Source organism: Ruegeria sp. CDSA246 (genome assembly GCF_059611225.1).
Window position 1 is genome coordinate 1 of sequence record NZ_JBXWPD010000010.1, and the last position, 201628, is coordinate 201628.

The following is a 201628-nucleotide window of genomic DNA, read 5'->3' on the forward strand; positions in this document are numbered from 1 at the left end:
GTCTTGCCGTGGTCAACGTGGCCAATCGTGCCGATGTTGACGTGCGGCTTATTACGCTCAAACTTTTCCTTTGCCATGATGGCCTCCTTTTTCGGTAATGAAGGGAGCCCCTGAACAGAGCTCCCTCAAATCTTCGCTTATGCGTATTTCGCCTGGATCTCGTCCGAGATGTTCTGCGGAACCGGATCGTAGTGATCGAACTGCATGGTGAACTGGGCACGGCCCGACGACATCGAACGCAGAGTGTTGATGTAGCCGAACATGTTCGCCAGCGGAACGAACGCGTCGATCGCGATGGCGTTGCCACGGTTTTCCTGACCGGAAACCTGACCCCGACGTGATGTCAGGTCGCCGATGATGCCGCCGGTGTATTCTTCCGGGGTGATCACTTCGACCTTCATGATCGGCTCAAGCAGTTTCGCACCGGCTTTGCGCATGCCTTCACGCATACCCATACGAGCCGCGATTTCAAACGCCAGAACCGAGGAGTCCACGTCGTGGTATTTACCTTCGATCAGGGCAACCTTGAAGTCGATCACGGGGAAGCCAGCCAGCGGGCCGCTATCCATGACGGATCTGATGCCTTTTTCGACACCCGGGATATATTCCTTGGGCACCGAACCACCAACAACGCGGGATTCGAACGAATAGCCTTCACCCGGCTCTGTCGGCGAGATGATCATCTTCACCTCAGCGAACTGACCCGAACCACCCGACTGTTTCTTGTGGGTGTAAACGATCTCGGCTTCGTGACCGATGGTTTCGCGATAGGCAACCTGCGGCGCACCAATGTTCGCTTCAACCTTGAATTCACGCTTGAGACGGTCAATCAGGATGTCCAGGTGAAGTTCGCCCATGCCCTTCATGATGGTCTGACCAGATTCCAGGTCAGTTTCCACGCGGAAGGATGGGTCTTCTGCGGCCAAACGGCCCAGACCCTGGCTCATTTTTTCCTGGTCAGCCTTGGTTTTCGGCTCAACCGCGATCTCGATCACCGGATCGGGGAAGGTCATCGTTTCCAGAACCACCGGATCGCCGGTCGCACACAGAGTGTCGCCGGTGGTGGTGTCTTTCAGACCTGCCAGTGCGATAATGTCACCTGCGAATGCTTCCGTGATTTCCTCACGATCATTCGAGTGCATCATCATCATCCGGCCGATACGCTCTTTCTTGCCCTTGGTCGAGTTCAGAAGCGTGTCGCCCTTGGCCAGAGTACCCGAGTAGATGCGGGTAAAGGTCAGCGAGCCAACAAAGGGGTCGTTCATGATTTTGAACGCCAGGCCCGAGAACGCCATGTCATCATCCGCGCGGCGGGCAATGTTACGGGTTTCTTCTTCGTCACCGGGTTTGAAGCCCATGTAATCGACAACGTCCAGCGGGCTGGGCAGATAGTCGATCACAGCATTCAACAGCGGCTGAACGCCTTTGTTCTTGAACGCCGAACCACCCAGAACCGGAACAAACGCGATTTCCAGAGTACCTTTGCGCAGCAGGGCGCGCAGGGTCGGAACGTCGGGCTCATTGCCTTCCAGGTATTCCATCATCGCGTCGTCGTCCATTTCGACGGCCGCTTCGACCATTTTACCGCGCCATTCGTCAGCCATGTCTTTCAGGCTGTCACGGATCGGTGCTTTTACCCAGCTTGCGCCCAGGTCTTCGCCCTGCCACAGCCATTCTTCCATGGTGACCAGGTCGATCAGGCCTTCCAGCTCGGTTTCTGCGCCGATTGGAATACCAACTGGAACAGCACGTGCGCCGGTACGATCTTCGATCATTGCAACGCAGTTGAAGAAGTCGGCGCCGATCTTGTCCATCTTGTTGACGAACACCATACGCGGAACCTTGTAGCGGTCAGCCTGACGCCACACGGTTTCGGTCTGGGGCTCAACACCGGCGTTTGCGTCCAGAACGCAGACGGCACCGTCGAGAACCGCCAGCGAACGTTCAACTTCAATGGTGAAGTCAACGTGGCCGGGGGTGTCGATGATGTTCAGGCGGTGCTTGGGCGAGTCAGCAGTTACACCGTCTTCGGTGCGTTCCCAAAACGTGGTGGTCGCCGCCGAAGTGATGGTGATGCCGCGTTCCTGCTCCTGCTCCATCCAGTCCATGGTGGCTGCACCATCGTGCACCTCACCGATGTTGTGGGATTTGCCGGTGTAATACAGGATGCGTTCCGAGCAGGTGGTTTTACCTGCATCGATGTGCGCCATGATACCGAAGTTACGGTAATGGTTGAGTGTATATTCGCGTGCCATTTTGATAAGCCTCTGGAATTACCAACGGTAATGGCTGAAGGCTTTGTTCGCCTCGGCCATCTTGTGGGTGTCTTCGCGCTTTTTCACGGCAGTACCGCGGGACTGTACGGCGTCCAGCAGTTCGCCCGCAAGGCGCTCTTCCATGGTGTTTTCGTTACGGCCACGCGCAGCAGTGATCAGCCAGCGGATGGCCAGTGCTTCGCGGCGCTCGGGGCGCACTTCGACCGGAACCTGATAGGTTGCACCACCAACCCGGCGCGAGCGAACCTCGACCGACGGTTTGATGTTGTCGAGTGCTTCGTGGAACACTTCGACAGGAGCGCGCTTGATCTTGCCTTCAACGCGGTCAAAGGCGTTGTAAACGATGCGCTCTGCGACCGACTTCTTGCCGTCGATCATCAGGTTGTTCATGAATTTGGTCAGTACCTTGTCGCCAAATTTGGCGTCAGGCAGGACTTCGCGTTTTTCGGCGGCGTGACGACGTGACATATCAGCCTCTCCTTCTTACTTGGGACGCTTCGCGCCGTATTTCGAACGACGTTGCTTACGGTCTTTGACGCCCTGGGTATCCAGAACACCGCGCAGGATGTGGTAACGGACACCGGGAAGGTCTTTTACACGGCCGCCACGGATCAGAACAACCGAGTGTTCCTGCAGGTTGTGGCTTTCACCGGGGATGTACGAGATGACCTCGAACCCGTTGGTCAGGCGCACTTTGGCAACCTTACGCATAGCGGAGTTCGGCTTTTTCGGTGTGGTCGTATACACACGAGTACAGACGCCGCGCTTCTGCGGGCACTGCTCCAGGTGCATGGACTTCGAGCGTTTTACTTTGGGCTGACGCGGCTTGCGGATCAGCTGTTGAATAGTTGGCATTCCGGTTTCTTCCCCGTTTTGCAACACACATGACATGCACGCGCATTGCGTGCGGCTAAACTTGCTGCGTTCGTGCGTCCACAAGCGCAAAACCCGCGAGCGTTCCCATTCCGAGGTGAACGTCGCGGTTTGTTATCAGAGGGCGCGAACGATAAAAGTGTCCGGGCCTTGACCAGTTCATTACTGGAATCGGTTGTGGGGCGGCCCCCGGCACCGAGATGACGCGCGTATATGGGGAGTCGGCCCGAGTGTCAACAGCACATACCCGACAAGCCGATTGGCAGCGTTTTATCAAGACTTAGCTGCAGCTTCCAGCGCTACTCGCCCGTTGCCGGCAATTGCGGATTTCTGCATAGTGGCCACGAAACTTTTTGATGGACGAAACATGCAAGTCATTGGCCTGTGCCGCTTTTCCTACCCCGCGATCGGCGGCTATCAGGTAGAACACGAAACTGTCGAAGAGCGTCGTCAATACCTGTACAATCCAGAGCGGCTGGAAGAACGGTTTCGTCTGTTCGAAACCACCACCATGCCCGGTTTTCGGGAACAGACAGACGAGGACTTTGAACTGGTGGTGCTAACCGGTGAATGCCTTCCCCAAAAGTCCATGGACCGACTGTATGATCTAACCTCGGGCATCAGGCAGATCCGCATCGTCAAGCGCACACCAGCCCGGCATCGCCCAGTTGTCAAAGAGGTTCTGCACAGCGCCCGCACCGACCCGGATCAGCCGTGCCTCCAGTTCCGGCATGATGACGATGACGCCGTCTCGGTCGACTTTGTCGAACGTCTGCGCCTTGCGGCGATTGACGCTAAAGGACTGACCAGGAATAGCCAAACGGTCGGGCTGGATTTCAACAGCGGGTTTCTGGCGCGTTTTGGACCGGATGGCATTCGCGCCACCCAGGTGTTCCGGTCCCTTTTGGGCGTAGGGTTGGGGATGTATATTGCCGGCGGCTGCAAACACACGATCATGAGCTTCACGCACCATAAGATCGGTCGTTTCATGCCCGTGATCAGCTATCCCGACGCGCCCATGTGGGTGCGTACGCTGAACAACTTCAACGACTCCCCCCATGCCCGCGCCAGCAAGACCGGGCTGTCCCCACTGACACCGGAACAAGAAGGCGAGTTCATTGCGCGATTTGCCATTGAACAGGACAAGGTGCGGCGGGCTCACTCGGCAGGTTGAGACTGCCGTTCCCGGAACAGCGTGAACAGCCCCGCACCCACGACCAGAACAGCGCCCAACATCGTGATCGTATCAGGCCAATCGCCAAAAATGACCCAACCCAGCCCCAAAGCCCAGATCAGGCTGGAATACCGGAACGGCGCGATAAAACCGACGTCGCCTTCGCGCATGACCATGACGCTGCAAAGATATCCGGTCAGAACAAAGACCGCGGCTGAGGCCACCATTATGCCTGCGCCCGGCGTTACCGGCTCCCACCCTGTGACTGCAGTTGCGATCCCTGCGGCCACTGTAATGGAAACCGTCGTCGCCAATGTGACCGTCAAGGACGGAACATGGGTGGACATACGCCTGGTAATCAGGTCGCGTGCGGTGACGGATGCCACGGCAATCAGAGCGTAAATCGCGTAAAGACTGAACCCATCAGGCCCCGGCCGTACAATCAGCAACATTCCTGCAAAGCCCATCCCGATCGCTAGAATGCGGCGCCAGCCGATATGTTCACCAAAGAACAAAACAGCCCCCAATGTCACCGTAAGTGGCAACGCCTGAAGAACGGCCGTTACATTTGCAAGCGGCATATGCAAAAGCGCTGTCAGAAAGAAGAATGTGGCCGACAACTCGGCCAGGCAGCGTGCAGCAACAAGCCACTTGTCGTGGCGCGGAAAGTTCAGGTGCAGCGCCCCAAGATGACGCGCCATCAGAAACACCAATAACGTCGCCAAGAGGCCACGCATCGCAACCATCTGAAACAGCGGCAAGTCTGCCCCCGCAACTTTGATCAATGCATCATTAACGGTAAAGGCTGCCATGCTGCCCATCATCAGCATAGCGCCCTTCACATTCGGGTTCATAGTCGCAGAATCCAATACTCAAAAGAAACACGGATCATTGGCCGTAAGTCCTTGTGAGATGTCAATATGCAACCACGGACCCGTCGGTCAGTCGGGCAAGATCACCAGTGTGTGGTCTATACCGGCAAGGGCCGCGTCTATGCGCTGGGCAATCTCAACCCAATCACCCCCAGCCAATCCTGCGCCAATCATCGGATAGCCGATCCGCGATGCGGGAAATGTGCGTGCAATCTTCGAAAAACAACCCGAGATCGCGTCATATTCCACAAGCGGCCCCGGCCCCTCCCAATGAAACTGGGTATAGGCATTAACCACCGCAAACTCGGTCGTACCCCGCGTGATCTGGACCGAAGAAATCGTTCCGAGTTTTGATCGGGACCCAAGGTCCGTCTGCTTGTCGGCCTCAAGCGCATCAGGGAATTCCACCGCAATCGCCCGTGCTATCCCGGCCCCCATCGCATGGAAGCAATTGCAACCGTGAACGATGACATCAAACTCACCATTCAGTGCAAGCTGTATCAAATCACCTTTGATTGTATGCATCATGCATCCCTTGGTCAGTGGGTCGCTGTCTTCGAGACTATTCAGTTGTATCACGATTGGGCGAAAGCGCACCAAGGGCAAAAGAAAAGGCCCCGCAAAATCGCAGGGCCTTTCCGTATTTCTATGATGAGGAAGTTACTCGCGGCTTTCCGGTGTTTCCACCAGAACGTCCAGCTCGTCACCGACCATATCGTCATCCATGACCGGCGCAGCCAGAGCAGCGGCCGCTTCGGCCTCTTCCCGGCGGGCTTCGATCACGACGTTGTCGCGGCCTTGCGCAACCTGGCGCACGGCCTGAGTGGCCCCACCGGTACCGGCTGGGATCAGGCGACCAACGATGACGTTCTCTTTCAGGCCAACCAGTTTGTCCTTCTTGCCCTGAACCGAAGCTTCGGTCAGCACGCGGGTGGTTTCCTGGAACGACGCCGCCGAGATGAACGAACGTGTCTGCAGCGAGGCTTTGGTGATCCCCAGAAGGATCGGTTCGCCCTGAGCCGGACGTCCGCCGCGGGCCAACGTCTTTTCGTTGGCTGCGTCAAACTCCTGCTTGTCGACATGTTCGCCTTTCAGCAGGGTGGTGTCGCCCGAATCCAGGATCTCCCACTTCTGCAGCATCTGGCGCACGATGACCTCGATGTGCTTGTCGTTGATCTTCACGCCCTGCAGACGATAAACGTCCTGCACTTCGTCGATCATGTAATCCGCCAGCGCTTCAACACCCATGATGGACAGGATGTCATGCGGAGCCGGGTTACCGTCCATCAGGTATTCACCCTTCTGGATGAAGTCCCCTTCGGCGACCGGGATGTGCTTGCCCTTGGGTACCATGTACTCGATGGTCTCCATGGACTCGTCAGCCGGCTCGATGCTGATGCGGCGCTTGTTCTTGTAGTCGCGGCCAAAGCGCACGTAACCATCGGCTTCTGCGATGATCGCGTGATCTTTCGGACGACGGGCTTCGAACAGTTCGGCCACACGTGGCAGACCACCGGTGATGTCCTTGGTCTTGGCGCCTTCACGCGGGATACGCGCAACGACTTCACCAGCCTCGATTTTTTCACCGTCTTCGATCGACAGGATAGCATCCACCGACATCGGATAGTGAACCGGGTTGCCCGCATCATTGCGGACCGGCTCGCCATCTTCACCAACCAGAATGATCTCGGGCTTGAGGTCGCTGCCTTTGGGGGCGGCGCGCCAGTCGATCACGATTTTCTGGGTCATGCCGGTTGCATCGTCGGTCTCATCGCGGACAGCAATGCCCGAAACAAGGTCAACATACTTCGCGGTACCGGCTTTCTCGGCGATGATCGGCAGGGTGTAGGGGTCCCACTCGTACAGCTTGTCGCCACGGGCAACCTTGGCGCCGTCCTTGACGAACAGCTTGGAGCCGTAGCCCAGCTTGTGGCTGGCACGTTCCTCGCCGTGTTCGTCCTTGATCACCAACTTCATGTTCCGACCCATGACCAGGATTTCGCCTACGGAATTGGCCAGAACCTGCGGGTTCTCGAACGACACCACACCGTCTTGGCTGGCTTCCTGGAACGACTGCTGACCACCTTGGGCAACACCGCCGATGTGGAAGGTCCGCATCGTCAGCTGTGTACCAGGTTCACCGATGGACTGGGCGGCGATGATGCCGACAGCCTCACCCGTGTTGACCCGCGTACCACGTGCAAGGTCACGACCATAGCAGGTGGCACAAACGCCTTCCTCGGACTCACAGGTCAGAGGCGAGCGGATGCGCATCGAAGCAACACCGGCCTCGTCAATGGTGTCGGCCATGCGTTCGTCGATCAACTGACCCGCAGCGACCAGAACCTCTTCCGTACCCGGACGCAGAACGTCATCGGCCGAAACACGACCCAGCACACGTTCGGCCAGCGATGCAACAACCTCACCATCGTTGACCGCGGCTTCGGCGGTGATCGCACGTTCAGTACCACAGTCGATCTCACGAACGATGCAGTCCTGAGCCACGTCCACCAGACGACGGGTCAGGTAACCCGAGTTCGCCGTCTTCAGAGCGGTATCCGACAGACCTTTACGGGCACCGTGGGTCGAGTTGAAGTACTCGAGAACGGTCAGACCTTCTTTAAAGTTCGAGATAATCGGCGTCTCGATGATGTCACCGTTCGGCTTGGCCATCAGACCACGCATACCGCCTAGCTGTTTCATCTGAGTAACCGAGCCACGCGCACCCGAGTGGGCCATCATGTAGACCGAGTTTGGTTCTTGTTCGGAACCATCCTCTGCCCGATCCGAAGACGAGATCGTGCCCATCATCGCATCGGTTACGCGGTCGTTACACTTCGACCAGGCATCGACAACTTTGTTGTACTTTTCGCCCTGCGTGATCAGACCGTCCATGTACTGCTGTTCAAAGTCTTTTACCTGACTGCGGGTCTCATCAACGATGCCCCACTTGTCATCAGGGATGACCATGTCGTCCTTACCGAACGAGATGCCCGCCTTGAACGCTTCTTTGAAGCCCATCGACATGATCTGGTCACAGAAGATAACCGACTCTTTCTGACCGCAGTAACGGTAGACGGTGTCGATCACCTGCTGCACTTCTTTCTTCCGCAGCAGACGGTTGACCAGTTCGAACGGTGCCTTGTTGTTCATCGGCAACAAGGCACCCAGACGCAGACGACCAGGCGTGGTCTCGAAACGCTTCTGAACTTCGTTGCCTTCGTCGTCGATCTGCGTGACCCGCGCGGTGATCTTGGTGTGCAGGTGAACTTCGCCTGCATCCAGCGCGTGCTGAACTTCGTCGATCGAACCAAAGACCTTGCCTTCGCCTGGCATGCCTTCACGTTCCAGGGTCACATAGTAAAGACCCAGGATCATATCCTGCGACGGAACGATGATCGGCGCGCCGTTTGCAGGCGACAGAACGTTGTTCGTCGACATCATCAGAACACGGGCTTCCAGTTGCGCCTCAAGGCTGAGGGGCACGTGAACCGCCATCTGGTCCCCGTCGAAGTCGGCGTTGAAGGCCGAGCAGACCAGCGGGTGCAGCTGAATCGCCTTACCTTCGATCAGAACCGGCTCAAACGCCTGAATGCCAAGACGGTGCAGCGTCGGCGCACGGTTCAGCATAACAGGGTGTTCGCGGATCACCTCGTCGAGGATATCCCACACTTCGGGACGCTCTTTTTCGACCAGTTTCTTCGCCTGTTTCACGGTCGAAGACAGACCCTTGGCTTCAAGGCGCGAGTAGATGAACGGCTTGAACAGTTCCAGCGCCATCTTCTTGGGCAGACCACACTGGTGCAGCTTGAGTTCCGGACCGGTCACAATGACCGAACGGCCCGAGAAGTCGACGCGCTTACCCAGAAGGTTCTGACGGAAGCGGCCCTGCTTACCTTTCAGCATGTCCGACAGCGATTTCAGCGGACGCTTGTTGGCGCCGGTGATCACGCGGCCACGACGGCCGTTGTCGAACAGAGCGTCCACGGATTCCTGCAGCATCCGCTTTTCGTTGCGGACGATGATGTCAGGTGCGCGCAGCTCGATCAGACGCTTCAGACGGTTGTTCCGGTTGATGACGCGGCGATACAGATCGTTCAGATCCGAAGTCGCGAAACGGCCACCATCCAGCGGAACCAGCGGACGCAGTTCCGGCGGAATGACCGGGATCACGGTCATCACCATCCACTCAGGCCGGTTGCCCGACTCGAGGAAAGATTCAACAACCTTCAGACGTTTGATGATCTTCTTGGGCTTCAGTTCACCGGTTGCTTCGGCCAGATCAGCGCGCAGCTGCTCGGCTTCGGCTTCCAGATCGATCTGAGCCAGCATCTCACGGATAGCTTCCGCACCGATGTTCGCCGTGAACGCGTCCATGCCATAGGCATCCTGCGCGTCCATGTACTCTTCTTCGGTCAGCATCTGGCCATAAGACAGGTCGGTCAGACCGGGCTCGATGACTACATAGTTTTCAAAGTACAGAACACGTTCCAGATCGCGCAGCGTCATGTCCAGCATCAGACCGATGCGGGACGGTAGCGATTTCAGGAACCAGATATGTGCGACAGGCGCGGCCAGTTCGATGTGGCCCATACGCTCGCGGCGGACTTTCTGCAGGGTGACTTCCACACCGCATTTCTCGCAGACAACGCCGCGATACTTCATCCGCTTATATTTGCCGCACAGACATTCGTAATCTTTGATCGGGCCAAAGATACGCGCGCAGAACAGACCGTCACGCTCGGGCTTGAACGTCCGGTAGTTGATGGTTTCGGGTTTCTTGATCTCGCCATAGGACCAAGACAGAATCCGCTCGGGCGACGCCAAGGAGACTTTGATCTCGTCAAAGACTTTCGGCGGCGTCAGCGGGTTGAACGGGTTATTGGTGATTTCCTGGTTCATTTTGCGTCCTTACAAATTGGGATGGGATGAGTGTGGGGCGTTGCCGCCCCTACTCTTCCTCCGCATCCAGGAGTTCCATATTCAGGCCGAGGCCACGGACTTCTTTAACCAGAACGTTGAACGATTCCGGTACGCCCGCTTCAAAGTTATCCTCGCCTTTGACGATCGACTCATACACCTTGGTCCGGCCGGCGACGTCATCCGATTTCACGGTGAGCATCTCCTGCAGGGTGTAGGCGGCGCCATAAGCTTCCAGGGCCCAGACCTCCATCTCACCAAAGCGCTGACCACCGAATTGCGCCTTACCACCCAGCGGCTGCTGGGTAACCAGGCTGTAAGGCCCGGTCGAACGCGCGTGGATTTTGTCGTCCACAAGGTGGTGCAGTTTCAGCAGGTACTTGATGCCCACGGTCACCGGACGCGCGAATTGCTCACCCGTACGACCGTCGAACAGAACCGACTGACCGCTTTCCGAGAAGCCCGCACGCACCAGCGCGTCGTTGACGTCAGCCTCTTTGGCTCCGTCAAAGACGGGGGTCGCGATCGGAACACCGCGGGTCACGTTGCCCGCAGCTTCAATCAGGTGACCTTCGTCCATGCCGGCAATGCCTTCTTCATAGACATTCTCGCCATAGGCCAGCTTCATCGCTTCGCGAACCGGGGTCAGGTCGCCGGAGCGGCGGTATTCACCCAGTGCTTCGTCGATGTTCAGACCCAGACCGCGTGCGGCCCAACCCATATGGGTTTCAAGGATCTGTCCAACGTTCATACGCGAAGGCACGCCCAGTGGGTTCAGACAGAAGTCAACCGGAGTACCATCAGCCAGGAACGGCATGTCTTCCATCGGAACAACCTTGGAGATCACGCCTTTGTTCCCGTGACGACCGGCCATCTTGTCGCCCGGCTGCAGCTTACGCTTCACGGCGATGAAGACTTTGACCATCTTCATCACACCCGGCGGCAGATCGTCACCACGACGGACTTTCTCGACCTTGTCCTCGAAACGGGCATCCAGAGCGCGCTTGAGCACTTCGTATTGCTCATTCAGAGCCTCTACGATCTGTGCGTCCTTTTCGTCTTCCAGTGCCAGCTGCCACCACTGACCACGGGTCAGCATGTCCAGCAGTTCCTCGGTGATCACCGATCCCGCCTTGACGCCTTTCGGGCCTTTGACAGCGGTTTTACCCAGGATCAGGCCTTGCAGACGCGCGTAGATGTTGCGGTCAAGGATCGCCAGCTCGTCATCCCGGTCACGGGCCAGACGTTCGACTTCCTCACGCTCGATCTGCAACGCACGCTCGTCTTTCTCGACGCCGTGACGGTTGAAGACGCGGACTTCCACGACAGTCCCGTAATCACCCGGCTTCACGCGCAGCGAAGTATCGCGCACATCAGATGCTTTTTCACCAAAGATGGCGCGCAGCAGCTTTTCTTCCGGGGTCATCGGGCTTTCGCCCTTCGGAGTGATCTTGCCGACCAAAATATCGCCCGGCTCAACATCCGCGCCGATGTAAACGATGCCAGCCTCGTCGAGGTTGCGCAGCGCTTCTTCACCGACGTTCGGAATGTCGCGGGTGATCTCTTCCGGGCCCAGCTTCGTGTCACGGGCGGCGACTTCGAATTCCTCGATATGGACCGAGGTAAAGACGTCATCACGCGCAATACGTTCGCTGATCAGGATCGAGTCTTCGTAGTTGTAACCGTTCCACGGCATGAACGCGACGACCACGTTTTTACCCAGCGCCAGCTCACCGATATCGGTGGACGGACCATCGGCAACAACCTCGCCTTTCGTGACAGTGTCACCAACTTTCACCAGCGGACGCTGGTTGATGCAGGTGTTCTGGTTCGAACGCTGGAATTTGCGCAGACGATAGATGTCCACACCCGCGTCGCCCAGTTCCAGATCTTCGGTAGCACGAATAACGATACGCTGGGCGTCGACCTGGTCAATGATGCCGGCACGTTTCGCCTGAATCGCAGCACCCGAGTCGATGGCAACCTTTTCCTCAATACCGGTGCCGACCAGCGGCGCCTCGGCCCGCAGCAGCGGAACCGCCTGACGTTGCATGTTCGAACCCATCAGGGCGCGGTTGGCGTCGTCATTTTCAAGGAACGGGATCAGCGATGCAGCAACCGATACCAACTGTTTCGGGCTGACGTCGATCAGGTCCACATTCTCGCGCGGGGCGAGAGTGTAGTCGCCCGACTGACGGGTCGAAACCAGATCGTTGATGAACTTGCCATCCGCATCCAGTGTCGCGTTCGCCTGCGCCACAGTGTGACGCATTTCTTCGGTCGCGGACATGTAGTGAACCTCATCGGTCACCTCGGCGTCTTTGACGACGCGGTACGGTGTTTCGATGAAGCCATACTTGTTCACGCGGGCAAAGGTGGCCAGCGAGTTGATCAGACCGATGTTTGGGCCTTCCGGCGTTTCAATCGGGCACATCCGACCATAGTGGGTCGGGTGTACGTCGCGCACCTCAAAGCCCGCACGTTCACGTGTCAGACCACCGGGGCCAAGCGCCGAGAGACGGCGTTTGTGGGTGACTTCCGACAGCGGGTTGGTCTGGTCCATGAACTGCGACAGCTGCGACGAGCCGAAGAATTCGCGAACAGCAGCAGCAGCCGGTTTCGCGTTGATCAGGTCCTGCGGCATGACGGTGTCGATCTCGACCGACGACATACGCTCTTTGATCGCGCGCTCCATGCGCAGCAGGCCAACGCGGTACTGGTTTTCCATCAGTTCGCCGACAGAACGCACACGACGGTTGCCCAGGTGGTCGATATCGTCGATGTCACCTTTGCCGTCGCGCAGCTCAACCAGCGCCTTGATGCAGGCCACGATGTCTTCGCGGCGCAGGGTGCGCAGGGTATCCGGCGCATCCAGAGCCAGACGCATGTTCATCTTCACGCGGCCAACGGCGGACAGGTCATAACGTTCGCTGTCGAAGAACAGCGTGTCGAACAGTGCCGAGGCCGCTTCGACGGTGGGCGGTTCACCTGGACGCATAACACGGTAGATATCCATCAGCGCGGTGTCCCGGCCCATGTTTTTATCTGCCGCCATGGTGTTGCGCATGTACGGACCGACGTTGATGTTGTCGATGTCCAGAACCGGAATCTCGGTGACGCCGGCATCGATCAGCTCTTTGACAGTGCCGCCGATCAGATCGCCGTCCTTGTCATATTCAAGCGTCAGCTCATCACCGGCTTCGACGTAGATCGCACCGGTTTCTTCATTGATGACGTCTTTGGCGACGAATTTGCCAACGATATGATCGAATGGAACAAGCAGGTTGGTGACAGTGCCTTCGTCGATCAGTTTCTTGACAGCGCGCGGTGTGACCTTTTTGCCTGCTTCAGCAATCACTTCACCCGATTTCGCATCAATCAGATCATAAGTCGGACGGGTACCGCGCACACGTTCCGGGAAGAACGGAGCGATCCAACCCTTCTTCTTGTCCAGCTTGTAGGACACGGTGTTGTAGTACGCGTCCATGATCGCTTCCTGATCCAGACCCAGCGCATAAAGCAGGGTCGTCACAGGCAGTTTGCGGCGACGGTCGATACGGGCGAACACGATGTCCTTGGCGTCGAACTCAAAGTCCAGCCAGCTGCCGCGATACGGGATGATGCGGCAAGCAAAGAGCAGTTTACCCGAAGAGTGGGTCTTGCCCTTGTCGTGGTCAAAGAACACGCCGGGCGAACGGTGCATCTGGGACACGATCACACGCTCGGTGCCGTTCACGATGAACGTACCATTGGGCGTCATCAGGGGCATGTCGCCCATGAATACGTCCTGTTCTTTAATGTCTTTGACGGATTTGGCGCCGGTGTCCTCATCGACATCGAACACGATCAGACGCAGAGTGACCTTCAGCGGCGCGCTGTAGGTCATGTCGCGCTGCATGCACTCTTCGACGTCATATTTAGGTTTTTCCAGATCGTATTTCACGAACTCCAGAACGGAGGTTTCGTTGAAATCCTTGATCGGGAAGACCGATTGGAACACGCCTTTGATGCCTTCGCCGTCTGTGGGCACATCTGCATCGCCGGAGCGCAGGAATAGATCATAAGAGGATTTCTGGACCTCAATGAGGTTCGGCATCTCCAGCACTTCGCGGATTTTGCCGTAATATTTACGAAGACGTTTCTGGCCAAGGAACGTTTGAGCCATGTCAGATGTCACCTTTCGATGTTCTCAGCGGACAAAGACACCGTCGGGCCCCGGTGCCTTGCACATTAGAGACGACACGTCCGGATCAATTCGTGGCCACCGTCCCGAATGGCAGCCTCCCGATCCGCGAACCGCGTCTTAGAAAACACCCCAATTTTCAGAGGCCCTTTCTAAGACAGGTTCGGCTGGACCCGGATTTCTCCGGATCCAGCCAATTTCTGCGGCACATCAGCGATGCACCTGTCGAATGGCTTAGGCCAGCTCGACTTCGGCGCCAGCTGCTTCCAGCTTGCCTTTGACTTCTTCGGCTTCGTCTTTCGACACGCCTTCTTTGATCTTGCCGCCAGCTTCGACCAGTTCTTTGGCTTCTTTCAGGCCCAGACCGGTGATGCCGCGAACTTCTTTGATCACGTTGATTTTCGAAGCGCCGGCGTTCTTCAGAACGACGTCGAATTCGGTTTTTTCTTCCTCAGCTGCGCCACCGGCGTCGCCACCGGCTGCCATGACAACTGCGCCGCCTGCTGCGGGCTCGATGCCATATTCGTCTTTGAGGATGGTTTTCAGTTCTTGTGCTTCCAGCAGGGTCAGACCCACGATGCTTTCTGCGAGTGCTTTCAGATCAGCCATTTTATCAGCTCTTTCCGTTTACAGTGTGTGTTCCAACGTCAGGGTAGTTACCCTACGCAGATCATTCAGTGCCAACCGCTTACGCAGCTTCCGCCTTCTCTTCGATGGTGGAAAGGATGCTTGCGATGTTGCTTGCAGGTGCGCCAATTGCGCCAGCGATGTTCGAAGCAGGTGCGCCCAGCATGCCCGCGATAGTAGCAATAAGCTCCTCGCGCGAAGGCATTTTGGACACGGCTTCGACGCCGGCACGATCCAGAGCGTTCTCACCCATTGCACCGCCAAGAATTTCGAACTTTTGGTTCTCTTTGGCGTAGTCCTGGGCCACTTTGGCTGCTGCCACAGGGTCCTCGGAATAGGTCAGAACGGTCATCCCTGTCAGCAGGTCGGCCATGCTTTCACACGGCTTACCCTCAAGGGCGATTTTGGCGAGCCTGTTCTTGGCAACACGCACGGAGCCACCCGCGTCACGAGCACGTGCGCGAAGGTCCTGCATCTCGGCAACTGTCAGACCGGCGTAGTGAGCAACCACTACGACGCCAGAGCTTTCGAAGATTTGGCCGAGTTCCTCGACCACTTTCTCTTTCTGGGCTCTATCCACAGTTCTCTCCAAGTTTGGGGCGATATCTCACCCCGGCTCATATTTGCCGCAGCTTTCGCTCCGGCGTTCAGGTCCGTTGTTACGGGATTGGCCAAAATTCGCCCGAGGGTTGGACCCCCCAGAATTCTTTGGTCTTACCCGTCTCAGGCAGGGAATTAAGGGGCCACATGGCACCACCCACCGTCTTGGACGAAACAAAATAAAGCGCACGACGAATCGCACGCTTTACTTCGTAGCCCTACTTAGGGCAGATGGGGCCGGTTTCCAAGGGGTAAATTGCGGTTTCCGCAGGTTCGCAACAGCACCTGTCGAAAACGATTTCCACCCCGTTTAGGGCTTAGCGTGTATATAGGCGCGGATTTGCGCAGCACAACGCGCAAACGCCAAATCAAGCAGCCCCAAGCATCGACTTTCCGTTGACATGGACATCGCACTGTTATCCTGTCCGGAGACTGGACAATAGCACTCAGGACTTGGCCCGTTGGCTGGAACGCTGCCCCTTTCAGACGAAGAAGATGCCCGCGTCGCCTTATTTATCGACGAGTTTTCAAACCAGTTCCTGAAAGAGCCCATCCGCCGTTATGAATGTATCTACCGATCGCACGCGTTCGACGACACGCGGTCCGTCGTGATCCTGCATACCGCAGCGCAGGCTTTCGCCCTTAAGATCGATACGCAATCGCCAGACACCGGGCGATTGAAGGACGAGTATGACCTGCTCGTCGAACTGTACCGATTTTTTGAGGGCAATGAGACCTCGCGCGTTGTCCGACCCGTTTACCTCTCGCCAGGTGGTGCTTTTCTGGTGACCGAATACATCAATCGGCCAACCGCCGTTGATCTGATCTACAACAGCAAAGACGATGATCAGGTCGCCCAGGTGTACCGTCGCGCGGGGTCGTGGCTGAACGATCTCCACAGTCGCAACCCGCCTGTTCGTTACGCCTTTCGCCCCAGGTGGATGACAGACAGCCTGAAAGAACTGATGACGGCCGTTCCCAACAAAATCGCGAACCAAAGCCGGACAATGGTGAACCTGATGCTGTCCGAAGGGACCCGCCTGAAGGGCACCGAGGACCTGCGCGTGTTTTCACATGGCGATTATCACGGGCAGAACCTTATTGTGGGACAGGGGAAAACGATCGGACTGGATTTCACCGAAGCCCGCGACAAGCTGGCGGTCTACGATATCGTCGATTTTCTGAAGGCGGATATCTTTCGGAATGGCGGCACATTGGGTGTCGACCGAAGCGGTATCCTTAAAAGAAACAAAGACATGTTCTTTCGCCTTTACCGACATCCTGTCAATGTTGAAATCTTGGATTATTGTCTCCGCGGACGGCTATTGAAAGACTGGTTGGCCTTGTGGCGGAACGACCACGAATGCAGCGATTTCGAAAAAGACAAGCGGCAAAGACTGGGCGATCGCCTGCAGATCGCGTTCCAACACCGTTGAGCTGGATGGATGGTCAGCGTAAATGACGAGATTGTGAGCGACATCGCGCAAATCTTAGTTGACCGAACCATCCCAAGAAACGTTATCCCAAACCATAACCCACGCGGCGTTTGTCAGTTTAGGCCGACAAAAACCGCCACACAGAAGGTAAGTCGCTTACATGGTTCTCCGCAGTTTTTTTGCTCAGGACAGCTCCAGCCTGGTCGCTACATTCGTCCCGGATACAGCTGACGCGAACGATATCGTGGTCGGAGGCTCGATCATCAACAATTCGGACACACCGGATGGCACCATCTTTACCTACTCGGGCGGCACCGGTACCACCATCACACTGGATGACACTGCTGGCAGCCCTGACGTTTTCGACGATGACCTGCCAGCTGGCCACGTCATCACGGATGGTGGCGGCATAGTGACAAACGGCATGCAGGTAGAATCCGAGTCAATTATCACTGTGCGAGCCCTGGATGACGATCTCAACCCGACCGGTCCAGAAATCACCATCTATGTGTTTTCCCAAGGCGGCGTGACGCAGGACGTTTGGGGCTATGCTACATCTGCCCCGCTAGATCCCGGAACGTCGTATGTCAAAACCGGCGGTTCGAATGCCGGGTCGTCGGCGTATGCTGACTATGTTACCTGCTTTGGGCCGGGAACCCTTATCGAGACTGCAGACGGTATCGTCGAGGTTCAAGACCTCATCAAAGGTCAACGCGTCTGGACACGGGACAGCGGATTTCAACCGATCCTCTGGATCGGAACGACCGAGGTTCATGGTCATGGGTCATTTGCTCCGGTGGTGATCGAGGCCGGCGCTATCGGGAACACGAAAGAGCTGGTGGTTTCGCAACAGCATCGAATTCTGATCGGCTCTCCTGCCACTGACATGCTTTTTGGATCATCCGAAGTGTTCGTGGCCGCCAAGAACCTGTGTGGCATTCCAGGGGTTTCGATCTGCCCAACGGATCGCATCACTTACACTCACTTCATGTTCGACCGACACCACATTGTCCGATCCAACGGCGCGCTGACAGAAAGCTACTATTATGGCGAAAGCGCAAAATACGCACTGTCGTCCCCGCAACGATCTGAAATCCTGGCGCTATTCCCATCAATCGAAGATGTCAGCGATGCGTTTCGACACACCGCAGTCCCAACAATCAGCGCGCGTGAGGCCGGTGTATTGCGCGCATATATCTAAGCCGTAGAGGTCAGACGCGCGCAGTCTTAAACTGCAGCTTCCGCCTGGCGCAGGCCACTTGAATGCCGCCTTCACGCGGACAGCCTGATCATCTTTAAGTAAGAAAATCCCGGGCGGTTCGCACCACCCGGGATTTCATCTTCGCGGTATTACAATTGGGCTTATTCGCCCGATGCCGCAGCAACATCCAAAGTCACGCCAGGGCCCATTGTCGAGCTCAGCGCGATTTTCTTCATGTAGGTGCCTTTGGCACCTGTCGGTTTGGCCTTGGCCACGGCCGAGATAAAGGCGCGGACGTTTTCGACCAGCTTGGCTTCGTCGAAGGACGCTTTGCCAACACCGGCGTGCACAACGCCGCCTTTTTCTGCCTTGAACTGAACTTCACCACCCTTGGCTGCTTCCACGGCCGCTTTCACGTCCATGGTCACGGTCCCAACTTTGGGGTTCGGCATCAGGTTGCGGGGGCCCAGAACTTTGCCCAGACGACCGACGATCGGCATCATGTCCGGGGTGGCAATGCAGCGATCGAATTCGATGGTGCCGCCCTGAATGGTTTCCATCAGGTCCTCTGCGCCAATGATATCCGCACCTGCTTCTTTCGCTTCGTCAGCCTTGGGGCCACGAGCGAACACAGCAACGCGCATGGTTTTACCGGTGCCATTTGGCAGGCCGACAACACCACGAACCATCTGGTCCGCGTGACGGGTGTCAACACCCAGGTTCAGCGCGATCTCGATGGTTTCGTCGAATTTCGAGGTTGCATTGGCTTTGACCAGGGCAACTGCTTCGTCAACCGACAGGTTTTCCTTGCCAGCGACAGCTTCGCGCGCGGTGCGCGTACGTTTACCGAGTTTTGCCATCTTACTTCACCTCGATGCCCATAGAGCGGGCCGAGCCCAGGATGATCTGCATTGCGCCTTCGACGTCGTTGGCGTTCAGATCTTTCATTTTGGCTTCGGCGATTTCGCGAACCTGCTTCGAGGTAACGGTTGCCACGGTCTCACGACCTGGGTTTTCCGCGCCACGGGGGCGGTTACGCTTACCAACCGGCTTCAGACCGGCGGCTTTTTTCAGGTAATAAGACGCGGGCGGCGTCTTGATGTCCATGGTGAAGGACTTGTCCTGATAATAGGTGATCACGGTCGGGCAAGGTGCGCCTTGCTCCATGTCTGCGGTCTTGGCGTTGAACGCCTTGCAGAATTCCATGATGTTGATGCCGCGCTGACCCAGCGCCGGACCAACTGGCGGCGACGGGTTCGCCTGACCTGCAGGAACCTGCAGTTTCATCGTACCAGCAAGCTTCTTAGCCATTTGGTTTCTCCTTTTCCAACACCCCTCTGACGCGTCATCAGGGCTATTCAGTTGTGTGGTCTGGTCCGCGAATCGCGATACGCTCGCCTTCCACAGTGCTTGACGCATTTTACGACAGAGCTGCGCCTTACTAGTCTGAACGTCCAATGGCAAGCCGAATTTCTGATCGCCGATCTGCCTGACGTACGAATCTTGCAGTTTCAGCCCAAGACAGTCAGAGTTTCATGATACCGGTCTATACGCTACAGCACGCAGCCTAACGAGAAACGCATGTTGCCCGCATCGCAAAAACCCAGCCCGCAACAAACTAAAGTTGACGCCCTGATCGAATGGATGGTCGATGGGGCCCGCTCGGCAGGAAATGCCATAGGCATCATTGAGGGTATTTGTACGAGTCTAGTGGATGCTGGCGTAGCAATCGACCGGTTCGGGTTGTTCATCTGGACGCTTCACCCCAATCTGACAGGCCGCCGGTTCTTATGGAAGGCGGGTGAGGGAGTGGACAGGGTTGATGCCCCGCTGCAGTTGTTTACGACCGAAATTTACACGAACAATCCCTTGCCCCATGTGATCGAGCGTAAGGAAACTATTCGTCGGCACTTGGAAGACCCCGATTGCCCGGAAGATTACATCATCATAGGCGAATTGCGCGAACAAGGGTTTACAGACTATCTTGCGCAGCCACTGATCTACCTCAACGGCGATACCCACGTGTGCACGTGGTCGAGCGCATCGCCGGGCGGCTTCTCAGAACGGGACTTGAATATTCTGGAGAGGGTCCGTGGACCGCTCGCACGCCTGACCGAGTCCTATATGCTGCGACTGGATGCAACCTATCTTTTGTCGACCTATGTGGGCCGGAACAGTGGCGCACAAATTCTGGATGGCAAGATACACCGCGGCGACGGAGGAGAAATCGACGCCGTCATTCTTTTCGCAGATCTTAAGGGGTTCACACAACTTTCGAATTCAGTTTCCGGAGACGCGTTAGTCAAGCTTCTGAATAATACTTTCGACTGCCTGGCCCCATCCGTGATGGATCAGGGCGGTGAAATATTGAAATTTATGGGTGACGGATTTTTTGCCATTTTCCCAACTCGGGAAAACATGCCCCCAGACGCACAGGTCAAAGCCGCAATTGCGGCGGTTCAAGAAGGTTGGCAAGCGCTGGACACGGCAAGCTTCGATCATAAACTGGGCGTCCGCACAGCTATCCACTATGGTCGGTTTCATTATGGCAACATCGGAGGTGGCGACCGGCTGGATTTTACAGCGATTGGGCCTGACGTGAATCTAACCGCCCGATTGCTTACAGCGGCGACAGAGTTAGATTCTGATCACGTCCTCTCTGACGCGGCTGCGGCAATTCTGCCAGAACTGTGCGAACAGATCGGAACGGCGTCCCTAAAAGGGTTTGGCGAGGATCAATCTGTCTGGAAAGTTCGCACAGCAAATTCATAAAAAGGGTGCCCAACAGGTCACCTCAACATAAACTTTCTGCGAAGCCCAAGTATCCCTGCTTCGTAACCTGCGTGAAGTCCAGCTCGGCCGACATCTCGCAGCCAAAGATCGAAACCAAGACCTTCGCTTCTGGTTCTCGTCGTCCACGCCGTCGCCCATACCGACGAATTCCTCGAACGGACCATAATTGACCCGCTCGTCCACATTTCGTGAGTTAGAAGACTTTTATACCCATCGGAAAATAGCCTGAAATTGGCAAAAGTCCGCCAACCAACCGCGCTAAGACTGGGATTCGAGCGTCACTGCAATGTCCAGGTCCGCGTTGAGCAATGAATGTGGTATACTCATCAAATTCAGGCGTTTTGTTTTGGAGGTAAGTTATGTTTTTTCGTTTGATAGTTACGCTCGGACTCGCCCTATCCTTTGCTGCAACCGCTCCTCAGGTGGCGCGGGCCGACGCCGGTGACTTCCTCGGCGGCGCTGTCGTTGGTGGGGTCTTAGGTTACGCGATAGGCCAGGACCAGCAGAAGAAAAAAGCCCAGAGAACGACGCGGTCAACTCGGACCTACCGTCCCGGCATACCGTCGACAACACAAGGTGCGCAAACTCAGACCGCACTCAACTACTTTGGTTACAATGCCGGAAGGGTGGATGGACAGGTCGGCCGCGGAACCCGGTCTGCGATCGAACGTTATCAGGTTTCAATGGGCTACCCTATCAATGGCTATGATTTTCAGCCGTATCAGCGCGACTTCCTTATGCAGGCCTACTATTGGGCGACAAGCGGAGGACAGGCATCGACTCAACTGTCCGGACAGCCTCTTTTGTTAGCGTACCGTCAGCAAGTGCATAGCGGCACCGCTCTGGCGGCGGCTCCGCAGCCACCGGCAGTGGCCGCCCCGGTCGCAACCGCGCAAGAGGTCGAACCCACGACAGACGTTGCCGAAGCACCATCCACTACCCTACCGACCTTGTTTTCTGGCGGCACAACAGGCCCGTCACTCGCCAATCGCTGCAGCGCGGTTATGCTTCAGACGTCGACCAATGGCGGCTACACGACTTTGGCCAATATGTCCGATCCTGATTTTGCACTCAGCGAACAGTTTTGCCTGGCTCGAAGCTATGCCATGGCCCGGGGCGAGGATCTGATGCAGGACATTCAGGGACTGACACCAGACCAGGTCGCAGCTCAGTGTGACGCATTTGGTGAAATGTTGGAGCCGCAAGTTGTTGCGTTGTCTCTAAACTCAAAAACAGAGTCGGAAACTCAGATGCGCAAGCTTGCTTTGGATTCTGGGCTCAGCCCTGAAGATCTTGCCGCGACAAGCAAAGTCTGCCTGGCAATGGGTTACCTGCAGGACAACATGGATACCGCTGTTGGTTCTGCACTAATGTTGGTCGCTATGGGCGAGCCAGCCTATGGAGAGTTGGTTGGGCACCACCTGCGCGAAGGCTTTGGTGTACAAGAACGCCGCGATCTTGCGATGCAATGGTACGATGCGAGCCTTTCTGCGCTGGATGCCGGATCGCAGGCTGTCTTCCTGCCATCCCAATCAGACCGCCCGCAACTCTTGCGTGCGGCTATGGTGCAGGCGAGATAAGTCGATAAACTAAACGCTATCGGCGTCTACCAAGCTGAAACAAAAAAGCGCCGCGTTGCGTGTTGCATCGCGGCGTTATCAATGTAGCCAGAAAACAACCTAGCTCTACTTCGCAAGTTGCTAGAAACCTAGTTCGACCGTGACTTCACCGCCAAAAGTTAGAACAGCAGCTTGACCGGCACGCCCCACCCGACTTGTTTCGCGCGGTCAGATACGAGACCGCGATCCCAGCAACCTCCCACGAGAGAATCTCGCCCGAAAACGGTAAAGGCGGCATGAATAGGGGAATGGTGGGGTTGGCAAGTAGCTCACACCTTGTTTACAAAGGGCGTGTTTGTGTCCTGAACGAGCCTCTGTGACAGTTGGAAACAGCGAAACAAAATAAATAAATTGAATACATAAGTTGCTTAAGAAACGCAGGCGGGTATCTTGGTACGGCTTGGACACAGAAGAGGTGGTCAGGGATGGCATCATCTCGACTGAATAAGGGACTATTGGTCTGCATTCTTTTTGCTATGCTGCCGGGCTGTGGTAGCAAGGCTCAGGATCAGGGCGCAGAGCCGGAGGCGGTCACCCAAACCGGCGGGTCCAACAGTTCTTCTTCATACTCCTCTACGGGAATTGATCCTGCCACCTATGCCGGTCGGTTTCAGATCAAATTGAATAAAGAAGTTCCACTGCGCGATATTCCGGTTCCCTTCACTGTCTATGGTGGCCTTGAAGAAGCCAGCCCAACCCGTTTGCAACTGCGCGCCTTTATGGATTTGCGCGGATTGCAGGAAAAAGCGCCTCAAATACTGACCGGTCCCCTGGAAGAAAGCTGTAAACGCCAGATCTATCTTGAGGTTCGGGACGTCACCGCCATAGACGACACCGTAAAGATCGAGGGTTCAGCCCGTGCGCAGTTTACGAGATGTAACCGCCATGAAGAGCCGGGCTTTCGGTATTTTGGGGCCACAGTGGACGCGGTGGCCGTCGCCAAGGCCGAGGTGAAGGGCCAATGCCTGACATTCAGCATCGAAGGCGTTGATCTAGATCCGCGCGGTTTTATTGGCGCTGTCTCCAATCTTTTCGGCCTGACCAACCGCATCAACGAAGCCGTCCTCGAAAAAGGCGGGGAATTTTTGACTGCGCACCCGGTCTGCCCGCCATTGCCCGCGGAGTTCACTGTACTCGACCCGATTTACGAGTCCGGGGGCACTCGGGAAATTGCGCCTGGCGGGATGGGTGCTGCCATTGTCGGGTCTGCCGATGTCAGCGCTGAGACAATTGTCGAAGTCCTTGGAGGATTGAAGGAGCTTGGCGTATTGGAGTTTGCTGAATGAGACTTTGGTTGATTTTTCCAGTCTTAATGGCAGTAGTTCTGGGAGCCCGAGCACCCGACGCGCAACAGGTAGATTTTGTCATCGACGCGACACTGCCAGTTCGTGATACGGAATTGCCTTATACGCTTGATCTGAACCTCTCCGCTGTTGCCCCTACCCGGATCGGTGTGGGTGCCCTTCTTGATCTGCGCGAAGTACAGAAAACTGTACCTGAGCGACTGGCGGAAAACGCAATAGTCGACAATTGCGGCCTGCAAGTCCGACTGGATGAATTCGGCTTTAAGGCTCAAGACGACGCGATCGATCTGGATGGGCAAGTGACCATCACAATCTTTGAATGCAGCCGAACCAGTGAGCGCGACTTTCAGCGGGGTGAACAAAAAAACTCTATCCAGGCAAACATGTCCACCGAAGCGACTGTAGAGTTGCGGGACAACTGTGCCTATTTCGAACTTATCGACCTCGTACTCACGGCTCCCGAAGCGCAGCGCGAAAAACTCCTTGAGGACGATACGCTCGAGTCCGTCAAGAAGCTGATGTTGGCTGCCGTAGACCTTGTTTTGAACGAAACCCCTTTGTGTCCGGTACTGCCGGCAGAGCTCGCGTCTCTTGATCCGGTTTATGACTCTGGTGGCCCACGAGAGATCGGAGAAGGTGGACTTGGTGTATTTTTGGACGGTTCGGTGGATGTCAGCCCGTCGACAATTCTGGACATCCTAACAGTTCTTCAACAACAAGAACTAATTCCCGGTCCGCCCTAGCTGCAAAGCTCTTACTTTCCGGTCGATTTCTTCTGCCTTTTGCCTGCGAACTTGAAAAGCTGATGCCATAAAAGCAAAAGCGCCGCGTTGCTCCTAGCATCGCGGCGCTCCAAAATTCGCTGAAGTGGGTTTTAGCCCTGCTTCGTAACCTGCGTAAAGTCCAGCTCGACCGGGGTTTCGCGACCAAAGATCGAAACCGAGACTTTCAGCTTCTGGGCTTCGTCGTCCACACCTTCGACCATACCGTCGAAATCCTCGAACGGGCCGTCGTTGACCTTGACCTTCTCGCCCACTTCGAACGAGATCATCAGTTTCGGCGCGTCTTCACCTTCCTGAACACGGTTGAGGATCTGGTTCACCTCGGCGTCGCGCATCGGCATCGGGCGGCCTTGCGGGCCCAAGAAGCCGGTAACCCGGTTGATCGAGTTGACCAAGTGATAGCCCTGATCCGACATTTCCATATGCACCAGCACGTAGCCGGGCATAAAGCGGCGTTCGGTCGTGACCTTCTTGCCCCGGCGCACTTCGATCACCTCTTCGGTGGGCACCAGTACTTCGTCGATATCGTCCTCAAGGCCTTGCTCAGCCACGGACGTGCGGATCTGCTCTGCGATCTTCTTTTCGAAGTTCGAAAGAACGCTGACCGAGTACCACCGTTTCGCCATGAACCTGTCGTCCTTGTTTGCCTTCGGTGCGTTCGGAATGCCGCAAGCACCGTCATTGAAATTCTGCCACGTCACCCGGAATAAAAAGCGGCGCACAGCCCGAATCGCCGCACGCCCATTCCGAATAGTACTGTGTCAACTACTCTGACATCCCGCGCTGTGCAAGGGGGCTGTGGCGTTTCCGCCCGGCCCAATCCGGTTTAACCGAATGCGCCCAGGATCAGTTGCAGACCGCCGCGAATACCCAGATCGACCAGCGCAAAGAACACAGCGGTCAGTGCCGCCATGATGAACACCATGACCGTGGTCAGCAGAACCTCGCGCCGGGTCGGCCAGACGACCTTCGAGACTTCGGCACGGACTTGCTGAATGAACTGGATCGGATTCATAGTTGCCATTTGGCTTGGTTCTCTCTGCTAGCGGATGGGCCGGACATAACCGGGCATTGCGGCAATTTCAAGAGTGGTCAGGACTTGGGCTTGTCATCCCATTCATCGCTGAGGATACGCCGCGCGTCACCCTCGGGATCATCATACTGGTTCGACCGCACCGTGTAGATAAACGCCACAAGGCCAACCCCGCCCAAAAACAGGGAAATCGGTATGAGATAGGCCAGAACTTCCATATCAACTACCTCAGGCGCAGGGCATTCAGGGACACGGTAATCGACGACGTCGACATCGCCAATGCCGCGATCAGTGGCGTGGCGAACCCGGCCACGGCCAAGGGTACCGCGATGATATTGTAAACCGTGGCGATGCGAAAGTTCTCGCGAATCCTTTTGGTCGCCTTCACTGCTGTGTCACAGGCATCTGCAATCGGGGACAAATCGTTGCCCAGTAATACGATATCCGACGCCACCCGCGCTGCGTCCAGCGCCGAGGCAGGTGAAATTGACACATGCGCCGCGGCAAGCGCGGCTGTATCGTTTAGCCCGTCACCAACCATCAGGACGTGGCGGCCCTGGTCGCTGAGCTCCTGTACATGGGTGGCTTTATCCTGAGGCAGCGCCTCGGCAATCCATGTTTCAATCCCAAGCTTGTCTGCCAGCGTTTGAACCGCGCCTCGTGTATCACCCGAGATGAGAACGACACTCTTTCCGCCGTCACGGAACGCCTGCACAGCCTCGGCCGCGCCCGGACGCAGAGAATCCGAGAACAGAAACGCAACCGGTGACTGCCCCGTGACCGCCAACCAAGCTGCCGTCTGATCACCTTCGGTCGCGCCGGTCCAACCGGCGCGCCCAAGGCGCACACGCTGATCACGGTAGGTTCCTTCGGTGCCATAACCCGGAACCTCGACCACATCCTCAAGTCTGGCAGGCTTGATCCCGGCATCTCTGGCGAACTTGGCAAGCGACACCGACAACGGATGCGAAGACGCCTCGGCCAGTGCCAGTGCAATCTCAAGATCCGCGCGGGAATGATCCTCAAGATTGGTCAATTCCGGAGTGCCGGATGTAAGTGTGCCGGTTTTATCAAAAACGACCGTATCAACCTCGGCCAGACGTTCCAGCGCAGTAGAATGTTTGATTAGCATCCCCTTGTGAAACAATCGCCCCGAGGCCGCCGTCGTCACAGCGGGCACAGCAAGCCCCAGCGCACAGGGGCAGGTGATGATCAGAACCGCCGCAGCGATGTTCAGCGCGGTTCGGATATCGCCGGAATAGATGTACCACCCAAGGAAACTGAGCGCGGACAGAATATGCACCCCCGGCGCGTATAGCTTGGCCGCCTTGTCAGCCAGCGACGTATAGCGCGATCGACCGGATTCTGCGATGGCCACCAGATCCGCCATACGGTGCAGTGACGTATCCTCACCGACCGCTGTGGTCCGGATCGTCAGCGGGCCCGTCAGGTTAACCTCACCCGCGCTGACGGCAAGACCGGCTTCGGCAAAGACAGGCAACGTCTCGCCCGTCAACAATGACCTGTCGAGCTCCGATTTGCCCGATACAATCTCACCATCCACAGGCATACGCCCGCCCGGGCGAACAATTATCAGATCACCAACGGCCAGGCTTGCGACGGACACCTCTTCTTCCGCCCCGTCCACCAAGCGAATTGCACGCGGCACTTCCAGGGCCGTCAGTTCTTCGGCTGCTGATCGGGCCGCAGCGCGGGTGCGATAGTCCAGATACCGGCCTGCGAGCAGGAAGAAGGTCAACGTCAGTGCGGCGTCGAAATAGGCATGCTCTCCGCTAAGCGCGGTTTCCCAAAGCGACGTGACAAGTGCCAGTAGGATCGCCAACACAATTGGCACATCCATGTTCAATCGTTTGACTCGCAGTGCACTCCAGGCGTTGGCAAAGAAGGGCTGCGCGGAAAAGGCAATCGCAGGCAGAGCAATGGCCGCTGAAATCCAGTGGAACAGATCCCGCGTCGCATCCGTAGCCCCTGACCAGACCGACACAGACAACAGCATCACGTTCATCGACGCGAAACCAGCCACCGCCAATCGCATCAGCAGATCACGCCCGGCCTTGTCGGATTGGGTTGCCGACAAAGCGCCCGGGTCCAGCTCATGCGCCTCGTAACCGGCGCGCTCCAAAACGGGGATCAGGTCGGCAGCGTGTGTCTCAGCGGCTGCTTTGACCATTGCACGCTTGAGCGTCAGATTGACCCGCGCGTCCTCGACACCCGGATGGGCGTTCAGCGCGCGTTCAACATTCGCAATACAGGCCGAGCAGCGAATGCCGGGCAGGGATAGGGCAATCTGCACATCTTCAGGAACGGGTCGCGCTGGTTCTGCCGGTGCTGCGATGCAACCGGGGCATGCCGCCGTACCTGAGCTGAGCTGAGCGGTCATCCCCTACCCTTTCACATACAACGGAACCCGCTGCGCAAATTCGGCACCGCTGTTGTCTTTGGCCACCAGACGGATGTTCCAGTTCCCCTTGCCCAGCGCTGCGGGCGTGGAATAGGCGGTCCCGTCAAAAGTGAAATCCGGGGTGAAATCCTCTTTCACATGCGTCGCCCGGCCAACAACTGCCTGCAGCTCGGCCACCTGGACCGGCGCGCCGGTTTGGTCGGTGATGTGCAGGATCAAAAGACCGCCATTGGTCTCAGCCCGGATTTCCCAACCCAAGGCCTGTTGCACTTTCAGGCGCTCGTTGAACTCCTGACTGGCGACGTAAGAGTTTTTGACCTCGAGCCCGGGAAAGGTTTGGACAGCTTTGTAGGCCAGCACGAGATTCACGGAAATGATCACCCCGAAAGCAGCGACAAAGATCGCCAGAAAGTGCTTTCCGGTAAATTGACGCTCGGCCATCTCAGTTTCCTCGTCCATTGAACGTCGTGTCCTTGTAGGCGCGCTCACCGCTTTCGATATCCTCGATCCAGATCCGAACCGGTGTCGCGTCCGCCGCTGCCGGATCCGTGTCTTTCGAGGCGATAATATAGACCCGCTGCAATTGCGCAGTATCCGCCGTGACATTCACCGTATCAAGTGGCGTGCCTTCGATCACGATCCGCATCGCCGGATCACCGGACAGGGACAGCTTGAACAGCCGTTCCTCGCCATGTTTGTTCCGCACGCGCACGTCATAGGTATTGCGGATCGTGCCGTCGGACAGGGTGACAAAGGTCGGGTTGCGAACCGGGGCCACGGTAACTTCGATGTCGGACCGGATGAACAGGGCAAAGAGCAGCCCAAAGCCGACAAGTGACCAAAGGGCCGTGTACAGGATGGTCCGGGGCCGCAGGATGTGTTTCCAGACATTTTTGGGAGGTTTACCTGCCCGCTCGTTGGCTTCGTCGCTCAGGGCCATATAGTCGATCAGACCACGCGGCTTGCCGATCTTGGCCATCATGTCGTCACAGGCGTCGATACACAGCGCACAGGTAATGCATTCCAACTGCTGTCCGTCGCGAATGTCGATCCCAACCGGGCAGACATTGACGCAGGCCATACAGTCGATGCAGTCGCCCAGCTCGGAATCCGCAGTTCGTTTGCCCTTGCCACGCGGCTCACCACGCCATTCACGGTACCCGACGACGAGTGTATCCTCGTCCATCATAGCCGCCTGAATCCGCGGCCATGGGCAGGCATAGATACAGATCTGTTCGCGCGCGAAGCCACCGAACAGGAAGGTCGTTCCCGTCAAAATCAGTATTGTCGTATAGGCAACCGGATGGGCATTCCCGGTCACAAGGTCCCGCAGAAGTGTCGGCGCATCGGCAAAATAGAACACCCAGGCGCCACCGGTCGCCAGACCGATCAAAAGCCAGGCACCCCATTTCGTCAGCCGCAACCGCGCTTTGCGAAAGTCTAGCTTTTCCTGACGATGCAGACGTAACCGGGCGTTGCGATCTCCTTCGATCCAGCGTTCGACAAGGATGAACAGGTCAGTCCAAACCGTCTGTGGGCAGGCATAACCGCACCACACGCGCCCCAGCGCCGAGGTGAAAAGGAACAACCCCAACCCGGCCATGATCAACAAACCGGCAACAAAATAGAATTCATGCGGCCAGATCTCGATCCAGAAGAAATAGAACCTGCGGTTGGCCAAATCCAGCAACACCGCCTGATCCGGCAGGCTGGGCCCCCGGTCCCATCTGATCCACGGGGTGATGTAATAGATCCCTAGCGTGACCGCGAGAATAATCCATTTCAGGTTGCGAAACGGCCCGGACACGCGACGCGGAAATATGGGTTCTCGTGCGGCGTAAAGGCTGGGTGCGGGGTCGGAATCGCTCACGGGCTGGCTCCAGATGTGGCTATATCACGGTGTCTTGTTCCAGAACACAAAGGTAGCCACTTTGACATGGGTCAAAAGCGCATCGTGCAGACACCTTTTGTCACATCTTACCAGCTTGCCGCCTGAGCCATGCAATAAAAGTTTTTGCCGCCGGACGCAGAGGGAAATCACCAGTAACAAGGTGATATCCGCTGTTTTCGGGCTCGCGAAACAGTTCGATGATTTGGCCCGACGTGATTTCTGCTTCGACAAAATGCCGCGCCGTGACGGTTACGCCCTGCCCCGCGCGCAACCCTTCCAAAAGCAGATTGCCGGGCAATGAGATTCGCCCTGCGTTTGGCCCGTGCCCGACACCACGTCGGGCCAGCCAGTTGGTTGCCTCGGTGGTGCCGAACTCTTCAAGCCAAGGCAGTTCGCTGAGCTCGTCTGGCGTCCACGACGTTTTTTCCCCCACCAGATTGTGGGCCGCGACGATCACCATAGGGCTTTGCAGCAACATTTCTGTACGGACACCGGGCCATGTGCCTGCACCATAGCGGATGGCCACATCGACACCGCCGGGATCTAGGCTGACCAGTGCAGGTGACGGATCAAGCGCCAATTGGATATCCGGGTGTTCGGCCTGAAATGCTGGCAGGCGGGGCATCAGCCATGACGCGGCAAATGACGACGTCAAAGAAACATGAACCGGACGATCCTGTTTGGATTGGGTCAGTTCGACCAAGGCATCGCCAATCGCACCGAACCCAAGATGCACGGCGCGCGCCAACCTTTCACCTTCAGGCGTCAAGGTCATGGATTTGCCGGACCGATCCAACAGCGCAACTCCAAGAAATTTCTCAAGCACGCGCAATTGCTGGCTGATGGCAGCGTGGCTGACATTCAGTGAGTTGCCCGCTTCCACAACATTCCGTGTCGCCGCAAAAGCGGAAAAAGCTCTGAGCGATGCGAGCGGCGGCATTTCCATCCAGTTCACATGTAAGCCCTGATTACATACAGAAATGCTAATTGAGTCGCATTTTGCAGTCTGAAAATCAATCCTGATGACAGAAGAACCAAAACTCAGGAGATGTCAGATGCTCTCAATTCTTGCAAAGTCATTCATGATCGCCACCCAGACACATGAGCTGGATGAACCAAAATCATCGGATCGGCCTGACAGACAAAAGCAACGCTGGTTGCCGGAAAGTCATTGGTGGAAGCAACACAAACGTGCCAGTTTTTCGCAATGCAAATAGCAAACCGAAGCCCGCGTCTGGACCGCCTCGCTGGTGATTTGTAAGGTAGAGAGGCAGCACCGGCTGTTCAGGAAACGCGCGAACAGATGGAACAGCCGGTGCCTCAACCTTCGGACGGCGAACCGTCCGAAGGTATTCTTTTGAGGTTACTGACCGCCACCCAACTGGTGGACATAGGCGGTGACAGCGCGGATTTGCGCTTCGGTCAGGCGGTTTTCCCACGGCGGCATCACGCCAAAGCGGCTATACTGTACCGTTTCGGTCAAAGCCTCTTCGCTGCCACCATAAAGCCAGATCGCATCCGTAAGGTTCGGTGCACCTTGAGTGACGTCACCCTTGCCGTCTTCGCCATGGCAAACCGAGCAGTTGTCCTCAAAGACAACCTTGCCTGTCTGTGCCGCCGCGTCGTCGGTCTGCGCATTGGTCAGCGACATGACGTACTGTACGACCTGAGTGATCTCCTCTTTCTCGAGGATTTCGCCAAAGGCTGGCATTTCGGAATAACGTGCATCGTCGCTTTCTTCATTCCGAATACCATAGGCAATGGTGGTCTCGATATCTTCCAGCGAACCGCCCCAGAGCCATGCGTCGTCCAGCAGGTTCGGGAAGCCCGGCGCACCCTGCGCGCCCGAACCGTGGCACTGCGCGCACCATGTCCGGAATACCGCGCCGCCCGCATTGACCGCATATTGCTGCAGCTCCGGATCTTTCGAGACATCTTCAAGCGAGGTTTCAACCAGTTTGGCGTTCCACGGCGCATTGGCCTCTTCGAAGGAAACGATCTCTTCCTGCACCAATTCTCGTGAAGACCAGCCAAGGACGCCCGCAGTTGCGGATTGAACAAGCGGCCAGGCCGGATACATGATCGTGTAGATCACACCCCAGATGATCGTGACGTAAAAGGTCCACAGCCACCAACGTGGCATCGGATTGTCGAATTCCTCGATGCCGTCCCAGCTGTGGCCCGTGGTATTCGGATCGCCCGGCTGTTTTTCAGGTATCTTGCTCATTGCCGCGCCTCCTTGGATGTGGCGGGTTTGTCGCCCCCACGGGGCGCAGCTGTTTCATCACCCTTGAGGGGCGCAGGGGCATCTTCGTGCCGGAACGGGATGTTGGCGGTGTCCTTGTATTCTTTGCTGGCTCCGGGACGGAAAACCCAGATCACGATGCCAACAAAGAAGACAAACAGTACCAACAGCATCCAGCTATCCGCGAATTGCCTCAGGATTGTGTATTCTTCCATCACACCCTCCTTTAGCGGCTCGGATCCGGGGTGAAGGTCGAGAAATCGACCAGCGTTCCCAGCATCTGCAGATAAGCTACCAACGCATCAGCCTCGGTCAGCTCGGGCTGACCGTCGAAGTTACGAATGCTGACCTTGTCACCGTACCGTTCCAGCAAACCGTCATAGTCGCTGTCCGGGTCGGCCTGCGCTCGGAAATCCGCCTGTGCATTTGCCAGCATCTCTTCCGTATAGGGCGTGCCCACGACAGCATTCGCCGCCATGACGTCACCGATATACTTGCCGTCGATCTTGCGATGCTCGAGGAAGCCGTACTTCGGCATCACCGATTCCGGAACCACCGACTGCGGGTCACGCAAGTGATCAACATGCCACTGGTCGGAATAGCGGCCACCTACACGCGCCAGGTCAGGACCGGTACGCTTGGACCCCCATTGGAACGGATGGTCATACATCGATTCAGCTGCCAGCGAGTAGTGGCCATAGCGTTCGACCTCGTCCCGCATCGGGCGGATCATCTGGCTGTGGCAGGTATAGCAGCCTTCGCGGATGTAGATGTCACGGCCCGCCATTTCGAGAGGGGTGTAAGGGCGCATGCCCTCCACCTTCTCGATGGTGTTCTCAAGATAGAACAGCGGGGTGATCTGCACGATGCCACCGATGGTCACGACCAAAAAGCTGAAGATCAGCAGGAGGGTCGCGTTGGTCTCGAGGATCTTATGTTTGTCGAGAATTGCCATTGCTCCGGCCCTCCTATTCAGCCGGGACCGCGACGGTCAGGCTGGCCTCTTTGGCCGGCGCTTTCCGCACAGTCATCCACAGGTTGTAGCACATGATCAACGCACCCGCGACGAACATCACGCCACCCAAAGCACGCACCACATACATCGGGAATTTGGCAGCCACGGTGTCAGCGAACGAGTTCACCAGGAAGCCGTTTGCATCCACTTCACGCCACATCAGGCCTTCCATGATACCGGTCACCCACATCGACGCGGCGTAGAGCACGATGCCGATAGTGGCGAGCCAGAAGTGCCAGCTGACCATCTGCAGCGAATACAGACGCTCACGTTTCCACAGGACCGGCACCAGGAAGTACAGCGCACCAAAGGTGATCATGCCGTTCCAGCCCAGCGCGCCCGAGTGCACGTGACCAATGGTCCAGTCGGTGTAGTGGCTGAGGCTGTTGACCGCGCGGATCGACATCATTGGCCCCTCGAACGTGGACATGCCGTAGAAGCCGACCGAGATCACCATCATCCGGATCACCGGGTCAGTACGCAGCTTGTCCCACGCGCCCGACAGGGTCATCAGACCGTTGATCATACCACCCCAGGACGGCATCCACAGGATGATCGAGAACACCATGCCCAGCGTCGACGCCCAATCCGGCAACGCGGTATAATGCAGGTGGTGCGGACCGGCCCAGATATACAGGAAGATCAGCGCCCAGAAGTGGATGATTGACAGCTTGTAGCTGAATACCGGACGCTCGGCCTGTTTCGGGATGAAGTAATACATCATGCCCAGGAAGCCCGCGGTCAAGAAGAAGCCCACGGCGTTGTGGCCGTACCACCACTGGATCATGGCATCCTGTACGCCCGACCAGACGATGACTGACTTCGAACCCCAAACGCTGACCGGGATGGTCATGTTGTTAACCAAGTGCAGCATGGCAACGGTCACGATGAACGCCAGATAGAACCAGTTCGCCACGTAGATGTGGGGCTCTTTCCGCCGGACGATCGTACCCAGGAATACGGCCAGATAGGCCACCCAGACGATGGTCAGCCACAGGTCAACGTACCATTCGGGTTCCGCGTATTCCTTGGACTGCGTTCCACCCAGCACATAGCCGGTTGCTGCCAGAACGATGAACAGCTGATAGCCCCAGAACACGAACCACGCCAGATTGCCGCCCCATAGGCGCGCAGCGCTTGTGCGCTGGACCACATAGAAAGACGTCGCGATCAGCGCGTTACCACCAAAGGCAAAAATCACAGCCGAGGTGTGCAACGGACGCAAACGGCCAAAGTTCAGATAGCCTTGTGCCCACTCGAAGTTCAGCACCGGAAAGGCCAACTGAAAGGCGATAAAGGTCCCCGCAAGGAACCCGACCACCCCCCAGAAGGCAGTTGCGATCACGCCATAGCGGATCACGTCATCCATGTACTCGGCCGAACGGTCGACGAGGATATCTGGCTCATCCGTATTTCTCAGCGTCCAGATGAACAATCCACCGGCGATCAGCATCACCAGAATTGCATGCACCTGATACGCCAAATCGCGTGCGTAATTGGTTCCGATCGCCGCGAATATCGCGATCAGACCAAGCACGATCAGCTTGATGTAATTTGACATATTGCGTCCCTTTGCCATGCCCCGCGCGATTCTTATTTGTCGCGGAACCCTTTTGACTGGCCGTTGTTTTGTCGGACAGCGGCCAACCTCGCTTTGATCTGTATCAAGACAATAGCCCGAAATCTGTGACAATCCTAAGCCTTAGACTGAGTTGCATGGCCGCATGCCACTTAGCCCTGAAGACAAGAGGTCAAAATGGCGTACAAATCTCTTCTCACAGTCGTAACGGACTCGGGACAATCACAATCAGCCTTGGCGCAAATGGTTGCGCTGGCAAATGCACAGGATGCGCATGCTGAAGCGCTATGCCTTGGCGTCGATCGCAGCCAAGCGGGCTATTATTACGCAGGTGCAAATGCTCTGGTCCTGCAAGAAACGCTGAGCCGGGCCAACGCAGACGCCGACGAACTGCTGACGCAAACTCAGGATTACATGGGTAAATCCGGTATTCGCTGGTCTGCTGAAAGCGGGGTCGCTCAGATCGCTGATATTGGTCGCCACGTGGCGCATCGTGCCCGGTTCTCGGATCTGGTTGTCCTGCCTAAACCTTATGGCAAAGACCGCAGCGCCGAGGCTGAACCAATTGTCGAAGCCGCCATGTTCGAGGGTCACGCGCCAATTCTGGTCACACCCGACAATGCAGCGCCCTTTGAGCGCCCCGGTACTGTGCTGATCGGGTGGAATGAAAGTGTCGAAGCCATGCGCGCCATCCGATGCGCCCTGCCTTTCCTGACGCAAGCCGATCTGGTCCGGATTGTCGTCATCGACCCGCCGCGCCACGGCCCCGACCGTTCTGACCCCGGTGGGCTGCTGTCTCAGATGCTGGCCCGGCACGGGACCAAGTGTGAGATCGACGTACTCAGCAAAACCATGACCCGTGTGTCAGACATCCTGAACAGGCACGCCGCCGACAGCGAAGCGGACATGATCGTCATGGGCGCTTACGGCCACTCAAGGTTCCGCGAAGCCATCCTGGGCGGGGCAACCCGAAACATGTTGGAACAAGCTTCGGTACCAGTGTTTCTGGCACACTGACTGTAAGTGTTTCCGATTAGGGGGGCCATCCGTTCGAACGGATGGCCTAAACGCGTTTTATGAGACCAATCACAAACAACAGTATGACCGCGCCGATGGTTGCGAAGAGTATTGACGAAAACACGCCGCCGCCAACCGAAAAGCCCAGCGCCGGGAAAATCAGACCTGCAAGAAAGGCGCCCACGATCCCTACTATTATGTTTCCGATCAGGCCGAACCCGAGGCCTTCCATAATTTTTCCCGAAAGCCACCCGGCAATCGCACCGATGACCAGCATTGCCAAAATGCTACTGAATTCCATGCCTTACTCCTGCGTGGTTCATTCACGTATTCAGTAAATCACGGCTGCAGGCAGCAGGATAGGCTTAAATCAGAAAGCCGCCATCGGAGTCGTCGCCGGCCTCGTCCATCAGGCGCCGCATGTCGGGGATTGTCACGTGGCGTTTGCCTTCCAACTCGATGACCCCCTCTTTCTTCAGGGCCGAAATCTGGCGACTTACGGTTTCAAGGGTCAATCCCAGATAATCTGCCATAGCCTCGCGTGTCAGCGGCAGGTCAAAGACAATCGGGCCAGGTTTTGCTTTTGGCACAATCGAAGCGTCGCGCCGTGCAATAATCGACAGCAGGCTTGCAATCTTTTCACGCGCAGTCTTGCGCCCCAGCACCAGCATCCACTCGCGCGCGGCATCCAGTTCATCCAGCGTCATCTGAAGCAGCCGGTGCGCAATATGGGGCGTGTCGTTCATCAGTTGTTCGAATGGCTTCTTGCGAAAACAGCACATGACCAGATCAGTTGTGGCCTGCACATCATAAGGCGCAGAATCACGGCCCGGCCGACCGACGAAATCGCTGGGCAGCAACAGGCCAACCATCTGGGTTCGCCCATCTTCCATCGTCTGGGTCAACGAGGCGATTCCCGACACGACAGAGCCCACAAAGTTCATCTGATCGCCCGACCAGATGACTGTCTGACCCGCTTCGAAGCTACGGTAATACTTAATGCCTTCAAGCTCTTCCAACTCATCAGCATCACAATGCGCACAGACGGCGCGATGCCGAATGGGGCATTCGGAACAATTGGTATGATCAATCTGTGCTTTTAGCATCGTTCGCGCTTTCACTTGATCTCAGTCAAGGTTTCGTAGACGGCCGTGCCTTAACGGTATCGCTATGATAGTGAAACCGCAATTATCAAAGCTTGGACTATTTGACGCGAAAGTCCCGCGTTACACAAGCTATCCCACCGCCCCGCATTTCAGCAACGATGTGGGGCCAAGTCTTTTTGGCGACTGGATTTCCGGGATCAAGCCGGGCAGTTCTGTGTCGCTGTACGTCCACGTCCCGTTCTGTCGCAGACTGTGCTGGTTCTGCGCCTGCCGGACGCAAGGCACCCAAACCGACAACCCGGTGATCGCCTATGTAGATGTCCTCAAGGCCGAGTTGGACCTGCTGGCCGCTCACCTACCTGCGGGAGTAACCCTTTCGCGCCTGCATTGGGGCGGTGGTACACCCACCCTGCTGAACCCCGATCTGATTCGCGATCTGGCCGCCCGGATTCTTGAAATTGTCCCGCTGGGGCCGGATGCAGAGTTCTCGGTCGAAATCGACCCGAATGAGATTGACGAGGGTCGGCTCGATGCATTGGCCGAGGCCGGCATGAACCGTGCGTCTATCGGCGTGCAGGATTTCGACGACGAAATCCAGAAAACCATCGGACGCATCCAAAGTTACGACACCACCCGCAACGCCATCGAAATGATCCGTGCGCGCGGTATCGCCAGCCTGAATGCCGATATTCTGTATGGTCTGCCGCACCAGACCAAGACACGGATGACTGAAAGCGTGCAGAAATTGCTGTCGCTCAACCCAGACCGGGTGGCGTTGTACGGCTATGCGCATGTGCCGTGGATGGCAAAGCGGCAGCAGCTGATCCCAACGGATGCCCTGCCCACACCCGAAGACCGCCTGGATCTGTTCGATACGGCCCGGCGCCTGTTCCTGTGGGACAAGTACGCCGAAATCGGCATTGACCACTTTGCCACGCAGGATGACGGGCTGACGCACGCACTGAACGCGGGAAGGTTAAAACGCAACTTTCAGGGCTACACCGACGATCAGTCCGACGTTCTGATTGGAATTGGTGCAAGCTCGATCTCACGATTCCCGCAAGGATACGCCCAGAACGCACCCGCGACGTCAGCACATACCAAAGCGATCCGCGAGGGCGGGTTCTCAATATCCCGTGGGCACTTGTTCAAAGGCCAAGACGTCTTGCGCGCCCGATTGATCGAAGCGTTGATGTGCGATTTCCGTATAGATACTGCCGAAATTCTGCGCGACCACGACATCACGGCCGCGGAATTGCAGGGGATGTACCAGACCGCAAACGCAACCTTCGATGGGTTGCTAAGCATCTCTGAAGACGGCCTGTTCATCCCGCCCGAGGCACGCGCGCTGACCCGAATGGTCGCCCGCACTTTTGACGCCTATGATCTGAGCAAGGCGGGACACAGCTCGGCGATCTGATACCGACGCAGGACAGGACTTGACGCGGAGGGTGGGTTTTCCCCACACTTGTAAGGCGGGTGGAAATCCGCCCCGTGCCTGAGGCAGGCAGAGTACCAGACAGTATGTGCCGACGCGTTCGCGCTCGACCGCCTTTTTCGTGCAGCCGTTCTGCAACTTGAAAGAGGGACTGCATTCATGCGCGTTTTTTCTGTCCTCGGCCCCAGCCACTCGGGCAAAACAACACTGGTCGAGGCCATCAGCCGCCTTGATGGCCGGCCAACCACATTCGACGTTTCCGGAACCGTGCATTTGCACGGTTTTTCTTACTTGGACGAACCCTGGTGTGCCATCGACGTGAATGGTGGCAGCGACACCATGGCTTATGTCGGCCCTGCCATGGCTATCTCGGATGCTGCTGTCGTTGTCGTACCGCCCGACCCGGACGCCGCCGTGCTTTGCGCCCCTTATCTGCGGCTGGTCGAAGAGGCGGGTATTCCCTGCTTTCTGTTCATCAATCGCATGGACACCCCAAACGGACGTATCCGCGATATCATCGCCGCTCTGCAAACCTACTGCACACACCACATCGCATTGCGGCAGGTTCCAATCCGCGATGGCGAGGCGATCATCGGCGCGGTCGACCTGATCTCGGAGCGGGCATGGAAGTATCAGGAAGGGCAACCCTCGGCCCTGATCGAACTTCCGCAGTCCGTCGAAGACCGGGAACAGGAAGCCCGAACCGAATTGCTGGAGACGCTTTCCGATTTCGATGATCATCTGCTAGAACAACTGATCGAGGACAAACAGCCGCCCAGCGCAGAAATCTATGATCTGGCCGCACAGGTTCTGCAAAACCACCAGTTGATACCGGCCTGCCTGGGGTCTGCCAGCCACGGCAACGGGCTGACCCGTTTGATGAAAGCGCTTCGTCACGAAGCTCCAGAATTCAATATCGCCGCCGGGCGGGACGAAGCAGCCGAAGACGTGCGCGCAATTGCCGGGTTCGCGGATGTCAAAAAGCACATCGGAAAAATCATCGTGCTGCGTGGTCTGGGCAAAGGTGTCAAAGCGCATGAAGCCCTGGGCGGGGAAACGGTTGGCAACCTGACGACGCTGGATGCCAAAACCCAGATTTCGGAATTGGAAGCTGGTCAAATCGGGCTAGCCGTGAAATCCGACCACCTCAACCCTGGCAACCTGTACGACAGCACCGGAACCACACCGTTACCGGAATGGGCCGAGGCCCATCCGGCCGCCCATCGGCAAATTGTGTCGCCGGCACATGAACGCGACGATGTACGCCTGTCCAACGCGTTATCCCGACTGGTCGAGATCGACCCCGGACTGCACCTGCAGCACGATGAACTGAGCGGCCATGCGGTTCTGGGATCGCAAGGGCCTCAGCATATGCGCCGGGTCAGCGCCAAGCTGGCTGAAGACTTCGGTATCGAGATTGAGACCCAGACGGTTGAGACGGCCTATCGCGAGACCATCCGCGCACCGATCGAACATCGTCATCGCCACCGCAAACAATCCGGCGGCGCAGGACAATTTGCCGATGTGGTGATCTCGATCGCACCGACCCCACGTGGGGCCGGGTTCGAATTCGAAGAGATCGTCAAAGGGGGCGCTGTGCCCAGAAACTATATCCCATCGGTCGAACACGGGGCCAAGGATGCGCTGGTTCAAGGGCCTGAAGGGTTCCCGGTTGTGGATGTCAAAGTCACGCTCAGCGACGGCAAGCATCACAACGTCGACAGTTCTGACTATGCGTTCCGCACTGCGGGCAAGAACGCGGTTCGAGAGGCTTTGCCGCAGGCGAAACCGGTGGTCCTGCAACCCATCCTGAACGCCGAAATCCACTTGCCCTCGGATTTCGTGGGCGACCTGGTGCCTACAATCAGTTCGCTGCAGGGTCAGGTTCTGGGCTTTGAAGGCAATCCCAACGCGTCTGGATGGGAGATTTTCAATGCCCAACTGCCTGCTGTGGCCGAAGACGAGTTACACCGTACCCTCGCCAGCGCGACACGCGGCACCGGGTGGGTAAAACTGCAATTCGATCATTACGAAGAGCTTCGCGGCCCGGTTCCAAAATCCGCGGCGCGTGAAACAGCGAATGCCTGAAAGCCCCGGGCGGGCTGGTTTCAGCCCGCCGCCGCTATCAGTTCGCGGGTATAGTCTGTCTGGGCGTTTTCAAAAAGGTCTTCGGCCGCGCCCATTTCGATGACGTCACCGTTTCGCATGACAATCACATTGTGGGACATCGCACGCACGACTTTCAGATCGTGGCTGATAAATAGGTAGGCCAGTCCATACTTACGCTGCAAATCGCGCAACAGGTCGACGATCTGAACCTGCACAGTCATGTCCAGGGCGCTGGTCGGTTCATCCAGAACCAGCAATTTGGGCCTGAGGACCATGGCTCGTGCAATGGCAATACGCTGACGCTGCCCGCCCGAGAATTCGTGCGGATAGCGGTCCATCGCAGCCGGGTCCAAGCCCACTTCGGTCATTACTTCGGTCACCAGCTCCCGTGGCGAGCGGTGCGGGTCGACCTTGTGGATCGCCAGCCCCTCGGCAATGATCTGCTGGCAGGTCATCCGCGGGCTGAGGCTGCCGAACGGGTCCTGAAACACAATCTGCATGTCCTTGCGCAAACGCCGCAACTCGCGCGTGGACCAGCGGCGCACGTCCTGATCTCGGAAGGTTATCGCACCTTCGGACGCAATCAATCGCATGATCGCCAACGCCAGCGTTGTCTTGCCCGACCCGCTTTCGCCCACAATCCCTAAGGTTTCACCGGCGCGCACGCTGAGCGTGGCATCATTCACTGCCTTCACATAGCCAACGGTACGTTTCAGGAACCCGCGCTGGATCGGGAACCAGACCTTCAGATGATCGGTGCGCGCCACTTCTTCGGCGTCGGGAGCCACAGGATCGGGATGACCGGATGGTTCCGCCGCCAGCAGCTTGCGCGTATAAGGGTGCTGGGGGTTGTCGAATATCTCCTGGGTCGCGCCAGTCTCGACAATCTCGCCATCCTTCATCACGCAGACCCGATCGGCGATACGGCGCACGATCCCAAGGTCGTGGGTGATGAAAAGCATCCCCATATTCTCAGATTTCTGAAGCTCGGCCAGCAGTTCGAGGATCTGCGCCTGAATGGTTACATCCAGGGCCGTTGTCGGCTCATCCGCGATCAGGATATCGGGTTTGTTGGCAAGTGCCAGGGCGATCATGACGCGCTGGCGTTGGCCACCTGACAATTGATGCGGATAGCTGTCCAGGCGCTCCTCGGGATCGCGAATGCCAACCTTGGTCAGCAGTTCGACGATCCGGGCCCGTGCTGCATCACCTGTCAGACCCTGGTGCAGGGCCAGTGACTCGGCCATTTGTTTCTGGATCGTGTGCAGGGGGTTGAGCGAGGTCATCGGCTCCTGAAAGATGAAGCTGATATCGTTGCCGCGCACATCCATCAGGCGCTGGTCAGACGCGCCGATCATCTCTTGCCCTTCATAGGTGACCGAACCTTCGACAATTGCACTGTCACCCAGCAAAGACACTGTCGACAGCGCAGTGACTGATTTGCCGGATCCGGATTCGCCCACCAGCGCAACCGTTTCACCCCGATCCACAGTAAAGGACACGCCCTTGACTGCTGCGCTCACCTGCCCGTCCTGACGGAACGAGACCTTGAGGTTGTTCACATCCAGCAGGCTCATGAAAAGGTCTTTCTGGGATCAAATGCATCGCGCACGCCTTCGAAGATGAAGACCAGTAGCGACAGCATGATGGCAAAGGTGAAAAAGGCGGTGAATGCCAGCCAGGGTGCCTGAAGGTTCTGTTTAGCCTGCAAAGTCAACTCACCCAAAGACGGGGCGGAAGACGGCAGGCCGAAGCCCAGAAAATCCAGTGAGGCCAGGCCGCCGATGGTGCCCGTCACGATAAAGGGCATGAAGGTCAGCGTTGCGACCATCGCGTTGGGCAGCATGTGGCGGAACATGATTGTCATATTGCCCACACCCAGTGCCCGCGCAGCGCGCACATATTCCAGATTTCTCGCCCGCAGGAACTCGGCGCGCACAACTCCCACAAGCCCGGTCCAGCTGAACAGGATCATCAGCGCGACAAGCAGCCAGAAACTTCGACCCAGAATGGCGAACATGATGATGATGACGTAAAGCGAAGGCGTCGCTGACCAGATTTCGATGATCCGTTGGAAGATCAGGTCCAGCCAGCCGCCAAAAAATCCTTGAATAGCCCCGGCAAAAATTCCCACAAGACTGGCCACACCCGTGACCATAAGCGTGAACAAAATCGACAGTCGGAAGCCATAAATTACACGGGCCAACACGTCGCGCTTGGTGTCATCCGTGCCCAGCAGGTTTTGCCCGTTGGGTGGCAGCGGCGCTGCACCGGGGCGATCAACGCTGGTGTTGAAGGAATACGGGATCAACGGCCAGACGGCCCAGCCACGCTCGTACCCCTCTGCCTGGAATGTACCGGCCTTGATTTCGTCGATAATCCCCTCGGGATCGTCAAAACAGTCTTCGATGCCACCGCTGTCGATCAAACACTGAACCTCGGGGTCGCGATAGATCGCCTCGGTCTGGAAATCGCCGCCGAATTCGGTTTCCGCGTAGAAATTGAAGATCGGCGTATAAAACTCACCGCGGTATTTAACGAGGATTGGTTTGTCGTTGGCGATGAACTCGGCGAACAGAGAAAGGCCGAAAAGGACGGAAAAGACCATCAGCGACCAGAATGCACGCCCGTTACGACGAAAATTGCGCCAGCGGCGCTGGTTGAGTGGGGAAAGTGCCATTTACCCCTCCCGCTTTTCGAAATCGATGCGCGGGTCGACCAGCACATACATCAGGTCACTGATGATGCCGACAACCAACCCCATCAAGCCAAATATGAAAAGTGTGCCGAAAATCACTGGATAGTCGCGTGCAACGGCTGCCTCAAAACCCAGACGGCCCAGACCGTCAAGCGAGAAGATCGTTTCGATGATGATCGACCCCCCGAAGAAGACGCCGATGAAAACCGCAGGAAATCCGGCGATTACGATCAGCATCGCGTTGCGGAAAACATGGCCGTACAGAACCTGACTTTCGCTCAAACCCTTGGCGCGGGCGGTCATGACATATTGTTTTTTGATCTCGTCCAGGAACGAGTTCTTGGTCAGCAGAGTCAGCGTCGCAAAGGCCGAAATCGTCAGCGCGATTATCGGCAGGGCAATGTGCCAGAAGTAATCAACGACTTTGCCAAACAGGCTGAGGCTGTCCCAGTTGTCCGAGGTCAGCCCCCGGAGCGGGAATATCTGCCAATAAGATCCCCCAGCAAACAGAACCAACAGCAGGATCGCAAACAAGAAGCCGGGAATAGCATAGGCTACGATGATCGCGCCACTGGTCCAGGTATCAAACTGTGACCCGTCCTTAATCGCCTTGCGAATACCCAGCGGGATCGACACCAGATACGCGATCAGCGTGGACCACAGTCCCAGCGAGATCGACACCGGCATCTTCTCCAGCACCAGATCGGTTACGCTGATCGACCGAAAATAGCTCTCACCGAAATCCAGTGTCAGGTAATTGCCCATCATGTTGAGGAACCGCTCAACCGGAGGTTTGTCGAACCCGAATTCCTTTTCCAGCTCTTCGATAAACTCGGGCGGAAGGCCACGCGCACCGATGTAGCGATCATTCGTGCCGCCGGTTTGCTGCTCGATGTCACTGCCGCCGCCAGCGATTCCTTCGAACACATCACCGCCACCTTCCAACTGGGCGATGATCTGTTCAATCGGTCCGCCAGGAACGAACTGAACCAGCGTGAAGTTGACGATCATAATCCCAAGCAGGGTTGGGATGACCAGCAACAGTCGTCTAAGAATATATGCTCCCATGGGGGCGGATTACCTCAAGGCGCCGGAGGATTTCAACTCGGCTTCTTTCTCTTCGTTGATCCACCAGAGGTCTTCAACACCCAATGCATAAGGCGGCAGATTTTCCGGATATTCATACATGTCCCAGTAGGCAACCCAGTGCTTGCCCAGATACCAAGTGGGAACCATGATCCGCTTGGCGCGCAGGACGCGGTCCAGCGCCCGAACGTTGGCGAACAGCTCTTCGCTGTCTTCGGCGGATGCGATGTTGTCGATCAGCGGTTCGATGTCCGGACCATGCACACCCGACGGGTTGAAGACCGAGTATGAGGCCGCTTCGGTTCCGAATTGCTGATACAACCCTGTCGACGGCTGCAACGACCGCGGGTACCCGCCAACAATCATGTCGAAATCGCGGTCCCGGCGGCGCAAGGTGAACTGGGCGTTGTCCACCCGATTGTAACTTGCATCAATCCCCATTGCCCGCAAATTGGCGACGAAAGGTTGAATGAGCCTGTCCAGCGTTGGCTGGTCAGACAGAAATGCAATGGACAGCACCTCGCCCTTGTCGTTTCGGCGAATGCCGTCATCCCCAACAAGCCAGCCAGCTTCGTCCAGCAGTTTCATCGCCTTGCGCAAGTTGCCACGGTCATTTTGGCGGGCGGCCCGGGATTCATGCGCCGAGACGGGTTCCTCGGTCAGGATGGCAGGGTCCAGCGCGTCGCCCAGTTCTTGCAACACCTCAAGCTCGCGCCCTTCGGGCAGGCCGGTCGCCTCAAGATGCGTTCCTTCCCAGAACGAACTACGCTGCTGGAATAACCCATATTGCAGGCTCTCATTCGTCCATTCGAAGTTATACGCCAGCTGAATAGCTTCGCGAACACGGGGGTCCTGAAACTTTGGCCGGTCAAGGTTCATGATGAAGCCCGACGCCGACGGTACATTTCCGTCTGCCAGTTCAGCCCGAACGACAGAGCCATTCGCAATTGCCGGGAAATCATAGGCCGTTGCCCAGCTTTTTGAGTTGTTTTCCTGTCGAAGCGTAAATGTGCCTGCCTTGAACCCCTCCATCGCAGCGATGGAATCGGCGAAATACTCAACGCGGATGGTGTCAAAGTTGTTGCGGCCCACATTGACGTTGACGTCGTTGCCCCAATAATCGGGGTTGCGGTTGTACACGATGCGCCGGTTGATGTCATAATCATCCAGAACATACGGTCCCGAGCCAATACCCGGATCCAGCCGCGACTTGTCCAACCGGCGGTTTTCAGGGTCTTCCTCGAACCATTTCTTTGAGAAAATCGAAGTGGCCCCAACTTGGGAAATCCGGCCTCGGCGAGGGAAGTCCGGCGAGAAGTAGAACTTTACACGATGGGTATCCAGCGCCTCGGCCTTGGGGATCCGTTGGCGAATTGCGTCGGCATAAGATTTCAGCCCTTGGTCCAGCAGCAGATTATGGGAAAACACCACATCCTCGGCCGTCACCGGTGTGCCGTCGGAAAACCGCGCCTCGGGGCGGATATTGAAGATCACCCACTCATAACTTTCGGGGTATTCGAGACTTTCGGCGAGCAGTCCATAATAGGCAGCTGGTTCGTCATAGGATGGAATCAGCAGGCTTTCGTAGTGATCTGCCGACCGCGCACCAGCCCGGCCCTGCCTGGTATAGGGATTAAAGCTGTCGAACGTGCCTTGCGCCGCATAGGAGAGCTCTCCACCACGTGGCGCATCCGGATTCACATAGTCGAAATGCGCAAAGCCGTCCGGATACTTCAAATCACCAAATTCCGAGAACCCGTGTGATTTGATGATCTTTTCCTCAGCAAAAAGTTGAGTTGCAGCGGCTGCACAGAGCAATGCCCCCAAAGCCAGAATGTGAACTAAGCGTCCGAAATCCCTTGTTCGCGTTAAAGCGGTAACTCGATTGGATTTCATGTGGTTCATCCCCTGCTCGTTGACGTCTTTAATATTGTTTGCGCCAGCTAAAAGACCAGCACTGCCAGTTTCAAGTTTAGAGTGCGTGAACACTTTGTGAAGATTTACTTAGACAAAAAATAAAGCCGCTGCACGGGGCAGCGGCTTTTGAATGCGTCAAAACTGAGCGAAAGATCAGTTGATGGTCTGCAGATAGGCAATCAGGTCGGCCCGTTCCTGCGGTTTTTTCAGACCCGCAAAGCTCATCGATGTACCTGAGATATAGGCACTGGGGCGGGTCAGGAACGCATCCAGCGCTTCGGGTGTCCAATTGCCGCCATGGGCTTGCATCGAAGCTGAGTAGCCAGTGAAACCTTTGGCTGAAGCAACCGGGCGATCCACGATTGCAAACAGGTAGGGGCCAGTGCCGTTGGCGCCGTCTTCCAGCTTGTGGCAGGCAGTACACTTACGGAAAACCCGCGCGCCCTTATCTGGGTCTGCGGCGGCCAGCATATCTTCGAACACCACTTCTTCGCCGTCAGCGCTTTCACCGGAGCTTTCGGTTTCGATAATATACGAGGCCGTCTCACCATGCCCATCCGCATGGTAAAGCACTTCGGCACCCCATTTGGCCAAAAGCAGCACCAGGAAGGTGCCAAACAGGCCTGCTGCGGCCTTGGTAACTGTCATCGTGTCGAACATTGATCGCGAGTCCATTTCAGCTGTCTGCGGGGTGTCTAAGGCTTCCCCTTACAAGAGGCAAGGTATAGACACCGCGACTAAACGCCCAATTATCGAACTTGTTGCACGGAATCGACCAAATGACCAAACGTATTGCATTTCAGGGAGAACCCGGCGCCTACAGCCACGAGGCCTGCCGTAATGCCCGCCCCGATATGGAGGCCCTGCCCTGCCGGACTTTCGAAGATGTGATCGAATCGGTGCGCGCAGGTGAGGCTGAATTGGCAATGCTGCCGGTCGAAAACACCACGTATGGCCGGGTCGCCGATATCCACCGTTTGCTTCCCCACAGCGGGCTGCACATCATCGAAGAAGCGTTCGTGCGCGTTCACATCAACCTTCTTGCCGTTCCAGGGGCCAAAATTGAGGATGTCACCGAGGCACACTCGCACCTGGTTCTGCTACCGCAATGCGCCGGGTTTTTGAAAGAACACAACATCAAGGGACGTGTCAGCCCCGACAACGCGCGTGCGGCCCGCGAGGTCTCGGAACAAGGCGAGGTGCATTCAGCAGCATTGGCCAGCGAGTTGGCCGGCGAAATCTACGGCTTGAACGTACTGGCCCGACACATTGAAGACCGCGACAACAACACCACGCGCTTTCTGGTGATGTCACAGCAGGCCGACATGTCACGCCGCGGAGAACACGGCATGATCACCAGTTTTGTTTTTCAGGTGCGCAACATTCCGGCTGCGCTTTACAAGGCGATGGGTGGGTTTGCGACCAACGGCATCAACATGACCAAGCTGGAAAGCTACATGGTCGATGGCTCGTTCACTGCGACCCAGTTTTATGCCGATATCGTGGGCCACCCGGACGACCGGAACGTACAGTTGGCGATGGAAGAACTGGAACACTTCACCACGAATGTCGAGATTTTGGGCGTCTACCCAGCGGCTCAACCGCGCGGCTGAAGCGACCCCGGCTCAAGTCACGGTGAAGCTTTTGCACAGAGCAACCTCGTGCCGCCGGTAATCCACAAATCCCATCGCCGAATAATAGGCCAGTCCTTCGGCGTTTGTGGCCGAAATGGTTGCATCAATGGCCGGTAGGCCACTCTGCCGTGCCTCCAAGAGCGTTGCACGAAACAGGGCGCGCCCGACACCGCGCCGGGCGGCAGACGGGCGAATATGCGTTCCAATGACGCCCCATCCGACCGGAGCACCATATGGGTTGTTATCGACCGCCCATTTCAGTGATTGAAACCCCAGGATCTGTTCCCCTTGAACAGCGACTGAACATCTGATCCGGTCGGGGTCGGCCACGTAATGCTCGCGAGCAAAATCAACGTCGCAGCGCTTATTACGCTTTCCGGCCGCTGCGATGTCCTGCAGTACCTCTGAGATACCTTGGGCATCCGTCAACACCGCCTCACGAACACTAAAGCTATCCATCTCGTTCTCACCAAGGCATTGGGTAATCAGCCACCATGAATGTGGCGTTGTTCCAATTCCCGTGCGAACTCGGTCAGGCGCAACTGAAATTGTCGGCGAAACCGGGATTGCCCAAGCCGGAGCGATTGTAACAGCAGCCGCGCAGGCAGGGATTTGGCTGACAGGGACATATCAACACTAAGACGCGTGCGACGCTGCGACAGGGCCAAAAGCTCGATCGTGGTGATGCCGTTCATCCCCTTGCTTGCCGCTTCGAACCGCATCAGCGAAGGCGGGTCGCATTCGGCCATCTGCACGGAAATCTGACGTGGCTTTCCGCGCAACCTGAATTCTGTTTCCCAACTGGTGCCCGGAACAACGCCCAATTCGCCCGAAATCCGCCGAACCTCGATCCCACGCCGCATTGCGATCCGTTCGAATCGGTCAAAGTCGGCCACCATTTCGAACACCGAGTTGATGGGAGCTTCGATATCTTCGCGCACTGTAAACTGCATTGTGGTTCGGGGTTCTCTCGCTTTTCAGAACAGTATTTTGTCAGTCCAACGTATCCGCAAGCCAGTTCTGCAAAAGAAAATGCGCAATCGCTCCCTTGCGGGCTGGCAGCAAAACGGGGTGTTCGCCGGCAAAGGCCTGCATCATCTCGGATTTGGTAACCCACATCGCATCTTCGATTTCGACTGGATCGATGGTGATGGCGCGCGACAGCGCCTCACCGGCGCAGCCGAACATCAACGAGGCCGGAAACGGCCAGGGCTGGCTGGACAGATAACGGACCTCACCCACGGGCACCCCGGCTTCTTCCATCACTTCGCGTCGGACTGCAGCCTCAAGCGTTTCACCCGGCTCAACAAACCCTGCCAACAGCGAATACATCCCTTCTGGCCAGCCCGGCGAACGCCCCATCAGAACTGAATCGCCATGGGTAATCAACATGATGACGACCGGATCGGTACGTGGAAAATGCTGTCCACCACAGGACGGACAACTGCGCTGCCACCCCGCCTGCGCAAGTTCACTGGCTGCGCCGCACCGGGCGCAAAACCGATGCGTTTCGTGCCATGCAGTCACCGCCTTGGCCGAGGCCGCCAGTTCGGCGTCACGCGTCGACAAACGGGTCATGATCCGACGCAGTTCGGCAAAGACATGGCCGTGGGGCAAGTCCGGGTGCTGTTGCTCTGACTTATCAATAAAGCCTCCGACACCGGACACGTCCAACCCATCAGCCGTCCAGTCCGAAATATCAAAGGCAAACACAGGCGCGTTGTCTGACAGCCCCAGGAATACAGGCTGCTCGACAGAACCTCCTGGCCCGGTTTCGACCAGCTTATGTGACATCGCAATCAGCCCCAACTGATCCAGCGCCCCACCCTGAACCAAAACCTTACCGCGCCACAACAGCAGGCATTTTGCATCGGGATGCGTTCGCGCCCGCGCGACCGCATCAGCATCTCCACGAATATGCGCCGCACGATCCAGCCCCGAGCTACCAAACGTCACATATTCCGCGTTTTTCATAAGTTATCCTTAGGCTTGCTCCGCATAGGGCTGCCATGTCGGTCAATCAGTTGCAACGGTGTTTCACCCCCAAAATCACAGGTCGCCATCGAATGAACACAGCTAAGCCTTGCAATTCACTGTGATTAATCTTTTTGTTGAAAATGACTAAGACAAAACTGCCAAAAGTAGAAATTTGAAACCTTCCCCTTCTCTGCCATCGCAGACCGTGCAGATCCGAATACTGGCCACCACGGATCTTCATATGAACTTGAGGGGTTTTGATTACTATTCTGACACCCCTGAACCCACAATCGGCCTGACTCGAACCGCCAGCCTGATCCGTGAAGCCCGAACTGAGGCGCAGGCGGAAGGCTCAACCGTGCTGCTTTTTGACAACGGCGATTCGCTGCAGGGAACTCCGGTTGGGGACCTGGCCGCCGAGCAGGCTGATAAGCCGCATGCGCTGATGCAGGCCTTTGGCGCGTTAGAGTATGATGCGATCGGGTTGGGCAATCATGATTTCGGGTTCGGTCAAGATATACTGGACCGCATCCTTTCGCAGGCCCCCTGTCCGGTGGTTTGCAGCAATGTTCATCGCCCGGGTGCCAACGAGGTCTGGCAGGATCAGGCAGTTCTAACCCGCCGGGTTGAGGTCGCGGGGCACCAAGCCTCGCTAACCGTCGGCGTCTTCTCGGTCGTTCCGCCGCAGACCCGGAATTGGGAATCTCATCGGCTGGGTAATGACGTCCGGATAGACGACATTCTGACCTGCGCGCGCATTAAAGTGTCAGAGCTTCGATCCCACGGCTGCGACGTGATCATCGCGCTTGCCCATACGGGGCTGGGGTCCGTCGACCCCGCGCCCGATCTTGAAAACGCGATAATCCCCCTTGCCGCGATTGAAGGCATTGACGCCATCATCGCCGGGCACACGCATCTGACCTTGCCGGGGAAGTCACACGCTGGGCTGGAACACGTCGATGCCACTGGCGGTATGGTGCATGGCACACCTGTTGTCATGCCGGGATCTGCCGGATCTCATCTTGGCGTGATTGATCTGACGCTGTTTGCCTCGGCAGAAAAGGGCTGGTCGGTCGCGGCTCATCGCACTGAACTGCGCCCGGTCTCAGGTGCTGAACCTTCGGCCGAAGACACGCTGTTGGTGGCGCTATTTTCGGATGTGCATTCCGCAACACGAAAACGGGCCGACGAACCGATTGGGCATACGGATCAGCACCTGCACAGCTATTTCAGCTTTTGCGCCAAGGATCGAGGGCTTGCGATGGTGGCCGCAGCACAGGCTTCGGCCGTGCGCCAGATCCTGAAGGGCACACCCCATGAAGCGACACCATTGCTGTCTGCCGTAGCGCCTTCGAAATTCGGCGGTCGCGCCGGGCCTCGCTTTTACTCGGACATTCCTGCGGGCGTAATGCGCATGCGCCACGTGGCCGATCTGAACATCTTTCCAAACGAACTTCGTTCGGTCGCGGTGTCAGGAGAGCACATCAGAGATTGGCTTGAAATGTCTGCGGGCGTTTTCAATCAGGTGAAACCCGGCGCGCAAACTGAATTGGTCAATCCTGATCGAGCCGGACACAATTTCGATGTTCTGTTCGGGCTAAGCTACGTGATCGACCTCAGCGTACCGCCTCGGTTCGATGCGGAAGGGCGACTGGTAAATCCGGCATACCGGCGCATCTCAGATCTTCGTTTCCAGGGCCACGCAGTGACGGCCGAACACCGCTTTGTCGTTGCACTGAACAATTACCGCGCCAGCGGCGGTGGACATTTTCCGTTCATACAAGACGCCGAAGTCATCAACGTTCCAGCCTTGCCGATCCAACACGCGTTGAAGGGCTACCTGACCGGTGCAATGCCCACAGAATCGCTGGAACAAGGTCCCTGCCCATTCCGTTTTGCGCCCATGCCAGGGTCCACTGTCCTGTTGAAGACCGGTCCAAAGGCACAGCGTCATCTCGCGGACATCGCAGAGTTCAGCCCAAAGCTGGCTGGCACGGATGCCGAGGGGTTTTTGCACATACAACTGTCACTGTGACGGGTTGTCATCTCTGCGTGTCTTCCCTATATCAAAATTCGAGAGGTTGGCGCGGGCGAGCGCCTCGCCAACCTGGTCAGGTCCGGAAGGAAGCAGCCACAACGAGCCCCGCTTGGGTCGATGTCCAACCTCTCACTTACTTGAACCGCTAGCCGCAGGAGGGCTTTTATGATTGTAGCAAAAACCCTTCAGGCAAAGCGTTTCTGAGGCCGACCCTCACACCTGCCTGAACACATTACCGCTGGATGCGCGACCGCCATCCAGACGGATTGCTGTACCTGAACACAGGCAGAACAATGTCTTTTACACTTTCGGACCTGGGATGGTCCTCACACTTTGCCGCCCAACATGCGGCCAATCCTTCGTGCGTTCCCTTTCGCATCACAGCCGTTCACCGTGATCGTCTGATCGGTGCAAACATCAACGGTGAAACACCTCTGCTCACCCTGGCCCAGCCGACGGGCGACTTCGCCGTCGGCGACTGGGTATTGGCGGATGATCATAACCGCGTTCAACAGCTGCTGGAACGCCGCAGCCTTTTGAAACGCCGCGCCGCCGGAACCGGGGCCCAGGCTCAGTTGATTGCTGCTAATGTGGATGTGCTGTTCATCGTCAGTTCCTGCAATGCTGACTTCAATCTGGCCCGACTGGAACGGTATTTGGCTTTGGCACACCAGGCCGGGTGCTATCCGGTGATCGTTCTAACCAAGGCCGATACCTGCGCCGATCCTGATAATTTCTCCAAAGCAGCCGAGTCGCTGGCTCCGTTTTTGACCGTGCTGGCTATCAATGCTTTGGATGCCCTGGACGTGCAGCAAGTTCTGTCCTGGTGCTCCACCGGGCAGACTGCCGCAATGGTCGGCTCATCCGGTGTCGGCAAGACAACATTGGTCAACGCCATGACGGGCCTGGATGAGGCAACGTCCGGCGTTCGCGCGGACGACGCGCGCGGGCGGCACACGACAACTGCCCGCGCGTTGCATCCGATGCAGAACGGCGGATGGCTGGTCGATACACCCGGCATGCGGGCTTTGCGGTTGCTGGATGCGCAGGATGGCGTCGATGAGGTCTTTTCTGACATTCTGGAATTGGCTCAGACCTGCCGCTTTTCCGATTGTCAGCATCAGGCCGAGCCGGGCTGCGCCGTGCAGGATGCGATTGCAAACGGATCACTGGACACCGAGCGGTTGGAGCGCTGGCGAAAGCTGCGGCGCGAAGATGAAAGGAACTCGGAAACCGTTGCGCAGTCTCGTGCGCGCGACAAGGCCTTTGGTAAGATGGTACGATCGGTGATGCAGGACAAGAAATCCCGCAAAAAGCTGTAAGTACCGGCTCAGGCGATTAACCGGGGCCATATGGCCGCATTTCGGCGCGCAAATGCGCCGATGTGACCGACCTCGGCCAATCCAAAGTCTTTCGGCGACAACTGATGCCGGCGGGCTTTGGGACCGTAAAGATCGGCCAGGCGCCAAACCGCGTTCGGGGGCACCACCTGATCATCGTCCATTGTGAACAGATCGACGGGTGTTTCCGACGCAGCCCAACGGGCGTCTGGAAGGCTTTTGCCGATATCCGGCACATAGCTCAGCGCAGCGGTGCACCATTTGCGCCACTGCCAGTAGACACGTGCCGGAAGGTCCGAGCCGAACCCAAGTGCCTTGCCCGGCAGGTATCCCAATGCCTTAACCAGCAATGGCGGGTGGGCATACCAGAACATTGTCGCCAGTGCGCGATACGGCCAGGGGTGGTCGGATACCGTCACCAAACCTGAACAGACACAGATCATCCGGTCGATCTGCTCAATATCGGGCTGAATTGGCCCCAGCATTCCACCCACCGAATGGCCAATGCTCCACTGCTGGGCGGCGGGAAATCTGCGCCGCATTTCGGCGCGAGCAGCGGGCATGTCGATCAACGCCCAGTCAGCCATCGTGGCCTGCGAATCGCGCAGGCGCCCGTGTAGAGAGTGGCCAAAATCGCGATAGTCATAGGTCAGACAGGCCATACCCTGTTCTTCCACCAACCACCGCGCAAAATGCTGGTAATAGTCGCGCGGTACGCCTGTGGCTGCATGGACTACAACCGCCACATCAGGTGCCGAGGCAGGCATATACAGCCGTGCCGACAGTTCGGCCTCTCCGGCAGAAAACGTGAAATCTTCGGTCAAAACGACCGGAGTGTTGTCCAACATGGTGCCCTCGCAAGCATCTGAACTATTCGGTTCACATATGGCATATCGGCGCTTTTGCGCGACTAGAGTCAACAGATTTTCAAAGTGACCAAGCGTCCACTTGAACGATGGAAAACAGCCCGCTTGACTCAAGCCACCTACAACCGCTAGCGATGAGGTGATGGTTCTCGTCCTTATATTGGGGCGGGATGAAAAGGGAACTCGGTGCGGTCCAGCCCGGCAATGCCGGAACAGACCAAGGCCGCGACTGCCCCCGCAACTGTAAGCGGTAAGCAATGCCGAAATACCACTGGCCGAAAGGCTGGGAAGGTCGGCAAAGCAATGACCCGCAAGTCAGGAGACCTGCCATCAAAGTAAAAACCGAAACTCGGGCGGGGTGTCCGGGCAGGTCTTCAGTACGCTGAGTTCCCTGTTCCACGTCCCCCGCTCACCGCGCGGAGGGCGCATTATGATCTGGAAGACAACGACCCACGAATTCACCGCCACCCTGTGCCAGAAAACGGGGAAAACATGCCCCGCATTGGCCCAAATGGCTCGGGCATTGGCCGAGGCGATGGCAACAGCACAACCAATGACGACCAGCGAATTTGAGGTGGACGGCTCCAGCGAACTGACCCATTGCGATGAGGGTTGCACCGCACGGTTTCGCGCCAGCCCGGCCCGGATCAGGGTCTATTGCGGGGCAAACACGGGCGACTCGGCCGACACGTTGGACGAATACGCCGATATGATGTTCAACCCTGACTTTTCCACTCTGCCTGCTGGTGTTTTGGCGGCCTTGCCTTGCGCCATGCTTCAGGCATCGGCCCTTGCACCGCGTCCATCGCATCAGGTTGTTCAACAAGCCACGGCCTGATCCTAGTTCACCGATCGCTCTGGGCCGGTTTCATGGCCCAAGCCATCTGCTCATCCGTTTCCACCGCGCATGGTCGGGCCAAGCGCAGCCGGTTTAGCGCGTGGTTTGGATCTTCACCGCTTTCCACCATGAGCCTCAGCGCGACCATCCCCGACCGCCCACAACCGCCCCGGCAATGCACCAGCACGCGTCCACCGTCGGACAGCACCTGCCGGGCGGCTGCGCTGGCGTCGGGCCAAAGAGTTTCGATTGGCAGGGGCGGCGTGCCAAAATCCTCGACCGGAAGATGCACCCAGGTCGCGGACCTGCTTTGAACGTCTCGACCAAAACCGCCTGCGCCGACCTGCCGCATCTCGGCCTCGGTGGTCATTGAAATCACCAGATCGGGGTTCCAGTCCTGTATCACCCTCAGATCATCCACATACCCACTGCCGCCGCTAGGCAAGGGGGACAGCGCCAAGGTGCCTGTGCCAACAGGCAGCGCGTAGATTGCAAATTTTGCCAAAGCTTATGCTCCTACTGCCACCGGCCCACCAGATTTTGACAGCCTATTTATCCCGCTTACAGACGCTGTCCAAACCGAAATTCCACAAAGCATGCTGTGGACGCGGGCGGCCCGGGTCTCTACGCTGCATTTCTGACACGAATCTGACAGAGCAGACATGACCGAAACGCCCAGCCCCGCCTATCAGGTTCTTGCCCGCAAGTACCGCCCTGAAACCTTTGCAGATCTGGTTGGACAGGACGCAATGGTGCGCACGCTGAAAAATGCGTTCGAAGCGGATCGGATCGCGCAGGCCTTTATCATGACCGGTATTCGCGGCACCGGCAAAACCACCACTGCCCGGATTATCGCCAAAGGTATGAACTGCATCGGTCCCGATGGTGAAGGCAAGCCAACGACCGAACCTTGTGGTCAGTGCGAGCATTGCGTTGCCATCATGGAAGGCCGGCATGTCGACGTGATGGAGATGGACGCCGCCAGCCGCACCGGCGTGAACGATATCCGCGAGATCATCGACAGCGTTCGCTATCGTGCCGCCAGTGCGCGTTATAAGATTTACATCATCGACGAAGTTCACATGCTGTCGACCAGCGCTTTCAATGCGCTGCTCAAAACGCTTGAGGAACCGCCCGAACATGTAAAGTTCATCTTTGCGACGACCGAAATCCGCAAGGTCCCGGTGACAGTGCTGTCGCGCTGCCAGCGGTTTGACCTGCGCCGGATCGAACCCGAAGATATGATCGGTCTGCTCAACAAGATCGCCGCGGCGGAAAACGCACAGATCGCCGAAGACGCGCTTGCTTTGATCACACGTGCGGCCGAAGGCTCTGCCCGCGATGCGACCTCGCTGTTGGATCAGGCGATCTCACATGGTGCAGGGGAAACCAGCGCCGATCAGGTTCGGGCAATGTTGGGCCTTGCAGATCGCGGGCGCGTGCTGGATCTGATGGACATGATCCTGCGTGGCGATGCGGCTGGGGCATTGACTGAGTTGAGCGGCCAGTATGCCGAAGGGGCCGACCCGCTGGCCGTGCTGCGCGATCTGGCCGAGATCACCCATTGGGTTTCCGTGGTCAAAATCACGCCCGATGCCGCCGATGACCCCACCGTCTCACCGGATGAACGTGCGCGCGGTCAACAGATGGCCGAGGCGCTGCCGATGCGGGTGTTGACGCGGATGTGGCAGATGTTGCTGAAAGCGCTGGAGGAGGTCTCTGCAGCACCCAACGCGATGATGGCCGCCGAAATGGCAATCATTCGTCTGACTCATGTGGCCGATTTGCCAAGCCCCGAAGAACTTATCAAACGACTACAGGATGCGCCTCCACCCCCACCGAACGGGGGACCTGGCGGTGGTGTGGCTGTGCCAACTCATGCACCTACGCAGGCGACTTCCTCTACGCATCTCTCGGCCCAGCGCGGGCCGGCAGGGGCACCCACCGCAGCGCTTGCTCAGGACATCCAGACCGCGCTGGCACGCTATCCAACCTTCGAACACGTGGTCGAGTTGATCCGCACCAACCGGGACGTAAAACTGTTGGTTGAGGTCGAAAACGGTGTGCGTCTCGTCTCGTATTCCCCGGGACGGATCGAGTTCACGCCGACGGACAAAGCGCCGACCGATCTGGCGCAAAGGCTTGGTTCAGCCTTGCAACGCTGGACCGGAAACCGATGGGCCGTCTCAATCGTGGCCGATGGGGACGCGGCAACAATCGCCGAGGTTCGAGACGCGGCTGATCTGGCGTTGAAAGCGCAGGCCGAACAACACCCATTGGTTCAAGCCGTTCTGATGCAGTTTCCCAAAGCGCGCATCAAACGGATCGAAACCCCGGAGGAACGCGCCGCCAAGGTAGAAACCGAAGCACTGCCTGAGGTCGAAGACGAATGGGACCCGTTCGAGGAGGATTAACACCTGCACTTTGCACACATCGATGCGGTCTATTACGAAGCATGCGAAGTATTTAACCCTGGCTGGGATGGCGAACCGGTTAGCGAATTGGTCGAAGCAGTTGCTCTCACCTTGCATCCGGTATCCATGGTCTTGCTGGTGTTGTCTGCTATAGCAATCTGGCGCGGAAACCTATGGATCGCATTGGCGACGTCCTTCGCTTGGGCGATTTGGGCGGCTCACATTTTTGTCGACGACTTGATGGATGACTCGCGTAGATCGGCGGCAGACATCGGGTGCATCGGTCATTCCAGCCTGATCATAGGGCTGACAATTGCGCTATGTGCGTCGATGACACTTTACGCTGTATATGTTCGCCTAAGGCGATCACAATTTAGGAGACAGTAAATGCTCAAAGGACTCGGCGGTCTGGGCGATATGGCCAAGATGATGAAATCCGCACAGGATTTGCAGACCAAGATGACGGATATGCAGGAAGAGCTGAACAACATGATGGTTGTGGGCGAATCCGGTGCGGGGCTGGTGAAGGCTACCGCCACCGCAAAAGGCGAGCTGAAGGGTTTGGACATCGATCCGTCGATCTTCAACGGCGACGATAAAGAGGTTGTCGAAGATCTGATTCTGGCCGCTATCAAGGACGCGCAAACCAAAGCGGCCGAGCGCTCTCAGGCCGAGATGGCAAGGCTGACCGAAAGCATGGGTCTGCCCGCAGACATCAAGCTGCCGTTCTGATAGACACTCCTGACGACCCAAAGGCCGGGCACCCCTGTCCGGCCCTTTTGCAGGAGCACACGCCGTGAGTTCGAACAGCGATATCGACAATCTGATCGACCTGATGGCCAAACTGCCCGGCCTCGGCCCCCGCTCGGCCCGCCGCGCAGTGCTGCACCTGATCCGAAAGCGCGCCCTGCTGCTGACGCCCCTGTCGGACGTAATGCAGCAGGTGGCTGCCACCGCCCGCGAATGCCTGAATTGCGGCAACGTAGGCACGACAGATATCTGTGACATTTGCGATAGCGAGGATCGTGCAACCGGAGAGTTGTGCGTGGTCGAAGATGTGGCTGATCTCTGGGCGATGGAACGCGCTGCAGTTTTCAAGGGTCGCTATCACGTTTTGGGCGGCACATTGTCGGCTCTGGATGGGGTCGGACCGGACGAACTGCGCATTCCCCGACTCAAGGATCGGGTGATGGCCGAAGGGATTTCTGAGGTCATTCTGGCCCTAAATGCCACTGTCGATGGCCAGACCACCGCCCACTACATCGCGGATCAGTTGGAGGGACAGGTCCGCCTGACCTCACTGGCGCAGGGTGTTCCGATTGGGGGCGAGCTTGATTATCTGGACGACGGGACGATTACGGCGGCGCTGAGGGCACGAAAAGAACTCTGAGTCTTGCGATACGGCGACAACCGGAAAGGATTCGCCTCTTCCGGTTGCACACCAAGGTCTGTTCCGATTGTCAGGTGTAAGCACCCGACGAATACGTCAATTCATAGGAATGGCTGTATATCTCGAAGACGATACCAAATGGGTCTTCGACGTAGACCATGCGATAGGGTTTCTCACCGGGATAATAGTATCGGATCGGCATCCGTTGTTTGCCGCCAGCCGCCACGATTTTTTCTACCAAGCCTTCGACATCCGGGTCCTGGACGCAAAAATGAAACGTACCGTTCTGGCGAAAGTCGATATTGTTTTCAGGCACATAGTTCCCGTGAAACTCGAAAAGTTCAAAACCAACGCGATCAGCGGTCGCGAGATGCGCAATACGCAGTTTTTTCCATTCCGGACCAAACACATCAGTGCACATGACACCGATATCCGTGTCATCCTCTACCACGTCCGTTGGTGGCATGATTACGTAAAAACCAAGGACTTCAGAGTAGAACTTTACAGCCTCGTCAACGTTTGGGACGGACAATCCGATGTGAGAAAATGTTCTTGGATGTTGCGGCATGGCACGCTCCTTAATTTTATGGGGCGAAAACTATTGTGCCACAGCCGAGTTTCAAGCGTTTGCCCTGTGAGGCATAGCCGGGTTCCGCTGTGCACATAGGTCTTTGTTCGCGGCCGCATTAATCAAGAATGGCCTTTGCCTCTTGCACGCGGCGTGTACTATGGCTGCGACCTTATCCATTTGATATTGGAAACTGTTATGAAACGCCTATTTGCCCTCGCGCTTGCCGCCTTTACAGCCACCGCCGCGTTTTCGCAGGAACTGATCGACAAAGGCTTTGTCGAGGGCTGGAACATTATGATGGACCCAGCGCTCGGAAACGGCTGTCTGATTCAAACGATCTACCAAGACCTCTCGGTCGTGCGGTTGGGCTATGATGCGCTGGATAATCGCGGGTATTTCGCCGTCTACAACAAGGCGTGGGGCGATATCAAACAGGGCGAGAGTTATCCGATCCGGTTCGATCTGGACGGCAAAAGCTATGACGCCACGGCCATCGGCTTCAATCAGCGTGACGTGCCTGGCGCGACTGTGTTTTTCACCGACCGCAGCTTCGTCAACGCAATTGCCCAGAACAAGACCATGACGGTTTACAACCCTGCGGGTGAGACGGTGATGGCGATTGATCTGAAAGGTACGGCCAAAGCGCTGGAATATGCGCGAGAGTGCCAGAACAGGAAACTCTAACGAATCGGATCGAAAAGCGCGTCTTTGGCCGTACAATCGCGGATCACGTCACGACCACAGGGAACGGGTTCAAGGTCGCGCGACAGGCACAGTCGGACCTCTTCTATATAGCCCTGCTTGCAGGTCACTGTGATCATATCGCGCTCAAGGCCGGGGTTGGCTTTCAGAAAGGCTTCTTCCACGACCGATGCAGGCAGTTTGACCGAGGCGTCCAGCTTGCGGAATACCTGAGGACGCTCAACCGCCTCATACGCCTGCCGGGACAGCGCATAATAGTCGGACGCACTGAGGCCCGAGCAGGTTCCATGCTTTTTCCATTGATGCCACGCCAGACCGGAACTGCCCTGAATATCGGTCATTTTGCGTGACATAGCCCGCGATGGCGGCGCCTCGGGCGTACGGCAGAAGGCGGGCCAGCCCTGATGGTACTGAGGCCACAGACCATGCAGGATCCAGCCATGGTCATGCCGGGTGTCGCATTGATCCGATCCGCGCGCGTCGCCTTCGCGGGCGCACCAGTTTGGCGACCAGCTAAGCGACAAGACGTAGTAGTCAAACTTGCCTGCCTTTTCGCCATCGCCCAGCGCCGCCATTGCACCGAAAATCCACGAAACCAGCCCCAAAACAACCCAGCGCATTCGCCTCTTCCCTTCTTGCCTTGGCGCGACTATATACGGACCAAGTTCCCCGACAACGGAAACCTGCCCCAAAAAAAGGGGCCGCCGAATTCCGGCGACGGGAAAGATGTATTTATAGGAGACGGGCTGATGGCAAAACCGCTTATGGCCAAGGCAACAGCCGTATGGCTGGTGGACAACACCACGATCAGCTTCAAGCAGATCGCGGATTTCGTAGGCATGCACGAGCTTGAGGTGCAGGGCATCGCGGACGGCGATGTGGCCGCTGGCGTGAAAGGCTTTGACCCCATCGCCAACAACCAGCTGACCCAGGACGAGATCGACACCGCGCAGAACAACCCGCTGCACAAGCTGAAGCTCAAGTTCAACCCCGCTGCAAGCGGCGAGGAAAAGCGTCGCGGTCCGCGCTATACCCCGCTGTCCAAGCGTCAGGACCGTCCGAACTCGATCCTGTGGCTGGTCAAGTTCCACCCGGAACTCAGCGACGGTCAGATCGCCAAGCTGGTGGGCACCACTAAGCCGACCATCCAGTCGATCCGTGAACGGACCCACTGGAACATTTCCAACATGCAGCCGATCGACCCCGTTGCCCTGGGCCTGTGCAAACAGTCCGAGTTGGACGCGATCGTGCAGAAGGCCGCAGCCAAGAAAGCTGCCGAAGGTGGCGTCATGAGCGATGACGAGCGCCGCAAGCTGGTCTCGACCGAACAGTCGCTGGAAATGGACGCGGCGCCGAAGATCCCGACTGCCATCGAAGGTCTGGAAACCTTCTCGCTGTCGGACGAGCCTGCGGAAGAGAAAGAAGAAGAACCAATCCTCGACGCGGACAGCTTCTTCAACCTGCCCAAAGGCGGTGCCGACGACGAAGACGAAGACGATCCGCGCCCCTAAAGCACAGACAGCCCCGGCCTGAACGGACCGGGGCTTTTTTACGAGAAAACCATGCTGAACGTTCTTTCCAAACTATTTGGACCGCATCGCGCCGTTTCGATCTATGCCTTCCTGAAGACCTGGGGTTTGCCCATGGCAGGCGGTGTTGGTCTTGTTGCCGTCGCTGCTGGTTTGCTGATCTTCAACGACAGCGGCGAGCACGAGCATGAGGCATTCATGACCGTCAACGTCTTGTCAGCGACACCCATCAACGGGGACCTCAAGAACGGCGTCATTGCTTCGGTCCGGCTGCCGGACGGGTCTGCGACCTCGATCACTTCAACCGACGCTCCGGTCTCACAAACCGTTGGCACGACAGCCTGCATCGAGAAACGTGTGTACGTGGACAGTGGCGAGGCCCGGTATCGGTTCAAACTGCCACGCCACTGCGAAGCAGGATAAGAAAAGCCGCCCGATAAGAACACCGGACGGCTTTGGTTTCAGATCATCTGGAACAGGATGCCGGCGGTGATGGCCCCGATAATCCCCAGTCCCAAATAGGTCGCAAAAACCCTCGGTTTGATCAATGACCAGACGGCGGCCATCGCTGGGATCGAACTGACGGCACCCGCGACCATGAATGACATCGCGGCCCCAGCGCTCATCCCCTGTTCCATCAGGCCTGCCAGCAGCGGCGGCGCGACGTAGGAGTTCAGGTAAGCGGGCATCCCGACCAACGCGGCAATGACAATGGGTACAACACCGTCACCGCCGACAACGCGCGCGATCAGATCGGCGGGCACATAGCTGACCAACAGCGCCTCAAGCACATAGGCCAGAGCCAACCATTTCAACAGAAACAGGCTGTTGTGAATGAACTCGGACCGGAAGCGCTGACGACGCTCGGGTACCTGCCAGAACTTCCAGACAGGTTTGTCCTCTGTTTTAGGTCCGCATCCGCAGCCAGCCGGTTTGTGCTCGCGCAGAGGCTGGGCAAACGCACCACCTCGCATCAGGGCACGGACGGCAAAGCCCCCAAACAGACCCAATGCGACAGCTGCAATGGCCTTGCCGATTGCAAATGGCCAACCCAATGCGCCTGCCGTGATCAACAGGGTAGGTGGATCAATCAAGGGCGAGCTGAGCCAGAACGCCATGACAGCCGACAATGGCGCACCAAGCGCCAGCAGACCAGCAATAAACGGAATGACTTCGCAAGAACAGAACGGTGCGAGGCCGCCGAAGACTGCGGCCAGAAAGATCATCCGCGTCTCGCGCCCCTCAAAGGCGCGCGCAACCATCACTTCGGCACCTGTCGCCTTGAGGTAAGACAGCAGCAAGACGGCGAACAGAATGTACTGGCCCGTATGGGCAAGGGCTTTACCCGCAAAGGTTACAACCTCTCCCCAATTGCCGGGGTCAAGGACAGCCACAAGCGCCAGAATGGCCACGATCACCGCCCATGGGGTTTTGATCAGATCAACGGCCACCTTTGCCGGTGCCTTTGGGTTTTGTGTCAGCTCAGCCATCGTTCGCAGCCTTTCCCACTTCGTCCGCGCAGCATTCGCTAAGAATGAACTGCGCGAGGCCTCTCAATTCTTCATAATTTGCGCGGTTGATGGTGGCGCGCCCGATTTTCTCTTGCTCGACAACACCGCCGGCCGCGAGAAACCGCAGGTGATGGGCCAATGTCGAAGGCGCAATGCCTGTGCGGTTCTGGATTTCCCCAACGGTCAACCCCGCCTCACCAGCCCGAACCAATGTCTTGAGAACCTTCAGTCGCGCTTCAGAGCCCATGGCCGAGAATCCTGCTGCAGCTGTTTCCCACATCTGACTTCTCCATTAAACTAAATTTCTAGTTATTTAGGTGAGTCGTTCTTTTTCGTCAAGCGCCTTGTTCACGAATTCTCGAGACGAGATTAAGTCCAGATTGCCCTCGCCTTAAGTCCACCCTATAAGGCGCTATGGGAATATCGGTCGACACATTCTTTCTGGAATTGAACGGACAGGGCACGCTGCAGGCGCAGATCCAGCAGATGATTGCCGAAGGCATCCTGTCTGGCCGGTTCCACGTTGGGGAAAAGCTGCCCTCGTCTCGTAAACTGGCGGCACACCTAGGTGTTAGCCGGATCACGGTGACATTGGCGTATACGGAACTTCTGGCCAATGACTACCTGACTGCCAAAGGCCGGTCGGGGTATTTCGTCTCGCAAAACGCGCCCGTGCCACCCAAGTATTCGCCTGTGCAAAAACGCGATGAAAATGTCGACTGGGACACGGCACTCGCACGCAGGTTCTCGGACGGGGACGTGCTGCCCAAGCCCAGTAATTGGCGCGATTACAAATACCCTTTCATCTATGGTCAGGCAGATCGGAAATTGTTTGACCACGCCAACTGGCGTCTCTGCGCGGTCCGCGCGTTGGGTCACAAGGATTTTGCATCCCTGACCGGGGACTACATGGATCAGGATGATCCGCTGCTGATCGAATTCATCGCCCGTCACACGTTGCCGCGCCGTGGAATCGCCGCCCGCCCCGAAGAGATCTTGATCACTATGGGCGCGCAAAACGCACTGTGGCTGGCCTCACGCATTCTTTTGAACCGCAACCGCACAGCGGTGATTGAAGACCCCTGTTACTATGCGCTGCGGGATCTGTTGAATCACTCCGATTGCAAGGTGTCGCCACTGGCCGTCGACAGCGACGGCCTGACCCCGGATGCGCTACCTGACGAAACAGACGTAATTTTCACCACCCCCAGCCATCAAAGCCCGACAACGGCAACCATGCCCGTTGAACGCCGCTACGAGCTGCTGAAACGCGCCCGCGAACTGGACGCCATGGTGGTCGAGGACGATTACGAGTTTGAAATGGCCTTTCTGGGATCCCCGTCCCCGGCCCTCAAGTCAATGGATCGCGACGGACGGGTGATCTATGTGGGCAGCTTCTCGAAGTCGCTGTTTCCCGGATTGCGGCTAGGCTACATTGTTGGGTCCGAGCCCTTTATCCGCGAGGCACGAGCCTTGCGTTCTTTGGTGCTGCGCCACCCGCCGGGCCATATCCAGCGCACTGCGGCCTATTTCCTGTCACTGGGCCATTACGATGCTCAGATTCGGCGTATGTCCAAGACCCTTGCCCGGCGCCGCGAAGCGTTGGATGCTGCAGTCGAACAGTACGGGCTTACCGCTGCCGGACGCGGAATCATGGGCGGCTCGTCTCTTTGGATGTCGGCCCCCGAGCGTGTGGACACGACGAAACTTGCCCAAAAGCTGCAGAGCCAGGGCGTCCATATCGAACCAGGTGCCCCGTTCTTCAATGGGTTGCACCGACCGCACAACTTCTATCGCCTTGGATACTCGTCCATTGGCCGGGACCGCATCGGGCCGGGGGTGAAACTGATCGCGGATGCCATCCGATCCGCCTAGCACGACTCTGGACATATCCCGCCTAACGTTCTGGCCCTAACGCCGCTTCGCCCCTTGCGCCAAAACCGTATCAAAGGCGGGTGCTGTGCCCGAACCTTTCTTCAATTGTGCGGAGAACACTCAGATGAAAATGACCACTGAAGAGGCCTTTGTTAAGGTTCTGCAAATGCACGGTATCGAACATGCGTTCGGTATCATCGGCTCGGCGATGATGCCGATCTCGGATATCTTCCCGGCTGCAGGCATCAATTTCTGGGACTGCGCCCACGAAGGTTCCGGCGGCATGATGGCGGACGGCTACACCCGTGCCACCGGCAAGATGTCGATGATGATCGCGCAGAACGGCCCCGGCATCACCAACTTCGTCACCGCCGTCAAAACCGCATACTGGAACCACACCCCTGTTCTGCTGATCACTCCGCAGGCTGCCAACAAGACCATCGGTCAGGGTGGCTTCCAGGAAATGGAACAGATGCGCATGTTTGCGGACTGTGTTGCCTACCAGGAAGAACTGCGTGACCCCAGCCGTGTCGCCGAAGTTCTGAACCGCGTCATCCTGCAAGCCAAGCGTGCCTCGGCACCTGCTCAGATGAACATCCCGCGCGACATGTGGACTCAGGTCATCGACATCGAGCTGCCCAAGATCGTCGAATTCGCCGCGACTGCTGGCGGCAACGAAGCACTGGACGAAGCCGCAGCCCTGTTGTCCGACGCCAAATTCCCGGTCATCCTGAACGGTGCTGGTGTTGTTCTGTCCGGCGCGATCCCTGCGTCAGCCGAATTGGCCGAACGTCTGACCGCACCGGTCTGCGTTGGCTATCAGCACAACGACGCCTTCCCCGGCTCGCACCCGCTGTTTGCTGGCCCGTTGGGCTATAACGGTTCGAAAGCCGGTATGGAACTGATCGCCAAAGCGGACGTTGTTCTGGCTCTGGGCACTCGTCTGAACCCGTTCTCGACCTTGCCTGGTTACGGCATCAACTACTGGCCGACCGATGCCAAGATCATTCAGGTTGACCTGAACCCTGATCGTATCGGCCTGACCAAAGATGTGACCGTTGGCATCGTCGGCGACGCCAAGAAAGTGGCCGAAGGTCTGCTGGAACGTCTGGGCGACAACGCCGGTGAAGCAGGTCGCGAAGACCGCAAGAACCTGATCGCCACCACCAAATCGGCTTGGGCGCAAGAACTGAGCTCGCTGACCCACGAGAACGACGATCCGGGCACCACCTGGAACGAGCGTGCACGTGCCGCTAAGCCCGACTGGATGAGCCCCCGCATGGCATGGCGCGCAATTCAAGCGGCGCTGCCGACCGAGGCAATCATCTCGTCCGATATCGGCAACAACTGCGCCATCGGTAACGCGTACCCGTCCTTCGAAGAAGGCCGCAAGTACCTGGCCCCTGGTCTGTTTGGCCCCTGTGGTTACGGCCTGCCTGCCGTTGTTGGCGCGAAAATTGGTTGCCCGGACGTTCCGGTTGTCGGTTTCTCGGGTGACGGCGCATTTGGTATCGCTGTGAACGAACTGACCGCGATTGGCCGCGAAGAATGGCCCGCCGTGACCCAGATCGTTTTCCGCAACTACCAGTGGGGCGCTGAAAAGCGTAACTCGACCCTGTGGTTCGACGACAACTTCGTTGGCACCGAACTGGACCAACAGGTCTCTTATGCCGGTATCGCAACCGCATGTGGTCTGAAAGGCGTCGTTGCACGCACTCAGGACGAGCTGACCGCGGCCCTGAACCAGGCGATCATCGACCAGAAAAATGGCATCACCACTCTGATCGAAGCCATGATCAACCAGGAACTGGGCGATCCCTTCCGCCGCGACGCCATGAAAAAGCCGGTCCGTGTTGCCGGTATCGACGCGGCTGACATGAATACGTCGGCCGGGGCATAATCGCGTGAAGCCACTACGCACAATTCTCGGAGCTGCTAGCAGCTCCGACAAGATCATCGCCCTCGCTGAGGGCGATGATCCACGTGTTGTTGAAGGTGCTTTGAAGGCCCGCAAGGAAGGTGTCGCGCGCATCATTCTGGTTGGTGACAAAGCCAAAGTAACTGCCCTGCTGGCCGAACAGGCTGGTCAGGATGTCGACGGCATCGAAATCCACGATCCATCGGACTCTCCCCATGCCGAAGCGTTTGCAGCTGAGCTTTTTGAGCGGCGCAAGCACAAGGGCATGACGCCTGAAAAGGCTGCCGAAGAAATCAAACACCGCCTGAACTATGCCGCGATGCTGGTTCATACCGGTAATGCCGACGGAACCGTCGGCGGAGCTGTTGAGACCACGTCGGCCACAGTGCGCGCCGCTTTGCAGATCATCGGCAAAGCGCCCGACGCAGCCATGGTTTCCAGCTTTTTCCTGATGCTCTACTGCCGCGATCACCACACGGTCCGCGGAGCGCACATCTTTGCCGATTGCGGCCTGGTTGTTGATCCGAACGAACAGGAATTGGCCGAAATCGCCCGGGCATCTGCCGCGTCTTTCAAGGCGCTGACGCATGAGACACCCCGCGTTGCGATGCTGTCCTTTTCCACCGGCGGCAGCGCCAATCATCCGAAAGTCACGAAGGTCAGCGAGGCCACGCAGATTGCAAAATCGGCCGACCCCGATCTGTTGATCGACGGCGAGCTGCAGTTTGACGCCGCATTCGTCCCCGAGGTGGCTGCAAAGAAAGCCAAGGACTCGCCTCTGCGCGGCGAGGCAAATGTCTTTGTGTTCCCGAACCTCGACGCAGGCAACCTTGGCTACAAGATCGCGCAACGTATTGGGGGTGCCGAAGCAATCGGCCCGGTCCTTCAGGGACTGGCGAAACCGGCCAACGACCTTTCACGCGGATGCTCCGCCGAGGACGTTCTGCACATGATCGCGGTTACGGCCGTGCAAGCAGAAACATCCAAAACCCGGACAGACGCCTCGTAAATCCGGCTAAAGCGAAATACTGTTTCGATTGATCTCTGCTCATGAGAATAATCGGATCAAAAGCCACAGGGACCAGAAATGAACCAGCCAATCATTAATACCTCTCCCAAGGTCTCTGACGAGGTCAGAAAAACAACGTGCTACATGTGCGCCTGCCGCTGCGGCATCAACGTACACATGAAGGACGGCAAGGTTGCCTATATCGAAGGCAACCGCGATCACCCGGTTAACAAGGGCGTCCTGTGCGCCAAGGGCTCGGCAGGGATCATGCAGGTCAATGCCCCGTCCCGCTTGCGCGCCCCACTGAAACGCGTCGGGCCGCGTGGCTCGGGCAAGTTCGAAGAGATCAGCTGGGACGAGGCGCTGGACATCGCCGTTGGCTGGCTCAAGCCGATCCGCGAGGATAACCCCGAAAAATTGGCGTTTTTCACCGGCCGGGACCAGAGCCAGAGCTTCACCAGCTTCTGGGCGCAAAACTTTGGCACCTGCAACTATGCGGCCCATGGTGGTTTTTGCTCGGTCAATATGGCCGCAGGCGGCATCTACACGATGGGTGGAGCATTCTGGGAATTCGGCCAGCCCGACTGGGATCACACCAAGCTGTTCATGCTGTTCGGTGTTGCCGAAGACCACGACAGCAACCCGATCAAGATGGGCATCGGCAAGATCAAAGCCCGTGGCGCACGGGTGATCGGCGTCAACCCGATCCGCTCGGGCTATAACGCGGTTGCTGACGATTGGGTCGGGATCACTCCTGGTACTGATGGGTTGTTCATCCTGTCGATGATCCACGTGCTGATGAAGGCCGGCAAGATCGATCTGGACTATCTCAGCCGTTACACCAACGCGCCGGTTCTGGTCGACGCGTCCGAAGGCCCCACAAAAGGTCTGTTCCTGCGCGATGAGAACGGCAAACCGCTGGTTGTTGATCGCAACACGGGCGAACTGACGGCGTTTGACAAACCGGGGGTCCGCCCCGACCTGTCGGCGACCTTTGAGAAGGATGGCGTCACCCACCGGCCCGTGTTCCATCTGATGGCCGAACGCTACCTCAGCGACGAATACGCGCCCGAGAACATCGCCGAGCAGTGTGGCATCCCCGCCACCCGTATCCGCGCCATCGCGGGCGAGTTGGCCCGCGTTGCCTTTGACGAGGCGTTCGAGTTGGAGCGCGAATGGACTGATTTCCGCGGCGAAAAACACACCAAGATGATCGGTCGCCCGGTTGCAATGCACTCGATGCGCGGTGTCTCGGCTCATGCCAACGGTTTCCAGACCTGCCGCGCACTGCACGTGTTGCAGATCATCCTTGGCACAGTCGAAGTCCCCGGCGGCTTCCGCTTCAAACCGCCCTATCCCAAACCGGTCGAGGCGCACCCGAGACCGCACTGCAAGGTGACCCCGAACACGCCGCTGGACGGCCCGCATCTGGGCTTTGTTCAAGGGCCAGAGGATCTGGCGCTGAAGGCAGACGGCAGCCCGGCGCGGATCGACAAGGCATTTACGTGGGACAACCCGATGTCCAGCCACGGGCTGATGCATATGGTGATCTCGAACGCACATGCGGGCGATCCCTACAAGATCGACACGCTGTTCATGTACATGGCCAACATGTCCTGGAACTCATCCATGAACACCAAAGGTGTCATGGAAATGCTGACGGACAAAGATGAAAACGGCGATTACGTAATCCCGCATATCATCTATTCCGACGCTTATTCGTCGGAGATGGTGGCCTATGCCGACCTGATCCTGCCGGATACCACGTATCTGGAACGGCATGACTGTATCTCGCTGCTTGATCGCCCGATCTGCGAAGCGGATGCCGCAGCCGACGCAATTCGCTGGCCGGTGATTGAGCCCGACCGGGATGTCAAAGGTTTCCAATCAGCGCTGGTCGAACTGGCCAACCGCATGGGCCTGCCGGGCTTCACCAACGAAGACGGCAGCGCCAAATGGACAGATTACGCCGACTATATCGTCAACCACGAGCGCAAGCCCGGCATCGGCCCACTTGCCGGTTTCCGTGGTGAAAACGGCGACAAGGAAGGCCGCGGCGAGGTCAACCCCGATCAGCTGAACCGCTATATTGAAAACGGCGGCTTCTACGTGGCCCATATTCCCGAAGGCGCGGATTACTACAAACCATGGAACGCAGCCTATCAGGATTGGGCTGTCGGCATGGGCATCTATGACAGCCCGCAGCCATACCTGTTCCAGCTCTATTCCGAGCCGATGCGCAAGTTCCAGCTTGCCGCCGAAGGCCATGGCGAACGTCAGCCCCCGGAACACCTGCGGGAACGCATCAAAGAGACGTTGGACCCGATGCCCATCTGGTACGAAACCGACCAGGCCGGCAACGAAGGCTTCACTGTCAACGCTCTGACCCAGCGCCCCATGGCGATGTATCACAGCTGGGGCACCCAGAACGCATGGCTGCGCCAGTTGCACGGCCGCAACCCACTTTATGTTCCGACCAAGCTGATGCGCGAGAATGGCCTGAGCGACGGTGATTGGGCCAAGGTGACCTCGCCGCATGGAGAGATCACGGTTCCGGTCATGGAAATGGCGGCCCTGAACGAAAACACCGTCTGGACCTGGAACGCCATTGGCAAACGCAAAGGCGCATGGGCGCTGCAAGACGACGCGCCCGAGGCCACCAAGGGCTTCCTGCTGAACCACCTGATCCACGAACTGCTGCCGCCCAAGGGCGATGGTCTGCGGTGGGCAAACTCTGACCCGATCACCGGTCAGGCAGCCTGGTTCGACCTGAAAGTGAAGATCGAAAAAGCTGACGCGCCAACGGATGCGGAAAGCCAACCGGAATTCCCACCGATTGAATCTCCGGTCGGAACTGGACCGAAAGATTTGGCGTGGAAGGTAGGCAAATGATCCGATCCCTGCTTCATCTGGCTAAAAATATCCCCGGGTCTGGGGCAGCGCCCCAGCCCGCCATCACCACAAAAGCGGAGGCAAGGTAGTCATGACCCAGCTCCCCACATCCACCGACCGCAAGATGGGTCTGGTCATCGACCTGGACACCTGCGTTGGCTGCCACGCCTGCGTCATCTCATGCAAAGGCTGGAACACGGAAAACTACGGCGCGCCGCTATCCGATCAGGACGCGTACGGCGCCAACCCGTCCGGCACGTTCCTGAACCGGGTGCACTCTTACGAGGTGCAGCCTGCGGAAGGTCATGCCCAGCTGATCCACTTCCCCAAATCCTGCCTGCACTGCGAGGACGCACCTTGCGTCACCGTTTGCCCCACAGGGGCCAGCTACAAGCGGGTCGAGGATGGCATCGTTTTAGTCAATGAAAGCGACTGCATCGGTTGCGGCCTGTGCGCGTGGTCCTGCCCCTACGGCGCACGTGAACTGGATCAGGCCGAAGGGGTGATGAAGAAATGCACCCTCTGCGTTGACCGTATCTACAACGAAAACCTGCCTGAAGTAGACCGTGTTCCGTCATGCGTACGCACCTGTCCCGCAGGCGCGCGCCACTTCGGTGATCTGGGCGATGCGGACAGCGATGTCAGCAAACTGGTCGCCGAACGCGGTGGCATGGACCTGATGCCGGAAATGGGCACCAAACCCGTCAACAAATACCTGCCGCCACGGCCCAAGGACAACGTCGAAGATCAGATCGACATCCTGGCCCCGTTGCTGGCCCCGGTCGCTGAAGAGCCCAAAGGGTTCCTTAGCTGGCTGGACAAGACCTTGGAGAAGCTCTGATGCATCCAGCACCTTCCGTCATCATTTTCACCACCCTGTCGGGTCTTGGCTTTGGACTGTTGTTCTTTTTGAGCCTCGGTTTGCCAGACGTCTCTGGCTGGGTCGCTTTTGTCTTTTTCGCCATCGCCTACGCCCTGTCCGTTGGCGGCCTGATGGCGTCCACCTTTCACCTTGGCCACCCCGAGCGGGCTTGGAAAGCGTTTACGCAATGGAAGACCAGCTGGCTCAGCCGCGAAGGCTGGTGCGCGGTCATCGCTCTGATCGTCATGGGGCTTTATGCGATTGGCGTGATCTTCCTAGGCCAGCGCTGGAGCCTTCTTGGCTGGATCGGTGCGCTGTTTTCGCTGCTGACCGTATTTACCACGTCGATGATCTACACGCAGCTCAAAACCATTCCCCGCTGGAATATGAACCTGACTCCGGCCATGTTCCTCAGCTTCAGCCTTGCGGGCGGCGCGCTGTTGGCCGGGCAGGTCCGAGTGGCACTGCCGCTACTGCTGATCGCTGCTTTGGTGCAGATCCTGTACTGGAAAAAGGGCGACAAAGCACTGGAGGAGTCCGGCACAAATCTGGGCACGGCAACCGGATTGGGCGATCGCGGCACAGTGCGTGCATTCGAGCCTCCTCATACCGGCACCAACTATTTGCTGCGTGAATTCGTTCACGTCGTTGGCCGCAAGCATGCCGAAAAACTGCGCATAATCTCGTTTGCGTTGGCGTTTGTTCTGCCGGTTATCCTGCTGCTGTTGCCATTCGGTCATTTCTTCGCGCTGCTGGCTGTGCTGTCCCATCTGGCCGGTGTTGCGACGTCACGCTGGCTGTTCTTCGCACAGGCCGAGCATGTCGTCGGGCTGTATTACGGAAAACGGTAGGGGGCTCTGCCCCCGTCGCGGCAAGCCGCGACTCCCCCGGGATATTTTTGGCCAGATGAAGTCTGGATCCGGAACAAAAAAAGGCGGCGCTCGAGGTTCGAGGCCGCCTTTTTCTTTCTTGAATTCGCCTTAGATAAGGCCTGCGTGCTGAAGCGCCGCGTCGATCGCCGATTTGGTGCTGCTTTCCAGCCCGGACAGGGGCGAGCGGACTTCTTCGCTGCACAGGCCCAATTTGCTGAGCGCGTATTTGGCGCCTACAAGACCGGGCTCGATAAAGATCGCTTCGTGCAGGGGCATCAGGCGGTCCTGATACTCCAACGCTTTGGCATAGTCGCCGTTCAGCGTCGCCTGCTGGAATTCGGCACATAGTTTGGGCGCGACGTTCGCGGTAACCGAAATACAGCCCACACCGCCATGCGCGTTGAAACCAAGCGCCGTCGCGTCCTCGCCGGACAGCTGGCAAAAGTTTGGACCGCAGGAGGCGCGCTGTTGGCTGACGCGGGCCAGGTCTCCGGTCGCGTCCTTTACACCCACAATGCGCGGCAGTTTCGCCAACTCGCCCATGGTTTCAGGGGTCATGTCGATTATTGATCGACCGGGAATGTTGTAGATGATGATCGGAATATCCGCGCAATCATGCAGCGCACGGAAATGCATCAGTAGACCCTTTTGCGTGGGCTTGTTGTAATATGGCGTCACGACCAGAGCTGCATCGGCGCCTACTTTCTGCGCGAATCGCACAAACCGGATGGCCTCAACAGTGTTGTTTGACCCAGCACCTGCGATCACAGGAACACGACCAGCCGAGGCTTTGACAACCTCGTCGACAACAGTTTCATGCTCTTCGTGGCTCAGCGTGGGGCTTTCGCCGGTGGTGCCAACGGGAACCAGCCCGGTGGAGCCTTCCTGAATCTGCCATTCCACCAAGTGTTTGAGCGTCTTCAGGTCCAACTCGCCGTTGCTAAACGGTGTGACGAGGGCTGGCATAGAGCCTTTGAACATGACACGCTCCTTAGGTGCAGTTTGTAATTTTTACGCCTCGGTTTGCCAGAAATCTGTCTTTCTTGAGTTGAACCCGACGGCGCAAGCTTTATCCTGAATGGCTGTATCCTTGGTTGGTTGGGAAATGCAAGGGATGACACGCTTTCTGGCGTTTTTGACGGTCGTAATTTTGATTTCGGGCACACATGTGCGAGCCGACGCCGCAGGTGATCTGCGGGCCGGTATGAATGAAATGCGCAAGGGGGACTGGAATGAAGCCTTGCGTGTTTCTGGTGCGCGGGGTTCAGTGTCTCGGGACATCATTGTCTGGCACTGGCTGCGCGAAGGGTTTGGCAGTTCGGGTGACGTTCTGGTGTTTTTGGATCGTCGTCCAGACTGGCCTGGTCTGGCTTGGTTGCGGCGTAAAAGTGAGCCCGCCTTTACTGGCGCCGATCCGGACCGCGTTCTTAGATTCTATGCCGAACAGCCACCGCAAACCGCAGAGGGTGCGTTGAACTATGCAGTCGCATTGAAGGCAAAGGGTCGTCAGGGAGATGCCGAGGCCGATATCGTCGCGGCATGGCGGACCATGCCCATGGGGTCTGGTCTGCAGAAGGACTATCTTGAGAACTTTGGCAAGCTGCTGAAACCCCATCACGCCGCACGCCTGGACCGGATGCTATGGGACAATCATCTTGTCAGCGCAGGTCAGATGCTGCCGCTGGTCGGCGCTGATCAGCGCAAACTGGCTGAGGCGCGGATCGGTCTTCAGAAACGGCAACCCGGTGTAGACACCAAGGTGGCGGCAGTTCCGAAATCGCTGATCGATTCTCCGGGACTGGCTTTTGACAGGTTTGTTTGGCGCGACAGGAAAGAGTTGGACGACAGCGCGATAGACTTGATGCTGGCGCGTTCTTCCGGTCCTGATGCGTTGGGGGAGCCTGACAAATGGGCCGAAGGCCGTCGCCGGTTGGCCCGGCTTGAGATGCGAAATGGGGACCAGAACCGCGCTTATCAGATTGCTGCCAATCACCACATGACGCCGGAAATGGGCTATGGCTATGCCGATCTGGAGTGGTTTTCCGGGTTTCTGGCCTTGCGGAAGCTGAATGATCCGGCGACCGCGATCCGGCATTTCCAGAACTTCTCGGACGCGGTGAAATCGCCGATCTCGAAAGGACGCGCCGGGTATTGGTTGGGTCGTGCCTATGCGGCCCATGGTGACGCCGAAAAAGCCTATGACGCTTATGCGATGGGTGCAGATTATCAATCCTCTTTCTACGGCTTGCTGGCGGCGGAACAGATCGGGCGTCCTTTCGATAGTGAGTTGGCCACCCCCCGCCGGGCGCCACACTGGAAGCAAGCTGAGTTCTCCAATTCAAGCGTACTGGAAGCCGGGCTACTGCTGCTGAAGGCTGACGAAGACACCCTGTCTGAACGGTTCCTGACCCATCTGGTTGAAGGGTTGGACCCGGTTCAGGCCAATCAGTTGGGCGATTTGGTGATCGAGTTAAAGCAGCCGCATCTGGCCGTGATGATCGCCAAACGCGCTGCAACAGTCGGCCTGGTTTTGCCAGCCGCCTATTACCCGGTGCATCCGGTGGCCGACATGGGTTTGCCCATGGCTAAGGAAATGACGCTGGCCATTGCCCGTCGGGAAAGTGAGTTTGACCCCGTTGTGATCAGTGGAGCCGGCGCGCGCGGGCTGATGCAGGTCATGCCGGCCACGGCAAAGCTTGTTGCCAAGGAATTGGGTATCCTAAGCGGCCACAAGACGATCAAGCTGACTTCGGACTGGCAATACAACGCCAAGCTGGGTGCCAATTACCTGTCCGGTCTGGCCGCTGATTTCAACGGAAACGTTGTGATGATGGCTGCAGGATACAACGCAGGTCCACGTCGGCCGATGTCGTGGATGGATCGCTATGGCGACCCGCGCGCAGGTGAGATCGACGTGGTCGACTGGATTGAGACGATCCCGTTCAGCGAGACCCGCAACTACGTGATGCGTGTGTCGGAAAGCCTGCCGGTCTATCGCGCCCGTCTTGGCCAACCTGCCTTGCCGATCCCGTTCTCGCAGGAACTGGTCGGGTCAACGCTGGCGTCTTTCGCGCCATAGGGTGAACAGCCCGGCGGCGACAACCAGCGCTGCGCCTATGACCACTTCGGGGCGCAGCGTTTCACCAAAGACCGAGATTCCCAGGATCGCGCTCCAGACCAGGTGGAAATAGGCGAAGGGCTGCACCGCGCTGGCCTCGGCCATCTCATAGCATTTGATCAGCAACCAATGCCCCAGAACGCCGCTCACGCATAGCAGCGCCATCCAGGCCCAGTCCGTCTGGGCCATCGGCTCCCAGAACCACATTCCCACGAGCGTCATGGCGACGGCACCGCTGACGCCTGTCCAGAAAAAGCTGGTGGCGGAATTGTCCCGGCGGGATACGTAACGGGTCAGCAAACCATAGACTGCAAACATGAAAGCCGAGATCAGCGGTACAATGGCCCAAGGGTTAAAGACCCCTACACCGGGCTGCAGGATGATCAGAACACCGATGCACCCAACGCCGATTGCGGCCCAGCGTCGCCAGCCGAACTGTTCGCCCAATACCGGCCCGCTGAGAGCAGCGATCAACAACGGGTAGCAGATGAATACGGCCATCGCGTCAATCAGGCCCAGAACAGTGAAACTGAACACAGCGACGCAGATCTCGGCCGCCAACAGCAGGCCACGAAATATTTGCAGCTTAAGTTGGCTTGTCTGGGTGGTGGCTTTCAATCCGCCGGGCGCACGTGCGGCCAAAGCGATGACAAAGGCCGCAAAGAACCAATACCGGATCATCACTACCATGTAGGTGTTGTAGGTTCCTGCCAGATGGCGCGAGATACCGTCCTGCAGTGCAAAGACGATGGTCGCCCCGATCATCAACGCAATCCCGGCGCGCGTATTGTTCTGTTGCGTCATTATTTGACAGCGCAGGTCATGTGGCGCTTGCGGCCATAACCGGGTGCGCGTGTAACTATGAAACCGGCATCCTCAAGCCCCCGTCGCACGAACCCGGCGGCTGTATACGTCGCCGCCGTCCCACCAGTGGCCGTGTGGTCGGCGACCTGCTGCATCAGGTCTGCGCCCCATAATTCGGGGTTTTTAGCCGGAGAGAACCCATCCAAGAACCACGCATCGGCGGCACCTTCCCATTCTTGCAGGGTTTGACGTGCATCGCCTTCAACAACCTCAAGCCGCAGGGTGCCCAAATCACATGTGCCTCCCTCCCATTGCGCAAGGAACCGGTCAGACCAAGGCGCAAGTTCAGGAAAGGCTGCCAGCGCTCGGGACATGTCCACGGGTGCCATCGGATAGGCCTCAAAACTGGTAAAGGACAGGGGCGTCGTCTGGCCGGAATTCTCCCACTCTGACCAGACAGTCAGCATGTTCAAGCCGGTGCCAAAGCCCAATTCAGCAATGTGGAAACCAGATGCGAACCGCGCAGGCAGCTCATTACCCGCCAGAAACACATGCCGCGTCTCTTCCAGCCCGTTCTGCAACGAGTAATACGGATCGTCGAAACGATCCGAGACCGGGATCTGATCCTCAGTCCATGTCAGTTCGGCGCGCTGGTCTGCCATCGGGGAATCCTGTAGCTAAGCGGCGCGACACTGAACAAGGTAAAGGGGAATGGCAATGGTCGATGTGACGGTGCGCGGTGCAGGGATTTTCGGCCTGTCTATCGCCTGGATCTGTGCCCGGCGCGGCGCAAAGGTGCAGATCGTCGATCCCTTTGGCCCCGGCGCTGGTTCCAGCGGTGGCCTGGTTGGCGCACTGGCACCGCATGTGCCTGAAAACTGGAATGCCAAGAAGGCGTTTCAGTTCGACAGCCTGATCATGGCCGAACCATTCTGGAAACAGGTCGAGGCCACAGGCGGCGTCTCACCCGGATATGCGCGGCTGGGACGGTTGCAACCTATCATCGACACCCGAACGCTGGAACTTGCCCATGCCCGCGCCATCACAGCAGCGGAACTGTGGCAGGGTCGCGCTGAATGGTGGGTCGTCGAAACAGCCGCGGTCGGTACATGGTGTCCGCCCAGTCCTACCGGTTTTGTCATCCATGATACGCTGAGCGCTCGCATGCATCCGCGCCGGGCCTGTGCGGCCTTGGTTGCGGCATTGGCTGTGATTGGCGTCGAGGTCGTAGCCGACGCACCAGATCGCGGACAGGTTGTCCATGCCACCGGGCTTGCCGGACTGCAGGAACTGAGCGAGGCTTTTGGCAAAACCGTTGGCAACGGCGTCAAGGGTCAAGCCGCACTTCTGCGGTTTGATGCGGGAGAGGTTCCACAACTGTTTGCGGACACAATCCACTTCATACCGCATGCGGACGGGACGTTGGCAATCGGTTCGACCTCGGAGCGTGGCTATGACGACCCGACCAGCACGGATGCAGCTCTGGATGACGTTCTGGACCGGGCGATGCGGGCCGTTCCCGTCCTGCATGGCGCAGAGGTCATCGAACGATGGGCGGGTGTACGGCCGCGCAGCAAAAGCCGCGCACCAATGCTGGGCGCGCACCCGCTGTACGAAGGGCAGTTCATCGCCAATGGTGGCTTCAAAATCGGCTTTGGCATGGCCCCGAAAGTGGCCGAGGTCATGGCGGATCTGGTTCTTGAGGACCGGGATGCGATCCCGGGTGACTTCAGACCCGAAGCATCACTCTGATCGCGGGACAAACTCGGCGGACATGCATTGCCGCCCATCGGGTCCGCGCACCCACATCGCCTGGCCATACCGGCACAAGGTTGCCGTCTCAAAGTGCATCAGCGGCGATGACGCGCGAAAGGAGAACTGAGCCAATGGACCTGCCAGATCCTCAGCAAACAGCATCAATAGTTGTGCCAGCAGCGGGCCATGAACGACCAGACCGTCATACCCTTCGACATCCCGCGCGTAGTCCAGATCGTAATGGATACGGTGCCCATTGAAGGTCAGCGCCGAGTATCGAAACAGCAATGTGCTGTCGAAGGTGACGTCTCGCCTGTCGGTTTCATCGGTACGGGCCATAGGTGGCTTGTGCTTTATGTCGGAACTCGAAGGGTCTGGTCGATAAACCAGATCCTGCCATTCGCTCAGACACAATTGACCGTCCTGAGAAATCTCGTGTCGCAGTGTAACAAACCCCAGCGGTCCCGTCCGTCCGTTTTTTGCCGCCTCACTTTCAAGAACAGACCGGCGCACGGCTTTTGAGCCCGCGACCAGCGGCGCGTGAAACTGCAACCGTCCCCCGGCCCACATCCGACGTTGCAAGCCCATATCGGGAATCAGACCGTCCCCAACCTTTGGATGCCCGTCCCGCCCCAAATTGGCAGGCGGCTGAGGCGACCAAAAATACAGCTGGTGAAAGAACAGCGGCAGTTGATCGCCTGCTGCGACCCTGTCGTTGGATCCAAGCGCTACCAATAGCGCAGAGGCGCGGGCCGGGTCCATCACATCGGTCAGTATTTCGTCAGTCATGGCGGCAGACTATGCAGACCGACCAGACCCGGCAAGCAGCCTCTCGATCTTAGAACCCAGCCTCAGCACGCAGTTTCTGCATGAGTGTCCGCAGAGAACTTTCGTAACGGTCGCTCAGCAATTTGCCGTGCTCGTCAAACTCGTTCGAACTGCTGGCGAGATGAATCTCTGGCCCCTGCAGGATGCGCGGTTGGAAGGGAACCATATAGCCGCGCAGAACCATCTGCGCCCGCTCACCACCCGCACGCCCTGCGGCGGCGGACATCACGGCAACCGGTTTGTCGGCCCAGGGGCGGTCATCTGTTCGGCTGACCCAGTCCAAAGCGTTTTTCAGAACACCCGACGGGCCTTTGTTGTATTCCGGGGTCGAAATGATCACGGCATGGGCTTGGGCGATCTGATCGGAAAGGGTTTGTACGGCTTCGGGGATGCCCTCGCCATCTTCAAGATCACCATCATAAAGCGGCAGGTTCAGATCAGCTTCGATATGCGTTCCCGGCTCGAACAACCGGGCCGCTTCGCGCAGCAGTTTGCGGTTGGTCGCGCTTTGGCGCAATGAGCCGGACAGGCTCAGAAGGATGGGTTCAGACATTGGGAAACTCCGCTTTGGTGTTGCCCAATAGCTAGCGTAACTTTCGCGCGCACCAAAGACCGGATGACGCGCAGTCAATGTGCGAAAAATGGGCACCCGAAAGTGCCCATATCATTATGTGTTTCCGTTCGGAATGATCTCGATGTCGACCCGGCGGTTCTGGGCCTTCCCCTCGGGCGTCAGGTTAGAGGCAATCGGGCGGTTTTCGCCCTGGCCGATGGTCGAGATGCGTGCACCACTTACACCATTGGCTTGAAGAATATCGGCGACAGAGCGCGCCCGGCGTTCGGACAGGCCCTGATTATACGCAGCGTCGCCGTCGCTATCGGTATTGCCGATGACCTGCACGTTCGAGTTGGGGTAATTCACCAGATTCTGCCCCACCCGGACCAGATCGGCCCGCAGTGCCGGGCGCACGGTCGCGCTGTCGGTGTCAAAGGTGATATCATTCGGGACGGTCACAATCAGTCGGTCGCCCGCGTTGGTAACGATGATGCCCTGATTGGCCAGTTGCTGACGCAGTTCTGCTGCTTGTTTGTCTAGTTGGTTGCCTATCAGGCCGCCTCCTGCTGCACCGATTGCTCCGCCTGCTACGGCCCCCAAAAGCGGATCAGATCCATTGGCAATCGCGCCGACACCTGCGCCGATCAGACCGCCAAGGAGTGCACCCTGCTTGGCGTTCTGGTTCGGGTCCGAGGGCAGGTTCAATGTGCCAGGGTCCGTACAGGCCCCCAAAAACATGGCCGAACACAGCCCTGCGGCAAGAACACTCTTGGAAATCGTCATGTAATCACCTTCTGCTCTGGGGCCCGTTCACCGAACCCGCTTTGTTTGGCGCAGTATATCGCGTTACCTTATCTTAGGCTCAAGCAACAATCGGGTGAAGTCGGCAAATTACCGCCGTTCAACAGGATCCAATTGGTTCTGGTCTTGCCAGATCGCTCGCAGAGGCTCCCCCTGCCCGCAGAAATGATCGTCTGTAACGTCGCAGGCCCAAATGCGATCCGTACGAAAATGGCGAAACCCATTCCTCAGCTCACACCACGCCGCCAACATCGTGCATTCAATGTGGTAGATAAGGGCGACGGGCCTGACGATCCGCTCGGTTCGCTCACCTTCGGCATTCACATAGGTGATGCGAATTTTGCGTTCAGAGCGGATAGCCTCGCGATAGTTTACGACAGGCACGCACCCCTTGGCCGGATCATCCATCGGTGCACCCCATGGGGCGACTTGCAGCCAATCTGCAGGCGCGCGCAAAGCGTCGATCTTGCGGCAAACACGGTCCGCAGCTTGTTGCAGGGTGCTATCCCCGGTGCGCGCCAGCATCGACAACCCGACCCACAGCGCCTCGACCTCTTCAGCGTCGAAATTCAACGGTGGCAGGTCATATCCCCGCCGCATCAAGTATCCCACGCCGGCTTCACCCTCGATCGGGGTTCGCTGTGCCTGCAAAGCGGCGATATCGCGATAGACGGTACGCGCTGACACTTCCAGCTTTTCTGCCAGTGCCTCCGCCGTCACAGGCATTTCGGCCGAACGCAGGATCTGGATGATTTCAAAAAGGCGGGTTGAGCGGCGCATAAGGTTCTCCGGGCGGTCTGCTGACATCCTAGCACACCCCACTGACAGGGTGGTGTCAGGAGTGATCTGCGATCTTTGGGAAACAAACCAAAGGAGGTCGACCATGCCATACCTCGACAATCACGTGATGATGACATTGAAACTGGACCGCTGGGCGCAGGATCACACTTTGCGCGCGTTCGAGATCGAACGTGATATTATGGCTGCCCGTCAGCCCTGCGCACCGCGCAAACGGACCAAGCGGTTCTCGTTGGGCAACCTCAAGATGCTGTGGACAAGCACGGCCTGAGGTCAGAAATCAGCCGGGGCGCGGAATTTCATTGAAACTCCGCCCTCGGGGCTTTTTAGGCGCAGTTCCTCAGAATGCAGCATCAGACGCGGGAATTCGAGCGCAGGTCCGTCGGCGTAGAACGGATCGCCCAGAATCGGGTGGCCCAGCGCTTGCATATGAACGCGTAGCTGATGAGACCTACCTGTTTTGGGGAACAATCGGACGCGCGTCGTCTCACCCTCGTGTTTTACAAACCGCCAATCAGTGACGGCGGGTTTGCCAGTCTCGTGACAGACCATCTGGCGAGGGCGGTTGGGCCAATCCACGATCAACGGCAGATCGACGGTTCCGGACTTTTGCTCGATGCGCCCCCAAACACGCGCAACATAGGTCTTGCGGGTCTGGCGTTTTTCAAACTGCATGCTCAGATGCCGCTGTGCGTGCGGTGACTGGGCAAACACCATGACACCCGACGTATCCCGATCCAACCGATGCACCAGCAAAGCTTGCGGAAATGCCGCCTGCACGCGGGTCAGCAGGCAATCGGCTAGATGCTCTCCCCTCCCAGGCACGGACAGCAGACCCGAGGGCTTGTTGACCACGATAAGCTGCGCATCCTCATGCAGCACATCCAACGGCGTATTCGGGGGATCATAGGTCTCGCTCATGCGCGCCTGCCTATCGCACCGCGTAGGTTCCCGCAACGTCGGGCTTGCCTGAACGAAACGGTTCAGCAACTCTCAGACCCAAAGCGGAGGAGAACCCATGCACCCCACAATCGCGCGCATGCAAGACGTTGTCGCCAAGGGCGATGAAACCCTGATCCACGAATTGCTGGCCGAAGACGTACGGTTTTCCCCGCCAACTTACTACAGCACCTGGACCGGACGCGAACCGGTGGCGGCTGTTCTGGGTCACGTGGGACAGGTGTTTTCCGACTTCCGCTATCGCCGGATTATGGGTGAAGGCAAGGATTGGGCGCTGGAGTTTCAATGCAAGGTCGGGGATCTGGACGCGGTCGGCGTCGATCTGATCACGTTGAACGATGAGGGTTTGATACAGGAATTCGAGGTCGTCATGCGCCCTTACAAGACCATCGGTGCCCTGCGCGAGGCGATGATGGCTCGGGTTATGACGGACGCCCGCTTCCTCGAATACAAAAACGCGCTCAGCTAACCATGACTGCCCCGATTGCCGCCGATCAGATATTGCGCGTCCCGCTGTTGCCGGTTCTGGCAGCACAGGCGATTTCCGTGCGTCGTAACGCTCAGCTGCTGCCCGAACCGTCCGGCCCGCGCCAAGGGCGCGAAGGGCGCGGCCCCCGATTGCGGCTGCTCATCGCTGGTGACAGCTCGGCCGCGGGTGTGGGGGCTGGGCGACAGCAACAGGCACTATCGGGGTTTCTCGTGGCGCGGTTGGCCCGCCATTACAGCGTGGAGTGGCGGCTGGAAGCGACGACGGGTCACACAACACAGGATACGCTGGAACGATTGAACCGCCTTGAAGGCAGCTATGACGCCGCCGTGACTGCCTTGGGTGTAAACGACGTCACGCGTGGAGTATCCCGGCAAAAGTTCACGGGTTTGCAGACCCAGCTTCTGGATCATCTGACGAGCAATCTGGGTGTTCGACGTGTCGTGGTTACCGCCGTGCCACAAATGAACCGTTTTCCGGCCCTGCCCCAACCGCTGGCCTGGGCACTGGGGCGACAGGCGGCCCGGCTGGATCGGGGTTTGCAAAAGGCCGCTGCGACATTCCCGCAAGCCCGGCACCTGTCATTGGAGTTTCCGGATGACCCGGCGCTGGCTGCTCCGGACGGATATCACCCAAGCCCCAAAGCCTATCGCTTGTGGGCAGAGGCCGCGGCCGACTTATTGCATCAGCGCTGACCCCGCATCTGACGAATCATCGGGATCGTATAGACCACCAAAGCCGCCCAGATCAGTGGGAAGGCGATCATCCGGCCCCGATCGATCTGTTCCCCGAACACGGTAATCGCAGTGATAAAGATCATCGTCGGCGCGATGTACTGCAGGATTCCCATTGTGGACAACCGCACCAATTTGGCCCCGTTGGCATAGACCAGCAGCGGAACAGCGGTGACAATGCCGGCACAGGCCAGCAGCATGGTGTCCCCAGCGGCTGCGCCAAAGTGGCCGGTTCCTTTTGCCCCCAACCAGGTGATGTAGACCAAGGCTGGGATCAGCAGGATCAGAACCTCTAGCAGAAAGCCCTGATTGGGGCCGATGGGCAGCGAGCGTTTGAAGAAAGCATAAAACCCCCAACTGACCGTCAGGGCCAGCGCGGCCCACGGCAGCCGACCCGCTTCGACGATCAATACCAGCACACCCAAAGCAGCTAACCCCACTGCCGCCAATTGCGTACGATTCAAAGGCTCACGTAACAGGATCGCCCCTAGCGCAATGCTGAACAGCGGGTTGATGTAATAGCCCAACGCTGCGTCCAATGCGTTACCGCTGGCAATCGCCCAGACGTAAATGGCCCAATTCACCGAGATCAAAGCCGCTGTTAGACAGGCCATGCCCAGCATCTTCGGGTTTTGTAAGGCAGCCTTCAAATCCCCGGTTCGCCCTAGCGCCACCAGCAACAGCCCGGCCACAGGCACCGACCATACAATCCGATGCGCCACGATCTCGACCGGCCCGATATGCGCCAGAGCTTTCATGTACAGCGGCAGGAAACCCCATAGAACGTAGGCGGTCACCGCCAGAGCCAATCCTTTTGGCGTGTCCTCATTGTGGGGTGATGTTGCGACGTCCGCCATCATGGATCTCCGGGTGATACCGTTTGTCTATACGGCTGTTCCGGAGGGTTTGGAAACTGCGAAAACCGTGAACGGTCGCATCAAGAAAATTGATATGTACCAAGAAAACGGGGCGCCGCAGCGCCCCGTGTGTCGAACCTTGGCGCTAAACTTTAACGCGCTCGGATTTTGGATCGTACATCGGCTTGAGTGATGCCTCGGCTTTCACCTTCACACCGCAGACATCGATCTCGTAGGTCGAAGCCAAAACGTCAGCCGCTTTTTCGCCTTCGCAGGGCACATAACCCAGACCGATCGCACCGCCCAGCGTGTGGCCATAGTTGCCCGAGGAGAGGTATCCCACATACTCGCCATCCCGAATGATCGGCTCATTGTGGAACAGCAGCGGTTCCGGATCGGTCAGCTTGAACTGAACCAAGCGGTTATGCGGTCCGCTTTCCTTACGCGTAATCACCGCTTCGCGCCCGATGAAATCGCTGCCCTTATCGACCTTGACCGCAAAACCAAGACCGGCATCGACGACGTGGTCCTCGCAAGTGATGTCGTGGCCGAAGTGGCGGAAGCCTTTTTCTATCCGGGCGCTGTCCATCATATGCATGCCGCATAGTTTTAGCCCCATGTCCTGTCCGGCCTCGTGCAGGGTTTCGAACACATGTCCCGCCATGTCGGACGAGACATAGATTTCCCAACCAAGCTCACCGACATAGGTCACACGGTGGGCTCGAGCCAGACCCATGCCGATCTCGATATCCTGCGCGGTGCCAAACGGGTTGGTCGCGTTGGTGAAATCGTTGGGCGAGACCTTTTCAAGCAGCGTACGCGCATTTGGACCCATAATGGCCAGAACGCCCTCACCCGCAGTAACATCGGTGACAACGACGTTGAAGTTGCCCGCATGGCGCTGCATCCAGGTCTGGTCAGCCAAGCGGGTCGCTGCCGGGGTCACCACCAGATAAGCGGTCTCGGTCAGGCGGGTAACGGTCACGTCCGCCTCAATCCCGCCTGCGCGGTTAAGGAACTGAGTATAGACGATCTTGCCATTCGGGACCGAGTAATCGCCGCCACCGATATAGTTCATGAATGCTTCGGCATCCGGGCCGTCAACGCGGATTTTGCCAAAGGACGACATGTCATACATGCCGACATTCTCGCGCACGGCTTTATGCTCGGCAGCCGAGTTCTCGAACCAGTTCTGGCGTTTCCAGCTGTACTGGTACTCGCGCTCCTGCCCCTCGTTCGCGAACCAGTTGGCACGTTCCCAACCCGCCAACTCGCCCATGACCGCGCCCTGTTCCAGCAGGTGATGGTGGAACGGCGTCCGGCGCACGCCACGTGCGGTGGCCTTTTGGCGATAGGGATAATGGTCGGCGTAGAGCAAGCCTAACGTCTCTTTCGAGCGCTCGAAAAGGTACTGCTTATTGCCCTGGAACGGCTGCATCCGGCTGATGTCCACGTCGCCCAGATCGAAAGGCTTTTCACCGCTGTCCATCCATTCGGCCAGCGCCATGCCAGCGCCACCGGCGGACTGGATGCCGATCGAGTTGAAGCCCGCTGCGACCCAGACGTTGTCCATCTCGGGTGCCAGACCCAGATGATAGGCGTCATCAGGGGTAAACGATTCGGGCCCGTTGAAGAAGGTATGGATACCGGCCTCGGCCAGCATCGGCATACGTTCACACGCGGCTTCGAGAATCGGTTCGAAATGGTCGAAATCCTCGGGCAGCTGGTCGAATTCAAAGGTGTCAGGAATACCGTCCATCGCCCAGGGCTTGGCATTCGGTTCAAATGCACCCAACAGGATTTTGCCTGCGTCCTCTTTGTAATACGCGCATTCATCGGGAACGCGCAGAACCGGCAACTGAGTTAAACCGTCGATATTTTCGGTAACGATGTAGAAGTGTTCGCAAGCGTGCAACGGAACATTGACGCCAGCCATCTTGCCGACCTCATGCCCCCACATACCGGCACAGTTCACCACCATGTCGCATTCGATATGACCAGATGCGCTGCCGTCATCTGCGACCCAGTCAACACCGCTCACCTTGCGGTCTTGTTTGACGATGTCGGTGACCTTCACGCGTTCCTTGACGATACCGCCACGCTGACGGGCGCCCTTGGCCAATGCCAAGGCGATGTTGGCCGGGTCACCCTGACCGTCCAGCGGTAAGTAAACAGCACCCTTCACGCCTTCGAGGTTGATGTGGGGATACAGCTCCTGAACACGTTCATTCTCGATTTCTTCGACCTCGACGCCGAAAGCGCGCGCCATGGCCGCCTGACGGTAGATCTCTTCTTTGCGCTCTTCGGTTAGCGCAACAGTGATTGATCCACAGCGTTTAAAGCCTGTGGCCACACCGGTTTCTTCTTCGAGCGAACCATAGAGTTCCTGGCTGTACTTCGCCAGCTTTGTCATGTTCGCCGTTGCGCGCAGCTGGGCGATCAGACCCGCCGCATGCCAGGTCGTGCCGCTGGTCAGCTGCTTACGCTCCAGCAGGACAACGTCTTTCCAGCCTTTCTTGGTCAGGTGATACGCCACCGAACATCCGATGACACCACCACCGATAATGACAACACGGGCCTTGTTTGGAAGATCAGCCATTCTCATGATTCCGCTTTATGAGTTTCCACCCAAAATGACACGGAAGAGCGACACAGAATGCACGAAAAACGTCAGACCATTTGCAAAAATCAACGTTGTTTGACTTGCCGTTTTTCACGTCTCAGCACAAAGGGGGTTACGCCGAAAAAGCTTTTGTAGACTGACGAGAAACCGTTGGGAAACCCGCAGGCAAGACCAATTTCGCGAACACTCATCGTTGTGTTCAGCAGCAGGTTATTGGCCTTGGCCAGCCGCATTTCGCGGTAAAAGCCGTTTGGTGTGGTTCCGAAATAGTTCTTGAACTTCCGTTCCAGCGATCGGTTCGAAAGCTTTAGCGCTTCGACGATTTCGTTAATCGGCAGCGGGTCTTCGATATTGGCCTGCATCACCTTGATGCACTGGTCCAGTTTGGCGTCACCTGTAGCGGTGGTCTTTGATCCGGAAAATGGCTGGAGAGACGAGAAATCCCGAATGTTTTCGTGCAGCATGATGTCGGCCACGGTCATTCTTGTTGGCCCGGAAACATGACGCCCGATCACAGCCAGCGCGACATCGGTAGTGGCCTCCATCCCGGCGCAGGTCACCACGGCGCCCTGTTCTGTTGCAATCGACAGTTTGGCCTCGAACTGGGCGCGACGTTCACGCAGGAAGGACGCGTTTTCCCAGTGGGTCGACATGTCCTCGGTCCCCTGCTCGTCGATATACCGGCTTGCAGCTTCGGACAACAAAAAGACCTGTGCACCGCGGAAAGTATAATCCGACACAACACGCCCCAGCGATAGATCAGGATGATCGGGGTCGGAATTTCCGATGACGAACAAATAGTCCGCGTTGGGCTGCGACGGAATGCGCTCAGTCTGGATCGTCGCCTCGCTGCTGCTGGCGACCGGGCCACCCCTCAGAGAGCGATAGGCATAGGTGAATGGCGGGCTCGGGCATACGCGGTTGGCCAGCCGCAGCACCTCAACCAATGACGCCAGTTCCAGCAGCACATAGCCCGGTGCGACAACGATGTCGAAATGTCGCTGCGCGTTAGAAGCCGGGATGTTCGACGGCGATGGCATCACTTTCCTTTCAGACAATCCGGTGCCCGGCGGACCGCAATCGATCGGCAAGGACCTCAATGTGGTCCGGCCCGACTTCGCAGCATCCGCCAACTATTGTTGCCCCCTGTGCTACCCATTCCATCGCATGATCGGCATAAGCCTCGGGTCCAAGATCGTGGCGCTGTGTCAACACGTCGACAGTCGGCGCGTCTTTCAGGAAATCCTGTGCAATCCCGGTGAACCCATTTGCATAGGCCCCAAATGGCCGCCCCATCGTGGCGATGACCTTCAGCGCGGCGGGGACGGCCTCGGGGCGCGAACAGTTTATCAGAACAGCGTCAGGGTTAAACCGATCCACAAGAGGCGCAATATCGGCAAGCGGTTCACCGGATCGCAGCCGTGTTCCGTCATCATCCATCACAGAAAGCGCCAGCCAAACCGGTTTGCCTGCCTCCGCCGTACCACGCAGGGCCCCTTCGGCCTCTTGCACCGAGGAAACGGTTTCGATCAGGAAAAGGTCGACGTCATCGGACATGAGGTTAACCAACTCGGCAAACTTTTCGGCGGCGTCTTCCACATCAGGATTCAGATCGGGGCGATAAGACGCCAGCAAAGGACCCAGCGCCCCGGCGATGCGCCCGGAACCGCCCGTGCGCGCACGGTTCGCCTGAGCAACCGCAGCATGGACCAGGTCGGGCAGTTGATCCTCCATATCCAGACGCTCCAGCCGAGAACGATGGACCGCGTAGGTGTTGGTCGTTGCAACCGTCGCGCCACGGCGGAAATATTCGGCGTGGACCTCTTGCACCAATTCGGGATGGTCGATCATAACGCGCGTCGACCACAGCGGAGTGGGTTTGTCCCCACTGCGTTTGACCAGTTCTTGCCCAATCGAGCCATCCAGAAGCGTGATTTCTGCCATTTGCCAACCTTCCTAAGGAATCAGAACGAGTTTTCCCGGCAGCACCTTGGACTGGAAGTCCTCTTGCGCCTTGGCGATGTCTCTTAGTGGATAGGTCTTGGAAACCAAAGGCTTGATGCGGCCTGCATTCATCATCTCGACAAGGCGGCCAAAGACTTCAAATGCCTGATGTGTGCAGCCGTGAATCGTGATGTCGCGCAGGTAGATCTCACGCAGGTCAGCCGAAACGATTGGTCCTGCGATTGCCCCGGAAACGGCATAATGACCGCCGGGTTTCAGGGCCAGGATCAGGCCGGGCCAAGCCCGGCCTCCGACAACGTCGATCACGACGTCGAACATGTCCTTGGGCAGCGGCGCGTTGCGGTCAAAGGTGTCCATGGCCCCCTGCGCTTTGACCACCTCGGCTTTGGCTGAACCCGTAACGCCCCAAACTGTCGCCCCGCGTAGAGACGCCAGTTGCACAGCGGCAAGGCCCACGCCACCCGAGGCACCGGTAATCAGCACCTTATGCCCAGCGGCCACGCCAGCACGGGTTAACAGGTTCTCGGCCGTGCCAAATGCACAGGGGATGGCGGCGATTTCGACATCTGACTGGGGTGAGGCCGTCACGTCATACAGGTCGTCGGCCTGAACTAGACAGTATTGCGCAAATGCTCCGTCGATTTCAGAGCCTAATGCGATAAAGCCAGTCGGATTGCCGGGACGTGGGCGCGGCAAGTTGATCGGGCAGGTCACCCGTTGCCCGGCTTGAAACCCGGTCTCTTGCCCTGCCAATTCGACTATCCCACACAGATCGCCACCCTGAATGCGCGGAAACGCCAACGCGCCTCCCCAGCCTCCGGCATCAACATCCTGATCAACGGCGTCCGTTGCCCCGGTCACGTCCGAGGAATACCAACCGACCCGTGTATTTATGTCCGTGTTGTTTACCCCTGCGGCCGCGACCCGAACCAGAACCTGCCTCGGTCCAGGCGTTGGAACCGGAATATCCTCGCGCCATTCCAGCGCTTCGGGGCCGCCGTGGCGCGTCAGGTAAACACCAGACATTTTTGTGGGCGTGGTCATCTTCAGACCCTGTCTTCCGGATGGGCTGGAACCGGTCCCATCGGCACAATGTCGTAACGCGCGTTCAGTTCGGCCATTTTCGCCTCATCTGCAAAGTCAGCCTCGGTCATTGTCGCCAGTTCGGCCAGAAACCCGTCGAACCCCGAGGGTTGAAAGATCATCAGCATTCTGGCGGGTGTGCCATCGGCGACGCGACACGCGTGGGGTACTCCCGGCGGGACATGCATGGTTGTGCCCGGAGTACATCGATGCCAGTTGCCATCAACGTAGAAATCCACTGCGCCTTCCAGAAAGTAAAAAGTCTCGGCGTGGGTATCATGGCGATGAAGACCAAGCGCGAAGCTGGCCTTCAGATTGTCTTCCATGAGCGTGTATGCGCCATCTGTATCCTGACCAGACACCTTCACAAAGGTGTGGTCATTTTCCCAGTCATAGTTGGGGCCCTCGCCGGGTCCCAGTTTGGCGTATCGTTTGCTCATGGCGGTCTCCGTGAGAAGTTAAGCGCGTAACCGCTCGTTCTCGGGATCCCAGAGCGGCTGATCCTGCTCTACCACAGCGCGGCACTTTTGGCCGTAGATTTCGACCTCAAGCTCGGTGCCGGGGTTGGCAAGCTCGGCCTTGATCATGCCCAGCGCGATGGATTTGCCAACGCGGTATCCCCATGCGCCTGACGTGGTTTCGCCCACGATTTGATCGCCCTGCCAGATACACGACATATACGGCGCGTCGCAATCGCCCGCATCCACTGTCAGCGTGACAAACGACTTCTTCACGCCCTGCTGCTTTTCGTTCAGGATTGCAGCCTTGCCGGGGAAATCCTGCGGCTTGTCGAGTTTGACGAACCGCCCAAGACCGCCTTCCAGCAGAGAGTAGTCGGTCGATAGGTCCCCCTTCCATGCACGGTATCCCTTTTCGATACGCAGCGAGTTCAGGGCATACATGCCGAACGGTTTGGCACCGGCATCGATGATCGCATCATAGATCGCGGGCATATGCTCGTTCAGAGCGTGGACTTCCCATCCTAGCTCACCCGCGAAGGAGACGCGGATCAGATAGGCGGGCTGGCCTGCAACGGTCGCAGACTGATGAGTCAGCCACCCCGAGGTCAGATCCGCATCCGTCATAGTCGACAGTATATCGCGCGACTTCGGACCAGTGACGATCAGTGTATCCCGTGTCGTGGTCACGTCTTCAATCGAAACACTCGCAGGCATCGCGTTCATCAGGATGTCCCGATCATGCCACTGTGCAGTTGCGGCGGTGATCATGATGAACTCATCCTCACCAAGACGGATACAGGACATCTCGGTCAGAATGCGGCCACGGTCGTCAGAGATATAGATGAGGTTCATCCGGCCGACCTTTGGCAACCCACCGGTTGCGAGGCCGCGCAGCGCCTCAGCGGCGCCCTCTCCCTTGACCATGAAGCGCGAGAAGCCTGGCAGATCTAGTACGCCACAATGGTCTCGCACGGCCTCGCATTCTTCTTGGATTCGTTGCTCCCACGGGCCGGACCGACCCCAGGTATGGGTTGCATCAAGCGACGTGTCATCGCCCGGCTTCGCGAACCAGTTGGCCCGCTCCCATCCGTTATAGGCACCCATCACGCCGCCCAGCGCTTTGACCTTGTCATGCACCGGTGACAGTTTCTTGTCGCGCGCCGCGGGCCATTCATGATGAGGGAAATGCATGGCGTATTCGTTGCCGTAAACTTCCAGACCTTTCTGGTTGCAGTAGTCCTGATCTGTGTAATCGGTGTAGCGACGCGGGTCGACGGCCCACATATCCCATTCGGTCGCGCCATCGACGATCCATTCGGCCAGCACCTTGCCTGCACCACCGCCCTGAGCGATGCCGAAGGTGAATGTGTGTGCCTCGAACGCGTTTTTCACACCGGGCATTGGGCCGATCAGCGGCAGCCCGTCCGGCGCATAGGGGATCGGGCCGTTGATCACACGGCCAACGCCGGAGGTCGCCATCAACGGCACCCGCTCCATCGCGTCAGTGACGATATCCTCGATGCGGTCGAGATCGTCATTCCACAGCTGGAACGAGAAATCCTCGGGCATAGCATCGTCTTCAGTCATCCAGTGGCCCTTGCAGTTAGGCTCATACGGACCAAGGTTGAAGCCATTCTTTTCCTGCCGCAGGTAGTACGAGATATCCACGTCGCGCAGCAGTGGCAGTTTCTTACCACCGTTCGCTTTGGACCATTCTTCAATTTCTGGAACTTCGTCCGTCAGCAGGTACTGGTGGCTCATCACCATCGCGGGAACTGTGCGGCCGCCAAAGGGCTTGAACCACTCTCCCACGCGCTGCGCGTAATACCCAGCGGCGTTCACAACATAGTCGCAGGCTATATCGCCTTTGTCGGTGTGTACGGTCCAGGTGCCGTCGTCGTGCTGAGTTACGCCAGTTGCCGGGCAAAAGCGGATGATCTTCTGGCCCATGTCACGGGCACCCTTGGCCAGTGCCTGTGTCAGCTGCGCCGGATCAATATCACCATCGGTGGGATCGTACAGAACGCCTTCAAGATCGTGCGTCTCCAGGAAAGGATAGCGCTCTTTAGCTTCTTCCGGGGTCCACATCTCCATCGGGATGCCTTGATAGCGTCCCATCGCCATGGCGTGTTCGAACTCTTGCATCCGCTCCTTGCTGTGCGCAAGACGGATCGAGCCTGAAACGTGGTAGTTCATCGGATAGTCGACCTCTTCGCCCAAACGCGAATACAGCTCGGTTGAGTACCGCTGCATGTTCATGATCGCCCATGAATTCGAGAAGGTCGGAACGTTACCCGCCGCGTGCCAAGTCGAGCCAGCGGTAAGTTCGTTCTTTTCCAGCAGAACACAATCAGTCCAGCCCTTCTTGGCCAGATGGTACAGCGAGGAGGCCCCCACCACACCGCCACCGATAACAACCACGCGGGCTTTTGTCGGAAAATCGCTCATTGGTCTTGATCCTTGTTACTGTGCCCGTTGGGGCAGATCGTCTGTGATGTCGTAGTAATCGCCCTTGTCGGCGACAAAGATATGCTTCGAGAGCGTTAGACCCGTGGGCTCGCTGAGCGCACCCATGGAAATTGAAATCGTGTCCTCGTCATTGTGCTGCCAGAAGAGGAACGAGCCGCAGGAACGGCAGAAACCGCGGCGGGCGGTGTCCGAAGCGCGGAACCACGTAAGCGTGTCGCTGGCGGTGAAGCTCAAGTTATCCTGATGTGTCCAGGTCGAAGACCAAACATGGCCGGATTGCTTGCGGCATTGACCGCAATGGCAGGCCGAAGGCGGTGAAAGCTCTCCTTCAATCGTGAACGCGACAGCGCCGCAGAGGCAAGAACCAGTTTGCATGTGACTACCCCCTTGCTGTGGGCGTGGAGCTGGCCCCCAGCAACACGCCATAGATGATGAAACAGGCGGCCATGACACGACGCACCCAAGTGTTGAAAACCGCTCCCAGCGCAGCCTTGCCCATCAGCGCGCCCAACACGGTGAACCCGGTGTAGCTGAGCGTGGTGATGATCAGCGCCGTAGGCATGATGACGACCATCTGCTGCCAGATCGGAACATCAGGCTGCACAAACTGGGAAAAGGCAGCGAGGTACCCTGCCACGCTTTTAGGATTGATCGTAGCGACCGCCAGTGCGTGCAGATACACATGGCGCGCGGGTCGTTCACTTGCCGGGGCCGGGCGCGTGGCATTCATCCAGCCGCGAACCCCAACCCAGATCAGGAACCCTGCCCCTACCAGTTTGGCGATAAAAAACCCGGTTGGGGATGCTGCGATCAACGCGGTCACACCCAGCGCTGACAGGACAAGAAACGTGCTGGCCTGCGTTAGAATCGCCAGCACGCCCAGCATCGCTTTGGGAAACGGCAGGCTCATCCCGTTTGAAATGCAATTGACCGCGTTCGGCCCCGGCGTGGTGACGAACACCACCCAAAACAGCGCGAATATGGTCCAGGCTTCAAAGCTCATCAGTACACCGGCGGAGCGATAACCCAGATGGCCACTGCGGGCTCATCATAGGGGTTCGACCATTGATAGGGTTCATGTTTGATCCGAAAGCTGTCGCCGGGGCCGACCGAAAACTGGCGCCCACTGATCGTCAGTTCCAACCGCCCTGACACCATGTACCCAACCTCCTGCGTTGGTCGGTTGGCCGGGGTTTGCATTTTCGATCGGGGCTTGAATGTGGAATGCACCATTTCGAAATCATCGGTCAGATCGGGCGACAGCAGTTCTTCGATCAACCCTTCCTCACCGGACCCCATCGGGCGGCGCGTTCCGGCGCGCACCACATACCCCTGCTCATCTGCCGGAGAGGAAGAATGCGCGAACAGCATCGACATCGGCACGCCCAGACATTCGGCAATCTGGCGCAGGTCGGAAATTGAGGGGTCGGACTTGTCGCGCTCGACTTGGCTAAGCCAACCAACAGAACGACCCAGACGTGCGGCGATCTCAGTCAGCGTCAACCCACGCGCCTTACGCAAAGCCCGAAGATCGGCTCCGAGTGTGGCACTGTGCGGGGCTTGGCTGTTCACTGAACGCTCCGAAGTTTGGTGAAATTTTCTCCTCGTTTTTCACGATGCAGTGATTCCGTGAAAAAACCAAGATTTTTTTCACTTGGGTCCACAACAATGTTTGGATATCCGTCCACCATGTGGATTGCGGTGATTTATCTGTGGGTCGTCAACACCCTGACTTTGCTTGCCTTTGGCTGGGATAAGCTGCGGGCAAGACGGCGGAAAAGGCGTATCCCGGAACGAAACCTATTGTGGTTAGCGGCGCTGGGCGGCAGTCCAGGCGCATTGCTGGGGCGGTGGATTTTCAGACACAAAACCCGCAAGCGGCTGTTTTCATACTACATCTTTGGGATATTCGGCATTCAAGCTGTGCTGGCCTATCTTCTAACGGTCATTGAATTACCCAGCCTGGCGTAGCGTAGTAATACCATTAAAGAATTGACACTAACCAACCGGCAAACTGTCTGCTACAGTCCAGTGTTATCTGAATATGAATATTCTTACGCATTCGCAAAGGGTTGGATGACAAATGGAAAACGGTATCGGTTTCTTCGACATAGTCTGGTCAATCTTCTGGCTGTTCCTGATGGTGGCCTGGTTCTGGGTGATGATTTCGGTTGTGGCCGATGTCTTCCGATCCAAGGACCTAAGTGGCGGTGGAAAGGCAGTCTGGATCGCCTTTGTCATCCTGATTCCATGGATGGGCGTTCTGGCTTACTTGATCGTCCGCGGCGACAAGATGCACCAGCACAATGCCGAGGCCATGAGCCAGATCGAACAGGCGCAAAAGGACTATATCCGCTCGGTAGCCACAGTATCTGCTGCGGATGAGCTGGAACGGCTTGCCGCGCTCAAGGAAAAAGGCGTTCTGACGGATGAGGAGTTTGCGGCGCAGAAAGCCAAGCTTCTGAGCACCTGATAGGAAGCACACACTAATCAAAATGGCCGGGGGTACGCCCTCGGCCATTGTTATTTGGCGAATACGCTGGACAGAATTCTGCTCAGTTGACTTGCGTCTTTTTCATTGAACGCGTTGGGTTGATCACTGTCGATATCAAACACCGCAATGACGTCACCGGTGGCGTTGCGCACAGGCAGCACCACCTCGGATCTGGTCGAAGATGCGCAGGCGATATGGCCCGGAAACGCATCCACATCCGGCACCAACTGTACCTCACCCGTACGGGCGGCAGCGCCACAAACACCGCGGTCGAACGGGATGACCAGACAGCCGTGCCCACCCTGATAGGGCCCGATCTTCAAAAGCCCCGGCTCGGTGACACGGTAGAAGCCTGTCCAGTCAAAACGATCATCGGAATGATGCACCTCGCACGCGATGGTGGCCATCAGGGCCACGTCGTCGGTTTCACCCTCGGTCAGTGCGGCGATGGTCTTGGCAAGTGTATCGTAATCAGCTGTCATGTCGGAACTCGTGGCAGGGCTTTGCGCCGGAGTATTTGGAAAAAGGTGAAGCGTCAAACGCGTTCGATGGCTATCGCCGTGCCTTCGCCGCCGCCGATGCAGATGGCCGCCACCCCGCGTTTCAGGTTTCGCTTTTCCAACGCGTTCAGCAGGGTGACCATGATCCGTGCACCCGACGCACCGATCGGATGTCCAAGTGCGCAAGCCCCGCCGTTCACGTTGACGATATCGCGGGGCAGACCCATTTCGTGCATGAACGCCATCGGCACGACCGCAAAGGCTTCGTTGACCTCCCACAGATCGACATCTTCTTTCGACCAGCCGATGTTGGTCAGCAGTTTCTGCGCGGCCGGAACAGGTGCCGTCGTAAACAGCCCCGGTGCCTGCGCATGGCTAGCGTGGCCGACAATACGGGCACGAACGGTCAGACCCTGCGCATGGGCTGCGTTCTCGGATGCCAGCACCAATGCAGCGGCACCGTCCGATATCGAAGAAGAGTTTGCCGCCGTGACAGTGCCATCCTTCCGAAACGCCGGCTTGAGCGTCGGGATCTTCTCGGGCCGCGCCGAAAGCGGCTGTTCATCCGTGGCCTGCGTGACCTCACTCTTTCGGGTGCGGACCGTAACCGGCGTGATTTCATCCGCGAATGCGCCGTTTTCCTGTGCGGCCAGCGCATTTGACAATGAACGCAGCGCATATTCGTCCTGCGCTTCGCGCGTGAACTGATAGGCCTCGGCGCAGTCTTCGGCGAATGTGCCCATCAGGCGACCTTTGTCGTAAGCGTCCTCGAGCCCGTCCAAGAACATATGATCCATTGCCTGCGTATGACCCAATCGCGCGCCTTCGCGCATTTTGGGTAAAAGGTATGGCGCGTTCGTCATGCTCTCCATCCCACCTGCGATCATTGTATCGGCATGCCCTAAAGCGATCTGGTCATAGGCCATCATGGCCGCTTTCATGCCCGATCCGCACATTTTGTTCAGCGTTGTGGCGGGAACGTCTTCGCCCAACCCTGCCGCAAAACCGGCCTGGCGCGCGGGCGCCTGCCCCTGCCCGGCCGGCAAAACACATCCCATAAGGACTTCGTCAACGGTTTCCGTACCGGCCCCTTGCAACGCTGCCCTGATGGCGTCGCCGCCCAGATCGGCCGCTGTCACGGTATCGAACATCCCCTGAAACCCACCCATCGGGGTCCGCGCCGCGCCAGCGATAACGACTTGTTTCATTTGGATGCTCCTCCGCTTTTCTACTGAGATGGATACCGAATGGTAAGAATTGCCGTCTAGCGTATTTCTACGAGTGATTTTTAGTTTAGAGAGCCCGCGCGCATGGCCCTGACCAGTAAAACAACAGACGCAACGCAGATTATAACGGTGCATTCTGACCGTATTGATGCCGCAATGGCCATTCAGTTCAAGGAAGACATGCGCAATGAAGCCGACGGTGGCGCGCCGCGCGTTGTCCTGGACCTGACGGGTGTCGAATTCATCGATTCAAGCGGCCTTGGGGCCATCGTCGCGTCGATGAAGCAACTGGGCAGCAACCGCAGACTGGATCTGGCTGGGCTACACCCTTTTGTCGAAAAGGTGTTTCGGCTGACCCGTATGGATACGGTTTTCAATCTTTACCAGACCCTGGACGACGCCCTTGAACGGTCGGCGGAATGAATTCACGGATTGAATAGGCGCGATGTCCATGGGGAATGGGAACTGCTTGGATCTGAGCTTTGCTGCCACCGAAACCGAAGCCAGCGTTGGCATCGCCCAGCTTAGCAAAGGGCTTGAGGTGCAGGGCCTGCCGTCACACAAGGCGAGCGACGTTAAAATCGCGCTGGCCGAGGCGATCAACAATGTGGTCGAGCATGCCTATGCGGGCGTCACTCCGGCCAAGGTCAGGGTGCATTGTCGGCTGCATCAAAACTGGCTGGATATTCTGATCTCTGACACGGGGAATCCTCTGCCCGGATTTCGCGTGCCGGATGGTGTGCCTGCGCCTTTGGGATCGACGCTCGATGAGTTACCCGAAGGCGGGTTTGGCTGGTTCCTGATCCATGAACTGACCAGCGACATTCGCTATGAGCATCGCAATGGCTGCAACCGGTTGTCACTGCGGTTTGACTTCCCAAACCGCTCCGCCGGACTCAAAAAGGCCACATAAAGGCCCCGATCGCACCATTGGCGCGCCGCAAACAAAGGGCAAAAAGATATCTGTAGCTCAGATAGCTTCCCTCGGCGCCTAGTGTCACAGCCCCCACCCAGTGAACGGCGCCGAGGATCTCCCTTCCCGCTGATGTGACTAGACAATCCGTGACCGCGCTTTACGTTCGGCGTGTTCAAAAGGGGAAGGCAAACCTATGCGGGATTTTCACACTCCAGGCCGGTCCGAAGTTTTGGCTACCGAGGGAATGTGCGCCACATCGCATCCTCTAGCCGCGCAGGTTGCCGTAAATATCCTGCAGCAAGGCGGCAATGCCATGGACGCCGCCATCGCAGGCGCTGTGCTGCTGGGCATTTGCGAGCCGCAGATGACGGGCATCGGTGGCGATTGCTTTGTCCTTTTCAACCGCGCAGGCGAAGATCAGATACGCGCCCTGAATGGGTCCGGACGCGCTCCAACCGCAGCCAATGCGGACAAGTTGCGAGCCGAGGGGCTGGATACAGTGCCGTTGAATACACCCGATGCGGTGACCATTCCCGGTGCGATTGATGCCTTTTGCCATCTGGCAGAAACCGAGGGCAGGGTTGGGCTGGATGAGATACTGGCACCTGCCATTCACTATGCCGAGGCCGGTGTCCCGGTCGCACCCCGGGTCGCCTATGATTGGAAAACGGGGGCTGACACGCTGCAAGGGGCTGCACGCAAGCATTATCTGACTGACGGTAAAGCACCAAATGTAGGCCAGATCTTTCGCGCGCCGGGGCAGGCAGAGGTCCTGCGCCAGATTGCACGCAATGGCCGTGATGCCTTTTATTCCGGTGAAATTGCGCAGGATATGATCGACGCCCTGACGGCATTGGGTGGAGTTCACACGGCTCAGGATTTTCTGGCCACGCAATGCACAAAAACCCAGCCCCTCAGCGGAAGTTACAAGGGCATTGATCTGGTCGAACACCCGCCAAACGGACAGGGTGCGACGGCGATCCTGCTTTTGAATATCCTGAAGAACTTTGACCTGACGGGCCTTGATCCGTTTGGCCCGGAACTCATACATCTTGAGGCCGAGGCTTCGAAACTCGCCTATGACGCGCGCAATCGGTTCATTGCGGACCCAGATCACACAACCCACGCTGAACGGTTCCTTGACCAGACGGCGGCCGATAAACTGGCCGCGTTGATTGACCCCAAGCGCGCCATGCCAGCGGCGGCCCCACTAACCGAGTCCATTCATAAGGACACGGTCTATATCACGGTTGTTGACCGGGATCGGATGGCCGTTTCGCTGATCTATTCCATATTTCACAGCTTCGGGTCTGGCATCGCATCAGAAAAGTACGGGATATTGCTGCAAAACCGCGGCTCAGGCTTCAACCTGAGCGCCGGTCACCCAAACGAGCTTGGCCCAGGCAAACGCCCGATGCACACGATCATTCCCGGTATGCTCAAACAGGATGGCCGGGTGATCATGCCGTTTGGAGTGATGGGCGGAGCTTTTCAGCCAACAGGCCATGCACGCCTATTGTCCAACCTCACCGATCATGGGTTGGGTTTGCAGGCTTCTGTAGACGCCCCGCGTGCCTTTGCAGACGGCGGCGTTCTGAAACTTGAGCGCGGAATTTCGCACAGCACAGCTCAACAATTGTGCGATTTGGGGCACAAAGTTGAGATACCAGAAACACCCCTTGGCGGGGCGCAAGCAATCCGAATCCGCACAGATGGCGTTCTGGAGGGCGCAAGCGACCCCAGAAAAGACGGTTGTGCGTTAGGCTATTGACCACCAAGGCGCGCAATCTGGCGCACCAAATTACTTAGTTTAAATTAAAGTGCAGCGGGTACGCGCCATTCTCGAAAGGACCGAACATGTCAGGAATATCAGGATGCTCAACCGGTTCCCCGGATTGGTCCGCAACCAGATTTTGTTCTGAAACATAAGCCACATAGAAGGATTGATCGTTTTCTGCCAGCAGATGATAAAACGGTTGATCCTTGATGGGGCGGCTGTCCTCGGGAATGGCCTGATACCACTCTTCCGTGTTGGAAAATTCCGGGTCCACGTCAAAAATCACCCCTCGGAAGGGATGCTTTTTATGGCGGACCACCTGTCCCAGGCGGTACTTGGCATTTGTCTTCAGCATTTTTTCAGCCCCCAGAGATCTTACTACCTCTTTCCGGGCCGGAATGCCAATCATTGATCGGAAATTAAAGGAAACAGTCTGTGAACATCCTACTGACAGTGTTCGAAATTGTGGCACCGGTCTTCCTGCTGGCAGGCATCGGATTCACCTGGGTCAAACTTGGTTTTGAGTATCGTTTGGAGTTTGTGACGCGCCTTGCCGTGACGCTGGCCGTGCCCAGCCTGATCTTTGTGGCGCTGATGCAAACCGAGATTCCGGCAGGAGAACTGACCCGTTTCACGTTAGCTGCGATTGCGGGTCATGTTGGGCTTGCCGTGGCGTTTGGCGTTTTTGTTCGCCTTTCAAACCTGGACCGTCGCACTTACCTTTCGCCGCTTATTTTTGGGAACACTGGCAATCTGGGCCTGCCGCTGTGCATTTTTGCGTTTGGCCAGGCAGGCCTTGGATTTGCAGTCATTTTCCTGGCCATTACCGCCCTGTTTTCCTTCACCTATGGAATTTATCTGGTCGCTGGAAAGGGTGCATTCGGCAAAGTTGCGCGCGAACCGATGGTTTGGGCGACCCTGCTTGGAGCTTTGTTTCTTTGGCAAGACTGGGAAACGCCACTGTTCCTGACCAATACGCTAGAGCTGCTGGGCCAAATGGCCATTCCTATGATGTTGATTACAGTTGGCGTGGCAATTGCAAGGCTGACAACGCGCAAATTGGGTCAGGCGATCTGGCTATCAGGCCTTAAACTTCTTGTCTGCTTTGGGCTGGGCTGGGCAATCGCGCGCGTCTTTGATCTGGATTCCATCGCCTTTGGAGTACTAGTCCTGCAGATGTGCACCCCAGTCGCGGTTACATCGTACCTGCTAGCCGAGCGGTTTGACGCGGATTCGGACGCGGTTGCCGGGATGGTCATGGTGTCAACGGTGCTGTCTGTGGGCGCTTTGCCCTTAATTCTAGCGATTGTTCTATAACGATTGTGATTTCCTAAACTCTCAATCTGCGCTAGAATAAAGAAAAAAGGCACGAGGCACATGAGCAGAATTTTCTTTGTACTCCTTGGGGTGCTGCTTTTGGCATCCTGTGGTGGCGGGTCCAAACAGCCACCGAGCAGACTGAACGACGCGTGCAGCATTGCGCGCGAACGGCCTGATTTTATCAAGGCGTTCAAAAGCACCGAACGGAAATGGGGCGTCCCGATTCACGTTCAGATGGCGACGATCTATCAGGAAAGCCGCTATAAGCACGACGCACGTACGCCGCACCAATACGTTCTGGGTGTGATCCCCATGGGCCGTCAAAGCAGCGCCTACGGATTCAGCCAGGCGCTGGACGGCACCTGGGATGAATATCGCAAGGAAACCGGCAAACGCCGCGCCAAGCGGGACCGCATCCGCGATGCGTCAGATTTCATCGGCTGGTACATGAACAAAAGCCATCAGCGGAACGGTATTCACCCCACAGATACGCGCAACCAGTATTTGGCCTATCACGAGGGGCACACCGGCTTTGCCCGCGGCAGCCATAACAGCAAATCCTGGCTGTTGAACGTCGCCAATGACGTGGATGCACGCGCCAAGCTCTATCAGGCGCAGCTGGCCAATTGCCGCTACTGACAGGAGTGCGGGTCAGCGATTGCCTGACCCGCTTCTTTTTGATCTGGAAAACAGATCGTTGCTGAGATTTCCGCCGGTACTCAGCTGCCCCAGCAGAACGGTCGTCTGACTGCCGGCATTGTCGTGAATGACCCATTTGCGCAGCTCGATCGGGTCCCCCGTGAACATCAGTTCAATCCGGCCGGAATCGGGGTTCTTTGGGTCCCGAGCGGTAACAACCGTGGCCGTCCCGTCAAAATCATGGGCAACCACCATATTCGCCTGCCCCAGATTGACGTTACGCGCCAGCACCAGCGACAGGGGTGTGCGTTTCAACGGATACTGTTCAGGGGGCTGGTTAGATTTCGGATCAAAGATCTGCACCGTACCTGCGCGCGCCAGAACCACAGCGCTGTTGGGCGGGTCATATTCGAACCGCATCTTACCGGGGCGTTCTATCCACAGCTTTCCGGTGCTCAGCGAGCCGTCATCGTTGACTTGTGTAAACGTGGTCTCAACGGTTTTGAGGCCATTGAGGTAGTTTGAGATTTGGGACAACGGCAGCTTATCAGCCGCCCAGGCCGCAGGCGCGGCGAGTGTCAAAGCAAGGGCAAAGGCAATCTGTTTCATAACTCCCCAGATAAGCGCTCTGCCCTTGTTATTAAATATCCTATTGCTCAGGGACGAGGATTTCGCGTTTCCCGACGTGATTTGCCGACGAAACAACACCTTCATCCTCCATTTGCTCAACAAGTCGCGCAGCTTTGTTATAGCCAATGGCAAGTTTCCGCTGAATGTATGAGGTCGAGCATTTGCGATCCTTGATCACAATCCCTACCGCCTGATCGTACAAAGCATCCTCGCCATTCGTATTGCCGCCCGTGTTCAGGCCCAGAACCGCGTCGATGTTGTCGGCTTTGTCCTCAGATGGACCGTCCAGCACGGTGTTCACATAGTCCGGTGGGCCGAACTGTTTCAGGTGGTTGACGATTTCCTCGACTTCCTCGTCCGAAACAAACGGGCCGTGGCAACGGGTGATCTTGGCGCCACCTGCCATATACAGCATGTCGCCCTGCCCCAGCAGTTGCTCGGCCCCCATTTCGCCCAGAATAGTGCGGCTGTCGACTTTCGAGGTCACCTGGAACGAAATCCGGGTTGGGAAGTTCGCCTTGATAGTACCGGTAATCACATCGACCGAGGGGCGCTGCGTGGCCATGATCAGGTGAATACCCGAGGCCCTTGCCATCTGCGCCAGTCGCTGGATACAGGCCTCGATCTCTTTGCCCGCGACCATCATTAGGTCCGCCATCTCATCAACGATGACGACGATGTAGGGCATCGCTTCGGGCGCGAACTCTTCTGTCTCGAACGTTGGCTCGCCGGTTTCATCGTCGAACCCGGTCTGCACGGTGCGGCTGAACATCTCGCCCTTGGTCAACGCGTCCTTCACGCGACCATTGTAACCCGCGATGTTGCGCACGCCCATCTTGGACATTTTACGATAGCGGTCCTCCATCTCGCCCACGACCCATTTCAGCGCGACAACCGCCTTTTTCGGGTCGGTCACAACGGGCGACAGCAGATGCGGAATGCCATCATAGACGGACAGTTCCAGCATCTTGGGGTCGATCATGATCAGGCGACATTCGTCCGGTGTCAGCTTATATAGCAGCGATAGGATCATGGTGTTGATCGCAACCGACTTACCGGAACCGGTTGTCCCCGCAATCAACAAGTGGGGCATCTTGGCCAGGTTTGCGACCATGGATTCGCCGCCGATATCCTTGCCCAGCGCCAGTGGCAGCGCGTGGTTACCATCACCAAAATCACGGCTGGCAAGGATTTCGCGCAAAACCACCATCTCGCGGTTTTCATTGGGCAATTCGATCCCGATCACCGAGCGGCCCGGCAGGGTCGAAACACGTGCCGACAGTGCCGACATCGAGCGCGCGATATCGTCGGCCAGACCGATAACCCGGCTGGCTTTCAGGCCCGGCGCAGGCTCTAGTTCGTACATGGTAACGACCGGGCCGGGGCGGACGCTAGTGATCTCGCCCTTGACGCCATAGTCGTCCAGCACGTTTTCCAACATGCGCGCGTTTTCTTCCAATGCCTCATCGCTGAGGTGATGGCGCTGAATGCTAGAAGGGTTGGACAGCAAGCTTAGAGGCGGCAGCTCAAAGTCCGAATGCCGGTCTTCAAAGGACAGCCCAGGCTGCGCTTCGGCCTGGGCACGACGCGACGGCGCAGGGGTGCGGCGAACAGGCTGTGCCACTACGGGTTTGCGCGGTTCGGCCACTGGAATTTTCATCGCAGGAAGCGGGGCCGGTTCGGGTTCGGGTGCGTCTTCAAATACGGCCTCATCCTCATAGACGGGCTCGGGCGCAAAATCATGATGCAGGGGTTCCTGCTGCCAATCGGGTTCTGGCTCTGCTGTCAGCATCGGCTCAGGCGGCAGACCGTCCAATGTCATCGGCGGCTCGGGCGGAAGCTCCTCTCCGCCTCTGGCGTTCAGGATCAGCGGATCCGGCCCCCGGCCACGCCCTTTGGTCAAAGGCAGGGTTGGATCGACCTCTGGCGCCACTTCACCCGCGGCCACTTTGCGATTGCGTACGGCTGCGGAAATCTTGGACTTAATACGATCTTCACCCGGCATTTCATCGAATCCGGCAACCGGTTCGCGAGCGACCAGTTCAGGTTCCGGCATGGGATCGGCGCGGCGGATCAGGCTTGGCATCCGCGCCAGCAGACCGGGTTTTGCGGGTTCGGGCTCTTCGAAATCCGGCTCTTCGAACATCGGATCGGCATACGCCATATCATCGTCAAACACCGCGTCGTTGGCCTCTGCGCGGATGGCCTTGCGCTCTTCCCACTGTGCCCGGCGATCTCGTGCCGCTTGTGCGGTAACCGACGCACTGCGACCCAAGAGGTTCATCAACATGTCATAGGACATCACAAGGCCCAACAAGAAGGCACGCGTGCCTTTGCGCACGTCGGCTTTTGTGAATCCAAGGACAAATGTACCCAGCACCAGCATGCCAGCTGCCATCGCCAGCGACATCAGTTTGACCATGAAATGGGATGAGATGGGCAGCAGTGTCAGCAACGCACCCATGACGGTATCACCGAACAAGCCCCCCAGACCAAAGCTGTGGGTCGTGCGCCATGCCTCACCCGGCACCAAAGTCGCGGCATAAACGGAAACGATGGCAATCCAGATCGGAGCAAAGATAAGGCGGGCCACTGCGCGGTCCTCGCCGAAGTGCCCGGCAAAGCGTATGCCCCAGCCAATCAGCACCAGCGCGATGCTCCAACTGCCCCATCCGACGATCATGAACAGCGGCGCGGCGATCGACGCCCCAATCCGCCCCATCCAGTTCTGCACTGGCGCGTCTGTCGACACCATCCAGTTCGGATCATCCGGCGTGTAGGACCAGATCATCGCGGCTGAAGCCAGCCCCAGCAGGATCAGGGCGATCCCGATCAGTTCCTTGCTACGCCTTTCGATGGCGGCCTGGGTCGTACTGTCCAGCAATGGATCGCGGTTGCGCGCGTTATATGATGCCATTTTGCCCTCGTACCTCACGAATAGATGCAGTCACGGAGCGTAATAAGCCCCTGCCGCAACTCTGTTTTTGGGGCCACCATTGCGACCCGGATAAATTGCTCGCCCGGGTTTTGCCCCGGATCACCTTGAGAAAGATATGCACCAGGCAGCACCCGAACACCGGTTTCCTGCCACAGCCTTAATGTGGTTTCCTCGCCATTTTCGACCGGCAGCCATAGGAAAAACCCGGCTTCAGGCGCCAAATAGCCCTGCACGCCCGCGAAAACCTCATCCGCGATCGTGTACTTTTCCTGATACAGCGCGCGGTTCTCGACAACATGCGCCTCATCTGCCCAAACTTTTGCGGCGGCAGCCTGCAAAGGTAGCGGTAAAGGCGCACCTGCGTAGTTGCGTAACTGCTTGACCCTCTTGATGGTCTCGGGACCACCGGCGATCAGGCCCGAGCGCAGACCAGCCAGATTGGACCGCTTCGACAGTGAATTGAACAAGGTGATCCGCTCCGGATTGGCCCCTAGTTCCTGCGCAACGGTCAGTACACCGGTTGGTGCCGTGTCACGGTAGATCTCGGAATAGCACTCATCCGCGAAGATGCGGAAATCATAGGTCTCGGCCAGTTGGATCAGTTCGACCCAATAATCGCGCGAGGCGACTGCGCCCTGCGGGTTCGCGGGAGAACAGATGTAGGCCGCCACGGTGCGGTTCAGAACATCCTTTGGTAGCCCCGAATAGTTCGGCAAGTGACCTGTGGCGGCAGTTGCGGATACGAATACAGGCTCGGCACGAACCGACAGCGAGGCCACCATATAGACCTGGTAGAATGGATTCGGGCACAGAATGGCGGGCTTTTCGCCATTTTTCTGCTCGGGACACAGTGCCATCGCCGCGTTGTACAATCCTTCGCGCGTGCCGTTCAGCGCCATCACGTTGGCGTCGGGGTCCATCGAAACGCCATAGCGGCGATCAATCCAACCTGTAATCGCCGACCGCAACTCGGGCGATCCTTCGTTTGGCGGGTATCCCTTAAACCCGGCCGCGTTTTCTGTGATCACATCGGTGACCCACGCCGGAAAATCATGCATAGGCGCGCCGATGGTCATGTGAATCACTTCGCCACCCGGCTGGTGGTTATCCAACAGGGTGCGCAAACGCGGGAATGCATATTCCGGTAGGTCCGAAAACCGTTCGGGGAAATTCATAACTACTGCCTCAATACCGGGATCATTTCGCCCCGTTTTACAGGCAGACTACAGATCGCACCCGGTTTCGTCCAGACAAAGAGGTGGCGAATCAGGGGATTGTGGCATTCAGGCCAACGCCGTCTCGGCGGCAGATCCCAGCCTTAGCAGGGTCTCTTCTGACCCCGGATATCCCATGATCATCACGCCACACCCGGGTATTCCGGTCGGCAGTGTCAGTGCAGCAAGTCCCATCAGATTGCCAATACGGGTGTTGCGCAGCGCCAACAGATTTTCCGTGACATAGTAGTCATGGTCATTCATCAACCGATCCAGATTCGGCGGCAAAATGGGCGCTGTCGGCGCAAGCACCGCATCAAACCCGGATGTGGCGGCATCCCATGCAGCCCGACAGGCTTTCAGCCTGGACCAGGCCGCGATGTAATCGGCACCGGTCGCGTTTTGACCCGACCGAAACCGTTCCAGAATCTCGGGGTACATGGCGTTAGGGTTGGCTTCGATCACATCGCGCCACAACCCATAAGCTTCGGTCGTGTACAGAATGCCGGACAGCGCCATGGCGTCGTGCAGCTCGGGGACGTCAAGCGGAACGATCTCGGCGCCTGCCTCGGTGAGTCTTTGCAACCCATCCTCAAAAGCCTTACGCGGTTCATCCCTCAGGTCGTCCTGCGCCACAGTCTGAAGATTGGCAAAGCGGCGGCCCTTCAGGCTGGCACCGCGAAGATCCGGTGGAGAGCGCCCCTCGAGCAGGGCCAGCATCTGAGCCGTGTCCTCGACTGAGCGGGTCAGTGGACCAACAGTGTCGAACCGCAGACACAAAGGCACTGTACCCTCAAGGCTGACGCGCCCGGCGGTGGTTTTCAGCCCGACCAGATTATTCCAGGCCGCTGGAATGCGCACTGACCCGCCCGTATCCGAACCGATCCCACAGGCGGCAAGCCCCCAGGCCACCGATGCGGCCGCGCCGGAAGAAGAGCCTCCGGATACGGCGTCTTCATCGTCAATGCATGGGGGCGTGCCAGTGATCGGGTTCAGGCCAAGGCCTGAGAAAGCCAGCTCGCTCATATGCGTCTTGCCCAGACAGACCGTGCCCATGGCGGTGGCGTTACGCACAACGACCGCGTCCATTTCGGGAACCCGGCCTTTCAGCAACGCCGAGCCTGCCTCAGTCGCTGTGCCAGCGGTGTCGAACAGATCTTTCCAGCTGATCGGCACACCATCCAGCAGGGACCGCCGCAGGCCCAGATTAGCGCGCTCCTGCGCAGCCTGTGCCTCGGCCCTAGCACGATCATGCGTAACGCGGGCATAGATCCTATCGCAGTGCGGATGCGCGCCGATGGCGGCCAGATAGGTCTCGGTCAGTTCAACCGGATCGATCTGTCCCATGCCGATACCCCGACCCAGATCACACGCTGTCATGGTCAGCCAGTCCTGCATCCCCGCCCCCTCTGAAAAAAGCACTTTGGAGGACGGTAGCGACAGGACCGCACATGGACAATCCCGAAAGGACGCGCATATTGCAGGCATGGAACACAACTCGGATATCCTGATTGTAGGCGGCGGCCTGAACGGCCCGGCACTGGCACTGGCACTGGCCCAGACAGGGCATTCCGTCACCGTTATCGACGCATTGGCCGAAAAAGCGCGGAAAAACGCGGCTTTTGACGGGCGCGCTTATGCGCTGGCGCTGGCCTCGCAGCGGTTGCTGGATGCAGTTGGCGTCTGGGACAAGGTGACAGAACATGCCCAACCCATGCTTGAGATCAAGGTCACTGATGGACATTCTGGTGCAGGCCCATCCCCGTTTTTCCTGCATTTTGACCATGCGGAGATTGAAGAAGGCCCGATGGGCTACATGGTCGAAGACCGCCACCTGCGCCGCGCCTTTCTGGATACAATGGCCGAACAGGACAGCATCACGCAGATCAGCGGCAAAACCGTTGTCGCGCAGGCCTCTGATGATACCGGCGTAGCGCTGACGCTGGATGATGGCACGACCCTGACCGGCGGATTGTTGGTTGGCTGTGACGGGCGCCGCAGTGGCACCGCCGCGCGTGCTGGGATCAAGCGCACCGGTTGGGACTACGGCCAGACCGCGCTGGTCTGTGCAATTGAGCATGACCTGCCCCATAACGGCGTGGCGCATCAGTTCTTCATGCCCCCCGGCCCCTTGGCGATTCTGCCGCTGACCGGCAATCGCAGCTCGATCGTCTGGAGCGAACGCTCCGAAATGGCCAAACGCATCAACGCCATGCCCGAGGCGGACTATCTGCAGGTATTGCGCCCGCGCTTTGGTGATTTTCTGGGTGACATCCGCCTTCAGGGCGACCGATTCACCTATCCGCTAAACCTGACGATCGCCAATTCCTTTATCGGTGACCGCATGGCTTTGGTCGGGGACGCCGCCCACGGCATGCATCCAATTGCAGGTCAGGGTTTGAACGCAGGTCTTCGGGACGTGGGTGCCTTGGCGGAAGTTCTGACACTGGCCGGACGGCGTGGCGAAGATATCAGTTCGGTATTGGTTTTGGAACGTTACCAGGAATGGAGACGGTTCGACACGGCGGCGCTGGCCATGGCGACCGATGTGTTCAACAAGCTGTTTTCGAACGACAACCCGATTCTGCGTTTCGGGCGCGACATCGGGATGGAGATCGTCGGCTCGATCCCCGGACTACGTCGCGGCTTTGTCCGTGAGGCCGCCGGGCTGACCGGAGATCTGCCGAAACTTCTGCAAGGGCGCGCGATTTAGTCAAGGTGCCGGGCTTCATCCACCAGCATCACCGGGATACCGTTGCGGATCGGAAAGGCTAGATTGGCAGCTTTGGACACCAGTTCCTGCTTTTCGGCGTCGTAGTGCAAAGTGGTGTGCGTCTGCGGACAGATCAGCGCCTCAAGCATGTGGCGATCAAATGGGTGTTCAGGTTCGGTCATTGCAGTTTTTCCTCGCTCGATCCGCCGCGCATGGCGAATTCAATCAATGTCACCAATGTCTCGCGGCGCGTGCGAAGGCAAGGTGCCTCAAGCAGCGCCTGTTTCTCTTCGGGATCGAAATCCAGCAGCATCGACAGAGAATTCACTAGCAGCTCGTCATCGGCATCCTTCAACGTGTCCCAGTCGGTCGACAGCTGGCGCGAGGAAAAAAACCGTTCAAGCAGATCCAAAAATCGCAACCGATCGAACGCATTGTCCGCCTCGGCCTTGCCAAGATCGCGGTCAAACCCGTCCCATGAAACAGCACAACGGCGATAAGGCGTAAACGCATCCAGCTCGGACTTGATCCGAAATCGCGAGATGCCGGACAATGTAATCAGGTAGCGACCATCTTCGGTTTCAGAAAACTGTGTCACACGTCCGGCACAACCGATTTGGTGCAGCTTGCTTTCGTTGGACTGACAGGGGTTCGGCTGGGCCATGCCGATCAAGCGTTCAGGCGTTTTCAGCGCGTCGTCCAGCATTTGCAGGTAGCGCGGCTCAAAAATATGTAGCGGCAAGCGAGACCGGGGCAGCAAAAGCGCCCCGGGCAATGGGAAAACGGATACCGTCTCCGGCAGATCAGCGGGATGCATCATGTACCCGAGTGTAGCCCTGATCAGGAATTAGGCAAATATCATCGAGCTGAGTTTGCGCCGCCCGTTCAGAACAATCGGATCATTGGGCTTGAGGGCGTCGAAAATTGTGAAAAGCTGCGCCTTTGCGGCACCGTCATCCCACTCGCGGTCGCGGCGGAACAGTTCCAGCAACTGCGTAACAGCCTCTTCAACTTCACCATTGGCGTGCAGCGCCTGCGCAAGATCGAACCGCGCCTGATGATTGTCGGCATCCGCCTCGACCGCTGCTTTCAGCTCACCCACTGGGCCTGCATCGGCCGCTTGCTTCGCCAGCTCAAGCTGGGCATGGGCTGCTTCAACCTCAGCCGAGGTTGAAATCTCTGCGGGTGCGCCGTTCAAAATCGCCTCGGCCTGCTCCAGATCGCCCGCTGCAATATGGGCGCGCACCAGCCCGCCATAAGCGGCGGCGTGGTTCGGGTCTTCCCCCAGAATGGCCGAAAAGGTCTGCGCGGCGTCGACTGCTGCACCTTCGGCCAGCATTTCTTCGGCGGCCTGAACAGCATCATCCAGCTGCCCACCGGGGCTTTCACCACCTGCGGCCTCAATCACCCGGTCCACGAACGCCTTGATCTCGGACCCCGGCACGGCGCCCTGAAACCCATCGACCGGCTGGCCTTTGTAGAACGCGTATACGGTCGGGATCGACTGAACGCGCATTTGCGAGGCGATCATCTGCGCCTCGTCCACATTGATCTTGACCATCTTCACCGCCCCTTTGGCGGCGGTCACGGCTTCCTCCAGCAGCGGCCCAAGCGTTTTGCACGGTCCGCACCAGGGTGCCCAGAAATCCACGATCACAGGGATTTCCTGCGAGGCCTCGACGACATCGGCCATAAAGGTGGCCTCGGATCCGTCCTTGATCAGATCGGCAGTATCAGGTCCGGCTGCGGCGTTCAGAAGGTCCATGGCATTCACTCTTTCGTTCGAATTTGGCCCCTATATGCAACTGCAAAGGGCAGAAACCAAGGGGAGAGTTACAGGGTCAAAGGTCGAATGTCGCAAAGACCGGTGCGTGGTCACTGGGTTTCTCCCACCCGCGCGCATCGCGCAGCACGCGGCTTGAGTGGCCTGCGTTGGAAATATCCGGCGTGGCCCAGACATGATCCAGACGCCGCCCCTTGTCGGCAGCGTCCCAATCGCGGGCGCGATAGGACCACCAGCTGTATAGCTGCCCTTCGGGGATGTCCTGACGGGTTATGTCCACCCATCCGCCTGCGTCCTGCGTCTCGGCCAGCGCCTCAACCTCGATCGGCGTGTGTGAGACGACCTTGAGAAGTTGCTTATGCGACCAGACGTCGTCCTCGCGCGGTGCGATGTTCAGATCGCCAACCAGAATGGACTTTTCGGGCTTTTCGGCATGGAACCAGTCGCGCATATCTGTGAGGTAGTCGAGCTTTTGTCCAAACTTCTCGTTCTTTTCACGATCCGGGATGTCGCCACCGGCGGGGACATAGAAGTTGTGAATAGTGACACCATTTTCCAACCGCCCAGCGATGTGGCGCGCGTGGCCGAGACCTGCAAAATCCTTGTCACCGACTTCTTCCATCGGCAGGCGCGACAGGATGGCGACGCCGTTATACCCCTTCTGGCCCCTTGCAACCATGTGGGTGTACCCCAGTTCGGCAAATCCGTCAGTTGGGATCTTCTCAACCGGCGACTTGCACTCCTGCAAACACAATACATCGGGAGCTTCTTCCTGCAGTAATTTCAGCACGATAGGCTCGCGCAGGCGGACCGAGTTGATGTTCCAGGTAGCAAGAGTAAAGGGCATGGGGGATTCCTCTGTCGCGGTTGGGCGGAGGTTAGCGTGGTGAGGGATGGGGTGCCATAGGAAACGATCAAGGAAGAGCTGCTAAGCGGACGAAGCAGACACTCGCCGTGTCCTTAGTTTCTGGCAATCCCCAGCAGAATTTCGGCTACAACTTCTTTCGCCGGGCTCACTTCCATTAACTGATGCGGGCCTTCGACCGTGATCAGGTTCCAGCCGCGCTTTTCGACACGAGCGGGTGCCTCGACTGCGCGCATGTATTGAAAGAACGGGTTGCTGTCGTTGGCCACAATGATTGTGCCCTGAAAGTCCGGCGTACCGTCGGGCAGCGCCAACCGATCGGTGTACGACTTGAAAGGATGCGGTCTCATCGTTGGCAGGGCTTCGCGTAATCCGTCTTTTGGAATAAGCCATCCATCCCCGTCTTTCTCGACCATAGCATACACTTCGTCTCTTGTGGCCTCGTCGAAAAAACTGGTCATCAGGCTTTCACCGTCATCCGTAGGCACAGTATCTAGATACACCAGATGTTTGATACGATCCGGCTGTTCTGCTGCGGCACCGGTTATCACAGTTCCCCCATAACTGTGGCCGACGAGGATTACGTTCTCGAGGCCCCGCCAGCTAAGCACGTTTGCGACATCATGCACATGCGTAGACAAACCCGTTTCTTTTGAAAGAAGGTGCTCTCTCTCGCCAAGACCCGTCAGGGTCAATTCGACCACCTCAAAGCCCTCATCCCTAAGCAATATGCTCAAAGGTTCATACTGACCGGCCCACTGAAACGTCCCATGAACCATAACAAAAACAGGTTTGCTTGTGGACGCTCCCTCTGTTGCGGTCTGGGCGACGGTGAAATTGCCCAAGGAAAGCATAGCGGTGAATGCCAACCAAAGTGTTGCTATGGCCTTTCTGAAGTTAAGCATAATTTCCGCCCCATCTGAACCTTTCCGAAATTCCGCTGACCCTGATTGCAACCTCGCTGCAGGTCAAGCTATTTGATCTTTTCAGAGCACGATCCAATCTGGCTGTCTGTTTTGGGCTCGAACCGGACATTCATTCACACCAGCCCGTCCCAAAAAAAAGCCGGGCCATAAGGCCCGGCAGTCCAACAGGGAGGTGCATGTCATAACCCGGACATGCGCGGGTTGGGAGTACTCTAATTACACATCCAGAGTATCACTTTGATCCACGTCAATCCACCCGGAGTTACGAAACCAAGCGATATCCGCCCGATTCTGTGACCAAAAGGCGCGCGTTCGATGGGTCGGGTTCGATCTTTTGGCGCAGGCGGTATATGTGGGTTTCCAGCGTATGTGTGGTGACACCGGCGTTATAACCCCAGACCTCGTGCAGCAGGACGTCGCGGGCGACCACGCCATCTGCCGAGCGGTACAGGAACTTGAGAATGTTGGTTTCTTTCTCGGTCAGACGGATCTTGCGATCCTCTTCGGTGATCAACATCTTCATAGCCGGCTTAAAGGTATACGGCCCCAGCACAAAGACCGCGTCCTCGGATTGCTCATGCTGACGTAGCTGCGCGCGGATGCGGGCCAGTAGGACCGGAAATTTGAACGGCTTAGAGACGTAATCATTGGCGCCGGCATCCAGACCCAGAATCGTATCTGCGTCGCTGTCATGGCCGGTCAGCATCAGGATCGGGCTTTTGACGCCTTGTTTGCGCATCAGACGGCACAGCTCACGACCGTCCGTATCCGGCAGACCGACGTCCAGAATGACCAGATCATAAATCGCCTCGCGCGCCCGCTCCATGGCGGATTGCCCATCCGCCGCTTCGAACACGTCGAAATCCTCGGTCATCACGAGTTGCTCGCTGAGCGCCTCGCGCAGATCTTCATCGTCATCCACCAGCAGGATTTTCTTGAGCTGAGCCATGTCCGGTCCTCCTAAGCCTTTTCCACCATTTGCGTGCGGAAGATGCAATCAACAAGATTTACTGCAATGGTCTCACGCCCTCGTGTCTGACGCAGAGGAATTGTTTCACTTTTTCTTCTGTTCGGGTTAGACGAAGACCAACACGTTACAGGGTAACATAGATGAGTCTTATCCCCGATATTTCGGAATTGCTGGCACGGGCCCGCGCGGATCTGCGTATGGGCGTTCCCGTCGTATTGACTGATGACAGCGGGTTCAGCGTCATAGCGATAGCGTCTGAGACATTAAGCGCACAACGGCTGGCCGATCTACGGAACTTCGAAGGTCAGCCTGTGGTCGCGATCACCGTAAGACGCGCGGAAACGCTGAAGGCACGCGCCTATGATGGCGACCTCGCACGAGTAATCATCCCATCAGACACCGACATCGCATGGGTTCAGGCGGTCGCCGACCCCTCGGATGATCTGAATACCCCGATGAAAGGCCCCCTGATGTCCGAGCGTCAGGGTAATGCCAACCTGCACCGTATTGCCATCGCTTTGACGAAGTCCGCACGCCTCTTGCCAGCTGCCGTGGTGGTTCCAATTGATGACGGTCGCGATTTTGCGGTGGCACATGGCCTGACCTGCATCGACCATACCCGCGCTGCGCCGCATCTGGCAGATCGAAGCGCCCTGCACGCGATTGCCGCCGCGCGCCTGCCAATGGAAGTGTCCGAGGCCGGTCGTCTGCATGTTTTCCGCCCCGAAGATGGCGGCGAAGAACACTATGCCGTAGAAATCGGGCGTCCGGACCGCAGCAAACCTGTGCTGGCCCGTTTACATTCGGCCTGTTTCACGGGCGACTTGATGGGCAGCTTGAAATGCGATTGCGGACCCCAGCTACGTGGAGCGCTTGCCCAGATGGGGTCCGAAGGCGCGGGCGTGTTGCTGTATCTCAATCAGGAGGGACGCGGTATCGGCCTTGCCAACAAGATGCGGGCCTATTTCCTACAGGATCAGGGATTTGACACGGTCGAGGCCAATCACCGATTGGGATTCGAAGATGATGAACGTGATTTCCGACTGGGTTCGGACATTCTGAAAGAACTTGGATTTTCGTCGGTTCGGTTGCTGACAAACAACCCGGCGAAAATCGCGATGATGGAAAAGACGGGCATCGCCGTGACTGAAAGAGTGCCGCTGAAAGTGGGTGAAACAGCCCATAACCGAGGGTATCTGGCGACCAAAGCCGCGAAGTCAGGCCATTTGCTGTGACACCGGACGATCTGGTGCTTACGCCACGCGGTGTCCGGTTTGCCGGTCGACTCTTTCCCTGTTCGGTCGGAAAAGGCGGTCTGACAAATGACAAGCGCGAAGGCGATCGGGCCACGCCGATCGGGGTACACCATATTGTCGGTATGCTGTTTCGGCCGGACAGGCTCACAGCTCCGACCGCATGGTCCATCCCAATAGGCCCCGGCGATCTTTGGTCTGATGATAGCGCGGACGGTCAGTACAACCAGATGGTCAGCGCGCCCTACGCGCCCAGCCATGAAAAGATGCGGCGCGCGGACCCCCTGTACGATCTTGTCATGATCACAGACTGGAACTGGCCGAACTCTGTGCCGGGCCGCGGGTCCGCCATTTTCCTTCACCAGTGGAGACGCCCCGGCTACCCAACCGAAGGCTGCGTTGCGTTTCGCCGCGATCATCTGCATTGGATCGCGCGTAGAATTTCCCCCGGAACGCGTCTGATTATCCCGCAGGTTTGACCCGCTCGCCAAAGATGGCGGACCCCACACGCACATGGGTGGCGCCCAGTGCAATCGCCTGCTCGAAATCACCGCTCATCCCCATCGACAAGCCCTGTAACCCGTTGCGTTCGGCGATCTTGGCCAGCAACGCAAAATGCAGCGAGGGTTCCTCTTCAACCGGCGGGATTGCCATCAGACCCTGAACCGGCAAATCCAGTCCGCGACACTCGGCGATGAAGGCATCTGCGTCAACCGGCATGATCCCCGCTTTCTGCTCTTCTTCTCCGGTGTTGACCTGGATGAAAACATCAGGGCAGTGGCCAAGCTCTTGCGCCAACCGCGCAAGTGTTTTCGCCAGCTTGGGCCGGTCCACCGAGTGAATCGCGTTGAACAGCTCCATTGCCTGCCGGGCCTTGTTGGTTTGCAGCGGTCCGATCAGGTGCAGGTCAATCTCTGAGAATTTCTCTTTAAAGCCCGGCCATTTTTCGGCCGCTTCCTGCACGCGGTTTTCCCCGAAACAACGGTGGCCCTGGCTTAGCACAGCCTCAACACGTTCATTCGGCTGGACCTTTGAAACCGCGATCAGCTTTGTCGATCCCGCAAGTCGTCCGGCGGCGGATTCGGCCTTGGCGATGCGGGCAGTGATGTCGTGCAGCGACATGGAATTCCTTTCTCTGCTTTGAGGGCAGAAAAACACCAAGTCCGCGCAAAAGAAAAGGGCAGGTCCAAAGACCTGCCCTTAAACTTTGTGGTTCAGATCAACTTAGAAGTTGAACTGAGCACCGAAGTCAGCACGTACTTGGCTGTCGCCGTCGCCACGCTTCTGCTGGCCCAGACCACCGCGCAGCGATGCGCCGCCGCCCAGGTCGTACTTAACGCCGATACCATACTGCTGCAGGTCGTCATCCGCCGAACCGTCACCGTAAGCGGCGGTCAGAGTGGTTGCCGCGCCCAGGTTGTAGGCCAGCGACAGACCGTATGCGGTGCCGTTGCGAGCGTCGTTTACAACGTCATCGTCAGCTACAAACAGTGTGCCCGAGAAGTCACCGAATTCTGCGCCCAGGGTCAGAACGGCCAGCGACTGCTTTTCGCTGCTGCTGTTCACGTTCGCCTTGGTTTCACCATAGGCCAGCGCTGCGGTGATGTTGTTGAAGTTGTAGGTTACGCTAACGTCCCAGCGGTCTGCGTCCTGCGCAACACCGTCCAGAGCAACAGTTGCCTGGTCGTAAGATGCGCCGAAAGCGAAGTCGCCAACTGCGTACTGGAAGAACACAGCGTTCGCACCCGAACCGGTCGACGAGTAACCCAGGAAGCTGTAGTCAACGCCCGAGTACTGGCCGATGAAGCTTTCCAGGCCAGGCTCGTTACCGTAGTAGTTCGCCAGGTTGTCGAACGAACCCGCAACGTTGCCCGCGTCAACACGCAGACCACCGTAGATGACCGAGAAACGTGCGCCGTTCAGGCCAGCCGAGTTGGCTTCGCCGTTGCCGGCATTTTCGTCAGCCTGCAGACGAACACGAGCCGAGAACTCAACGCCGCCATCGGTTTCTGCGGTGCCGTCGATGTTCAGGCGGAAGCGCGAGACCAGGATGGTGTTGTCGGTGTCGACGGTCGCGGTGCCAGCGGCAGTAACTGCGCCAGTTGCCGGATCAACGGTGAAGTTGTCAACAGTACCGGTACGGTCTTCAAGGTAGCCAATACCAAAACGACCGTAGCCGCTGAATTTAACGTCGGCCGCTGCAACGCTTGCGGTTGCAATCAGAGCGGTCGATGCGAAGAGAACTTTTTTCATCTTGTTTCCCTCGGTTTCAAAAGTTTTTCTACTCGACATATGCCTCAGCACATGTCTCAGCACGGGAACCGTTTCGCTCGGATTACCCCCAAAGCGCAAGCTTGCCTTAAATGTGAAGGGTGCATTGGCCCCAAATTGGTGCAAGGATGCCACAGTCGATATTTGGGGACTAAACTGCCGTCCACACTGACATGTGTAACAAGAATAGGGTTGTTGCTGAACTGGACCTTGTCTAGGAGTAACACTTAACAAAGTAGACCAAGTGAAACAGGACCAGTCGACAATGCGCCTGCAGACGATTTTCGGTTTGATCATAATAACTGCTGCCGTGTCGGCCTGCGGACAGAATCAGAGTGCGGCTCCGAATCCCGCATTGCTGTATACAGATAGCACACGTACAGAAGAACGAGAGCTGAACGATCCGGAGCGCACAACAATCTGGGACGTATTCAACCGCGGGAATGCCGAACAGATCGTCAATGTGAATCGGTATCTTTGGGCTGCCTCGCTGGATGTGCTGAATTTCCTCCCGATTCAGGAGGTTGATCCATTTACCGGCGTGATCGTAACAGGTTACGGCACGCCGCCTGGTGGCGGACGCTCTTATCGCGCGACCGTGCATATAAGCGACCCGGCCCTGGCGGCGCGGTCGCTTTCGGTGGCACTGCAGACCAGCGGGGGCGCTCCGGTAAGCGCCGCGACGTCGCGGGCGGTCGAGGATGCGATCCTAAACCGCGCACGCCAGTTGCGCATTGCGGACAACAAACTCTAGCCACCCGCCGAAAATCACAATATTACCACGCCGGGTTCACGCCCGGCGTTTTCATTCACGAAGGACCGCACAATGTCGCGCTACTCGGCCACCGAAATCGAAGCAAAATGGCAAGAGGCCTGGGACAAGGCCGGGATCTTCACCGCCGACCACACGGCAGACAAGCCGAAGTATTACGTGCTTGAGATGTTCCCTTACCCGTCAGGGCGAATCCATATGGGGCATGTGCGCAACTATACGATGGGCGACGTCATTGCGCGTCACAAGCTGGCGACGGGGCACAACGTGCTGCACCCGATGGGCTGGGATGCTTTTGGAATGCCGGCAGAAAACGCCGCCATGGCCATTGGCGGCCACCCGAAAGACTGGACATACAGCAACATCGCCGACATGCGCGGGCAGATGATGCCGCTGGGCTTGTCGATCGATTGGTCCCGCGAATTCGCCACCTGTGACCCCGAATATTATGGCCAGCAACAGGCTCTGTTCCTCGATATGCTCGATGCCGGGTTGGTTTACCGCAAAAACGCCGTGGTGAACTGGGACCCGGTCGACATGACCGTTCTGGCCAATGAGCAGGTGGAAAATGGACGCGGTTGGCGCTCGGGCGCTCTGGTGGAACGGCGCGAGCTGACCCAGTGGTTTTTCAAAATCTCGGACTATTCCGAAGAATTGCTGGATGCGCTTGATACGCTAGAGAACTGGCCTGCCAAAGTGCGGCTGATGCAGGAAAACTGGATCGGCAAGTCGCGCGGCCTGCAATTTGGCTTCGAACGTACTGATGGTGGTGAGCCCATCACCGTCTATACGACTCGGCCCGATACGCTGTTGGGCGCGTCCTTTGTTGGTATTTCGCCGGATCACCCGATTGCCAAGCAGCTTGAGGCCGAAATCCCCGAAGTTGCTGAGTTTGTTGCCGAATGCCGCAAGGGTGGCACCACGGAAGAGGCCATCGAGACGGCCGAAAAGCTGGGTTACGACACCGGCATTCGCGTGCGTCACCCGCTGGACCCGAATTGGGAACTGCCGGTCTGGATCGCCAATTTCATCCTGATGGATTATGGAACTGGCGCGATCTTTGCCTGCCCCGCGCATGACCAGCGTGATCTTGATTTCTGCCGCAAGTATGGCCTGCCGGTCATCGACACCTTCTTTGCACTGGATGACGATAAGCCGGTCGACAAGATCGCCTTTGTGCCGCCGAAAACTGAAAAAGTCCGCTGGGTGGACCACTTCGCAGGCCTGACCGAGGCCTCTGGGGATGAGGCGATCAACGCCACCGTCGATTTCGCGGAAAAAGCAGGTTGGGGTGAAGGCGTCACCAAATATCGCCTGCGCGATTGGGGGCTCAGCCGTCAACGCTATTGGGGTTGCCCGATTCCGGTCGTGCATTGCGACAAATGTGGCACCGTGCCCGAGAAGAAAGAAAATCTGCCGATCGAATTGCCTTACGACGATGGCAACGGCAAACCCATCGACTTCTCGATCCCCGGCAACCCGCTGGACCGCCATGCCAATTGGCGTGACACCCCTTGCCCGTCTTGCGGCGCGCCTGCCAAACGTGAAACGGATACGATGGATACGTTTGTCGATTCGTCGTGGTATTTCGCCCGTTTCACCGCGCCACGCGCTGACACACCCACCGATCTGGCCGAGGCCGAATACTGGATGAACGTCGACCAGTATATCGGCGGTATCGAGCACGCGATTCTGCACCTGCTCTACTCGCGCTTCTTCGCGCGGGCGATGAACATCACGGGTCACCTGCCTAAGAAAGCCATCGAGCCGTTCAATGCGTTGTTCACGCAAGGCATGGTCACGCATGAAATCTATCAGACACGCGACGCCAATGGCCGTCCGGTTTATCACCTGCCCGAAGATGTGACCGACGGAAAACTGGCCGACGGCACCGAGGTTGAAATTATCCCCTCGGCCAAGATGTCGAAATCCAAGAAAAACGTGGTCGACCCGGTCAGCATCATCTCGGCCTTCGGCGCGGATACCGCGCGTTGGTTCGTCCTGTCCGATTCGCCGCCTGAACGGGATGTGGAGTGGACCGCATCCGGGGCCGAGGCTGCGTTCAAGCACCTCAGCCGTGTGCATCGGATCGCCTCGGAAATCGCCGAATCGGATGTTCCGGCCAATGCCGAGGATGAAACCCTGCTGCGCGAGATGCACAAAGCCATCCATGACGTCACAGGCGGAGTCGAATCTTTCGGCTTCAACGCCTCAATCGCCAAGCTCTATGCTTTCACCAACACCCTGGCCAAATCCAAGGCGGGCACCGCAGCCAAACGCGAGGCCGCCAAAACGCTGGCACAGCTGATGTCGCCGATGACCCCGCACCTGTCCGAGGAGCTTTGGCAGCTGCTGGGTGGCGAAGGGCTGGTTGCCACGGCATCATGGCCGGTTGCGGATGCAGCTATGCTGGTGGACGACACCGTCACCCTGCCGATCCAGATCAACGGCAAGCGCCGCGCGGAAATCTGCGTGGCCAAAGATATGCCCAAGGACGAGGTTGAAAAAGTCGCGCTGAGCACCGAAGCTGTGCAAAAGGCGCTGGATGGCGCCACACCCAAGAAAGTAATCGTTGTACCGGGCCGGATTGTGAATGTCGTCGTTTAACCGCAGAACCTTGTTGCTGATGCCCTTGGCGCTTGCCGCCTGCGGGTTTGAACCTGTGTACGCTCCAGGCGGATCGGGCTCGGCCCTTTTTGGTCGCGTAGAAGTGTCGGCACCAAACACGGTCACCAGCTTTCTTCTGGTCGAAGATCTGGAACAAAAGCTAGGCCGTAGCGCAACATCCGGCAGTGAATACAGTCTGGACGTTTCCGTCGTGACCCAGACGGTGGCGGCATCGATCACCTCAACGAACGAAACCAACCGTCTTATCATCAACGGGACCGCCAACTATTCGCTTAGATCGAAAGCGACGGGGCAAGTTCTTGCCTCTGGCTCGGTGACGGACTTCGTGGGGTATTCGGCTGCTGGTTCCACCGTATCCACACTGGCTGATGAGCGGGATGCTACGCAGCGCCTGATGGTGATTCTGTCCGATCAGATCATCAGTAGGCTGTACGCCACGCCGGGCCTGTCCGCATGAAGCTGAGCCCGCGCGAGGCCGAGGGATATTTCTCGAGACCCGACGCGGATAAGACCGGGCTGTTGATCTACGGTGCGGATGCGATGCGCGTGGCGCTAAAGCGGCAACAGGTTTTGGCCGCTCTGCTGGGCGCCAATGCCGAAGAAGAGATGCGGCTGACCCGCCTGCCCGGAAGCGATCTGCGTGGCGATCCGGCCTTGTTGCTGGACGCGGTCAAGGCGGTCGGGTTCTTTCCCGGGCCACGCGCTGTATTCGTCGAAGACACAACCGACACGGCCGCCCCAGCAATCCTTGCCGCGCTGGAAGATTGGGTAGCTGGCGATGCCCAGATCATCGTAACCGCCGGGCAGCTCAAAGCCAGTTCCAAGATTCGTAAAGCGTTCGAAGCACACCGCTCGGCCTATGCGGTAGGTATCTATGACGACCCACCATCCCGGGCCGAAGTCGAACGAATACTTTCTGAGGCCGGTTTGCAGAACATCCCGCGCGATTCGATGGCCGCGATTGCTGAGCTGGCAACCAGTATAAGCCCCGGTGACTTTACCCAAACGATTGAGAAACTGTCGCTTTACAAACGCGATGACAGCTCCGAACTGACCATTGAAGACGTCGAAGCCTGCGCGCCCCGCTCGACCGAGGCCGCACTGGACGATGTGCTGAACGTGGTTGCCGATGGTCGCGCGGGTGAAATCGGCCCGCTGATCCGACGTTTGCAGTCACAAGGAACCAATGCGGTCAGCCTGTGTATCGGCGCGACAAGGCATTTCCGCACTTTGTATGCCTGCGCATCCGATCCCGGCGGAGCAGCGCAGGGAATCGGCAAGCTGCGCCCCCCCGTTTATGGAAAGCGCCGCGACCGCATTTTGCGTCAGGCCCAAGGGTGGGGTGCGCCAAAATTGCAAACTGCATTGACGGTTCTGACCGATACCGACCTGTCGCTGCGCTCGGCCGGGCAAACCGCACCGGCCATGGCATTGGTCGAACGCGCCATGATCCGTCTGGCGATGCTGGCGCGGACCCGCTAACCGCTTTGATCCAACCAATGTGCCGCCGCGCGCCCAGCCCAACGGCCGGTCGCCAGGCAAGCTGTCAGAAGGTACCCCCCGGTCGGGGCCTCCCAATCCAGCATCTCGCCTGCGCAAAACACTCCGGGATATGCAGTCAGCATGAGCCCCTCATTAAGCGCCGCACGTGACACACCTCCTGCTATGGAAATGGCCTCGTCCATCGGGCGCAGGCCCGCGTGGGTGATCTGCAGATGCTTGATCGCCCTCACGTCCAGCGACTGGATCTGACCGTCGCGCTTGGACATTTCATGAAACAGGGCAACCTTTTGCGGAGACAGGCGCAGAGATTTCTTCAGCCACTGCGAAAGGGTCGTTTTCGATTTCTTTGACGCAAAACGATTGCGCAACGTATCGGCATCCAAATCCGGAACCAAATCGACAAAAAGCGGTGCTCTGTCACGCAAGGCCGGGGTCAGTGAGTACAGTCCGCCCCCTTCCAACCCTTTCGCCGAAACCGCAGCCTCGCCGCGGCTTTCCAACTCTCCGGCCCTCCATCGCGCCGATTTCAAAGCCGCGCCAAAATGCGGCTGCATATGGGGGCTCCATTCCACGGAAATGGCTGAGTTTGCGGGTGCGAAAGGTGTGAGGGGCACGCCATTACTCGTCAGCACCGATGCCCATGCTCCGTCTGATCCCAACCGCGACCAGCTTGCCCCGCCCAGCGCAAGAACTGTCACATCGGGGCACAGGTTCTGCCTGCCATCATCCGTGTCGAAAACGGCTTGGGCACCATCCCAGCCAACCCACCGCCAACGTGTTCTGATCTGAACGCCAGCCTCTGCCAGCCGTGCCAGCCACGCCCGCAACAGCGGAGAGGCCTTCATCGACGTCGGAAACACCCGGCCGGTCGAGCCCGTGAACAACTCTTGCCCCAGCCCTTGCGCCCAGGTTTGCACGTCCGACGCATCGAATTCGGCAATCATTGGTCGCAACCAGGTCGCGGCCTCACCATAGGACCTCAGCAAAATCTCAAACTGTTCGTCCTTGGTCAGGTTCAGCCCGGACTTTCCCGCCATCAGGAACTTTCGCGCAACCGAAGGCTTGGCCTCTGCCACAACAACAGAGTGCCCGGCTTTGGCCAGTTCCTCGGCTGCCATCAGGCCTGCGGGTCCACCGCCGATCACCAGTGCCTGTGCCATCCCTGCCCTCTTGCCTTTCGCGCCACCTGACGCAACCTTACCCTCGTCATGACGAACAGCGATCCGATCTGCCCGCTCTGCAACCGCCCGATCCCGGATGGGGCCGGCAGCCTGCACCATCTGATCCCAAAACTCAAAGGGGGCAAGGGCGGACCCACTGTCCTGCTGCACCAGATCTGCCATAAAGAGGTGCATGCGACCCTGACAGAGGCTGAATTGGCCCGTGAATTCAACACTGTGGAGGCACTGCGCGCCCACCCTCGGCTGGAAAAGTTCCTGAATTGGGTCCGCAAACGCCCGCCCGGGTTTCGGTCGAAGGTTCCGGGCAAGCGTCGGGGTCGTTGACTAACCAGGGTTTACCGGGTCGCCAAACGCATCCCGTGCCGGCGCGGCAAGCCCCAGAAACTCCATCCCGCGATAGTCGGGAACATTGGAAAATTGAGCGCCTTCGACATGCTGGAACTCCAACGTTGTGTAAGGGCGTTTCCAAAGCCATTCGCGGTTTTCCACAGCCCAAGGGTCTGGGTTTGGCGGAACCTCGTCGGTGAATGCGTAAAAATGCAGATCAAAGCCATACTGCCCGACGTCCTGCATCGAAAGCAGGCGCATACCCTGATCACGGCAGAATGCGTCCTCGGCTGCCATATCCCCGGTGCGCAGGGTGATCTGGCCGATACAAGCCTGCGCAAACGGATTGTTCGGGTCCGCAGCGTTGGACGGCCGGTTGCCTTCAAAATCGTGCTGAAGCAGTTCGATCACAAAGCCTTCGGGGTCTTTGAGGTGACACATATACCCGATGTCCAGAAACTGTTTCGGATCTGATACCTCTATCCCCTTGTCGCGCAGAAATGCCGTGGCCAGATCGACATCCGGTACGGTGATGCCGATCTTCCAATAGCGTTGTCCTGTGTCATGGGTGTATCTGCCGCCGCCGGGCATCAGCAGCAAATCGGCGTCCTGCCCCAAATAGCCGATGCGCAGGCTCACCCCCTGGGCCTGAACCGACATCCCAAGGACATCCGTATAGAATTTGCCCAGTTTTTCAGGATCGGCGACGCGCAGCCGCAAGCCAGACAGCCTCATCCGCACAGCCGGGCGATACCGGCAGCGATCTTTGGATCGGCGGCGGTGCTATCAGCGACCAGTTCACGCGCTGTCGGCATCAACGCGTCCGGCGCCACCACCCGGTCCACCAGACCAAAGGCATAGGCCTCATCCGCCGTGATCTTTTGACCGGCCATCAGGATCATCTTGGTGCGGGATGGTCCGATCAGGGCCGACATGCGGGCGGGATCAGACGGTTGCGGCAGAAAACCCAGTTTCATTACGGGATAGAAAAACTTGGCGGACGGGACCGCAATGCGAATGTCACAGGCCAGTACCATCCCATTCGCGCCACCGGCCAGAGTACCATTCAACGCGGCGACCGTCAGGCACGGCAGAGCGGCGATTGCGCTCGACAAACGCTCCCATACGTCCGAGGTTGCAAGACCCGCGCGCGCCTCATCCAGATCGGCACCGGCACTGAACACTTTGCCGGCCCCGGTCAGAATCAACGCCCGCGCCTCGGTGGCGGCTTCGGCAATCTCGGCCAGCTCAGTCAGCATCGCCCCTGTCAGCGCATTGGCTTTGCCCGGGTTGTTTAGGGTGACAATCCACAAGCCGTCTTCTTTGTTTAATTCGATCACGTCAGCCCAACCCTTTGTCGAATATCTTCACGCCGCAGCGAAATTTCGGTTCCCATAAATTCATCCGCGTCTGCAGTACACATCCACAGCAGCGCCTTCGCCGGCCAGTCTGCAGGAATGTGATCGCTCCAGTCCAACTGACTGACAGCGTTGATGCCGCTGGTTTTGATGACCCGCTGCATGTCGGTCGCCACGGTTCCCGGTGACAGACCCATGGCGCGGATGCCGTGGATCGATTCCTCAAGGTGCAGGCATTCCGTCAGCATCTTCGCTCCGGCCTTGGACGCGCAGTAATGGCTCCAGGCTTCGATCGGGTTCGAGGCCGCGCCGGATGATACGGTCAACACTGTGCCCCCGCCCGCCGCCCGCATAATGGGCAAGGCCGCGCGCATTCCGTAGAATACACCTTTGAGGTTGATATCGATCGCCTTGTCCCAGGCCGCAACATCCGCGTTCGAAAGATGGAAAATCGGATCGATTACACCGGCATTCCCGATCAGAACATCCAATCCACCAAAGCGGTCGACGCAATCTGCCACAGCCTGTTCGACCTGTGCAAAATCACTGACGTCACATTCCAGCGCGATCACATTTTCGCCCAGCGCAGATGCCAATGCGGCGATCTGATCGCGGCTGCGCGCGACCAGCGCCACGTTTGCGCCTGCTGCGGCAAAAACGCGCCCTGCCTCTGCTCCGATGCCGCGGCTGGCCCCGGTTATCAGTACGGTTTTCCCCTGCATTTGGATCCTCTACCTCTATCGGTTTGAAATTGTGTGAATGCTTACCGCGCGAAAGGGTAAAGGGTCCAGTCCTTGCCCCTTGACGCCCGACGCCACAAACACGACGATGCCCGCAAAATTATCTAGAAGGGTACTGTAATGTCCGTTTTCCTTCGCCGCAGTTGCGGTGCTGTTTTGGCTTATGCCGTTATCACACAAGGTGCACTTGCCGACCTGACCTCACAGGATGTCTGGAATGACTGGAAAACCTATCTGGGTCAGATGGGGTACACCGTTTCGGGCGACGAAACCGTTGCAGGAAATGTCACGACGATTGCCAACATGGCCATGTCCATGGACTTACCGGAAGAAGAGGCAACTTTTCAGATGGTCGTTCCAGAAATGACCCTGACGGAAAATGGCGACGGTACGGTGAGTATTGGTTTCCCCGAGAATTTTCCGATGACGATTTCCGGAGAGGGGGACGGCGAAAAGTTCTCGGTCAATGTCGATTATTCGCAGAGCGAGATGAACCTGGTCGTTTCAGGCTCGCCCGACGAAATGACTTATGACTATTCGGCCGACACGATAGGCATCAAGCTGGATGGTCTGAATGTGGACGGCGAAAAGATGCCCGCTGATGCGCTGGCGCTCAGCCTGAACATGACAGATCTGGCCGGCAGCTCGGTCATGAAAATTGGTGAGAACCGTGACATAGATCAGAAGTTCACTGCGGGCGGGATGACCTATGATATGGCATTTCAGGACCCGGACAGCGGCGACACGGCTAGGGTTGACGGCTCGATGAGCCAGCTGGCGTTTGAAGGTACAAACGTTATCCCATCCGAATTCGACATCTCGGACCCGCAGGCCTTCTATAAGGCGGGCTTCTCGTTCTCGGGGCTGTTCACCTACGGATCCGGCCAGAACGCGATTGCAGGGACCAGCGAAGGCGAGGCATTCTCGGTCGGAAGCGAATCCCAAGGTGGCAAATTTGGCGCCAGCATCGACGCCGAGCGTCTTGCCTATGACATCGAGCAGAACAGCGCGAAAGTCGCAGTGACGACCGCCGACCTGCCCTTCCCGATTGAAATCGCGATGGAGAACGCCGGGTTCAAGTTTGAAATCCCGGTGCAGAAATCCGAGGAAATCCAACCGTTTGGATTCGCCATGAACCTGACCGACTTCACCATGTCGGATATCCTGTGGAGCATGTTCGACCCAGCAGGCGCCCTGCCGCGCGACCCGGCGACTATTGCGCTGGACACGACCGGGACCGCCAAGGTTCTGTTGAACATCTTTGATCCTACCGCAGTCGAAAACCTGGATGCATCTGACGCCGCACCGGGCGAGTTGCACTCGCTGAAGATCAACGAACTGCTGGTGTCTCTGGTCGGGGCCAAGCTGACCGGTGAAGGCGATTTCACCTTCGACAACTCCAACGTCTCGGAGTTCGACGGAATGCCCGCGCCGACCGGTGTTGCCAAGCTGAAACTGAATGGTGCCAACGCCCTGATCGACAAGCTGATCGAGATGGGTCTGGTGTCAGACAGCGATGCAATGGGCGCGCGGATGATGATGGGTCTGATGGCCGTACCGGGTGACGAGCCCGACACGCTGAATTCAGAAATCGAATTCACTGCGGATGGTCAGATTCTAGCGAATGGCCAACGTATCAAGTAGCACTTCGGGAAGGCGGCATCGCTGCCTTCCCAAACCTTCGCCCGCGGTGCGAACCCTGGCATCGGACGCATCGTGCCGAATTCCCTTTCAATAGATTGCTCAACCAAAAATAGCCGCAGGCCTTGCGAGACCGGCGGTCCAAGGCTAGGTCGAATGCACACAGACCGGAGGCCTCATGACCCGCACACCCGAAGAAATCAGCCATAACCTGCTGGACGCGGCCCGCAAAGCCGGGGCTGAAGCGGCGGATGCCATCGTTCTGGATGGCTCATCGGTATCGGTTGAAGTCCGCAGTGGCGCGCTGGAGCACGCGGAACGGTCCGAAGGCACCGACCTGGGACTGCGTGTGTTTCTGGGCAAGCGGCAGGCGATCGTCTCAAGTTCGGACAGTCGCCCCGAAACACTGACGGCGATGGCGCAACGTGCAGTGGCCATGGCAAGCGAAGCTCCGGAAGATCCTTTTACAGGGTTGGCCACGCCCGACCAGCTTGCAAAAGACTGGGATATCGCGGCACTGGAACAATTCGACCCGACGCCCGAGCCATCGGCAGAGGCGCTTTTGCAGGATGCGCTGGCTGCCGAAGCTGCCGCTTTGGCAATTCAGGGTGTGTCCCAGGTATCGGACGCTGCGGCCGCCTATGGCACCCACCGCGTGCATCTGGCCGCCTCAAATGGCTTTTCTGGCGGGTATTCTCGCAGCAGCCGCTCGACCTCTTGCGTGGCCATCTCTGGCGAAGGCACGGGGATGGAGCGTGATTACGACGGCGACAGCCGAACGTTTCAAAACGATCTGCGCAGCCCCGATGAAATTGGCCGCACAGCAGGCGAACGCGCCGTTGCTCTGATTGGGGCACAAAAGCCCGCGACAGGCACGTTCCCTGTTCTGTTTGACGAGCGGATCTCGTCTTCGCTGATCGGTCATCTGTTGGCCGCCAGCAACGGCGCCGCCATTGCTCGTGGTGCGTCATGGCTTAAGGACAGTCTGGGAGAGCAGGTGTTGCCTGAGCACCTGTCACTTATCGAAGACCCGCACCGCCCGCGTATCTCGGGCTCTCGCCCGTTTGACGCCGAAGGATTGCCAACACAGCAAAGGGCCGTTGTTGAAAACGGAGTGCTGACCGGTTGGACACTGGATTTGGCCAGCGCACGGAAACTGGGCATGGCCTCAACTGGGAACGCGGCGCGTGGCGTGTCTGGCCCGCCGTCGCCCAGCAACTGGAACCTGAGCTTGACCCAAGGCCAACGCAGCCGGGACGATCTGTTGCGTGACATGGGAACCGGCCTGCTGGTGACCTCGATGATCGGATCGACGATCAACCCCAATACCGGCGACTACTCACGTGGGGCATCAGGCTTTTGGGTCGAAAACGGGGAAATCACCCACCCCGTCAACGAATGCACGATCGCTGGCAATCTGCGTGACATGCTGAAACGGATTATTCCGGCAAATGACGCACGCACGTATTTGTCCCGCGTGGTGCCATCGGTCCTGATCGAAGGAATGACACTTGCCGGCAACTGACCTCCAACTGCTGATTGACGCCGCATTAGAGGCCGGAAAGATCGCCACTCGGTTTTCGGGGACCACGGCGCAACGCTGGGATAAACCCGACGGGGCCGGCCCGGTAACCGAAGCTGATCTGGCCGTGAACGCGATGCTTGAGCAAATGCTGCCCGCAGCGCGTCCGGGGTATGGCTGGTTGAGCGAAGAGACCGAGGATTCAGCTGACAGGCTGTCGAAAGACCGTGTTTTCATCATTGATCCCATCGACGGCACCCGCAGCTTTGCCGAAGGCTCGGGGACCTGGGCCCATTCATTGGCCATCGCCGAACAGGGCGAAGTGACGGCCGCTGTGATCTACCTGCCGCTGCGAAACCTGCTATACGCCGCAGCAAAAGGTCAGGGCGCTACGCTCAATGCCGAAAAGATCCGGGTCAGCGAACTCGGTGTGTTGGAAAGCGCCGAGGTTTTGGCCGCGAAACCCAACATGCAGCCGCAACACTGGCGTCAGGGGCAGGTACCCGAGTTCAAACGGAACTACCGGCCATCTCTGGCCTATCGCATGGCCCTTGTTGCACAAGGTCGATTTGACGGGATGATGACCCTCAGGCCCAGCTGGGAATGGGACATCGCCGCAGGTGATCTGATAATACGCGAAGCCCTCGGCCGGTGTTCGGACCGCGCGGGGCTGCCGCTGCGGTTCAACAACGCAATTCCGCGTCTGAACGGTGTGATCGCTGCGGGTTCAGGTGTTTATAGGCTACTGTCGGAACAACTCGAACCGGAAAGCCCTGGAATCGCACCATGAGCAAGCCACGCTCGTTAAGCCTTGCCGCCTATCGCGTGCTGTCCTGGGGTATGCAGAATACCGCCAGCAACGGCGATATTGCGCGCCCCGAGGGCGAGGTTCTGTGGTTGCACATAAATGCGTGGGAACGTCACCGCGCTATTGTTGATTTTTGCCAGCGGTTGCAGCAGACGCGCCCCAATCTGTCGGTGGTTCTGACCGCGCCACCCGATGCAGATCTATCAAGATGGGCCAGCAGCGGATACCCTCTGGTCAACCTGCCCACCGAACAAACCGGGGCGGCGCGCGTGTTTCTAGACCATTGGCAGCCGGATATCGGAATTTGGGTCGGGGGCGGCCTGATGCCCAACCTGATCACACGCGCCGAGGAACGTGGGATTCCCATGATGCAGATCGAAGCACAGGCGGACGTGAAAATCGCGCGCGGCGGCCGTTGGCTGCCCGATATCACAAGATACACGATTGACTGTTTTCAGACGATCCTGTGTACGACGCCGGAAATCGTCCGCCAAATTCGGCGATTGGGCATCGCTTCGAACAAGGTGCAAGAGGCACCGCCCCTACATGTCAGCCCAAACCCGCGCTCATGGCCCGAGGACGAGCTGATCGAAGTGAACCATGCGCTGTCTGGCCGACCGGTCTGGTTAGCGGCGTGGGTCCAGGACAAAGAATTCATCTCGGTCCTCAGTGCCCATAGACAGGCAATGCGCATGCTGCCGCGTTTGGCATTGGTGTTGCAAGTGGCCGACATTACAGAAGCCGGGCCGCTGCACCGGCGGCTTGAGGCGATGGATCTGCGCTGTACCAACTGGGATGAAAGCGGGACGATCGAGGACATGACTCAAGTGATCCTGTCCGCCGTGCCCGAGGATCTGGGCCTGTGGCACCGTGTATCGCCGGTGACCTTCATGGGCAGCTCACTGGAACGCGGTGCCGGAGGCGCAGACCCGCTCGTCGCCACAGCGCTGGGCTCCGCCGTGATCCACGGCCCGTTTGTGCACAGCCAACAACAGCTATACGATCAGCTAGACCGGGCGGGGGCCGCGCGCACCGTCAGATCCGCCACCGAGCTGGGCGATGCAGTGGTGGAACTGTTGGCACCGGATCAGGCCGCCAATATGGCGCTGGCCGGGTGGCAGATCGTAACCGAAGGTGCGCCGCAAGCGGATCACCTGATCGACATGATTCAGGACTATCTGGATCAGCGGAGTGCAGACGATGCGAGCACCTGATTTCTGGAATACCGCCCCGGATCGGCTGGATTTGCGCGCTCGCATGCTGGCACCGCTTGGGCAGCTCTATGCCGGGGCAACGGCGCGTCGGGTCGCCTCGGAACCCGGTATTAACCCAGGCGTTCCTGTCATTTGCATTGGCAACCTGAACGCGGGTGGCACTGGCAAGACCCCAACCGTGATCTGGATGATCGAGCAATTGCGCGATGCCTGGCATGAGACACATGTGGTCACGCGCGGCCATGGCGGTTCGCTCGAAGGGCCGGTGCGCGTGGACCCCGGCAAGCATACCGCGGCGCAGGTCGGGGATGAGCCCCTGTTGCTGGCGGCTTTTGCCGATGTCTGGGTCGCCAAAGACCGCGCCGCTGGAGCAAAGGCAGCCGCCGCGGCGGGTGCCACAGTCATCGTGCTTGACGACGGCTTTCAAAACCCCTCGGTGGCCAAGGATTTCTCGGTCATTGTGGTGGACGCGGCACGCGGGTTCGGAAATGGACTGTGCTTACCGGCTGGCCCCCTCAGGGAACCGGTGGAAGTCGGGTTACAGCGCGCTGATCTGGTGCTGTCCCTTGGCGAAGCTGATGCCCAAATCGAGTTTGCCGAACGCTGGGGGAAAAAACTGTCCGTCCCACATGCGACCGGCGCGGTTGAGCCGCTGCAAACCGGCATGGATTGGAGCGATACGCCCGTTCTCGCCTTTGCAGGAATCGGACACCCCGAAAAGTTCTTTGCCACTTTGCGCCAACAAGGCGCGACCTTGCTGCGGGCCGAGGCATTGGATGATCACCAGCCGCTGACACCCGCCCTTATGACCCGTCTTGAAAACGAAGCCCGCTTGTTGCGCGCGCAAATGGTCACCACGGAAAAAGACGCCGTTCGCCTGCCCGCTACATTTCGCAGCAAGGTCATCACGCTTCCGGTTCGTCTGAAGGTCGATGAGGCGGACAAGGTCAGGCAGATGCTTCTGCAGATCGCCCCGTCGCCCTGAAGGACGACCGGCCCGGATTGAGCCGGTCGTAAAAGCAATTAGCTGCCCAGTTCGTCTTCGATCAGCTTTTTGAAGCCGTCATAGGACTGATTCTCGACCGGCTTGCCATTCACGATGAAGGACGGGGTCGCCTGAATACCATCGCGCTCGGCGTTTTCCTGATACCATGCGACCAGCGTCTGCGCCCGGGTGCCGTCCTGCAGGCAGGCTTCAAGCTGATCATTGTCGATACCAGCCAGACGCCCGATTTTACGCAGCTCGTCCACGATTTCAGCGGGACCACCGGCGTTGGTCCACTCGGACTGTCCTTCGTAGATCAGGTCGGAGATGCCAAAGAACTTTTCGGGCCCGCCGCAGCGCGCAACCATCGACGCCCACAGGCCATAACGGTCAAAGTAGACCTCGCGATAGATGAACTTCACCTTACCTGTGTCGATAAAATCCTTCTTGAGCTGCTTGTACGCTCCCGAGTGGAAATTCGCACAATGCGGGCAGGTATAGGACGCATATTCGATGATCTCGACTGGTGCGTCCTCGGCACCCAGAGTCATCTCGACGATGGTCGAGGTGTCCAGATCAGCCTCTTGCGCCTCGGCGCTGCTAATCAGCGGATAGGCGGGGTTGGAATTTGACAGCGACAGCCAATAACCGCCAGCGGCCACGGCGACGGCCGCACAAATTCCGGTTGCAATACGGCTCATTTCTCAGCCCTTTCTCAGCGTTTTTGCTTGGATAAAACGTTACGGCCCAGACGTTCAAGGGCTGCGCGCAGATCACCATCGTGAACTTCTTGCGCAGCGCGGTCTGCCTCGGCTGCTATTTCTGGTTCGATCTTGGGTTTCGCTTGTTTCGGCTTGTGGTCGAAACTGGCCTGCCCCTCGGCAAATCCTGTCGGAGCGGTCTGGGTGATGCGCACCCGGCTGATGGCATTATAGCCATAAACCGCGTTCACCTTGCCGCGCAATTGTTCCTTCTGCATCTCCAGCATCGGGGCCTGCGGTCCGGTGGTCAGAACCGTTAGCGTGGCACCAATGCCACCCTTCCCGTAACCCACTTTTACCGGTCGCGCGATAGCGGCCATATCCTGTCCAACGATCTCGGACCAATGGGTCAGCAGGCGTGATACGGCAAAGCCCCGGCTCTCACCGGCGTGCCTGATCTGGTCGTTCAGCAATGTCGCGGTGCGTTTGAACCCGCGGGTCGAAGAACGTCTGCGCTGCATCTGGTTTCCAACTCCTGCGCCGCTATTGTAAAGGGCAGAACAACAGGCGCCAGCGAAACCCGACAAGGAGATAGATAAAACTTGCGTGACTCTGGTGAATTTGACGTGAGCAGTGCGCTGCTGGATTGGTACGACCGCCATGCCCGCGAGATGCCTTGGCGCGTAGCCCCAGCCGATCGGGCTGCGGGCGTGATGCCCGACCCCTACCGCATATGGTTGTCCGAGGTCATGCTGCAGCAGACCACTGTTGCGGCTGTGCGCGACTATTTCGTGCGATTCACAACCCGCTGGCCAACTGTCGAAGCGCTGGCGGCGGCGCCCGACGATCAGGTCATGGGGGAATGGGCCGGGCTTGGCTACTATGCTCGCGCCCGCAATTTGTTGAAATGCGCCCGGGTCGTGGTCGAACAGCATGGTGGAACGTTCCCCGATACCTACGACGCGCTCCTCAATTTGCCGGGGATCGGTCCCTACACCGCCGCTGCAATTTCCGCCATCGCCTTCGACCGACCCGAAACCGTGTTGGACGGCAACGTAGAACGGGTTATGGCCCGACTTTTCGACATTCACGACCCTTTGCCCGGTTCAAAACCGCAACTGAAAAAGCATGCGGCTGCGCTTACGCCTGCCACGCGACCGGGAGACTATGCGCAGGCGGTCATGGACCTGGGGGCAACAATCTGTACACCAAAATCTCCGGCCTGCGGTATCTGCCCGGTGCAAGCCACCTGCGCCGCTCGCGCCGCTGGAACGCAATCCGATTTGCCACGCAAGACACCAAAAAAGCCCAAACCCACGCGATACGGCCATGTCTATATAGCCCAAGGCGATAACGGAGCCTTTCTGATGGAACGTCGTCCCGACAAGGGGCTGCTGGGTGGCATGCTGGGTTGGCCGGGATCAGAATGGTCAGACGGCCCGACCGAAGCACCGCCCTTTCCCTGCGAATGGCAGGTGCTGCCGGGCGAGGTACGCCATACCTTTACCCACTTCCACCTGATCCTGCGCATCTGGACGGCCAAGCTGCCGGTCGGCTGGTCGCATGACGATCTGATTGTCATGGAAAAACACACTTTCCGACCCGGTGATCTGCCAACTGTTATGCGCAAGGCCTATGATCTCTGGCGCTCTACGTAACCCATTGTGTGGCATTGCCGGGTGGGGCTAGTCTGCCCACAGTTTCTCGGAGCGAAGCGATGATCGCATCAGACAGTCTGTCACGCTGGCAAGCGGCATTGCCCTTCTGGGTGTCCTTCCTGCTGATCCCCGTCGTCTGGCTTACCGCCGTTGCCGGAGGCTGGTGGGTCTTGCTTGTGCCTCTTTCGACTTGGTGGGCGTTTGCAGTTCTGGATCGGTTAACGGGGCTGAACCTTGAAAATGCCGATCCGGGCACGCCGGACGGCGGTCTCAAATGGTACATTCTGCTGACCAAGGCATGGGCCCCGGTTCAGTTTCTTACGCTGTTTGGGTTGCTCTGGTACGCCACACATACCGATCACCTGTCTGTTTTTAGCAAGATTGGGTTGTTCTTCGGGATGGGTGTGATCTCGGGCACCATCGGGATCAACTACAGCCATGAACTGATGCACCAGAAAGGGCGGTCAGAACGTTGGCTGGGTGATATTCTACTAGCCATGGTGCTGTATTCTCACTTCCGGTCAGAACACCTGCTTGTACACCACCGCTATGTCGGGACGCCCCGCGATCCGGTCACTGCGCGGTATAACGAAGGATTTCACCGCTTCTATCCACGCGTCCTGTGGCAGTGCCTTCGCTCTGCCTTCCGCGCGGAGCAGGACAAACTGGCGCGCAAACAACGCCCTTGGACCGACCCGGCAAATCCGTTCTGGCGCTATTGGGCGTTGCAGACGGGCATGCTCGCGCTGGCCTTCGGGGTTGGGGGATGGTCGGGCGTCGCCCTGTTCCTGATACAGGCCGGCGTTGCCATATGGCAGCTGGAGCTGGTGAACTACGTCGAACATTACGGCCTGACCCGCAAACACCTGGGCAAGGGCAAATACGAGCACGTCCAGCCGCGCCATTCGTGGAATGCCTCGCAAAAAGCGTCGAACTGGTTGCTGATCAACCTACAACGTCATTCCGACCACCACTACAAACCAAACCGGCGCTTTCCGTTGCTGCAGCATCACTCGGAAGACGCAGCCCCACAATTGCCCTACGGCTATCCGGTCATGACGGTTGCTGCGATGATCCCACCGCTGTGGCGCCGCGTCATGAACCCCCGCGTCAGGGCATGGCGGCGTCAATATTATCCAGAAGTCACCGACTGGAAGCCGTACAACAAATCGCTCAACCCGTTGCCGCGGTCCTGACCGCAGCGCGCGCCAGCGCGCTGCCCGGCCCAACGGGATGACCCGCATCTTTGATGCGTGGCAGATCGGCGGGAGCCACCCGTCCTACCGAACCCAGATATCCATAGAGCCCTGAACCCCACGGACCGGCTGGTTCTCATGCCTCACAAAACCTGCTGTCAGATCGGTAGCGTTGTTGCCTTCTTGTATCACCTGTGCCCGTACCGCATCACTCAGCACCACGCGCGCGCCCAGTTCCCGCGTCAGCGCCTCAAGCTTGGCGGAGACATTCACCGCATCCCCGATAACCGCAAATTCCAGTCGGTTCGCTCCGATGTCCCCCAAAACCACCGAACCGTAGTGAACACCGATCCCCACGTGAATCTCGGGCTCGCCCGCGCGCCGCCGTTCAATGTTCCAACGATCGATCACGCCCACCATATCACGGGCGCAGGCGACCGCGTTGCTGGCATCCAATGGGGTCGGCACCGGTGTGCCGAAGGTTGCCATCAATCCGTCCCCCAGATATTTGTCCAACGTGCCATGATGGCGAAACACTTCGGTTTCCATTCGGGCGTGAAACCCGCGCAAAACTTCAATGACGTCATAGGGGTCGCGCCCGGCAGCGAATTTGGTAAACCCCACGATGTCGATGAACAAAACGGCGATGTCTTCTTTGCGAACCTGCTTGAGCGGCTCATCATTCTGGCTGAGCTCGTCCACAACGTTCGGAGAGAAATATCGCGACAGGTTTGCGCGTTCCCTTTCAAGCCCGGCATTTGTCATCAACAATCGATTGAGCCGCCGCATCGAGATACCAAGCGTAACCGCGACCATCAGGAATACGATCACCTGCTGAATACGCTGAGGGACCATGAAACTGTTGGGGTCCAGCAACTCCGCAACATCCGGATACCCGGCCAATGCCTCGAACATGCGCTCACTGATGCCCGGAATTGGCGTAGCGACCCACCAGGCGATGATCCAGCCTACCGTCCACATCGTCGCCGTCCACGTGCCGATTGCCACGACCGTGCGCCACGAATAGGCCAGAGTTCCCGCTGCCAGAATGATGAAGAAATACTGGAAGTTGTCGAACCGGTATTGCATTGCCAGCGGTCGAACATCATCGCTGAACGGGTTCGGCACGATCATCCCCAAAGTCATGATCAGCAAGTCGACGAAGATCAGCAAAAGCTCGACCCGTGACTGGCCCACGCTGCCAGCCCGCCGGATCAACCAACCATTGGCGCAAATCAATAACAGGATGAAGTGATACCACAGAACGTCCCAATGGGGGTTCAGGTAGATCAACAAAATGCCAGTCAGGCCCATCGCTACCCAGCGGGCGCGGACAGCCAGTTCCAACCCTTCGCGCTTGTGCCGTTCCAGCGCAGCCTCGGTGTACTTGTTGTCCAGATCATATTTGTCGGGCTGTGTCACAAAAAACCGCCCAAATCGGGTTTCGCTGGCTGTGGTATCCGACATTGCCAAGGTTCCTTCCGTGAGCAGCAGGACAAGGAATCTCATATCGGAACTGAATGAAGAATAAAACAAAAGACCCCGCCGAGATCGGCGGGGCAAGGCGTAGTGCCTTGTGTCAGGCCACAGGCACCGGCGGCATTCTTGAAATCAGTTGTGCATCTCGGACCGGATCTGCTGACGCAAAACGTCGATCGGCACCGTTTTGCCATCGCGTTTGAAGCACCAATAGGTCCAGCCATTGCATGAGGGCGCGTTTTCCAGATGCGCCCCGACCTGGTGGATCGAGCCTTTGACGTTGTCGCCCACCAGCGTTCCGTCCGCACGCACTTTGGCTTTGTGACGCTGATTCATGGAATAAAGCTCTTCACCCGGACGCAACATACCGCGTTCAACCAATTGGCCAAAGGGCACGCGCGGCTCAGCGCGTTTGCTTGCGCTGACTTCCAGCGCTTCCCGGTCGAATTTGCGGACTTTCGAGATACGCTTCTCGGCAACCTTGCGATAGCTTTCCTCGCGCTCAATCCCGATAAATTCGCGGCCCAGCATCTTGGCAACGGCACCGGTTGTGCCCGTCCCAAAAAACGGGTCCAGAATAACATCACCGGGGTTGGTCGAACCAATCAGGACACGGTGCAGCAGCGATTCCGGCTTTTGCGTCGGGTGCGCCTTGTCGCCATTTTCATCCTTGAGGCGTTCATGTCCGGTGCAGATCGGCAGAACCCAGTCGCTGCGCATCTGCACGCCTTCGTTCAGCGCCTTCAGCGCTTCATAATTGAACGTGTACTTAGCACCCTCACGCTTTGAGGCCCAAATCATCGTCTCATGCGCATTGGTAAACCGCTTGCCACGGAAATTCGGCATCGGGTTCGATTTGCGCCAGACAACATCGTTCAGAATCCAGTATCCGGCGTCCTGCAGGGCTGTACCGACGCGAAAAATGTTGTGGTAGGACCCAATCACCCAAATCGCGCCGTTGGGCTTGAGGAGACGATGCGCCGCTTTCAGCCATTCGCGGGTGAACAGATCATAAACACCAAAGCTTGAAAACTGATCCCAGTGATCGTCGACCGCATCAACCTGGCTGTTATCGGGGCGGTGCAACTGGCCTTTGAGTTGCAGATTATACGGCGGATCCGCGAAAATAAGATCAACCGACTCCGCAGGCAGACTGTTCATCACATCGATGCAGTCGCCAGATAGAATCGTGTTTAAAGGGAGCGTTTTCACGCCCTTTTTGGTGGTTGTTGTCATTTTACTGCCTCAAGTATCCACGGCGCTTTTGCGCTCATTTGGTTGAGACAAGGATGAGTCAAAGTCGATTCGCCGTCAATTTCTTTTTTGAATCAGCGGCTTACGATTTACTCTTGATACAAGATATTGTGTACCGGCTTGAATGAACGCCTATGATGTGGGGTCACACCAAGATTTCGCAGCGCTTCTCTGTGTTGTTTTGACGGATAGCCTGCGTTCTTCTCCCATCCGTAGCCGGGATGCTGTTGCGCCAAATCCACCATCAGTTGATCGCGCCAGTTTTTGGCAATGATAGAAGCCGCCGCAATCGACACCGAATGCGCATCCCCTTTGACAACTGCCTGCGCCGGGATCGTCAAACCGCGAGGGATCATGTTTCCGTCAATCAGCAGATAGTCCGGCGGAGGATCAAGGGCCGCAACCGCTCGTTCCATCGCCAGATGCGAGGCACGCAAGATGTTGTGTTCGTCAATCTCGGCAACCGAGGCTTCAGCTATCGCAAATTCAGCCCGGTCACGAACCGCGATATCCAAAACAGCCCGTCGTTTCGCCGTCAGTTTCTTGGAATCGTTCAGCCCCTCGGGAATATCTTCGGGGTTCAGGATCACGGCGGCGGCAACCACAGGCCCGGCCAATGGCCCACGGCCCACCTCATCCACACCGGCAATGCGCAGATATCCTTGCGCCACTGCCGCCTGTTCAATCGAATAATCTGGCGTTGTCATACCAACCGAAAACCGCGTTTCGCGCCCCACCGCAAGACAAAAAAGAGAGGGCGGCTTGCGCCACCCTCTCCTGCGCGGCGCTTCTGTGGCGCCGCTCCTGCTCGAAAGTGATTACTTGTAAACGACGCGGTATCCCTTCTGGCGCAGGCATGCGGGTTCATATGCCCGCTTCACCTTATTGCCGTTCCAGAATCCGACCTTGCACTCTTGCGGCAGGCTATTGGCATGTTTGTAGTGCTTCTTGAGGCACTTCGGCGCCAGAAGCGGATGATTGTTCGAATACGTATTGAATGTGCGCAGGCATTTCTGCGGCAGATCATATCGCGCGACATGCTGCGGCAGGGGGCGCACCGGGTAGCTGGGCTGCGCTACATAAGGTTGGGGCGTGTAGGTCTGATGACGCGTTGTCCGGGTCCGGTTCTTGCGTTTTTCCTGGTTATAGTAGTGGACCCCTGCCCCGATGATCGCAATAGCGGCAAGCCCACCAAGGATGTCCTTGGCATCCGCAGCCCGCGCCTGCGAGGCTGAGACGCCGGTGATGGTAACAGCAGTAGCGACGATAATAGCGATGAACTTCCGGTGCATGATGCGTGTCCTTCCTGGTGTTTCGGGGCGATCCGGCACAGACCGCAAACGTGATGCCCCAACACTGGGTCCGCCCGCTTCAGACAAGCAATAACGGGCGGTTGTTATCCGATATCACGCCCCTCAAACCCCTTAGGTTATTGAATATCGTGCAAACCCATGCGCAGGATGCAGCCTATGAAACCGATCCTCTCTTCTCTGGCCGTTGCGGCCCTGATATCGCTTGGTACCGCCGCGTCGGCAGAGTGCTATGCGGACTACAAGGCCAAGCAGGACAACCCCCTGCGGCTGCATTATGGCGTGATGCAGGTTTCGGCCTGTGATAAAGGCCAGGCCCGACAAGAAGTCTCGCAACGCCTTAGTGCTTCGGGCTGGACCTTGTTGAACGTCATGTCTGTCTTTGGGCCGGAAGGATTGGAAAAAAGGAAGGCCAATGCCGGACAATTCTATCTCCGTTACTGAAGCCAGACGGTCGGGAACAAGACTGGTCGGTGCGGGTATTGCGGCGATCATCCTGATTCTCGTCACTGCCGCCATCTTTTTGTTCTGGACCCTGCCGGACGCCAACGCCTTTAACGCACGCGTTGAACGGCTATTTGTCGAAAGCGATCTGACCTCGCAGACTGAAATTCGCCTGTTGGAGATATTGGCCCAGTCCGGCACCGCCTTTGCCGATACGCTGTCCAGCTATCGTATGGTGATATTTGTATTGCTGGTCTTTGCCAGCGCCATGCTTGTGACGGCGCTGGTTTTTCTGGTGATGCTAGTGATGCTGAACCGTCGGATGGCGCAAATTGAACGAACTGGTATTCAAGTGACATCCTTGCTGATCAGTCGCGAGGAAAACACCGTCTACCTGAACAATATGGATTTCAAACTGACGCCCGCAGCGATGGAGACATTGTCCGTCCTGGCTGAGTCTCGACTGGATGATGAGGTTCTATCCGGTGTTCAGATCGAGGCGATGATCTCGGGCAAAAGCGCCGCCGACTGTGACGAAGCTGCCGGCGCCACGCGGATCAAAAGGTTGCGTGATGCCTTGGGCAATCAGATGGTCAGCGAGCTGCTGGTCAAGAACATCGCCAAGAAAGGCTATATGCTGTCCATCGAAAAGGATGTAATCCAGATGGTCTGATCCGACGGGGTTTCGCAGCTATCGCACGATAAAAATGCCGAGACCGCCCCTTGGAAATCCCCTTCACAAGGCCCATCCTATAGTGACCCCGGGCCAGGGAGGATGATGATGAACGTCCACGCCACAGCAAGACCAAAGGGCTATGGGATCTCGGTCGAACGGTTAAGCGGTAAAATTGCGATTTACCGGGACCAGGACCTTTTAGCCGAAAGCAGCAACGCCAAGGTCATGTACGAAACGCGGCTGCCGCCGACGATCTACATCCCGCGCGAGGACGTGCTGGTGGATCTCAGCGACGAAACCGAGTTGCAGACTTTTTGCCCCTTCAAGGGCACTGCGACCTATCACGACGTCATCCTTGATGGTGAACGACTGGCCAATTCCGTTTGGGCCTATGAGGAGGCCCTGCCAGAAAGCGCCGCCATTCAAGGGCATATCGGATTTTTGCCCAACGCGTATACCCGGATAGATTTGGGCGATAACCAGCTCCGGGAACCCGAAGACGGCAATATCAGTGGTCCTTTGATCGATTGGCTGATGCGTGGGGCGTCTGCGAATGACACGCCTGAGGCATTCACCAAAGCGCTGGCCGAGAAAATGCTGGAACATGGGATCGCCATCCAACGTCTGAGCATCCTGACATGGTCCCTGCATCCGCTGATAGCGGGCAAGCACTACATCTGGGAAAAGGGCGAGGCCGAGATATCGACCAATGTTCCGACCTACGAAATCCACGACCACCCGGCATATATCAACAGCCCATTACGTCATGTGTCGAACGGGCTGGGCGGCGTGCGGCAGCGGCTGAACGAGGAGAACCCCCACAATAGCTTTCCAATCATGGAGGACTTGCGTGAAAAAGGGGCGACCGACTATGTCGCCATGCCGTTGCCGTTCTCGGATGGACGTACCAACGTTCTGACCCTGACCTGCGATCACCCGGACGGGTTCACGACGGAAAACCTTGGGCTGGTGTTCGAATGCTCGCTGGTCATCGCCCGGTTTTATGAGGTCTTCATGCAGCGCGAGAACGCTCAGGTTCTGCTTGAAACCTATGTTGGCAAACGCTCGGGCGCGCGCGTCTTAGGGGGTGAGATCCGGCGCGGTGACGGGGATGAAATTGATGCCGCCATCATGTTCTGTGATCTGCGCAATTCGACCAGCTTGGAAGAGAAACTGGGACGCACCGATTACATAAACCTACTGAATGACTTTTTTGAAACCGTTTCTGGTATCGTGCACGAAAACGGCGGCGAAGTCCTGAAGTTCATCGGTGACGCGGTCCTTGCCGTATTTCCAGCGGGTGAGGATTCAAAAAACGCCCGCGAAAACGCACAGCGAAGCGCCATCAACATCGTAGAAAAGTTGGGAGAGTTGCGCCAGTCAGGTTCCGACAACCATTGTGATTGCTCAATCGGGGTTGCCTACGGGCGCGTGACCTACGGCAATGTTGGCTCACGTGAGCGGCTGGACTTTACCGTGATCGGACAAGCCGCGAATATCGCTGCGCGTCTGGGTGAATACGGAAAAACCAAAAACCACAGGATTGTGGTATCTGCCGATATTGTGCCCGCCTGCGCCAATGCCCTGCCGCTTGGCGACGTCAAGCTGCATAACGTTTCCCAACCGGTCGAGTCTTATGCTCTCAGAACTTCCGCAGATGCCGTTCTGAACGCTTAATATACAAAAAGCGCGCAGTTCAATTCAATCAGGGCCACCCGACATTGTTTCTGGTGGTAGTCGCGTGTCCGAAACACTTTTTGCCTTAGACACCAAGCAGGATCAGCGCGGTCTGCGCCGGGGAAATCGCGCTTTCAAGCTGAGCGATTTGACTACGGGCAAGAAATTGATCTGTCAGCCGCTCTATGGCGGCCTTTTCCTCGAATTGGGCCAGATCATCGGACCCGGTCAGCCCTGACAACCTGTCTTTGAATACTTCCAACTGTCTGTCGATGTTCAACTGGCCAAAGCTGGACGGCAACCCAAGTGCCGTCTCCATCATGCGCCGCAGCGGTGGCAGGCTCATCAAATCGAACCATTTGGTATCTTTGCTGCCCGTCTTTTGCGCCAGATCACCCAGCGCATGCTGGGCATACAAAGCGATACGCATCGTTTCATCTGATTCACCCACAGCAATTTCAAATCGCGACACAACACTGTCACGTGCAATCTCTTCCATGTTGGTGATCAGACCGGTTTTGCGCACCTCGCCCGGCCCAAACCCAAACGCCTCGGAAAACTGCCGGTACCTTTTGTCGGACAGACGATTGGACAACGCATCCTGGGCCTTGGTCCCGTCGGAAAGGATCTTCTGGATGAAATAGCGATTGTCCAGGTCGGATTCCAACCCAAAGGCGCCTAGTGCAACTTGCAACAGCCGGCGATCGGACACCAATTCCTCCGCTGTTTGGACCTTTTTGATCTTCTCCAAAAAGTACTCACTGTCCCTTTTGTTGACAGAGGACGAAGAAAAACTGTCGATCTGCGCGTCATATGTCCGCTGCAGGATTCGCCAGCCGACAATGCCGCCCGAAGGTATGACCGGCTGGAACGTCATTACTGGTAGGCCATGAGCCGCTCTTCGCGGGGCAGCAGCGCGCGCAAGGCTTTAAGGCATTTGTAAAACTGCTGATCCAGAAGCGCCTGCGTTGCCTCGGACAGAACCCGGCGACTGTCGGCGTCAGTAAAGACCTGGCTCAGCTCTTCGACGCGCCGTAACAATTGTTGGCGTGCCTGACCGGGTTCCATATCTCCAGACAGCACAAGTTGAGCAGCATAGCAGACACGTCGAACCGGAGTGTTCACCTGGTCCGGGTGGATCGCATCCCGCAGGCGCAGTACATTTGCCTCAGGTGTCATGATCGAAAACCGACTACGGCGGTCTCCATTTTCCACGACTACACCGTTGATCAAAACCCGTTCTTTCGGCGCCAATTTCAAAACCAACCCTGCCATCAGGTAGCCCCCGTTTGGCGAAGACCGCGCAGAACCGCCATGTTGATCTCCAACAATGGCTCAACCGAGGCTTTGTTCCCCAATACCTGGCTACTGTGCTGTTCGGTGAATTCCGCCAGATAGAATATCCGCGCACGCAGATCATTTGGCAGCGCATTGTCTGAGTCCGTGACGCCACTGGCCAGAACGGTCCACAGTCGCCGGTTTTCGTGCAAAGCCTGCACAAACGCGCCGAAATCTGATTTTTGACGGGCCGCGGCGGCCTTGAGACTGCGCGTGATTTTCGAGATCGCTTCGTATTCCGTATCGCGCGGGGTGCGCGTTGGCGCGGCGGTCTGTGCATATGCTCGTTGTGCGAGGGCTTGCGGGGTCACTTAATATCCTTCCGGTAATCTGCCACTTGGCGGTCAGTATCGGGGCGCGTTGCCGCGCCCCGACCATGTTCCTTAACTTAGCGGAACAGTGACAGAATCGACTGCGGTGCCTGATTTGCGATCGACAGCGACTGGGTTGCCAGCTGTTGCTGAACCTGAAGCGCCTGCAGACGTGCCGAGGTTTCTTCCATATCCGCATCGACCAATGACCCGATTCCGGATTTGAACGAATCCGCCAGGTTCGAAATGAACTCCTTCTGCGTTTCGATCCGACCTTGCGAAGAACCAAAAGCCGCCGATGCATCGATCGATGTGTCAATCAGCGTCTCGATTGTGGCCAACGCGGCCGTAGCACCTGCACCGGTTGAAACATCAATGCCCGTCAATGCGCCAAGACCGCCTGAACCCGCGTTCACATACTGAGCCGAGAACGAAATGTCCGTGCCGGTGGCATTGGCAACGGACAAGGTGCCCGCGGTGCCCGAGTCATAATCAACAGTCAGACCCGTGATACCAAGTTCATCAATTTTCGCCTTCAAACCCACTGCAACGATATCACCGGTCGTAGAGGCCGCAGCATCCGTTGCAGAAACCGTGTAGGATACGACCTGATCGTCGATCGCCAACACAACCTTGTCACCTGCAGCAAACGCACCACTGGATTCATCCGTTACCAGCGCAGTTGCCGAAGTTGTGCCGTTGTCAATCGTCGCACCAACGCGGTCGTTGCCGGTGGAAGACCCGGTCGAACCGTCAAACACCTGAGCCGCAGTGTACCCGCCGGTAGAAAGGTCCTGACCCGCAACAGTGATAGACGACGCGGTCACGTTGCCAGAGTTGTCCCGGTCAAGAGACGCCAGGATCGAAGCGGAACCCGCCGAGCCGTTAACCAGGTTGAGGCCGTTGAATTGCGCGGCGTTAACAACCGAGTTTATCTGGCCCTTTAACGCGGTGACATCGTCGTTGATCTTGTCGCGATCTACGTTGTCTTCCTGTGCTGCAACGATCTTGCTTTTCATCTGAGACAGCAGATCGGTGACCGTTTCGGACGCGTTACGCGCAACCGCTACGGTGGACTCACCCAGTGCCAGGCTGTCTTTGATCGCGTTGAAGCCTTTGACATCCGATTCCATGACCTTGGAAATCGCCCAGACGGCCGAGTTGTCTTTCGCAGTCGCAACGTCCTTACCGGTGGAGATCGCGTTCCGCGTTGCCCCAAGATCCTTGTTGACCGACTTGAGAGTTTGCAGCGCAACCATGGCGCCATTGTTTGTCAGAATGCTGGACATTAGCTTTCTTCCTTTTCCGTTCGGGCCCTTTGCGCCCATGCTCATCCCGCCACTGGTGCGGGCTTTGACGTCTTTCTGATCGGTGCGATCCGCCGTCGGGCTGTTCGCGCCACCTGATTTGTCCAGGTGCCCGAACACCTTTGACGTCGATCCCCTAACGGAGTGCTAAAGCGCGAAGGTCAGAAACCTCGGATTTGAATCAAACCCTTATCTATGCCCGTTTTTCCAGCTTGGCTTGATGGCGGACGGCAAATTCGCTGCGCTGCCCGTCCGCACCATAGGTGGTGAATTCTTGCCGCACGCGCCGTAACTCGGCCATGCGGTTGGCCACCGCGCGAATCCCTTCGGCGGCGCTGTTTAGTAACGCCTGGTTCCGCTCGACCTTTCTTTGCAGGCGGATCAGTTCATCACTATCAAAGACGTCAAGATCATTAATCGCACCGATCAGTTTTTCCTTTTCCGGAGCCGTGTTATGCAGACGATCCAGATCGCCCTGCACCAGCGCGTTTCGCTCAAGCTCAAGAACGTCTTCGAGTGATTTTACAAGGTCGGCTTCAGACGTCTTTGGCATCGGTTTTCTCCATCATAGATTGGAACAGGATTTCAGAAAGGCCAACGCCACCGGATCTGGCCAGCGCACGGGCCTGATGCTGAACAAGAAATGAGGCAAACTGATCTTCGCCTGCACCGCCGCCAAAGGATTGGCGCGCTTTGCCCAGCCCGGCCGATTTCAGCATCTCACTCAGAAACGCAGCCTCTAGTTCTATGGCCGCCTCCCGCAATTTCTGGGAATAGGCAGGGGGGTGAGATGGGGAGAGAGGCGGGGAAACCTTCATTGCTTTCTCCAAAAATTGCATCGAACTTTTTCGATCAAAAGCGAAAGCAGTTAAAATAAACGTAACTTCCTGCAGGCAGGTTTCCGGTCGCGCAACCGGAGTCGGAGCATAATGCCCAACCCTCTTTCAGTGATGTCATCCTCGCCGACCGCAACCGCCAAACCCCACGGAATCAATCCCGAGCAGGGGGATGAAAGTGGCGCTACGTTTGAGGCCGTGCTCAATCAACACAAAGGTGAGAACAAAGAAGAAGCAGCCGCTCTTACAGGCGCAGAACCGGACGTGGACGTTGAAACGGACGAGGCTGTCTTGCTTGAAGATGCAGAAGTGTCCGCTGATCTCAACCAGAGTGAGCGGACACCCCTTCTGGACACGCGTCTTGAAGTGGGCACAAAACGCGATCCCTCCGAAACACCCGTGTCAGCTGCGTTAACCGACCCGCGCAGTCCGAAAGTGCCTGAAACCGAGCAAACCGGCCTATCCAACAAGGTCGATAGACTGGATGCAGGCATCAATGATTCGCGCATAGTCACCCCGGATTTTCGGCACAGCGCGGCTTTGAGCCCTGCGTCACAACCAATTGCTGCGCGGGGAAAGGTGGACCTTGCGGCTTTTGCGTTGCAACCTATGGGCGTATCCCGAAAAGAGACCGCAGACCGGACCGTTCATCCAGAGCGGCACCGGCATGAAACGCAACATCCGCCGCAAAGCAATCTTGCACCTCAACAAACGACCAACCCGGATCGCGCACCAAGCATCGCTCAATTGCAGATGTTCGCGCCGGAAAAAACCCGTGCTCAGACTGACGCGCCAGCATTTCACGAGGTCGAAAACGTTCACGCCCTCAGGGCAGATTCGCCCGTTTCGGCGGGGCGGGATCCGGTAACTTTTACACAAGCCATGGCACAGACTGCCCGGGCCGAGACAGCGCGCGCCGTCGCCGGGCAAATGGCTGCCGTCATCACCACACAGCCGAAATCCGGTTCCGTTGAAATCGCGCTGAACCCCGAAGAACTGGGGCGGGTGTCCATCATGTTGAACGGCCGCGATGACGGATTGCATCTGACAATTTCCGCCGAGCGCCCGGAAACCCTCGAGATGATGCGCCGTCATTTGGCGGTGTTGGAGGAAGAGTTCAAAAATTTTGGCTTAGGCGATCTGTCATTTGACCTCGGGACATCCGGAGACGCCGAACAGAATCAGGCCGGCCACCAGGAAGGATCGCCTGCTGAGACCGCGCAACTCACCGATTCCTCTTCAAACGCGCCACCCATTCCCAAAACCGGCCCCGTTGGCCGCATCGACATGAGGTTGTGAAATTGATTACCCCGACCCAATCCAACGCCCAACCGTCAGCCACAGTTCAAACCCAAGACGCGTCAAAGCAAACAGGTCTGGCATCGGACTTTGAGACATTCCTGACAATGCTGACCGTACAGGCCCAGAATCAGGACCCGTTGAAACCGTTGGATGCCTCGGAATATGCATCGCAACTGGCGCAATTCTCGATGGTCGAACAACAGGTTCAGACAAATGATTTGTTGGCGACACTTGGACAGGCGCTGGGTGGCGCAAATCTGGACAAACTCGGCAAATGGATCGGGATGGACGTGCGAGCGCCCGCGGCTTTCCAATATGAGGGCGAGCCTTTGACGCTGTTTGCCACACCCTCACCAGATGCTGACAAGGCGGTCATAGTCATCCGCGACAGTGACGGAGCCGTTGTCGATCGTGTGGCTGTTTCCACGACCGACGATAGAACGGTTTGGACTGGTCAGGGAAGCGATGGGCAGCCTCTGGCGGCGGGGAGTTACTCGGCCACACTGGAAAGTTATGATGGCGACGAGCTGTTATCGACACAGCTGGCAGAGACCTATGGCGAAGTTGTCGAAGCTCAGGTTACGGACAATCAGGTTATGCTGACCCTCGAAAGCGGGAAGGTTGTCGCTGCTACGACGGTAACCGGGGTCAGAGCCGGAACTTGATCTGCCGGGCAAGACAGTTCAAACCTTGGCAGATTCGACTCGCTAACTGCATTGGTGAAACTCCTGCCTGCCCCAACCCGCCCCCCTTCTGATCTGGTCGACGATCTGCGCGCCCGTGACTTTGTTCAGCCCGGCGCAGAGTTTCAAACGTTGTATGGCGGGCGAACAAATCAGGTCTGGAAAGTACTGGGTGGCAGCGGTGACAAGGTTCTGAAGCTGTATCGCGCAACACCGCGCAATCCGCTGTTTCGCAACGACCCGGAACTCGAAGCGCTATGCTTACGCACCCTTGAGCCAACCGGATTTGTTCCTCGCCTGCGTGCGACAGGAACACATGATACAGGCCATTGGGTGTTCTACGATCACGCTCCCGGATCACCGTGGCAAGAAAGGCCTGAGAGTGTCGCTGGTTTGCTGAGTGAACTACACAGGCTTGATGTTTCGGTCCAAGCGCCGGATGGCTGCAATGGCAGTCGGGACCTGGCTGAACATGCCGAGCGTATTCTAAGCGTCTGCACCTCTGATACACGAGCACGGCTCGCGCAGCTGCGCCCCAAAGGCCATGTGCCCGCGACCGCACACACATGCCTGATCCATGGCGATACCGTGGCCGGAAACATCCTTGTCGCGGCGACCGGCATAACCCTGATCGACTGGCAGTGCCCGGCTTGGGGCGATCCGTGCGAGGACATTGCGATGTTCCTGTCCCCAGCCATGCAACGGCTTTACCGCGGCGCACCCCTGAGCGTGACCGAGGAAGAGCGGTTTCTGGCAGCATATGGTCACGATGAAACTGTCGCGCGATACCGGGATTTGCGCCCGTGGTTTGCATGGCGCATGGCTGCCTACTGTTTGTGGCGCATCGAAAACGGGGCTGCAGATTATGCCCAAACGCTCGAACTGGAAGTCGCCGCGCTTTAGAGCGATAACCGATCCGCGATTGCCATCGCAGCATAGGCGGGCGGCATCAAGGCGCGCCGCCAGAACCCAAGAGGAAACCGTCCCGGCGGCTGTGCAATCGGCGCGGGCAACTCGGTCTGTTTATCCAAAACCAGGCGGGCAAGGGCGCGCCCGCAATACGTCCCCATGGCAACGCCGTTCCCGTGATAGGCAAAGGCGGCAAACATTCCGGGTTGATCGGGAACCGGCCCGACATAAGGCGTCAGCTTGCGCGACAGGCACACCATTCCGGACCACATATGGGTCACATCCACTTCTTTCCATTCCGGAAACATGGCCTGAAAGTCCCGACGCATTGTCCGGCGAATGGCGGCCTCGGCCCGAGGGGACGACTGTAACCCTCCGCGCATGCCGAACAGGAACCTCCGATCAGGCATCAGGCGGAAATAGTGCAGCAGGTTTCGGGTGTCATAACACATCTGCTCCGAGGTCCACCCCTGCGCTTGCAACTCAGCGTCTGTCAGGGGCCGGGTCACCAGAACCGTGGATTGCGTGGGCATGTAGCGTCCCGACAACCAGGGCGGCATATCCTCGCTGGAGTATCCGTTCGTACAAATCAGAACATTCGTGGCGCGGATTTGACCTGATCCGGATTCAATATCGAACCCGGCCTGAGCTTTCCTGATGGTTTCAACTGGCGATTTCTGGAAAAGCTGTACGCCCCGCGCCTGGGCCGCACCTGCCAAGCCAAACAGGTACTTTCGAGGGTTAAGAGCGAAACCAACCGGATTTGTATAGGCACCATGAAAGGAACCGCCCAGACCCAGGTGTTGCAGGTCACCAGAACCGTGCAAGACACCTGATGCTTCTGCGTTACGACGTAGCTTTTCCATCGCCCGTGCCGAATGGGCCAGTTGGGTTTCCCCTTTCGAATGGGTATCGGCGTCGATCTGATGCTGTTCCAGCAAATCCGCGACAAGCTGAACAGCATCTTCTTCCGCTTGTTCGTAGGACTGCGCAGCCTCAGCGCCAAACCCACGGACCAAAGACCCATGGCTTAGCTTGGACCCTCCGAGACAGCAAAATCCGCCATTCCGGCCCGAGGCACCCCACCCCGGGGTTGCGGCCTCAAGAACCGCAACTTTCACACCTGCCTCGGCCAGATGCAGGGCTGCCGAAAGCCCCGTGAAACCGCCGCCGACGATTGCGACGTCAACGTTCAGATCACCTTTATGGGTCGGCCAATCAGGTGCCGAAATTGTCTGATCCCACCAGCAGTTCTGAAGGGGTCCAGGCCCATAGGTGTAGTCCGGAAAAAGACGCTTCATTCGGTGCGCGCAGCGGCAAGTTCATCCTGCTTTTGCCGAACCATTGCGCGTTTCGTCACCAGCGAGGCGGTGATAACGCCAACCGTGACGACTGCAATCATGATGGTAGACAGCGCGTTGATCTCGGGGCTGACGCCCAGACGCACGGCCGAGAATATCTTGATCGGCAGCGTTGTCGCCGACGGGCCCGAGGTAAAGGACGCGATAACCAGATCGTCCAGCGATAGGGTAAAAGCCAGCAGCCAGCCTGAAATCACCGCGGGCGCAATGATCGGCAGTGTCACAAGACGGAACGCCTGCGCTGGCGAACATCCCAGATCCAAAGCGGCCTCTTCCAGCGACTTGTCAAATGTCACAAGGCGCGAGGACACGACGACCGACACAAAGCACATCGAAAAGGTTGTGTGGGCCAGAACGATGGTCAGAATGCCCCTGTCCAGCCCAATGCCGATAAACAGCAGCAGCAACGACAGGCCGGTGATCACTTCGGGCATTACCAGAGGCGCGTAAATCATTCCGGAAAACAGTGTCCTGCCAAAAAACCGCCCGCCACGGACCAGAACATATGCGGCAGCGGTGCCAAGAACGGTGGCCAATGTGGATGAGAACACCGCAACCCGTATCGTCACCCAGGCCGCGTTCAGAAATGCCTCGTTCTGGGCAAGCTCACCGTACCATTTGGTCGAGAACCCCGCCCATACTGTGACCAGCTTGCTTTCGTTGAAGCTGAAGATGATCAGGATGACCATCGGGATGTAGAGGAACGCAAAGCCCAGTGTCAGAGACACCGCGTTGAACCAACTCAGCCTGTTCATTGCTCGGCCTCCGTCTGTTTCTGCTGGTTGCGCTGGAACAGCACAATCGGAATCACGAGGATCAGCAACAACACAACGGCAACGGCACTGGCCACCGGCCAATCGCGGTTCGAGAAGAACTCTTCCCACAGCACCTTGCCGATCATCAGCGTGCTGGACCCGCCCAACAGCGACGGGATCACGAATTCACCGATCACCGGGATCATCACCAGGAAACAGCCGGCGATGATACCGGGGCGCGACAGCGGTATTGTCACCAGCCAGAACGCCTTCAGACGGGAACAGCCCAGATCTTCGGCTGCTTCGATCAGGGATTCATCCATGCGCTCCAACGACGAATAAATCGGCAGGATCATGAAGGGCAAATAGGTGTAGACGATACCGATGTAGACGGCAGTATTGGTGTTCAAAATGGTCAGCGGGGTCGAAATGATACCCAGCCACAACAAAATCTGGTTCAGATAGCCTTCATTGCTGAGAATTCCCATCCACGCGTAAACGCGGATCAGGAACGAAGTCCAGAACGGCAGGATCACCAGCATCATCAGCGTCGGGCGCCATTCGGCTGGCGCACGGGCCATTCCATAGGCAATCGGATAACCCACCAGCAACGTTAGAACCGTCGAGATCAGAGCGATCTTGACGCTGGACAGGTAGGCTTTCCAGTAAAGGTCATCTTCGGTCAGCCAGACGAAGTTTTCGAAATCCAACTGGCTGAAAAAGTCGGTTATCCCAGACCAACCCTGCGACAGATCCAGTGTCGGCGTGTATGGCGGGATCGCCAGTTCGACATCCGACAGCGAAATCTTCAGAACGATGAAAAACGGTATCAGAAACAGGGCCAGCAGCCAGACGTAAGGAACAGCGATCAGAAGGGCGCGGCGCATCAGTTTGCCAGCAAAACCGCAGCCGTTGCCGTCCACGACAGCCAGACCGGGTCTTCCCATGTAAAGGATCGGCGCGAGATTCGGCGCGTGTTGGCCGATTGCGCCTTGATGATCGTGCCATTCGGCAGTTCCACGTAGTACGTGGACAAGTTGCCCAGATAGGCAATGTCAAGCACCTTACCCTGTACCGCATTGATGGAATCCGCCGGGCGGTCGGCCGAGATCGTCACCTTTTCGGGGCGGATCGCAAGATGGCAGCTTTGCCCGTTCGAGAATTCTGTCGACGAGGTTGCGGTCAGCGGCGATTGCCCCTCGGCCCAGTCGATTTGGTAGGCTTCATCGCCGTTCGCAGTCGCCCGGCCTTCGATGATATTCACATCCCCGATAAAGTCAGCGACATAGACTGAGTTGGGGTTTTCATAGATCCTGTCCGGCGTAGATACCTGCATCAACTTGCCCTGATCCATCACGGCGACGCGGCTGGCAACAGTCATCGCCTCTTCCTGATCGTGGGTCACGATCACAAAGGTGGTGCCGGTCTTTTCCTGAATATCCATCAGCTCGAACTGAGTGTCCTGCCGCAGTTTTTTGTCCAGCGCACCCAAGGGTTCGTCTAGCAACAGCAGTTTTGGCGCTTTTGCCAGTGACCGTGCCAGCGCGACCCTCTGCCGTTGGCCACCCGAAATCTGGTGCGGTTTACGGCGGGCGAATTGCTCAAGCCGGGTCAGGCGCAACATCTCTTCCACGCGGTCTTCAAGATCCCGCTTGGGCATGTTGTCCCGGCGCAGACCGAAGGCGATGTTCTCCCAGATGCTAAGATGAGGAAACAGCGCATAAGACTGGAACATCATGTTCACAGCCCGCTTGTTTGGCGGGATCGGGTCGATGTCCTGCCCGCCCAGCATGATGTGCCCTTCGGTAGGCTTTTCAAACCCTGCCAGCATCCTCATCATGGTCGTCTTGCCGCAGCCGGATGGACCGAGCAAAGCAAAGAATTCCTGTTCAAATATGTCCAGTGACAGGTTGTCGATCGCCGTGAATCCGCCAAAACGTTTGGTCACATTCTGGAATTGGATCAATGGTTTCGCCTGTGGATCTTCCCACGGCGCAAAGACGTTTGTGTTCAAGGCGGCCCCCGTTCGACGGTCTGATTGAAAGGGCAAGGCGGTCGGGCCGCCTTGCTCAGATACTTCGGTTCAGGTGCCCGATTTGATTTTGGTCCACAGGCGGGTCACGCTCCGCTGCGTTTTGACGGGATAAGGCGTCGTGATGTAGAGATTCTGCATCGTGGCATCACTCGGATAGATTGCCTGATCACCAATCACGTCTTCCTCAAGGAACTCCTGAGAAGCCTTGTTGCCATTGGCATAGTACACATAGTTCGATGCGGCAGCCATGTTGTTGGCGTCCAGAATGAAGTTCAAGAACTGGTGTGCGCCTTCCGGGTTCGGAGCATCCGCCGGGATGGCCATCTGGTCGAACCACATCAGCGAACCTTCAGCGAATGGGTGGTATTCAATTTCCACGCCATTTTCGGCCTCGGCCGCGCGATCCCGCGCTTGCAGGATGTCACCTGACCAACCGACAGCTACGCAGATATCGCCATTTGCCAGCGCGTTGATGTATTCCGAGCTGTGGAATTTCTGGATATGCGGGCGAACGCCAGCCAGAACTTCTTCGGCTTTACCGATCACATCGGTGTCATGGCTGTCCGGATCTTCACCGATATACTGCAGCACCATCGGAATAATCTCGGCCGGAGCGTCCAGGAAATGGACGCCGCACGAGGCCAGCTTTTCCATATTCTCTGGTTTCAGAACCAAGTCCATGCTGTTCAGAGCCACGTCATCGCCTAGCACTTCCTTAACCTTACCAACGTTAACGCCGAGGCCGGTCGTCCCCCACATGTAGTTGATCGAATAGGCGTTGTTCGGGTCATAGCCTGCGGTACGTTCCTGAATCACGTCCCATAGGTTTCCTGAATTCGACAGCTTTGCTTCGTCCAGTTCCTGAAAGGCGCCAGCCTGAATCTGACGCTGTAGAAACGTGCCCGACGGCACAACTACGTCATAGCCTGATCCACCGGCAAGCATCTTGGTTTCCAGAACCTCATTGCTGTCGAACACGTCGTAGATCAGGGTCAGCCCTGTCTCTTCTTCAAATTTCTTCAGCAGATCCTCGTCGATATAGTCGGACCAGTTATAGACGCGCACCTCTTCGGCAAAAGCCGCCGAAGTCCCCAGCGCGACAATCGCTGTCATTGTCAGCGTTTTGATTGACATATTTCTCTCCCTGCAAGTGTACGGGTATTTTCCCGTTTTTTTTTGATTTGATCAAGTTTTGCGTTTTTCCCCGATCCATCGTATGGTTTCACGAGGTCAGGCGTCTGGCAAGTCGACACCACGCGAAACAGGGTAAACTAATTGGATTTGATCAAAAATAAAGCATCTGGCCCGAATGTGGATGAGGGTAAAAGACCGGCTCATGAACAGGTGTACCAAACCCTGAGATCGCAGATCATGTACGGTGATCTGGTCCCGGGACAACCCGTCACGATACAAGGTTTGACCGAATCGCTTGGGGTTGGAATGACCCCCGTCCGCGAGGCGATCCGGCGGCTGATTTCGGACGGCGCGCTGGTGTTTCAGGGCAATCGACGGGTCAGCGTGCCGTTACTGTCGGGTACCGATGTCGAGCAGATGATTTTTGCCAGAATATCAATAGAATCAGAGCTTTCCAGGCGGGCAACCGCGAATCTAAAACCTGCTGATATCGACCAGCTCGAGAAGCTTGATCAGCGATTGGATCAGACCATCACAGACGGCGACGTCAGTGGTTACCTGCGCTTAAACCACCAGTTTCATGAAACGTTATATGCGCATGCGGATGCTCCAATTCTCAACGATCTAGCCGAGAGGCTTTGGCTGCGGTTCGGCCCCTCACTACGCGTTGTTTGCGGACGATTCGGAACACATAGCCTGCCGGATCGACACAAGGACATCATCGCAAGCTTGCGGGCGAAAGATGCGGAAAAGGTGGCGAAAGCAACCGCTCAGGACATTGAGCAGGGTATGGAATTGATGTCGGACGCTTTGATCCGCGCCTGATTCACGTCGATTCGATTGACAGCAAAAAATTTGATCATATTGTGACAGGTAACCGCCTTTTGCAGGAGATTCTCTGATGTCGACCATCACCAATCACATGCCAACCGCCGAATTGCAGGCGCTGGATGCGGCGCATCATATGCACCCGTTTTCGGCCAACGGATCATTGGGCGAGGAAGGTGCGCGTGTCATCACTCGTGCCAAAGGCGTGTACCTGACCGATAGCGAAGGCGAAGAGATTCTGGACGCCATGGCGGGTCTTTGGTGCGTCAATATCGGTTACGGTCGCGATGAGCTGGCCGACGTTGCGGCCCGTCAGATGCGTGAACTGCCCTATTACAACACGTTCTTCAAAACGACCCATATTCCGGCCATCGCTTTGGCTGCCAAGATTGCGGAACTGGCGCCGGGGGATCTGAACCACGTGTTCTTCGCGGCGGGCGGGTCCGAGGCAAATGACACCAACATTCGTCTGGTTCGCACCTATTGGGCTGAGAAGGGTCAGCCCGACAAGAACATCATCATCAGCCGCCACAATGCCTATCACGGGTCCTCTGTCGGTTCCGCCTCGCTAGGCGGTATGGCGGGCATGCATGCGCAAGGCGGCATCCCAATCCCGAATATCCACCACATCAACCAGCCGAACTGGTGGGCCGAAGGCGGCGACATGACGCCGGAAGAGTTTGGCCTTGCCCGCGCGCGCGAGCTGGAAGACGCGATTCTGGAACTGGGCGAAGACCGCGTCGCGGCCTTTATTGCCGAACCCGTGCAGGGTGCGGGAGGGGTGATCGTTGCCCCCGATACCTACTGGCCCGAGATCCAGCGCATTTGCGACAAATACGATATCCTTTTGATCGCCGATGAGGTGATCTGCGGCTTTGGACGCACAGGCAACTGGTTCGGGTCCGAAACCGTTGGTATCAAACCGCATATCATGACAATCGCCAAGGGACTCAGCTCGGGTTACGCGCCCATCGGTGGATCCATCGTGAATGACGAGATTGCCGAGGTGATCGGCGGCACCGAGTTCAATCACGGCTATACCTATTCCGGCCACCCGGTTGCGGCGGCTGTCGCGCTAGAGAATCTGCGCATCCTCGAAGAAGAAGGCATCGTCGACCACGTCCGCGACGTGGCCGCCCCCTATCTGAAAGAGAAATGGGAGGCCCTGGCCGATCATCCACTCGTCGGTGAGGCCAAGATCGTCGGCATGATGGCCTCGATCGCGTTGACGCCGGACAAGGCCAGCCGCGCCAAATTCGCGTCCGAGCCCGGTACGGTCGGCTACATCTGCCGCGACCGCTGTTTTGCCAACAACCTGATCATGCGCCATGTGGGTGACCGGATGATCATCTCACCCCCGCTGGTCCTGACCCCTGCGGAAATCGACGAGATGTTCGTGCGGATTCACAAGTCACTGGACGAGGCGCAGGCCGAGATCATCGCGCAGGGTCTGATGAAGGCAGCGTCATAGCCCAGATTGCTACTATTCAGGTTTAAGGGGCGCACTGGATGCGCCCCTTCCCACTTTCTGAGTCGCAATTACCCGTCAATCGATACAGCTCAATTGCTGAACACAACTAGTTTCGATCAAATCGAGCGGTAAAAAGAAGTAATTTTGTATCGCGCGACAACCAAAAATTTATCGCGCGATAAATATCTTGATTTGATGTAATTCAGATTCAAGTATGCGAATGCGACTCGGTTAATTGTATTACCTCTACCGGCGTCGCGACCCGCTCTTCTGCTGGGTCCACCTCCCGTCTATCGTAGTGAGTGCCGGTAGTCGGGAGGTTGCACAGCCAATACCTGAGAGAGTATCCGCAGTGCATACCCAGGCAATAGATCAACGCCCCTACATTGTCACCGCAACGCTTCCAAGAGGTTCAGACTGGCGTATCCGTCTGGCAGCAACCCCTGCGCCAATTGATAAGCCCGAACAGCTTTGACTGTGTTTGGCCCTGTGCGCCCGTCGACGCCTTGGGTATCAAAGCCAGCCTCGGTCAGGCGGGATTGCAATTCCTTTTTCTCGGTGAAACTCAACACCCGGTCACCACGCGGCCATTCGGTTTGGAACGCCCCCCGTCCGGCAAGACGGTCAGACAGGTGTCCTATCCCGATCACATAGGCGTCGGCACCGTTGTATTCCTCAATCACCTTGAAATTGTCGAAGATCATCAGCGCGACGCCCCGCCCTCCGGCGGGTAACAGAATTGCCGCTTGTCCGTGATCCGAAATGTGGGCGCCACTCGCCGCCACCACGCCACGTGCGGTCCATTGTGAGGGCATCAATGTGTGATCCCGCCTTGCGGTGGAATAGTCGAACCCTTTGGGCAGGGTCACCTCAACGCCCCACGGCTGCCCCTTGGTCCACCCATGCCGCGCCAGATAGGCGGCGGCCGAGGCCAGCGCATCGGTTGGATCGTCCGACCAGATATCGCGACGCCCATCCCCGTCGAAATCAACTGCGTGGTCCAGAAATGAGGTTGGCATGAACTGCGTATGCCCCATCGCCCCAGCCCAGCTACCCACCATATTGCGCGGGCTGACGTCGCCCGCCTGAATGATCTGCAATGCGGCGATCAACTGGGTTTCGAAAAACTGCGCGCGTCGTGCGTCAAACGCCAATGTCGCCAGTGATCGGATCGTGTGATCACTGCCCCGATAGGTCCCGAACGAGGTCTCAAGCCCCCAAATCGCTGTCACAACCTCTTTTTCGACGCCGTACATGGCTTCGATGCGGGTTAGTGCGTCGCGATGGCTCTCCAACCCCGCCCGGCCGTTTCTGATGCGCGTGTCCGAGACGGCAGAATCCAAATACTCCCAAATGGGTTTCGAAAACTCTGCCTGGTTGCGGTCGCGCCTGATCACGTCCTTATCGTAGGTCAAACCTGCCAGCGACCTGTCCAGTGTTGAGGCTGATATCCCCTGCTCGGACGCCCGTTCACGAAATGCTCCAAGCCACGCCTGGAACCGCGCGTTTCCTTCCGTCGACACCCGGTACTCCTTAGCTGAGGGTCGTAAAACTGGCCGGATGGATATCGCCACGCCAGCTGACGCCAGCTGTATGGCCTGTGATCCGCCCAGAGTATTGATAGATTCCGCCTGCACAATGGATGCCCATAATGCGGCGGTCATAACGCCACCTATGCATTTACGCATTCCGAATTTTCCTGGTTTCTGCTCAACCTCAGAATACCGCAGAATTGGAATTTTCCAAAGCGTTCAGCTTGACCCTTCGCGATCTTTTGCTTTGTGCTGTGCGCGGATCTGGGCAAGGGCTTCTCGCAGCAAGGGGATACGGTTCGGCCTAAAGCTTTCATCTGTCACGGACATTTCGCGGATCCGGTCTAGCCGGAAGACCCGGAAATCCTGCCTCAGATGGCACCAGGAAATCAGAACGTTGGAGCGATCCATATAGACGATACTCAGCGGGTTCACCTTACGACGGGTGTCATCGCCCTTGGCGTCGGTATAAGCAAACTCGATCGTGCGCTCATCCCACGTGGCTTGTCGCAAGTCCCCGACCGTGATGGTGGGCTTGGCCGGGCGATCAAACCGCGTCGCTGTCAACACGGCATGGGTCAGCCGGTGCGACTGACGCTGGGGTAGGCGTCCCTGAAGTTTTCGTAACGCATTGCCTGCCGCATCCGCTAAACCGGGGTCGCCAATGGCCTGCACCTCTCGCAACCCCAACACCAGCGCTTCAAGCTCATCATCTGTGAATCCAAGCGGCGGCAGTGTTGCGTCTTCGATCAGGGTAAAGCCAAAACCGGCCTCACCGTCGATCACCGCCCCAAGCCCGCGTAACGACTCAATGTCGCGATGGACGGTGCGCGGCGAGACGCCCAGATCCTGCGCCAGTTGCCGGGACGTCTTCGGCGAAGGACCAGAGCGCAAGGCTTGCATCAATTGGAACAGGCGGGCGGTTCGGGACATAGTGCAGATTAATCTAAATCTGATGACAGAAACTGTCATCAGGCAAAGCTATTCCTCGGGCATCCCGAATTTGGAGCCTCCGATGTTGACCCTTATGATTTACCCTTCGGCCTTTGGCCTGTTCAGCGCCAGCCCCTTTTGCGTCAAGGCTGCTTACATGCTGGAACACGCGGGCCAGCGTTGGCAGCGGTCTGATATGTTGGACCCCCGCAAGATGCCCCATCAGAAACTGCCGGTTCTGCGCACGCCAGAGCGTCTTGTCCCGGACAGCGACCTGATCCGCGATTGGCTTGAGGCGCAGGGCGCAAACTTCGACGCTGGGCTAAGCGACATACAAAAGGCGCAGGCACGGACGCTGATCCGCATGGCAGAGGAACACATTTATTTTCAGGTCGTCCAGGACAGATGGGCCAATGACGAGGTTTGGCCAACTCTGCAAAAAACCTTCTTTTCGGTCATTCCCGCTCTGATCCGAACTCCTGTATCAAACTCTATTCGGAAAAAGGTCGTTCAGGGGTTGGGGTTTCAGGGTGTCGGCCGGTTCTCACCTGCTGAGCGTCAGGATCGATTGGAGCGGGACCTTGAAGCGATATCCGCTTATTTGTGGCAATCACCGTACCTTATGGGCGACAAGCCCACCTCGGCAGATATGAGCGTTGGGCCGATGTTGGCCGCAATGCGCGCAACACCGGTGGAAACCCCGCTGACCCAGCGGATCAAACAGGATAGGCTGCTCAACGACTACGTGGACCGAATGGAACAGGCGATACCGCTGCCATGACACCTTTTGACGACCCCGCGGTGCAAGCCGCCTTTGAAGCGTTTCCCGAAGACACCCGTTCGGGTGTCCTCGTCTTGCGTGAGCTGGTGTTTTCAACCGCTGGGGCGTTGCCTAAAGCCCAACCATTGAGTGAGGCGTTGCGTTGGGGTCAACCCGCCTATCTGGCGCCCAAAGGGTCGACCATCCGGCTGGGCGGGCACAAGTCGGCATCCTTTGCGCTGTTCGTGCATTGTCAGAGCCGACTAATGGGTGATTTCACCACTGCCTTTCCAGGCGAGGATCGGTTGGACGGCAACCGGGCCATTCTGTTTGATGACCCGGATCAGATTGATGAAACCCGGCATGGCTGGCTGATCGCACGGGCGCTGACCTATCACCTTTGACGACGTTTGCGTTCGACCTTGCGCTTGATCTTGTCCTTCTTGCGCTTGGTACTGACCGCCTTGCGCCGTGCGCCCCCCCGCTTAGCAGGCCCGCCTCCGCGCGGCAGGGCTTGGTCTTCGATGGACAGCAGCTCCAGCTCGAGCCCGCCGGTAACGGGCGTGGCCTCGGTCAGGCGCACGGTGACCCGCTGGCCGATGGCAATGATCAGCCCTGAGTCCGATCCCATAAGCGTGCCGGCTTCGCGGTCGAAATGGAAAAACTCGCGCCCCAGTGACCGGACTGGCACCAGACCATCCGCGCCGGTTTCGTCCATCTTCACAAATGCACCGAACCGCGCGATGCCGCTGATACGACCACTGAATTCATTGCCCACACGCTCGCTCAGATAAGCGGCCAGATAGCGATCCGTCGTATCACGCTCGGCCATCATTGAGCGGCGTTCGGTGTCCGAGATATGCGTTGCCGTTTCATCGAGTCGCGCGATTTCATCCTCGGTCAACCCGTCGTCACCCCAGCCATGCGCCGTGATCAGCGCCCGGTGCACGATCAGGTCCGCGTAACGACGAATGGGAGAAGTGAAATGCGCATAGTTGCGCAACGCTAACCCGAAATGGCCGAAATTCTCGGGATTGTAATAAGCCTGTGCCATTGAGCGCAAAGTTGAAAGGTTGATCAGCTCTGCATCCTCTGTCCCGGCAGCCGCGTTCAGCAATGCATTCAGGTGCCGGGTTTGCAGCACCTGACCCTTGGCCAAATTTAGGCCCGCAGCCTGCGCGGTTTCCCGCAGGCTTTCCAGCTTTTCTTGCGCCGGTTCCTCGTGCACACGGAACAGCAACGGGCGTCGCTTGGCGATCAATGTCTCGGCGGCGGCGACATTGGCGAGGATCATGAACTCCTCGATCAGCTTGTGCGCGTCCAAGCGGTCGCGGAAGGCCACGCTTTGGACCTCGCCCGCGTCGCTGAGAACGATCTTGCGTTCGGGCAGGTCCAGCTCCAGCGGCTGCCGTTCCGCCCGCGCTTTCTTAAGCCCGGCATAGGCATCATAGAGCGGCTTCAACACAGGGTCTAACAAAGGTCCTGTGCGGTCGTTGATATTGCCGTCTATTGCGTCTTGCACCTCGGCATAGTGCAGCGACGCGGCCGAGCGCATCAGACCACGTACAAAGCGATGACCAATCTTGTTTCCATCCGCATCGATCTGCATTCGAACAGCGATACAGGCGCGCGGAACGCCTTCGTGCAGCGAACACAGGTCTCCAGAGAGGCGATCCGGCAGCATTGGCACCACCCGATCCGGGAAGTAGCTGGAGTTGCCGCGCTTGCGCGCCTCACGATCCAGCGCGGTACCGGGCTGCACATAGGCGGCGACGTCGGCGATGGCGACCCAGATCACATGCCCGCCAGGGTTCTTGGGGTCATCGTCGGCATGGGCGTAACAGGCATCGTCATGATCCCGCGCATCTGACGGATCGATGGTCAGCAGCGGCATGTCCTGCAGATCTTCGCGGCCTTTCAGCCCCACGGGTTTGGCCTTGTCAGCTTCGTCAATCACCTTGTCGGGGAAATCATCCGGAATGCCATGCTGGTGGATGGCGATCAGCGAAACGGCCTTGGGTGCAGACGGATCGCCCAGCCGTTCCACGATACGCGCACGCGGCAAACCCATGCGGTTCTTTGGCCCGGCCTGTTCGGCTTCGACCAGCTCGCCGTCCTTCGCACCCAGTACGGCACCGTCAGCAACCAGCCATTCGGTCTGACCGGCTTTGTCGATTGGCACGATCCGACCGCCTTCGGCCCCTTTGCGAAAGATGCCGACGATCTTGCGCGGGTTGGTTCCGATACGGCGTATCAGTCGTGCCTCGTAATTGTGGTCTTCCTCATGCACCACCGTCAGGCGGGCCAGAATTCGGTCGCCCTCTCCCAATGCAGGATCGCTGGCGCGGGTGATGATCAGAACAATGGGCTCGACGCCTTCGCCATGCCATTCCAAAGGCCGCGCGAACAGGTCGCCATCCGCATTCGGAGCCTTCACCTGCAGCACGCTGACCGGTGGCAGGCGGTCCGGGTCGCGATAGCTGCGCTTGCGCTTTTCCAGATGCCCCTCGGCCTCTAGCTCTTTCAGAATGCGTTTCAGATCGATCCGGTCCGCGCCCTTGATACCAAAGGCTTTAGCGATATCGCGTTTCGAGGTCAGGGTGGGGTTCGCCGAGATCCAATCGAGGACCTCCTGCTTGGTGGGTATCCGAGTCATACTTCCGGCCTATCATGGGTATGCGACGGCGTCATGATCAAAAAGCTCAGGGGTTCAGGTCTGCCACCGTGTCAACATCGCGCAGATGGTCCAGCAATCCGACACGACACCCCGGAACCGAAGCCAGAGTGTCGGCCAGGGCGGTTTCGGTAGACCAGCGCACATTGCGAAACAAGTTGTTCGGCAACGCCCCGTATCGTTGGGCCCCTACCAGCCAATAGCCTCCGTCCGGCGCAGGGCCAAAAACGAATTGCGAACGCCCCAATTCCTTGAAGGCCCGTGCGACATGCTGCGATGTGATCCCGGGAATATCAGCGCCGATCAGACAGACCGGTCCATGTGGCATCCCGCGTAGCATACGCCCCATACGATCGCCCAGATCGCCGTGCCCTTGCGCCGCGCGGGGCAGGTCAACAGGCCAGATGCGGCTGGTCAGACCTTCGCGATCCGGGGCAACGGCAAGCACAATCTGCCAGCGTGGGTCCCGCAATCGCCGGATCAGCGCGCGTGTCTGATGGCGGAACCACCACGCGGCACCAACCATGCCGATGTCGCGCCCCAACCGTGTCTTGACCCGACCCGGGCGGGGTTCTTTCACCATGATGACCAATGTGCGCTGCATGGTTCAGGCGAAATAGTCCTGAAGGATACGCGTGTAGATCGCCTTGAGCTGTTCAATCTGCGCCACCTCGACGCATTCATCGACCTGATGCATCGTTCGGCCAACAAGGCCGAACTCAACCACTGGGCAATGGTCTTTGACAAACCGCGCATCAGATGTGCCACCTGTTGTCGACATCTCGGGGCGCACACCGGTTTCGGTCTCGACCGCTTTCGCGACCAGATCAGACAGGGGGCCGGGCGGGGTCAAAAAGCTCTCGCCTGAGATCTTGATCCGGACGTCGATCGCGACATCGTAGGTTTCAGCCACGGCTTTGGCTTCGGCCTGCAACCACTCACTGATGCTGGCGCCCGAGTGCAGATCGTTAAAGCGGATATTCACGGCGCCGGTACATTGCGCCGGGATCACGTTGGTAGCTGCGTTGCCCGTGTCAATACTCACAACGGCCAGGGTTGAGGCATCGAAATGGTCCGATCCCTGATCCAGTTCGTGGCTGGCCAGCTGATGCATCAAACGCGCCATGGCGGGCAGAGGGTTTTTGGCCCGGTGCGGATAGGCCGAATGCCCCTGCTCACCGGTCGCCGTGAACCAGGCGGTCATCGAACCACGCCGCCCGATTTTCATCATCTCGCCCATTGTGTTTGGGCATGTCGGCTCACCCACCAAACAGGCAGACATGCGTTCTCCGGCCTTGGACATGTAATCAAGCAGTGCCGTAGTGCCATCCACTGCGTCCGCCTCTTCATCGCCCGTGATCGCAAGAATAATCGCCCCGTTCGGGGGGGAGTCGCGCACGAAATCCACAGCGGCCGCCGCAAAGGCCGCCACGCCGGATTTCATGTCTGTGGCCCCGCGCCCATACATCACACCTTCGCGGATTTCTGCACCGAACGGGGGCATCGTCCAGGCTGCTTCGTCACCCACTGGGACAACGTCAGTATGCCCGTTGAACCCAAAGCTGCGCGGATGGGCTATCGGCCCCCAGCGCGCGTACAAATTGCTGACATCGCCCCGGTCCGCGCGGGTGCAGTCGAAGCCTGCGTCGGACAGAAGCTTCTCCAACAACACAAGCGCGCCACCTTCCTCAGGTGTGACTGATGGGCAACGGATCAGGTCCGCCGTCAACTTCACCGGATCTGTCATTTCTGGGCCCTTTTGGTTGGTTCAATCGCGGGATCGTGCACAGATTCAACGAATTGGACCAATTGCCAACCCCTCGCCACCGGATTCCGGGCGCTTTTTTTCGCGAGTCTTGAAATGACACCCCAATAAAACATGGCGGTTTACCTTGCGGCCACCTTGCCGTGCCTTTCAAATCTGCGTTAGAGGGCCGCGAAACAGGTGAATTGACGATGATACGTGCGCTTCTCGTTTGGATCTGCCTGACTTTCGCCGTTCTTGCACAGCAAAGCCAGGCGCAGACGCTTTCGGTCACGACCGTGACCCGCCCCCCGTTTTCCTATGTCGAGGACGGGGCTCAAACCGGTTTTTCAATGGACCTGCTACAAGCCTTGTCCGAGGCACTGAATTGGGACTACTCGGTCACCAGGGTCGAGGCCTTCAGCGATATGCTGGGTGCTGTGCAGGATGGAACCGCGGACCTGGCTGTGGCCAACATCTCGATCACGGCTGCGCGTGAAACGCAGATGGATTTCAGCCAGCCCATATTCGAGGCCGGTCTGCAGATCATGGTGCCATCGGATGCAGCGCGCAGACCATCGCTGCTGCACGCTTTGCTGTCCGTTGAATTGTTCATCGCCATCGGACTGGCCTTTGCGATCCTGCTTGGCGGCGGGATGCTGATGTGGGGGTTTGAGCGTCGGGCCCAGCCCTATTTCGACCGTAAGCTGAATGAGGCATGGTTCCCGTCATTCTGGTGGGCGCTGAATCTTGTGGTCAACGGCGGGTTCGAGGAACGCATGCCGCGCACTCCGTTCGGACGGTTGCTGGGCGTGGTTCTGGTTGTGTCCTCACTGTTCATCGTATCGGTTTTCACGGCGCGGATCACGTCGGTCATGACCGTGGATGCCATCAGCGGCAACGTGAACTCGGTCAACGATCTTTATGGCAAACAGGTGGGCACAATCTCGAACTCGACTGCCGCAAACTTCCTGAACCGACGCGAGATCGAGTTTTCCGGTTATGAAAACCTGGATGATGTGCTGACCGCATTCCAAGATAAGGAGTTGGACGCCGTTGTCTTTGACGCGCCGATCCTGTCCTATTACGCGGCGCATGAAGGACGTCGGATCGCATCGATGACTGGCGGTGTTTTTCTGCGAGAGAATTACGGGATCGCGTTCCCGACCGGATCACCATTGGTCGAGGACGTGAACCAGGCCCTGTTGGCGCTGCGCGAAGACGGCACCTATGACGAGATTTATCGCAAATGGTTCGGGGTCCGGAACTAAGCCGGTTCTTCATCCCCGAAAAACGGCGTCATTTGCGCCACGATAACGGCGTTTTCGTCCAAGGCCCGCTGCATCAGGTCGCGTTCGTCCGGGTCGATGTCGTGCCCCTGCGCCTCACGCTCGGCCAGAGTTCCATAGCCGGTGACGTCCAGTGGCGCGGTGTCGGCCTGCTTCAGAATCGCAACGGTTTCACGCACGGCCTCGGCCTCATCCACACCGCTGGCAAAACACATCAGCGCCGCTCCGGTCGCGCCTTCGGGCAAGCCGTCGCCTTCTTTGCGGCCAATCTGAACGAGCAATGTATAAACTTGCTGACGGGACGGTTTCTTTTGCTTTTCCATGCAGGGGGCCATAGCTGCGCGTCTGTCCGCGGTCAAGCAGCCGGGAATTGCGGGAAGCTGCAAGCGCGTCCATAGTACCCGCGAAAACCCATTTAAAAATGCAAAGGATTTTTCATGGCCTACCCAGATTTCATCACAGACTTCCCAAGCCTCGACGTGCCATTCCCCGAGGATGTGGTTCAGACCGCCGTCGTCCGATCAGATGCGGGTTTGGTTGCGTTCTTCACCTTCCTAAAAGATTTCGAACTGCCACCGCATTCACACAAGGCGCAATGGGGCACGGTGGTCGAGGGCGAGGTTGAACTGACAATAGGCGGAGAAACTAAGACCTATCGCCCCGGCGACAGTTACTCGATCCCGTCTGGTGTTGAACACGGCGGGAAAATCAAAGCCGGAAGCCGCGTGATCGACGTGTTTGAGGAACCCGACCGCTATCCAGTCAAAGGATAAACAAAAAAAGGGCTGCAGCGAGATACGCTACAGCCCCGTTTCAAATCCGCACTTGATTTAGTCGCGCAGCAGTTCGTTGATCCCGGTTTTCGAACGGGTCTTCTCGTCCACGCGCTTTACGATCACGGCGCAATACAGGTTGACGTTGTTCTTGGATGGCATCGAGCCCGCGACAACAACCGAATAGGGCGGCACTTCGCCATAAGTGACTTCGCCGGTTTCGCGATCCACGATCTTTGTGGATTTGCCGATAAAGACGCCCATTCCCAAAACCGAGCCTTCGCGCACGATGCAGCCTTCGACCACTTCCGAGCGTGCGCCGATAAAGCAATTGTCTTCGATGATGGTCGGGCCAGCTTGCATTGGCTCCAAAACTCCGCCGATGCCAACACCGCCTGACAGGTGTACGTTTTTACCAATCTGCGCGCAGGAACCAACGGTGGCCCAAGTGTCGACCATGGTGCCTTCGTCGACATAGGCGCCCAGGTTCACGAAGGACGGCATCAGAACCACGCCGGGTGCGACATAGGCGGATTTACGGACGACACAGTTCGGCACCGCGCGGAAACCAGCGGCACGCCACTGGTTTTCACCCCAACCGGCGAACTTGCTGTCCACCTTGTCCCACCAGCCGCCGTCCTGCGGACCACCGGTCTGGATTTCCATATCCTTGATGCGGAAGCCAAGCAGAACCGCCTTCTTGGCCCACTGGTTCACATGCCAATCGCCGCTCTCCAGCTTTTCAGCAACCCGCAACGTGCCGCTGTCCAGCGCGTTCAGTGTGTCTTCGATCGCTTCACGTTGTTCGCCGGTGGTGGCGGGCGTGATGGTGTCGCGCGCCTCCCAGGCGGCTTCGATAGCGGTTTCCAGTTGCGCGTTGGACATCGGATGGCTCCCTGCAGAATCTGTTCACGTTTGTTTGGCCTATACGCAACTGCATCTCGCGGTGCAATGCGACGCAGAAGGTACGATTTGCGGCTAGCTTGACCTGTGTTCAGCTGGCGCGGCGGATATGGCGCGTCAGAATGGCCGTCGCCGTGGCCGCGTCCTTGCGCTTGAGCGCCTGAACGATGGCTGCGTGGTCACCATCCGCACGGTGTACCCACTTGGGGCGCCAATGGGCAAATAGGTGGCGCGCGCCGGCGATATGCAGGTCATCAATCGCATGCAGCAGGCGTGGCAACCCGCATGGCGTCAGGATCGAGCGATGAAAGGTACGGTTGCACGCTTCCCACTCGGGCATCGTTTGCGCAGCATCGCAGGCAATCCGGGCATCATCCGCCTCTTTCAGCGCACCAGGCGTCATATTCTGTACCGAATGCTGCAAGGCTAGGGATTCCAGCGCGACGCGCATTTCAACCACTTCGCGCACTTCTGCCGGGTCCAGCGCCGAAACACGCATACCGCGGCGCGGCTCACTTTGGGCCAACCCGTGCGCTTCCAGACGTAGCAAAGCCTCACGCACCGGTACATGACTGGTCTCAAAGGCTCGCGCGATGTGATCCTGACGCAACTTTTCACCGGCAAGCAGTTCACCGGTGATAATCTTCTGTCTAAGATTTTGGTAAATTGTGTCGGCGATCGTAGTGGTCATAGATTATCGATAAAATCCTTAACCACCTTCCACAAGTCGATAATTCACCCCATCAGCGGGTCCGGGGCAATATTTCCCCCGCAAACCAGAACCGCCACGCGTTCGTCCGGTTCTGGCTTGTAAACACCTGAGGTCAAAGCCGCCAACGCGGTCGCACCGGCCGGTTCGACCAATATGCGACGGGTCTGCCACAGCGCCTTTTGCGCGGCTGCAATCGCCTCGTCTGAGACAAGAACAGATGTCATTCCCTGCGCAAGATCGAAACAAATCCCTCCGATCCGCCGCGCGCCCAGCGCGTTGGCTGCTATCCCCGAGACCGAGACATCCACCGGTTCACCCGCCTGCAGCGCCGCGTTCAGCGCGCAGGAGGTTTCCGGTTCGACTGCTACGACTTTCCGAGCGCCATCAAACCAACCCAAAGCCCCGCCAATCAAGCCACCGCCGCCCACAGCAACCAGAATGGTGTCAGCCTGCAGTCCCTGTGCCTCCCATTCGGCAAAACACGTGCCCTGCCCTGCTACGGTTGCCGGTGCATCATAGGCGTGGATTTGCATCGCCCCGGTTGCTGCCTCATGCGCTTTGGCCTCGCTCAGCGCGTTAGCGTATTCACCCTGTACAACTGTCAGATCTGCGCCCGTCTGTTCAATCAGGGCGATCTTGGATGGTCCGGCAAGGTCTGGCACGAAAATCTTGGCCGGATATCCCAACGTTTGTGCCGCATACGCCGCCGCCGCACCGTGATTGCCGCCAGATGCTGCCACAACGCCAGCCTCGGGCACGTCCAAACTGAGCAGCGTATTGAACGCCCCACGCGCCTTGAAGCTGCCAGTATGCTGCATGTGCTCCAGCTTCATTTCGACCGAATGATCCAATCCGGGCACGCGGATTTCAATCACCGGTGTCACCTGCGCATAGCCATCGATCCGGTTGGCTGCGGCTGAAATTTCACTTTTCCAATTCATTCTTGTTCTTCCGTGACTGGCACTCTGCCCGCGAACCCTATAGCTGTTTTATGAACACGCAAGCAGGGAACCATCACCCATGAGAGAAGACCGCCTCAGCCCTTTCCGCGACGCCCAGACTGACCGCTCGACCGCGAGCGAGGTGCCGGACACGCCGCAGACGCGCTCACCCGCCTATCGCCTTGCCTTTGCCGACGATGATTTCCTGTGCCGGGATGAGCTGCGCCCCGTGCGTTTGCAGCTGGAATTGCTGAAGCCCGAGATGATCATGACCGAGCGCGAGATCACCTCGACCATCGTCATGTTCGGTGGCGCGCGCATTCCGGAACCCGCGCAAAAACACACCGCGCGGACGGATACATTGGCGGGATTGTCAAAATACTATGACGAAGCGCGTGAGTTTGCCCGCCTGATGACCGAAAAGTCCAACGAAACCGGTTGCCGGGAAAACGTGATCGTCACCGGTGGTGGCCCCGGCGTGATGGAGGCTGGAAACCGTGGCGCGCAGGATGCGGGCGGTTGCTCGATAGGTCTGAACATCGTGTTGCCGCATGAGCAGGCGCCCAATGAATATGTGACGCCGGATCTCAGCTTCAACTTCCACTATTTCGCCATTCGCAAGATGCATTTCCTGATGCGCGCCCGCGCCATCACCATTTTCCCCGGCGGCTTCGGCACGATGGACGAGCTGTTCGAATCCCTGACGCTGATCCAAACCGGCCGGATGGAGCGTGTGCCCTTCCTGTTGTTTGGCCGTGAGTTCTGGGAGAAAGTCATCAACTGGGAGGCGCTGGCCGATGCGGGCACGATCTCGGACGAGGATCTCGACCTGTTCCGCTTCGTGGATACCGCGCAAGAGGCGGTCGATATTATTGAAAACTGGGAACCGGCCCCACCCCGCGATGAAATTCCGGGGCGCTGAGACATGAAGCCGCCAAAGACCGGTGAGATGTTGCACCTGCGCGGGAACGCATTGAGCAAGGGCGATCCGGTGGCCCTGCCACTGACGCAAAGCAGTATGTACCATCTGCCCGGCGCACCTGACGGGCATCCGACCTATGGACGGGTCGACAACCCGACATGGGTGCATCTGGAACACGTCCTGTCCCATCTGGAAGACGCGCCCTGTCTGTCCTTTCCGTCAGGCATGGGGGCGATTTCTGCCGCTTTGTTCGCGACGGTCAAAGCCGGGTCCCATATCCTGATCCCCTCGGACGGGTATTATGTCACACGATTGCTGGCCGATCGGTTCCTATCCAATCTGAGTGTCTCGGTTACTGAGCGTCCGACGACGGCGTTCGCAGAAGGCGGGTTCGACGGGTTTGACGTGGTCTTTTTGGAAAGCCCCTCGAACCCCGGTCTGGATATGATGGACCTGCCCGCGATCGCTAGCGCCGTTCGCGCGGCGGGCGGTCTCACGATTGCCGACAACACAACGATGACCCCACTGGGTCAACGCCCGTTGGATTTGGGCATCGACGTGGTGGTTGCTTCGGATACCAAGGCAATGGGCGGGCATTCGGACCTGCTAATGGGTCATGTCGCCAGCCGCAACGCGCAGATCATGGAACGGGTCGAGGAATGGCGGCGCGTTTCCGGCGCGATCCCCGGCCCGCATGAGGCATGGCTGCTGCATCGCGGGTTGGAAACGCTGGACGTTCGTTTCGACCGGATGTGTGCATCGGCGCAAGTGCTCGCGGAACGGTTGGCAGAACATGAGGCCGTGAAACAGATCCGCTATCCCGGCCTGTCGGATGACCTGTCCTATGCTCTGGCCAAGGCGCAGACGTCCCGGTTCGGGTTCTTGTTGTCGATCACGTTAGAGACCGAGGAAAAGGCCGAAACTTTCATCAACACCTGCCCGATGCTGCGACCGGCCACATCGTTCGGCGGTGTTCACAGTTCTGCCGAAAGACGCGCACGCTGGGGCGATGACGTCGATCCGGCCTTTATCCGCCTGTCTGTCGGCTGTGAACCGAAGGAAGAATTGTGGCAGGCGATTGAGAGCAGCCTGAACGGGCTTTGATTATTTCTTGGGCTCGCGCAGTTCGGTGAACACATAGATCGGCAGCACAATGCTGGCGATCAGTGCGCCTAGCCAAACCAGCAAAGTTGCTGCCAACAGGTTGGCGACGCCGCCAACGGTTAACCCGGCCGTAATCAGATCAGTCACCAACAGTCCGACAAATGTCACGATCAAGGCAATCCCACCCTTGATGGAGGGGGCTTTTTTCTCACCCAGCTTCAGGATCAGCGGCTCGGCCACCACCTGCACCAGGGTGAACACGATCACCACGACGATGAATGAAATCGGCTTGATCGCAAACCCCGACAACAACAGCGTTGCAAGCAACAACCCGATGGCATTCCCGGCCAACAGGGCCAGTGCGGATTTTATTCTGCGCGTCATGGGGTTCTCCGTGAATGATCAATTAGAAACATGCAGATGTTAACAGACTCGAAGGAATTTGCGAGCGGTTTCAAAAGCCGCTTCCTTTTGGGTCATTGAAATCGCATGATAAAACACATTCATAAAGTTCAGACCCACCCCCATCGACGAGAGATGTGATGAGCGACGATCCCTATACCGTTCTTGGTGTCGCCAAAGACGCCAGCGCCGCCGAGATCAAAAAGGCATATCGGCGCATTGCAAAAGAATGCCACCCGGATCTCAAGCCCGGGGATGCCGAGGCAGAGGCCAAGTTCAAAGACGCGGCGTCGGCCTATGACCTATTGAAAGACCCGGACACGCGCGCGCGGTACGATAGTGGTGAGATTGATGCCTCGGGTCAGGAACGTCCCCAGCAGCAGTATTATCGCGAATATGCCGAGGCCGCCGGGAATCCTTATCGTGGGCGCGCAGCAGACCCCGATGACATGTCAGACATCTTTGCCGAATTCATGCGGGGCCGCGGAGGATACCAGCAGCGCACGCACGAATTCCACGCGCCGGGCCACAATCGCGCTTACAACTTGCAGATCAGTTTTCTGGACGCGGTGTTCGGCGCCAGCCAAAAGCTGACGCTTCCAGATGGTGACCGGATCGAGGTGAAGATTCCTGCGGGCATCACCGATGGACAAACCATCCGCCTGCGCGGCAAAGGCGATCCGGGTTTTGGCGAAGGCCCGCCCGGCGATGCTTTGGTCACTGTGTTAGTGGCAAAGCATCCGGTCTTTGATCGCAAGGGCGACGATATTCATATCACACTACCGATCACGATTGATGAGGCCATTCTGGGTGGCAAGGTTCCTGCCCCCACGATTGACGGTGGCGTCAATGTCAGTGTCCCGGCTGGCACCAGCAGCGGTAAAACCCTGCGCTTGCGTGGCAAGGGAGTTAAGAAGCGCGGCTCGTCTGATCGCGGGGATCAGTTGATCGAACTGACCGTGTCCATGCCGGACCAGATTGATGATGATCTGAAGCAATTCATGGGGACATGGCGCGAAACCCACAGCTATGATCCGCGGAAAGGAATGCCGTCATGACCCGCACCCTGACCGAGGAGCAGCTGATCGCAACCGTCACGCGCCTGACCTCGACCCGGTTGACCGAATACCTGGCTGCCGAAATCGTCATTCCCGAGCAAACCGAGCAGGGACTGGTGTATCACACCCTTGACGTTGCGCGGCTGGAGCTGGCGTGCGAGCTGCACGACCAATACGAGATGGAGCCTGATGCGCTGTCGATGATGATCTCACTGATCGACCAGATGCACGGCCTTCGGGCCGAGTTACGCGAGGTTCTTAATGCGGTAGAAACGCAACCGGAGCCGGTGCGTCTGACATTGATCGAGGTGATCGGTTCGGCGCGGTTTGGTCGCAAATGACCCGCGCTTAGTTGCCGACAATATACTCTTCGGGAACAAAGAACGTGTAATCCCGATCAGCCACCGCTTCGTGACAATCATGGCAATAGACGACAGCGTCCGAACGCGCGCCCATCGTGTCACCAAACAGGGACCCATCCGGCATCACCATGATGTAACGCCAGTCCGCTGTTTCCGGGCTGGTACCTTGTGCCAGTTTTTCCATCACGAACAGGGCACCGGGATGGACGTTGCCCTCGTCGGTGACCGTGACACTGTCCTTGGCCAGCACTGACCCCATCGGCAGCTTTTCACCCTCGGCCAAAGTGCCATAGTTGTGCGCCATGCGGTTGGCATAGCTGTTCACATAGCGCTGCCCATGGGTTGCCGAGATGTAAGGCGCGTCGTTGAACAGCGGCCATGCCTGATAGTTCATCAGCAAATCTAACTGCGCGGCGGCATAGCCACGCTCCATCCGGCGCTGCAGGGACTTGTAGATGCCCAAGGCTTCTTCTTTGGACAGCTCGGCAGGATTTTCAATGGCAAGGTGAGCATCCTCACCACTGGATTGAGCGCCAGTCTGATGCGCAGCAAGCCCCACCACAAACAAAGCCGCAAGAAATGTCGGAAACAGTCTTATAAATCGTACAAACATGTATTTGGCCCACCTGCTTCAAAAGGTTCGCCTGAACGCCGCAAGTTACGTGTAAAATGATAGCGACCATGAACAAACGCGCCACGACCGGAATGCGACTCTCACTGCTTTGTGCGCAAGCGTGAGGCCTAGGCAGCCGGTTTCAGCCCCCAAAACATATCAAATTGTGCATACAAATAACAGCGGCCAGAAAATTAATTTCTTGGCGTAGTTTGCACGAAATTTGGGCTTGTCAGCTCTGCAATCCCGCTTCGGCTTCGATCTGCTTGCGCGACTTGCGCGCGCGCTCTGTGGCCGATTTCAACTGACCACAAGCTGCCATGATGTCCTCACCACGCGTCTTGCGAATGGGAGAGGCATAGCCTGCCTGATAAATGATGTTCGCAAACGCGCGGATGCGGTTGTTCGAGCTGCGCTTGTAAGGCGCGCCGGGCCATTCGTTGAACGGAATCAGGTTGATCTTGGCGGGAATGTTGTGGCTTTTGATGTGGTCGATCAAGCGATGCGCATCTTCGTCGCTATCATTCACACCATCCAGCATCACGTATTCAAAAGTAATCCGCTCGGAATTGGACACCTTGGGATAGCTTGCCAGCGCCTGCAGCAGCTCTTGGATGTTCCAGCGCTTGTTGATGGGCACCAGAAAATCGCGGGTTTCATCCGTTGTCGCGTGGAACGAGATCGCCAGCAAACAGCCGATCTCGTCAGCTGTGCGCGCAATTTCCGGCACCACGCCGGACGTCGACAGGGTGATCCGACGGCGTGACAGAGAAATGCCTTCGGGGTCCATGGCGATCTTCATCGCGTCGCGCACGTTTTCGAAGTTATAAAGCGGCTCACCCATGCCCATCAGAACGATGTTCGACAAAAGGCGTGTTTCGTCCTTTGGCGCACCAGGGGTCGGCCATTCGTCCAGATCGTCGCGGGCCATCATCACCTGACCGACGATTTCTGCAGCCGTCAGGTTGCGCACCAGTTTCTGCGTGCCCGTATGGCAGAAGGAACAGGTCAGCGTGCAGCCAACCTGAGACGAGATGCACAGCGTCCCGCGATCCTCTTCGGGGATGTAGACAACCTCAACCTCATGGCCACCCGCGATGCGGCACAGGTACTTGCGCGTGCCGTCTTCGGACACCTGCCGAGTCACGACTTCGGGGATTTCCACAACGAAATTCTCAGCCAGTTGCGCACGATACGCTTTGGCGAGGTTGGTCATCTCGGCAAAATCGCGCACGCCCCATTGATAGATCCACTGCCAAATCTGCCCGGTCCGCATCTTGGCCTGCTTTTCCGGCGTGCCATGTTCGATCAGAGCGTCTCGCAACTGATCACGGGTTAACCCGACAAGGTTGATCTTCCCCTCGGGCAATTTGCGGGGGATGGTCATGACATCTTGAGTGATCGGCGCTTTGGGCGACATGTTGCTATCTCAACGAATTCGGGCTTGGGATGCGCCTCTATATAGGATCGCGCGCAAAGATCAAAAGAATTCGTATCATTTAATTTGCCATGCGCAGCAATTCATCCGCGCGCGCCCGGCCCAGATCGACGCGGCAGGATGCAATGGCGATACCGGTGCCAGAGCCGCCGCCGTATGAAGCACCCACAGCTTCACATTGCGCATCGCGATATCCTTTCCATGCCGCTTGCGCAGCCTCAAGCGCCGGTTGTGCGACCACACGGTCTGTGACCTCGTCCAGCTCAACTGCGGACTGCATGGCGAAGCCATAGCTTGTCTCAACAGCCATATTCACGCGTTTCTCCATTTCCCCAACGCAGGCTCCGATTTCGACCTGCGAACCTGCGTCGTAACATTCCAGACTGGGATCCGCCCACGCGGCCGACGAGAAAAACACTGCAATCAAGACGTAACGCATTATCCGTTTCCACATATGAACCCTTGTATGTGGCCACCGTAGCACGCGTTGCGCTGTGGTCCCAATTGCAAGTCGGCCGCAAAGGCCAAACCGATGCGGCCGAACTATCTGCATTACGATTGCGAGGAATCAGATCAGGTGAACATGTCAGATCCCTGCAGGTAGGATGTCGCAATCATCCGCGTCCAAAGTTTGCACGGGGTCTTTCGGGCCGCATTGCTCGCCAGATACCGGATATGTTTCGTTGTTTTTTTCACATGCACTCAAAAACACGGCGGCAACCACCAACACGACAGCAAGGGGTTTGTTCAGCATGGATAAGCTCCTTCCATATATTTGAACTGATTGGTTCAGAAAAATGGATCGCTTGCCTTGATGCGGATCAATTGGGGGGGGGTGGACGTAACGTAATGATCAGATGACACGTATGATCGCCCACGAAAAAGCCCCGCCAAATGACGGGACTGCGCGAACCTGTTGTCCTTGCTTATTGGGTGCAGCGCTTTTCGGCGTCTTCGATCGCAGCACTGAAACCCAACAGCGAGAAGGTGTCTTTGGTCTGGGTGCCGCGCTCGGACCGGGCGGTCAGAACAGCCTCGGTGCCGCGCTTCATCGCTGCGACGACCTTCAGATCTTCGCCTTCGGTTGCCGGCCAGGCCCATTCACCTTCGGTGATCAAAGCGAACTCGGTGCCGTCAATCTCAAGGGTGACCGTCGATCCTGCCGCGAAAGGATAGCCGCCAGTAAAGGTCACTTGACCTTTGACTTCGGCATTCGGGCGGTAGAATACGAACAACAGGATGTCGCTGCGGCGCACCGAAACCACGCGTCCGCCTTTGGTGTTCACAGTCTCTTTGGGCGCGGATACGCTCCAGCACTCTGTGGGATCTTTCTCCACAAAAACGCTCCAGTCGGTCTTCGCAGCAACCCGATTGGTGCTGGTCGCCTGCTGAGCGATTGCGGTTGTGGCCATTCCTGCCACGCACAGACCCGCAATTGTGCGGACGAGTTTTAATCCCATCTGTCCAGCCTCCTAGCTCGACCTAATACCTCATACCCATCGAGACCGCATACGAACTCTGTCGGTTCGTCTGTAAGTTGCGTATTCCGATGATTGTCGACATACACACACTAACGCAGGTTTCGCCACAGGCGAAAGGGCGATTGGCAGATTTTTGCGCATATAATGGAGGGGCCAGATGACGCAGCCGGTACCAATGACAGAACTATGGCGAGGCCCCTTGTTGGAAAGCCTGCATCTGGGCCACGCAGTGATCTGCGACGACAGCGGTCATATCGTACGCAGTTGGGGCGATCCGGACGCGGTGATTTACCCTCGGTCTTCTGCAAAAATGATCCAGGGGCTGCCGCTGATCACATCGGGTGCAGCCGCCAAATATGGCCTGAACTCCGAGCATCTGGCCCTCGCCTGTGCCTCGCATAGCGGCGCACATATCCATACCGACAGGGTTACTGCCTGGCTGGATCACTTGGGCTTGACCGAACACGATCTGCGCTGCGGTCCGCAAGAACCGCAAGACATGGCCGCGCGCGACGGGCTGATAATTGCCGATGACACGCCCTGCCAGATCCACAACAATTGCTCGGGCAAACATTGCGGGTTTCTGACGGTCGCACTGCACATGGGCGCGGGACCGGAATACCTTGAGATCGACCACCCCGTACAGCAAGCCTGCCTGTCCGCGCTGGAAGATACCACTGGAGAAACCAGTCCTGCCTATGGAATCGATGGATGTTCGGCCCCGAACTTTGCGACATCACTGGTGGGACTGGCGCGTTCGATGGCGTGGTTTGCCTCGGCCGCTGACCGGTCGGACCGTGCCAGCGACGCAGCGCAACAGCTTACGGCGGCCATGATCAAGCACCCCGAACTGGTGGCGGGCGAAAGCCGCGCCTGTACAGAACTGATGCGCGCTATGGATGGCCGCGCTGCAATCAAAACAGGGGCTGAGGCGGTGTTCATTGCCATCATCCCGGAAAAACGAATGGGTGTTGCGCTGAAAATCACTGATGGCACCACCCACGCCAGCGAATGCGCAATCGCCGCGATTCTGGTAAGCCTTGGTGTGCTGGAGGCCGATCACCCGGCCACCCGCAAATTCATGAATGCCACGCAATACAGCCGTCGCGGGCTGGAATGCGGCGTAATCAGGCCTGCGCCGGGGTTCCCCGGCTAAGGTTACATTTCGATTTCATGCACCTCGGCCACCTCGACCGAGCCTGAACCGTTGACCACCATGGGACAGCCCTTGGCCATTTCGGTCGCAGCATCAATGCTCTCGGCCTTTACAACCGTAAAGCCGGATGCCGGGTTTGCGCCGCCATTGTCGACGACGCTTCCGTTGCTGACCGTATAGGATTGACCAACCGGATTGCCGGGTATGTCCAGCGCCTCACCCATGCCTTGAAACCATGCGCCCCAGGCGGCCATAGTTGCTTCGACTTCGGCAGGGTCGGTTGGTGTAGTTCCGCCGTGATAGACAAACAAATATTGTGGCATTTTATTTCCTCCCTAATGAAAACTTATCCAAACTGCGCCTCAAGCTTGGCCAGCGATGATGTCCAGCCCATGTTGTGGTTTGCTGCGGCCTCGGCATCTGCCAGTTCGCGGTGGTCCAGAACCAACCGCGCCCCGTTTTCGGTCGCAACGACCGAAAACGTCACGTGACTTTCCGGCCCGCGCTGGTCCTGATCGTCATGCCAGGCCCAAGTGAACCCAACCGAATTGGGCGGATCAACATGGGTGACATGACCGGACACTTTGAATGTCTGGCCTTCTGCATTCTTCATTATTGAATACCAAGGCCCCGTGCGTGAGAAATTCAGGTCATGCTCGGGCACATGCACCCCTTCGGGCCCCCACCACTGCAACAGTTTCGCCCCATCGCTGATCCAGGCAAACAGGTTTTCTGGTGTGGTCGGGAATTCACGTTCCAGTTTCAGGTCGGCCATGAGTTTTCCCTTTCAATCAGGTCGCCCAGACGATCGAGGCTGTTTTCCCAGAACTGACGTTTTGAGATCGTCCATTCCGCAATCGCCCGCAGCCCGTCGGGCTGGATAGAATACATCCGCTGGGTGCCGTGGACGCGCTGTTGCACCAATCCGGCCTCGCGCAGCACTTTCAGATGGCGCGAAATCGCTGCGCCCGACATTCCGCGCCCTTGGATCAGGTCACCGGCAGGCAACTCTCCGTCCTGCATCAGTTGCTCAACGATCGAAAACCGAGTGGAATCGGACAAAGCAGAAAAAGCGTTTATCAGAGTGTTCATAGCCTTTATTTAACATGTACGTTAAATAAAGGGAAGACCTTTAACCGGACACAAGTTCCGAGCGGCTATAGCCCTGAACGTACAGCAATGCCGTCAGATCGCCATGGTTGATCCGAACCTCGCATTGCTCGGCAACCGTGGGCTTGGCATGCAGGGCCACCCCTGTTCCCGCGCGTTGCAGCATCCCCAGATCGTTGGCCCCGTCGCCTACGGCAATAACGTCTTCTTCACGCAAGCCCAGTCGCGCGGTGATCTGCTCCAAGGCATCCACCTTGGCTTGTCGCCCCAGAATGGGTCGCGCCACATCCCCGGTCAGTTTTCCGTCTTGGGCCAGCAGAGTGTTGGCGCGGTTCTCATGAAAGCCCAGCACCTCGGCCACTTTCGCGGTAAACGCCGTGAACCCGCCCGAGACCAAGGCGGCATAGCCTCCGTTCTGGCGCATCGTCGCGACCAGTTCCTTGCCGCCCGGCATCAGAGTGATGCGTTCGTCCAGTACTTTGCCGATCACCGCCTCATCCAGACCTTTCAGCAGGCCAACCCGCTCGGTCAGCGCGCCTTCAAAGTCCAACTCGCCATTCATCGCACGTGCGGTAATGTCCTTGACGCGTTCGCCGACGCCGGCCTCATCCGCAAGTTCGTCGATGCATTCCTGTTGGATCATGGTGCTGTCCATATCGGCCAACAGCATCTTCTTACGGCGGCCCTCAGACTGTTGGACAACCATATCCACGCCCATTTTCTGAAGGTCCACCCAGACATCCCACCGGTTGCCCGGCATTTCGGTCAGGGAAAACTCTGCAGTTTCATCCGGGCTGAGCCACACGATTTCGTCGCCGCCCCATGCATTCCGCAATGACTCGACCAGCGACAACTCCAGCGTCGGCGCGTTGGGGTTGGTCAACAGGGTGGCAACGTACATGTTTGATCTCCGGCAAGCTCACCTGCGAATATCGCAGGTGCAGCATTTTCGCCAGACACAGTTTCGAACTAGCCCAAAATACCCGGCAGGCGCAGCCCATTGGCCCGCGCGCAATCCTTGGCAATGTCGTACCCCGCATCCGCGTGACGCCAAACGCCCGAGGCCGGGTCATTCCAAAGAACCCGCTCCAACCGCCGGGCGGCATCTTCGGTGCCATCAGCACAGATCACCACACCCGCGTGTTGGCTGAAGCCCATTCCGACACCGCCGCCATGGTGCAGCGAGACCCACGTCGCCCCACTGGCTGTGTTGATCAGCGCATTCAGCAACGGCCAGTCGCTCACGGCGTCCGAGCCGTCAAGCATCGCTTCAGTCTCGCGGTTGGGGCTGGCCACCGATCCCGAGTCCAGATGGTCACGTCCAATCACGACCGGCGCCTTCAGCTCGCCATTGGCGACCATCTCATTGAACGCCAGCCCAGCGCGGTGTCGGTCGCCAAGCCCTATCCAGCAGATACGCGCAGGTAGACCCTGAAACGCGATCCGCTCTTGCGCCATGTCGATCCAGCGATGCAGGTGCTCATTCTCGGGGAACAGTTCCTTCATCTTGGCATCGGTTTTGTAGATGTCCTCGGGGTCGCCCGAAAGAGCACACCAGCGGAACGGGCCGATGCCTTTACAAAACAGCGGGCGGATATAGGCGGGTACAAAGCCGGGGAAAGCAAAGGCGTTCTCAAGCCCCTCATCCTGAGCGACCTGCCGGATGTTATTGCCGTAATCCAGCGTCGGAACGTCCGCGTTCCAGAAATCCACCATCGCCGCGACATGCTGCTTCATCGAGGCACGAGCGGCCTTTTCTACTTCTTTAGGGTCTGTTTCACGCTTCTCGCGCCACTCTCCCATGGTCCAGCCCAATGGCAGATAACCGTTAATCGGATCATGCGCGCTGGTTTGGTCGGTGACGATATCAGGACGCATCCCGCCCGCCTGCATCCGAGCATAGATCTCGGGGAAAACCTCTGCCGCATTGCCCAGCAGACCAACCGACTTCGCTTCGCCCGCCTTGGTCCAGCGGTCGATCATCTCCAACGCTTCGTCCAGCGTCTCGGCTTTCTCGTCGAGGTATTTTGTCCGCAGACGGAAATCGATGCTGTCCGGGTTGCACTCAACTGCCAAACAACTGGCCCCTGCAAACACAGCCGCCAACGGTTGCGCGCCGCCCATTCCACCCAGACCTCCGGTCAGAATCCACTTGCCCGTCAGGTCACCGTCGTAGTGCTGACGCCCCGCTTCGGCAAAGGTCTCATAGGTGCCCTGAACGATACCCTGCGTCCCAATATAGATCCACGAGCCAGCGGTCATCTGGCCGTACATCATCAGGCCCTTCTTATCGAGCTCGTTGAAGTGATCCCAGGTCGCCCAATGTGGGACGAGGTTGGAATTGGCGATTAGCACCCGCGGCGCATCCTTGTGCGTGCGGATGATCGCGACCGGTTTGCCGGACTGGACGATCAGCGTTTCGTCTTCCTCCAAATCCTTCAGACCGTCAACAATAGTGTCGAAATCTTCCCACGTGCGGGCCGCGCGTCCGATGCCACCATAGACGACCAGCTCATGCGGGTTCTCGGCCACATCTGGGTGCAGATTGTTCATCAGCATCCGCAGCGGGGCCTCGGTCACCCAGCTTTTGGCGTTCAACTCGGGGCCGGTCGGTGGATAGATGTCGCGGGTGTTTTTGCGCGGATCGCTCATTTCTGGGCTCCTTGTCTGGTCAATGCGCCCGAGTGGGCAAGATCGTTGAGGCGGGTCAGCATAGTTGTCAAATGAGGGCGCAAGTTCGCAGCGCGGTCCTCGCGCCATGTCCACGGGGGTGTCTCGTCCATGTAAGCCCGCTGCGCGATCTCCATCTGGATGGCGTGTATGCCATCAGAAGGGCGACCATAGTGGCGGGTGGTCCATCCACCGCGAAACCGGCCATTCAGGACCGAAGTGAAACCTTCGGCCTTGCTCGCCACGTCGTGCACGGCTTGCTCAATGGCCGTGTCGCACGTCAGCCCATCATTGGTTCCAGTGTTGAACACCGGCAATTCGCCTTCGAACAGAAACGGGATCAGTGACCGGATCGAGTGGCAGTCAAACAGAATCGCCACACCGTGCCGATCCCGAACGCGGCTCAGTTCGTCCAGCAGGGCAGCGTGATAAGGTGCGTGATATTTGCGCCGTCGATCTTCGACTTCATCCTCGGACGGAGATTGCCCGTCATTCCAGATCTGCTGCCCATCGAAATCGGTCAGAGGCACAAGGGTGGTGGTATTCTGGCCGGGATATAGCGAGGCTCCGAATGGATCACGATTGGCGTCGATGACATAGCGATGAACATGCGACTGCACGACCGTGATATCGTCCAATATTCCTTCATAGAGCCTGTTTATGTGCCAGTCGGTATCGGCCAAACCGCGCCCGTTGTCATTCAGGCGGGCCTTTATTTCGTCTGGCACATAAGTTCCGCCATGAGGCTGGCCCAGCACAATGGGACCGTCCCCGCGCTGCACGCTGAACACCTGCATCAGAACAGCCCCGGCATCTGGGCACCCACTGCCCCAAGGATGTCACCCTCAGCCACCAAGCACTTGGATGTTTCCAGATCGGGTGCCAAATAGCGGTCTTCGTTCAGTGTTGGTATCTCTGCCCGTACTCTGTGCATGACGCGTTGCAATGGTCCGCTGGTTGCCAGCGGTGCGCGGAACTCCACCCCCTGAGCGGCGCAAAGCAACTCAACACCAAGAATGTAGTTCAGGTTTTCGACCATCCGCGTCAGACGCCGCGCACCATGTGCAGCCATCGACACGTGATCCTCCTGGTTGGCCGAGGTCGGTGTGCTGTCGGTCACGCAAGGATTGGCAAGGTGTTTGTTCTCGCTCATCAAGGCGGCGGTCGTGACTTCGGCAATCATCAGGCCCGAGTTCAATCCGGGATCAGGCGTCAGGAACGGCGGCAGATCAAAGCTGAGCGTCGGGTCGACCATCAAGGCAATGCGCCGCTGCGCAATCGCGCCGACCTCGGACACTGCCAGCGCAATCATGTCTGCAGAAAAGCCGACAGGTTCGGCATGAAAATTTCCGCCTGAAACGATGGCACCCGCCTCAGTCAGAACCAGCGGGTTATCGGTGGCCGCGTTCGCCTCGATCTCAAGCGTGGTGGCTGCTTGGCGCATGACGTCCATGGCCGCACCGGTGACCTGCGGCTGGCATCGGATGCAATATGGGTCCTGAACGCGCGTATCGCCGTCCCGGTGGCTTTCGCGGATCTCGGACCCGGCCAGTGTGGCACGCATGGCGCTGGCGGCTTCGGTCTGGCCGCGGTGCCCACGCAGGGTATGGATTTCGGGCTGCAAGGGCGCGGTCGACCCCATGATCGCATCCGTCGACAGGGCCGAGATGACCAGCGCGCTTTGCGCTGCACGCCAGGCTTCGAACAAACCGGCCAGCGCAAAAGCAGTCGAGAATTGCGTGCCGTTGATGAAGGCAAGCCCTTCCTTTGGACCGAGTTGAACAGGCTCTAATCCAACTGATTTTAGCGCTTTCCCTCCCGGCAGGATGGTTCCGTCAACCTCGGCTTCACCTTCGCCGATGACTACGGCTGTCATATGTGCCAGGGGCGCAAGATCGCCCGAGGCCCCGACCGACCCCTGCGCGGGAATAACCGGGGTCACGCCCTTGGCCAGCATCTGCTGCAACAGGTCGATCAGCTCCCAACGCACGCCCGATGCTCCGCGTCCGAAAGACAACAGCTTTAGCGTCATCATCAGCCGGGTTACACGGCGTGGCACGGCCGAACCAACGCCGCAGCAATGGCTAAGGATCAGGTTGCGCTGAAGGGTCGAAGTATCCTTGGCCGCGATCTTGTGGCTGGCCAGCTTTCCGAACCCGGTGTTAACACCATAAACCGGGTCTTCCCCGGCCGCAGCTTCGAGAATGCGATTGGCTGCAGCCTCCACCTTGGGTTTGCACCCGTCATCCAGCGATACTGCGGGCTGCGACCAATACACTTCGGACAGATCCGACAGCGTAACCTGACCGGGCACAAGCGACAGGGTCTTCATCACAAACCTCCGAAAATACGAGTGTGCAGGGGGTTGAAGCCGATCCGATAGGACAGCTCGGCTGGGTGCGTGATGTCCCATACCGTCAGGTCCGCGCGTTTGCCTTCAGTTATTGTGCCAGTGTCGGTCAGGCCCAAGGCTTGCGCCGCATTGCGGGTCACGCCAGCCAATGCCTCTTCCGGCGTCAGGCGGAACAAGGTGCACGCCATATTCATGGTCAGCAGAAGCGACGTCAGAGGGGACGAGCCGGGGTTGCAATCCGTCGCCAGCGCAATCGGCACCCCATACTGGCGCAGCAGTTCAACCGGCGGCGCCTGCGTTTCGTGCAGCGTATAGAACGCCCCCGGCAGCAGCACGCCCACGGTTCCGGCTTGTGCCATGGCGGCCACGCCAGCCTCGTCCAGATATTCGATATGATCTGCCGACAACGCCCCGTACGAAGCCGCCAGGGCTGCCCCTCCGAGGTTCGAAAGCTGCTCTGCATGCAACTTGACAGGAAGGTTCAATTCTTTCGCCACATCAAAGACCTTAGCGATCTGAGACGGATCAAAGGCGATCCCCTCGCAAAAGCCATCAACGGCATCCACCAGGCCCTCGTCATGCGCCAAACGCAGAGTCGGAATGCACACATCGCGAAGGTAGGCATCGGCGCGACCCTGAAACTCAGGCGGTACCGCATGTGCTCCTAGAAAACTTGTTTTCACTCGCACCGGGCGCACTTCGCCGATCCGGCGCGCGGCGCGCAGCATCTTGAGTTCTGTGTCGGTGTCCAGACCATAGCCCGACTTGACCTCGATGCACGACACGCCCTCGGCCAACAGGGCGTCCACTCGGGTCAGGGCATCCTCTAACAGGGCCTCTTCGCTGGCCGAACGGGTCGCTGTGACCGTCGACAGAATTCCACCACCTGCGCGCGCGATCTCTTCATATGAGGCACCATTCAGGCGCATTTCGAACTCGACCGCCCTGTTGCCACCAAAGACGACATGGGTGTGGGCGTCGATTGGCGCCGGCGTTATCAGCCGGTCGCCATAGTCCACGGTCGGCCAGTCAGAATAGTCGGCAGGCAGCGCATTCCGTGGTCCAATCCAGGTAATTTTCTCACCTTCAACGGCAAGGGCCGCGTCCTGAACCATTCCATAGCGCTCGGCACCATCGTCCATGGTCGCCACCCGCGTGCCCAAAAGGACAGATTTTTTGGCCATATCGATTCTTTTGGGCTCCCTTTGTCGTTAGATTTTTCGTATACGTATAAAAGTTTAAAGTCTACACAAAATGGAAATGCGATGACCATCCACGCAAAAACGGCATTATTAGGCTCTCATTGGGTCAGTAACTTGCGGGTAGAAATCGCGCGCGGTCAGATCCAAAGCCTGGAAACACAAGCGACCGCGCGATCCGGAGACACACAGGTTGATGTCTTGCTGCCAGCCTTGGGAAACCTGCACAGCCACGCCTTTCAGCGCGCGATGGCCGGTATGACAGAAGTGCGCGCCGCCGGGCGCGAGAGCTTTTGGACCTGGCGCACCTTGATGTACCGGTTCCTGGACAGATTGACGCCGGATCACGTAGAGGCCATTGCCGCTTTGGTCTATTTGGAGATGCAAGAGGCCGGATATTCCTCGGTCGGTGAGTTTCACTATGTCCATCATCAGCCGGGCGGCGGGCGCTACGACCACGTGTCGGAACTGAGCCAGCGCATATTTGCCGCAGCCACCCAAACTGGAATCGGGCTGACGCACCTTCCGGTTCTCTACACCTACGGCGGTGTCGAACAACAACCCTTGGCTGGCGGTCAGCTGCGCTTTGGCAATTCTGTGGATCAGTTTCTGAACCTGGTCGAGGAATGCCGTTTGGCCCTACCGCATGCGGATTCTGTGATCGGTATCGCCCCGCATTCTCTGCGGGCAACATCGCCTGACGATTTGCGCGAGCTTCTGAATGCCACTTCTGATGGTCCCGTCCACATCCACATCGCCGAACAGCTAAAGGAAGTGGCCGATGTAGAGGCCGCGCTGGGACAGCGGCCGGTCGAGTGGCTGCTGGACCATGTCGACGTCGATGACCGGTGGTGCCTTATCCACGCAACTCATATGACCGATGCCGAAACGCGCGCCGTTGCGCGCTCGGGCGCCGTAGCCGGGTTGTGCCCGATTACCGAGGCGAATTTAGGCGACGGTATTTTCAACGGTGCAGTTTATGTCGAAGAAGGTGGTCGCTTTGGCGTGGGATCAGACTCTAACGTGAGGATTTCTCTGCCTGAGGAACTGCGGACTTTGGAATATTCCCAACGCCTGCGGGACCATGCGCGGACGGTTTTGGTCAAAAATGAAGGCTCAGTCGGTCAGGCGTTGTATACAGGGGCCGCACAAGGGGGCGCGCAGGCATTGGGACGAAATGCCGGGGAAATCGCAGTCGGCAAGCTGGCCGACCTTGTTGCGATCGACCGATCTCACCCCACGATCTGCGCACTGACTGACGAACAGGTGCTTGACGGGCTGTGCTTTGCAGCGCCGGACGGGTTGGTGACGGATCTTTGGTCAGCGGGGCGTCACATGGTGCAACAAGGCCTCCACATCGATCGGGACCGGATCGTTCCCGCGTACCGGTCGGCGATTGCTGATCTATTGGCCGACGTCTAAACGAACCTATTCAGGTAACCAGAGGCACCATGACCCAACCGAACGAAACCACCAGCTACAGGGACATCAAGGAAACCGTACTGGCGCGCATTCGGTCTGGTGAGTGGCAGCCGGATACGCTGCTGCCCAACGAACAGGATCTTGCCGTCGAATTCTCGTGCACCAGAACGACCGTGAACCGCGCAATGCGAGAGCTGGCGGACGAAGGATTTCTGGAGCGTCGCCGCAAAGCCGGTACACGGGTTCTAAGCGCGCCGCAAAGGCAGGCCCGATTCACGATCCCCAAAGTGCGGGACGAGGTTGAGGCGTTGGGCGGAGTCTATCGTTACGCGCTGGTCTCGTCAGTTGCCGGGCAAGCGCCCGATTGGCTGTCCGCAAGACTGGCGCTAAAACCGGACCAACACGTGATGCACGTGCGCTGCATGCACTTTAACGGCAACACACCTTTTCAGTACGAAGACAGATGGATCGTCATAGACTCGGTTCCGCAGGTGGTGAATGCGGACTTCGCCTCAATAGGCCCGAATGAATGGCTTATACAGACCGTTCCCTTCACCAATGTCGAGCTGAGCTTCCTGGCCAGTCGCGCCGATGAATCGGTGGCCGCGTTCCTGGACCTGCCCATAGGTGAGCCGGTGTTTACGGGCGAGCGGATCACATGGCTTGAGGGCCAGCCTGTCACCTTTGCAAAGATGTACTTCGCCGCGGGGTACCGAATGACCACTCAGTTCTGAGTTGACCACGATTTCCGCTTTACCGTGCCTCTAATCCACGCCAGATTCGGGGCAATCTGGTCCTGCGAGAAGGAAGTATGGGATGGGTAACCCGCTCTATGATCGGTTGTTTGGTATCCATGCGGGCAAGGATACGCCGTTTCTTCACCTGCCTGACGGCCAAACCATTACCCATGCAGCCTTTCTGGACATGGCGTCGCGCATAGCAAACGCGTTGAACGGGTACGAGCTTGAGCCCGGAGACCGAGTTGCTGTTCAGGTGGAAAAGTCACCAGAAGCGCTGGCTCTCTACGCGGCTTGCGCGCAAACCGGATTGATCTTTTTGCCGTTGAACACGGCCTACACATCCGCCGAGCTTAGCTATTTCATCGAAAACAGTGGGGCTGCGCTGGTGGTTTGCGATGCCGCCAAACAAGCGGAACTGACGCCCATCGCCGAGGCGCAAAACGCCAGGTTAGAGACGCTCAACGCTGACGGCTCGGGCAGTCTGATGCGGCGGGCTTTGGGCATGCTTCCTGCGTTCGGACCGGTCAAGCGGGCAGAGAATGATCTTGCCGCGTTCCTATATACGTCTGGCACGACCGGGCGCTCCAAAGGTGCGATGCTGACGCAAGCCAACCTGCTGTCCAACGCCGAGACCCTGGTGGACGAATGGCGGTTTACGCAGGATGATGTGCTGCTGCACGCCTTGCCGATCTTTCATACCCACGGGCTGTTTGTAGCGACGAACGTTATTCTGGCCTCGGGCGGATCGATGATCTTTTTGCCGAAGTTTGATCCGGATGACATTCTGCGCCTGATGCCCAATGCGACCTCGATGATGGGCGTGCCGACCTTTTATACCCGATTGCTGGCGGATGATCGGTTCACCGGTGATCTGGCGCAGCACATGAGGCTGTTCATCTCGGGTTCAGCCCCGCTGCTGGCCGAAACACATGAACGTTTCGAAGACCGGACCGGACACCGCATCCTGGAACGCTATGGGATGACAGAAACCAATATGAACACCTCGAACCCGTATGACGGTGAACGTCGCGCAGGAACTGTCGGGTTCCCGTTGCCGGGTGTCGAGCTAAAGGTAACCGACCCTGAATCCGGCGAGGCGTTGCCACTGGGTGAAATTGGCATGATCGAAGTGCGCGGACCAAACGTCTTCGAAGGCTATTGGCAAATGCCCGAAAAAACCGCCGCGGAATTGCGCGAAGACGGGTACTTTATCACCGGTGATCTCGGGCGCGTGGATGCGGATGGTTACGTACACATCGTGGGTCGCGGCAAAGACCTGATCATTTCGGGTGGGTTCAACATCTACCCCAAAGAGGCCGAGCTGGTTCTGGATGGCCAGCCCGGCGTGCTTGAAAGCGCCGTGATTGGCGTACCACACGCTGACTTCGGCGAAACCGTTCTGGGTATTCTGGTTGCAGAACCGGGCCGAGCGCTTGACCTTGATGCCATCATGGCCAGCGTTCAGAACCAACTGGCGCGGTTCAAACATCCCAGCAAACTGATTGTGCTGAATGAACTGCCCCGAAACACCATGGGGAAAGTGCAAAAGAACGCCTTGCGCGAGCTTTACAAAGATATGTTTACTGCGGATTAGGCTCTAACAGGACCCGACCGGCGTCCGTCAGCAACCAGCACTGACGCCCTTCGAACACAGCTGTGGCCAGTGGTCGACAATAACCGGCCCCTGCGTCCAGATTGACTCGATTTCCGCAATGCTCGGCCCGGTCCACCGGAGTATGCCCATGCACAATCAGCCAGGGGTACGTACGTGCATCGTGCAGGAACTCCTGGCGTATCCAAACCAGATCATCCTCGGATTGCTGCGCCAAAGGGACACCAGGCCGGATGCCAGCGTGAACGAACAAAAGCTCGCCCTCTTGATGAAAGGTCGGCAGAGCATTGATAAAGTCTAGATGTGCCGGCGGCACAGCGGCGCAGGCCCGTTCGTGAACCTGAAAGATCCGGTCATTGTCCGTGACCTCGACACCGTAAGATGCCAGCGTCTCCTGACCACCAAGCCGGGGATTCAGCCAGTTCAAAGTAATCGGCAACTGCTTGTCTGCAATCTCGCAATCCTGCACGAAACGGACCATCATTCGGTCGTGGTTGCCTTTGACCATAACCCAGTTTCGCCCGGCGCGTTGGCCTTCGATCAGCAGATCCAGCACCTCGCGGCTGTTCGGGCCACGATCCACGTAGTCCCCCAGAAAGACAACCCGCGCACCCGGCCCGCCATCCGCCTCGATAAGGGATAGCGCGTTTTGCAGCATGCCCAGTTGCCCATGGATATCGCCGACCGCGTAAATTGGGATGCTCAAAACGTTGCCTCTTGGAATATGTCAGACACTTTGTGCAACAACTCGGTTGCAGAAAAAAGACAATGCCCGCACAAATTTTGCACGGGCATCGCTATGGTCACAATCTTCGGGCCAAAACTCAGGCCACGTCAAATTCCAGCGGCTTGATCTGAGTGAACAACCCAGTTTCCGCCAGTTTCGCGCGCGCTTCGGCGGGAACCGGCTCGTCCACATAAAGGAGCGCAATCGCTTCTCCGCCCGCCTCGGCACGGCCCAGAGTAAAGTTAGCGATGTTTACGTTGTTCTCGCCCATGGTCTGACCCAGCGCACCGATGATACCCGGAACGTCTTCGTTGGTGGTATAGAGCATATGGGCACCGACCTCGGCATCGATATTGATGCCTTTGATCTGGATAAAGCGCGGCTTGCCATCGCTGAAAACCGTACCCCCGATTGAGCGTTCGCGCTTGTCGGTTACCACAGTCACCTTGATGTAGCCGTCAAAGACACCGGTCTTGTCCTGATTGGTGGTCGACAGCTGAATCCCGCGCTCTTTCGCTACAACCGGGGCCGACACCATGTTCACTTCCGGGTTGAACTTTTTCATGATCCCGGCAACCACGGCGCAGTTCAGGGCAGCCAGGTTCATCTCAGCCGCGACGCCATCATACAGGATGTTGATTGCCTTAACTGGTTCATCGGTCATCTGACCAATGAAACTGCCCAGGTGACCGGCCAGCTTGATCCATGGACCCATGATCTTGGCTTCTTCTGCAGTGACGCTGGGCATGTTCAGCGCGTTTTCCACCGCACCAGTCAGCAGATAGTTCGAGATCTGTTCAGCCACCTGCAGGGCAACATTTTCCTGTGCCTCGGTCGTTGCTGCGCCAAGGTGTGGCGTGCAAACGACGTTCGGCAAGTTGAACAGCGGGTTGTCCTTTGCCGGTTCTTCTTTGAATACATCAAACGCGGCCCCTGCGACATGCCCGGATTGCAGCATCTCGGCCAGTGCCTCTTCGTCGACCAGACCACCACGGGCGCAGTTGACGATGCGCACGCCAGGCTTGGTCTTGGCCAGGTTTTCGCGGCTCAGGATATTACGGGTCTGGTCTGTCAGCGGTACGTGCAGGGTGATGAAATCGGCGCGGGCCAGCAATTCGTCCAGCTCGACCTTTTCGACGCCCATCTTGGCGGCTTTCTCTTCGCCCAGATAGGGATCGTAGGCGACGACCTTCATCTTCAGGCCCAGCGCACGTTCACAGACGATGCCGCCAATGTTGCCCGCGCCAATGACACCGAGGGTCTTATTAGTCAGCTCGATGCCCATGAATTTGGACTTTTCCCATTTGCCTGCATGGGTCGACGTGCTGGCCTCGGGGATCTGGCGCGCAACGGCGAACATCATCGCTATTGCGTGTTCGGCGGTGGTGATCATGTTGCCAAACGGCGTGTTCATGACGATCACACCCTTTTTCGACGCGGCATCCTTATCGACATTGTCGGTGCCGATACCGGCGCGGCCGATGACCTTCAGATTGTCGGCTTTTTCCAGCAGCGTCGGCGTGACCTTTGTGGCCGAGCGGATAGCCAGACCGTCATATTGGCCAATCAGCTCGGCCAGCTTGTCCTTGTCCTTGCCCAGATCGGGCATGAAATCCACGTCGATGCCGCGGTCGCGGAAGATCTGCACGGCGGTTTCGCTGAGTTTGTCGGATACGAGTACTTTGGGGGCCATGTTTGTGGTCCTTGAATGTCATGAAAAATCCGGGCCTGAAACGGCCCGGTAAAGAGGGTCAGGCGGCTTCTGTCTGCGCCGCGATCTCGGCCTCAAAGGCCCATGCTAGCCAGGGCAACATCGCCTCGATATCCGAGGTTTCAACCGTGCCGCCGCACCAGATGCGCAGGCCTGCGGGTGCGTCTCGGTATGCACCGATATCCAATGCGATATTCTCAGCCTCAAGCCGCTTGGCCACAGCTTTGGCGAATGTCGCACCGTCCTGAATGCGTGCGTCGGTGAACTTCAGGCAGACCGAAGTGTTCGACTGTGTCGCCGCATCTTCTGCCAGATTGGCGATCCAGTCGTTTTGGTCGCAGAACGCGTGAACCGCACCGGCATTGGCATTCGCACGGGCGATCAGGCCCTGCAAACCACCAACCGAACGTGCCCAGTCCAGCGCAAAAAGGTAATCTTCAACCGCCAACATCGAGGGCGTGTTGATCGTTGCACCGGTAAAGATACCGTCGATCAGCTTGCCGCCCTTGGTCAGGCGGAAAATCTTGGGCAACGGCCATGAGGGGGTGTAGCTCTCCAGCCGCTCCACCGCGCGGGGGCTCAGGATCAACATCCCGTGCGCCGCTTCACCACCCAACACTTTTTGCCAGCTGAACGTAGTCACATCCAGCTTATCCCACGGTAGGTCCATCGCAAACGCAGCCGAGGTTGCGTCACAGATCGTCAGGCCCTGACGATCATCCGCGATCCAGTCGCCATTGGGAACCCGGACGCCCGAGGTGGTGCCGTTCCATGTAAAGACAACGTCATTGGCAAAATCAACCGAGGCCAAATCAACGAGCTGACCGTAGTCCGCCGTTTTCACCTCGGCGTCGATTTTCAACTGCTTGACTACGTCGGTCACCCAGCCAGAGCCAAAGCTTTCCCAGGCCAGCATCTCAACCTTGCGTTCGCCCAGCAACGACCACAGAGCCATCTCAACCGCACCAGTGTCCGAAGCGGGAACGATACCGATCTTGTAGTCTGCCGGAATGCCCAGCACTTCGCGCGTGCCTTCGATGGCCGCCTTCAGCTTGTCCTTGCCGACGGCGGCACGGTGCGACCGGCCCAGCGCAGCATCGGCCAATTTGGTCAGATCAAATGTGGGGGGTTTGGCGCAGGGGCCCGAGGAAAAACGCGGATTGGCCGGCCGCGTCGCCGGTTGTTCAGTGCTCATGTGTATTACCCTTCCAGATACACGCCCCTCGTTGGGGAGGGGTGTCCCACGGACAGAGCTATTGCGTCGCAAAACGCTCAGCAAGCGGAAAAGACGCATCGGGTGCTAAAAACGACACCCGGTTATGTGCGTATCTGGAACGCAGGTTTCCTATCGGCATCAGGACGAGAGGCGCACCGTCTCTCCGGTTTCCAATGCCTGTTGCGCGGCCAAACCGATGCGCACGGCCCAAAGGCCATCGTTCAGAGTCACGTCAGGTTGTGCCTTTTCGCCTCGTAGCACAGCTAAGAACCCCTGATGTTGGTAGAAAGTCGAACCATTGTGGTCCCCGGCGGCTAACAGGCGCGGATCGACGGGGATCTCTTTGGTGACCGGACCTTTTGGGGCACGTGGGCTGACGATGATCTGCGGGACCGGTGGCGTGCCAAGATGTTCCGGCCAGAACCGCCCCGGCCCTGGCACCAACGCTTCGATCTTGGCGTCCGGCCCAACGGCCGAGATTTCCTCCTGATATCGGGACCCTTCCGCAAACATGCAAAGTTCCAGCATCGCGCGCGCGCCCGAGGCGAAATCCACGATGACATACCCATGGTCGAGGATATCGGGCGTCTCGCCCTCATAGTCCTCATCCAGATGGTTGACCGCCTGCCCGCCGCTGGCTGTAACGCGAACCGGATCGGATTGCAGGATCAGACGCATCAGGTCGAAGAAATGACAGCACTTCTCGACAAATGTTCCGCCGGTATTCCGGTTGAACCGGTTCCAATTCCCGACCTTTTCCAGAAACGGAAACCGATGCTCGCGGATCGACAGCATCTTAACACCGCCCGTGGCTTCGGCCTCGGCGATCAACGCAGCAATTGGCGGCATATAGCGGTATTCCATCGCCACCCAAATCGGATGGGGATAGCCATGCTGTAAAACCTCGAGCCGCGCCGCATCTGCCGGGTTGGTGAACAGAGGTTTCTCGACCAACAACGGCAACGGGCGCGTCCGGGCAATCTCTTCGATCTGATCCACATGCAGGTGGTTGGGGCTAACGATGACGACGCAGTCCAGATCGTCGATCGCAAGCAATTCTTCGACCGAAGACACCATCACCGCATCAGGCGCAATCGCCCGCGCAGCCTTCGCCATCTCGGCGTCAGGCTCAAAAATCGCTGAAACGCGCGTGTCGTCCAGCAGGGCAATATTGTGCAGGTGTTCCTGCCCCATCATACCGCATCCGATCAGCCCGTAGTGAATGGTCCGGGTCATGCGCAGTTCCTTTTACTTCAGTCGTTGGACATAGGTGGCTCGATCCGGGTCGAACCATGTTTTTGAAAACTCAACCGGTTCGGGTTTTTCCGACCAGCTGAACCGTTCGATGTAGCCAACCGTATCTCCGGCTGGCCTGGTGAAATCAGGCGGCGTCCAACCCGGCAACGTCCCGAGGGAAACCCTGTCTTCAGCACGCGTGATCCAGAACCCCAACTGGTGCTGGTAGTACCGATAAAGCGAGTCAGACAGCAGCTGTCGATCAATCAAACCAGCAGACTCATCCAGCCAGATTTCTTCAACCGCGATAATTGTATCATTCAGGTAGCGCATTCGGCGCACCCGCGAGCCCATGTCCGACGAACCAAATCGCGGCAAATCTGCGGGCTTGTTCAGATGGTCAACTGACAGGATATCCGCCCGCGGCAACCCGCCACCCTCGGGCAATTCCAAACGAAACATTGCATAGACGCTGTTCTGCGTTCCGGTCTCGCGTACATAATTGCCCGAACCCTGAATACGCTCCAGCATCCCCTTTTTCTCAAGCTCGGCGAGCGATTTTCGCAGAGTACCGACTGAAACTTTCAATTCCGCAGCAAGGTCTCGTTCGGGCGGCAAGCGCTCGCCATCGATCAGGCGACCGGCAGCGATGTCGCGGATCAAAAGCTCGGCAATCTGAACATAAACCGGCAGGGCGTTCGGGTTTCGGTTGGCTGACGACATCTTTTGGCGCTTCACTCGGTCGCAGGAAAAATTGATACACCATTGATCTACATCAATGTGATTGCTACGCAAGAGGAAAGTCACAGTCGCTTGGAGAACGAATCAGATGACCATCGTCCCCATCACCTCACCCGATCTGGATGCGGCCGAGGTTTCGTGGTTTGCGGCGCTGTGCTCGGACGACTACCAGTTTCTTGGAATGCCCGACGGTGATCTGCGATCCAGCTGGGACCACTGCTCGGGCATCGTGAAAGAGGCCGAGGCGCAAGGGTTCAGAAATATCCTCTGCCCGTCGTCCTATCAGGTGGGGCAAGACACGCTTAGCTTTGTGGCAGGCTGCGCGCCGGTCACCGACAAAATCAACATGCTGGCCGCGGTGCGCTGCGGCGAAATGCAGCCCATTATGCTGGCCCGCACCATCGCAACGCTGGATCACATGCTGCAGGGGCGTTTGACGGTCAACATTATCTCATCCGATTTCCCTGGAGAGAAAGCCGACAGCGCCTATCGTTATCAGCGTTCTCGCGAAGTGGTCGAGATCCTGAAACAGGCGTGGACGCAGGATGAGATCAATCATGCGGGCGAGGTCTATAGCTTCTCGGGCCTGACGACCGACCCGGCGAAGCCATATCAAACCGGCGGGCCGCTACTGTATTTCGGGGGCTACTCCCCATCCGCTCTGGAACTGTGCGGTGAACATTGCGACGTCTACCTGATGTGGCCCGAAACCAAAGATCAACTGGCCGAACGGATGAAAGCCGTCCACGCGGTTGCCGAGAACTACAACCGCACACTGGATTACGGCCTGCGCGTGCACATGATTGTCCGCGATACCGAGGCCGAAGCGCAGGAATACGCCGACTACATCGTCTCGAAACTGGATGACGAATACGGTCGCGCCATCCGTGAGCGTGCTTTGGATTCGACATCACTGGGCGTCGCGCATCAGGCCAAGAACCGCGATCTGGCGGATGAGTATGGCTATGTCGAACCCGGCCTTTGGACCGGCGTTGGCCGCGCGCGATCCGGGTGCGGTGCCGCTCTTGTCGGATCGACCGATCAGGTCATGTCCAAGATCGAGGAATATCAAAAGATGGGCATCCGCGCCTTCATCTTCTCGGGATACCCACACATGGACGAAGCTCGCCATTTTGGCAGCCGTGTTATGCCTAATCTGAAAACCTGTTCCCTTCCCGAAGCCTACGGAAGGGTCCCTGCAAATACCCCGGCCACGCCGCTGGGCAACGGAGTTCGTCGCTGATGCAACGTGTGAAACTATCTGACTCGCTGGATATGAGCCGCCTTGTCTATGGCATGTGGCGACTGGGCGACGACGACGACACTTCGACGGGTCATGTCGAAGCCAAGATTCAGGCCTGTCTGGATCAGGGCATCACCACCTTCGATCAGGCCGATATCTATGGCGGCTACGCGGCCGAGGCTGTTCTGGGCAACGCCTTACGCGCAAATCCAGGCCTACGCCAGCGGATGGAAATCGTCACCAAATGTGACATCGTCGCGCCGATGGGTCGGTATGCGGACGCCAAGTGCAAATACTATGACACCTCGCGCGCGCATATCCTGAAATCGGTTGAGACATCGCTGTCCGAAATGGCCATCAATCATATCGACCTGCTGCTGATTCACCGCCCCGATCCATTCATGGATCATCACGAAACAGGTGCCGCGCTGGACGAAGTTGTCGCCAGTGGCAAGGTCGGCGCGGTTGGCGTGTCCAATTTCCGCCCTTGGGACTGGAACTTGCTGCAATCGGCGATGAAAACCCAATTGGTGACCAACCAGATCGAGATTTCTCTGGGCGAAATCGGCCCCTTCACCAACGGTGATCTGGCGTTTCATCAGCAGCATGGCCAGCCTGTGATGGCGTGGTCACCCTTGGGTGGCGGGTTGCTGATGGCTGGAAACCCTCCGGTCGGGGTTGTAGCGGACGAAGTCGCCGAGGAATTCGGCGTGGATCGCGCCGCCGTGGCGGTGGCGTTTCTTCTGGCCCACCCTGCAGGCATTCTTCCGGTCTTGGGCACCAACAATCTGGACCGGATCAAGCGCATCTCTGACGCGCTGAAAATCAATCTGGATCGCGAGAGCTGGTACCGCCTGTATGAGGCGGCACTGGGGCATGAGGTACCATGATGAATGCAATCTCAAAGGACATGACCCGCACATTCGTTCCCCACAGGGACGATACCCGAACCTTGCGCGACGCATTTGGTCGTTTTGCCACCGGTGTCACCGTTGTCACCTGCGACAGCACAGACGGGCCGGTCTGCATCACCGCCAACAGTTTCTCGTCCCTTTCGCTGGACCCACCACTTGTCATGTGGGCAGGCGATCGCAACTCGCGCCGGTTCCGTTATTTCCAAGAAGCACGGCATTTCAGTGTTCACGTCCTTTCAGCAGAACAGGCCGAGCTTTGCTTTGGATGCTCGAAAGACGCGTTCGCACTTCAGGACATCGACCACGAGCGCTGTGAAAACGGAACCCCGCTACTGCCCGATTGTCTGGCCCGTTTCGAATGTGAGCAACACGCTTATCACGACGCTGGCGACCACGTTATCGTTATTGGAAAGGTCCTGCGTGCCAGTATGGCGGAAGGAGACGCATTGACCTTCTACGCCGGAAAGCTCGGCCAATTCGCGCACCAGTAAGCGCGGAATAACTGTCGCGGTGGAAACCCGCGGCTGAAAAGGGAGGATCCGCATGGGCGGATTGACGTCGGTGCTTGCGCCGATCGCGTTTGTGAATGAAACCGTGCTGCGATTGGGCCGCGCGGTTGGAGTCGTTGCGATTGCGCTTATGGTGATCGCGATCCTGATCCAGGTGTTTTTCAGATACGTTCTGGGCAACGCGCTGCCCTGGCCGGATGAGGCTGCGCGGTTCTGTATGTTATGGATGACTGGCCTGATGGCCCCTACGGCATTTCGGCGTGGCGGGTTCGTCGCCATCGACATGGTGCCCCTGATGTTGCCGCGTGGGATCGGGCAAACCCTGAATATCCTGCTTCTTTTGGTTTCGCTGGCCGTACTGCTGGTCGCCGTCAATATCGGTTGGTCCGAGGTGACCGGGTTTGGCGGCAAATTCGCGACAGCGGCGCTGTATCTGCCAACGTCCTTTGGATTTGACGAGTGGTATCGCATCCCGCGCAGCTGGATGATGGCATCGCTGCTGGTTGGCGTCATCCTGCTGATCTCAGTCAATATCGAGCTGATCTTGCGCGCCGTCGTAACCCTGTTGGGCGGCGGACATCTGCTGCCAGAGATTGCCGATGCACCCGTGGGGGCCGAATAAATGTTGATATGGTTCCTACCCACATTTCTGGTGTTCCTGCTGATCGGCCTGCCGGTCTTTTTCGCTTTGCTGGCCGCGCCCGGCATTCTGCTATGGCTGAACGGTCAGACCAACGACATCACGCTGCTCTATCGCAATGTCTATAACGGCATGGACAGCTTTCCGCTGATGGCCATCCCCTTCTTCATGCTGGCCGGAGAGTTGATGAACCGCGGCGGCATCACAATCCGTCTGGTTGAGTTCAGCCAAGCCCTGATGGGCCATTTTCGGGGCGGTCTGGCGCATGTAAATGTGCTGAGTTCGATCCTGTTTGCCGGGCTGTCAGGCTCAGCCGTGGCCGATACGTCGGCGCTGGGTTCAATGCTGATCCCAGCGATGGAAAAACAGGGCTATACCCGCAAGTTCGCCGCCGCGATCACGGCGGCCAGTTCGGTGATCGGCCCGATCATCCCGCCCTCGGGTATTATGATCATCTATGCCTATGTCATGGGTGAAAGCGTTGCCGCTCTGTTTCTGGCCGGCATCGTGCCCGGCGTGATGGTCGGCGTCGGCCTGATGCTGATGATCAAGGTTATGGCTGACAAGTACGACTTTCCCGTCGCCAGCCGGAAATACACGTGGGGCGAGCGCCGACAGGCCAGCCTTAAAGCGTTCTTCCCCCTGCTGACGCCTGTCATCATTCTGGGCGGTATTCTGGGTGGTATCTTCACCCCAACCGAGGCCGCGGCGGTCGCCGTCGGCTATGCGTTCCTCATCGGCTTTTTTGTCCTGCGCACGCTGACGCTGAAAGAGGTGCCTGAAATTCTCAGCAATGCGGGTCTGACCTCGGCCGTCGTTTTGTTGCTGGTCGGCGCGGCGATGGCCTTCAAAACCGTGGTCAGCCTCAGCCATGCGCCTGAACAACTGGCCGAGTTGATCCTCAGCCTTTCGGAAAACCCACTGATCCTTCTGTTCCTGATCAACCTGTTGCTGTTTGTCGTCGGCATGTTCCTGGACGCAGGTCCCGCGATCATCATCCTTGGCCCGATCCTGGCCCCGATCTTTACCAGCCTTGGCGTCGATCCGATCCACTTTGCCATCATCATGAGCGTCAACCTGACCGTGGGCCTTGCGACACCGCCTATGGGGTTGGTCCTGTTTGTGGCCGCCGCCGTGTCGCGCGAAAAAGTTGAAACCATCGCCAAGGCAATCCTGCCATTCCTGGCCGTCGAAATCATAGTGATCTTTCTGATCACCTATATCCCCGCACTATCCATGACGATCCCACGCATAACGGGATTTGCAAACTGACTGAGTATCACAGGGAGGAAACGCATGCTCGGAAGATTTATCAAAACAGCAGCCTTAGCGACATCGCTGGTTGCCGCAACCGCCATCGCGGCAACTGCAGCTGACTACACGCTGCGCGCGACTGCAAACTCTAATGAAAACGATGAAGATTATGACGGCCTGATCGTCTTCAAGAACTATGTCGAAGCGGCCTCAAACGGCGCGATCGAGGTGGAGCTGTTCATTGGTACGCAACTCTGTTCGAATGGCGCCGAATGCCTGCAGGGTGTGGCTGATGGCACAATCGACATCTACATCTCCACCTCTGGTGGCGCGTCGGGCATCTTCCCATATGTGCAGGTTCTCGACCTGCCCTACCTGATGGCGGATGACCGCGTGGCCGAGCGTGTACTATCTGGTGATTTCACCCGCACAATGCGCGAGATGGCGCTGGAGGATTCCGGCGGTGCGATCCGCCTGATGACCATCGGCAATACCGGTGGCTGGCGGAACTTCGCGAACACGCAACGCCGGATCGCAGAACCTGCCGACATGGAAGGCCTGAAAATCCGCACCGTGGTCGCCGACCTGCCTCAGGAACTGGTCAAGGCTCTGGGCGCGTCGCCCACCCCGATCCCGTGGCCGGAACTGTTCACCAGTTTCCAGACTGGCGTTGTTGAGGGATCCAAGAACGGCATCACCGACATCATGGGCATGAAGTTCCCGGATGCGGGCCTGCAATACGTCACGCTGGACGGCCACGCCTACATGGGTGCACTGTGGTGGATGAATAATGCCAAGTTCCAGGAGATGCCCGAAGAACTGCGCCGTGTTTTGGTGGATGGGTTCTATGCCCTGCAGCAAGCGACCTTTGCATCGCCCAAGCGCAAGTCGATCCAGGCCTATGAAGATTTCGTCGCAGGTGGTGGTGATCTGTACGTTCCAACTCCCGAACAGAAAGCCGCGTTCAAAGACGCAGCAACACCGGTTTACGAGTGGTTCCAGTCCAACGTGGCCCGTGGGGATGAGATCTTTGCCGCGCTGACCGAGGCCGTGTCCATCGCCGAAGGCGAGATCAATGCGTCGCGTGATGCAGACCTGAATTAAGCAACACCGGGTCGGGCCTTATGGCCCGGCCTTTTACCGAAACGGGTACATCCACCCTTTGTAGTCGTTGACCAGAACATGCGCCCTTTCAATCTGCTCCGGCGACATTTTCTTGACCACTTCCTCAAGGCTGATCGCCGCATCGGGATCGCCGCCAATAGCGCTGAGTGTGTACCACATATACGCTCGCACCAGATCGGGCGCAGGCATGCCAAGGCCCAACTCATAGTACCAGCCAACGCCGGACTGCGCCCCCGGATGCCCTTTCATCGAGGCGCGCAAATACCATTCAAACGCCCTTTCATAGTCTTGCTCGACGCCCAGCCCAAGGCCGTACATCACGCCAATCAGTTCCTCTGCCTCGGCATTGCCCGATCGGGCAGCGGGCATCAGTTCCTCGCGCGCGGCCTCGAACGCGCCGGCCTCCATCATGTCACGGGCCTGCTCCAGTTCGGCCAGCGCCGGGGTCGCAAGACAGCAAAGGGCAAATACAAACTTGCGCATGGGGCTGTTTTCCTTTTCGTCGGTGCGGCGGCGGCGCAGGACTTACCGCGCCCGCTGACGGATAATGACTTCATCGCCTTTGATATGGAACAGGCCACCATCGGTCATCAACTGTTTTACGATCCGATCCTGTCCGGCAATCAGAACATCACCTGCGCCCATTGCCATCACCCCGATTTCGGAACATCCGATGGATTGTCGCTGGGCATCGGCGAAGGCGGTCAGGGCTTGGGACCCGACCGCACTCCGGGCACCGGAGCCGACAAGATTCGAAAACGTATCCCCCGAAATTCTCCGGGCCTTTGGAATCTTGGGGCAAAGGACATTCACACCCTGTTCCACGATGGCCGCCTGAGTATTTCGGATGATTATGGCAATGGCTTCAACTCGCCTGCACAGGAATGGTTGCCCGAGGGGCTGAATTCACTGCTGGCCGCGCAGGCGCTTTTTCCGCTGACTTCGCAGTTCGAAATGGCGGGCAACGTGGCCGAGAACCAGGTCACAGGCGCTGTACATGACCGGATCGACAAAGGCTGGCCAATATTGGCCAAACGCGTCCGTACCGATCCTCGTTATGGCCCGGCCATCATGGCCGCGTATGATGATGTTGAAACGACCGAGGACATCTCGATCACACAGATCGCCAACGCGTTGGCCGCCTTCATGGCCATTGAATGGCGCAGCACTGACAGCCCGTTTGATCGATATTTAGCCGGGGACACCAATGCCCTGTCGCCGGAACAAATGAATGGGTTGGGTTTATTCTACGGCAAAGCCCGTTGCTCGGCCTGCCATTCTGGCCCGCTGATGTCCGATCAGGAGTTTCACGCTCTGGCCCTGCCGCCCTTTGGTCCCGGCCGCACCCGGCAGTGGGACCCTTATGTCAGGGACGTTGGACGTATGGGCGAAAGTGACCGGCTAGAGGATGCCTACCGCTTCCGCACTCCGATGCTGCGCAACGTGGCCCTGACCGCACCTTACGGCCACAACGGAGCCTTCCCGGATCTCGAAAGCATGATCCGCCATCATTTGGACCCTGTAGCAAGTTTCGCAAATTGGACACCCGAGACGGCAGCACTGCCCAACGTACCATGGCTACAAAAGGCAGATTTCCTTGTACGGCACGACCGATTTGAAATGCAGCGTGTACGCAGCAAAATCGACATTACCCCGCTGGAATTGTCTGAGGATGAGATCAACAGCCTCGTCGAATTTCTGCATGCCCTTACCGGTACCAGCGTGGACACACCGCCATTTGGCGTGCCCGTTGGCTTCACACCCTAGGATAAACCCCCGCTTTGAAACGGGGGCTCCAAATTTACTCAGCGGCTTCTTCGTATGCGTCCATTGGGGGGCATGTGCAGATTAGGTTTCTGTCGCCATATGCGTTGTCG

At 57.9% G+C, this 201628-nt stretch carries 202 protein-coding genes, 1 other RNA gene and 1 riboswitch; of the genes, 81 read left to right on the plus strand and 122 right to left on the minus strand.

Annotated elements, in window-relative coordinates; genetic code table 11:
- Nucleotides 1-137: 137 nt before the first annotated feature.
- From fusA to rpsL, 3 genes are read right to left on the minus strand one after another with little or no spacing between them, the layout of a single operon-like run.
- Nucleotides 138-2255 carry an elongation factor G gene (gene fusA, locus AC2FI9_RS13915; RefSeq protein ID WP_496768421.1) on the minus strand — a complete coding sequence of 706 codons (2118 nt, stop codon included), beginning with the start codon at nucleotides 2253-2255 and terminating at the stop codon, nucleotides 138-140.
- A gap of 18 nt (nucleotides 2256-2273) precedes the next feature.
- Entirely contained in the window at nucleotides 2274-2744 is a 471-nt protein-coding gene (gene rpsG, locus AC2FI9_RS13920; RefSeq protein ID WP_008756926.1) for a 30S ribosomal protein S7, read from the minus strand.
- 15 nt (nucleotides 2745-2759) lie between these two features.
- A complete protein-coding gene (rpsL, locus tag AC2FI9_RS13925; protein ID WP_005621086.1) occupies nucleotides 2760-3131 on the minus strand; it encodes a 30S ribosomal protein S12 in 372 nt (123 codons plus the stop codon).
- A 385-nt stretch (nucleotides 3132-3516) separates the two neighbouring features.
- On the opposite strand from rpsL, the gene AC2FI9_RS13930 reads away from it, so the two are divergent.
- Nucleotides 3517-4323 (plus strand): putative rhamnosyl transferase, encoded by an 807-nt coding sequence (locus AC2FI9_RS13930; RefSeq protein WP_496768423.1) that lies wholly within the window; start codon nucleotides 3517-3519, stop codon nucleotides 4321-4323.
- Here the strand turns inward: AC2FI9_RS13930 and AC2FI9_RS13935 are convergent.
- The 6 genes from AC2FI9_RS13935 to rplJ form a co-directional block, all read right to left on the minus strand.
- Nucleotides 4308-5177, minus strand: a complete 870-nt coding sequence (locus AC2FI9_RS13935) for a DMT family transporter (protein WP_496739454.1) — start codon at nucleotides 5175-5177, stop codon at nucleotides 4308-4310. The two genes, AC2FI9_RS13930 and AC2FI9_RS13935, sit on opposite strands and share 16 nt — an antisense overlap.
- An 87-nt stretch (nucleotides 5178-5264) precedes the next feature.
- Nucleotides 5265-5720, minus strand: coding sequence for a macro domain-containing protein (locus AC2FI9_RS13940; protein ID WP_496768425.1), 456 nt, complete (start codon nucleotides 5718-5720; stop codon nucleotides 5265-5267).
- 135 nt (nucleotides 5721-5855) lie between these two features.
- A complete protein-coding gene (gene rpoC, locus AC2FI9_RS13945; protein ID WP_496768427.1) occupies nucleotides 5856-10097 on the minus strand; it encodes a DNA-directed RNA polymerase subunit beta' in 4242 nt (1413 codons plus the stop codon).
- A 49-nt stretch (nucleotides 10098-10146) separates the two neighbouring features.
- Nucleotides 10147-14280 carry a DNA-directed RNA polymerase subunit beta gene (gene rpoB, locus AC2FI9_RS13950; protein ID WP_496735725.1) on the minus strand — a complete coding sequence of 1378 codons (4134 nt, stop codon included), beginning with the start codon at nucleotides 14278-14280 and terminating at the stop codon, nucleotides 10147-10149.
- 252 nt (nucleotides 14281-14532) lie between these two features.
- Nucleotides 14533-14907 carry a 50S ribosomal protein L7/L12 gene (gene rplL / locus AC2FI9_RS13955; RefSeq protein WP_037314964.1) on the minus strand — a complete coding sequence of 125 codons (375 nt, stop codon included), beginning with the start codon at nucleotides 14905-14907 and terminating at the stop codon, nucleotides 14533-14535.
- Nucleotides 14908-14986: 79 nt separating this feature from the next.
- Nucleotides 14987-15505 carry a 50S ribosomal protein L10 gene (gene rplJ / locus AC2FI9_RS13960; protein WP_170417030.1) on the minus strand — a complete coding sequence of 173 codons (519 nt, stop codon included), beginning with the start codon at nucleotides 15503-15505 and terminating at the stop codon, nucleotides 14987-14989.
- Between the two features lie 481 nt (nucleotides 15506-15986).
- On the opposite strand from rplJ, the gene AC2FI9_RS13965 reads away from it, so the two are divergent.
- Together AC2FI9_RS13965 and AC2FI9_RS13970 are read left to right on the plus strand one after the other, a co-directional pair.
- On the plus strand, nucleotides 15987-16961 hold the full coding sequence (locus tag AC2FI9_RS13965) for a phosphotransferase (protein ID WP_496768429.1): 975 nt from the start codon (nucleotides 15987-15989) through the stop codon (nucleotides 16959-16961).
- A gap of 160 nt (nucleotides 16962-17121) precedes the next feature.
- Nucleotides 17122-18162, plus strand: coding sequence for a Hint domain-containing protein (locus tag AC2FI9_RS13970; protein ID WP_496768431.1), 1041 nt, complete (start codon nucleotides 17122-17124; stop codon nucleotides 18160-18162).
- Between the two features lie 161 nt (nucleotides 18163-18323).
- Here the strand turns inward: AC2FI9_RS13970 and rplA are convergent, their stop codons facing one another.
- Together rplA and rplK are read right to left on the minus strand one after the other, a co-directional pair.
- Nucleotides 18324-19022 (minus strand): 50S ribosomal protein L1, encoded by a 699-nt coding sequence (rplA, locus tag AC2FI9_RS13975; protein WP_496768434.1) that lies wholly within the window; start codon nucleotides 19020-19022, stop codon nucleotides 18324-18326.
- 1 nt (nucleotide 19023) lies between these two features.
- Entirely contained in the window at nucleotides 19024-19473 is a 450-nt protein-coding gene (gene rplK / locus AC2FI9_RS13980) for a 50S ribosomal protein L11 (protein ID WP_037314971.1), read from the minus strand.
- A gap of 270 nt (nucleotides 19474-19743) precedes the next feature.
- Here rplK and AC2FI9_RS13985 point away from each other — a divergent pair, with 270 nt between their 5' ends.
- The 4 genes from AC2FI9_RS13985 (at nucleotide 19744) to AC2FI9_RS14000 (ending at nucleotide 24621) form a co-directional block, all read left to right on the plus strand.
- Nucleotides 19744-20934 carry an adenylate/guanylate cyclase domain-containing protein gene (locus tag AC2FI9_RS13985; RefSeq protein WP_496726636.1) on the plus strand — a complete coding sequence of 397 codons (1191 nt, stop codon included), beginning with the start codon at nucleotides 19744-19746 and terminating at the stop codon, nucleotides 20932-20934.
- Between the two features lie 380 nt (nucleotides 20935-21314).
- A complete protein-coding gene (locus AC2FI9_RS13990; RefSeq protein WP_496768436.1) occupies nucleotides 21315-22535 on the plus strand; it encodes a peptidoglycan-binding domain-containing protein in 1221 nt (406 codons plus the stop codon).
- A gap of 464 nt (nucleotides 22536-22999) precedes the next feature.
- The gene (locus tag AC2FI9_RS13995) at nucleotides 23000-23860 is read left to right on the plus strand and encodes a hypothetical protein (RefSeq protein ID WP_496768438.1); all 861 of its coding nucleotides are present in this window, start codon (nucleotides 23000-23002) and stop codon (nucleotides 23858-23860) included.
- Nucleotides 23861-23886: 26 nt separating this feature from the next.
- The gene (locus AC2FI9_RS14000) at nucleotides 23887-24621 is read left to right on the plus strand and encodes a hypothetical protein (protein ID WP_496768440.1); all 735 of its coding nucleotides are present in this window, start codon (nucleotides 23887-23889) and stop codon (nucleotides 24619-24621) included.
- Nucleotides 24622-24752: 131 nt separating this feature from the next.
- Here AC2FI9_RS14000 and nusG read toward each other — a convergent pair whose 3' ends face one another.
- From nusG to ccoN, 11 genes are all read right to left on the minus strand, one after another.
- The gene (gene nusG / locus AC2FI9_RS14005) at nucleotides 24753-25286 is read right to left on the minus strand and encodes a transcription termination/antitermination protein NusG (protein WP_058272488.1); all 534 of its coding nucleotides are present in this window, start codon (nucleotides 25284-25286) and stop codon (nucleotides 24753-24755) included.
- 200 nt (nucleotides 25287-25486) lie between these two features.
- Nucleotides 25487-25684 carry a preprotein translocase subunit SecE gene (secE, locus tag AC2FI9_RS14010; RefSeq protein ID WP_058279820.1) on the minus strand — a complete coding sequence of 66 codons (198 nt, stop codon included), beginning with the start codon at nucleotides 25682-25684 and terminating at the stop codon, nucleotides 25487-25489.
- 68 nt (nucleotides 25685-25752) lie between these two features.
- Nucleotides 25753-25911 (minus strand): cbb3-type cytochrome oxidase assembly protein CcoS, encoded by a 159-nt coding sequence (ccoS, locus tag AC2FI9_RS14015; RefSeq protein WP_058272490.1) that lies wholly within the window; start codon nucleotides 25909-25911, stop codon nucleotides 25753-25755.
- A gap of 5 nt (nucleotides 25912-25916) precedes the next feature.
- Nucleotides 25917-28094: a heavy metal translocating P-type ATPase gene (locus tag AC2FI9_RS14020; protein WP_496768442.1), complete on the minus strand. Its 2178-nt coding sequence runs from the start codon at nucleotides 28092-28094 to the stop codon at nucleotides 25917-25919.
- Nucleotides 28095-28097: 3 nt separating this feature from the next.
- Complete coding sequence (locus AC2FI9_RS14025) at nucleotides 28098-28556, minus strand: FixH family protein (protein ID WP_496726646.1); 459 nt, start codon at nucleotides 28554-28556, stop codon at nucleotides 28098-28100.
- Nucleotide 28557: 1 nt separating this feature from the next.
- A complete protein-coding gene (ccoG, locus tag AC2FI9_RS14030; RefSeq protein WP_058279818.1) occupies nucleotides 28558-29985 on the minus strand; it encodes a cytochrome c oxidase accessory protein CcoG in 1428 nt (475 codons plus the stop codon).
- Nucleotides 29986-30085: 100 nt separating this feature from the next.
- Nucleotides 30086-30946 carry a LysR family transcriptional regulator gene (locus tag AC2FI9_RS14035; protein ID WP_496722129.1) on the minus strand — a complete coding sequence of 287 codons (861 nt, stop codon included), beginning with the start codon at nucleotides 30944-30946 and terminating at the stop codon, nucleotides 30086-30088.
- A gap of 423 nt (nucleotides 30947-31369) precedes the next feature.
- The gene (gene ccoP / locus AC2FI9_RS14040) at nucleotides 31370-32233 is read right to left on the minus strand and encodes a cytochrome-c oxidase, cbb3-type subunit III (protein WP_496768444.1); all 864 of its coding nucleotides are present in this window, start codon (nucleotides 32231-32233) and stop codon (nucleotides 31370-31372) included.
- The gene (locus AC2FI9_RS14045) at nucleotides 32230-32466 is read right to left on the minus strand and encodes a cbb3-type cytochrome oxidase subunit 3 (RefSeq protein ID WP_472724514.1); all 237 of its coding nucleotides are present in this window, start codon (nucleotides 32464-32466) and stop codon (nucleotides 32230-32232) included. The genes ccoP and AC2FI9_RS14045 overlap by 4 nt, the downstream gene beginning before the upstream one ends.
- Nucleotides 32467-32477: 11 nt before the next feature.
- Entirely contained in the window at nucleotides 32478-33206 is a 729-nt protein-coding gene (gene ccoO, locus AC2FI9_RS14050; RefSeq protein ID WP_058272496.1) for a cytochrome-c oxidase, cbb3-type subunit II, read from the minus strand.
- A gap of 13 nt (nucleotides 33207-33219) precedes the next feature.
- The gene (ccoN, locus tag AC2FI9_RS14055; RefSeq protein WP_472724515.1) at nucleotides 33220-34827 is read right to left on the minus strand and encodes a cytochrome-c oxidase, cbb3-type subunit I; all 1608 of its coding nucleotides are present in this window, start codon (nucleotides 34825-34827) and stop codon (nucleotides 33220-33222) included.
- A gap of 195 nt (nucleotides 34828-35022) precedes the next feature.
- Here ccoN and AC2FI9_RS14060 point away from each other — a divergent pair, with 195 nt between their 5' ends.
- Nucleotides 35023-35862: a universal stress protein gene (locus AC2FI9_RS14060; protein ID WP_496768447.1), complete on the plus strand. Its 840-nt coding sequence runs from the start codon at nucleotides 35023-35025 to the stop codon at nucleotides 35860-35862.
- Between the two features lie 46 nt (nucleotides 35863-35908).
- Here AC2FI9_RS14060 and AC2FI9_RS14065 read toward each other — a convergent pair whose 3' ends face one another.
- On the minus strand, nucleotides 35909-36163 hold the full coding sequence (locus AC2FI9_RS14065) for a GlsB/YeaQ/YmgE family stress response membrane protein (protein WP_496768449.1): 255 nt from the start codon (nucleotides 36161-36163) through the stop codon (nucleotides 35909-35911).
- Between the two features lie 64 nt (nucleotides 36164-36227).
- Entirely contained in the window at nucleotides 36228-36968 is a 741-nt protein-coding gene (fnrL, locus tag AC2FI9_RS14070) for a transcriptional regulator FnrL (RefSeq protein WP_496739441.1), read from the minus strand.
- Nucleotides 36969-37032: 64 nt separating this feature from the next.
- On the opposite strand from fnrL, the gene hemN reads away from it, so the two are divergent.
- Together hemN and AC2FI9_RS14080 are read left to right on the plus strand one after the other, a co-directional pair.
- A complete protein-coding gene (gene hemN / locus AC2FI9_RS14075; RefSeq protein WP_496768451.1) occupies nucleotides 37033-38388 on the plus strand; it encodes an oxygen-independent coproporphyrinogen III oxidase in 1356 nt (451 codons plus the stop codon).
- Nucleotides 38389-38565: 177 nt separating this feature from the next.
- Entirely contained in the window at nucleotides 38566-40494 is a 1929-nt protein-coding gene (locus AC2FI9_RS14080) for an elongation factor G (RefSeq protein WP_496768453.1), read from the plus strand.
- Between the two features lie 20 nt (nucleotides 40495-40514).
- On the opposite strand, the gene AC2FI9_RS14085 is transcribed toward AC2FI9_RS14080, so the two are convergent.
- The 5 genes from AC2FI9_RS14085 to AC2FI9_RS14105 form a co-directional block, all read right to left on the minus strand.
- Complete coding sequence (locus AC2FI9_RS14085; protein ID WP_496768455.1) at nucleotides 40515-42092, minus strand: ABC transporter ATP-binding protein; 1578 nt, start codon at nucleotides 42090-42092, stop codon at nucleotides 40515-40517.
- A complete protein-coding gene (locus AC2FI9_RS14090; RefSeq protein ID WP_108861177.1) occupies nucleotides 42089-43195 on the minus strand; it encodes an ABC transporter permease in 1107 nt (368 codons plus the stop codon). The genes AC2FI9_RS14085 and AC2FI9_RS14090 overlap by 4 nt, the downstream gene beginning before the upstream one ends.
- Nucleotides 43196-44281, minus strand: coding sequence for a microcin C ABC transporter permease YejB (locus AC2FI9_RS14095; protein ID WP_496768457.1), 1086 nt, complete (start codon nucleotides 44279-44281; stop codon nucleotides 43196-43198). It abuts the gene before it with no gap.
- 9 nt (nucleotides 44282-44290) lie between these two features.
- Nucleotides 44291-46195, minus strand: coding sequence for an extracellular solute-binding protein (locus AC2FI9_RS14100; protein ID WP_496768458.1), 1905 nt, complete (start codon nucleotides 46193-46195; stop codon nucleotides 44291-44293).
- A 174-nt stretch (nucleotides 46196-46369) separates the two neighbouring features.
- A complete protein-coding gene (locus tag AC2FI9_RS14105) occupies nucleotides 46370-46876 on the minus strand; it encodes a c-type cytochrome (RefSeq protein WP_058272647.1) in 507 nt (168 codons plus the stop codon).
- A gap of 119 nt (nucleotides 46877-46995) precedes the next feature.
- On the opposite strand from AC2FI9_RS14105, the gene AC2FI9_RS14110 reads away from it, so the two are divergent.
- Nucleotides 46996-47829, plus strand: coding sequence for a prephenate dehydratase (locus AC2FI9_RS14110; protein WP_058279807.1), 834 nt, complete (start codon nucleotides 46996-46998; stop codon nucleotides 47827-47829).
- A gap of 12 nt (nucleotides 47830-47841) precedes the next feature.
- On the opposite strand, the gene AC2FI9_RS14115 is transcribed toward AC2FI9_RS14110, so the two are convergent.
- From AC2FI9_RS14115 to nudC, 3 genes are read right to left on the minus strand one after another with little or no spacing between them, the layout of a single operon-like run.
- Nucleotides 47842-48309: a GNAT family N-acetyltransferase gene (locus AC2FI9_RS14115; RefSeq protein ID WP_496768460.1), complete on the minus strand. Its 468-nt coding sequence runs from the start codon at nucleotides 48307-48309 to the stop codon at nucleotides 47842-47844.
- A 26-nt stretch (nucleotides 48310-48335) separates the two neighbouring features.
- Complete coding sequence (locus tag AC2FI9_RS14120; protein WP_496726619.1) at nucleotides 48336-48803, minus strand: SRPBCC family protein; 468 nt, start codon at nucleotides 48801-48803, stop codon at nucleotides 48336-48338.
- A 40-nt stretch (nucleotides 48804-48843) separates the two neighbouring features.
- Entirely contained in the window at nucleotides 48844-49824 is a 981-nt protein-coding gene (nudC, locus tag AC2FI9_RS14125) for an NAD(+) diphosphatase (RefSeq protein ID WP_496768462.1), read from the minus strand.
- 208 nt (nucleotides 49825-50032) lie between these two features.
- Here nudC and AC2FI9_RS14130 point away from each other — a divergent pair, with 208 nt between their 5' ends.
- The 3 genes from AC2FI9_RS14130 (at nucleotide 50033) to rsgA (ending at nucleotide 53187) form a co-directional block, all read left to right on the plus strand.
- On the plus strand, nucleotides 50033-51862 hold the full coding sequence (locus tag AC2FI9_RS14130) for a bifunctional 2',3'-cyclic-nucleotide 2'-phosphodiesterase/3'-nucleotidase (protein WP_496768464.1): 1830 nt from the start codon (nucleotides 50033-50035) through the stop codon (nucleotides 51860-51862).
- Between the two features lie 39 nt (nucleotides 51863-51901).
- Nucleotides 51902-52000, plus strand: an RNA gene (ffs, locus tag AC2FI9_RS14135) — signal recognition particle sRNA small type.
- A 158-nt stretch (nucleotides 52001-52158) separates the two neighbouring features.
- Nucleotides 52159-53187 carry a ribosome small subunit-dependent GTPase A gene (rsgA, locus tag AC2FI9_RS14140; RefSeq protein ID WP_496768466.1) on the plus strand — a complete coding sequence of 343 codons (1029 nt, stop codon included), beginning with the start codon at nucleotides 52159-52161 and terminating at the stop codon, nucleotides 53185-53187.
- A gap of 8 nt (nucleotides 53188-53195) precedes the next feature.
- On the opposite strand, the gene AC2FI9_RS14145 is transcribed toward rsgA, so the two are convergent.
- Nucleotides 53196-54053: an alpha/beta hydrolase family protein gene (locus AC2FI9_RS14145; protein ID WP_496768469.1), complete on the minus strand. Its 858-nt coding sequence runs from the start codon at nucleotides 54051-54053 to the stop codon at nucleotides 53196-53198.
- A 144-nt stretch (nucleotides 54054-54197) separates the two neighbouring features.
- A riboswitch (cobalamin riboswitch) is annotated at nucleotides 54198-54417 on the plus strand.
- Between the two features lie 84 nt (nucleotides 54418-54501).
- Between AC2FI9_RS14145 and AC2FI9_RS14150 the strand changes: the two genes are divergently transcribed.
- Nucleotides 54502-54909 carry a hypothetical protein gene (locus tag AC2FI9_RS14150; RefSeq protein ID WP_282120274.1) on the plus strand — a complete coding sequence of 136 codons (408 nt, stop codon included), beginning with the start codon at nucleotides 54502-54504 and terminating at the stop codon, nucleotides 54907-54909.
- 7 nt (nucleotides 54910-54916) lie between these two features.
- Here the strand turns inward: AC2FI9_RS14150 and AC2FI9_RS14155 are convergent, their stop codons facing one another.
- The gene (locus AC2FI9_RS14155) at nucleotides 54917-55414 is read right to left on the minus strand and encodes a protein-tyrosine phosphatase family protein (RefSeq protein WP_496768472.1); all 498 of its coding nucleotides are present in this window, start codon (nucleotides 55412-55414) and stop codon (nucleotides 54917-54919) included.
- A gap of 157 nt (nucleotides 55415-55571) precedes the next feature.
- On the opposite strand from AC2FI9_RS14155, the gene AC2FI9_RS14160 reads away from it, so the two are divergent.
- The 3 genes from AC2FI9_RS14160 to recR all read left to right on the plus strand — a co-directional run bounded on the left by AC2FI9_RS14160 (nucleotide 55572) and on the right by recR (nucleotide 58713).
- Nucleotides 55572-57323 carry a DNA polymerase III subunit gamma/tau gene (locus tag AC2FI9_RS14160; protein WP_496768474.1) on the plus strand — a complete coding sequence of 584 codons (1752 nt, stop codon included), beginning with the start codon at nucleotides 55572-55574 and terminating at the stop codon, nucleotides 57321-57323.
- A 387-nt stretch (nucleotides 57324-57710) separates the two neighbouring features.
- Nucleotides 57711-58055, plus strand: coding sequence for a YbaB/EbfC family nucleoid-associated protein (locus AC2FI9_RS14165; protein WP_496726610.1), 345 nt, complete (start codon nucleotides 57711-57713; stop codon nucleotides 58053-58055).
- Between the two features lie 64 nt (nucleotides 58056-58119).
- Nucleotides 58120-58713, plus strand: coding sequence for a recombination mediator RecR (gene recR / locus AC2FI9_RS14170; protein WP_496726609.1), 594 nt, complete (start codon nucleotides 58120-58122; stop codon nucleotides 58711-58713).
- A gap of 70 nt (nucleotides 58714-58783) precedes the next feature.
- On the opposite strand, the gene AC2FI9_RS14175 is transcribed toward recR, so the two are convergent.
- Nucleotides 58784-59281 carry a lactoylglutathione lyase family protein gene (locus AC2FI9_RS14175; RefSeq protein WP_496726608.1) on the minus strand — a complete coding sequence of 166 codons (498 nt, stop codon included), beginning with the start codon at nucleotides 59279-59281 and terminating at the stop codon, nucleotides 58784-58786.
- Nucleotides 59282-59479: 198 nt separating this feature from the next.
- Here AC2FI9_RS14175 and AC2FI9_RS14180 point away from each other — a divergent pair, with 198 nt between their 5' ends.
- Nucleotides 59480-59968 carry a hypothetical protein gene (locus AC2FI9_RS14180; protein WP_496768476.1) on the plus strand — a complete coding sequence of 163 codons (489 nt, stop codon included), beginning with the start codon at nucleotides 59480-59482 and terminating at the stop codon, nucleotides 59966-59968.
- On the opposite strand, the gene AC2FI9_RS14185 is transcribed toward AC2FI9_RS14180, so the two are convergent.
- On the minus strand, nucleotides 59965-60606 hold the full coding sequence (locus AC2FI9_RS14185; RefSeq protein ID WP_496768478.1) for a ribonuclease T2 family protein: 642 nt from the start codon (nucleotides 60604-60606) through the stop codon (nucleotides 59965-59967). The two genes, AC2FI9_RS14180 and AC2FI9_RS14185, sit on opposite strands and share 4 nt — an antisense overlap.
- 129 nt (nucleotides 60607-60735) lie before the next feature.
- Here AC2FI9_RS14185 and AC2FI9_RS14190 point away from each other — a divergent pair, with 129 nt between their 5' ends.
- Both AC2FI9_RS14190 and AC2FI9_RS14195 read left to right on the plus strand, forming a co-directional pair.
- Nucleotides 60736-61497, plus strand: a complete 762-nt coding sequence (locus AC2FI9_RS14190; protein WP_108861163.1) for a DUF1013 domain-containing protein — start codon at nucleotides 60736-60738, stop codon at nucleotides 61495-61497.
- A gap of 51 nt (nucleotides 61498-61548) precedes the next feature.
- Nucleotides 61549-61938 carry a hypothetical protein gene (locus AC2FI9_RS14195; protein ID WP_496768480.1) on the plus strand — a complete coding sequence of 130 codons (390 nt, stop codon included), beginning with the start codon at nucleotides 61549-61551 and terminating at the stop codon, nucleotides 61936-61938.
- A gap of 38 nt (nucleotides 61939-61976) precedes the next feature.
- Here AC2FI9_RS14195 and AC2FI9_RS14200 read toward each other — a convergent pair whose 3' ends face one another.
- Nucleotides 61977-63005, minus strand: a complete 1029-nt coding sequence (locus tag AC2FI9_RS14200; RefSeq protein WP_496768483.1) for a permease — start codon at nucleotides 63003-63005, stop codon at nucleotides 61977-61979.
- Nucleotides 62998-63306, minus strand: coding sequence for an ArsR/SmtB family transcription factor (locus tag AC2FI9_RS14205; protein WP_058272522.1), 309 nt, complete (start codon nucleotides 63304-63306; stop codon nucleotides 62998-63000). The genes AC2FI9_RS14200 and AC2FI9_RS14205 overlap by 8 nt, the downstream gene beginning before the upstream one ends.
- A gap of 134 nt (nucleotides 63307-63440) precedes the next feature.
- Between AC2FI9_RS14205 and pdxR the strand changes: the two genes are divergently transcribed.
- The 6 genes from pdxR to AC2FI9_RS14235 all read left to right on the plus strand — a co-directional run bounded on the left by pdxR (nucleotide 63441) and on the right by AC2FI9_RS14235 (nucleotide 72433).
- Nucleotides 63441-64901: a MocR-like pyridoxine biosynthesis transcription factor PdxR gene (gene pdxR, locus AC2FI9_RS14210; RefSeq protein ID WP_496726604.1), complete on the plus strand. Its 1461-nt coding sequence runs from the start codon at nucleotides 63441-63443 to the stop codon at nucleotides 64899-64901.
- Nucleotides 64902-65025: 124 nt separating this feature from the next.
- On the plus strand, nucleotides 65026-66801 hold the full coding sequence (xsc, locus tag AC2FI9_RS14215; RefSeq protein WP_496768485.1) for a sulfoacetaldehyde acetyltransferase: 1776 nt from the start codon (nucleotides 65026-65028) through the stop codon (nucleotides 66799-66801).
- Between the two features lie 4 nt (nucleotides 66802-66805).
- The gene (gene pta, locus AC2FI9_RS14220) at nucleotides 66806-67828 is read left to right on the plus strand and encodes a phosphate acetyltransferase (RefSeq protein ID WP_496735682.1); all 1023 of its coding nucleotides are present in this window, start codon (nucleotides 66806-66808) and stop codon (nucleotides 67826-67828) included.
- Between the two features lie 78 nt (nucleotides 67829-67906).
- Nucleotides 67907-70720, plus strand: coding sequence for a molybdopterin oxidoreductase family protein (locus AC2FI9_RS14225; protein ID WP_496768487.1), 2814 nt, complete (start codon nucleotides 67907-67909; stop codon nucleotides 70718-70720).
- A gap of 91 nt (nucleotides 70721-70811) precedes the next feature.
- Nucleotides 70812-71561 carry a 4Fe-4S dicluster domain-containing protein gene (locus AC2FI9_RS14230; protein ID WP_108861155.1) on the plus strand — a complete coding sequence of 250 codons (750 nt, stop codon included), beginning with the start codon at nucleotides 70812-70814 and terminating at the stop codon, nucleotides 71559-71561.
- Nucleotides 71561-72433 carry a dimethyl sulfoxide reductase anchor subunit family protein gene (locus tag AC2FI9_RS14235; RefSeq protein WP_282170465.1) on the plus strand — a complete coding sequence of 291 codons (873 nt, stop codon included), beginning with the start codon at nucleotides 71561-71563 and terminating at the stop codon, nucleotides 72431-72433. Before AC2FI9_RS14230 ends, AC2FI9_RS14235 begins: the two co-directional genes overlap by 1 nt.
- 129 nt (nucleotides 72434-72562) lie before the next feature.
- Here AC2FI9_RS14235 and dapA read toward each other — a convergent pair whose 3' ends face one another.
- Nucleotides 72563-73435, minus strand: a complete 873-nt coding sequence (gene dapA / locus AC2FI9_RS14240) for a 4-hydroxy-tetrahydrodipicolinate synthase (RefSeq protein ID WP_496706373.1) — start codon at nucleotides 73433-73435, stop codon at nucleotides 72563-72565.
- A gap of 133 nt (nucleotides 73436-73568) precedes the next feature.
- On the opposite strand from dapA, the gene AC2FI9_RS14245 reads away from it, so the two are divergent.
- Nucleotides 73569-75533: a lytic transglycosylase domain-containing protein gene (locus AC2FI9_RS14245; RefSeq protein ID WP_496768489.1), complete on the plus strand. Its 1965-nt coding sequence runs from the start codon at nucleotides 73569-73571 to the stop codon at nucleotides 75531-75533.
- Here the strand turns inward: AC2FI9_RS14245 and AC2FI9_RS14250 are convergent.
- The gene (locus AC2FI9_RS14250) at nucleotides 75507-76376 is read right to left on the minus strand and encodes a DMT family transporter (RefSeq protein WP_496768491.1); all 870 of its coding nucleotides are present in this window, start codon (nucleotides 76374-76376) and stop codon (nucleotides 75507-75509) included. The two genes, AC2FI9_RS14245 and AC2FI9_RS14250, sit on opposite strands and share 27 nt — an antisense overlap.
- The gene (mnmC2, locus tag AC2FI9_RS14255) at nucleotides 76376-77038 is read right to left on the minus strand and encodes a tRNA (5-methylaminomethyl-2-thiouridine)(34)-methyltransferase MnmC2 (protein ID WP_496768493.1); all 663 of its coding nucleotides are present in this window, start codon (nucleotides 77036-77038) and stop codon (nucleotides 76376-76378) included. The genes AC2FI9_RS14250 and mnmC2 overlap by 1 nt, the downstream gene beginning before the upstream one ends.
- Nucleotides 77039-77087: 49 nt before the next feature.
- On the opposite strand from mnmC2, the gene AC2FI9_RS14260 reads away from it, so the two are divergent.
- The gene (locus AC2FI9_RS14260; RefSeq protein WP_496768495.1) at nucleotides 77088-78128 is read left to right on the plus strand and encodes an NAD(P)/FAD-dependent oxidoreductase; all 1041 of its coding nucleotides are present in this window, start codon (nucleotides 77088-77090) and stop codon (nucleotides 78126-78128) included.
- Here AC2FI9_RS14260 and AC2FI9_RS14265 read toward each other — a convergent pair.
- From AC2FI9_RS14265 to AC2FI9_RS14280, 4 genes are all read right to left on the minus strand, one after another.
- Nucleotides 78120-78920 (minus strand): HTD2 family dehydratase, encoded by an 801-nt coding sequence (locus AC2FI9_RS14265; RefSeq protein ID WP_496768496.1) that lies wholly within the window; start codon nucleotides 78918-78920, stop codon nucleotides 78120-78122. The two genes, AC2FI9_RS14260 and AC2FI9_RS14265, sit on opposite strands and share 9 nt — an antisense overlap.
- Nucleotides 78921-78969: 49 nt before the next feature.
- Nucleotides 78970-79512 (minus strand): NADPH-dependent FMN reductase, encoded by a 543-nt coding sequence (locus tag AC2FI9_RS14270; RefSeq protein ID WP_496768498.1) that lies wholly within the window; start codon nucleotides 79510-79512, stop codon nucleotides 78970-78972.
- Nucleotides 79513-79626: 114 nt separating this feature from the next.
- Complete coding sequence (locus AC2FI9_RS14275) at nucleotides 79627-80298, minus strand: YiaD family glycine zipper/OmpA-like lipoprotein (protein ID WP_058272535.1); 672 nt, start codon at nucleotides 80296-80298, stop codon at nucleotides 79627-79629.
- 108 nt (nucleotides 80299-80406) lie between these two features.
- Nucleotides 80407-81096, minus strand: coding sequence for a helix-turn-helix transcriptional regulator (locus AC2FI9_RS14280; protein ID WP_282152998.1), 690 nt, complete (start codon nucleotides 81094-81096; stop codon nucleotides 80407-80409).
- Between the two features lie 103 nt (nucleotides 81097-81199).
- On the opposite strand from AC2FI9_RS14280, the gene AC2FI9_RS14285 reads away from it, so the two are divergent.
- Complete coding sequence (locus AC2FI9_RS14285; RefSeq protein ID WP_496768500.1) at nucleotides 81200-81385, plus strand: hypothetical protein; 186 nt, start codon at nucleotides 81200-81202, stop codon at nucleotides 81383-81385.
- 2 nt (nucleotides 81386-81387) lie between these two features.
- Here the strand turns inward: AC2FI9_RS14285 and AC2FI9_RS14290 are convergent, their stop codons facing one another.
- Nucleotides 81388-82035 carry an RluA family pseudouridine synthase gene (locus AC2FI9_RS14290; protein ID WP_496768502.1) on the minus strand — a complete coding sequence of 216 codons (648 nt, stop codon included), beginning with the start codon at nucleotides 82033-82035 and terminating at the stop codon, nucleotides 81388-81390.
- 97 nt (nucleotides 82036-82132) lie between these two features.
- On the opposite strand from AC2FI9_RS14290, the gene AC2FI9_RS14295 reads away from it, so the two are divergent.
- Together AC2FI9_RS14295 and AC2FI9_RS14300 are read left to right on the plus strand one after the other, a co-directional pair.
- Nucleotides 82133-82543: a nuclear transport factor 2 family protein gene (locus AC2FI9_RS14295; RefSeq protein ID WP_058279776.1), complete on the plus strand. Its 411-nt coding sequence runs from the start codon at nucleotides 82133-82135 to the stop codon at nucleotides 82541-82543.
- Nucleotides 82544-82545: 2 nt separating this feature from the next.
- Nucleotides 82546-83256: an SGNH/GDSL hydrolase family protein gene (locus AC2FI9_RS14300; protein WP_496768505.1), complete on the plus strand. Its 711-nt coding sequence runs from the start codon at nucleotides 82546-82548 to the stop codon at nucleotides 83254-83256.
- On the opposite strand, the gene rarD is transcribed toward AC2FI9_RS14300, so the two are convergent.
- The 10 genes from rarD to AC2FI9_RS14350 all read right to left on the minus strand — a co-directional run bounded on the left by rarD (nucleotide 83247) and on the right by AC2FI9_RS14350 (nucleotide 94325).
- Nucleotides 83247-84152, minus strand: a complete 906-nt coding sequence (gene rarD, locus AC2FI9_RS14305) for an EamA family transporter RarD (RefSeq protein ID WP_496768507.1) — start codon at nucleotides 84150-84152, stop codon at nucleotides 83247-83249. The two genes, AC2FI9_RS14300 and rarD, sit on opposite strands and share 10 nt — an antisense overlap.
- A gap of 145 nt (nucleotides 84153-84297) precedes the next feature.
- Nucleotides 84298-86751 carry a GcvT family protein gene (locus AC2FI9_RS14310; protein ID WP_496768509.1) on the minus strand — a complete coding sequence of 818 codons (2454 nt, stop codon included), beginning with the start codon at nucleotides 86749-86751 and terminating at the stop codon, nucleotides 84298-84300.
- 89 nt (nucleotides 86752-86840) lie between these two features.
- A complete protein-coding gene (locus tag AC2FI9_RS14315) occupies nucleotides 86841-87815 on the minus strand; it encodes a GlxA family transcriptional regulator (RefSeq protein WP_496768511.1) in 975 nt (324 codons plus the stop codon).
- A 10-nt stretch (nucleotides 87816-87825) separates the two neighbouring features.
- Entirely contained in the window at nucleotides 87826-88719 is an 894-nt protein-coding gene (locus AC2FI9_RS14320) for a homocysteine S-methyltransferase family protein (protein WP_496768513.1), read from the minus strand.
- A gap of 12 nt (nucleotides 88720-88731) precedes the next feature.
- The gene (locus tag AC2FI9_RS14325) at nucleotides 88732-89784 is read right to left on the minus strand and encodes a zinc-binding dehydrogenase (protein WP_496768515.1); all 1053 of its coding nucleotides are present in this window, start codon (nucleotides 89782-89784) and stop codon (nucleotides 88732-88734) included.
- Nucleotides 89785-89786: 2 nt separating this feature from the next.
- The gene (locus AC2FI9_RS14330) at nucleotides 89787-90263 is read right to left on the minus strand and encodes a cupin domain-containing protein (RefSeq protein WP_496768517.1); all 477 of its coding nucleotides are present in this window, start codon (nucleotides 90261-90263) and stop codon (nucleotides 89787-89789) included.
- Between the two features lie 18 nt (nucleotides 90264-90281).
- A complete protein-coding gene (locus AC2FI9_RS14335; RefSeq protein ID WP_496768521.1) occupies nucleotides 90282-92732 on the minus strand; it encodes a GcvT family protein in 2451 nt (816 codons plus the stop codon).
- Between the two features lie 15 nt (nucleotides 92733-92747).
- Nucleotides 92748-93128 carry a GFA family protein gene (locus AC2FI9_RS14340; RefSeq protein WP_496768522.1) on the minus strand — a complete coding sequence of 127 codons (381 nt, stop codon included), beginning with the start codon at nucleotides 93126-93128 and terminating at the stop codon, nucleotides 92748-92750.
- Between the two features lie 4 nt (nucleotides 93129-93132).
- Nucleotides 93133-93756: a LysE family translocator gene (locus AC2FI9_RS14345; protein ID WP_496768524.1), complete on the minus strand. Its 624-nt coding sequence runs from the start codon at nucleotides 93754-93756 to the stop codon at nucleotides 93133-93135.
- Entirely contained in the window at nucleotides 93756-94325 is a 570-nt protein-coding gene (locus AC2FI9_RS14350) for a helix-turn-helix domain-containing protein (RefSeq protein WP_496768525.1), read from the minus strand. Before AC2FI9_RS14350 ends, AC2FI9_RS14345 begins: the two co-directional genes overlap by 1 nt.
- 117 nt (nucleotides 94326-94442) lie before the next feature.
- Between AC2FI9_RS14350 and AC2FI9_RS14355 the strand changes: the two genes are divergently transcribed.
- Complete coding sequence (locus tag AC2FI9_RS14355; RefSeq protein WP_496768527.1) at nucleotides 94443-94724, plus strand: DUF1294 domain-containing protein; 282 nt, start codon at nucleotides 94443-94445, stop codon at nucleotides 94722-94724.
- Nucleotides 94725-94836: 112 nt separating this feature from the next.
- Nucleotides 94837-95226, plus strand: a complete 390-nt coding sequence (locus AC2FI9_RS14360; protein ID WP_496768529.1) for an SHOCT domain-containing protein — start codon at nucleotides 94837-94839, stop codon at nucleotides 95224-95226.
- Between the two features lie 50 nt (nucleotides 95227-95276).
- Here AC2FI9_RS14360 and AC2FI9_RS14365 read toward each other — a convergent pair whose 3' ends face one another.
- Both AC2FI9_RS14365 and AC2FI9_RS14370 read right to left on the minus strand, forming a co-directional pair.
- On the minus strand, nucleotides 95277-95729 hold the full coding sequence (locus AC2FI9_RS14365) for a GAF domain-containing protein (RefSeq protein WP_496768531.1): 453 nt from the start codon (nucleotides 95727-95729) through the stop codon (nucleotides 95277-95279).
- A 53-nt stretch (nucleotides 95730-95782) separates the two neighbouring features.
- Nucleotides 95783-96955: a thiolase family protein gene (locus tag AC2FI9_RS14370; RefSeq protein WP_496768533.1), complete on the minus strand. Its 1173-nt coding sequence runs from the start codon at nucleotides 96953-96955 to the stop codon at nucleotides 95783-95785.
- Between the two features lie 102 nt (nucleotides 96956-97057).
- Between AC2FI9_RS14370 and AC2FI9_RS14375 the strand changes: the two genes are divergently transcribed.
- The 3 genes from AC2FI9_RS14375 (at nucleotide 97058) to ggt (ending at nucleotide 99660) form a co-directional block, all read left to right on the plus strand.
- Entirely contained in the window at nucleotides 97058-97396 is a 339-nt protein-coding gene (locus AC2FI9_RS14375; RefSeq protein WP_496768536.1) for an STAS domain-containing protein, read from the plus strand.
- 28 nt (nucleotides 97397-97424) lie between these two features.
- Entirely contained in the window at nucleotides 97425-97886 is a 462-nt protein-coding gene (locus AC2FI9_RS14380) for an ATP-binding protein (RefSeq protein ID WP_496768538.1), read from the plus strand.
- A 196-nt stretch (nucleotides 97887-98082) separates the two neighbouring features.
- On the plus strand, nucleotides 98083-99660 hold the full coding sequence (gene ggt / locus AC2FI9_RS14385; protein WP_496768540.1) for a gamma-glutamyltransferase: 1578 nt from the start codon (nucleotides 98083-98085) through the stop codon (nucleotides 99658-99660).
- A 34-nt stretch (nucleotides 99661-99694) separates the two neighbouring features.
- Here the strand turns inward: ggt and hspQ are convergent, their stop codons facing one another.
- Nucleotides 99695-100021 (minus strand): heat shock protein HspQ, encoded by a 327-nt coding sequence (gene hspQ, locus AC2FI9_RS14390; RefSeq protein WP_108861127.1) that lies wholly within the window; start codon nucleotides 100019-100021, stop codon nucleotides 99695-99697.
- Between the two features lie 80 nt (nucleotides 100022-100101).
- On the opposite strand from hspQ, the gene AC2FI9_RS14395 reads away from it, so the two are divergent.
- Nucleotides 100102-100983 carry an AEC family transporter gene (locus AC2FI9_RS14395; protein ID WP_496768542.1) on the plus strand — a complete coding sequence of 294 codons (882 nt, stop codon included), beginning with the start codon at nucleotides 100102-100104 and terminating at the stop codon, nucleotides 100981-100983.
- Nucleotides 100984-101043: 60 nt separating this feature from the next.
- The gene (locus AC2FI9_RS14400) at nucleotides 101044-101625 is read left to right on the plus strand and encodes a transglycosylase SLT domain-containing protein (RefSeq protein WP_496768544.1); all 582 of its coding nucleotides are present in this window, start codon (nucleotides 101044-101046) and stop codon (nucleotides 101623-101625) included.
- Nucleotides 101626-101637: 12 nt separating this feature from the next.
- Here AC2FI9_RS14400 and AC2FI9_RS14405 read toward each other — a convergent pair whose 3' ends face one another.
- From AC2FI9_RS14405 to AC2FI9_RS14420, 4 genes are all read right to left on the minus strand, one after another.
- A complete protein-coding gene (locus AC2FI9_RS14405; protein WP_282120310.1) occupies nucleotides 101638-102234 on the minus strand; it encodes a LolA family protein in 597 nt (198 codons plus the stop codon).
- Nucleotides 102235-102274: 40 nt separating this feature from the next.
- Complete coding sequence (locus AC2FI9_RS14410; RefSeq protein WP_496768546.1) at nucleotides 102275-105172, minus strand: DNA translocase FtsK; 2898 nt, start codon at nucleotides 105170-105172, stop codon at nucleotides 102275-102277.
- A 14-nt stretch (nucleotides 105173-105186) separates the two neighbouring features.
- Nucleotides 105187-106368, minus strand: a complete 1182-nt coding sequence (locus tag AC2FI9_RS14415; RefSeq protein ID WP_496768548.1) for an aminotransferase class I/II-fold pyridoxal phosphate-dependent enzyme — start codon at nucleotides 106366-106368, stop codon at nucleotides 105187-105189.
- A 108-nt stretch (nucleotides 106369-106476) separates the two neighbouring features.
- Complete coding sequence (locus AC2FI9_RS14420) at nucleotides 106477-107805, minus strand: amidase (protein ID WP_496768551.1); 1329 nt, start codon at nucleotides 107803-107805, stop codon at nucleotides 106477-106479.
- A gap of 88 nt (nucleotides 107806-107893) precedes the next feature.
- Here AC2FI9_RS14420 and AC2FI9_RS14425 point away from each other — a divergent pair, with 88 nt between their 5' ends.
- On the plus strand, nucleotides 107894-109120 hold the full coding sequence (locus AC2FI9_RS14425; RefSeq protein WP_496768553.1) for an FAD-dependent monooxygenase: 1227 nt from the start codon (nucleotides 107894-107896) through the stop codon (nucleotides 109118-109120).
- Here the strand turns inward: AC2FI9_RS14425 and AC2FI9_RS14430 are convergent.
- The 6 genes from AC2FI9_RS14430 to AC2FI9_RS14455 form a co-directional block, all read right to left on the minus strand.
- Nucleotides 109117-109302: a Trm112 family protein gene (locus AC2FI9_RS14430; protein ID WP_282170493.1), complete on the minus strand. Its 186-nt coding sequence runs from the start codon at nucleotides 109300-109302 to the stop codon at nucleotides 109117-109119. The two genes, AC2FI9_RS14425 and AC2FI9_RS14430, sit on opposite strands and share 4 nt — an antisense overlap.
- Nucleotides 109299-109940 carry an LON peptidase substrate-binding domain-containing protein gene (locus AC2FI9_RS14435; RefSeq protein ID WP_282170494.1) on the minus strand — a complete coding sequence of 214 codons (642 nt, stop codon included), beginning with the start codon at nucleotides 109938-109940 and terminating at the stop codon, nucleotides 109299-109301. The genes AC2FI9_RS14430 and AC2FI9_RS14435 overlap by 4 nt, the downstream gene beginning before the upstream one ends.
- A gap of 27 nt (nucleotides 109941-109967) precedes the next feature.
- Entirely contained in the window at nucleotides 109968-110885 is a 918-nt protein-coding gene (trxA, locus tag AC2FI9_RS14440) for a thioredoxin (protein WP_496768554.1), read from the minus strand.
- A gap of 76 nt (nucleotides 110886-110961) precedes the next feature.
- Complete coding sequence (locus tag AC2FI9_RS14445) at nucleotides 110962-111750, minus strand: exodeoxyribonuclease III (protein WP_496768556.1); 789 nt, start codon at nucleotides 111748-111750, stop codon at nucleotides 110962-110964.
- Nucleotides 111751-111863: 113 nt separating this feature from the next.
- The gene (locus AC2FI9_RS14450) at nucleotides 111864-112673 is read right to left on the minus strand and encodes an alpha/beta fold hydrolase (protein WP_496768558.1); all 810 of its coding nucleotides are present in this window, start codon (nucleotides 112671-112673) and stop codon (nucleotides 111864-111866) included.
- Between the two features lie 283 nt (nucleotides 112674-112956).
- Nucleotides 112957-113643: a response regulator transcription factor gene (locus AC2FI9_RS14455; RefSeq protein ID WP_058272567.1), complete on the minus strand. Its 687-nt coding sequence runs from the start codon at nucleotides 113641-113643 to the stop codon at nucleotides 112957-112959.
- A gap of 161 nt (nucleotides 113644-113804) precedes the next feature.
- Between AC2FI9_RS14455 and ribA the strand changes: the two genes are divergently transcribed.
- Nucleotides 113805-114899, plus strand: a complete 1095-nt coding sequence (gene ribA, locus AC2FI9_RS14460) for a GTP cyclohydrolase II (protein ID WP_496739388.1) — start codon at nucleotides 113805-113807, stop codon at nucleotides 114897-114899.
- Complete coding sequence (locus AC2FI9_RS14465) at nucleotides 114896-115396, plus strand: L,D-transpeptidase family protein (RefSeq protein WP_496768560.1); 501 nt, start codon at nucleotides 114896-114898, stop codon at nucleotides 115394-115396. The genes ribA and AC2FI9_RS14465 overlap by 4 nt, the downstream gene beginning before the upstream one ends.
- On the opposite strand, the gene AC2FI9_RS14470 is transcribed toward AC2FI9_RS14465, so the two are convergent.
- Entirely contained in the window at nucleotides 115380-116039 is a 660-nt protein-coding gene (locus AC2FI9_RS14470; RefSeq protein ID WP_496726563.1) for a YggS family pyridoxal phosphate-dependent enzyme, read from the minus strand. The two genes, AC2FI9_RS14465 and AC2FI9_RS14470, sit on opposite strands and share 17 nt — an antisense overlap.
- A 102-nt stretch (nucleotides 116040-116141) precedes the next feature.
- Nucleotides 116142-117170 carry a porin gene (locus AC2FI9_RS14475; RefSeq protein ID WP_496726562.1) on the minus strand — a complete coding sequence of 343 codons (1029 nt, stop codon included), beginning with the start codon at nucleotides 117168-117170 and terminating at the stop codon, nucleotides 116142-116144.
- A gap of 283 nt (nucleotides 117171-117453) precedes the next feature.
- On the opposite strand from AC2FI9_RS14475, the gene AC2FI9_RS14480 reads away from it, so the two are divergent.
- From AC2FI9_RS14480 to holA, 4 genes are all read left to right on the plus strand, one after another.
- Nucleotides 117454-117942, plus strand: a complete 489-nt coding sequence (locus AC2FI9_RS14480; protein ID WP_496726561.1) for a DUF3576 domain-containing protein — start codon at nucleotides 117454-117456, stop codon at nucleotides 117940-117942.
- Nucleotides 117943-118014: 72 nt separating this feature from the next.
- A complete protein-coding gene (gene leuS, locus AC2FI9_RS14485; protein WP_496768563.1) occupies nucleotides 118015-120567 on the plus strand; it encodes a leucine--tRNA ligase in 2553 nt (850 codons plus the stop codon).
- Nucleotides 120554-121045 (plus strand): LPS assembly lipoprotein LptE, encoded by a 492-nt coding sequence (gene lptE / locus AC2FI9_RS14490; protein ID WP_472724567.1) that lies wholly within the window; start codon nucleotides 120554-120556, stop codon nucleotides 121043-121045. The genes leuS and lptE overlap by 14 nt, the downstream gene beginning before the upstream one ends.
- On the plus strand, nucleotides 121042-122070 hold the full coding sequence (holA, locus tag AC2FI9_RS14495) for a DNA polymerase III subunit delta (protein WP_496768566.1): 1029 nt from the start codon (nucleotides 121042-121044) through the stop codon (nucleotides 122068-122070). Before lptE ends, holA begins: the two co-directional genes overlap by 4 nt.
- Here the strand turns inward: holA and AC2FI9_RS14500 are convergent.
- Complete coding sequence (locus tag AC2FI9_RS14500; RefSeq protein ID WP_496768568.1) at nucleotides 122067-123251, minus strand: TIGR03862 family flavoprotein; 1185 nt, start codon at nucleotides 123249-123251, stop codon at nucleotides 122067-122069. The genes holA and AC2FI9_RS14500 overlap by 4 nt on opposite strands.
- Nucleotides 123252-123299: 48 nt before the next feature.
- Here AC2FI9_RS14500 and AC2FI9_RS14505 point away from each other — a divergent pair, with 48 nt between their 5' ends.
- Nucleotides 123300-123596: an HNH endonuclease gene (locus AC2FI9_RS14505; protein WP_496768570.1), complete on the plus strand. Its 297-nt coding sequence runs from the start codon at nucleotides 123300-123302 to the stop codon at nucleotides 123594-123596.
- On the opposite strand, the gene AC2FI9_RS14510 is transcribed toward AC2FI9_RS14505, so the two are convergent.
- The 3 genes from AC2FI9_RS14510 to AC2FI9_RS14520 are packed head-to-tail and all read right to left on the minus strand — an operon-like array spanning nucleotide 123597 to nucleotide 125685.
- Nucleotides 123597-124334, minus strand: coding sequence for a VOC family protein (locus AC2FI9_RS14510; RefSeq protein WP_496768572.1), 738 nt, complete (start codon nucleotides 124332-124334; stop codon nucleotides 123597-123599).
- The gene (locus AC2FI9_RS14515) at nucleotides 124331-124939 is read right to left on the minus strand and encodes an enoyl-CoA hydratase/isomerase family protein (protein ID WP_496768574.1); all 609 of its coding nucleotides are present in this window, start codon (nucleotides 124937-124939) and stop codon (nucleotides 124331-124333) included. Before AC2FI9_RS14515 ends, AC2FI9_RS14510 begins: the two co-directional genes overlap by 4 nt.
- Nucleotides 124936-125685 (minus strand): SDR family oxidoreductase, encoded by a 750-nt coding sequence (locus tag AC2FI9_RS14520; protein ID WP_496735734.1) that lies wholly within the window; start codon nucleotides 125683-125685, stop codon nucleotides 124936-124938. The genes AC2FI9_RS14515 and AC2FI9_RS14520 overlap by 4 nt, the downstream gene beginning before the upstream one ends.
- A gap of 132 nt (nucleotides 125686-125817) precedes the next feature.
- On the opposite strand from AC2FI9_RS14520, the gene AC2FI9_RS14525 reads away from it, so the two are divergent.
- The 5 genes from AC2FI9_RS14525 (at nucleotide 125818) to lpxK (ending at nucleotide 131867) form a co-directional block, all read left to right on the plus strand.
- A complete protein-coding gene (locus AC2FI9_RS14525) occupies nucleotides 125818-127341 on the plus strand; it encodes a DUF2125 domain-containing protein (protein ID WP_496768576.1) in 1524 nt (507 codons plus the stop codon).
- A gap of 175 nt (nucleotides 127342-127516) precedes the next feature.
- Nucleotides 127517-128863: a TldD/PmbA family protein gene (locus tag AC2FI9_RS14530; RefSeq protein WP_496768578.1), complete on the plus strand. Its 1347-nt coding sequence runs from the start codon at nucleotides 127517-127519 to the stop codon at nucleotides 128861-128863.
- On the plus strand, nucleotides 128850-129650 hold the full coding sequence (locus AC2FI9_RS14535) for a 3'(2'),5'-bisphosphate nucleotidase CysQ (RefSeq protein ID WP_496768580.1): 801 nt from the start codon (nucleotides 128850-128852) through the stop codon (nucleotides 129648-129650). The genes AC2FI9_RS14530 and AC2FI9_RS14535 overlap by 14 nt, the downstream gene beginning before the upstream one ends.
- Nucleotides 129647-130882: a 3-deoxy-D-manno-octulosonic acid transferase gene (locus AC2FI9_RS14540; RefSeq protein ID WP_496768584.1), complete on the plus strand. Its 1236-nt coding sequence runs from the start codon at nucleotides 129647-129649 to the stop codon at nucleotides 130880-130882. Before AC2FI9_RS14535 ends, AC2FI9_RS14540 begins: the two co-directional genes overlap by 4 nt.
- Nucleotides 130869-131867 carry a tetraacyldisaccharide 4'-kinase gene (gene lpxK, locus AC2FI9_RS14545; protein WP_496739374.1) on the plus strand — a complete coding sequence of 333 codons (999 nt, stop codon included), beginning with the start codon at nucleotides 130869-130871 and terminating at the stop codon, nucleotides 131865-131867. The genes AC2FI9_RS14540 and lpxK overlap by 14 nt, the downstream gene beginning before the upstream one ends.
- A 38-nt stretch (nucleotides 131868-131905) precedes the next feature.
- Here the strand turns inward: lpxK and AC2FI9_RS14550 are convergent, their stop codons facing one another.
- Complete coding sequence (locus AC2FI9_RS14550) at nucleotides 131906-132568, minus strand: DsbA family protein (protein WP_496768588.1); 663 nt, start codon at nucleotides 132566-132568, stop codon at nucleotides 131906-131908.
- A gap of 14 nt (nucleotides 132569-132582) precedes the next feature.
- A complete protein-coding gene (locus AC2FI9_RS14555; RefSeq protein WP_496726549.1) occupies nucleotides 132583-133089 on the minus strand; it encodes a DUF721 domain-containing protein in 507 nt (168 codons plus the stop codon).
- An 81-nt stretch (nucleotides 133090-133170) separates the two neighbouring features.
- On the opposite strand from AC2FI9_RS14555, the gene mutY reads away from it, so the two are divergent.
- Complete coding sequence (gene mutY, locus AC2FI9_RS14560; protein WP_496768591.1) at nucleotides 133171-134226, plus strand: A/G-specific adenine glycosylase; 1056 nt, start codon at nucleotides 133171-133173, stop codon at nucleotides 134224-134226.
- A 59-nt stretch (nucleotides 134227-134285) separates the two neighbouring features.
- Nucleotides 134286-135422, plus strand: a complete 1137-nt coding sequence (locus tag AC2FI9_RS14565; RefSeq protein WP_496768593.1) for an alkane 1-monooxygenase — start codon at nucleotides 134286-134288, stop codon at nucleotides 135420-135422.
- Nucleotides 135423-135506: 84 nt separating this feature from the next.
- On the opposite strand, the gene AC2FI9_RS14570 is transcribed toward AC2FI9_RS14565, so the two are convergent.
- From AC2FI9_RS14570 to AC2FI9_RS14585, 4 genes are all read right to left on the minus strand, one after another.
- Nucleotides 135507-136889, minus strand: a complete 1383-nt coding sequence (locus AC2FI9_RS14570) for an adenylate/guanylate cyclase domain-containing protein (protein WP_496768595.1) — start codon at nucleotides 136887-136889, stop codon at nucleotides 135507-135509.
- A 144-nt stretch (nucleotides 136890-137033) separates the two neighbouring features.
- The gene (locus AC2FI9_RS14575) at nucleotides 137034-138137 is read right to left on the minus strand and encodes a site-specific DNA-methyltransferase (RefSeq protein ID WP_496768598.1); all 1104 of its coding nucleotides are present in this window, start codon (nucleotides 138135-138137) and stop codon (nucleotides 137034-137036) included.
- Nucleotides 138138-138244: 107 nt separating this feature from the next.
- The gene (gene rnhB, locus AC2FI9_RS14580; RefSeq protein ID WP_496739368.1) at nucleotides 138245-138862 is read right to left on the minus strand and encodes a ribonuclease HII; all 618 of its coding nucleotides are present in this window, start codon (nucleotides 138860-138862) and stop codon (nucleotides 138245-138247) included.
- A 111-nt stretch (nucleotides 138863-138973) separates the two neighbouring features.
- Nucleotides 138974-139447: a hypothetical protein gene (locus AC2FI9_RS14585; protein ID WP_496768599.1), complete on the minus strand. Its 474-nt coding sequence runs from the start codon at nucleotides 139445-139447 to the stop codon at nucleotides 138974-138976.
- A 177-nt stretch (nucleotides 139448-139624) separates the two neighbouring features.
- Between AC2FI9_RS14585 and AC2FI9_RS14590 the strand changes: the two genes are divergently transcribed.
- From AC2FI9_RS14590 to AC2FI9_RS14600, 3 genes are all read left to right on the plus strand, one after another.
- Nucleotides 139625-139909: a hypothetical protein gene (locus tag AC2FI9_RS14590; protein ID WP_496768601.1), complete on the plus strand. Its 285-nt coding sequence runs from the start codon at nucleotides 139625-139627 to the stop codon at nucleotides 139907-139909.
- The gene (locus tag AC2FI9_RS14595; protein ID WP_170563590.1) at nucleotides 139881-140582 is read left to right on the plus strand and encodes a winged helix-turn-helix domain-containing protein; all 702 of its coding nucleotides are present in this window, start codon (nucleotides 139881-139883) and stop codon (nucleotides 140580-140582) included. Before AC2FI9_RS14590 ends, AC2FI9_RS14595 begins: the two co-directional genes overlap by 29 nt.
- 108 nt (nucleotides 140583-140690) lie before the next feature.
- A complete protein-coding gene (locus tag AC2FI9_RS14600; protein WP_496768606.1) occupies nucleotides 140691-142262 on the plus strand; it encodes a DUF427 domain-containing protein in 1572 nt (523 codons plus the stop codon).
- Between the two features lie 85 nt (nucleotides 142263-142347).
- Here the strand turns inward: AC2FI9_RS14600 and AC2FI9_RS14605 are convergent, their stop codons facing one another.
- From AC2FI9_RS14605 to AC2FI9_RS14630, 6 genes are all read right to left on the minus strand, one after another.
- Complete coding sequence (locus AC2FI9_RS14605; protein ID WP_496739365.1) at nucleotides 142348-143139, minus strand: DUF1217 domain-containing protein; 792 nt, start codon at nucleotides 143137-143139, stop codon at nucleotides 142348-142350.
- Entirely contained in the window at nucleotides 143139-143537 is a 399-nt protein-coding gene (flbT, locus tag AC2FI9_RS14610; RefSeq protein ID WP_496768608.1) for a flagellar biosynthesis repressor FlbT, read from the minus strand. The genes AC2FI9_RS14605 and flbT overlap by 1 nt, the downstream gene beginning before the upstream one ends.
- On the minus strand, nucleotides 143537-143911 hold the full coding sequence (gene flaF / locus AC2FI9_RS14615) for a flagellar biosynthesis regulator FlaF (RefSeq protein WP_496739364.1): 375 nt from the start codon (nucleotides 143909-143911) through the stop codon (nucleotides 143537-143539). The genes flbT and flaF overlap by 1 nt, the downstream gene beginning before the upstream one ends.
- A gap of 77 nt (nucleotides 143912-143988) precedes the next feature.
- Nucleotides 143989-145200: a flagellin N-terminal helical domain-containing protein gene (locus tag AC2FI9_RS14620; protein WP_170417286.1), complete on the minus strand. Its 1212-nt coding sequence runs from the start codon at nucleotides 145198-145200 to the stop codon at nucleotides 143989-143991.
- A 211-nt stretch (nucleotides 145201-145411) separates the two neighbouring features.
- Nucleotides 145412-145771 (minus strand): flagellar biosynthesis protein FlgN, encoded by a 360-nt coding sequence (locus AC2FI9_RS14625; protein WP_282120342.1) that lies wholly within the window; start codon nucleotides 145769-145771, stop codon nucleotides 145412-145414.
- Nucleotides 145755-146036 carry a rod-binding protein gene (locus tag AC2FI9_RS14630; RefSeq protein WP_496768610.1) on the minus strand — a complete coding sequence of 94 codons (282 nt, stop codon included), beginning with the start codon at nucleotides 146034-146036 and terminating at the stop codon, nucleotides 145755-145757. Before AC2FI9_RS14630 ends, AC2FI9_RS14625 begins: the two co-directional genes overlap by 17 nt.
- A gap of 111 nt (nucleotides 146037-146147) precedes the next feature.
- On the opposite strand from AC2FI9_RS14630, the gene AC2FI9_RS14635 reads away from it, so the two are divergent.
- From AC2FI9_RS14635 to AC2FI9_RS14645, 3 genes are read left to right on the plus strand one after another with little or no spacing between them, the layout of a single operon-like run.
- Nucleotides 146148-147353: a flagellar hook-length control protein FliK gene (locus AC2FI9_RS14635; RefSeq protein ID WP_496768612.1), complete on the plus strand. Its 1206-nt coding sequence runs from the start codon at nucleotides 146148-146150 to the stop codon at nucleotides 147351-147353.
- Complete coding sequence (locus AC2FI9_RS14640) at nucleotides 147350-148021, plus strand: flagellar hook capping FlgD N-terminal domain-containing protein (protein ID WP_496768614.1); 672 nt, start codon at nucleotides 147350-147352, stop codon at nucleotides 148019-148021. Before AC2FI9_RS14635 ends, AC2FI9_RS14640 begins: the two co-directional genes overlap by 4 nt.
- A 54-nt stretch (nucleotides 148022-148075) precedes the next feature.
- Nucleotides 148076-148942 (plus strand): phosphotransferase, encoded by an 867-nt coding sequence (locus AC2FI9_RS14645; RefSeq protein ID WP_496726533.1) that lies wholly within the window; start codon nucleotides 148076-148078, stop codon nucleotides 148940-148942.
- On the opposite strand, the gene AC2FI9_RS14650 is transcribed toward AC2FI9_RS14645, so the two are convergent.
- The 5 genes from AC2FI9_RS14650 to AC2FI9_RS14670 all read right to left on the minus strand — a co-directional run bounded on the left by AC2FI9_RS14650 (nucleotide 148939) and on the right by AC2FI9_RS14670 (nucleotide 154233).
- Nucleotides 148939-150249, minus strand: coding sequence for an NAD(P)/FAD-dependent oxidoreductase (locus AC2FI9_RS14650; protein WP_496768616.1), 1311 nt, complete (start codon nucleotides 150247-150249; stop codon nucleotides 148939-148941). The genes AC2FI9_RS14645 and AC2FI9_RS14650 overlap by 4 nt on opposite strands.
- Nucleotides 150246-151064, minus strand: a complete 819-nt coding sequence (locus AC2FI9_RS14655; protein WP_058272596.1) for an ABC transporter permease — start codon at nucleotides 151062-151064, stop codon at nucleotides 150246-150248. Before AC2FI9_RS14655 ends, AC2FI9_RS14650 begins: the two co-directional genes overlap by 4 nt.
- Nucleotides 151061-151951 carry an ABC transporter permease subunit gene (locus tag AC2FI9_RS14660; protein WP_108861206.1) on the minus strand — a complete coding sequence of 297 codons (891 nt, stop codon included), beginning with the start codon at nucleotides 151949-151951 and terminating at the stop codon, nucleotides 151061-151063. Before AC2FI9_RS14660 ends, AC2FI9_RS14655 begins: the two co-directional genes overlap by 4 nt.
- On the minus strand, nucleotides 151951-153078 hold the full coding sequence (locus AC2FI9_RS14665) for an ABC transporter ATP-binding protein (RefSeq protein ID WP_496768619.1): 1128 nt from the start codon (nucleotides 153076-153078) through the stop codon (nucleotides 151951-151953). The genes AC2FI9_RS14660 and AC2FI9_RS14665 overlap by 1 nt, the downstream gene beginning before the upstream one ends.
- Nucleotides 153079-153147: 69 nt before the next feature.
- Nucleotides 153148-154233, minus strand: a complete 1086-nt coding sequence (locus AC2FI9_RS14670) for a polyamine ABC transporter substrate-binding protein (protein WP_113791802.1) — start codon at nucleotides 154231-154233, stop codon at nucleotides 153148-153150.
- A 141-nt stretch (nucleotides 154234-154374) separates the two neighbouring features.
- Here AC2FI9_RS14670 and AC2FI9_RS14675 point away from each other — a divergent pair, with 141 nt between their 5' ends.
- Nucleotides 154375-155058 (plus strand): GntR family transcriptional regulator, encoded by a 684-nt coding sequence (locus tag AC2FI9_RS14675; protein WP_496768621.1) that lies wholly within the window; start codon nucleotides 154375-154377, stop codon nucleotides 155056-155058.
- A gap of 76 nt (nucleotides 155059-155134) precedes the next feature.
- On the plus strand, nucleotides 155135-156532 hold the full coding sequence (locus tag AC2FI9_RS14680) for an aspartate aminotransferase family protein (RefSeq protein ID WP_496768623.1): 1398 nt from the start codon (nucleotides 155135-155137) through the stop codon (nucleotides 156530-156532).
- A 389-nt stretch (nucleotides 156533-156921) separates the two neighbouring features.
- Here the strand turns inward: AC2FI9_RS14680 and AC2FI9_RS14685 are convergent, their stop codons facing one another.
- The 3 genes from AC2FI9_RS14685 to AC2FI9_RS14695 form a co-directional block, all read right to left on the minus strand.
- Nucleotides 156922-158106 (minus strand): lytic murein transglycosylase, encoded by a 1185-nt coding sequence (locus AC2FI9_RS14685; RefSeq protein ID WP_496768703.1) that lies wholly within the window; start codon nucleotides 158104-158106, stop codon nucleotides 156922-156924.
- A complete protein-coding gene (locus AC2FI9_RS14690) occupies nucleotides 158066-158212 on the minus strand; it encodes a hypothetical protein (protein WP_496768705.1) in 147 nt (48 codons plus the stop codon). Before AC2FI9_RS14690 ends, AC2FI9_RS14685 begins: the two co-directional genes overlap by 41 nt.
- A gap of 71 nt (nucleotides 158213-158283) precedes the next feature.
- Nucleotides 158284-158997, minus strand: coding sequence for a helix-turn-helix transcriptional regulator (locus tag AC2FI9_RS14695; RefSeq protein ID WP_496768625.1), 714 nt, complete (start codon nucleotides 158995-158997; stop codon nucleotides 158284-158286).
- A gap of 22 nt (nucleotides 158998-159019) precedes the next feature.
- Here AC2FI9_RS14695 and AC2FI9_RS14700 point away from each other — a divergent pair, with 22 nt between their 5' ends.
- Both AC2FI9_RS14700 and AC2FI9_RS14705 read left to right on the plus strand, forming a co-directional pair.
- A complete protein-coding gene (locus AC2FI9_RS14700; protein ID WP_496768628.1) occupies nucleotides 159020-159778 on the plus strand; it encodes a glutathione S-transferase family protein in 759 nt (252 codons plus the stop codon).
- Nucleotides 159775-160161: a DUF1801 domain-containing protein gene (locus tag AC2FI9_RS14705; protein ID WP_496768631.1), complete on the plus strand. Its 387-nt coding sequence runs from the start codon at nucleotides 159775-159777 to the stop codon at nucleotides 160159-160161. The genes AC2FI9_RS14700 and AC2FI9_RS14705 overlap by 4 nt, the downstream gene beginning before the upstream one ends.
- On the opposite strand, the gene rnr is transcribed toward AC2FI9_RS14705, so the two are convergent.
- From rnr to dapE, 3 genes are read right to left on the minus strand one after another with little or no spacing between them, the layout of a single operon-like run.
- Nucleotides 160152-162413, minus strand: coding sequence for a ribonuclease R (gene rnr / locus AC2FI9_RS14710; protein ID WP_496768633.1), 2262 nt, complete (start codon nucleotides 162411-162413; stop codon nucleotides 160152-160154). The genes AC2FI9_RS14705 and rnr overlap by 10 nt on opposite strands.
- 46 nt (nucleotides 162414-162459) lie before the next feature.
- Nucleotides 162460-163035: a TIGR04282 family arsenosugar biosynthesis glycosyltransferase gene (locus AC2FI9_RS14715; RefSeq protein WP_496768635.1), complete on the minus strand. Its 576-nt coding sequence runs from the start codon at nucleotides 163033-163035 to the stop codon at nucleotides 162460-162462.
- 3 nt (nucleotides 163036-163038) lie between these two features.
- Nucleotides 163039-164178, minus strand: coding sequence for a succinyl-diaminopimelate desuccinylase (gene dapE / locus AC2FI9_RS14720; RefSeq protein WP_496768637.1), 1140 nt, complete (start codon nucleotides 164176-164178; stop codon nucleotides 163039-163041).
- A gap of 209 nt (nucleotides 164179-164387) precedes the next feature.
- On the opposite strand from dapE, the gene AC2FI9_RS14725 reads away from it, so the two are divergent.
- The gene (locus AC2FI9_RS14725) at nucleotides 164388-165446 is read left to right on the plus strand and encodes a transporter substrate-binding domain-containing protein (RefSeq protein ID WP_496768639.1); all 1059 of its coding nucleotides are present in this window, start codon (nucleotides 164388-164390) and stop codon (nucleotides 165444-165446) included.
- On the opposite strand, the gene AC2FI9_RS14730 is transcribed toward AC2FI9_RS14725, so the two are convergent.
- Nucleotides 165443-165787 carry a DUF8846 family protein gene (locus AC2FI9_RS14730; protein ID WP_058279829.1) on the minus strand — a complete coding sequence of 115 codons (345 nt, stop codon included), beginning with the start codon at nucleotides 165785-165787 and terminating at the stop codon, nucleotides 165443-165445. The genes AC2FI9_RS14725 and AC2FI9_RS14730 overlap by 4 nt on opposite strands.
- A 114-nt stretch (nucleotides 165788-165901) precedes the next feature.
- Here AC2FI9_RS14730 and AC2FI9_RS14735 point away from each other — a divergent pair, with 114 nt between their 5' ends.
- Entirely contained in the window at nucleotides 165902-166237 is a 336-nt protein-coding gene (locus AC2FI9_RS14735; protein ID WP_496726521.1) for a cupin domain-containing protein, read from the plus strand.
- A gap of 57 nt (nucleotides 166238-166294) precedes the next feature.
- Here AC2FI9_RS14735 and dapD read toward each other — a convergent pair whose 3' ends face one another.
- The 3 genes from dapD to AC2FI9_RS14750 all read right to left on the minus strand — a co-directional run bounded on the left by dapD (nucleotide 166295) and on the right by AC2FI9_RS14750 (nucleotide 168793).
- A complete protein-coding gene (gene dapD, locus AC2FI9_RS14740) occupies nucleotides 166295-167122 on the minus strand; it encodes a 2,3,4,5-tetrahydropyridine-2,6-dicarboxylate N-succinyltransferase (protein WP_496768641.1) in 828 nt (275 codons plus the stop codon).
- Nucleotides 167123-167231: 109 nt separating this feature from the next.
- Nucleotides 167232-167831 (minus strand): GntR family transcriptional regulator, encoded by a 600-nt coding sequence (locus tag AC2FI9_RS14745; protein ID WP_058279708.1) that lies wholly within the window; start codon nucleotides 167829-167831, stop codon nucleotides 167232-167234.
- Nucleotides 167832-167875: 44 nt separating this feature from the next.
- Nucleotides 167876-168793, minus strand: a complete 918-nt coding sequence (locus AC2FI9_RS14750; protein WP_496768643.1) for a threonine/serine dehydratase — start codon at nucleotides 168791-168793, stop codon at nucleotides 167876-167878.
- 79 nt (nucleotides 168794-168872) lie between these two features.
- Between AC2FI9_RS14750 and AC2FI9_RS14755 the strand changes: the two genes are divergently transcribed.
- Together AC2FI9_RS14755 and AC2FI9_RS14760 are read left to right on the plus strand one after the other, a co-directional pair.
- Nucleotides 168873-169715 carry an LOG family protein gene (locus AC2FI9_RS14755; RefSeq protein ID WP_496768644.1) on the plus strand — a complete coding sequence of 281 codons (843 nt, stop codon included), beginning with the start codon at nucleotides 168873-168875 and terminating at the stop codon, nucleotides 169713-169715.
- Nucleotides 169716-169718: 3 nt separating this feature from the next.
- Entirely contained in the window at nucleotides 169719-170819 is a 1101-nt protein-coding gene (locus tag AC2FI9_RS14760; protein WP_496768646.1) for a cystathionine gamma-lyase, read from the plus strand.
- Here the strand turns inward: AC2FI9_RS14760 and AC2FI9_RS14765 are convergent, their stop codons facing one another.
- A complete protein-coding gene (locus AC2FI9_RS14765; protein WP_496735539.1) occupies nucleotides 170820-171203 on the minus strand; it encodes a hypothetical protein in 384 nt (127 codons plus the stop codon).
- Nucleotides 171204-171361: 158 nt separating this feature from the next.
- Here AC2FI9_RS14765 and AC2FI9_RS14770 point away from each other — a divergent pair, with 158 nt between their 5' ends.
- Nucleotides 171362-172279 carry a DnaJ C-terminal domain-containing protein gene (locus AC2FI9_RS14770; protein ID WP_496768649.1) on the plus strand — a complete coding sequence of 306 codons (918 nt, stop codon included), beginning with the start codon at nucleotides 171362-171364 and terminating at the stop codon, nucleotides 172277-172279.
- Nucleotides 172276-172620: a hypothetical protein gene (locus AC2FI9_RS14775; protein WP_496768651.1), complete on the plus strand. Its 345-nt coding sequence runs from the start codon at nucleotides 172276-172278 to the stop codon at nucleotides 172618-172620. Before AC2FI9_RS14770 ends, AC2FI9_RS14775 begins: the two co-directional genes overlap by 4 nt.
- Nucleotides 172621-172627: 7 nt before the next feature.
- On the opposite strand, the gene AC2FI9_RS14780 is transcribed toward AC2FI9_RS14775, so the two are convergent.
- The 5 genes from AC2FI9_RS14780 to AC2FI9_RS14800 form a co-directional block, all read right to left on the minus strand.
- Nucleotides 172628-173254, minus strand: a complete 627-nt coding sequence (locus AC2FI9_RS14780; protein ID WP_496768653.1) for a cytochrome P460 family protein — start codon at nucleotides 173252-173254, stop codon at nucleotides 172628-172630.
- Between the two features lie 232 nt (nucleotides 173255-173486).
- The gene (rlmN, locus tag AC2FI9_RS14785; RefSeq protein ID WP_282152923.1) at nucleotides 173487-174674 is read right to left on the minus strand and encodes a dual-specificity RNA methyltransferase RlmN; all 1188 of its coding nucleotides are present in this window, start codon (nucleotides 174672-174674) and stop codon (nucleotides 173487-173489) included.
- 79 nt (nucleotides 174675-174753) lie between these two features.
- Nucleotides 174754-175131 carry a lysozyme inhibitor LprI family protein gene (locus AC2FI9_RS14790; protein WP_496768655.1) on the minus strand — a complete coding sequence of 126 codons (378 nt, stop codon included), beginning with the start codon at nucleotides 175129-175131 and terminating at the stop codon, nucleotides 174754-174756.
- Between the two features lie 147 nt (nucleotides 175132-175278).
- Entirely contained in the window at nucleotides 175279-175446 is a 168-nt protein-coding gene (locus AC2FI9_RS14795; RefSeq protein ID WP_199520039.1) for a hypothetical protein, read from the minus strand.
- Between the two features lie 172 nt (nucleotides 175447-175618).
- Complete coding sequence (locus tag AC2FI9_RS14800; protein ID WP_058272619.1) at nucleotides 175619-176152, minus strand: invasion associated locus B family protein; 534 nt, start codon at nucleotides 176150-176152, stop codon at nucleotides 175619-175621.
- Between the two features lie 178 nt (nucleotides 176153-176330).
- On the opposite strand from AC2FI9_RS14800, the gene AC2FI9_RS14805 reads away from it, so the two are divergent.
- Nucleotides 176331-177329 carry an asparaginase gene (locus AC2FI9_RS14805; protein WP_496768657.1) on the plus strand — a complete coding sequence of 333 codons (999 nt, stop codon included), beginning with the start codon at nucleotides 176331-176333 and terminating at the stop codon, nucleotides 177327-177329.
- 2 nt (nucleotides 177330-177331) lie between these two features.
- Here the strand turns inward: AC2FI9_RS14805 and AC2FI9_RS14810 are convergent, their stop codons facing one another.
- From AC2FI9_RS14810 to hutI, 8 genes are all read right to left on the minus strand, one after another.
- Nucleotides 177332-177652 carry a YciI family protein gene (locus AC2FI9_RS14810; RefSeq protein WP_496768661.1) on the minus strand — a complete coding sequence of 107 codons (321 nt, stop codon included), beginning with the start codon at nucleotides 177650-177652 and terminating at the stop codon, nucleotides 177332-177334.
- Between the two features lie 23 nt (nucleotides 177653-177675).
- Nucleotides 177676-178104 (minus strand): SRPBCC family protein, encoded by a 429-nt coding sequence (locus AC2FI9_RS14815; RefSeq protein ID WP_282120370.1) that lies wholly within the window; start codon nucleotides 178102-178104, stop codon nucleotides 177676-177678.
- Nucleotides 178092-178421: an ArsR/SmtB family transcription factor gene (locus AC2FI9_RS14820; RefSeq protein WP_282120371.1), complete on the minus strand. Its 330-nt coding sequence runs from the start codon at nucleotides 178419-178421 to the stop codon at nucleotides 178092-178094. The genes AC2FI9_RS14815 and AC2FI9_RS14820 overlap by 13 nt, the downstream gene beginning before the upstream one ends.
- Nucleotides 178422-178461: 40 nt before the next feature.
- The gene (gene serB, locus AC2FI9_RS14825; protein WP_496768664.1) at nucleotides 178462-179340 is read right to left on the minus strand and encodes a phosphoserine phosphatase SerB; all 879 of its coding nucleotides are present in this window, start codon (nucleotides 179338-179340) and stop codon (nucleotides 178462-178464) included.
- A gap of 68 nt (nucleotides 179341-179408) precedes the next feature.
- Nucleotides 179409-181091 carry a urocanate hydratase gene (hutU, locus tag AC2FI9_RS14830; RefSeq protein WP_496768667.1) on the minus strand — a complete coding sequence of 561 codons (1683 nt, stop codon included), beginning with the start codon at nucleotides 181089-181091 and terminating at the stop codon, nucleotides 179409-179411.
- Complete coding sequence (gene hutG / locus AC2FI9_RS14835) at nucleotides 181088-181906, minus strand: N-formylglutamate deformylase (protein ID WP_496768671.1); 819 nt, start codon at nucleotides 181904-181906, stop codon at nucleotides 181088-181090. The genes hutU and hutG overlap by 4 nt, the downstream gene beginning before the upstream one ends.
- Nucleotides 181906-183441 (minus strand): histidine ammonia-lyase, encoded by a 1536-nt coding sequence (gene hutH, locus AC2FI9_RS14840; RefSeq protein ID WP_496768673.1) that lies wholly within the window; start codon nucleotides 183439-183441, stop codon nucleotides 181906-181908. Before hutH ends, hutG begins: the two co-directional genes overlap by 1 nt.
- Entirely contained in the window at nucleotides 183441-184646 is a 1206-nt protein-coding gene (hutI, locus tag AC2FI9_RS14845) for an imidazolonepropionase (RefSeq protein WP_496768675.1), read from the minus strand. The genes hutH and hutI overlap by 1 nt, the downstream gene beginning before the upstream one ends.
- 81 nt (nucleotides 184647-184727) lie before the next feature.
- Here hutI and AC2FI9_RS14850 point away from each other — a divergent pair, with 81 nt between their 5' ends.
- The 3 genes from AC2FI9_RS14850 (at nucleotide 184728) to AC2FI9_RS14860 (ending at nucleotide 188417) form a co-directional block, all read left to right on the plus strand.
- Nucleotides 184728-186083, plus strand: a complete 1356-nt coding sequence (locus tag AC2FI9_RS14850) for a formimidoylglutamate deiminase (protein WP_496768677.1) — start codon at nucleotides 184728-184730, stop codon at nucleotides 186081-186083.
- Between the two features lie 29 nt (nucleotides 186084-186112).
- Nucleotides 186113-186817 carry a histidine utilization transcriptional repressor HutC gene (gene hutC / locus AC2FI9_RS14855; RefSeq protein ID WP_496768679.1) on the plus strand — a complete coding sequence of 235 codons (705 nt, stop codon included), beginning with the start codon at nucleotides 186113-186115 and terminating at the stop codon, nucleotides 186815-186817.
- An 82-nt stretch (nucleotides 186818-186899) separates the two neighbouring features.
- Nucleotides 186900-188417 (plus strand): malonate--CoA ligase, encoded by a 1518-nt coding sequence (locus AC2FI9_RS14860; protein WP_496768681.1) that lies wholly within the window; start codon nucleotides 186900-186902, stop codon nucleotides 188415-188417.
- Here the strand turns inward: AC2FI9_RS14860 and AC2FI9_RS14865 are convergent.
- The 5 genes from AC2FI9_RS14865 to AC2FI9_RS14885 all read right to left on the minus strand — a co-directional run bounded on the left by AC2FI9_RS14865 (nucleotide 188404) and on the right by AC2FI9_RS14885 (nucleotide 194048).
- Entirely contained in the window at nucleotides 188404-189141 is a 738-nt protein-coding gene (locus AC2FI9_RS14865; protein WP_496768683.1) for a metallophosphoesterase family protein, read from the minus strand. The genes AC2FI9_RS14860 and AC2FI9_RS14865 overlap by 14 nt on opposite strands.
- A gap of 118 nt (nucleotides 189142-189259) precedes the next feature.
- Nucleotides 189260-190855 carry a phosphoglycerate dehydrogenase gene (serA, locus tag AC2FI9_RS14870; protein ID WP_496726497.1) on the minus strand — a complete coding sequence of 532 codons (1596 nt, stop codon included), beginning with the start codon at nucleotides 190853-190855 and terminating at the stop codon, nucleotides 189260-189262.
- Between the two features lie 58 nt (nucleotides 190856-190913).
- Complete coding sequence (locus tag AC2FI9_RS14875) at nucleotides 190914-192068, minus strand: phosphoserine transaminase (protein ID WP_496768686.1); 1155 nt, start codon at nucleotides 192066-192068, stop codon at nucleotides 190914-190916.
- A 159-nt stretch (nucleotides 192069-192227) separates the two neighbouring features.
- The gene (locus AC2FI9_RS14880; RefSeq protein ID WP_496768688.1) at nucleotides 192228-193325 is read right to left on the minus strand and encodes a Gfo/Idh/MocA family protein; all 1098 of its coding nucleotides are present in this window, start codon (nucleotides 193323-193325) and stop codon (nucleotides 192228-192230) included.
- A gap of 12 nt (nucleotides 193326-193337) precedes the next feature.
- Nucleotides 193338-194048, minus strand: coding sequence for a GntR family transcriptional regulator (locus AC2FI9_RS14885; RefSeq protein WP_496768690.1), 711 nt, complete (start codon nucleotides 194046-194048; stop codon nucleotides 193338-193340).
- 106 nt (nucleotides 194049-194154) lie between these two features.
- On the opposite strand from AC2FI9_RS14885, the gene AC2FI9_RS14890 reads away from it, so the two are divergent.
- From AC2FI9_RS14890 to AC2FI9_RS14915, 6 genes are read left to right on the plus strand one after another with little or no spacing between them, the layout of a single operon-like run.
- Nucleotides 194155-195309 carry an LLM class flavin-dependent oxidoreductase gene (locus AC2FI9_RS14890; RefSeq protein ID WP_496768692.1) on the plus strand — a complete coding sequence of 385 codons (1155 nt, stop codon included), beginning with the start codon at nucleotides 194155-194157 and terminating at the stop codon, nucleotides 195307-195309.
- Nucleotides 195309-196199 carry an aldo/keto reductase gene (locus AC2FI9_RS14895; RefSeq protein ID WP_496768694.1) on the plus strand — a complete coding sequence of 297 codons (891 nt, stop codon included), beginning with the start codon at nucleotides 195309-195311 and terminating at the stop codon, nucleotides 196197-196199. Before AC2FI9_RS14890 ends, AC2FI9_RS14895 begins: the two co-directional genes overlap by 1 nt.
- On the plus strand, nucleotides 196196-196714 hold the full coding sequence (locus tag AC2FI9_RS14900) for a flavin reductase family protein (RefSeq protein WP_496739315.1): 519 nt from the start codon (nucleotides 196196-196198) through the stop codon (nucleotides 196712-196714). The genes AC2FI9_RS14895 and AC2FI9_RS14900 overlap by 4 nt, the downstream gene beginning before the upstream one ends.
- 52 nt (nucleotides 196715-196766) lie before the next feature.
- A complete protein-coding gene (locus tag AC2FI9_RS14905; protein ID WP_170563750.1) occupies nucleotides 196767-197354 on the plus strand; it encodes a TRAP transporter small permease in 588 nt (195 codons plus the stop codon).
- The gene (locus AC2FI9_RS14910; RefSeq protein WP_496768697.1) at nucleotides 197355-198644 is read left to right on the plus strand and encodes a TRAP transporter large permease; all 1290 of its coding nucleotides are present in this window, start codon (nucleotides 197355-197357) and stop codon (nucleotides 198642-198644) included.
- Between the two features lie 24 nt (nucleotides 198645-198668).
- On the plus strand, nucleotides 198669-199730 hold the full coding sequence (locus AC2FI9_RS14915; protein WP_496768699.1) for a TRAP transporter substrate-binding protein: 1062 nt from the start codon (nucleotides 198669-198671) through the stop codon (nucleotides 199728-199730).
- A 33-nt stretch (nucleotides 199731-199763) separates the two neighbouring features.
- Here AC2FI9_RS14915 and AC2FI9_RS14920 read toward each other — a convergent pair whose 3' ends face one another.
- Complete coding sequence (locus AC2FI9_RS14920; protein WP_058272665.1) at nucleotides 199764-200234, minus strand: tetratricopeptide repeat protein; 471 nt, start codon at nucleotides 200232-200234, stop codon at nucleotides 199764-199766.
- Nucleotides 200235-200318: 84 nt separating this feature from the next.
- Between AC2FI9_RS14920 and AC2FI9_RS14925 the strand changes: the two genes are divergently transcribed.
- Nucleotides 200319-201518, plus strand: coding sequence for a cytochrome-c peroxidase (locus tag AC2FI9_RS14925; RefSeq protein WP_496768701.1), 1200 nt, complete (start codon nucleotides 200319-200321; stop codon nucleotides 201516-201518).
- The last annotated feature ends 110 nt before the right edge of the window (nucleotides 201519-201628 follow it).

Bases quoted from the DNA above. Each gene is read 5' to 3' on its own strand.
- fusA (WP_496768421.1), bottom strand. From the start codon at position 2,255: ATGGCACGCGAATATACACTCAACCATTACCGTAACTTCGGTATCATG.
- rpsG (WP_008756926.1), bottom strand. From the start codon at position 2,744: ATGTCACGTCGTCACGCCGCCGAAAAACGCGAAGTCCTGCCTGACGCC.
- rpsL (WP_005621086.1), bottom strand. From the start codon at position 3,131: ATGCCAACTATTCAACAGCTGATCCGCAAGCCGCGTCAGCCCAAAGTA.
- AC2FI9_RS13930 (WP_496768423.1), top strand. From the start codon at position 3,517: ATGCAAGTCATTGGCCTGTGCCGCTTTTCCTACCCCGCGATCGGCGGC.
- AC2FI9_RS13935 (WP_496739454.1), bottom strand. From the start codon at position 5,177: ATGAACCCGAATGTGAAGGGCGCTATGCTGATGATGGGCAGCATGGCA.
- AC2FI9_RS13940 (WP_496768425.1), bottom strand. From the start codon at position 5,720: ATGCATACAATCAAAGGTGATTTGATACAGCTTGCACTGAATGGTGAG.
- rpoC (WP_496768427.1), bottom strand. From the start codon at position 10,097: ATGAACCAGGAAATCACCAATAACCCGTTCAACCCGCTGACGCCGCCG.
- rpoB (WP_496735725.1), bottom strand. From the start codon at position 14,280: ATGGCTCAAACGTTCCTTGGCCAGAAACGTCTTCGTAAATATTACGGC.
- rplL (WP_037314964.1), bottom strand. From the start codon at position 14,907: ATGGCTGATCTGAAAGCACTCGCAGAAAGCATCGTGGGTCTGACCCTG.
- AC2FI9_RS13970 (WP_496768431.1), top strand. From the start codon at position 17,122: ATGGTTCTCCGCAGTTTTTTTGCTCAGGACAGCTCCAGCCTGGTCGCT.
- rplA (WP_496768434.1), bottom strand. From the start codon at position 19,022: ATGGCAAAACTCGGTAAACGTACGCGCACCGCGCGCGAAGCTGTCGCT.
- rplK (WP_037314971.1), bottom strand. From the start codon at position 19,473: ATGGCTAAGAAGCTTGCTGGTACGATGAAACTGCAGGTTCCTGCAGGT.
- AC2FI9_RS13985 (WP_496726636.1), top strand. From the start codon at position 19,744: ATGTTGCCCGCATCGCAAAAACCCAGCCCGCAACAAACTAAAGTTGAC.
- AC2FI9_RS13990 (WP_496768436.1), top strand. From the start codon at position 21,315: ATGTTTTTTCGTTTGATAGTTACGCTCGGACTCGCCCTATCCTTTGCT.
- AC2FI9_RS13995 (WP_496768438.1), top strand. From the start codon at position 23,000: ATGGCATCATCTCGACTGAATAAGGGACTATTGGTCTGCATTCTTTTT.
- AC2FI9_RS14000 (WP_496768440.1), top strand. From the start codon at position 23,887: ATGGCAGTAGTTCTGGGAGCCCGAGCACCCGACGCGCAACAGGTAGAT.
- nusG (WP_058272488.1), bottom strand. From the start codon at position 25,286: ATGGCGAAACGGTGGTACTCGGTCAGCGTTCTTTCGAACTTCGAAAAG.
- secE (WP_058279820.1), bottom strand. From the start codon at position 25,684: ATGGCAACTATGAATCCGATCCAGTTCATTCAGCAAGTCCGTGCCGAA.
- ccoS (WP_058272490.1), bottom strand. From the start codon at position 25,911: ATGGAAGTTCTGGCCTATCTCATACCGATTTCCCTGTTTTTGGGCGGG.
- AC2FI9_RS14020 (WP_496768442.1), bottom strand. From the start codon at position 28,094: ATGACCGCTCAGCTCAGCTCAGGTACGGCGGCATGCCCCGGTTGCATC.
- AC2FI9_RS14025 (WP_496726646.1), bottom strand. From the start codon at position 28,556: ATGGCCGAGCGTCAATTTACCGGAAAGCACTTTCTGGCGATCTTTGTC.
- AC2FI9_RS14035 (WP_496722129.1), bottom strand. From the start codon at position 30,946: ATGCCGCCGCTCGCATCGCTCAGAGCTTTTTCCGCTTTTGCGGCGACA.
- ccoP (WP_496768444.1), bottom strand. From the start codon at position 32,233: ATGAGCAAGATACCTGAAAAACAGCCGGGCGATCCGAATACCACGGGC.
- AC2FI9_RS14045 (WP_472724514.1), bottom strand. From the start codon at position 32,466: ATGGAAGAATACACAATCCTGAGGCAATTCGCGGATAGCTGGATGCTG.
- ccoO (WP_058272496.1), bottom strand. From the start codon at position 33,206: ATGGCAATTCTCGACAAACATAAGATCCTCGAGACCAACGCGACCCTC.
- ccoN (WP_472724515.1), bottom strand. From the start codon at position 34,827: ATGTCAAATTACATCAAGCTGATCGTGCTTGGTCTGATCGCGATATTC.
- AC2FI9_RS14060 (WP_496768447.1), top strand. From the start codon at position 35,023: ATGGCGTACAAATCTCTTCTCACAGTCGTAACGGACTCGGGACAATCA.
- AC2FI9_RS14065 (WP_496768449.1), bottom strand. From the start codon at position 36,163: ATGGAATTCAGTAGCATTTTGGCAATGCTGGTCATCGGTGCGATTGCC.
- fnrL (WP_496739441.1), bottom strand. From the start codon at position 36,968: ATGCTAAAAGCACAGATTGATCATACCAATTGTTCCGAATGCCCCATT.
- hemN (WP_496768451.1), top strand. From the start codon at position 37,033: ATGATAGTGAAACCGCAATTATCAAAGCTTGGACTATTTGACGCGAAA.
- AC2FI9_RS14080 (WP_496768453.1), top strand. From the start codon at position 38,566: ATGCGCGTTTTTTCTGTCCTCGGCCCCAGCCACTCGGGCAAAACAACA.
- AC2FI9_RS14085 (WP_496768455.1), bottom strand. From the start codon at position 42,092: ATGAGCCTGCTGGATGTGAACAACCTCAAGGTCTCGTTCCGTCAGGAC.
- AC2FI9_RS14090 (WP_108861177.1), bottom strand. From the start codon at position 43,195: ATGGCACTTTCCCCACTCAACCAGCGCCGCTGGCGCAATTTTCGTCGT.
- AC2FI9_RS14095 (WP_496768457.1), bottom strand. From the start codon at position 44,281: ATGGGAGCATATATTCTTAGACGACTGTTGCTGGTCATCCCAACCCTG.
- AC2FI9_RS14100 (WP_496768458.1), bottom strand. From the start codon at position 46,195: ATGAAATCCAATCGAGTTACCGCTTTAACGCGAACAAGGGATTTCGGA.
- AC2FI9_RS14105 (WP_058272647.1), bottom strand. From the start codon at position 46,876: ATGTTCGACACGATGACAGTTACCAAGGCCGCAGCAGGCCTGTTTGGC.
- AC2FI9_RS14110 (WP_058279807.1), top strand. From the start codon at position 46,996: ATGACCAAACGTATTGCATTTCAGGGAGAACCCGGCGCCTACAGCCAC.
- AC2FI9_RS14115 (WP_496768460.1), bottom strand. From the start codon at position 48,309: ATGGATAGCTTTAGTGTTCGTGAGGCGGTGTTGACGGATGCCCAAGGT.
- AC2FI9_RS14120 (WP_496726619.1), bottom strand. From the start codon at position 48,803: ATGCAGTTTACAGTGCGCGAAGATATCGAAGCTCCCATCAACTCGGTG.
- nudC (WP_496768462.1), bottom strand. From the start codon at position 49,824: ATGAAAAACGCGGAATATGTGACGTTTGGTAGCTCGGGGCTGGATCGT.
- rsgA (WP_496768466.1), top strand. From the start codon at position 52,159: ATGTCTTTTACACTTTCGGACCTGGGATGGTCCTCACACTTTGCCGCC.
- AC2FI9_RS14145 (WP_496768469.1), bottom strand. From the start codon at position 54,053: ATGTTGGACAACACTCCGGTCGTTTTGACCGAAGATTTCACGTTTTCT.
- AC2FI9_RS14150 (WP_282120274.1), top strand. From the start codon at position 54,502: ATGATCTGGAAGACAACGACCCACGAATTCACCGCCACCCTGTGCCAG.
- AC2FI9_RS14160 (WP_496768474.1), top strand. From the start codon at position 55,572: ATGACCGAAACGCCCAGCCCCGCCTATCAGGTTCTTGCCCGCAAGTAC.
- AC2FI9_RS14165 (WP_496726610.1), top strand. From the start codon at position 57,711: ATGCTCAAAGGACTCGGCGGTCTGGGCGATATGGCCAAGATGATGAAA.
- AC2FI9_RS14175 (WP_496726608.1), bottom strand. From the start codon at position 59,281: ATGCCGCAACATCCAAGAACATTTTCTCACATCGGATTGTCCGTCCCA.
- AC2FI9_RS14180 (WP_496768476.1), top strand. From the start codon at position 59,480: ATGAAACGCCTATTTGCCCTCGCGCTTGCCGCCTTTACAGCCACCGCC.
- AC2FI9_RS14185 (WP_496768478.1), bottom strand. From the start codon at position 60,606: ATGCGCTGGGTTGTTTTGGGGCTGGTTTCGTGGATTTTCGGTGCAATG.
- AC2FI9_RS14190 (WP_108861163.1), top strand. From the start codon at position 60,736: ATGGCAAAACCGCTTATGGCCAAGGCAACAGCCGTATGGCTGGTGGAC.
- AC2FI9_RS14195 (WP_496768480.1), top strand. From the start codon at position 61,549: ATGCTGAACGTTCTTTCCAAACTATTTGGACCGCATCGCGCCGTTTCG.
- AC2FI9_RS14200 (WP_496768483.1), bottom strand. From the start codon at position 63,005: ATGGCTGAGCTGACACAAAACCCAAAGGCACCGGCAAAGGTGGCCGTT.
- AC2FI9_RS14205 (WP_058272522.1), bottom strand. From the start codon at position 63,306: ATGTGGGAAACAGCTGCAGCAGGATTCTCGGCCATGGGCTCTGAAGCG.
- pdxR (WP_496726604.1), top strand. From the start codon at position 63,441: ATGGGAATATCGGTCGACACATTCTTTCTGGAATTGAACGGACAGGGC.
- xsc (WP_496768485.1), top strand. From the start codon at position 65,026: ATGAAAATGACCACTGAAGAGGCCTTTGTTAAGGTTCTGCAAATGCAC.
- AC2FI9_RS14225 (WP_496768487.1), top strand. From the start codon at position 67,907: ATGAACCAGCCAATCATTAATACCTCTCCCAAGGTCTCTGACGAGGTC.
- AC2FI9_RS14230 (WP_108861155.1), top strand. From the start codon at position 70,812: ATGACCCAGCTCCCCACATCCACCGACCGCAAGATGGGTCTGGTCATC.
- AC2FI9_RS14235 (WP_282170465.1), top strand. From the start codon at position 71,561: ATGCATCCAGCACCTTCCGTCATCATTTTCACCACCCTGTCGGGTCTT.
- dapA (WP_496706373.1), bottom strand. From the start codon at position 73,435: ATGTTCAAAGGCTCTATGCCAGCCCTCGTCACACCGTTTAGCAACGGC.
- AC2FI9_RS14245 (WP_496768489.1), top strand. From the start codon at position 73,569: ATGACACGCTTTCTGGCGTTTTTGACGGTCGTAATTTTGATTTCGGGC.
- AC2FI9_RS14250 (WP_496768491.1), bottom strand. From the start codon at position 76,376: ATGACGCAACAGAACAATACGCGCGCCGGGATTGCGTTGATGATCGGG.
- mnmC2 (WP_496768493.1), bottom strand. From the start codon at position 77,038: ATGGCAGACCAGCGCGCCGAACTGACATGGACTGAGGATCAGATCCCG.
- AC2FI9_RS14260 (WP_496768495.1), top strand. From the start codon at position 77,088: ATGGCAATGGTCGATGTGACGGTGCGCGGTGCAGGGATTTTCGGCCTG.
- AC2FI9_RS14265 (WP_496768496.1), bottom strand. From the start codon at position 78,920: ATGACTGACGAAATACTGACCGATGTGATGGACCCGGCCCGCGCCTCT.
- AC2FI9_RS14270 (WP_496768498.1), bottom strand. From the start codon at position 79,512: ATGTCTGAACCCATCCTTCTGAGCCTGTCCGGCTCATTGCGCCAAAGC.
- AC2FI9_RS14275 (WP_058272535.1), bottom strand. From the start codon at position 80,298: ATGACGATTTCCAAGAGTGTTCTTGCCGCAGGGCTGTGTTCGGCCATG.
- AC2FI9_RS14280 (WP_282152998.1), bottom strand. From the start codon at position 81,096: ATGCGCCGCTCAACCCGCCTTTTTGAAATCATCCAGATCCTGCGTTCG.
- AC2FI9_RS14285 (WP_496768500.1), top strand. From the start codon at position 81,200: ATGCCATACCTCGACAATCACGTGATGATGACATTGAAACTGGACCGC.
- AC2FI9_RS14290 (WP_496768502.1), bottom strand. From the start codon at position 82,035: ATGAGCGAGACCTATGATCCCCCGAATACGCCGTTGGATGTGCTGCAT.
- AC2FI9_RS14295 (WP_058279776.1), top strand. From the start codon at position 82,133: ATGCACCCCACAATCGCGCGCATGCAAGACGTTGTCGCCAAGGGCGAT.
- AC2FI9_RS14300 (WP_496768505.1), top strand. From the start codon at position 82,546: ATGACTGCCCCGATTGCCGCCGATCAGATATTGCGCGTCCCGCTGTTG.
- rarD (WP_496768507.1), bottom strand. From the start codon at position 84,152: ATGGCGGACGTCGCAACATCACCCCACAATGAGGACACGCCAAAAGGA.
- AC2FI9_RS14310 (WP_496768509.1), bottom strand. From the start codon at position 86,751: ATGGCTGATCTTCCAAACAAGGCCCGTGTTGTCATTATCGGTGGTGGT.
- AC2FI9_RS14315 (WP_496768511.1), bottom strand. From the start codon at position 87,815: ATGCCATCGCCGTCGAACATCCCGGCTTCTAACGCGCAGCGACATTTC.
- AC2FI9_RS14320 (WP_496768513.1), bottom strand. From the start codon at position 88,719: ATGGCAGAAATCACGCTTCTGGATGGCTCGATTGGGCAAGAACTGGTC.
- AC2FI9_RS14325 (WP_496768515.1), bottom strand. From the start codon at position 89,784: ATGACCACGCCCACAAAAATGTCTGGTGTTTACCTGACGCGCCACGGC.
- AC2FI9_RS14330 (WP_496768517.1), bottom strand. From the start codon at position 90,263: ATGAGCAAACGATACGCCAAACTGGGACCCGGCGAGGGCCCCAACTAT.
- AC2FI9_RS14335 (WP_496768521.1), bottom strand. From the start codon at position 92,732: ATGAGCGATTTTCCGACAAAAGCCCGCGTGGTTGTTATCGGTGGCGGT.
- AC2FI9_RS14340 (WP_496768522.1), bottom strand. From the start codon at position 93,128: ATGCAAACTGGTTCTTGCCTCTGCGGCGCTGTCGCGTTCACGATTGAA.
- AC2FI9_RS14345 (WP_496768524.1), bottom strand. From the start codon at position 93,756: ATGAGCTTTGAAGCCTGGACCATATTCGCGCTGTTTTGGGTGGTGTTC.
- AC2FI9_RS14355 (WP_496768527.1), top strand. From the start codon at position 94,443: ATGTGGATTGCGGTGATTTATCTGTGGGTCGTCAACACCCTGACTTTG.
- AC2FI9_RS14360 (WP_496768529.1), top strand. From the start codon at position 94,837: ATGGAAAACGGTATCGGTTTCTTCGACATAGTCTGGTCAATCTTCTGG.
- AC2FI9_RS14365 (WP_496768531.1), bottom strand. From the start codon at position 95,729: ATGACAGCTGATTACGATACACTTGCCAAGACCATCGCCGCACTGACC.
- AC2FI9_RS14370 (WP_496768533.1), bottom strand. From the start codon at position 96,955: ATGAAACAAGTCGTTATCGCTGGCGCGGCGCGGACCCCGATGGGTGGG.
- AC2FI9_RS14375 (WP_496768536.1), top strand. From the start codon at position 97,058: ATGGCCCTGACCAGTAAAACAACAGACGCAACGCAGATTATAACGGTG.
- AC2FI9_RS14380 (WP_496768538.1), top strand. From the start codon at position 97,425: ATGGGGAATGGGAACTGCTTGGATCTGAGCTTTGCTGCCACCGAAACC.
- ggt (WP_496768540.1), top strand. From the start codon at position 98,083: ATGCGGGATTTTCACACTCCAGGCCGGTCCGAAGTTTTGGCTACCGAG.
- hspQ (WP_108861127.1), bottom strand. From the start codon at position 100,021: ATGCTGAAGACAAATGCCAAGTACCGCCTGGGACAGGTGGTCCGCCAT.
- AC2FI9_RS14400 (WP_496768544.1), top strand. From the start codon at position 101,044: ATGAGCAGAATTTTCTTTGTACTCCTTGGGGTGCTGCTTTTGGCATCC.
- AC2FI9_RS14405 (WP_282120310.1), bottom strand. From the start codon at position 102,234: ATGAAACAGATTGCCTTTGCCCTTGCTTTGACACTCGCCGCGCCTGCG.
- AC2FI9_RS14410 (WP_496768546.1), bottom strand. From the start codon at position 105,172: ATGGCATCATATAACGCGCGCAACCGCGATCCATTGCTGGACAGTACG.
- AC2FI9_RS14415 (WP_496768548.1), bottom strand. From the start codon at position 106,368: ATGAATTTCCCCGAACGGTTTTCGGACCTACCGGAATATGCATTCCCG.
- AC2FI9_RS14420 (WP_496768551.1), bottom strand. From the start codon at position 107,805: ATGCAGGACTGGCTGACCATGACAGCGTGTGATCTGGGTCGGGGTATC.
- AC2FI9_RS14425 (WP_496768553.1), top strand. From the start codon at position 107,894: ATGGAACACAACTCGGATATCCTGATTGTAGGCGGCGGCCTGAACGGC.
- AC2FI9_RS14430 (WP_282170493.1), bottom strand. From the start codon at position 109,302: ATGACCGAACCTGAACACCCATTTGATCGCCACATGCTTGAGGCGCTG.
- AC2FI9_RS14435 (WP_282170494.1), bottom strand. From the start codon at position 109,940: ATGATGCATCCCGCTGATCTGCCGGAGACGGTATCCGTTTTCCCATTG.
- trxA (WP_496768554.1), bottom strand. From the start codon at position 110,885: ATGGACCTTCTGAACGCCGCAGCCGGACCTGATACTGCCGATCTGATC.
- AC2FI9_RS14445 (WP_496768556.1), bottom strand. From the start codon at position 111,750: ATGCCCTTTACTCTTGCTACCTGGAACATCAACTCGGTCCGCCTGCGC.
- AC2FI9_RS14450 (WP_496768558.1), bottom strand. From the start codon at position 112,673: ATGCTTAACTTCAGAAAGGCCATAGCAACACTTTGGTTGGCATTCACC.
- AC2FI9_RS14455 (WP_058272567.1), bottom strand. From the start codon at position 113,643: ATGGCTCAGCTCAAGAAAATCCTGCTGGTGGATGACGATGAAGATCTG.
- ribA (WP_496739388.1), top strand. From the start codon at position 113,805: ATGAGTCTTATCCCCGATATTTCGGAATTGCTGGCACGGGCCCGCGCG.
- AC2FI9_RS14470 (WP_496726563.1), bottom strand. From the start codon at position 116,039: ATGTCGCTGCACGACATCACTGCCCGCATCGCCAAGGCCGAATCCGCC.
- AC2FI9_RS14475 (WP_496726562.1), bottom strand. From the start codon at position 117,170: ATGAAAAAAGTTCTCTTCGCATCGACCGCTCTGATTGCAACCGCAAGC.
- AC2FI9_RS14480 (WP_496726561.1), top strand. From the start codon at position 117,454: ATGCGCCTGCAGACGATTTTCGGTTTGATCATAATAACTGCTGCCGTG.
- leuS (WP_496768563.1), top strand. From the start codon at position 118,015: ATGTCGCGCTACTCGGCCACCGAAATCGAAGCAAAATGGCAAGAGGCC.
- lptE (WP_472724567.1), top strand. From the start codon at position 120,554: ATGTCGTCGTTTAACCGCAGAACCTTGTTGCTGATGCCCTTGGCGCTT.
- holA (WP_496768566.1), top strand. From the start codon at position 121,042: ATGAAGCTGAGCCCGCGCGAGGCCGAGGGATATTTCTCGAGACCCGAC.
- AC2FI9_RS14500 (WP_496768568.1), bottom strand. From the start codon at position 123,251: ATGGCACAGGCACTGGTGATCGGCGGTGGACCCGCAGGCCTGATGGCA.
- AC2FI9_RS14505 (WP_496768570.1), top strand. From the start codon at position 123,300: ATGACGAACAGCGATCCGATCTGCCCGCTCTGCAACCGCCCGATCCCG.
- AC2FI9_RS14510 (WP_496768572.1), bottom strand. From the start codon at position 124,334: ATGAGGCTGTCTGGCTTGCGGCTGCGCGTCGCCGATCCTGAAAAACTG.
- AC2FI9_RS14525 (WP_496768576.1), top strand. From the start codon at position 125,818: ATGTCCGTTTTCCTTCGCCGCAGTTGCGGTGCTGTTTTGGCTTATGCC.
- AC2FI9_RS14530 (WP_496768578.1), top strand. From the start codon at position 127,517: ATGACCCGCACACCCGAAGAAATCAGCCATAACCTGCTGGACGCGGCC.
- AC2FI9_RS14540 (WP_496768584.1), top strand. From the start codon at position 129,647: ATGAGCAAGCCACGCTCGTTAAGCCTTGCCGCCTATCGCGTGCTGTCC.
- lpxK (WP_496739374.1), top strand. From the start codon at position 130,869: ATGCGAGCACCTGATTTCTGGAATACCGCCCCGGATCGGCTGGATTTG.
- AC2FI9_RS14550 (WP_496768588.1), bottom strand. From the start codon at position 132,568: ATGAGCCGTATTGCAACCGGAATTTGTGCGGCCGTCGCCGTGGCCGCT.
- AC2FI9_RS14555 (WP_496726549.1), bottom strand. From the start codon at position 133,089: ATGCAGCGCAGACGTTCTTCGACCCGCGGGTTCAAACGCACCGCGACA.
- AC2FI9_RS14565 (WP_496768593.1), top strand. From the start codon at position 134,286: ATGATCGCATCAGACAGTCTGTCACGCTGGCAAGCGGCATTGCCCTTC.
- AC2FI9_RS14570 (WP_496768595.1), bottom strand. From the start codon at position 136,889: ATGTCGGATACCACAGCCAGCGAAACCCGATTTGGGCGGTTTTTTGTG.
- AC2FI9_RS14575 (WP_496768598.1), bottom strand. From the start codon at position 138,137: ATGACAACAACCACCAAAAAGGGCGTGAAAACGCTCCCTTTAAACACG.
- rnhB (WP_496739368.1), bottom strand. From the start codon at position 138,862: ATGACAACGCCAGATTATTCGATTGAACAGGCGGCAGTGGCGCAAGGA.
- AC2FI9_RS14585 (WP_496768599.1), bottom strand. From the start codon at position 139,447: ATGCACCGGAAGTTCATCGCTATTATCGTCGCTACTGCTGTTACCATC.
- AC2FI9_RS14590 (WP_496768601.1), top strand. From the start codon at position 139,625: ATGAAACCGATCCTCTCTTCTCTGGCCGTTGCGGCCCTGATATCGCTT.
- AC2FI9_RS14595 (WP_170563590.1), top strand. From the start codon at position 139,881: ATGCCGGACAATTCTATCTCCGTTACTGAAGCCAGACGGTCGGGAACA.
- AC2FI9_RS14600 (WP_496768606.1), top strand. From the start codon at position 140,691: ATGAACGTCCACGCCACAGCAAGACCAAAGGGCTATGGGATCTCGGTC.
- AC2FI9_RS14605 (WP_496739365.1), bottom strand. From the start codon at position 143,139: ATGACGTTCCAGCCGGTCATACCTTCGGGCGGCATTGTCGGCTGGCGA.
- flbT (WP_496768608.1), bottom strand. From the start codon at position 143,537: ATGGCAGGGTTGGTTTTGAAATTGGCGCCGAAAGAACGGGTTTTGATC.
- AC2FI9_RS14620 (WP_170417286.1), bottom strand. From the start codon at position 145,200: ATGTCCAGCATTCTGACAAACAATGGCGCCATGGTTGCGCTGCAAACT.
- AC2FI9_RS14625 (WP_282120342.1), bottom strand. From the start codon at position 145,771: ATGCCAAAGACGTCTGAAGCCGACCTTGTAAAATCACTCGAAGACGTT.
- AC2FI9_RS14630 (WP_496768610.1), bottom strand. From the start codon at position 146,036: ATGAAGGTTTCCCCGCCTCTCTCCCCATCTCACCCCCCTGCCTATTCC.
- AC2FI9_RS14635 (WP_496768612.1), top strand. From the start codon at position 146,148: ATGCCCAACCCTCTTTCAGTGATGTCATCCTCGCCGACCGCAACCGCC.
- AC2FI9_RS14650 (WP_496768616.1), bottom strand. From the start codon at position 150,249: ATGAAGCGTCTTTTTCCGGACTACACCTATGGGCCTGGACCCCTTCAG.
- AC2FI9_RS14655 (WP_058272596.1), bottom strand. From the start codon at position 151,064: ATGAACAGGCTGAGTTGGTTCAACGCGGTGTCTCTGACACTGGGCTTT.
- AC2FI9_RS14660 (WP_108861206.1), bottom strand. From the start codon at position 151,951: ATGCGCCGCGCCCTTCTGATCGCTGTTCCTTACGTCTGGCTGCTGGCC.
- AC2FI9_RS14670 (WP_113791802.1), bottom strand. From the start codon at position 154,233: ATGTCAATCAAAACGCTGACAATGACAGCGATTGTCGCGCTGGGGACT.
- AC2FI9_RS14680 (WP_496768623.1), top strand. From the start codon at position 155,135: ATGTCGACCATCACCAATCACATGCCAACCGCCGAATTGCAGGCGCTG.
- AC2FI9_RS14690 (WP_496768705.1), bottom strand. From the start codon at position 158,212: ATGCATAGGTGGCGTTATGACCGCCGCATTATGGGCATCCATTGTGCA.
- AC2FI9_RS14695 (WP_496768625.1), bottom strand. From the start codon at position 158,997: ATGTCCCGAACCGCCCGCCTGTTCCAATTGATGCAAGCCTTGCGCTCT.
- AC2FI9_RS14700 (WP_496768628.1), top strand. From the start codon at position 159,020: ATGACAGAAACTGTCATCAGGCAAAGCTATTCCTCGGGCATCCCGAAT.
- AC2FI9_RS14705 (WP_496768631.1), top strand. From the start codon at position 159,775: ATGACACCTTTTGACGACCCCGCGGTGCAAGCCGCCTTTGAAGCGTTT.
- rnr (WP_496768633.1), bottom strand. From the start codon at position 162,413: ATGACTCGGATACCCACCAAGCAGGAGGTCCTCGATTGGATCTCGGCG.
- AC2FI9_RS14715 (WP_496768635.1), bottom strand. From the start codon at position 163,035: ATGCAGCGCACATTGGTCATCATGGTGAAAGAACCCCGCCCGGGTCGG.
- dapE (WP_496768637.1), bottom strand. From the start codon at position 164,178: ATGACAGATCCGGTGAAGTTGACGGCGGACCTGATCCGTTGCCCATCA.
- AC2FI9_RS14725 (WP_496768639.1), top strand. From the start codon at position 164,388: ATGATACGTGCGCTTCTCGTTTGGATCTGCCTGACTTTCGCCGTTCTT.
- AC2FI9_RS14730 (WP_058279829.1), bottom strand. From the start codon at position 165,787: ATGGAAAAGCAAAAGAAACCGTCCCGTCAGCAAGTTTATACATTGCTC.
- AC2FI9_RS14735 (WP_496726521.1), top strand. From the start codon at position 165,902: ATGGCCTACCCAGATTTCATCACAGACTTCCCAAGCCTCGACGTGCCA.
- dapD (WP_496768641.1), bottom strand. From the start codon at position 167,122: ATGTCCAACGCGCAACTGGAAACCGCTATCGAAGCCGCCTGGGAGGCG.
- AC2FI9_RS14745 (WP_058279708.1), bottom strand. From the start codon at position 167,831: ATGACCACTACGATCGCCGACACAATTTACCAAAATCTTAGACAGAAG.
- AC2FI9_RS14750 (WP_496768643.1), bottom strand. From the start codon at position 168,793: ATGAATTGGAAAAGTGAAATTTCAGCCGCAGCCAACCGGATCGATGGC.
- AC2FI9_RS14755 (WP_496768644.1), top strand. From the start codon at position 168,873: ATGAGAGAAGACCGCCTCAGCCCTTTCCGCGACGCCCAGACTGACCGC.
- AC2FI9_RS14760 (WP_496768646.1), top strand. From the start codon at position 169,719: ATGAAGCCGCCAAAGACCGGTGAGATGTTGCACCTGCGCGGGAACGCA.
- AC2FI9_RS14765 (WP_496735539.1), bottom strand. From the start codon at position 171,203: ATGACGCGCAGAATAAAATCCGCACTGGCCCTGTTGGCCGGGAATGCC.
- AC2FI9_RS14770 (WP_496768649.1), top strand. From the start codon at position 171,362: ATGAGCGACGATCCCTATACCGTTCTTGGTGTCGCCAAAGACGCCAGC.
- AC2FI9_RS14775 (WP_496768651.1), top strand. From the start codon at position 172,276: ATGACCCGCACCCTGACCGAGGAGCAGCTGATCGCAACCGTCACGCGC.
- AC2FI9_RS14780 (WP_496768653.1), bottom strand. From the start codon at position 173,254: ATGTTTGTACGATTTATAAGACTGTTTCCGACATTTCTTGCGGCTTTG.
- rlmN (WP_282152923.1), bottom strand. From the start codon at position 174,674: ATGTCGCCCAAAGCGCCGATCACTCAAGATGTCATGACCATCCCCCGC.
- AC2FI9_RS14790 (WP_496768655.1), bottom strand. From the start codon at position 175,131: ATGCGTTACGTCTTGATTGCAGTGTTTTTCTCGTCGGCCGCGTGGGCG.
- AC2FI9_RS14795 (WP_199520039.1), bottom strand. From the start codon at position 175,446: ATGCTGAACAAACCCCTTGCTGTCGTGTTGGTGGTTGCCGCCGTGTTT.
- AC2FI9_RS14800 (WP_058272619.1), bottom strand. From the start codon at position 176,152: ATGGGATTAAAACTCGTCCGCACAATTGCGGGTCTGTGCGTGGCAGGA.
- AC2FI9_RS14805 (WP_496768657.1), top strand. From the start codon at position 176,331: ATGACGCAGCCGGTACCAATGACAGAACTATGGCGAGGCCCCTTGTTG.
- AC2FI9_RS14810 (WP_496768661.1), bottom strand. From the start codon at position 177,652: ATGCCACAATATTTGTTTGTCTATCACGGCGGAACTACACCAACCGAC.
- AC2FI9_RS14815 (WP_282120370.1), bottom strand. From the start codon at position 178,104: ATGGCCGACCTGAAACTGGAACGTGAATTCCCGACCACACCAGAAAAC.
- AC2FI9_RS14820 (WP_282120371.1), bottom strand. From the start codon at position 178,421: ATGAACACTCTGATAAACGCTTTTTCTGCTTTGTCCGATTCCACTCGG.
- serB (WP_496768664.1), bottom strand. From the start codon at position 179,340: ATGTACGTTGCCACCCTGTTGACCAACCCCAACGCGCCGACGCTGGAG.
- hutU (WP_496768667.1), bottom strand. From the start codon at position 181,091: ATGAGCGATCCGCGCAAAAACACCCGCGACATCTATCCACCGACCGGC.
- hutG (WP_496768671.1), bottom strand. From the start codon at position 181,906: ATGCAGGTGTTCAGCGTGCAGCGCGGGGACGGTCCCATTGTGCTGGGC.
- hutH (WP_496768673.1), bottom strand. From the start codon at position 183,441: ATGAAGACCCTGTCGCTTGTGCCCGGTCAGGTTACGCTGTCGGATCTG.
- hutI (WP_496768675.1), bottom strand. From the start codon at position 184,646: ATGGCCAAAAAATCTGTCCTTTTGGGCACGCGGGTGGCGACCATGGAC.
- AC2FI9_RS14850 (WP_496768677.1), top strand. From the start codon at position 184,728: ATGACCATCCACGCAAAAACGGCATTATTAGGCTCTCATTGGGTCAGT.
- hutC (WP_496768679.1), top strand. From the start codon at position 186,113: ATGACCCAACCGAACGAAACCACCAGCTACAGGGACATCAAGGAAACC.
- AC2FI9_RS14860 (WP_496768681.1), top strand. From the start codon at position 186,900: ATGGGTAACCCGCTCTATGATCGGTTGTTTGGTATCCATGCGGGCAAG.
- serA (WP_496726497.1), bottom strand. From the start codon at position 190,855: ATGGCCCCCAAAGTACTCGTATCCGACAAACTCAGCGAAACCGCCGTG.
- AC2FI9_RS14875 (WP_496768686.1), bottom strand. From the start codon at position 192,068: ATGAGCACTGAACAACCGGCGACGCGGCCGGCCAATCCGCGTTTTTCC.
- AC2FI9_RS14880 (WP_496768688.1), bottom strand. From the start codon at position 193,325: ATGACCCGGACCATTCACTACGGGCTGATCGGATGCGGTATGATGGGG.
- AC2FI9_RS14885 (WP_496768690.1), bottom strand. From the start codon at position 194,048: ATGTCGTCAGCCAACCGAAACCCGAACGCCCTGCCGGTTTATGTTCAG.
- AC2FI9_RS14890 (WP_496768692.1), top strand. From the start codon at position 194,155: ATGACCATCGTCCCCATCACCTCACCCGATCTGGATGCGGCCGAGGTT.
- AC2FI9_RS14895 (WP_496768694.1), top strand. From the start codon at position 195,309: ATGCAACGTGTGAAACTATCTGACTCGCTGGATATGAGCCGCCTTGTC.
- AC2FI9_RS14900 (WP_496739315.1), top strand. From the start codon at position 196,196: ATGATGAATGCAATCTCAAAGGACATGACCCGCACATTCGTTCCCCAC.
- AC2FI9_RS14905 (WP_170563750.1), top strand. From the start codon at position 196,767: ATGGGCGGATTGACGTCGGTGCTTGCGCCGATCGCGTTTGTGAATGAA.
- AC2FI9_RS14910 (WP_496768697.1), top strand. From the start codon at position 197,355: ATGTTGATATGGTTCCTACCCACATTTCTGGTGTTCCTGCTGATCGGC.
- AC2FI9_RS14915 (WP_496768699.1), top strand. From the start codon at position 198,669: ATGCTCGGAAGATTTATCAAAACAGCAGCCTTAGCGACATCGCTGGTT.
- AC2FI9_RS14920 (WP_058272665.1), bottom strand. From the start codon at position 200,234: ATGCGCAAGTTTGTATTTGCCCTTTGCTGTCTTGCGACCCCGGCGCTG.
- AC2FI9_RS14925 (WP_496768701.1), top strand. From the start codon at position 200,319: ATGGAACAGGCCACCATCGGTCATCAACTGTTTTACGATCCGATCCTG.